The sequence below is a fragment of the Kribbella sp. NPDC056345 genome (assembly GCF_042262745.1).
Classification (GTDB): Bacteria; Actinomycetota; Actinomycetes; order Propionibacteriales; family Kribbellaceae; genus Kribbella.
On record NZ_JBHJQQ010000004.1, the window covers coordinates 558,437 to 785,127 of the forward strand.

Here is a 226,691-nt window from a genome sequence, read left to right on the forward strand (position 1 = left end):
CCCGTATCGGCCTGCCGCCGCGCGGGGGGGCCCCCCCCCCGGGGGGGCCTTTCAATTTCTCACCACTTATTCACAGCCCCACCCGGGGGGCCGGGGGCTGCGCCCGGCCCCCGCTTCTGCGTCAGGTGACCTTGCAGAACGACGCGTAGTGGTCGGCGGTGTAGTAGACGTACGCCGGATCGGTCACCGGCGAGCCGCCACCGACCAGGCGGCGTGCACCACGGTCGGAGGAGCCGGGAGTCTTGACCGTGTACTCGCGGTAGTAGCCGGTCGACTGGCTCGGCAGAATGCCTTCCCGGTTCTGGAAGACCGTGCCGTCCTGGCGGTAGGGGAACGGGCCGCCGGAGTGGATCAGGTCGAGGGTGTCCGCGGCCTGCGACGGCAGCGAGCTCAACGCGCAGGTCGGGATCGCGGCGTACGCCGTGGTGGGGGCGACTGTGGTCGCGACGGTGAGGGCGAGGGCGGTGATGAGGGTTCTCATGGCTGGAGGCTGCCCGGCCCCGGGAAAGCCCGCACATCCCAGGTGTGAATAACAGTTGGACTATGACCCCCGCGCCCCCTAGAGTCTGCCGCGGCGAGAAGATGCCCCGAGCGGAAGGAGCGACCGATGATCACCCTGTTTGGTATTCCGGCGCGACCTGCCCGCGATCACAGCTCGCACTGAGCGGAGCGGCGCGCCTCCTGCTGGAGGAACTGTGAGCATTCGCAACACCGTCGAGGCCGACCTCGACACCATCCGTACCCTCATCGAGCAGCAGCCGACGGTCAACACCGTCACGCTCGACCGCTACAACGAGTACATCGTGTCCGGCCACTACCGGCACGAGTGGAGCTGGGTCCTGGAGGAGAACGGCGTCATCCAGGCGCTGGCGATCTGGTGGGGCGGCGCCGACGATGCCTACCCGTACAGCATCGACGGCCTGTACTACGCCGGCGACAGCGACCCGGTTCCGGTGTGGACCGCGCTGATCAAGCACGGTATGGCGAACCGGCCGTCCGACGCCGAGCCGCCGGAGTACCACTTCTTCCTCGACGGTGACTGGGAGTCCGATGCCGCCGTCGTAGCAGCGCTCGAGCCGCGGGTGAAGGCGGGCGCTGCGGCCGGCTGGACTGCTATCACCGATCGGCTGCGCTACGAGTGGCTGGCGGAGTACGGCCTGCCGCCGCGGTCGACGCGGCTGCGGTTCGAGCCGGCCGACGACGAGGCCTTCGTGAAGATGTTCATGCGGGTCAGCGAAGGCAGCCTGGACGCGGCGACCGCACGCGATGTCGCCCGCCTCGGCGCCGAGGAGGCGGCCCGCGAGGAGGTCGGGCTGTACCAGACCATGCTGGTCGGCGACCGCGGCTGGTGGCGGCTCGCGTACGACGCCGAGGACAAGCTGATCGGGTTCGCGATTCCGTCGAAGAACAACGGCGGACCGGTCGTCGGCTACCTCGGCGTCCTGCCCGAACACCGCGGCAACGGGTACATCGACGACCTGCTCGCCGAGATCACCCACCTGCTGGCCGAGACCGGCGCCGAGCAGATCCGCGCCGACACCGATTTCGGCAATGTCCCGATGGCCAAGGCGTTCGAACGCGGCCGCTACCGAAACTTCGCCGTCCGCCGGGTCCTGTCCTTCCCGGAGGCGTGAGCCCGCCCTATGCTCCCTGACATGTCAGGGAGTTTCCGGTGCGAGATATCGCGCTGATCGTGCACGTGGGGGCCGGGGTCCTGGGCGTACTGCTCGGGATCCCGGCCATTGTGGTGACGCTGCGCCGACGCCGGCTGAACTGGGTCGGCGAGGCCTTCCACTGGGTGATCGCGGTGGTCTGCCTCACCGCGCTGGTGATGGTGCCGTACGACTGGAAGCGGCTGTGGTTCTTCTGGCCGGTCGCCCTCGCGACCTACCTGTTCGTCTACCTGGGCCAGCGGGCTGCCGAGGCGCCCGGCGGCCTCTGGTACCGCGGAGTGCTGCGCGGGTACGGCGGTGCCTGGATCGCCGTTTGGACCGCCATCCTGATCACCAGCTTCTTCGACCGGCCGTGGACCTGGGCGATCCCGCTGGTCGTGGGCAGTTCGATCATCGAATGGCTCTGCCTGAAACCATCACCGGCCTGGACCCGTCAGCCGGGTTAACCTCGCGCGTGGACTTCGACCGCTACCTCGCCCTGCCACGTCCCTCCGCACTCGCTCTCGCGCCCGACGGCTCCCGCCTGGTCGCGGCCATCGCGCAGTACGACGATGCGAGCAGCAAACTGATCAGTGCCCTCTGGGAGCTCGACCCCGCCGGTGCCACTGAGCCGCAGCGCTTGACGAGATCGGCCGGTGGTGAGAGCCAGCCGGTCTTCCATCCGGACGGCTCCCTGTACTTCGTCTCCACCCGTGATGATGAGAAATCCGCCCTGTGGCGGCTCCCGGCAGCAGGTGAGGCTGAGCGGGTGTGTGGGGCGGATGACGTCCGCATTGGCGGCAGCACCGTGGTTGTCGCGACCTCAATGCTGCCGGGGTCGAAGGACGCGGCCGACGACGAGGCCCGGCGCAAGGACCGCAAGACCAGCGGCATCCTGCACACCAGCTCACCCGTGCGCGTCTGGGGTAGTGAACTCGGACCGGACGAGACCCGTCTACAGGTGGCGAACGGAATCGACCTCACACCCGCACCTGGCAACGCCTTGATGGAGACCGAGTACGCCGTCGCCCCGGACGGCCGGACGGTGATTGCCAAGTGGTCCGTCAGCAGAGGCGACTTTCCGCTGGTACAGCTGGTCGCTATCGACACCGCGACGGGTGATCGCCGGGTGCTGGCGGAGGACCCGGACGCCGGGTTCTACGTGCCGGCCGTCTCACCGGACAGCCGGTACGCCGTTGCGCTCCGCTGGGACGACCCGCAGCCGGACGCCGCACTGTGGGTCGCGTTGGTGCTGATCGACCTGGAGACCGGAGAGCGCCGCGACCTGGTGAACGACCCGGCAGTGTGGCCGTCCGACTCGGCCACTCCTGTCTTCACCCCTGACAGCAGTGCGCTCTACTTCGTCGTGGACGACCACGGTGACCGGCCGATCGTGCGCATCGACCTGGCGACCGGCGTCCGGACCCGCCTCACCGGTGCAGGCTCCTACACAAGCATTCAGGTCGCCCCGGACGGCAATGCGCTGTTCGCACTTCACCACGACATGGACTCACCGCATGCGCCAGTGCGGATCGACCTGGCCACCGGCGACGTCGTACGGCTGATGTCGTCCGAGGTTGAGCTGCCCGGACGAGTCGAGCGAGTAGAGGCGACCGCTGCGGACGGTGCGACAGTTCCGGGCTGGCTGCTGCTCCCGAACTCGGATGAGCCGGCTCCACTCGTCGTGCGCGTGCACGGCGGTCCGAATGCGACTGCCGGTGGCTGGAACTGGCGCTGGAACCCATGGCGGCTCGTCGCGGCCGGGTACGCCGTACTGCTGCCTGACCCTGCCCTGTCGATCGGCTACGACAAGGAGTACCTCGAACGCGGTTGGCTGGGCTGGGGAGCCACTGTGTACGACGACGTGATCGCCCTGACCGATGTGGTCGAGCAGCGGCCGGAGATCGACGCCACGCGGACAGCGGCGATCGGGGGTTCGTTCGGCGGCTACATGGTGAACTGGATCGCCGGGCACACAAATCGGTTCCGCTGCCTGATCAGCCACGCAGGCATCTGGCACCTGGCCGGTTTCCAAGGCACTGCTGACTACTCCGGCTACTTCGCCCGCCAGTTCGGTACGCCGGAGGGGCGGCCGGAACGCTACGTCGACCGCTCACCGGCCCAGTTCCTCGAGAACATCAGTACGCCGATCCTGGTCACCCACGGCGGTCAGGACCAGCGAGTCCCGACCAGCCAAGGCAACCACCTCTTCGCCGACCTGCAACGCCGTGGCATCGAGTCGGCCTACCTGTCCTTCCCCGACGAAGGCCACATGATCCTGAAACCGGCCAACGCCCGCTTCTGGAACGAGACGATGATCGACTGGCTGGACCGGCACCTGCGTTAGGCCTGGCCGGCTTGTTCTTCGGGGGTGGCCTTGCGGAGGACGAGCCGGGTCCAGGCGCCTACGTAGATGCGGTCGTCGGAGTCGAGCTCCTGGCGCTGGCCCGGGGGGATGGGGATCTCAGGGAGAGGGCCGGACGCTGGGGCTACGTAGGTGCCGTTGGAGGACTGGAGGTCTTCCACCCACCAGCGCTGGCCGTCGGTGGTGAGCTGGGCCTGGCGGCGGCTCACGCCGGTGTCGTCGCCACAGTCGACCTCAGGTGCGATACCGCGGCTGCGGGACGGTCGTCCGACCAGGATGCTCTTCTCCGTCACCGGAATCACCACCGGCAGGCCAGGGGACGGGCACGGGTCGTCACTCTGCTGTACGGCGTACCAGTCGGGGTCAACCCAGCGTTCGACAACCCACTCGGCCACCACCGGCGACGGTGCGTGCGGTGCGGCCGGGGGAGTGGCCGAGAGGTCGAGTGATGATGCTGGGCGAGGCATGGTGCCAGTGGTGAAGTCGTAGCCGCAGCTCTCGCAGAACAGGGCGTCGGCAGCGGCCGAGTCCGAGCAGTTCGGACAGGTCTGCGTGGCTACCGCAGGACCGGGCGCAGCGACCGCGGGTGCGGGCGGTGCGACCGGGGTGGCTGCGGCACCGATGGGGAGGCCGCAGACATCGCAGTAGTCGGTCGAGACGGACGGGTGTCCGCTCGGACAGTTGACTGTGCTCATTTCTTCACCCGAGTGGTCTTCGTGGACGCGGTGTCGAGAGCCATCTCGTCAGCCTTCTCGACGGTCCGCTTCAGCCGGACGGTCCCGGTGTCCTGGTCGTCGATGTCGACCACCTTGCGCAGCCGCGTGGTGGCCTCCTCGTTGCCGGTCTGGGCGGCCAGCTGGACCGCACGGCCGAGCTTGGTGGTCGCCGTGGCCGTGTCACCCGCGGCCTTCGCGGCCAGGCCGTCCTGGATCGCCTCGGCCAGCTCGGTCTGCCCGGTGTAGTGCGCGACCTCGGGGCTGATCCGCGTGGTCAGCGCCTCGTCGGCCGACCACAGCGCCTTCACCAGGCCCTGTGCGACCACCTCGTCGCCGATGGTCAGCTGGACGCGGGCGGCCAGCTGCTCCTGGCCGATGCCCTTCGCCGCCAGCCGGATCGACACGTGGTAGTCGCGGGACTCGTCGCCCCACGAGCCAGTCGGGTACGAACCGGTCAGCGGGTTGATCGACGTCCGGCGAGACGTCAGGTCCTCGACGGTCGGAGCCACCTGGCGGACGAACAGCACCTCGGCACCCTGCGGTGCCCAGACCCGCAGGTCGGCCTGGGCGACACCACGGCTCATCGCGTTCTGGATCAGCTTCGAGAACTCGGCCGCGAGCTGGTTCGGTGCCGGGATGATGTCGACCGTGCCGAGCAGCGCCTGGGCGATCCGGCGTACCTCGTCGACCTGCCAGGCCACGCCGACGCCGCGGGTGTCGCACTGGAACTGGCCGGTGACGGCCTGGATCGCCTGAGTCAGCGCCTCTGGCGTCTCGTGCTGGTTCTCGCCGTCGGTCAGCAGGATCGCGTGCTTCTGGGACAGGGACGGGACGGTGGCGAAGACACGCGCCGCCAGCCGTAGCCAGGTGCCCATGGCGGTGCCACCGTCGGCGTAGAAGCGGGACACCGCGTCCTTGGCTGCCTGCCGGGTGTACGGGTCCATCTTGACCATCACCGGCTCCGCGGACGGCGGGAACGCCAGCTGGGCGCGGTCGTTACCGGAGATCACCGCGAACCAGACCCCGTCGAGGATCTGGTCGAGCGCGGTCTGCGCCGCGAACGCGGCCGCCTGGACGCCTTCACGACCCATCGAGCCGGAGGTGTCGACGATGATGATCTCGCCGGCGTCACCGGTACCGGTCTGGCCGGCCGCACCGGCACCGGTGCAGTTCACGGTGACGATCGCGTGCACGTCGGTACCGCCGTCAGGCAGGAACTCGTTCTGGTAAACAGCGGCGGTGAAGTCTGCCATCTCGGGTCCTCCCCTTAAACACGCGCGAGCGTGACGGTGATGTTGTCCTGGCCGCCCTGAGCATTCGCCCAGTCGACCAGTGCGGATGCCGTGGCGAGCGGGTCGCCGCCGTGGGCCGCAGCGGTCTGACGGGTGAGGTCGGCCAACGGTGCCGCCTCGGAGCAGTAGTTCCACAGTCCGTCCGAGCAGACCATGACCCAGCCCGGCTCGGTGATCCGGACGGTCGTCGTACGGGGCGTGTGGTCCGGTGCGTCCTTGCCCAGCCAGCGGGTGATCGCATGCGCGTGCGGACCGGACTCGGCCTCCGCACGCGAGATGCCGGTAGCGATCAGCTCGGCGGCCCAGGAGTCGTCCACAGTCAGTGCGACGGCCTCGGACGCGTCCGGGAACCAGTACGCCCGGCTGTCGCCGACGTTCCCCGCCACCAGCAGCCCGTCCTCCAGTACGACGGCCACGAACGTGCAGGATGCCGGGTTCGGACTGTCAGGGCTGGTGTTCTCCAGTACGGCGTCACTCGCGGCATCCGCTGCTGCGTTCAACCGGGCCACGATCGCACCGCTGCGCGACGACTCGGTGCCGATGCCCTGTGCATGCCCAGCAGTCAGTACGTCGCGTGCGGCGCGCGCCCCGGCCAGCGAGGCGACGTCGGAGTCGAGTGACGAACTGACGCCGTCACAGACCACCAGCAGTGCACGGCTGCCCGGCTCGGGGTCGGCGGCGATCGCCATCGCGTCCTCGTTGCGGCTGTGCCGGATGCCCCGGTCGCACACACCGGCCACCCACGGCGCCGGCTGCTCGCTGAAGTGGTCCCGCGGCTTGGCCGCCTTGGTCCCACAGGTCTCGCAGTACCCGTCCGCGCCGACCGTGCCACCGCACGACGTACAGGGGCCGGCTGGTGGCAGTGCGTGGATCTCGACGGTCGGCTCGGTGTCGGTGTCCAGCGCGGGCGCGGCTGGGGCCAGCTCACCGGGCTTGAGCTCGGCGCCGCAGGCCTCGCAGAAGCGGTCGGCCGTGGACACGTGGCCACCACAGCTGGGGCAGACCGGGTCGGTCGTACTCGTCATCGCAACGTCCATCCTCGAACCTCGTTGGCCAGGTCGACCAGGGCGATCCGTTCCGGCCGGCTCTGGGCCTGGTCGGCCAGTTGCCGGTAGGTGGCTTCGAGCCCGTCCCGTAGGGCCGGCTCGGTCGCCTCCCGGCCGTCGATCCGCAGACCCTCCTGCGGACCGGACTGCCGTACCTCGTCCAGCGCGGTCCGGAACACACTCGCTGCCAGGTTGGCCCGGTCGACCGGGTCGATGGTCAGCGACTCGATGCTGTCCATCGCCTGGGCGAGCGCATCCAGGCCACGCCCCGATCCTGCCAGTAGACCGGCTCGTTGGCGGCGAGCACGCACATACGCGCCGCTGGTTCGCGGTACCAGGTCCAGTGCACCGAGCGCTCCGTCCAGGTCGCCGCGGTGGGTCCGGATCGATGCCAGCCCGAAGGCCGACGGTGCGATGTAGTTGGCGTCCGTGCGCGCACAGGTCTGGTAGAGGCCCTCGGCAACGTCGAACTCGCTGCTGAGCTCGCAGGCGATCGCCAGCGCCAATTTGGGCGCCAGCTCACCCGGCACCTGGCCGTAGACCGCGTTGAACGCGGACTGGGCTGCCCGCGCGTCGCCCCGGGCCAGCGCGACCAGTCCGGCCATCCAGACCGCCCGCCACTCCCAGGGGTCGGCTGCGAGTAGATCCGCCACCGCAGTGTCGACCATGTCGTACCGCTCGGGCCCAACCTCCAGAGAGGTCTCCGCGATCTCGAGCAGGATCTGCGGCGAAGGCTCGGGCGCGTCCACCAACAGCTCGAGCCGCTTGGCCGCATCCGGCACGCTGACGGTCTTCAGCCAGCCGGCCATCTTGTCGCTGTCGTCCGCGATCAGAGAAGGCAGCCGCTGCCACGGTGCGGCCGCATCACCGAGCCCGAGCGACTTGTCGCCCGGCGTACCGAACAGCAACGACGATGCGGAGTGCTGGGCAGCCTTGGTGCCCTGCTTGTCAGCCACGACCTCACGCAGTACGCCGAGCAGCTGCACGCGGAACTCGTCAGCGGTCTGGAAGCGGTCGGCCGGGTCCTTGGCACACGCCTTGAGCAGGAGCCGGTAGACCGAGTCGTACTTCTGGAACAGCGGCACTTCGCCCACTGGGGGCAGTGACGTGACATAGCGGGACTGGTACCCACGGAACTCCATCGCCAGCACACACAGCGTCCGGCCGAGGGTGTAGATGTCCGAGGCGATCGACGGACCGACCTCAGCCACCTCAGGTGCCTGGAAACCGACCGTTCCGTAGATGGCCGAGTCCATGTCGTCGATCCGCCGGACACCACCGAGGTCGATCAGCTTGACCGCGTCCCCGACCTGGATGATGTTGTCCGGCTTGAAGTCGCAGTAGACCAGGCCGAGGTCGTGCAGGTACGAGAACGCGGGCAGGATCTCCAGCAGGTACGCGACGGCCTGGTCGATCGGCAGAGCGTCGTACTGGTTGTTGTTGGCCGCCATCCGCTGCTTGAGCAGCGTCTTCAGCGAGGTGCCTCCGACGTACTCCATCACGATGTAGCCGGCGCCTTCGTGCGTGACGAAGTTGTAGATCTCGACGATCAGCGGGTGCTCGACCCGGGCCAGGAACTGCTGCTCGGCGATCGCGGCCGCGACGGCGTCCGGATCCTCGGAGTTCAGCAGGCCCTTCAGGACGACCCAGCGGTTCGAGACGTTCTGGTCCTGGGCCATGTAGATCCAGCCGAAGCCGCCGTGCGCCAGGCAGCCTCTGACGAGGTACTGGCCGCCGACCAGGTCACCGTCCTTCAGCTTCGGCGAGAACGAGAACGGGTTGCGGCACTTGGGGCAGAAGCCCTCGGTGCGCCCCGGCTGCCCGTCACGTCCCCGGCCGACCGGATTGCCACAGCTGGGGCAGTTCCGGCGGTCCTCCGGCACCATCGGGTTCGCCAGGATCGCTTTGCTCGCGTCGATCGGCGGAATCGTCGGCACGTGGGTCAGACCGGCACCCAGCCTCGCGCCACGCAACCGGGTGGACGACGTACCCAGTCGGCGCGTCAGCTTCGAGCCTGCGGCCTGTGCACGGGCAGAGCCGAGCGGCGTGGAGGCTAGGCGGTTCGACGCACGGGATACCGTCGACGGCGAGCTGATCGGGTCAGGCTCATCCGGTGCGATCACATCGGGGGCGCCGACGACCGCGGACGGGCTAACCGCGCCGGCGGGTGCAGGCGAGCCGCACACGTCGCAGTACCCGTCCATGATGGTGCCCGTGCAGCCAGGCTGCGCGCAGGCGATGCTGGTCGTCATCTGGTCCCTCCTGTGCTCTCCAGGTAGGCCTGGTACGCCGTGACGAGCGCAGCGAGCCGGACAGTGTCCACCGGCTCCGACTCCATCACCGCACGGCCACGCCGGTACAACTCCGCAAGGTCTTCGTTGTTCGGAGCGATCCGCCCCGCCTTCACCTGATACGCATCCAGGAGCGCCGCCAACTCGTCCCGCCGCGCCACAGCCGCGCCGTACGCAGCCTGCGCCTGACCAAGCGCCCGCCGTACGGCGTCCAGCCGGGTCAGGTACCTCTCCAGCTCAGCCGGGGTGTTCGGTACCGCCCCGAGCGCAGTGACATCCGGTACGGCGAGCCGCGGGGCCGGTGTCACCGCAGCGACCGCCTTGTCCGCGAGCGCCCGCACTGCGGTCCCCTGCGCTTCCAGCTCACCCCGGAGTGACCGCGCGCGTGCCACGTCCGCAGCACGCTCTTTGCGAGTAGCCGCACCGACAATCAGGTCTCGCTCGGTCCGTGCCGCATCGATTTCGAACGGCCCGATCAGACCACCGATGTCCGCACCACGTTTGTTGCGATCGGCAAGGTCTGTCAGTCGGCGGTCGAGATCGTGGTGCTCGGCGAGCGCCGCGTTGCGGACGTTGGCTGGCTCCAGCTTGACCAGATCACCGATCCGCTCAACCTGAGCCCTCAGCTGCCGCAACTTCGCAGCCCGGTCCGCATCACCCGGCTCCAACGCCAGCTTGGCCCGCAAACTGGACGCCAGCGCGTCGGACAATTTGCATGCCTCAGGCAACGAAACCGCCAGCGACCCGCCGGCACCCCCGGTATCCAGCCCACCCCAGATCAACGTAGAGATCCGCTCGGTCTCGGTCTGCCCGACCCGCCCCGAATCCCACGTCACCAGAATCAGTTCGTACCGATCCGAAACCGCCTTCCAAACCGCCATACTGAGCACAACGTCAGCACTCAGGGCATCCGCATCCGGCGCATGCAACGCGGCCTGGTCCAACTCCTCCAGCTCCGCCTTCCGCCGATCCCGCCACGTCCCCAGCTCGCCCAGGAACGACAGCAGTTCCTGCGCAGGAACGCTGCTCCCCATCCGCCCCGGCGGCGCCGGAGCCGCCGCAGTAGGCGTCCGAACCGTCATTTGCGTCCGTACACAGGAGCCGGCGGACTGGCGAGCGGCCCAAGGTCAGGCGCCAGCCATTTGTTGTACGACGCCATCCAGCGCCCGTCAGCCTTCATCTGCTCCAACGTCTGGTTCACGAACTTCACGAAATTGCGATCGCTCGGCGGCATCCCCAGCCCGTACGGCTCGTCACTGAACCGTTCCTTCAGCACCTTCGCATACGGGTCCTGTGCGGCATCTCCGGCCAGCACGGTGTCATCACCGCTGATCCCGTCCGCCTTGCCCGACTGGAACAACACGAGACAACCCGTGTCGGTGTCCGCAGTGACCGTGTTGACCTGCGGGTTCTCCTTCTTGAGGTTGTCCAGGCTGGTCGACCCCGCTGGTGCGCAGATCGTCATGCCGTCCAAGTCCTTCACGCTCGTCGCCTTCTCATCGAGGGCAACCAGCGTTTTCTGACCCGAGCGGTAGTACTCGGCGGAGAAGGCGATCTGCTGCCAGCGCGCGCAGTTGATCGTCATGTTGCGCGCGACGATGTCGACCTCTTCCTTCTGCAGCACCGGAATTCGCTGCGGGCTGGAGATCACCCGCAGTTCGAGATGCCCCTTGTCGGTGCCGAAGATCGCCGCGGCCACCGCCTTCACCATGTCGATATCGAAACCTTCGATCTCACCGGAGATCGGGTTCCGTGCACCGAGGTGCAGGCTGTCCGCAGACACTCCAGCGATCAAGCGGTCGCGTTTCCTGATCTTCTCCAGGATGCGGCTGGTCGGCAAGATGCCTTCCGGTGCGTAGGACATCAACGGGTTCCCGCAGGGCGGCTGGACGGCCGGGGGAGCGGCTGGTTGCACCTTCGGCTGGGGCTTCGGCGGGATCTCGGTGGCGTCGTACGCGCCCGAACCACAGGCGGTGACTGTCATCAGTACTGCGGCCGAGGCGGCGATCAGTTTCTTCATCGGTATTCCCCCAGTCGCTGCGACATTCCCCAGGCGATCAGCAGTGCCACGAGGATGCCGATCGGCAGGCCGAGCCACCCGATCGGGGGCAAGGCGTTCCGGGCGTCCTTCAGCTCGAGACTGACGCTGCTGCTCGAGTTCTCCAGTTCCTTCGCGGTTGCCTGGTCGAAGGCGCTGAAGGCCTCTTTCGAGTTCTTCGATGCGATTGCGGACGGTGCCCCGGTGGCGATCTGCACCGCCTGCTCCCACTTGCCGTCGGTGTCCTGCTTCCGCACCTCGGCGTGGGACTGCTGGTAGATCGCCCACAGGTCGGCGCCTGAGCCGCTACCGGAGATCTTCTGCAGTTGCTCCTCGACGACCTTGGCCGACTCGTCGTACGCCTTGTTGTAGGCGTCTCCGGAGCCACGGGCGATCAGCGTGAGGCTCTCGTTCGAACGGGCGTCGTACGCCGCGATGCGGGCTCTCGAGAGTGCGAGCGTGAAAGCGTAGTCGCCGTCGTGAGTGTCGGTCGCACGGCCGGATGCTGCGAACAGCGCGAACGCGCCGACCAGCGTGGTGAGCACGACGACGATCGCGCCGACGAAGATCGGGATGTTCAGGTAGCGGTGTGTTCGGCGGGCCAGCCAGCGCAGGGTGATGAACAGGACGAACAGAGCGACCACGCCGCTGACGAGGACCCACCAGCTTCCGTCACCGACACCACCGAACTCGGTGTCGACGCGCTTCTCGTTAGCCGCGACCAGGGCCTTCACCAGCGGCAGGGAGTCGTTCTGCAGTGTCGCGTTCGCGTCGCGCAGGTACTGGGAGCCGATAGGCAGTCCCTGGCGGTTGTTGGCTCGCGCCTGCTCGATCAGACCCTGGTACGTGACCAGGGTCGTGTTGAGCTGGCCCAGGGCGTCCCGGTCGGCCGGTTGGGCGCTGGCGGCCTCAGCTACCAGGCGGGCGGCGGACGCCATTGAGTCGACGAAGTGCTGCCGTTGTTCAGCAGGCTCGAGACCGCCGACCAGGAAGGCGTTGGTGGCGTCGGCGTTGGCGCTGACCAGGTTGGTGTGGATCGCCTGGATACGCACCAGCTGGGCCGCGTTCGCCTCCGCGCGCTGCAGCGCGCTGTCGGACTGGTTGAAGCCCTGTGCGGCGCACAGTCCGAAGACGACGCTGATGGCGGCTGCGAGGACGAGGAAGGCGCGCATCCGCCCCGGAGTGCCTTCGAACCACTGCGCGACGGCTCCACGCGGCGCCGGCGTACCGGGGCGTTGGAGTGCTGCGGTCTGCTGTGGCGTCGGGGGCGACCAGGTCGCGGGCGGCGCACTCTGAGTCTGGGTCACGCCTCAACTCCTTGCTCGTTAACGTCCGAAGACTCGCCGACGCCCGTCTCCGGATCTTCGGACGTTAGGTCTTTTGGCGCTGGGTGATCGTCGCTGAGGTCCTCGGCGAGGATCTGACGCAGCTGGTCGGTCGTGGGTGCCGTCACGTCGCGAAGTCGCCACGCGTGCCGGCCGATGGCGGCTTCGAGGGTGTTGCGGGCGAAGCGGCCGTTGCCGAAGGACTGGCCGCGTGGGGTCTCGGCGAGGATCTCCCGGAACCGCTCCAGCGCTTCGGGCATCAGCTCGTAGTCGGCGCCCTCGGACAGGCCGGTGAGGATGTCGGTGAGCTCGTCGTCGCTGTAGTCGTCGAAGGCGATTGTGGTGCGGAACCTGCTGGCCAGTCCGGGGTTGGCGGCGATGAAGGTCGCCATCGGCTCGGGGTATCCGGCGACGATGACGACCAGGTCGTCCCGCCGGTCCTCCATCTCCTTGACGAGCGTGTCCACGGCCTCACGCCCGTACTGGTCCGCTCCCAGGTCACCTGCGGTCAGGCTGTACGCCTCGTCGATGAAGAGCACTCCACCGACCGCCGACGCGACCACCTCAGCGGTCTTGGTCGCGGTCTGCCCCAAGTACCCGGCGACGAGCTCAGAGCGGTCGACCTCGATCAGCTGTCCTTTGGAGAGCAGTCCGAGTGCTTTGTAGATCCCGCTGACCAGCCGGGCCACTGTGGTCTTGCCTGTTCCCGGATTGCCCACGAAGACCAGGTGCCGAGTGATGGTCGGGCTCTTCAGTCCTGCCTCGGTCCGCAGCTTCTCTACGCGCAGTACGGCGACCTGTCGGTGCACCTCGCGCTTGACTCGCTCCAGCCCGGTCAGCTCGTCCAACTCGGCCAGCAGCTCGTCGACTGTCTTGGCGGGCTCTTCAGGCTTCTGTTCAACGGCTTTCTCAACCACGGGAGCAGATGCGACCTGGAGCGGTCGGGCACCAGCTGCCTGCAGCTGAGCGGCCGCAGCGACAGATGCGTTGCCGACAACGCGCATGGTCGGCTCACCCAACGTGCACGAGGCAGATGCGAGCTCAGCCAGCGCCTCGGCGTACGCGATCTTCTCAGGTGATCCAGCGGTGACCAGCTCAGTCAGTACGGCGGTTGGTGCGCCACGCCAGCGTCGTCCGCGGACGGCGGCGTCGAAGAAGTCCTGTGTGGTCGCCCCCGGAAAGGCCTTGGCCCAGTCCATGGGCGCACCGGGCGCCGACTCTGCCAGAGCGGCTGCGAGCGACAGCGCCTCGGTGCGGGCGCGGTTCTCCTCGACACCAGCACGCACGGCGACCTCCAGCAGCGCGGCCAGCGCCTGCTGCAGTGACAATCCCCCCTCGCCGCTCATGCCCCTCCTCGTCCTGGTGGTGGTTGTAGTGGTCCGGTGGTGGGCGGTGGCGTGGAGGTGGTCGGTCCGAGGGCCAAGCCTCCCCCGGTGGAGCCAGTGCCGAACTTCTCCTGCAGGAACCGGCCATGCGCGATCAGCGCCGCCGCGTCGGCTCGGTTCACCGCGTCGAACACCTTGTCCATCGTGGCGCCGAGCAGGTCGAGCTGGTCGATCAGAATCATCAGCGAGGTCTTGCCGCGGTCCACCGGTCTGGTGTCGGCCCACTGGCGCGGCAACCGCAGGTACCCGCCGATGGCCTCGGGCAGGTAGTCGGTAGCCGTCGCCATCACGGAGTACGCCTGTGCACTGCCGGCCAGGTTCCCCAGCCTCGGAATGGTCTCCCGCACAATCCGGACGACCCTGTTCACCCGTGACGCCACCACAGCCGGTACGGCGCCCTGCGCGATCAGCTCCTCGACCCGGACGAGTGCTGCGAGCAGGTCGTCGTTCGTCGGTGCCCGGGGTCCCGGGGCAGGCTCGGGCTCTTGCTGGCGACCGGTGAGTCGCGCAAAGAAGTCCCCCAGAGCCATGCCCGTCCCCTGCTAGTGGATTGGTGTGTCAGCGACCGATGTTGATGTCGAGGCTGCCGTGGACGACCTGCTGGTTCTGTCCGGCGACCCGGTCCAGGTAGCTGCGCGACTTGGTCACCTCGGACTCCAGCGTGCCGATCGTGGCCGCCATGTTGTCGAGGGCCTCGGACTTGAAGGTGTCGATCGCGTCCATGGTCGCGTAGATGTTCGCGAACGCGGCCTGCAGTTGCGGGAGCCCGATGGTGGCCGATGCTGCCTGCTGCTGGATCGCCACCGAGTTGTCGCGCAGCATCTGCGAGGTGCGCTCGATCATGCCGCTGGTGGTGGTGTTCAGCGCGGTGATCTGGTCCAGCACGAGCTTCTGGTTCCCCAGCGCCTGCGCCACGATGACCGCCGTACGGAGTGCGGAGACCGTGGTCGTGGAGGCCCGGTCGACGCCCTTGATCAGCTCGATGTTGTTCTTGATCACGATGTCGATGGCCAGGTAGTTCTGGATCGACACGGCGAGCTGGGTGAGCAGGTCCTGGTGCTTCTGCCGGACGTAGAACAGCACGTCCTCGCGGAACGCCTTCGCCTTGTCCGGGTTGGTCGCCTCCAGCTCCGCGATCGCTGCGGACAGACGTGCGTCCAGCCGCTCGGCGACGTACACGTACTGGTTCAGCCGCGTCATGGCGTCCCAGAGGTTCTGCTTCTCCAGGTTGAGTGCGGCGTTGTCCTTGCCGAGCTCGTCCTGGCCGTTCCGCAGCGAGTGCAGGATCCCCTCGAGGTGCGTCTGCGCGCTCTGGTACTTGCGGAAGTAGTCCTCGATCTTGTCGCCGAACGGGATCATCCCGAGCAGCTTCCGGGTGCCGGTGGCGCCCTTCGGGTCCAGGTCCTCGACCGTACGGCGCAGGTCGAGCAGCGTCTTGCCGACCGTCGACCCCTCCGACAGACCGCCGCTCTGCAGTGCCTTGACCGGCTGCTGCAGCAACCGGTTCGAGCTCTCGGCGGCGTTGCGGATGTCGAGGTCACCCATGCTGCGCACGTCGGTGGCCTTGGCGGCGAACTCCGGGGAGCGCGGCTCGGCCTGCATCAGCGCACTGAGGAAGGTGTCGACCTTCGCGTCCAGCCCGGGCAGTGCGGCCGCGTCGACGGCCGGAGCAAGGCTCGGAGCAGCTGTCGTCGCTACTGCCTGTGATGGCGGCGGAGCGGTCAGTATCAGACCCGGAGCGGTCGCGGTCGGCGGCTGCAGCGGCGACATCGCCTGCTGCGCGGCGGCGGCCCCCGGCTGCCCCGTTCCTGCTGGTACGGCGGTGTTATCGGCTTCGGTCATCGTCGTTCCCCTCCGGTGGCCTGCGCGAGGCGTCCCCCACCCCCGCGTGCTGTCACCTCCGTGACGCGCACACAATCTACGCGGTTCCCGGCCGACTTGGTGGTGTCGTTGCGTAGTCGTTGCCCGCTCAGCTACGTCGGTAGCTGACGAAGCTGAAACCGTCGTGGGGGTCGCGGGCGGTTTCGGTCCAGTCCGAACGGTCGAAGGCCGGGAAGGTGACGTCGCCGGCGGGGGACTGGTCGACCTCGGTCAGTTCGAGGCGATCGGCGTACGGGAGCGCTTGGCGGTAGATCTCGCCACCGCCGGCCACGTAGAGGTCACCGCCTTCTTTGAGCGCCTCTTCGAGGGTGTGGACGACCTGTACGCCGTCTGCTGCCCAGTCCGGCTGGCGGGTGACGACGACCGTCCGGCGGCCGGGGAGCGGCCGGCCGATCGAGTCGTAGGTCTTGCGGCCCATCACCAGGGTGTGTCCGAGGGTCAACTGCTTGAAGTGCTGCAGGTCCTCACGGATCCGCCACGGCAGGTCGTTGTCACGCCCGATGACACCGTTCGCCCCCACAGCGGCGATGAGGATGATGCTCATACCGCGATGGGTGCCTTGATACCCGGGTGCGGGTCGTAGCCGATCAGCTCGACGTCGGCGATCTCGTAGGCGTCGATCGAGTCGCGCTGCGCGAGCTGGAGGGTCGGGAGCGGCCGGGGCTCGCGGGTGAGCTGCAGGCGGGCCTGGTCGAGGTGGTTCAGGTAGAGGTGTGCGTCGCCGAGGGTGTGGACGAAGTCGCCGACCTCCAGCCCGGTCTGCTGGGCGACCATGTGGGTCAGCAGCGCGTACGACGCGATGTTGAACGGCACGCCGAGGAAGATGTCGGCCGACCGCTGGTACAGCTGGCAGGACAGCCGGCCGTCCGCTACGTAGAACTGGAACATCGTGTGACACGGCGGTAGCGCCATGTTGTCGACGTCCGCGACGTTCCACGCGTTGACGATGTGCCGGCGGGAGTCGGGGTTCTTCTTGATGCCCTCGATCAGTCCGGCGATCTGGTCGACCTGCCGGCCGTCCGGGGTCGGCCAGGAGCGCCACTGGTAGCCGTAGACCGGCCCCAGCTCGCCGTCCGCGTCGGCCCACTCGTCCCAGATCGAGATGTTGTTCTCGTGCAGCCACTTGATGTTCGTCGAGCCGCTGAGGAACCAGATCAGCTCCCCGATCACCGACCGCAGGTGCAGCTTCTTGGTGGTGACGGCAGGGAAGCCCTGGCGGAGGTCGTACCGCGACTGGTACCCGAACACACTCAGCGTGCCCGTCCCGGTGCGGTCCCCTTTCTCCGCCCCGTGGTCCAGCACATGCTTCAGGAGATCCAGGTACTGCTGCATGCGGTCAACTTACTCCCTGACAGACTCGCGCTTGTGGAGCACGTACTGACTCTGGTCATTCGCGTCGAGAAGAACGACCGCCCGCAGCAGACCGACGCTCTGGAGGCCGCGGCCCACGCCGTACTGGCGATCCTCGCCGACGAGCGCTCCACTGGCGCAGGTGAGTGGGCCGACGCCATGGCCGCCTGGCAGGACCACCGCATCCGCAAGGTCGTCCGCCGCGCCCGGGGCGCTGAGTGGCGCCGAGCCGAAGCCCTCCCCGGCATCACCGTCAACCACGGCACCGCCGAGGTCCGCGTCTTCCCACCCGTCCCCCTGGACGACGTCCCCAAAGACCTCGCCAAACTCCAGGTCACCGGCACCGACTTCGACCAACCCGAGCCCCCGGCCGTACCGCACCCCAACACCCCAGTCCTCTGGATCAACCCGGCCCTGCGCATGTCCAGCGGCAAAACCATGGCCCAAGTAGGCCACGGCGCCCACCTGGCCTGGCTGGCCCTCCCAGACCCCGCCCGCAAGGCTTGGGCCGCAGCAGCCTTCCCCCTAGCCGTCCGCACTGCCGGCCGAGCGCACTGGACCCAGCTGCTCCAAACCAGCTTCCCCGTAGTCCAAGACGCCGGCTTCACCGAGATAGACCCCGGCTCCCGCACGGTCATCGCGGAACACCCACAACTCAGGACTTGAGCACCTTGTAGTGGAGGTGGACCACCCGGTCGCCTTCGACGATGCGGGGGTTGTCGAGGAGGGTCTGCGGCCCGGTGTAGTCGCCGAAGAACTTGCGGCCGGTGCCCATGAGGACGGGGGCCAGGTTGTAGGCGATCTCGTCTACCAGGCCGGCCGCCAGGGCCTGGCCGGTGAGGTTCCCGCCGGTGATCGAGACGTCGTGGTCGCCGGCGTGGGCCTTGGCCTGGGCGACTGCTTCTTCGATGCCGTTCACGAAGGTGAAGGGGGCATCGGGGAAGGGCCAGTCGGTGGGGGGCTGGTGGGTGACGACGAAGACGTGGTCGCCCACGGCGGGGACGCCGTTCCAGCCGTTGGTGATGTCGAAGAGGCGGCGGCCGATGATGCAGGAGCGGATGTTGGGCCAGGTCTCGTTGATGTAGTCGGCACTGGCCTGGGTGACGTGGAAGGGGCGGTCGGGGTCGGCGCCGTACGTCTCGACCGTGCCGTTGCCGTACCAGTCGAACAGCGGACCGACCCCGTCCTCGAGGTCTGCGACGAAACCGTCGAGTGACACGACGGCGGATGCGATCACGTTTCCCATGACTAAGCCTTCACAATCGAGTAGGTGAGGTGCTGGGCGGCCGGAGTCGACACGGCCTCGGTCAGTTCGAGTGGGAAGCCCGGTGCGGCTTCAGTGGGGAACAGGCGAGTGCCAGACCCCAGTACGACGGGTGCCACGTGCAACCGCAAGACGTCGGCCAGTCCGGCCGCCAGCACCTCGTGGCAGATCTGCCCGCCGCCCATGACGACCACGTCCTTGTCGCCGGCTGCTGCCGACGCCTCGGCGACTGCTGTTGCCGGGCTGTCGACAAAGCGGAACCGATCGCCCAGCCGCGGGTTCTCAGGTGCCGAGTGCGTGACCACGAAGATCGGCGGGTTCACCTCGCCGGTCGGCTTCGCGCCGTACCCCAGCTCGTCGTTCCAGCCCTGCGGGCCGTCGATGATGTCGAAGAGGTTCCGGCCCTGGATCACCGCGCCGGTGGTGTCGAAGGCGGCGTCCAGTACGGCGGTGTCCGCTGCGGTGCCGTGGAAGACCCAGTCGTGCAGGGCCTCGCCACCGTCACCGAGCCCGTTGTCGAGACCGACGTTGGGTCCGGTGACGTAGCCGTCCAGCGACACGGAGATGTCGACGACGACCTGGCTCATCGGTCAGCCCTCCTTGGCGACCAGCTCGGCGAGGCGGTCCATGGAGTCGTTGATGCCGTCGGCCATGCCGTACTCGACCGACATGTCCCGGCCCTCGACGGACGGGAACACGGACTGCTGGTGCAGCCGCACGCCGGTCTCGGTCGGCTCCAGGGTGAGCTTCTCGATGCACACCTGGTCCGGTGCGCCCTCCCATTCGAAGGTCTGGATGATCAGCCTGTCCTGCTCGACGTTGTGGAAGACGCCGCGGAACGCGTACACGCCGTTCGCGTCGCGGTGCACGTAGCGGTACTTCCCGCCCGGGCGGACGTCGTACTCCTGGATGTCGGCCTCCAGATCGCGCGGGCCGAGCCACTCGCCCAGCAGCTCCTTGCTGGTCATCACCTTGAACAGCTGGGCGGGGGTGGCGTCGAACTCCCGGGTGACCTCGACGAACGGCGTACCGGCGGGGGTGTTGATGGTGGTGGCGTTCATTGCTCCTGCTCCTTCATGGCGTTGAGGACCGCGTCCATCCGGCGGAAGCGGCGTTCGGTTTCCAGCCGGTACTCGTCGATCCAGCTGGTCAGTGCTTCGAGCGTGGCCGGCACCAGGTGGCACGGGCGGCGCTGGCCGTCCCGGGTCCGGGTGATCAGCCCGGCGGCCTCGAGCACCTGGATGTGCCGCGACACCGCCTGGGTGGTGATCGGGAACGGCTCGGCCAGCTCGTTGACGGTGGCCGGACCACGCGACAGTCGCGCGATCATCGCCCGCCGTACCGGGTCGCCGAGTGCGGCGAAGGCCCGATCGAGCTGTCCGTCGTCAACCAGCATCTTTATCAACCATTCCCTTGATCAACCGATGTGTTGAATATAGGGAAAGGCTCCGCCCGTCGTCAAGCCCCCGGAGCTCAGATCGTTTCGAAGGCCGCCATCATCGCCATGTCCTCGTGCTCGAGGTTGTGGCAGTGGATCAGGTACTTGCCCTTGTGGGCGGTGAACTTGACCAGTACCTCGACCACCTCGGCCGGCCGCACGTCCACGGTGTCCTTCCAGCCGGCGTCGTACGGGCCGGGCCCGCGGCCGCGGCGGCTGAGGACCTGGAAGGGTGCGAGGTGGACGTGCACCGGGTGGTGCACGTCGGTGACGAACGACCAGATCTCGTACTGGTCGAGTTTCACCTGGGCCTGCATGTTCACCGGGTCGAAGGCCTTGCCGTTGATCGTCCAGCCGTGGTGACCGCCGGCGTTGCCGCGGCGGAAGCGCCACTGGCGTTTGACGAGGCCCTTGGGCGCCTCGATGGCGGCGTACGTCGAGAGCTTGGCTGGGATGCTGCTGTCGTCAGTCGCGCGGCGGGCGACCTTGAAACGCAGCACCGGCGCGTTGTCGTCGAGCCGATTGACCACAGTGACTTCGTCACCAGGCTTGTACGCCGAGAAGTCCACGATCACGTCGAATCGCTCAGCCGGTGCGATGACCAGCGTCTCGTGCTCGACCGGCGCACCGAGTAGTCCGCCATCGCTGCCGATCTGCACGAACTTCGCCGGACCGCGGTCGAACCCCAGCTCGTACCGGCGTGCGTTGGCCGCGTTCAGGATCCGCAGTCGGTAGCGGACCGCGTCCACCTCGTGCACTGGCCACGGTGCGCCGTTTACCAGCGTCACATCGGCCACAACGCCTTCCATATAAGCCGATTCGACTCCTGGGCGTCCCTTGGCGGCGGGGTAGATGAATGAGCCGTCCTCGGCGAAGGCGCGGTCCGCAATCACCAGTGGGATCTCACGGTCGCCATGCGGCAGCGGGAGGCGGTCCTCTTCCTCATCGCGAATCAGATGCAGGCCGAACAGTCCGCGGTAGACCTGCGGTGCGGTGTAGTCCATCCGGTGGTCGTGGTACCAGAGCGTCGCCGCGCGTTGCGTGTTCGGAAAGGTGTACGTGCGGCTACCGGTCTTCACGTCGCCGCCCTGCATGGTGTGGTGACCGGAGTGGTCGTGGTGCCCACCTGCTGGCATCAGCAGGTCCAGTGGCCAGCCATCACTCGCAGCGGGCGTGTGACCGCCATGGAGGTGCACAGCAGTCGGTACGTCGAGTTCGTTCACCTGCTCGACCACGGTGGTCCGGCCGCTCCGCACATCGAAGGTGGGGCCAGGGAACAGGCCGTCGTACCCGAGCACCTCGGTCTTGAGACCGGGCAGGATCTCCAGGCTGGCCTTGCGCTGTACGACGCGGTACCGGCCCGGCGAGGTGGGCTTCTTGACCGGTGGGATGGGTAGCGGGACGGTGAAGGGCTCGGGGAGTTTCGCCTTGCTGCGCAGGAGTTCGCCGGACTGTGAGGGGGAGGAGTCCAGTCCGCAGCCGGTCAGGGTGGCGGCAGCTCCGGTGGCTGCGAGCAAGGTGCGCCGGGACAGTTTCACTGCTTGACCTCCTGGCGGCTACGGCGTGCGGCCGGACGGAACGACCAGATGGTCATCCAGATGACGACGGCGACGATCGCCGTACCGAGCGGGACGTGGACGGCGAAGTTCTGCAGGTAGCCGAAGGTGAGCTGGACGAACTCCGCCACCACGAGTACGGCGGACCACAGCAGCGGCCACGGGCGTCCACCGCCACCGAGCCAGTAGGCGCCCGCGATCACCACCTGCAGGAACCCGGTCATCCAGACGGTCGAACCGATCGGGCCGTGCGCATCCATCGCGTCGACCTCACCGGCCAGGAAGTAGCCAGCCAGGATCGGCTGTGCTGCGACCAGGGCCGCATGCAGCAGCAGGATGATGCGCAGCGCCCACAGTGACGCCTTGGGACGCCGGATTCGTTGCTGTGGCTGGGCTGTGAGCGTCATGCCGCCACCGCCGTCCGGACGGTCCGGCGACAGACCCAGGCGGCGAAGCAGACCGACGTACCGAGCAGAGCGACGCCCAGCGGAATGTGGATCGCGAGGTGCTTGGCGTAGCCCATCCCGATCTGGATGCTCTCGCCGAACAGGATCAGTGCCGAGATCAGTGCGGCGACGCCACGGCCGCCGAGCCGCCAGTAGACGAGTGCCACCAGCAGCTGCGCGACCCCGATGAAGCTCACTGCCAGGCCGACCGGCTCATGGACCTGCAGCCCGGTCGTCGCGCCGTTCAGGTAGATGCCGATCGCGATCGGCTGCACGCACACCGCCACTGCGTGCAGCACGGCGACACCTCGGAGAACCCCCAGCCAGCTCATGTAGACAGACAATAGTAGTCTGGCTACATGTAGAGCAATCAGGTATTACCCGGACGGAGCTCTCCTGGCTGATCAGGGTGGAGGCGGATTTACGTGAGGTGACCGAGCGGCGCGACGGTGATACCGGCACGTTCGCAGACCCAGTGCGGGTCGGGGCCGAGCTCTGGCTCGATGCGGAGCTCGTGATCGTTCAGGTCGTCGCAGGCGGTGCAGCGCGGCCAGCGGATGCGGGAGTCGACCAGCCGGTCCTGCACGTCCTGGGCGACCAGGCCGGCGATGTGTTCAGCGCCGTCCGGCCATTGGTCGAGCCACCATTGCCGCTCGGCGACCGCATCCTCGACCACGGTCACCATGACGGCGTCGTTGAAGCCCCGCGCGGCCAGGTCGTGCAGGATCATGGCTCGCGCGGTCAGTAATACCCCTGGCTCACTCATCGCCCTTCAGAGTGCCAGACGCCACCGACAAACCCCAGTTAGCTACCACAGGTAGGGCTGGGGTCCAGGCGTTCGGCCAGGCGGAGCTCGCGAGCGGCAACCGATCGGAGTGCAGCGCCGAGGCGGGCGCGGACACCGGCGATGCGGCGCGTGGGCTCCTCGTACGGCTCCTGGGGAGCATTCGGAAGCGCTGACTGCGACAGCGCCCGAGAGTTCTCGACGGCGGTGTTTCCAGCGATGAAGTACGTCATGGTTGCTCCTTCCTCAGAGCGTCTTCGGTGCGGGTCCGCTACTGGAGCGGACGACCAGCTCGGTGGGCATCATGATCTGGTGGTCGGTCGTGCCGGGGTCGAGCAGTACTCGGCCCAGCATCCGGCCCTTGTCCTTGATGGGCTGGTGGATGGTGGTCAGCCCGGCCTGTGCGGCGGCAGGGATGTCGTCGAAGCCGGTGATGGTCAGGTCGCGCCCGGGGACCAGTCCGCGCACCCGTGCCGCCTCCATCGCCCCAAGCGCCTGTACGTCGCTCAGTCCGACGATCGCGGTCGGCCGGTCCTGGGAGTCCAGCACCCAGCCGGCGCCGGCCACTCCGGAGTCGAAAGCGTTGTAGCCACCGGACACCAGCCGGATGCGGGCTTCTGGCATCGCCTTCCGCAGCCCCTCGACTCTGAGTGCGGGGTTGCCGCTCGCGACCTCGTCCGGCTCCAGTTCAGTGAAGCGGCCCGGGGCCTGGGCGTTGTCGAGCAGTACGACGATGTCGCGGTGACCGAGGCGGGTCAGGTGCTCACCCAGTCCGGCAGCCGCTGCCACCTCGTCGATGGCTACCCAGCTGTCCGTGTAGTTGCCGGGGTCCGTGGCTGCTGCCGGGAGACCGCGTGCGGCCAGGATGTCCAGTGCCGGATGACCATGGGGCACGCAGAAGATCGCTGCGGCGTCGATGGCGGCCTGCTTGACCGCAGTGCTGTCGTCCTCGGTGTCCGCCCCGCTCAGCGGCATCAGCAGCAGGCTGGTGCGGAACTCCTCGGCCACCTCGGCCAGTCCGGCCAGGAAGCCGACCGCGAACGGATCCGAGAAGGCGTACGACAGCTTGTCGGTGAACAGCACCCCGATCGCCCCGGCCTTGCCGCTGCGCAGGGCCCGCGCGGATGCGTCCGGTCCGGCGTAGCCGAGCTCGTGGGCGGTCGCCAGGATCCGGTCGCGGAGCGCGGCCGAGAGCTGGTCGGGCTTGTTGTAGGCGTTGGACACCGTCGACGGTGAGACGCCCACGGCCTTGGCCACGGTCTTCAGCGTCACTCCGGCCATCTCGGCACCCACCTTTCTGAATCGTTCTTCTAAATCGATCTAGAAAAACGATACAGAAGGTTCTGCGAGAGTGCAACAAACTTTCCTGGGATGATGGGCCGCATGGCTTCGTTGCTGGAGGTGATCGCCCTGCATCCGGCGGATGCGGAGGCGGCCCAAGAGGGTGGTGCGGACCGGCTGGAGCTGTGCGCGTCGATGGAGGCCGACGGGCTGTCGCCGTCGGTCTCGACGGTCAGTGCGATCCGCCGGGCGACCGATCTGCCGTTGCGGGTGATGCTGCGGCTGTCCGACTCGTTCACCACCAACGGCGCCGAGCTGAACCGGATGACCGCGCAGGCGCAGTCCTACCTGTCCGCCGGTGCGGACGGGTTCGTGCTGGGGTTCCTGACCCCGGACAACGTGGTGGACGTCGAGTCGGTGGCCGCACTCGCCAGCACGTTCGCCGGTACGCCGTGGACGTTCCATCGCGCGATCGACGCCGTACTGGAGCAGGCAGCTGCCTGGCGTGCACTGCGCTCGCTGGCCGGTCTGGACTGTGTGCTGACCGCAGGGTCGTCGCTGGGTGTCGGCCACGGGCTCGACGACCTGTGCAAGTTGGCCAAGGCCGATCCGGCTGTGGCGAGCGTGATGATGGCCGGTGGCGCACTGAAGCCTGAGCATGTGCCGTGGCTGTACCAGTCCGGCGTACGGCGCTTCCATGTCGGCTCGTCGGTCCGCCAGGACGGCTCGTGGACCAAGGCCTACGTGAACTCGCGCTTCGTCCGCTCCTGGCGCAACCTGCTCGACGCACAGGACGCCCGCGGATGATCCTGATCGACCCGCCCGCCTGGCCGGCCTGGGACCGGCTCTGGTCGCACCTGGTCAGCGACGAGTCGCACGAGGAGCTGCACGCCTTCGCCAAGGCGGCCGGGATCCCGGCCCGCGGGTTCGATCGCGACCACTACGACGTACCCAGTGATCGGTACGACGACCTGATCGCGGCCGGCGCCGTACCGGTCTCCAGCCGTGAGCTGGTCAGTCGCATCACCGCCGCTGGGTTGCGGCACCGCAAACGGCCCCCGACCAGGTAGAGATCGGGGGCCGTGCGGTTCAGTCGAGCAGTTCGGTGACTGTGCCTGCGGCGACGGTGTGACCGCCTTCGCGGACTGCGAAGCCGAGGCCGACGTTCATGGCGATCGGCTTCACCAGCTCCACGGCCAGGTCGACCGTGTCACCCGGCATGACCTGTGTGGTCGTACCGAGGTCGATACCGCCGGACACGTCCGTGGTCCGGAAGTAGAACTGCGGCCGGTAGTCCGCGGCGAACGGCGTGTGCCGGCCACCCTCGGCGGTGGACAGTGCGTGCAGTGTGGCCCGGAACGCGCGGTGCGGACGCACCGTGCCCGGCACTGCGACCACCATGCCGCGACGAACCTCGTCCCGCTTCACACCACGCAGCAGGATCGCTGCGTTGTCACCGGCCTGTACGACGTCCAGTGTCTTACCGAACGTCTCCAGACCGATCGCCGTGCTGCTGACGGTCTCACCGAGACCGACCACGTCGACCGCTGCACCGACCTGAAGCGTGCCGCGCTCCACCGCACCGGTGACCACTGTGCCCCGGCCGCTGATCGTGAGCACGCCCTCGACCGGCATCAGGAACGGCTCGGTCAGCTCCCGCTCCGGTGTCGGCACGTAGCTGTCGACCGCGTCCAGCAGCTCGCCGATCGCAGCGGTCCACCGCGGGTCGCCCTCCAGCGCCTTCAGGCCGGAGACGCGCACCACCGGTACGTCGTTGCCCGGGAAGCCGTACTCCGTCAGGAGTTCACGGACCTCCAGCTCGACCAGGTCGAGCAGCTCGGGGTCGTCGGCGGTGTCCGCCTTGTTCAGCGCGACCACCAGGTACGGCACACCGACGCGCTGCGCGAGCAGCACGTGCTCCCGCGTCTGCGGCATCGCACCGTCCTGTGCGGACACGACCAGGATCGCGGCGTCCACCTGGGCGGCACCGGTGATCATGTTCTTCACGTAGTCGGCGTGCCCAGGCATGTCGACGTGCGCGTAGTGGCGGGACGCGGTCTCGTACTCGACGTGGCTGATGTTGATGGTGATACCGCGCGCGACCTCCTCCGGCGCCCGGTCGATCCCGTCGAACGCGACGAACCGGTTGGCGGCCGGGTTCTGCTCGGCGAGCACCTTGGTGATGGCGGCGGTCAGCGTGGTCTTGCCGTGGTCGACGTGACCCATCGTCCCGATGTTGAGGTGCGGCTTGGACCGCACGAACTGGCTCTTGGCCATGAGTTTTCCCCTTGCTGGTCAGAAGATTCCGGGAGTCAGAACCCTCCGGCTGGCCTTCCGGCGCTGTCACCGCGTGGAAGGGGGCCGGTCACTGGCCACCCTCTTCCGCGGGTTCTGTGATCAGCAGGAAGAGGGTCGGCTATCGACTGACGCGGCAGCCCACGTGGGAGCGCCCGTCAGGCCGGTGCCTGACAGGTGCAGCTCGAAAACCACGCGGTACATGCGGATCACGGTAGGAAGTAACGCCGCCTACCGCAATGTAATTCCCAGCAGGTCAGTTCAGGGCGAACAGGCGCGTGCCGTCGGAGAAGACCGGCCGGGCACCGGCCACTGTGGTCACCGGCTTGTTGCAGGTGACCTCTTCGGAGCGGGCGACCGATGCGGCCGTCGGTCCGGGCAGGATCGGCCGGGGCTGGATGCCGGCGGTGCCGATCATTACCGGTGAGCAACTGCCGTTCGGCTGCGGCATCAGCGTGATCACTCGCCCGTCCGGCAGCAGTGCGAAGCCGTCGCGCGGGTACTCGGGCTGCTGCAGCTTCGGTGGCACCTGCAGCAGGTGATGCCACTGCGGAGTGCCGTCGGCCGGGTTCGCCGCCGAGACGTCGTACGTCTGCGGCTGTGCTGGGTCCGTTGCGTTCCGGCAGGTGATCAGGACGAGCGATGCGTGGGTCGCGGCGAGCTGTGCGTCGCAGGACGCCGGTCCGAGCCGGGGCCGCGGCGTACCCGGCACAGGTGTGGTCCAGCTGATCCGGCCCTCGCCGACGTCGACCGACCACTGGTAGAGCGTTCCGCCCGCAGCGGCGGTCCAGATCAGGCCGGAGACCTCACGGGTGTCCGGTACGGCGACCAGGTCGCCGACCCAGGTGTCCGGGTCCAGCTCGGAGCTCAGGTCGAACCGCTGCCCCAGGTCGACCTCCCAGAGCTGGTCACCGGTCTTGAGGTCCAGACCGCGGACGACTGCGCCGTTTCCGGCACACGCGTCGACCACGATCGCCTGGTCGTTCATCAACTCGCCCTGCGTCACGTTGCAGCGCAGCTGCGTCCGCCAGTGCGTCGGGTTGCTCACGCCATGCGCGGCGACGTAGTTGCCTTCGGAGATCAACAGCTGGTCCTGGTTGACCGCCAGCGCCCGGCCGTCGGTATGAACCTCGGTCAGCACCTCACCGGTCACTGCGTTCAGTACAGCGTACGTCGGCAGGTCGATTCCGGTCGGTGCGCGGTTTCCGGCGTACGGGAGGTTGGCGGCGACGATGCGGCCGTCACCGGAGACCAGTAGGCCCTTCGAACCGCTGGAGGCGGCGTCGTCGACATCTGCTCGCGCATACCGCCAGCGGATCTGACCGGAGTTCGCGTCGGACATGACCACGCCGTCCGGTCGCAGCTCGGCCACTCCGCCCGCCGTACCGGCGATGGCACCGGCTGCCGGTACTTCGCGGGTCCAGGCGAGCGTGCCGTCGAACTGGACCGGCAGCTGAGTCGGTTCGGCAGTAGTCGTCGTACTGACGGTGTTGGCCGTCTCCAGCCGCGCCTGCACGAACGGCTCACCGGCCGACACCACGATCCATGCCAGCAGGGCTCCACAGACAGCAGTGGCGGCGACACCCAGCCACTGCGGCGGAGACTGCGAGTACGGCGGTGCGCGGCGGAGCCGGCGTGCCAGCGCCAGCAGGCCGCCGGAGAGAATGAGTGTGATCGACGCGAGCATCAGATACGGCCAGCGCTCGGACATCGCGGCACCGGGTTGTGCAGCCGGCCAACGCCACCAGCAGATCCCGACCGAGATCACACCGACCACTGCGAACACCGCTGCCGGAATAGCCAGTAGCCGCTGCTGTGAGCGCCGGAACCAAGCACAGCCCAGTGCTGCGGCCGCTGCGGTTCCGGCGATCGGAGTCCAGACCGGGAAGCCGGTGATGTCAGCAGGGTCGGCCGGCCACTTCGACGCGGCACCGAGGCCGCGGCCGAGCAGGACCGACGCGGCCACGACCGCACCGAGCGCAGCGCCGAAGTACACGATCGGGATCAGCCCGCCGATCGGCCGGGCAGCCTTAGGGCCCCAGGAGTCGAGCTCCCGGTCGAGATTGGCGCGGGCGGCGCGCTCCCAGGCGTCGTGGCCGGCCGCAGTCGCATACAGGTCGGTCTCGGCCAGCCCCTGCAGGAACGACATCCGGCCGCGGGCGAAGTCGCGGTCGTCGATATGCGCGTACTCCTGCCGGATGCCGGCCGCGTATTCGTCGTACCGCTCCGCGGGCATGCTCAGGATGCGCAGGTCGGCGTCGCAGAGCACTGCGCCGTTCGCGTCGTCGGGGGCACAGTCGTGCTTGGCGGTCAGCCGGACCAGCCGGCCGACCTCTTCGACCTTCTCAGGCTCGACGCCGTACGCGGCGAGCTCGAGCTCGGCCAGCTGGGCCGAGACCTCTTCGTTCTCGCCCGGGTCGGCCTGTGGGTCGTAGATCGCGTCGTGGAACCAGGCGGCCAGCCGGACGGTGTCCGCATCGTCGGCGGCGTCGGCGAGCTCGTCCACCGTGCGCAGAACCTCGGTCAGATGCCGCTGGTCGTGATAGTGCCGATGTTGCTCTGCGTAACGAGCCAGCAGATCGTCGCCCAACGGCTGCGCGTGCGGCAGCAGGCGATTCCACTGGTCGCGCAGGTCCATGCCGAGGAGTCTCGCACCACCGAGGAGCCCGGACCGACCGATCTCGGGCTCCCGGAGACGGTCGTGGCCAAAGCGATACCGGCTCGTCACCTCACCGCTTCGAAGGGTGCTGAGAGCACCGAATTGCACTGTTGGCATTGCGTTGTGGATCACACTGAGTTAGCGCAGGGCGATGACAGCGTTGTCCCCGGTCACCAGGACCTGATCACCGACCGCGAAGGCGTCGCGACTGCAGGTGATTCCGAGGGGTAACCGGACCTGCCGGAATCCGGCCCGCTCGATGATGTTGGCCCAGCACGCCTCGGCATCCCGGCTCAGCGAGATCACCCGGCCGTCCGGAGTGACCGTGACCTTGGCTCGCGGGTCCACTCGTGCAGTGACCTGCCAGGCGGTTCGGCCGGTGCCGGTGTCGACCGCCGTGACGACGGTGTGCCGGTTCTCGCTCGTGCTCGGTCCGGGGCAGTCGACGACGATCAGGTAGCGGCCGGCGGGGTTCAGCAGCGTCCGGCAGGACCAGGTCTGTGGCACCGGCCAGCGCCACTTGATCTCGCCGGTCCGGGGCTCGATCGCCGTCAGAGCCTGCGGTACGTCGGAGTCCCCGCCGGGCTCGGCCACCACGACCAGTCCGCCCGCGACGACCGGACGCCGGTAGGTGTCGGTCGCAGCCTTGGTCCACAGCTTCTTCCCGGACTTGAGGTCCAGTCCGACCATTGCGTCGGGCTGGTCGCCGCAGTTGCCCAGGAACGCGACCACGGTGTCCATGGATGCGGCTGCGTCGAGATCGGAGCAGTCGCCCGGCTCGAAGGACCACCTCTCGTGGCCGTTCGGATTGAGACCGTGCAACTTGTCGGAACCGTGGAGCGCGCGCTCACCGGTCAGCAGTGGCTGTGCCTGCTGGATGAGGTGGTCGCGCGTCCGGCCCGGCCAGGCAGCCTTGCGCTGACCGGTGTTGGCGTCGAGCAGCAGATAGCCCACATCGGGGAACTCCGCGAGCACGTACTCGCCATCACCGGTCGCCGCGATGGTCGGCCGCTCGTCGGAGTCGGAACGGCTGTAGCGCCAGCGCAGATCACCGGTGGCGGCATCGAGCATGTCGACCACGCCGTTCGGGCGGGGGATGGCGATGCCGTACTGAGTGCTGATGGCCTCTTCCGCACCCGTGCCGAGCGACGCCTTGCTCACCCAGGCGATCGTGCCGTTCAGAGCGGACGGCGTGGCCAGGCCGGCTGGGCGGGGTGATCGCTCGACTCGTTCATTCGTGCTCAGGACGTAGTTGCGGGCCAGCGGCTGGACGATCAGCAGCAGAGTCAGTGCAACAACCCCCGGTACGGCGAGCCAGGCCAACTGCTGACCGAGGTTCCGGCTGGGGAGGAAGCGTGCGGTCTTGGTGCGTAGCAAGGAGCCTGCGAGTGCAGCACCACCCGACAGCAGCAGGAGTAGCAGTGCGGCGATCAGCAACGGCACTCGGAGACCGACGCCAACCGCTGGGTTGGTCCGCGGGGCCTGTGCCCAGGCGATCAGCAGTCCGGTGACCGCAGTCGCCAGTACGGCGCCCGCGATCAGACAGGCTCGTTGACTCGAACTTCGCGCGCAGCGGAACAGCACTGGTGCGCTGATGAACGCCAGTACCGCCAAGGCGACCGGCGGCCAGCCAGGTGCGCCGGGCGCGGTTGGGATCTGCCAGGAGGCGCCAGTGGCAGCAATAGCGACAACGGTGGATCCGATGGCGCAGAACGTTGCAGTCGCAGTCAGGGCGGCCTGCTGCCAACCACGCCAAGGAGCAGGGAGCTCACTGTCGAGTCCGGCCAGCTCGGTCTCCAGGTTGACCCGAGCGACCGGGCTGAGGCGTTGTCTGGCCAGCTGGGTCCGGTAGAGGTGACCATCGAGCAGCTCGCGGATGTCGTCGTACCGCTGCTCCAGCGCGCTCCGGCGTTCCCCCGCATCCCGGCGTACCTCGGCCACATGCACGGCGTACCGGACCGGGTCGGCGGACAGGATGGCGTTGACCGCATCAAGCAGTACGTCGCCGTTCGCATCGCGCCGGGGTGGTGCGTACGAGTCGGTGGGTGGCGCGGCCAGCTCGCCGGTCAGTCGAACCAGGCGGGCGACTTCAGCGACCCGGATCGGCGCTACGCCGTACTGCGGGAGGAGGCGCTCCGCCAGTCGCGCTGACGCCTCGGCATCCTCGGCTGCAGTGCCACCGGGCTCGTGGACCGCGCGATGGAACCAGGCCGCGAGCCGGACCGACGCAGGGTCGGTCGACAGCTGGATGAACGACTCCAGCGCGGTCAGCACGATGTCGAGGTACTGGTCGCGATAGGCACGCCTGGTGCGCTCGACGTACCGAGTGATCAGCTCGTCGGCGAGTTCGCCAGGACCGGGCACCAGGCCGTCCCAGCGCGCGCGTAGCTCGACCACCGGGCCAGTCTGCCAGTCGCTGCTACTGGTCGGCCGACAGCACTCCGGACAGCAGGCCTGGGTAGAGCGCGTCGAGGTCCTCGCGGCGCAGGCTGCTGATCCGCCGGGTGCCCTCGGTGTGGGTGGTCAGCACACCGGCCTCGCGCAGGGTGCGCAGGTGGTGGGCGCGGGTGGACGGCGTGACCGGCAGCTCGATCTCGCCGCAGGCGATGCCCTCCGGGGTGTCCGCGAGTGCGCGGACGATCTGCAGCCGCACCGGCTCGCCGAGGGCCTGCAGAACCGCCTCGACACGGATCTCCGCCCGGTCCGGCTGGGGGAGTTGCTTCCTGGTCATACCGCCATAGTACGACGTCTGTCGAAGTTCGATGAGTTTCGTAGTACGATCTTCATCGAACTACTGGAACCTCCCCGGGAAGGACCTCATGTCCGCACGGATCTACCTGCTCGGTGCTGGTGCGTTCGCGGTCGGCACGAGCGCGTATGTCGTGTCCGGCGTGCTGCCCGATGTCAGCTCCGAACTCCACGTCTCGCTGACCGCCGCCGGTCAGCTCGCTACCGCGTTCTCCCTCGCGTATGCCATCGGTGCGCCGATCCTGGCCACGCTGACCGGCCGATGGGAGCGCCGCACGCTTCTGATCGCCGCACTCGTTCTGGCCGCGCTGGGCAACCTGATCGCCGCCGTGGCGACCAACTACCCGGTGCTGATGGTCGGGCGGGTGGTGGCTGCGCTCGGCGCCGCTGCCTACACGCCGGCGGCCACTCTGTTCGCTACTGGACTGCTGTCACCTGAGGAACGCGGCAGAGCAGTTGCGGTTGTCTTCGGCGGTCTGACGTTCGCTCTGGTGCTGGGTGTGCCGGCCGGCAGTCTGCTCGGCCCGACCCTTGGTTACAAGGGCGTGTTCGCGCTGATCGCGGCCGTTGGAGTGTTGGTTGCTCTGGTTGAGCGGACCGCGTTGCCGAAGGTTCCTGCGCCACCTGTGGTCGCGCTGCGCGAACGGTTCGCCGGGCTGGCCGACCGTCGCGTTCAGATCGTCCTGGCGATGTCGGTGCTTGGCGTGCTCGGCGCCTTCAGCGTCTACATCTACATCGTGCCGCTGCTGAAAGAGACGGCCGGTCTGACCGGCAATGTCACCGGCATACTCCTGCTCGTCTACGGCGTCGGCGCGGTGGTCGGCAACCTGCTCGGCGGCCGCGCCACCGACCGCTTCGGCAGTATCCGCACCCTCATCGTGCTGCTGATCGGCATCATCCTGGCCGTCAGCACACTGGACCTGACAGCTCGCAGCGTCGTCGGTGCGGCCATCGCACTGTTCGTCTGGGGCATGTTCACCTGGGCCTTCAACCCGCCCATCCAGAACCTGCTGCTGGAGCTGGGCGGTGGACTCCTGATCGCGCTCAACGCGTCAGCGATCTACCTCGGCGCCGGTCTGTCCGCAGTGGTCGGCGGTCTGGTGATCCAGGTGGCCGGACTGCGCTACCTGCCCCCGCTGGCCGCCGTACTGTCCCTGATCGTGCTCGCGCTGACTCTGACCCTCCGACGCGACCCAGCGCTCGAAGACATCGAAGAGCTGGAGCATGTCGAAGAGGACGCAGTGGTCGTGTCGCCCTCCCGCTAGTGCAGGCTAGCGGCCATGCGATTGCTGGCCGCGCTGATGCTGCTGACCACCACGATGACCGGAGCGGCTGACCCCGCTCCGGTTGTTGCCGGGTGGAAGAACTCACCCGTGTACGTCGATCCCACGCAGCGCTCGCTGGTCCCGGACCGGGACGCGGACGAACTGAGGTCGCGGATCGAGGGGCGCGTCCCGGCCATCCGGATCGCCGTGGTGCCGGCGGCAGTGCTCAACAACGGCAGTGGCGACAACGGCGCCGCAGCCAAGGCCTATGTGGACGCACTGGTCGACAAGCAGGCTACGGACGGCATCTACCTGGTCGTCTTCGGCGGTGCGCTGATCTGGGGGAGTGCAGTCGGGGTCGACACCCCGATAGCGAGCATCCTGACCGAGGAGCTGGCCAGACACAGCCGGTCCGATCCGGTCGGCACGCTCAACGGAGTGCTCGACCAACTCGACGTACCGAAGGCGTCTGCTGGTCCGCCCGGCTGGATCTGGTTGGCCGGCGCCATAGTGGTGCTGCTCGCCGGACTGGGCCTGGTCCGCCGGTGGTGGAAGTCGCGGCCGGCCAAGGACTCGGGGCCGGCGCTGTACCGGCCGTCGTACGAGGTGCTGCCGGACGAGGCGGACACTCTGGCCGAGCGGCAGGCATTGGCACGTGAGGACGTCACCCGGTTCGGTGAGGAACTGGATGCGGCGGACGTGCGTCTGGATGGCGTGGATACCACGGCCGATGTGCAAGCAGCACTGGATGCGTACGCCGATGCCGGACGGGTCGTCAACGGTGATCTGGACGATGACGAGCTGCTCGATGTGCGCGCCCGCGTCGAGTACGGACGCTGGCGGCTGGCCTGTGCGCAGGCAGCGGTCGCAGGTACGCCCGCACCGCCGCGCCGGGCACGCTGCTTCTTCGATCCGGCACACGGCGTTTCGGTGACCGACTGGATGTTCACACCGGGCGGCGGCCAGCCGCGGGAGATCCCGGTCTGCAAGGCCTGCCAGGCCCGGCTCGCGAGGAGCGGACGATGAAGCGTCTATTAGCAGTACTAGCTCTGGTTGTACTCCCGGTGCTGCCGGCCCAGGCTGCGACCACACCGGACGCCTACCTGAACGAGGTGGCCGCACACCTCGGTGACACCGGAGTGTGGGTCGATCCCGGCGTGCGTGAGCTGAGCTCGAGTGAGGTCGCGGAACTGAACGCGGCGGCCAAGAACGCGGCAGCGCCGATCCGGATCGCGGTCATCCCCGCAGAGAAGCTCAAAACCGGCAGCAAGTACTCCTCCTCGCTCGCCTGGGAAGGCGAGGAGATCGCCGATCAGCTGTACGACCGGGTCGGCGTCGAAGGCGTCTACGCAGTACTGGTCGATGCCAGCTCGCAGAGCAGAGGCCGCGGCTTCCATGCGGTGCAACGCGCCGACCATGGCCCGACGTACCACGTGGGGGACGCGGTGGACGAAGCTGTCGACTGCTGTGCGCCGAACTACGAGCGCATGCTGGAGCGCTTCATCCAGCGCGCACAGGTAGTCGACAAACCCTGGTACGTCGACGTGGCGCCCTGGGCAGGTGGAATTGCCGGAGTCTTCGGCCTGTGGTGGGGCACGGTGACGCTGGGAGCGCACCGGGCGCGACGGCGTGACGAGAAGGCGCACCTGGCAATCACGCGGCCGATGCTGAACGAAGAGATCATCGAGCTGTCACAGCAGGTGGCTGCGCTACCTGCGACGAACGACCCGCAGCAGGCGAAGCTGTCCAAGGACGTGCTCGACGCGGTCGAGAAGGCGCGGCACCGGTTGGATGCGGCCAAGACTGACCCCGACGTCGAGGCAGTGACGACCCTGCTCGGTTCGGCACGCTACGGGCTTGTGTGCATCGACGCGGTCCGTGCTGGGAAGCCGATCCCGGAGCCGACGCCGCCGTGCTTCTTCGATCCGCGCCACGGGCCCAGTGCGGCCGAGGTGGAGTGGCAGCCCGAAGGAGGTGCCGTGCGCACCGTCAACGTCTGCGCGGCGTGCAAGCAGCGTGACGAAGCCGGTGAGCAGCCGCAGATCCGGATGATCACCCTGCGGCGGGCCCCCATGCCGTACTGGTCGTTCGGTGAGGAGATGGCTGCCTACATCGACGGCTACTGGTCGCAGGGCGCGGGACCGACCTGGTGGTTCCCCGACCAGGAAGCACGGCGAGCCGGCCAGGAGATGCGCTCGCGGTGGGGCTCCCGTCGCGCAGGTGCCCGGTTCGGACGCCTCACCTCCAGCATCGGTTCGGGGGTCGACAGTTGGTCGTCCAGCAGGTCGTCGTACAGCAGCGACAACGACAACGACGACGATGGTGGCGGCTGGTCGAGTGGGTCGCGTCGCCGGTCCTACTCGTCGCGCACCCGGTCCAGCGGTGGCGGCTCGTCGCGGCGGTCGTCGCGTCGCTCAGGTGGGTCCCGCGGCTTCTGAGACAGCCAAGGCGATGGTCAGGTCCAGAACGGTTTGCGGGTCGTCCAGGCGCGGTCCGTAGAGCTGACGGAGCTGGGCCATGCGGTAGCGGACCGTCTGTGGGTGGATGTGCAGGGCCGCGGCGACATCGTCGCGGCGGCCCAGATGCAGCAGCCATTCGCGAAGGGTCTCGGTGAGGCGGTCCGCGGTGGCTGGGCGCAGGTCCTCGAGGGGGGCCAGTACCTGGCGCCGGAGATCGGCCAGAGCCGTCGGATCCGAGGTAACGACCAGCGTGGCCAGATGGCTGTCGGTGTCGACGGCTGCATCGGCGTCCGCGGTGAGTCCGAGTCTGCGGGCGTGCAGCGCGCGCAAGTACGACGTACGGACGGACGTCCATGGTTGGGCGGGACCGACGGTGGCTTGGCGGCCGCGGAGATTGCGCAGCAGAGTGGTTCGGGCGGACCCGTCCGCATCGGGGATCAGCAGCACACCGACCTCAGCCGGGTCCTCCTCGTGCAGGGGACCATCGCCGAGATCGGCCAGGTCGTCGTCCGGGTGCAGGGTTCGCGGATCCAGGGCGCCGAGGACACCGCGCAGATGTGCGCTCGGCAGGATCACGGCGGTCAGTGTCCGGGGCGGATCCCAGTCGGCTTGCTCAGCCCTGCCGATCAGGTGCTCGCGGGTATCACCGTGCAGGAGGCTGCGACTCAGCGCCTGCAGATAGCGCTCCCGGACCCGGCCGGTGGTGGCCAGTTCGTCGGTGTGGCCGGAGACGCTCGCCGCGGAGAGTTCGTCGATGTAGGCGAAGACGAGCTCGGCGAACTTGGCCACGGTGTCGGCGGGCAGGCCGGCCTCGACCGCCGTACGGGAGAGCTCTCGCCAGGACACCCGGGCGCCGACGCGGTAGGCGGCGAGCAGGGCGTCCATGGTCCGGCCGCTGCGTGCCTCGCCGCGACCCAGTGCGTAGGCGCCTTCGAGCATGGGCGCGAGCGGCGTACCGGGGCCGCCGCTGCTGGCCAGCCGGAGGAAGCCGCCGAGGGCAAACTGGACCGCGCCCTCGATCTTGGCTCCCATCGGGCCGGCCAGCGCGTTGGTGTAGCCGGGGACCTCGACAATGATCGCGGTCACCGTCTGGCCCGCGATCTCCGGCAGGCGTGCGCGGAGGAGCTCGATGGCCGCTTCACCGAGGTCCAGTTCGGCGGCTCCGCGGGCCGTCCGGCTAGTGTGCCGTGTCGAGTCAGTGCCGGGCAAACTGTTCCCTCCGAACAAAGTCAGGTTTCAGATTCACCGTCTACGGTCATGAAACTACACCGTGGGTCGAGGATGCTGGAACGCATGACGACCTTTGCCTCTGACCCGCGCGCGCGGACGACGTTCCGCGGCCGGCTGCGGGATCGGGCCTGGCAGGTTGCGGCGGCGGCCACCCACCCGCGTGACCCCGCTGACTACCTCGACATGTTCCGACCGCTCCGGGCCGGCGCCGACCTGCGTGCCCGAGTGGTCGAGGTCCGCCCGGAGAACTGCAACGCAGTGACCGTCGTGCTGCGACCCGGCAACGCCTGGCGCGGCCACCGGCCGGGCCAGTACGTCCGGATCGGCCTCGAGGTCGACGGCGTCCGGCTGTGGCGCTCGTACTCACTGACCTCCGCGCCGGGTGACGGGCTGATCACCATCACCGCGAAGGCTGTGCCGGACGGTGTGGTCAGCGCGCACCTCGCGCAGGACCTGCGGCCGGGCCAGCTCGTGCACCTCGACCAGGCGGTCGGCGACTTCGTACTGCCGGACCCGGCACCGGCCAAGATCCTGTTCGTCACCGGTGGTAGCGGCATCACCCCGGTGATGGGGATGCTGCGGGCCGGCCTCGGCCGGTTCGAGGATGCGGTTCTGGTGCACTCCGAGGCCAACGCCGACGCGGTGCTCTTCGGCGACGAACTGCGCGACTACGCCGCGGCCGGGCACCTGCGGTTGGTAGAGCAGCACACCGACACCCAGGGGAGGCTCGACGTCGCCGCGCTCGCGGACGTCGTACCGGACCTTGCGGAGCGCGAGACCTGGGCCTGTGGACCGGCGGGGCTGCTTGATGCGCTGGAAGAGCAGTGGTCGGGCGTGCTGCACACCGAGCGGTTCCGGACCCCGCTGGTCGAGCCCGGCGAGGGCGGCAGCGTCACCTTCTCCGCGACCGGTACGACGGTCGAGCTCGACGGTGCGACGCCGATCCTCGACGCAGGCGAGCAGAACGGCGTACTGATGCCGTCCGGTTGCCGGATGGGCATCTGCTTCTCCTGCGTGCTCCCGCTGCGCTCCGGCGCGGTGCGCGACCTCCGGACCGGAGAGGTCACCACCGCCGCACCTGGTGACGGCGTACTCGTCCAGACCTGTATCTCGGCCGCGGCCGGCGCCTGCGACATCGACTGTTGAGAAAGAGACTCATATGACTGTTCTGCAGAAGAAGGCCGCCAACCCGATCGGCCACCTGTCTCCCGAGGACATCGAGGAGATCGGCCGCCGCCTGGACGAGATCCGGGCCGAGGTGATCGCCACCCGCGGCGCCCGCGACGCGGCGTACATCCGCAAGGTGATCAGCGTGCAGCGCAAGCTGGAGCTGGGCAGCCGCGCGGTGCTGCTGCTCTCGATCTTCCCGCCGGCCTGGCTGATCGGTACGGCGGGCCTGTCGGTGGCCAAGATCCTGGAGAACATGGAGATCGGCCACAACATCCTGCACGGCCAGTGGGACTGGATGCGGGACCCGAAGATCCACTCGACCACCTACGAGTGGGACCACGCCTCGCCGGCCGAGCAGTGGAAGCACGCGCACAACGACCTGCACCACACGTTCACGAACGTGGTCGGCAAGGACAACGACCTCGGCTACGGCATCATGCGGGTCGACGAGGACCAGCGCTGGTACCCGCTCTACCTGGCGCAGCCGTTCTGGAACTTCGTCAACGCCATGTTCTTCGAGTACGGCATCGCGGCCTACGACCTGGAGCTCGGCCGGAACCTGGCCACCAAGGAACGCCGCCAGGACCCTGCCTTCAAGGCGCGTGCCAAGCAGGTGCTGAAGAAGATCCGCGGCCAGATGACCAAGGACTACGTCGTGCACCCGCTGCTGTCCGGGCCGTCGGTCCTGCACACGCTGGCCGCCAACGCGGTCGCCAACGTGGTGCGCAACGTGTGGTCCCACTCGGTGATCATGTGCGGGCACTTCCCCGAGGGTGTCGAGACGTTCGAGAAGAAGTCGATCGACGGAGAGACCCGCGGTGAGTGGTACCTGCGGCAGATGCTCGGCTCGGCCAACATCAGCGGCGGCCGCGCGATGCACATCATGTCCGGCAACCTGTCGTACCAGATCGAGCACCACCTGTTCCCGGACCTGCCCAGCAACCGGTACCAGGAGATCGCACCCAAGGTGCGGGCGATCTTCGACGAGTACAACCTGCGCTACACCACCGGGCCGCTGCCGATGCAGGTCGCGTCGGCGTGGGCGAAGGTGTTCCGGCTGTCGCTGCCGAACGACTTCGCGGCTAAGTTGCGGCTAGGACGTCCGGTAGGTCCTGGTCGTGCAGGATTGCCAGCGACGTGACCGCTCGGGTCAGGCAGACGTAGAGCCGACGGAGGCCGGTGCGCTCATCGGCCTCACCGGCCACGATGCCGGCCGGCTCCACCAGAACCACGTGGTCGAACTCGAGACCCTTCGCCAGTGACGCCGGTACGACGTCCAGGTGCGACTCGGCGTCGTCCTCATCACCCAGTACGGCGAACGTGAGCCCCTGCTCCTGGAGCGCCTTCCGAGCGGCCGGGACGAGCGCATCGGGGACGATCATGCCGATCGAGCCCAGTCTGCTCGACACCTCGTTCACTGTGGTCACAGCGGCCGCCAGACTGTCGCTGACCCGGGTGATGGTGAGCTCACCGCGCGCACGCCGTACGGCGGTGGGCGGTGTCAGGTGGGGAGCGATGATCGGGAGCAGGCGAGCGGCGTACTCGATCACTTGGCCCGGGACACGGAAGCCGGCAGTCAGCTCCTCGGTGTGGGCACCGGACTTACCCAGGTGCTTCAGGGCCTCGTCCCAGGACGGAGTAGCCCACGGAGTGGTCCCCTGGGCGATGTCACCGAGCACTGTCATCGATCCGGTCGAGCACCTGCGGCCGACAGCACGCAGCTGCATGGCGGACAGGTCCTGTGCCTCGTCCAGCACCACATGGCCGAGTGATGGCGTCCGGTCGACCAGGTCGGCGATCTCGTCGATCAGAGTGGCATCAGCAACCGACCACTTGGCCGCACCGGCAGATCGCGGCGCCTTCGCCCAGATCAGCATCGCCTGCTCTTCCTCAGTCAGGATGCCCTCGGCGTGCTGTGCCAGCAGGTCCGGCTCAGTGAAGAGGCGGAACAACAGCTTGGCCGGGTCAACCGCCGGCCACAGGGCTTCGGCGTACTGCTTGACGGGGCGGCTGCGTGCCACGGCGTCCTGGACGCGGTCGTCCGGAGAGTCACCGGCCGCCTCCATCCGCAGCAGTACGGCGTGCGCCAGTCGCTGCGGCAACATCGCCCGACCAGCGCCGTACCGGACACCGCGCGTTCGGAGCTCAGTCACCAGCTCCTCGGCTTGGTAGGCCGCCACCCGCCATCGGTGTGAACCACGCGGCACGACCAGTGCGTCCTCGGGCGTCCGCACCTGGGACCACACCGCCCGGTGCAACACCTCCGCCATCCGGGCGTCGCCCTTGAGTACGTCGAGTGCCGCCGGACCGGGCCCACCCACCTTGACGTGGGCGACCAGCTCCTCGACGGTGGTCTGCTTGGCCTCGATCTCGCCCAGCGCGGGCAGCACGTCGCCGATGTAGCGCAGGAAGCTCGCGTTCGGGCCGACCACGAGCACTCCGGCCCGGCTGAGCTGGTCCCGGTAGGCATAGAGCAGGTACGCCGCTCGGTGCAGACCGACGGCGGTCTTCCCGGTACCGGGCGCACCCTGCACGCAGATCGTGTCCTCGACGCCGGCGCGGACAATCACGTCCTGCTCGGGCTGGATGGTCGCCACGATGTCGCGCATCGGGCCGGACCGGGGGCGCTCGATTTCAGCGTCCAGAATGTCGCTGTGCTCCTCGACGGGAGCAGCTGAGGTCAGGTCCTCGTCCTCGAAGGCAGTCATCTCGCCGTGCGTGAAGCCGAACCGGCGTCGCGCGCCGACTCCCATCGGCTCGGTCCGGCTGGCCCGGTAGAAGGGCACTGAGATGTCGGCGCGCCAGTCGATCACCATCGGCTCGCCCATGGCGTCGTTCACGTGCCGGCGGCCGATGTGGAAGGTCTCCGGCGCGGGGTCGACGTAGTCGAGCCGGCCGAAGAAGAGCGGGACCTCCGGGTCGTCCTCCAGCTCCTTCATCCGTTGCCAGATCGCAGCCTTCAGGTACTCCTCGCTCACCCGGTCCGCACTATGGATCTCCAGTGCGCCGGTTTTCTCCCGCATCTGGGCCAGTGCGGCCCGGGAGGTCTTCAGATAGTCCTTCTCGGCCTGGAGGGTGTCGTCGGACGTGTCTGCGGGCATGAGTGACCTCCAGCAGGGGGTGGGGAGCCCGGCTACGTTACTTGAGCACCTGCCGGATCGGTACCGAATTACGCGTCCTCGGCAGGTCTGCCTGCAGCCGCCCTCGCCTGAGCAGTAGTGGCAAGCAACCGGCGAGGAGGACCAGAGCGACCAGTCCGTCCAGCCAGTAGTGGTTGGCGGTCATCACGACCACCGCGAACGTGATGATCGGGTGAGCGAGCCAGAGCCAGCGCCAGCGGGACCGGGTGATCAGAATCATCGACAGGGCGATCAGGGCCGCCCAGCCGACGTGCAGACTCGGCATGGCGGCGAACTGGTTCACCACGCTGCCGGCCCGATCCGCGCCGTACACGGACTGGTCGTAGGCAAGACCGGTGTCGACGAAGCCCGGCATCATCCGCGGCGGTGCGAGCGGGAACGCGATGTGACCGATCAGTGCGAGTCCGGTGAGCGCAGCGATGGTCCACCGCACGTTCGAGTACGCCTTGGGTCGCCAGATGCTCAGCCAGAGCAGTACGGCCGCTGTGAGTGGCGCGTGCACGGAGGCGTAGTACAGGTTCGCCGACTGGATCAGGTGTGGGAAGTTGAGTGCCGCCTGCTGGATCGCCGCCTCGTTGGGCAGGTGTAGCCAGTTCTGAAACGACAGCACCTCGCGGGCGTGGTCGAAGGCCGGGCCGGTGTGTTTGGCCGCGACCTGCCGCCCGGCGCTGTAGACCCCGAACAGCGTCGCGAGCAGCACCGCCTCCCGTATGACTCGCCAGACTGTCGTCCGACGCTGTTCCCCAAGTACCCCCACGCCCTCCAGCGCTTGCGTCCCCATACCTTTCGACGGTACCTGCCGTTCCCTCAGGTTTTGCCCAGGCGCAACCCTGACGTTGCCCTGGGCAACCCCCGAGGAACCGTCCGTGACACGACCGTCATGGCGCCGAGATCAGCCCTTGACGGCCCCGGTCAGCACACCCTTGGCGAAGTGCCGCTGCAGGAACGGATAGATCAGCAGGATCGGGACGATCGACACCACCAGGATCGCCATCTGGATCGACGCCTGCGGTGGCAGCAGCTCGGTTCCGAGCTCGGCACTGCCCAGCTGGGTGTCGTTGATGACGTACGTCCGCAAGACCAGTTGCAGTGGCCAGAGCCTGCTGTCGTTCAGGTAGAGCAGTGCGGAGAAGAACGCATTCCAGTACGACACTGCGTAGAACAGGCCGACCACCGACAACACAGCCTTCGACAGCGGCAGGACGACGTACCCGAAGGTCTTGAGCTCGCTGGCACCGTCCATCCGGGCGCTCTCGGTCAGTTCACCCGGCAGGTTCATGAAGAACGCCCGCAGCACGATCACGTTGAACGCACTGATCATCGTCGGCACGATCAGCGACCAGATGCTGTCCAGCAGGCCGGCGCCCTTCACCACGAGGTACGTCGGGATGATGCCGGGCGAGAACAGCATGCTGAACAGCACCACCAGCAGAATCGGCCGCCCGGCCACAAAGCTCGGCCGGGCCAGCGCGTAAGCCAGCAGACACGACACGGTCAGGCTGAGCAGAGTGCCGACCGCAGTGACGAAGACACTGACTCCCAGCGCCTGCGTCACCACACCGCCGGCAAACAACGACCGGTACGCCGTGAAGTCCACCGACTCGGGTAAGAGGACCAGTCCGCCGGACTCGGTGATCTGCTTGTTCGGTGCGATGCTCGTGGAGATCACTGCGACGAACGGGATGATCACGACGGCGCAGAACACCAGCAGCACAACGCCTTTGAGCGCTCGGATCATCATCTGCTGTAAACCCCTTGCTCACCGAAGATGTGGGCGACCTTGTTCGCGGCCAGCACCAGAGCGACACCGACAAGACCCTTCACCAGGCCGACCGCGGCCGCGACGCCCCACGCGCCACCGAGTACGCCGTTGTTGTAGACGTAGGTGTCCAGGACTTCGCTGACGTCCCGGCCGACGGCTTGCTGCTGCAGGATGATCTGCTCGAAGCCGACGGTCAGGGAGTCGCCCAGGCGCAGGATGAACAGCAGGATGATGATTCCGCGCAGTCCGGGCAGAGTGACGTGCCAGAGCTGCCGCGTCGGGCTTGCGCCATCCACACTGGCCGCCTCGTACAGCTGCGAGTCGATCTGGGACAGTGCGGCCAGAAACAGGATCGTGGCCCAGCCGGTGTCTTTCCAGATGATTTGCGAGGTCAGCAGGACGTGGAACAGCTCTGAGTTGCCGATGATGTTCAGCGTGCCCAGGTCGTGTGCGCGCAGGTAGTTGTTCAGCAGGCCGCTCCCACCGAGCATCTGCTGGAACAGCGCCACCACGATCACCCACGACATGAAGTGCGGCAGGTAGAGGATGCTCTGGGCGATTCGCTTGATGCGTTCGGAGAACAGCGAGTTGAGCATCAGGGCCAGCAGAATCGGTGCAGGGAAGACGAACACCGACTGCAGGCCGGTCAGGATCAGTGTGTTCTTCAAGGCGCGCAGGAACGCCGGATCGCCGTTGAAGATCACAGCGAAGTTCGACCAGCCGACCCAGTCGCTGCCGCCGATCCCCAGGAACGGCTGGTAGTCCTTGAACGCGATCACGTTGCCGAGCAACGGCACGTAGTGGAACGCGATGATCAGGGCCGCGCCGGGTAGCGCGAACAGCAGCAGTACCCGGTCGCGGCCGAGCCGGTGCCAGAGACTCATCTACTTCCCTGCCGTGTCGGCCAGTGCCTGCTCGAGCTCGGAGCGGATCTTGTCGCCGCCCGCGGACTTCCAGTCCGCCACTCCACGCGCCCAGTCGGAGACAGGCTTCTTGCCCTGGACGATCTGGCTCTCCAGGTCGGTCATGGTCTTCACGAGCTGCGCCTGCTTCTTCGACTGGGTATCGGAGTACAGGCCGTAGGAGGCGTCGCGCACCAGACGTTTGGCGACCTTCTGCTGGACTGCGTGCTGCTTGCGCGGCACATCGGGCTTACCGGCCCAGTAGAGCGCCAGAGGTGAGTCGCTGATGTACTGCAGGCCGATACCGGTCTCGATGACACCAGCCTTCGACGGCACCGGATCCGTGCCCTGCAACGTGTAGTGGCGGCCGGCGACGCCGTACTTGCGGAACAGGTACTCCTCGGTGCCGAACGGTGCAGCCATCCAGTTGGCGATCTTGAGCAGGGTGTCGGCCGAGTGCTTGCTGTCCTTGCTGAAGGCGGTGACGTTGTTCAGCGCACCACCCATCCACGGCGTGCCACCAGGGATATCGAGCATGTTCACCGCGAAAGAATCGCCTGCGGTGTTGTCGGCGTAGTACTGGTTCCAAGCGACGAAGCTGTCGTAGTCGAACACCGCGGAACCACCGTTGAACCACTGCTTGCGGGCACTGGCCTTGTCGTTGAAGGCATCCGGGTTGATCACTCCCGCGGCCACCATCTTGCGCGCCGCCTCGAGCGCTTCGGCGTTGGCCTCGTGTTCGTAGCTCGAGCTGAACTTGCCACCCTCCTGTTTCCAGACGTTCGGTACGCCGAGCATCTGGCGGAGGGTGGACAGCGGCACCCGGGTCCAGGCCCACTTGTTCTGCTTGGCGGCGGTCAGCTCCTTGGCGAGGGTGAAGAACTCCTCGAAGTCCTTCGGAGCGGGGTCCTTGATGCCCTTGGCGGCGAGCAGATCCTCGCGATAGAGCACCCCTGAGGTCCGGGACATGCCGCGCGGTACCGGGACGCCGTAGATGGCGCCGTTGAAGACGCAGCCCTTCCAGAAGTCCGTTGGGATGCTGGCCAGGAACGGGTACTTCTTGATCGCGTCACCGGACAGGTGCTCGGTCAGGTCCAGGCACTTGGCCTTCACCAGACCTGGGATCTGGGCGGTGTCGACGGGGATGTTGAGGATGTCCGGCAGGTCGCCGCCGGCGATCCGGGTGGCGAACTTGTCCTTGTACTCGTCGTTGGACGCCATGCTGATCTGCAGCTCGGAACCGAGCCGGTCGTTCAGGGCCTGCCAGAACTGGTTCCGGTCCGCGGCGGGCGGGATCGCGCCGGGGATGTTGGTCAGGAACGTGATCGGCTGACCGTCGCCGGGGACCTCGGTGATCGCGCGGATCGGCTGCGCGGGGTACTTCAGGAAAGCGTCCAGGACCACGCCGTCGCCGGGCAGGTCCGGCGTGACCCCGGCGAACTTCGTGTACGTCGGCAGCGCCACCGCGCGGTTGGCGGCCGCCGGGTTCTTCGGGCCGGACGAGCAGCCGGTCATCGCAACAGCGGCGGCAGCCAGTCCACCGCCGAGGAACGTGCGTCTGCTGACGGACATTTCGTGCCTCACCTTCCATCGGAAGGCCACACGATGACATAGTACGTCCTATGTCTTCAAGACTCGGGATCGTCTTCGAACCGGCCGGGAGTGGGTTTCACACCTTCCGGATCCCGGCTGTGGTGGCGCGGGGTGAACTGGTGCTGGCCTTCTGTGAGGGTCGGCGGCACGGGCCTGGGGACTCGGGAGAGATAGAGCTGGTACTGCGGCGGTCGGTGGACAGTGGCCGGACCTGGCTGCCGCTGCAGGTCGTGCTGGCCGTCCCCGGGAAGACCTGCGGGAACCCGGCGCCGGTTTTCGATCCGATCAGCGGGGACGTCGTACTGGTGTCGGTGCAGAACGGCGCTGAGGCAGTGGAGTCGTCACTGGCACGGGGGAGCGACCCCGAGGACGGCAGGCGCGTGTTCGTCCAGCGGTCTGCTGACGCCGGTACGACGTGGAGTGCGGCCGTGGAGATCACCGCGCAGGTGAAACCGGCGGACTGGGGCTGGTACGCGACCGGACCGTGTCACGCGATCGCCTTGCACAGTGGGCGCCTGGTGGTCCCCGCGAACCACTCGGCCCTGCCTGATGGCGTGAACGGCGGTCACTGCATCGTGAGCGACGACGGCGGACACACCTGGTCGGTGGGGTTCGTCGATCGCAATGACGAGCCGGTGATCAACGCCAACGAGACTGCGGTCGCGGAGCTCTCCGATGGCCGGCTGTACTTCAATGCGCGCAACCACCTCGGTACCGGACCGGCCCGGGTCCACGCGTGGTCGTCGGATGGCGGTGCCACGCTGGAAGCGCCGTACAGAGGGATCCCGGAGGTCACCGCGCCAGGGATCCAGGGGAGCGTGCTTGCACTGCCCGACGGGCGGTTGTTGCTCTCGACACCGACCGACCCGGCGGCCCGGCGGGAGCTGACCGTTTTCGTGAGCTCCGACGCCGGTGCGTCCTGGGAGCCCTTGCTGGTCGTGCATCCCGGGATGGCCGGGTACTCCGATCTGGTGCTGCTGGCCGACGGGTCGGTGGGGATCTTCTACGAGGCCGGTGAGACCTCGTCGTTCGCTGCACTGCGTTTTGCCACATTCGCCCTTTGACCGTTGGGAGCTCGTCTTGCTGACTGGTGTCGTACCTCCGCTCGTCACACCACTCACTCCGTCGTACGACGTGGACACCGGATCGCTGGCCCGGTTGATCCAGTACCAGCTGACCGGGGGAGTCAGCGGCGTGTTCGTTCTCGGCACCTGTGGTGAGGGGACGTTTCTGACCGACGAACAGCGGCAGGTCGTGCTTGAGACCGTTGTGGGTGAGGTAGGTGGTCAGGTTCCGGTACTGGCCGGTGTGATCGACACTTCGACCGCACGGGTCAGTGCGCATGTCTCGGCGGCTCTGAAGGCCGGTGTGGACGGGCTGGTCGCTACAGCGCCGTTCTATGCCGCAACACATCCCGCGGAGATCGAGCGACACTTCACGCGGCTGGCCGCCCTGGCGGGCGAGACGCCCTTGTATGCCTATGACATCCCGGTGCGGGTCGGGACGAAGCTGCCGACCGCACTGGTAGTTTCACTCGCCAAGGCTGGGGTCATCGCCGGGGTGAAGGACTCCAGCGGTCAGGAGCCCAGTCTGCGGCGGCTGGTGATGGAACGGCGCGAAGCCGGGTTGAACGAGTTCGCGATCATGACCGGGTCCGAGGTGGCGGTCGACTCTGCACTGGCCTTCGGCGTGGACGGCGTCGTACCGGGCCTCGGGAACGTGGACCCGGCCGGCTACGTGCGGCTGTTCGGTGCGTCCAGTGCGGAGGCGTGGGACGAGCAGGAGCGGCTGATCCGGTTGTTCGACATCGTCGACGTGGCGGACCGGTCGCGGATGGGTGCCAGCTCGGCAGCACTGGGCGCCTTCAAGGCAGCGCTCTACCTGCTCGGTGTCATCGACTGCCCCATCACCGCGTACCCCTCCATCCCCCTCAACGAAGAAGAGATCGCCGCACTTCGCCCCCTGCTGGACCAGGCCGGATTACACTGACGATCTTTACGGGAGGTGGACTGTCAGTGACGAGGCCACGTGGTGCAGCGGGGAATCAGACCTTCATTCGCGACCAGATGAAGTCGTACATCCTCGAGCGCGGCCTGAAGGCAGGCGACCCGCTGCCGAACGAACAGGACCTGATGGCCCAGCTCGGCGTCGGCCGGCACCCGCTGCGCGAGGCGATGAAGGCGCTGCAGGCGGTCGGCATCATCGAGATCCGCCACGGCTACGGCACCTACGTCGGCGAGGTGTCGCTGCAGTCGCTGGAGGACGGACTCGCCTTCCGCATGTCCCAGTCCATGGCCGGAGACCTCCGCGACGTCCAGAACGTCCTGGAGGTCCGCCAGGCACTGGAGGTCGGTCTGGCCGATGACGTGGTGGCGTACTTCAGCCAGCACGGGTACGACGCCCTGGAGCCGATCGTCGGCCGGATGGAAGCCAAGGCTGCCGAGGGGCAGTACTTCCCCGACGAGGACTGGGCCTTCCACCAGGCGCTGTACGAGCCGCTGGGCAACGCGTTGGTGATCGACCTGCTCAGTGTCTTCTGGCGCACCTTCGCGCAGGTCGACGTCCGGCTGCCGGGTGCTCGCTACTCACCCGCCGACGCTGCCGCCTGGCACCGCGATCTGCTCGACAAACTGCAGTCCGGCGACCCTGACGCCTTCGCTCGCTCGATGAAGTCGCACTTCCACGGCATCCACACCCGCCTGACGGTCGAGCCGTAGTCAGGACGCCACCACGGACAAGGACCACTCCACACCGGCGGGCGCCTTCACGCCGATCCGGTGGACCATGTCTTTCAGCGCGCCCGCTTCGAACTGGTTCTGCGTCTCGGTGACCCCCGGCCAGTCGTCGCCGCAGGGGATTTCGAAGGTCGGCTCGGGAGCTATCTCGACCACGACCGACTTCTTGCCGCGGCAGTTCAGATAGACCCAGTGCTCGCTCTGAGAGTCGGCCTTGAACTCACCGATGGTGCTGTTGCCTGACGACGGCGGCGCGGATAGCAGAGTGCGGCACTTCCGCTCCGGCTGGTCACACGGTCCGGACTGCGGGAGGGACACCACAGTCGGCTGACTGTCGGTCGGGTACGTCGGCGTGCCAGTTGGCGTCGTGGTCTCTGCGGAACGGGTGTCGGTGCCGCAGCCGGCCACTGCCAGCAGGACAGCCACGGTGGCGGCGGCCGCCGCCCGGCGATTGATGACGAACATGGCATCCCCTCGTAGTCGGTGGCGGCCGCCGGGCATGGCGCCCGCCACCGACAGGTCAGTACGTCAGGTCAGCGGGACGAGTGGAAGAACTTCCAGCCCCGGCTGGTGGTCGGGACCCACTGGTCGTAGCCCCGTCCCAGCGACGTCGTGCTGCAGTCGCGGTTGACCCGGTAGTGGTAGTAGTCGAACTTCTTGCCCCACGAGCCGTAGTGCGAGTTCAGGTACTTGCCCCGGGCAATGTTCTTGGAGACCGTGTGCCCGACGGTGATCTTGACGCTGCCGCGGACGGTCGCGCTGATCGAGGCCTTGGCCGACGCCACGACGCCGCCCACCGACCCCTCGGCGCCCACGGTGACATCGGCGCCGAGCGAGCTCTCCTTCTCGACCTTGACGGTGACCGTGGCCGGACCGGGCCCGTCCTTGAGACGTACCTTCGCCCTGTGCACCGACGAGACCTTGCTGATCGAGTAGTTGTTCTCCTGCGGGCAGCCCGTCGTGCCCGTGGTCTGCGCGGCCGCGGGGGTTGCCGTCAACAGGCTTCCCAACACCACTGCGGCGGCGGCCGCGGTGGTCGTTCTCACTACCTTGCTACTGGTGTGCATCTTGGCTCCTTGATGGGTGGGTGCTGGGGTCAGCAGGTTCGCCAGTTGTAGGCAGCCGGGACGAAGCCCCGGCCGGGCGGGAGGAACATCCAGTTGCCGCCCTCGGTCGGCCGGCGAACGAGGAAGCTGCGGGCCGTGCCCTGGTACCGGCCGTTGCGGTAGCCGTCGGCGGAACCGTTGTCGCTGATCCGCTGCCCGGCCCGGGCAAAGGTCGCCCGGTCGACCGACCCGTCCGGGTTCACCCCGCGGCTGCGCTGCCAGTTCACGGTGGCGGCGTGCGTCTGGTCGTCGAAGATGCCGTCCACGGCGGAAGCCGGCAGGTACCCGTCCGCGTACAGAATGGTCTGCCACAGACAGGTGACATCGGAGGTGCGGTGCGTCCTGACGTCGACGATGCCCTCGTCGTCCCAGTCACTGGTCAGCAGGCTGTCGCCGTAGACGAAGGGCTTGCCGGTGTAGGTACCGCTGGCGGTTGCGGGCGTGGCGAGGGCGACGCCGAGGCCCAGGGCGAGGGCTATTGCCGTAGCCGGGGCTGCGGCTTTCCGCAGGACCCGTCGGCCGATGCTGTACGAAGACATGCGTGTTCCTTAGGGCGAAGAGGTGTGGGGGCCGAGCAGTGGGGCCGTCTGGTTGCCGACGGCACCTGACTACCAAGACGCTAGTACCGGCCGGTCGCGGAGTGTGACGGTCGTTTGGCCCACAACGAGGTCTACCCTTGGTTCCGTGGGCCGGGCGCGGAACGGAGAGCCGATGGATAGGCCCGGCTCCAGTGAGCGCCTGCTGAATGTGACCATCGAGCGGTACGGCGTCTGGCTCCGATCCAGCGTGGTCGCCCTGTGCAGCGCGCTGGGGCTGGTGTCGGCGGACCGGGCAGACATTCCCTTGGCGACGGCGCTGCTGGTGCCCGCACTTCTTGCCTGCGGTGTGCGCCTCTATGCGCTGCGCCGCCCGCTCCCGTCGGCCGCGCCGGGGATGGTGGCGCTGCTGTGGACGGTGGACGGGTCCGTGGTGGTACTGACTGGCCTGTCGCAGCCGGTGCTCGGCGGCGATGTCGCGGAGCTGATGGTCGAGGCGATCATCGGCATCTGCATCATTACCTTCCAGCCCGAGTGGGCGACGCGTCCGTGGGCCGGTGCTGCGCTGGGCGCGTTGGGAGCCGCCGCCTGCACGCTGGGAGACGTGTTGTCGGGACACGGCCCGGAAGTGATGCCCCTGCTGCGGCTCGCCATACTGGGCGCTCTGTCCAGGGTCGCCTACCTCATCGTCCGGGCGCGGGCCAGAGCTGCTGATCGGTCGGCCGCGCTCAGTGCTGCGGCTCGACGAGAGGCCGAGGTCGCCGCTGCGCGGAGAGCAGCCGAGCGCGAGTACCTGGCGACATTGCACGACACGGCGAGCGCCACGCTGCTGATGGTCTCCCAGGGTGATGGACGGGACTGGTCCTGGCTGCCTGCCCGTGCCCGCCAAGATCTGGAGGCGCTGTCCGCGGTACCTGCCTTCGGCACCGGGAGCGTCGATCTCGCGGCGCTGCTCGCGTGCGTGCCCGACGGTGAGGGGCCGGCCAGGGTGCGGCTGACGACCGCGATCGACGGCCCGCTGGTGATTCCGTCAGGTCCTGCGCTCGCGATCTTCAACGGGGTTCGCGAGGCGGTCGCCAATGTGTCCCGCCATGCCGGGGTGCAGGAAGCCGAGCTGCGGGCCTGGCGTGCGGATGACGGCGTCGTTGCCGAACTGACCGACGCAGGGCGAGGCTTCGATCCCGAGTCCGTGCCCCTGCGGCGCCGGGGCATCAAAGGCTCAATCATCGGGCGGATGCACGCAGTCGGTGGCTCCGCTGCCATCGCTTCTAGTCCTGGCAACGGAACGCGCGTGCAGTGGCGCTGGCATGCCTCGGCACAGCCGCCGGCAGCAGATGTGCCGCAACCATCGCGGTCCCGGGCGCGCACGGCTCTCGTCCTGCTGATCCGCACGCAGTTGCTGCACGGGGCACAACTGGCCGCGCTGCTGATCAGCCTGTTCTCGCAGTTCACCTTCTCGCTGCACCTACTCACGTCGCACCAGGATGTCTATCGCCCGGCCTGGCCGCAGACGGCGGCCTTCTGTTGCCTTGCGGCCATTGCGGCGATCGGCGCGCCGTTCTTGCTACGTGGTCGGCAGATTCCGCCGACGGTGCGTTGGTGCAGCCTCGGTGCGGTGCTGGCCGTTTCGATGGTCAGTGCGTTCACACTGCCGCCGGAGCTGCTGACAGGTCCGGCGGACTGGGCGTTCGGGCTGGTCGGCTGGTATGCGTTGTTCCTGCTGGCAGACCTGCGCATCAGGGTGTTCGCAGCGTTCCTCGGAGCGCATGTCGCAATCACTGCGATCACGGTGCTCCTGGCAGGGACGCCAACCGCCGCAGAGGCGGCCGGCCTGGGCATCCGTGCGATCTCCGACTGTGGGCTCCAGCTCTCGCTCGGCTTCCTCCTGACCCGGCTGCTCCACGGCACCGCACCGGCCGCTGGGATCGCGGCTGAGCAGGAGGAGGAACTGCGGACCCGAGAACGCATCCAGGAGGACATGCAGCGTGATCACAAGGACCGGTACCGCGCGCTGACGGCGACGACCGTGCCGCTGCTCGTCGGCCTCGGACACGGCGTACTGAGTCCGCACGACGAGGAGGTCCGGCTGCGCTGCGGTGTGGAAGCGGCCCGGATGCGTCGCTTGTTCGCCGAAAGCGATGCTGTCTCCGACGCGTTGCTGAACGAGGTGCGGGCCTGTGTCGAGGTGGCCGAGCACCAAGGGGTGACAGTGAGCCTGGCAGTCCGGGGCCGGCCGGCTGAGGTGCCGGTTGCAGTACGGCGGGAGCTGGTGGACCCGGTGGCCGTCACTCTCGGCCGGACCCGCTCGACGGCTCGCGTGACAGTCGTGTGGACACCCGGCGCCGTACGGGTGAGCGTGGTCAGCGAGGATGGCGCCACTCGACAGACCGCTGAAGCGGACGGTCAGGCCACGGACGCACAGGTGACTGTGGCCAGGACGACGCGCGGCGCAAGTGTGTGGGTGGAAGCCAGCTGGAGACAGCTGGCGGTAGCGGGAGTGACCTGACATGAGTGACAGCGGACCTGTCAGTGTGGTCGTGGTCGACGACCATCCGGCGATCCTGGCCGGAATCGAGGCCTGGTACGCCGCATCACCACGACCCATCACGGTGGTCGCGGCCGGTGACTCCGTCCGCGAGGCGTGGACCGAGCCGGGCAGTTCGGCAGATGTCGTCGTACTCGATCTGCAGCTGGGCCAGGGCGGTCCAGCCTTCAGCAGTCTGCGCAGACTGGTCGATGCCGGTCGGCAGGTGGTCGTCTATTCGATGCGGGACGACGACAAGACAGCGCTCAACTGCTTGGACCTGGGAGCGGCGACCTTCCTGACCAAGAGCGAAGGCCAGCAGCATCTGGTCGAGGCGACACTCGCGGCCGCCGATGACCGGCCCTACATGCCGCCTGCCCTGGCCGGCGCTCTGGGAACGAACGCTCGGCCCGACCGCCCGCAGCTGTCGGTGCGCGAGGAGAACGTCCTCATCGAGTGGTTCCAGTCGGAGTCCAAGGAGCTGGTCGCGCAGCGCCTCGGCATCTCCATCCGGACGGTCAACTCGTACCTGGACCGGGTGCGGATCAAGTACGCCAACGTCGGCCGCCCGGCGCGGACCAAGGCCAGCCTGGTCGCCCGCGCCGTCCAGGACGGCCTGGTCGACGTCGACGACCTCTGAGCTCAGGCGAACAGGTTCTCCGCGTCGACGATGGTGTAGGCGTAGCCCTGTTCGGCGAGGAAGCGCTGCCGGTGGGCGGCGAACTCGGCGTCGATGGTGTCGCGGGCGACGATGGAGTAGAAGCGGGCGGTACGGCCGTCGCCCTTGGGGCGGAGGACGCGGCCGAGACGCTGGGCCTCTTCCTGGCGGGAGCCGAAGGTGCCGGAGACCTGGATGGCCACGGAGGCCTCGGGGAGGTCGATGGAGAAGTTCGCGACCTTGCTGACGACCAGGCGGTTGATCTCGCCGGTGCGGAAGGCGTTGAACAGACGCTGCCGCTCCTTGACCGTGGTCTCGCCTTTGATGACCGGGCAGTTCAGCCGCTCGCCGAGCTCGTCCAGCTGGTCGATGTACTGGCCGATCACCAGCAGTGGCTCGCCGTCGTGGTGCTCGGCGATGCGCTTGACCAGACGGGACTTGGCCGGTGTCGACGCAGCCAGGCGGTAGCGGTCCTCGGGCTCGGCGGTCGCGTAAACGAACCGCTCGGTCTGCTCCAGGTCCACCCGGACCTCGATGCAGTCGGCCGGGGCGATCCAGCCCTGCGCCTCGATGTCCTTCCAGGGAGCGTCGTACCGCTTCGGGCCGATCAGTGAGAACACGTCACCCTCACGACCGTCCTCACGGACCAGGGTGGCGGTCAGACCGATCCGCCGGCGGGTCTGCAGGTCGGCGGTCATCCGGAAGATCGGTGCGGGCAGCAGGTGCACCTCGTCGTACACGATCAGGCCCCAGTCGCGCGCGTCGAACAACTCCAGGTGGGTGTAGACGCCCTTCCGGCGGGTGGTCATCACCTGGTACGTCGCGATCGTCACCGGCCGGATCTCCTTGCGGGCACCGGAGTACTCGCCGATCTCGTCCTCGGTCAGGCTGGTGCGCTTGAGCAGCTCGTCCTTCCACTGCCGCGCGGACACCGTGTTGGTGACCAGGATCAGCGTGGTGGCCGAAGCCTGTGCCATCGCGGCAGCTCCGACGATCGTCTTACCGGCGCCACACGGCAGTACGACGACGCCCGAGCCACCGTGCCAGAACGACTCGACCGCCTGCTCCTGGTACGGCCGTAGCTCCCAACCGTCCTTCACCAGCTCGATCTGGTGCGCCTCACCGTCGACGTACCCGGCGAGGTCCTCCGCCGGCCAGCCGAGCTTCAGCAGTGTCTGCTTGAGGTGACCGCGCTCCGACGGGTGCACCAGCACGGTGTCGTCGTCGATCCGGGCGCCCAGCATCGGCTTCACCTTCGCCGAGCGCAGCACCTCCTCCAGCACCGGCCGGTCGGTCGTCACCAGCACCAGTCCGTGCTGCGGGTGCTTCTCCAGCCGCAACCGACCGTACCGATCCAGCGTCTCGGCAATGTCCACCAGCAGCGAGTGCGGCACCGGGTAGCGGCTGAAGCGCAGCAGTACGTCGATCACCTGCTCGGCGTCGTGCCCGGCCGCCCGTGCGTTCCACAGGCCGAGCGGAGTCAGCCGGTAGGTGTGCACATGCTCAGGAGCGCGCTCCAATTCGGAGAACGGCGCAATAGCCTTCCGGCACTCCCCAGAATCCGGATGTGCAGTCTCCAACAGCAGAGTCTTGTCCGACTGCACGATCAACGGCCCGTCCGTCACCCGTTACTCCCCACGCTCGATGCCCGACCCTCCATTGTGCCCCTCCCCGCCAAACCGCTGGTCAGCCTTCGACTGCGCGGGCGCTGGAGATGCGGTGCAGGGCGTACGTGTGAGGCTGGTTGGTGCTGGGGTCATAGGCGGTGAGCCAGCCGTCGGCCACCCGGGTCGGCTCGACGATGCGCTCGGAGGCCGTGCCGTTGTGGTCGACGTACGAGATCCAGGTGCGGGAGTGCGCCTCGGCAGCGTTGGTGAGGACGGCGATAGTTTCGGCGGGAGCCGTGGGCTCGGAAGCGACGTCGTCGGCCGGACGGTCCGCGGCCAGGCGGTCGCCGGCGCGGACCTTCTCGATGACGGCCTTCACCTGGTCCTCGGTGAGGTCTACCGCGCTGTCGGCGAAGTCCCGGCTGGTACGGCGACGTGGCGGATCACCCCGTCGAGTCGTAGCAGTGCTCACGTGCACCACGCCGTCGAAGGTCTCGGCCAGTGGAGCCAGTCCGGCATCACGCAGTCGGCTGAGCACGACGTCCGGCGGTGAGGGCGACACGACCACGGTCGGTGCCAGCCGGCGGAAGCGGACACCGGGCAGGTTCGAACTGATCAGGTGGGTGAGCACGTCCTCGTCATCGCACCGCAGGTACGTCGACGCCGTACCCAATCGCAGTACGCCGTGCCGTCGGGCAACGTCGTCGATCAAGTAGGTCAGCGGCTGAGGGACCGGTGTGCGCGAGTGGTCGGCCAGCCACTTGTGCATTTGGTCGGCAGTCCGCCCGAGGTCGAAGGCACGCCGTACTGAGCCTTCGCTGAAGCGGTAGACCGCAGCGCCGCCCTGCGACTCGACATCCGCCATGGCGGACAGGTCGTCCTGCACGGATCGCACCAGCGGGCCAGGAGCCACTGCGGTCAGGTCCGCCTGCAGGAGGATCTCTGACACCGGCTCTGGCACCAGCGGGCTGATTGCCTTGGCCAGCGCGTCGACTGTCGGCTCCTGCTCAAGCAGCGGTCGCCCGTGCGTTGCCAACGCACCCAGCCCAGTCAGTCCGAGCAGGGCAGCTTCGTTGATCGCCCACTCGACCAGCTCGTCCCGGAACTGCCCACCGCGGCGCGGGCGATGCCAGGCCACCCAGGTCACCACCGAATGCGTGGCGGGTGCGATACCTGCCGGAGTCTCGCCCAGTGCGTTCAGAGTCAGCACCCGGACCTCAGGAGCCAGCAAACGCTCCAGGTCCGGTGCCAGCGCGTTGATGAGCCGCTCGCGCGCGGCAGCTGTCGAACCGCCTGAGTCGCGGCGACCGATCAGACCGATTGCTCGCAGCCCACCGAACCAGGCGGTCACGAGCTGGGCCCAGCGATGGGCAAGATCCAGCTCGAGCCAGTCGTCGTACGCGTTGGTCGGGAGCCAGAGCTCGTTGGTCCCGACCTCGACGGCAGCGACCAGTCCGGCAGCGTACGCGATTTCGAGCACGGCTCCGGTGGCGGATTCCTCCGCACCGATCTTCCCGGCCAGGCTGCGCAATTCCCGGACGCCGATGCCGCCAGTCCGCAGTACCGGCGGTGGCTCGAGTCCAAGCTGCTCCAGGGCCCGGTCGACCTGACGCACCAGGTCCAGCGCCGCCCCGGCCGCTGCCCGGTCGACGATCGAGGCTGTGACCGCCTTGCCGTCCAGCGGCGGCGGTGTGGGCCGGGTCGACGCGAGCACACGCCCGCCGCGCAGGTGCAAACCGATCTGACGTGGCAGGACCACCGTGTTCGGATCACGCGGTACGACGAGACCGCGGGCGAGCAACCGCTCCACCGGGGTCCGTGCGGACGCGATGGTCACCGGACGCTCGGCCTTCTCGACCGATCCGGTCGGGGGACCCCAGGTGAGCTTGTCGAGCACCTCACGCGCTTCCGGTCCGGCATCGGCGATCAGCTTGTCCAGGTCGCCGAAGTGCCGCGTGGTGATCGGGCCCAGACCTGCGGGCGTCGGACCGAGCAGCTCGTGGACGGCCCGGATCGGCCGCAGGTCGTCCTCGGTACCCCACACCAGCGCCAGGTCCAGCAACTCGGCCACCCGAGGCTGAACGATCTCCACCGGCTGGTCGACGCCGGCTGCCAGGTCGGCCAGGTTGACGGGCTCCGGTAGCGCCGACAGCGCCTCCAACAGGTCCACACCGAACTCGTCGAGCCGATTGATCGCCCGCGCTGCCGAGGCGTTCGTGGTGGCCCGAGCTGCCAGCTGACTCGTGTCGGCCGGGAGCGGCATCGCCAGATCGGGCCGGTGCTGGAGCAACGTCCCGAGGGCAGCGTCGTCCCAACTACGCAGCGCCTCGGCGAGGGTGCGTGGGCGGTAGCGCTCGGACGTGGTCATCCCTCCAACGGTACGGCGCATCCGACCCGATCACTAACCGCATGTCACTCCGCGGCCCCGGCGAACCCGATCCGGCGGAAGCCGACGCGCTCGTAGACGGCTGCCACTGCGTCGTTCTCCGCCGAGAGCAGAAGCAGCTCCACACCGTTGGCGAAGGCGTGCTCGGTGAGTGCTGAGGTCACTGCGGCCGCCAGACCGCGCCGCCGCATCGAGGGCAGCGTGGCGACCCCCACGATCTCCGAGGCCGTCCCGACTGGCTGGTGCTGGCCGGTGGCGACCATGCCGTCGTCGGTGAACGCTCCGGCCGACACGGTCACGCCGCGGCTGATCCGACCCGTCACTCCCGCGATGAGCTTGTCGGAGAGCTCGGCTGCCGCAGCGTCCCGCTCAGCTGGGCCGCCGGCGCCTACTGCGGTCCCGGGGTCGCCGAAGGCCAGGTGCTGAACAGCCCGGCTCTCTCGGACCAGAGCGGCATCGGCCGGCAGAATCTCGACCCGTGCGTCCACCGTCACCGGCTTGAAGTCCGCCCGGTCCATTACCAGCAGTGGGTGCTCGATCACCGTCAGCCCGGCCGCAGCCGCGGCAGGACCCAGCGACGGGCAGGCCTCGACGACCCACTCGAAGTTCAGTGGCAGGTCCAGTTCGGCGCACCGGGCTCGCACTGCCTCGACATCTGCCGGCTCGACGGTCACACCGGCGCGGGGACGCGCGTAGTACGGCCAGATCGTCGTACTGCGGAACAGCGTGAACGGACCGACCTCCTCGGGGTCGGAGCCAGAGAGCGGAGCCGCATGCAGGTACTCGTCAACGCTAGTGATCACGGCACGCAGTGAACCACCGCTCCGGGAGCAGCGCCATGCAATAACTCGCCACCGGGCCGCATGTCGAGTCCTGCCGGCCGGCTTCGACCTAGGGGTAGAGACGACGAGCAGGAGGACTTCGATGGAGCATGTGACGTCTGCGGACGGTACGGCGATCGCCTACGAGCGACTGGGCAGCGGGGAACCGGTGATCCTGGTGCCGGGCGCACTGTGCGACCGGAACGCGCTCAAGCCGGTGGCACTCGCGCTGGCCGGTGAGTTCGACCTGATCACCTATGACCGGCGTGGCCGCGGTGACTCCGGCGACAAGACGCCGTACGCGGTGGAGCGTGAGGTGGAGGACATCGCGGCGCTCCTGACCGCGATCGGGGGCCGGGCAGCGATCTACGGGCACTCGTCCGGTGCTGGGCTGGCGGCGGTCGCCGCGAGCAGCGGGCTTCCGTTCACCAAGGTGGTGCTGCACGAGCCGCCGTACGGACCGGACGACGTCGACTCCAGCGAGGACGGTGCGCAGGTTCTCGAGCTGCTGCGGGAGGGGCGCAACCAGGAGGCGGTCGAGCACTTCCTCCTGATGGCCGGCCTGCCGACGGCCGAGGCTGTCGAGTTCGCCGCTGCGCCCGGTGTCGCCGAGCTGGCGCCGACACTCGCGTACGACTTCGCCGTGATGGACTACGGCGCTCCCGGTGGGCGGTTGCCGGTCGAGTTGCTGGCGAAGATCGCCCAGCCGGCTCTGGTGCTGGTCGGCACCGCCTCACCGCCGTTCATGATCGACGCGGGCTACCAGGTCGTGAAGCAACTCCGGGCGGCCGCGCTGATCGAACTCGCCGACCAGAACCACGTCGTACCGCCGGAGTTCCTCGCACCCGTGCTGCGGTCGTTCCTGCAGGGCAGTGTCAGTCGACGATGATCTCGATCGACACCTTGTCCGCGTAGAACGCCACGTGGTCGCGGATGTCGGCGACCGCGTCGTACGGCTGCTCGTACGTCCAGACCGCGTTCACACCGGTCTCGCCCGCGGGCAGGATGCTGTAGTACGACGCGTCGCCCTTGTACGGGCAGTACGTCGAGTGCTCGGTGCGCTCGAGCAGCGTGAAGTCGACGTCGTCCCGGGGGATGTACTGCACCGCCGGGTAGGTCGACTCCTGCAGGGACAGCGCGTCACGGGTGTCCGCGAGCACCTGGTCACCGAGCTTCACCACCACTCGGTCCGGGTTCTTCGCCACTGTGATCGGGTGGTCCGGGCCTGGGATCTTCTTCTGCGCCATAACCCAGGCCAACCACCGGCCGACCGATCGCATTCCCCTACGGCTGTTCAAGCTCCACGACCAGGCAGGGACCACCGTCGAAGGCGCCGCCGTCGATACCGAGCACCAGGCCGTCGGCGTACAGGTGCGGGCCGGTGAGGAACTCGGGGGAGATGTGCAGCATGTCGGCGACGATGCTGTGGCCGTGCACGATCCGCCGGCCGCCGAGGGCCTGGAGCATGATCCGGGCCACCTCCGGACCGCTCTCACCGCGGAACGCGTAGCGCGACGTCATCCGGCGCCAGATCTCCCACCAGACCACGATGTCGTCGTTGTGCAGGTCGGTGCGGGCGCGGGTGTTGATCTGGTCGAGAGTGTCACCCCACTCGACGTACTCCGCCGTGTCGGAGTGCATCAGCAGGTGGTCGGCGTCCAGGGCGAGCAGCGGCTGCTCGAGCAGCCAGGCGGCGTCGTCGTCGGTGAACAGCTCCTGGTCGCGGTCCTGGCCGCCGTTCAGTGCCCAGGAGCGCTCGAAGCTGCGGCTGGTGATGCCCTCGTGCGGAACGAAGGTGCCGCCGAACTTGCGCATCCCCAGGGCGAGGATCTCGTGGTTGCCGAGCAGCACGTTGACCGCACCGGCCGGTGCCTGCTCGACCAGACCACGGACGTAGCGCAGCGCGCCGATCCCGTCCGGGCCGCGGTCGAAGAAGTCACCGAGCACCCACAGCCGCGCGTCCATGCCGGACCAGTTGCCCTCGGCATCTGCCAGCCCCGCCGCCAGCAAAGACCCCTTCAGCTTCTCCGGATGCCCATGGATGTCGCTGACGGCGAAAACCCGTGTCATGTCACCCCCGTTGCTACCAAGCATGCGGTGAGAGTAGTCGCTCCCCGGTTGACCAGGTGACCCATGACTCGCCGTCTCACGCCCAGGAGAAGTGGACTTCGAGCGATACCTCGACGGAGTGGTCGCCGGGGGTGATGTTGATGGCGGCGGCGTCGAAGGCCTTGGCGGCGCCGGCCAGGGCCACCTCGCGGATGGGGGCGTGGCTGTAGGACTCGCTGATCGCAGTGACCGAGCCGAGCGAGTACTTGGCCAGCGCGGCGAGCGCGGTGCCCTTCTCCTCGGCCTGGCGGAAGGCCAGCTCCCGAGCGCGAGCCAGCAGGGCGGACTTGTCCTGTACGTCGAACTGCAGCGACTGCAGGCCCAGAGCGTTGCCGGCTGCGTCCACAGCTGCGTTGAGCAGAGTCCCGAAGCCAGTGAGGTCCCGAGTGGTGACGGTCAGCTGGTGCGAGCCCCGGTACGCCGCTGCGGTCCCCGGCTCGCGGTACTCCTGATAGACGTTCACCATCGTCGTGGCGATATCGGACGCATCCACGCCCTGCTCGCGCAAAGCTGCAATCACCGCATCCGAGCGCTCGGCCACCTGCGCGACCGCTGCGGCCACGTCCGGCGCGACGTGCTCGACACTCAAGGACACCCGAAGTACGTCGGGCGCCGTGCTGACCTGACCTGATCCGACAACCGTTACCCCAGTTTCCATGGCAGTTAGTCTGACACTTCCCGCAAGGCACCGCAGTCTGCTCAGCTGGTGTCATGCGTAGCCGAATCGTCACTGTCACCGTGCTCGCCGGTCTCCTGCTCACCGGCCTCAGCACTGCCGAAGCCACCGGACGGGACGCCGACGTCACCCGGGCGTTCGCCGCCACCAATCGCAGTACCGCGTGGACCCAGGTCGCACGCATCCCGCTGCGCTTCCCGACATACCACCCGCAGGGCTTCGCGCTGGTCGGCGATCTGATCTTCTTGTCGAGTGTCGAGGTCCTGGAGCCGCCGGTGAAGTACCCGGTGCCGGTCGACGGCTACGACCGCTCACCGGGTAAAGGCATCGGGCACCTGTTCGTCCTGGACCGGCAGGGCAACCTGAAGAAGGACATCCGCCTTGGCGAAGGTACGGCGTACCACCCGGGCGGTATCGACTTCGACGGCCGTGATGTGTGGATCCCGGTCGCGGAGTACCGGCCCAACTCGCGGGCGATCGTGTACACAGTCGACCCGAAGACCTACCGCGTCACCGAGCGGTTCCGCGCCAACGACCACGTCGGTGGGGTAGTCCGCGACCGCACCACCGGACTGGTTCACGGCGTCAGCTGGGGCTCGCGCACTCTCTACAAGTGGACTCCCACCGGCCACCGCCTCGATCGCGTCGCCAACGAGAGCCATCTGCTCGACTATCAGGACTGCGACTACGTGTCCCGCGGTAAGCAGCTCTGCGGCGGTGTCACTAGTCTCCCCGGTCCCAAGGGCTCCTACGACCTGGGCGGCCTCGCACTCCTGGACCTCCGCACCAACCGCATCCTGCACGAGATCCCCTTCCCCTACTTCTCTCCCACCGGCCGCAACGCCACCCGCAACCCAGTAGCCCTGGAAACCACTCAGGACAAGCTCCGCCTCTACACGGCCCCCGATGACGGCGAAGACCCCACTGGCACCGAGATCCAGATCTACGAGTCACCCATCAGCTAGCTCTGGGGATGATGCGGGCCGGGATGTTGTGGAGGTGGCACAGGGCGAGCAGGGCAGTGCCGTCGATCAGTTGGAGGGGTTTGCCGGTGGCGAACTGGTAGCTGGTGGGGCCGAAGCCGCTGGTGGTGATGAGGATGCCTTTGGTGGCGCCTGCGTCGAGGACGGTGCCGAAGAGGTCGCGGACGGCGGAGGGCGGGACAGTGCGGGTCCAGAGCTTGGCCTGGACGACGAACTTGCCGCCCGTGATGGGGCGCGGGTCGTAGGCGACGCAGTCGATGCCGCCGTCGGTGCCCAGCCGGAACAGGCGCGTCTCCAAGCCCATGCGGGTGAGGAGGTTCTGGACCAGGTGCTCGAAGGACTCGGGGCTGAGGTCCAGCAGGTTCGGTCGGCTGTCGATCTCGCTGAGGACGTCGATCGGCTCGACCGTGCGCGGGTCGGCCAGGTCGAAGTCCAGCACCGGCTCGACCGGCTGCAGCTCCTCTGGGTGCCGTGAGACCTCAGCGGCGAAGTAGTGGCGTACACAAGCGACTGGGTCGAGCTGGTCGAGCACCAGCGCCTGGAACTGCTCACGTGTTGCCCGCAACGTGATCAGGCACGGCCGCACGGTCTGCCCGGTCGGTAGGTCCACCGACTCGACCATCCCGTTGAAGACCACGGTGTCGACGACGCCGTACCGATCACTGCCGAAGACGAGGTGCAGTGCGCGCAGTGCGAGCTGAGCGACCAGCTGCTGGTAGAGCAGCCGCACCTCCTTCTCCGGCCGCGGTACGGCGACCACCGCGTCCGCCGCGCGGTCGTACCGGTACGACGCCTCCTTCGGTACGACGCTCATGTCCGGCAGGTCCCATTCGATCGCCAGCAACGTGGACTCGGGCACGTAGCCGACCCGGCGTCGGCGTGGGAAGTCCAGGGGCTCGGTCACTCGCTCCAGTGCCTTGGTGAAGTACCGGGTCACCGCAGCACGGTCATGACTCTCCACTGCGCGCTGGTACGCATCGACGCGAGCGTGCTGCTCAGCGGTGGCGTCGTCCAGCCGGCGCTGCTGCTCGACCTGTTCTCGCTGAGCACGAGTCACGCGGTCGCGGCGGCTCTCCTCGGCGGCGCGGTGCCGCTCGATCGCCTCCGCGAACCGGTCCTCGGCCGCGGCCAGCCGCCGCGCATACCGGCGCTCGGCTCCCCACCAGCGGAACCGTCCGGGCTCCTGGGGCAGGAACGCGTCCCAGACGGGTCCGGGACGCGCTGTCAGATCTGCTGCCGGTACGGCGGGCGGGGCGCGCCGGGGTGCGCGTTTGAGCGTCTGCAGATCGGTGCCGTGCACATCGATCGCCAGTGTGCTCGCCAGGACGTTGCCCAGGTCCCGGACGCGTTCGCTCACCGCAGCGGTCCGTTGTGCCGCTTCGGCGGTACGTCCGGGCGGACGGTCGCTGCGGTGCTGACCTTCGGCGGATCGGCCCATCGCCTCACACCTCTCCCGTCCACTGTAACGGTCCAATGACTCAGCGCGACCGATGTGACGGAGAGTTGGCAAGGACATTGCTTGCCGTCCACCCCCTGTTTCCTGCCGCACGTGCAGCTGCAGAAGCCGTTGCCTGCATGAGAGATCTGTAATGTTCGCCTCATGCGGTTCTTCGGCCCGGATCGCAGGGTGGGAGAGTGCGATCTCCTCGAGTGGTCTACGGACTGGTCGCCGTCGTGCTGGCGGTGGCCGGATTCGTGCTGCCGCGATGGCTGGCCGAGCAGTCCGGCCCGGAGCTGGGGGAGACCGTCGTCGTCACCCCCAGTACGGCGGGTCCTACCAAGCAACCGCCGGCTGCCCGGCCGAGCGGTCCGGGGGCAGGGCCGGTGTCACCCGCCCCGGTGCGGACGGCAGGCGACGATGTCGACGACGGTCCGGACGACCCCGATGACGACGGCCCGGACGACGATGGCTGACCAGGGGCGCGGTTGAGGCGCCCAGTGCCCAGTGCACGGGTCCGGATCATCTCCTGGATGCTGGGCGTGCTCGCACTGGCCATGGTCATGGTGGTCTTCGTGACCTGGCAGGTGTTGTCCAGTCGCTCCGACGACGCAGCGGACCGGGAGCTGAGCCATGAGGCGGCCAAGTTCCGCGGGTTCGCCGCCACGCCAGACGCAGCCGCTCTCCGAACACCGGAGGAGCTGCTGGAGCGCTGGCTCCAGCTGAATCTGCCTGACGACTCCGAGGCCTTCTTCACCATCGTGGACGGCCGCCCGTACCGGCGCGGTCAGGGCACTCCGCCGGCCCGCCTCGACACCGACAACGCGTTCATCCAGCGCATCGCCGGTGCCACCGAACCGACGTACGGCTGGGCCACAAGCTCGGCTGGCAAGGTCCGGTACGGCGTCCTGCCGGTCCGGGTCGGCGACCAGCCGGTCCGGGCGCAGCTGGTGGTGATCGAGTTCCGCGACCTGATCGCCCAGCCGTCGGAGGACGCGGCCCGGGCGTTGGCCGTGGTCGGTGCGATCACCCTGGCCCTGGCAGCTGTCGCCTGCTGGCTGATCACCGGGCGAGTGCTCGCTCCGATCCGCCAGCTACGCAGTACGGCCGAGCAGATCAGTGAATCCGACCTGCGGCGCCGGATCCAGGTCGTCGGTACCGATGACGTCGCTCAGCTCGCACGTACCTTCAACACGATGCTGGACCGGCTGGAGGCGGCGTTCCTCACGCAGCGGGAGTTCGCCGACAACGCGGGCCACGAGCTGCGGACGCCGATCACCGTGATCCGGGGACACCTGGAGCTGATGAGTGACGACCCGGACGACCAGGAGCAGACGAAGGCGCTGGTACTCGACGAGCTGTCCAGGATGAACCGGATGGTCGACGACCTGCTGGTGCTGGCCAAGAGCGACCGGCCGGACTTCCTGGCACCGGGTGAGGTCAACCTGACCGAGCTGGTCGTGGAGGTCGTGGCCAAGGCCCGTCCGCTGGCGGAGCGGCAATGGCGAGTGGACGGGACGGCCGATGCGGTGGTGATCGCTGACGGGCAGCGGCTCACCCAGGCGCTGATGCAGCTGGTGGCGAACGCCGTCCGGCATACGCAGGCGGGGGACCGGATTGCTGTCGGCTCCCGGGTGCGGGACGGACAGGTGCTGCTGTGGGTCTCCGACTCGGGGACTGGCGTACCAGCCGCCGACACCGAGCGGATCTTCAGCCGGTTCGTCCGTGGCGACGACCAGGTCCGAGCCGAAGGTGCCGGTCTGGGGCTGTCGATCGTCCGGTCCATTGCGCAGGCACATGGTGGCGAGGTCCGAGTGGCCGAGCAGAGTGCTCCGGGGGCTCGCTTCGAACTGACTCTGCCGGAGGTGCGTGGATGAGCCGGATTCTGATCGCAGAAGACGAGGAACGGATCGCCTCCTTCGTCGAACGAGGCCTGCGGGGCAACGGGTTCGTCACCACAGTTGTAGGCGACGGCGAAACGGCGTACACAGAGGCTGTCAGTGGTGCGTACGACCTGCTCGTGCTGGACATCGGACTGCCGCGAGTGGACGGCTTCACAGTGCTCAGAAGGTTGCGGGAGGCCAGAGTCACCATGCCGGTAGTGATCCTGACCGCCCGGGACAGCGTGCGGGACACTGTGGCCGGACTGCAGGGTGGTGCGGACGACTACCTGGCCAAGCCGTTCGCATTCGAGGAGCTGCTGGCCCGGATCAGGTTGCGTCTGCGCACCGACAGCCCTGGTACGCCGGACGCCACAGTCCTGCGCGTTGGTGACCTCGAACTCGACCTCCGCACCCGACGGGCAGTTGTGGGGGACCGCAGTGTCGACCTGACCGCCCGGGAGTTCCTGCTTGCGGAGATGTTCTGCCGGCATCCGGATCAGGTGCTGTCCCGCGAGCAGCTGCTCTCACAGGTCTGGGGCTTCGACTTCGACCCGGGCTCGAACGTGGTCGACGTCTACATCCGCTACCTGCGCCGCAAGCTCGGGCAGGAACGGATCGAGACTGTCCGCGGGATGGGCTACCGGCTGTTGCCTTAGAACCCTCTCATCGGCGGCTCAGACCGGTCTCACGGTTCCGGACCAGGGTGGAGACATCACCGAGTCCCCAAGGAGGAACCATGACTGGTCTGGCCATCGCGTTACCGGCTGACCTACTGGCCGTCGCTCTACTTGCCTACGGCATCTACTTCCGGCGCTACCACCGCCGCGACCTGCTGCTGGCCTACGTCGCCCTGAACATCGGCGTACTGGCCGTGACCGCGATGCTGGCCGACAGCGGAGCTGGTGCGGGTCTGGGACTCGGACTGTTCGGCATCCTGTCGATCATCCGGCTGCGCTCCGACTCGATCACCCAGGAGGAGGTCGCCTACTACTTCGTGGCGCTCGCGATGGGCCTGGTCAACGGACTGCACCCGGGACCGGTGTGGCTGGCCCCCGTGCTGAGTCTGCTGCTCGTCGCTGTCATGTACACCGTCGACCACCCGCGACTGATCAGCCGCTCGCATCGGCAGAAGGTCGTGCTCGACCGCGCCTACCCGCAGGTGAGCGAGATCCGGCCGGTGCTGGAGCAGTTGCTCGGAGCAGAGGTGAAGTACTTCGTCGTACTGGACCTCGACCTGGTCACCGATACGACTGTGGTCGACGTCCGGTACCGGAGTCGGACCAAGGTGTCCCGCGCCGCGCGTCCGGCGCCCGTCCATCAGTTCGCCGCATGAGCACGACCAGGACGGCCGCAGCAATGGCAGGTGCGCTGGAGCCGTTTCCGGTGATCACTCTGCCGGAGGTACTGGCGGAGGCCGCACTGCAGGTCAGAGTCGACCGGAAGTACCTCGTGCCGCTGGAGACCTTCGTTGAGCTGACAGCGCGGCTGCGTGCGACGTTCGCCGCGCTGTGGATCGACGGCAGGTGCAGCTTCCGCTACGAGTCGGTCTACTTCGACACCGCCGACCACGAGCTCTACCGACAGCACCTGCAGGGCCGGCGTCGCCGCTACAAGCTCAGGACGCGCGCCTACCTGGACAGTGGCGAGTGCAGTCTGGAGATCAAGCTCAAGGGCGCCCGGTCCGAGACGATCAAGTCCCGCGTGGACTATCCACTCCCGGACCGCGCCCGGTTGACGCCGCCGGCCTGGGACTTCGTGACAGAGCGGCTCCAGACCGAGTACGGCGTACCGCCGGAGCCACGGCTCGGTCCGGCTCTCGCCACGACCTATCGGCGCAGCACGCTGGTGGATCCGGTCGGCCACGCCCGTCTGACCTGTGACACCGACCTGCGGTTCTCAGCGCCAGGTCACAGCGTGCAGGTGCGGCCGGACGTCGTACTGGTCGAGAGTAAGACGGCAGGCCGGGCAGGCACGGCGGACGACGTACTGCGTGAGCTGGGAGTTCGGCCGATCAGCGTAAGCAAGTACTGCGTGGCCGTCGCGCTCCTGAACCCCCGGTTGCGAGCCAACCCCTGGCACCGAACGCTGCAGCTCTTCCGCTGACGGTCCTAGACTCGGCGCAACGACCACTCAGGAGGCGCGAATGTCCGCTAGCTATGCCTCGGGAACCTCTGACGTACCCCTGCTGGGCGAGACGATCGGCGCCAACCTGAGACGGACAGTCGAGCAGTACGGCGACCGGGACGCGCTGGTGGAGGTGCAGAGCGGCCGGCGCTGGACGTACGCCGAACTGGGTGCCGAGGTGGATCGGGTCGCGAAGGGCCTGCTGGCGCGGGGGATCGCCAAGGGCGACCGGGTCGGCATCTGGGCGCCGAACTGCGCGGAGTGGACCATCACGCAGTACGCGACCGCCACGGTCGGCGCCATCCTGGTGAACATCAATCCGGCGTACCGGACGCACGAGCTGGCCTATGCGCTCAACCAGTCCGGTGTGCGACTGCTGATCTCGGCCACTGAGTTCAAAACCAGCAACTACCGAGCCATGGTCGACGAGGTGCGCCCGGACTGCGCAGCGCTCGAAGAGACCGTCTACATCGGCACCGGTGACTGGGACAGCCTCCGCGACGCGGCGGACCGAGTGAGCGACCAGGAGCTGCAGCAGCGCACCGAGGAGCTGGCCTTCGACGACCCGATCAACATCCAGTACACCAGCGGCACCACGGGCTTCCCGAAGGGCGCAACCCTCAGCCACCACAACATCCTCAACAACGGCTTCTTCGTCACCGAGACGATCGCCTTCACCGCAGAGGACCGCCTCTGCATCCCAGTGCCCTTCTACCACTGCTTCGGCATGGTGATGGCGAACCTGGGCTGCACAACGCACGGTGCGTGCATGGTGATCCCCGGTCCGGCGTTCGACCCCGCCGCCACGCTGCAGGCAGTGCAGGACGAGCGGTGTACGGCGCTGTACGGCGTACCGACGATGTTCATCGCCGAACTGGGCCTGCCGAACTTCGCCGACTACGACCTGTCCACGCTGCGCACTGGGGTGATGGCGGGGTCGCCGTGCCCGGTTGAGGTGATGAAGCGGTGTGTGGCCGACATGCACATGGCTGAAGTGGCTATCTGCTATGGCATGACCGAGACGTCGCCGGTGTCCACGCAGACCCGGCGTGACGACGACCTGGACCGCCGTACGTCGACCGTCGGGCGGGTGATGCCGCATGTCGAGGTGAAGCTCGTGGATCCGGCCACTGGTCGCGTGGTCGAGCGCGGTGAGCCGGGGGAGCTGTGCACTCGCGGCTACTCCGTCATGCTCGGCTACTGGGACGAGCCGGAGAAGACGGCGGAAGCGATCGACCAGGCGCGCTGGATGCACACCGGCGACCTCGCGGTGATGCGTGACGACGGCTACGTGAACATCGTCGGCCGGATCAAGGACATGGTCATCCGCGGTGGCGAGAACGTGTACCCGCGTGAGATCGAGGAGTTCCTCTACACGCACCCGGCGATCGCCGACGTCCAGGTGATCGGCGTACCGGACGAGAAGTACGGCGAGGAGCTCTGCGCGTGGATCAAACTCAAGCCCGGCGCCGACCCGCTCGACGCCGACGCCGTCCGGGAGTTCGCCACCGGCAAGCTGGCCCGCTTCAAGATCCCGAAGTACGTGCTGCTGGTCGACGACTTCCCGATGACCGTGACGGGGAAGATCCGGAAGGTCGAGATGCGCGAGAAGTCCGTCGGCCTGCTGGGACTGTCGTGAGCAAGGCGCCGATACCGAAGGCTGCACCGAGCACGCTGACACCGGTCCAGCCGGCGCGGACATAGAGCCAGGTGGATGCGATCGCACCCAGTCCGCTGCCGATCGAGTAGAAGATCATGTAGCCGCCGATCAAGCGGCTGCCTGCGTCGGGGCGGAGCGGGTAGATCCGGCTCTGGTTGGTGACGTGGATCGCACCGGTGGCCAGGTCGAGGACGACGGCGCCGATCGCCAGCGCCAGCAGGGATTTCGGCGTCCAGACGATGACTGCCCAGCTGGCCACCAGCAGCAGGGCAGCGATCAGCGTAACTCGTTGCCCAAAGCCCCGATCGGCCAGCCGTCCGGCCGGGCCGGACACGATCGCGCCCGCGGCTCCGATCAGTCCGAACGCGCCGATCGCCGTGTGTGACAGGCCCTCGTCGGTCAGCGGCAGGGCGACAGCGCTCCACAGGGTGCTGAACGAGGCGAAGATGAAGAAGGCCCGCAGCCCGGTGATCCGGAACAGCGGTTCTTCGCGCCACAGGTCGATGATCGAGCGGAGCAAAGCGCCGTACGACAGATCGGTGCGCGGTTGCGGCGGGGACTTGACCAGGGTTGCGGCGATCAGCAGGCAGAGGGCGCAGGCCACCAGGTAGATCGCCCGCCAGCCTGCCACGTCGGTGAGCGCCCCGGATGCGGTGCGGGCCAGCAGGATGCCGAGGACGACGCCGGTGGTGATCGCGCCGACGGTCCGGCCGCGTTCGGCCGGGGCACTCAGTGATGCGCCGAACGCGACCACCGACTGGGTGACCACCGCGAGCCCACCGACCGCAGCAAGCCCGATCAGCAGCATGACGGCGTTCTGCGCGAAGCCCACGATCAGCAGCGCGCCGGCGAGCAGGACGAACTGGGTCCGGATCAGCCGGCGCCGGGGCAGCCGATCACCCAACGGGACCAGGAAGAACAGGCCCAGCACGTAGCCGATCTGGGTGACCGTCACGAACACCCCGACCGTGCTCGTGGACAGGCCGAGGTCCTGTCCCATCGTGACCAGCAGCGGCTGCGCGAAGTAGACGGTCGACACCGCGATCGCGGCCGACACCGCCAGATAGAGTCGTGGTTTCATGTTGCAACCGTAAAGCTGGTGGTAGCATTTTGCAACCAGGAGGTGTGGTGATGGTCAAGCGGACGCGGTTCGACGAGGAGAGCTGCCCGGTGGCGCGCTCGGTGGATGCGGTCGGCGACTGGTGGTCGCTGCTGATCGTGCGCGACGCCTTCGACGGCAGTCGCCGGTTCGGCGAGTTCCAGAAGAGCCTGGGGATCGCGAAGAACATTCTCAGTGCACGCCTGAAAGGCCTTGTGGAGCAGGGAATTCTGGACAGCGACTATGCGCTGACCCCGAAGGGTGAGGCGCTCTTCCCGGTGATCGTCGCGCTCCGCCAGTGGGGTGAGGCGTTCTCGTTCGAGCCGGGGGAGCCGCGCTCCGAGCTGCTCGATCGCCGCGACGGCAAACCGCTGCGGCCGCTCGAGGTGCACGCTGCCGACGGCCGCCTGGTCACGGCCGCCGACACCGAGGTGCGAAAGCCCTAGCGGACCGCAGCGAGCGCGGCTGAGTCCTCGTCGCCGAAGACGTCCTCCAGTCGCTCCGGGGAGTAGTCCAGGTCGATACCGGCCACGTCTGCGCCCACTGCGGACTCGATGGCGCCCAAACGCCGGGTGGCCCGGTCGCCGGCGTACGTCATCAGTGCGGTCGGGTTGATCTCCGGCGGGAGCTCGGGGGAGTTGTCGAGGGCCCACTGGATCTGGACGAGCGCATGGGGCAGGAGCTCCTCCATGGTGTCGGTGACGACCTTCCAGTTCGACTCGTCGGCAGCGACGTGCCGGCGGCAGGTGAACGTGCCCCAGGCCATGTGGCGACGTTCGTCGTCACCGATCCGGCGGATCAGCTCCTGCATGCCCGGCAGTACGCCGCGCGCCGTACACAGCAGGTTCCATGCGTGGTACCCGGTCAGAGCGAGCGTCCCCTCGACCACGTGGTTGTAGGTGACGGAGGCGCGGACCTGGTTGGCCGGTGACGGGTCGTCGGCCAGTGACTTGAGTGCGACCGGCAGGGCCTCGTAGAAGATCGCGCGGTAGCCCGGATTGGTCTCGACGTACCGGTGTAGGTCCTCAGTGACGCCGATGGCGTCCAGCCAGAGCCGGAAGACCGCAGTGTGCTTGGCCTCCTCGAAACAGAACTGCGTCAGGTACATCTCGTCGCCGAACCGGCCCTCTGCTGCCATGGCTTGCAGGAACGGCTGCAGGTCCTCGGTGACCGCCTCCTCACCGGCGATGAACTGTGAGCAGAGCATCAGCGCGTTGTCCTGGTCGTTCGGACTCATCTCCTGCCAGTCCTTGGCGTCCTGGGTGAAGTCGATGTCACGTGGGTTCCAGAACTTGCGGTTGCCCTTGTCGAACAGCCGCAGCGGCAGTGCGTCCCAGTTGAAGCCACCTGACTTCAGAGAGTTGAAACCCTGCCTGTGCAACGGATTCGTCATCACTGCCTCCTGGACTGGACTAGGAAGGGACTGAGGACGCGAGCCAGCTGCGCCGCCACAGCGGCCGGTGGGGGCCCCGGCGTGACGATGTGGCTGAGGACAACGCGTAGGGCGATGTCGACGCAGCTGGTCGCGTCCTGTGGTGGCACCTCGGGCCAGTGCTCACGGACGTGGGCATCCAGCGCCTGGTGACTCACCTCCAGCAGCTGCTGCCCCCGTGTGGTCAGCAGCTGACTGGCCTGGTCCGATCCCGGCTGTCCCAGCATCGCCTTCACCAGCGGGTTCTCCCCGGCCAGTGTGAGCGCCCGCTCGACCGCGGCCTGCAAACCGGCGATCGGGTCGGGCGCGGCAGCGAGTGCTGCGTTCACTTCCAGCAGGAACCGTTCCGTCTCGCGGGTGGTGACCGCCTGCAGCAGTCCCCACTTGTCGCTGAACTCGTTGTAGACGGTCTGCCGGGACACTCCGGTACGGCGGGCCACCTCGGCCATCCGGAGCCCGTCGTACCCACCCGCAACGATCGCGTCGTACGCAGCATCCAGCAGCTCGTCGTGGAGCCGCCGTTTGGTCCGGTCCGCGAACGAGTCCATGACCCTGAGGGTTTACAAAAACCTCCAGAGTGTCAAGAGGTCAGACGTATAGCTGTTAGTTGTCAAGTGATGAGAAGTGCGTCGCGTCGCCCGTGCGCGGCGTACTGCGGACACCGTCGACACTCACCGGTACGTCGCCCGCCAGGGTGATGCGGTGCAGTCGGCGCGGCTGGTCGTCGTAGTCGGCGACCCCGTAGTGCTGGGTCGCGCGGTTGTCCCAGATCGCGAGGTCGCCCGGCTGCCACTGCCAGCGGACGGTGTTGTCGAGATTCGTGATCCGGTTCTGCAGCAGCTGGAACAACGCTGACGTCTCGGTGCTGCTCAGCCCGACGAAGCGGCGTACAAAGTGCCCCAGGAGCAGCGAACGCTCACCTGTCTCGGGGTGTACGCGTACGACGGGGTGCTCGGTCTCGAACAGCTTCGACTCGAACTGCTTGTGGTGCTCCTCGAACTTCACGTCGACCCCGCCGATCCGGCCCTCGTCCGCGTGCCCGGCGTAGTCGTACACGTTGCTGTGCACCGCCCACAGGCGTTCGACCAGGGCCTTCAAAGACTCAGGCAGACCCGCGTACGCCGTGACTGTGTTCGCCCAGGTGGTGTTGCCTCCGTACGCCGGGAGGGTGACCGCGCGGAGCAGACTGACCGCAGGGATCCGGTCGACGAACGTGACGTCGGTGTGCCAGCTGTTCGCCTTACTGAAGTCGGAGTCGATCGGCAGCACGTTCGCTGCGCCGTCGAGACTCTTCGAGGTCGGGTGCGCGAGAGTCGGCGTACCGAGAAGCTGCGCGAACGCGAGCTGGCCGGCGTCGTCCAGGTGGTGCTGGTCGCGGAAGAAGATCACCTTGTGGTCGAGCAGCGCCTGCCGGATCGCCGTCACGGTCTCCGGGGCGAGGTCGCCACCGAGCTGGACGTTGCCGATCACGGCGCCGATCGCGCCACCGGCCTTGGCCACGGTGATCTCGGGGGCTTCGAGCTGAGCGGTCATGATGTCCTCCAGGGGGTGAATGTCCATAATCCAACTGATTTAGTTGACTTAGGAGCTGTTTCGGGATGCGAGACCGCCCGGCCGGAGGCAGGACGTAGGGTTGGGGACGTGTCAACCGCCGAGATCCAGCCCGCCACCGCGACCTTCGACGTACCGGAGCTCGTGGTCGGGTTCGACCTGGACATGACGCTGATCGACTCGCGCCCGGGGATTCAGCTGGTCTGGGACCTGCTCGCCGCGGAGACCGGCGTCCCCATCGACTCCGAGCTCGTGGTGAGCCGGCTCGGGCCGCCCCTGACCTGGGAGATGGCGAACTGGTTCCCCCCGGAGCAGGTCGACGCGATGGTCACGCGGTACCGCGAGCACTACCCCTCGCATGCGATCACCGGCAGCTTGCCGTTGCCGGGCGTGGCCGAGTCGCTGGCCGCCATCCGGGCCCTGCGCGGTCGGACGATGGTGGTCTCGGCGAAGCACACGCCGTCCGTGCGGCTGCACCTGGAGCACCTCGGGCTGGACGTCGACGAGCCGGTGGGTGACCTGCACGGAGCCGAGAAGGGTACGGCGCTACGCGAGCACCAGGCGGGCATTTTCGTCGGGGACCACACCGCCGATATCGACGGAGCGCAGGCGGCCGGAGCGGTTGCGGTGGCCGTGGCGACCGGGCCGTTCACGGCTGACGAACTGCGGGCGTACGGCGCAGACGTCGTACTGAACGATCTGACCGAGTTCCCGGCCTGGCTCGAGGCGTATGTGCTCGAGCAGCGGCTGGAAGCGCTGATGAAGCGGTTGTCGACCTACGACAAGCTGGTCGTCGCGTTCAGCGGTGGCGCCGACTCGGCGTTCCTGCTGGCGGCCGCGGCCCGGGCGATCGGCCCGGCCAACGTGGTCGCCGCGACGGCGATCTCGCCGAGCCTCCCGGATGCGGAGCTGGAGCCGGCGGCGCGGTTCGCCGACGCTCTCGGCGTGCGGCATGTGACGCCGCATACGCACGAGATGGAGCGCGAGGGCTACCAGGCCAACGCCGGGGATCGCTGCTACTTCTGCAAGGCCGAGCTGGTCGAGACCCTGCAGCCGATCGCCGACGAGTTCGGGATCACCGCGATCGCGACCGGGACGAACGCCGACGACGCGATCGCCGGGTTCCGGCCGGGGATCCGGGCCGCGCACGAGCGGGGTGCGATCACCCCGCTGAAGGACGCGCGGCTGACCAAGGCCCAGATCCGGGAGGCCTCGCGCAGCTGGGGGTTGGCGACCTCGGACAAACCGGCCGCGGCTTGTTTGTCCAGCCGGATCGCTTACGGCATCCGCATCACACCGAACTTGCTGGCCCGGGTCGACCGGGCCGAGGCGGCGCTCCGATCGCGGCTGGCGGCGTACGGGGTGCAGAACGTGCGCGTCCGCGATCTGGGTGAGGCGGCGAGTATCGAGATCGACCACGATCTGGTCGCTCGGGTGGATCACCAGGAGCTGGTCAATGCGGTCATGGCCGAAGGGTTCACGGCGGCCCGGGTCGATCCGCGAGGCTTCCGGTCGGGGTCGATGAACGAGCGGCTGAAGGATCCCGACAAGTACCGGTAATTTTCCCCGGGCGCTGCGGCGTCCGTTCACGTACTCTGGGTAGCCGGTCGGGCCGCCCGCCCGATCCGCGATTCCGACGATTGACTCTGAAGAGGTTCCCGTGCCCGTTGGCAAGGTCAAGTGGTATGACTCCGAGAAGGGGTTCGGCTTCCTCAGCAAGGAAGAGGGCGGTGACGTCTACGTCCGCGCCGAGGCGCTGCCGGCCGGCGTGACCAACCTCAAGCCCGGCCAGAAGGTCGAGTTCGGTGTCGTCGAGGGCCGCAAGGGCGAGCAGGCCCTGCAGGTCCGGCTGATCGACCCGCCGCCGTCGGTGGCGAAGGCGATGCGGCCGAAGCCGGAGGAGATGCAGCTCGTCATCGAGGACCTGATCAAGCTCCTCGACAACCTCGGCGAGAACTACCGCCGCGGCCGCCAGCCCGACGGCAAGGCCGCCCGCCAGGTCGCGACCGTCCTGCGCGGCGTCGCCGACAAGCTCGACGTCTAGCTGATCCGGGCCTGGATGCCGTCGAGGACGGTGTCCAGGCCGTCGATGAAGCCGTCCGTGCCGAAGTCGATGTCCAGCTCCTGTGGGTGCTGCAGGCCGGCGGCGGTTGCGGGGAAGCGGTCCTCGGTTGCCAGGAACGTCAGCCGCTGGGCGTAGAGCCGGTCGGCCGCCGCGGACTCCTCGGGTGACTTCGTGAACTGGTGAACGGTGAGCTGGACGGCGCCGCGCACGTAGATGTTCACCAGCAACATCGCCGACAACTTCTCTCCTGCTGTCAGCGAGGTGTCGTGGAACGCCTGCAGCGCCGACTCCATCCAGCTCAGCTGGTTGGGTGACAACGGCGGCTCGGAGACCGGCACCTGCAGGATCCACGGGTGCGCACGGAGCCCGTCGCGGAACGCCTCCGCCCAGGACATCATCCGGCTCCGCCAATCCTCGCCGTACAGGGCCGGGGCCTCGCCGAAGGCGTACTCGAGCATGACCGTGTAGAGGTCGTCCTTCGAGTCGACGTACCGGTACAGCGACATCGTCGTGAAGCCGAGCGCGGACGCCACCTTGCTCATCGACACCGCCGCCAGCCCGCCCTCGTCGGCGAGCGCGACCGCGGCCGCGCCGATGTCGCTCAGCTGGAACGTCGGCTTCGGTCCGGGCCGGGCCGGTCCCTCGAGACCCCACAGCTGCTCGAGCACCCGCGGTAGCTCCATGCTCTGACCTCTCTCATTTTGGGATTGTTTACATCATAGACAGATCCGGCTATGGTCTGTGTACGACACACACAGTGTGCGCCGTAGACAGATCCTCTGGAGGGGTTATGAGTACGACGGAACGCGCGGGACGGAAGGAGTGGATCGCGCTCGGCGTGCTCGCACTGCCGCTGCTGCTGGTCTCGATGGACGTGTCGGTGCTGTACTTCGCCGTTCCGTACATCTCGGCCGATCTCGGGGTGACCGCGACCGAGCAGCTGTGGATCTTCGACATCTACGGGTTCGTGCTGGCCGGACTGCTGATCACGATGGGTTCGCTCGGCGACCGGATCGGCCGGCGCCGGCTGCTGATCTTCGGGGCGATCGCCTTCGGGCTCGCCTCTGTGGCGGCGGCGTACGCGCAGAACCCCGAGCAGCTGATCGCCGCGCGGGCGGTGCTCGGGATCGGCGGCGCGACGTTGATGCCGTCGACGCTGGCGCTGATCCGCAACATGTTCCACGACGCCGGTCAGCGGCAGAAGGCGATCGCCTTCTGGAGCGCGGTGATGATGGGCGGGATCTCGCTCGGCCCGGTGTTCGGCGGGTTCCTGCTGGAGCACTTCTGGTGGGGCTCGGTGTTCCTCGCGAACATCCCGGCGATGGTTCTCCTGCTGGTCCTCGCCCCGGTGCTGCTACCCGAGTTCAAGGCGCCGGCCGGGGGACGGTTCGACCTGATCGGTTCGGTGCTGTCACTGGCCGCCGTACTGCCGATCATCTGGGGAATCAAGGAGCTGGCCGCGCACGGTGCCGCGTCGTTGCCGGTGCTGGCGATCGTGGCCGGGTTGGTCTTCGGAGTGCTGTTCGTGCAACGGCAGCGGACCGCGGCGTACCCGATGATCGAGCTCGCGATGTTCCGCAACCGCACCTTCAGCGGCTCGCTGGCGGCCAACACGGTCGGCATGCTGGCGCTGGTCGGCAACGCGATCTTCATGACGCAGTACCTGCAGCTGGTGCAGGGCCTGTCACCCCTGAAGGCCGCGCTCTGGTCACTCGCCCCCTCACTGGTCGTCGGCGGCGCAGCTCCACTCGCAACCACACTGGCCAAGCGGTTCGACCGTGCCTATGTCACCGGCGGCGCCTTCGTCCTCGCAGCCGGCGGCTTCGCCGTACTGACCCAGGTCCGGGTCGAGTCCTCCCTCGCAGTCATCCTCACCGGCGCCGGCTTGCTAGCCGCCGGCCTCGTGATGGTGATGTCCCTGGTCACCGAGTCCATCGTCGGCTCGGTCTCCCCCGAACGCGCCGGCTCCGCCTCCGCCGTCATGGAAACCTGCAGCGAATTCGGCGGCGCCCTAGGCATCGCCGTCTTAGGCTCCATCGGCACCGCCGCCTACCGAGCCGACCTCCCCGTGGACGCCGCAGCCCCCCTCCGCGAAGGCCTCCCCGCCGCCACCGCAGCCGCCACACACCTACCACCCGCAGCAGCCGAAGCCTTGCTATCGACCGCCCGCCAAGCCTTCACCCACTCCCTCAACACCATCTCAGTAGTAGGAGCCCTCCTCCTCCTAACCACAGCAGTCCTCACCACCCTCACCCTCCGCCGCCCCACCCCAGCCCCCACAACCCCCGCCCTAACCACCGCCGACCACTAACCACCACTCACAGCCAACCCCCGCCACGGCCAACCACCGCCCACAGCACCCCCCCCGCCAACCCCAGCCACCCGTTCGCAGGCTTGCGTACCCAACAGACGGCCGGAGCGGCGACCAGCCACAAACGCACACAGTCGGCCGCTGGTCGCCGTGCTGTTGGAGCCCGCGCCCCACCGTTCGCCGCGAGCATGCGGCCGAGAGCGACCGCGGGGCTACTCGCCGCCGCGGCCGTCTGTTGTGTAGCCAAGCCTGGAACCGTGGCTGGGGTTGGCGGTGGTTGCTGTAGGCGGGTTGACGTTGGTGGTGGATGCCGGGCAGGCGCGCGCGGTGGCTGGTGCACACGAGGGCGGGCGCGCGGTGGTTGACGGCGGTGGGTGGTTGCTGCCTGGGCTACCGGGGTGGGTCGGGGCGGGGGTTGGTTTCGATGGTGGGGTCTTTGGACCAGGGGGCCTGGTCTTCGAGGGTGTCGTCGGCGTCGTCGTCGGGCTGACCGCTCCACCATTGGCCGACCGGCTGTGTGCCGGTGGTTGGTACTTCGATGGTTGGTTCGTTGACGGAGCCGGCGGGGTGGTCGGTGCGGTGGGCGCGTTGTTCGGCGATGCTCGTGGTGAGGATCGTCCGCGTCGTACCGGTGTCAGTCGGGGGCTTGGGAGATCGGGGGGCGGGCTTGCGGGGCGGGCCGCCGACGCCGGGGATGCCGGACGGTTTCATCCGGAGGACGAGGAAGACGGCGAGCAGCAGGACCATGGCGAGGAAGCCGAAGCCGAGGCGGGGGATGAGGGGCAGCACGATGCCGCAGCCACCGCCGATCACCCAGGACAGTTGCAGCACGGTCTCCGAGCGCGCGAACACCGACGTACGGACGGATTCCGGGACGTCGCGCTGGATCATCGCGTCCAGCGACAGCTTGCCGAGCGAACTGCACGAGCCGGCGATCAACCCGAGCGCGATCAGTATCGGGAACCCGTAGAACACCGCCACCAGGATGGCGATGGTGGCGTCGGCGAGCAGCACGACCAGTACGACGGTCTCGGGTTTTCGGGCCTTGAGCAACGAACCGGCCAACGTGCCGAGGCTGTTGCCGAGGCCGGCCGCGGCGACCACCGCACCGGCCGCGACTGTGCCGTTGATCCCGGCGAGCGGCTGGTCGCGGAGCAGGAAGGCCAGGTACATGGTGAGGAAGCCGGAGACGAACCGCAGTCCCAGGTTGCAGCGGATACCGCGCGCGACGGCCGCGGTGATCGCCTTCCGCCGCATTTCGCGTCCCGCCGTACCGGTGACTTCTTCGCCGGCCGGCGAGTCGACCGCCGACGGCAGCCGGATCGCCAGGATCAGGCCGACCAGGTACACCAAGGCGGCCCAGCGCAGCGACCACTGTGGCCCGATCGCCGCGAACGCACCCGCGATGCCGGCGCCGACCGTCGCACCGGCGACACCGGCCAGCGAGATCCGTGAGTTGGCCGTGACGAGGGTGATCTCCTTGGGAAGCAGCCGCGGTACGGCGGATGCCCGCGTCACCCCGTAGGCCTTGGACGCGACCAGACATCCGAGCGCCGCCGGATACAACCAGACCGAACTGCTGTCGGTGATCGACCCGGCGAGACCCCAAACCAGGAACCCGCGCGCACCGAGAGTCGCGCCGATCGCCCACCGCCGGCCGTGCCGGAAGCGGTCCAGGATCGGCCCGATCAGCGGAGCCATCAGCGCGAACGGCGCCATCGTCAGCAGCAGGAACAGTGCGACCCGGTCCCGAGCCTGGTCGCTCGGCACGGTGAAGAACACCGTCCCCGCGAGTGACACCGCGAACGCTGTGTCACCGGCCGCGTTCACCGCGCCCAGCTCGATCAGTCGCTGCAGCCCCGATTCCTTAGCGCCCTGTGCTCCGGTCAGCCCGCTGATCCGCCGCCCGGTCCACCGGCCGACGGTCCCGCCGACACTCGCCGTCTTCTTCGACGCCGCCGCAACCCCGGTCGCCCCGACCTTCGAGGCCCGCCCGAACTTGCGCCCCGCCGTACCCAATCGCTCCCGAGCCGCCCCGACCCGCTCACCGGCCGACTTCTTCCCGGTCCCCGGATTGCCGGTCCCAGGAGCCGTACGGCGTGCGTTCCCGGATCCGCCGGCCTCGCCGGCAGGCGGCGTTCGGCCGTCTCGGGCGGCACCGGGCGGCGGGGCGCCGGAGGGTGTCGGCCGGGGGTCGGCAGGGTCAGGCGTCTGCATGCCTCCATCCTGCCTCCTGCGGGGGACAGACCGCAGTCACGGCGCGTTCGTGTGAGCGGTCCGGGCATGCGAGAATGGGCGATCGTGACTGCCCTCAGAACTCCGGAACCTGTGCGCGCCAAGGCCGACGCGGTCTGTGTCGCAGCAGTCGAACCTGCCCGCGAGGCCGCGATCGACGAGGCCGGCGCGGCGCAGATCGGCGAGCACCTCGGTCATCTGGTCGAGGGTGAGCGCCTCGTCACGCACTATTTCGCCTCTGCGCACCCGGGGTACCGGGGCTGGCGCTGGGCTGTCACGGTGACCCGCGCCTCCCGCGCGAAGACGGTCACCGTCAACGAGGTCGTCATGCTCCCCGGCGACGAGGCGATCGTCGCCCCCGAGTGGGTGCCGTGGTCCGAGCGCGTTCAGCCCGGTGACCTGCGGCCCGGCGACCTGTTCCCGACGCCCCCCGACGACCCCCGCCTGGAGCCCGGCTTCACCGACACCGGCGCCCCGGAGGACGTCCTCGAGGTCGTCGAAGAGCTCGGCCTCGGTCGCGAGCGCGTCCTGTCGGTGTTCGGCCGCGACGACGCCGCCGAGCGCTGGTCCACCGGCGACTTCGGCCCGAGCGCCCCGATCGCCCAGGCCGTCCCCTACAAGTGCAACGGCTGCGGCTACTGGATCCGCCTCGGCGACAGCCTCGGCCGCTCCTTCGGTGTCTGCGCCAACGAGATGGCCCCCGGCGAAGGCCGCGTCGTCGCCTTCGACTACGGCTGCGGAGCCCACTCCGACGCCGTCATCGACCTCGCCGAGCCCCCGGTCGCCGACCACGCCTTCGACACCACCGGCTACGACTCCATGGAGCTGGCCACCGACGACGAGGCCGCCGAAGCCGACGCCGTCCAAACCGAGCTAGAAGCCGCCGCCGAACCCACCTCCGACGACGAGGTCACCGAGTCCTGACCCCGGTACGCCGCCCCCCGGCGTACCGGCGTCAGTACTCCGCCCTGGCCCAGCCAGGCCGCTCGGTCAGGTGCCGCAGATGAGGACTGCCCTGACATTGCCCGTAGGTGCGCCGTCCACGACGCCGGTCACCACCCAATTGGTGTTGCCCTCGAACACGTCATAGGGGCTGCTGGAGACGATCGCCGGCGCGTCTGCACCTCCGCCGAGCCGCGACTGGCCAGGTGCGCAGGCGTCGGTGAAGACAATGCGATCCAGCCCGTTCACGATCGGCTGCCAGCCTGATTCGACGTGCTGGACGTTCTGAACGCCCTCGACACACACCACCTGCACTGTGAAGCCTCGCCGATCCGCGTCGCGATTACGCAGACTGAGGACCCAGCCGGTCAGGCTGTGCGGCCGGTTGCTCCGCAGCGACACGTTGTTGGTGTCGGCCCAGCCGCCACCACCGGTCATGACTCCGCGCGGACAGAGAACAGCCGTGGCATTGATCTGCCCACCGGCTACCGAACTGGTCGCGGTGTGCAGTGAGTAATAGGTCAGCCCAGAGACACAGACCGCTTCGACCCACGCATACACGTCGATCGTTGCGTTGTTGCTGACGGTTATTTCCCAGCCGTTGCCGCCATCGATGGCTTTGCTCGCATGGAGGCCTGTCGGGTAGCCGTGCGTGCTTGCGCCCCCACCGGTGGCCTTGGTGCCTGCCGGACAGTAGACCCAGATCCGCCAGTAGTACCCCGCAGGCACAGGCACACCGTGGCGTGCGACAGTCGACCGGGACCCAGCGTCGACCGCTCGTCGGCCGGCAGGTGCCGGTGGTGCAACTTGGCCGGCCTCCACCGGTCCGCCGATCCGGCCTGCAGAGGCTGTACCGCCTGCGTCGTAGGACGTCGCCCGGTCGATGTCGGCTGCAACCCCTTCCGACGTACCGCTGACCAGGACAATTGCTGTCACCACACCGAGTATCAAAGACCGCATCGATCAACCCCCAAGTCCAGCGCCCCATCTGAGCGCGTCCCCGGGACGCTAGACACTCGGCATCTCACGCATCCTTCACCCGCGTAACACCAGAGCGGTTCGCCCGAGCGGTCGTAGAGTGCGTCGGGTGGAACGCGTGTTGCTGGATGCGGTGGTCGAGACTGACTACGGGCAGTTCGATCTGGGGTGGGGTGGCGACTTCGGGTTCGACGGTGACGCGGACAAGTACTTCGCCGGGCAGGTCAACGGTCTGGTCGGGGCCGCGCATCCGGGTGGTGTCTACCTGCACTTCGGGCGAAGGTCCGGGGGTTCGCCGGTTCGGATCGTGTTGTGTACGGCGGATCCGGGCGCGGCGGAGGAGTCCTGGGAGGACGTCGTCGAGGTGTCGGTCGAGGTCGGGGCCGATGCCGGCTGGTCGTCGTGGTTCGGCGAGGGCGGCGAGCTGGAGGGAATCGCGGCCGGCAGTTACCGGCTGCGGGTCAGTGCGCGGGGGCGGGATGCCGGGCGTGACGGCGAGTTCGCCGACGAGCCGGTGGATGCGTACCTGCTGCAGTTCTGGCCGGCCGAAGGCAGCCCCGACGCGATCTTGCGGGTCGGTAGTCAGGACGCCGAGTACTGGCATCGCGAGTGGGGGAGCCGGCGGTCGCTAGGGTTCGGGCATGGGTGAACTGCGGGAGGCGGCGGACTTTCCGTATCGGTCGGAGTTGCTGGCCAGTCTGAGTGCGTTGATCCTGTTGTGGGAGTCGCCTGGTCTGCAACGGGAGATCCTGACGTCGAGCGGGGAGCCGATCGACCAGCCGGCGCATCAGGCGTTGCGGCATCTGCTGGCGGGGCAGCCGTTGCGGGCGGGCGAGCTGGCGCAGGCGATGGGGACCGGGGCGTCGAACGTCAGCAAGATCGTCAAGCGGCTGGAGGCCGGCGGACTGGTCGCGCGCGAGACGGATCCGGAGGACACCAGGTCGACCCGGATCACGTTGACCGAGGCCGGTTCGGCGGCCGCGCGGCACATCTACGATCTCGGCGACGACATGATCGCGCAGGTACTGTCCCGCTGGTCGTCCCGCGATATCGCCCGGTACACCGAGCTCACGAAACGCTTCACCGAGGACGCGATCGCAGCCGCCGAGGAGATGCGCCGCAACGGACTCACCCGCCGTACGGATTAGAAGTCGGCACCTCGCGACAGCGACTCGTTCGACCGGATGTCGGCCAGGTTCGCCTCCAGGGTGCCGACGGCCGCGTCGAAGCCGCCGCTGCCGAGAACCAGCCGATGCGGTGGTGACTCCAGCTCCATCGCACTCAGTACGGCGGCAACCCCGCGCACCGGATCGCCGGGCTGGTTGCCGTCCTGGTCGATCATCGCCTTCCGTACGGCGTCCAGCTGGGGCAGGTAGGCGTCGACGGTCTCCTGCAGCGGCTCAGCGGCGAACCCCGCATAAGCCCGCGTCCGGAACGCGCCCGGCTCGACCGCCAGCACCTTGATCCCGAACTCGGCCACCTCCTCGCGCAGCACCTCCGTCACGCCCTCGAGCGCGAACTTCGCTGCCGAGTAGTACCCGAACCCGGTGATCCCCCGCAGCCCCGCGACCGACGACATGTTCACGATCCACCCGTTGCCGCGAGCACGCATCCCCGGCAGCACCGCCCGGGTGACCGTGAGGACCGCGAAGAAGTTGAGCTCCATCGACCGCCGAAGGTCATCCGCGGGCATCCCCTCGATCGACCCATACCACCCGCGCCCGGCGTTGTTCACCAGTACGTCGATCCCGCCGAACCGCGCTTCAGCTGTCGCCACCGCCGCCCGGACCTGCTCCTCGTCCGTCACATCGACCTCGAGCACCAGCACGCGCTCCCCGTACGGCGACGCCCACTCGGCCAGCTCGGCCGGGCGGCGCGAGGTGATCGCCACCCGCTCACCCCGAGCCAGGACGGCGTCCGCGAACGTCAGCCCGAACCCACCCGGCGTCCCGCCGGTGATCAACCATGTTTTAGTGTCCATGGCGACACCATAAACTGTCCCCACCGACAGTATCTGACAGGAAGGGTCAGTCGCGGACCGGTTTGCCGGCCTTGATCTTGTTCCAGCGGCGGGTGCAGTACCAGAGGCCGATCCAGCCGAGGCCGAAGCCGGCGGCAGCGGCCCAGATCCACCACTCGAGGCCGTCGCGCTCGAGAGTGGAGCGGAAGAAGAGCAGCACGACGAAAGCGATCGCCCACGCGACGATGCCGACGATGACAGTGGGGATCCCGGACAGGTCGAGAGGTTTGACCTCGGCGTGCACCAGCTCGCCGCGGGCGAGCTGGCTGGTGGGATCGGTGCGCTTCTTGGGCGCGGGCTGCTCCTCCGTCACGGAACCACCATAGACGCCCTGCCCGAAAGGGTTGCTGTTAGTGCTCGCTACCAGCGGGTCCGACCTGGCACCATGCCGTCATGAGCTCGTCCCAGGCCACGACGGCCCGCTCCGGATCGAATCCCTTCGACTCGTTCTTCAAGATCACCGAACGGGGGTCCACGCTCGGCCGGGAGCTGCGCGGCGGCCTCGTCACGTTCTTCACGATGGCCTACATCGTGGTGCTGAACCCACTCATCATCGGCTCGGCGAAGGACGGTGACGGTCAGTTCATCGGTGGTGGACTCGACTCGGGTGCCGCCATCGCGAAGGTCGCGGTCACCACCGCCCTGGTGGCGGGCGTCGTCACGATCCTGATGGGGCTGGTGGCGAACTTCCCGCTGGCCCTGGCCACCGGGCTCGGCCTGAACGCGTTCATCGCGTTCAGCGTCGCGAGCAAGATGACCTGGGCCGACGCGATGGGCCTGGTGGTGCTGGAGGGCCTGATCATCCTGATCCTGGTCCTGACCGGCTTCCGAAAAGCTGTCTTCGAGGCCGTGCCGGTGCAGCTCAAGGTGGCGATCAGTGTCGGCATCGGCCTGTTCATCGCGTTCATCGGCGTCGTCGACGCAGGCTTTGTACGGCGGCCAGGCGCGGCCGGCGGCCCCCCGGTCGAACTGGGTGTCGGTGGCAACCTTCGGGGCTGGCCGGTGCTGGTGTTCGTGGTCGGCCTGATCCTGATCATCGCGTTGTACGCGCGCAAGGTGAAGGGCGCGATCCTGATCGGTATCGTCGCCGCGACGATCCTGGCGATCGTGGTCGAGGCGGTCGCGAAGGTCGGCGGCCGGACCGCGGACAACCCCGGCGGCTGGGGCCTGAGCGTGCCGGCGCTCCCGGACAAGGTGTTCACGACCCCGAACTTCGACCTGGTCGGCGAGTTCAACCTGTTCGGCTCGTTCGAGCGGGTCGGCCTGATCTCCGCGCTGCTGCTGATCTTCACCCTGATGCTGGCCGACTTCTTCGACACGATGGGCACGATGACCGCGATCGGCGCCGAGGCCGGGCTGCTGGACAAGGACGGCAACCCGCCGAACTCGCAGCGCATCCTGGTCGTCGACAGCGTCGCCGCAGCAGCCGGCGGCGCAGCCTCGGTCTCCAGCAACACGTCGTACATCGAGTCCGCCTCGGGTGTCGGCGAAGGTGCCCGGACCGGGCTGGCGAGTGTGGTGACCGGGATCTGCTTCCTGATCTCGATGGTGGTCGCACCGCTGGTCACCCTGGTGCCCTACGAGGCGGCGACGCCGGCCCTGATCCTGGTCGGGTTCCTGATGATGACCCAGGTGAAGGGGATCGACTTCGACGATATCGAGCTCGCGTTCCCGGCCTTCCTGACCATCATTCTGATGCCGTTCACGTACTCGATCACGGCCGGGATCGGCGCCGGTTTCGTCTCGTTCGTGATCCTGAAGGTGGTCCGCGGCAAGGCCCGGCAGGTGCACCCGCTGATGTGGGTCGTGAGTGCCCTGTTCGTGATCTACTTCGCGATCGGCCCGCTGTCGGACTGGCTCACCAACTGAGCCCGGAGCGTCAGATAGTCGGCCCGAGCGATGAACAGATCCCGTAGCTCGGCGCTGACGTTGTCCAGGAACTCCTCGCGGTACGACGAATCGGTGAGCAGCGCGATCGAATAGTAGAGCCCGGTGAAGTTGGCGATGCCGACGGCCACCTTCACCAGGCTCGCGGTCAGCAGCATCTCGTGGCCCATCAGCTGCAGCGGGATCGACCAGGACCCGGGCTCAACCCCCCAGCCCTCGTAGATCTTCGCGTTGAAAGACAGGAGGCCGAAGGCAACGAAGAACAGTCCGACACCGGTGCTCACGACCAGCGCCTGGACCCACTGCCGGATCACCAGGTTGACGCTCAGGTTGAGCCGCTGGATCCGGCGCAACGGCGGATCCGACTTCACGTCGTCCTCGATCGCGTCCAGCTCCTTCGGCAGCCGCACCATCAGGAACAGCGTGCTGAGCACCGTGAACGCGATCACCTGCAGCACGATGAACGCGACCGGCATCCCGGCGAACACCTGCCACATCTCGGTGTTGATGAACAGCACCAGCGAGAACACGAGCAGCAGCGGCAAGGCCCGGATCAGACTGGCCAGCGAGTTCGCCAGCTCGCCGACGATCCGCCGCAGACTCCAGTACGTCGTCGCGATCAGCCCGTAGCCGACCACGACGTACACGGCGCCGACGAGCAACAGGTTGCCGACGGCAATGCCGAAGAACTGTGGCCACCTGTAGTCGGGGTAGAGCGGGAACAATGCCGGCAGCAGCACGAAGACCGCCAGTTCCGGTAGGCCGAAGCGGGTCGGCAACGACCAGAAGGGCCGGCCCCGCAACCCGTTGAGCACCCCGAAGGCGCCGACCAGGATGGTCAGTCCCACAGCGGCCGCCAGGATGTTCTCGTACCAATGCCATTCCAGCTCGGTGGTGCCGAGCATCTCGGCCAGGAACACCAGCGTCAGCAGTGGTGCGGCCCGGTTGTAGATGTCGTGGGTCGGCGAGAAGTCCTCGATGAACAGCGGCAGCCCCGCCCGCCGGAACCGTCGTTCGTAGCGCACCAGCTCGCGCGGCGTTTCCATGGCAGCGAACTCTAGTGCCTCGTCGAGTGCACCCGGGAATACCGCCAGGCGGAACGGCGTTATCCTTAGCAAAGGTAATGAGTTAAGGTAAGGAATATGCCGGAAGTCGTAGCCCAGCAGGTGAAGAGTGACGTGGGGCTCGTGAGTGCCCTGCGGTCGTCGACGTTGCGGTTGTCACGCCAGATCCGGCGCCAGCGCGAGCCCGGTCACGACCTGACCGCGAACCAGCTCGGCGTCCTCGGCGCACTGTCGAAGCACGAGCTGATGACGATCGGCGAGCTGGCCGCCCACGAGCAGGTGAAGCCGCCGTCGATGACGCGGATCGTGTCGAACATGGAGGAGGCCGGGCTCGTGCTCCGGCGTCCGCACCCGACCGACAAGCGCCAGGTCACCGTGGAGCTGACCGGCAAAGCCGACGAGCTGATCCTTGCCAACCGCAAGCGCCGCGACGAGTGGCTGCACGCGAAGCTCAAGCAACTGACCCCTGAGGAGCGCGACATCCTGCGTAAGGCAGCACCTGTTCTCGAGCGGCTGGCGGCCAAGTGAGTCCGACCTTCCGCGCTTTCCACGTCCGCAACTTCCGGCTGTACGCCACCGGTGCCATCGTCTCGAACGTCGGCACCTGGATGCAGCGGGTCGCGCAGGATTGGCTGGTCCTCGAGCTCACCCACTCCGGTACGGCGCTCGGTATCGTGACCGGTCTCCAGTTCGCCCCGGCGTTGCTGATCGGCCCGTACGCCGGTCTGGTCGCCGACCGTTTCCCCAAGCGCAAGCTGCTCCAGATCACCCAGGTCTGGATGGCGGTCGCCGCGCTCACGCTGGGTGTCCTGACCGTCACCGGTCTGGTCGAGCCGTGGCACGTCTTCGTGATCGCCTTCCTCTTCGGGATCGGTACGGCGTTCGACGCCCCGGCCCGCCAGTCGTTCGTGGTGGAGATGGTCGGCCGCGATGACCTGTCCAACGCGGTCGGGCTGAACTCGGCCTCCTTCAACGCCGCCCGCCTGATCGGCCCCGGTCTGGCCGGCCTGCTGATCCACTGGATCGGCACCGGCCCGGTGATCATCATCAACGGGTTGAGCTACGCCGCGGTGATCTTGTCGCTGCGCCTGATGCGCACCTCCGAGCTGCACACGCCCAAGGTCGCGGCCCGTGACAAGGGGATGATCCGCGACGGGATGCGTTACCTGTGGCGCCGGCCGGATCTGATGATGGTCCTGGTCACGGTCGCCTTCGCCGGCATGTTCGGGCTGAACTTCCAGCTCACGTCGGCGTTGATGGCGGTCGAGGCCTTCCACAAGGGCGCGGGGGAGTACGGCATTCTCGGCTCGATCCTCGCGATCGGCTCGCTGGCCGGCGCGCTGCTGGCCGCCCGCCGGGTCCGGATCCGCGCCCGGATGGTGATCGGTGCCGCGATCGCCTTCGGTCTGCTGGAGGTCGTGAGCGCGCTCATGCCGACGTACCTGACCTTCGCCCTGATCCTCCCGCTGGTCGGCCTCGCCTCGCTGACGATGCTGACCACCGCGAACGCGACCATGCAGCTCAGCATCGAGCCGACCATGCGCGGCCGGGTGATGGCGCTCTACATGACGGTCCTGATGGGCGGTACGACGATCGGTTCGCCGCTGATCGGGTTCGTCGGGCAGGAGCTCGGCGCTCGCTGGTCGCTGATCGTCGGCGGCGGCCTGACCGTGCTCGGCGCGATCGGCTCCGTGTTGTACTTCTCGCGCCGCCGCGGCCTGTCGATCCGCCCGCGGCTGCTCCCGCGCCCGCGGCTCGAGATCCTCCCGCAGTCCGAGATCCTCGCCGACAAGGCCGTCGTCGAGACCGGCCCGGCCAAGGATCCGCGGGTGGCTTAGGCCCGCTTTGTCCGATGGACGTTGAAGACTCACCGAATCCGTAGCCACTTCGGCGGAACCTTTCTAAGCTGAGGGCCACCTGGGCAGCCGCCCGCCCAGGGAGGACGGAGCCCGTGGAATGCCGCCTGTGCGCGCCTTCTGGCTGCTGCTGAGCGGTTACACCGCCTCCTCGTACGGCAACTACCTGAACCTGGTCGCGCTCGGGTTGTTCAGCTTCCACTGGTCCCAGAGCACGTGGGTCACGGGTGCGGTGATGGCGATCCGGCTCGGTTCCGGGTTCCTGGCCGGGCTGGTCTCCGGCCGGATCCTGCTCCGGCTGCCGCGCCGGCCGCTGCTGGTCGGACTCGATCTGCTGCAGGCGGCGGCGATGGTGGTGCTGATCCTGGCGCCGAGTCTGGTCACGCTGGTGGCGGTGGCGGTGATCCTCGGGTTCGGCAACACGACCTTCGTGGTCGCGCTGCGCAGCGCAATCCCGGAGCTGGTCGGTGCGGATCAGCGTGCCCGGGCCAACGGGCGGGTGGTGACCGGGAGGTCGCTGGCCAGCGTGTTCGGGTTCGGTACGGCGGCGCTGGTGATCGACCTCGGCGGCTACGACCTGGCCTTCGGGGTGAACGCAGCGTCGTTCCTGGTCTCGGCGATTCTGCAGGCCTTCGTGACCTGGCCCCAGCGAACCTCCGCGCAGAGCTCCGCCGAACCTGCGAGTGCCCGCGAAGAGGATCAGCCGGAGGCGGACGCGGCTCGGACTGACCGCGGCTCGGCTGGGCGGTGGCCTTGGCAGTACTTGCCGGCGCTGGTCGTCGGGATGATCGCCGTCCGGGGTGTCGATGCGCTCGCCTCCGCCGGGCACAATGTCGCGCTCCCGATCTACGCCACCCTCACCGCGCCGGACAACCCCGCCGCCGTGAGTGCACAGTTCTTCACCGCCTGGGCGATCGGCAGCGTGAGCGCCCACCAGCTGGTCAGCAGGTTCCTGAAGCGGCTCGACCACCGCGCGTTCGCCGCCGCGACCTGCGCTATGTCGGTGTTTTTCGTGCTCGCCTTCACTGGGTTGCCCGCGGCCGGCCTGATCGCGGTCGCGTTCCTGGCCGGGCTCGCCGACGGGGTGAGCGAGATCGGCTACCTGTCCACCTTGCAGAGCCGGCCCGAGCATCAGCGGACCCGGGTCTTCGGGTTGTCCGCGAGCGTGGAGAACTCCGCCTTTGCGGGCGGGATGCTGCTCGCCGGCGGCCTGCTCGACGTGCTGCCGGTGTTCCCGGTGGTCGCAGGTCTGCACGGGGTCGCGGTGACCGGCGTACTGATCTTTCTGCTGTTGTCGAGTGGGTTGTTCCCGAGGAGGCATCATGGTGAACTCGTCGATCGCGCACGGCCCCCGGCTCGCGCCGACCGCGGCTGATGCGGCCGATGCGGTTCAGGCGCTGCTCCGGGCCGCCGCCGAGTTCCCAACGGCTGGAGCGCGGACGCCTGCCGGGCTACTGACCTACCCGGAGCTGCTCGACCGGGCGCGCCGGATTCTGACCGGCCTGCGGGAGCGCGGTGCCGCGTCCGGTGACGCGGTCATCCTGCACGGTCTCGCGGCGGAGGACTTCTTCGGAGCGTTCTGGGCCTGTCTCCTCGGCGGGATGCGGCCCGCACCCATCAGCGACCCGGCGGCGATAGGACGCCTTCGTCATACCTGGGAGCTGCTGGAAGAACCGCTGATCCTGACCGATCGCACGAGCGCCGTGGCACTCGACCTGTCCACGCTGGCGGTCGAGGACCTCGCCGGACTGGAGCCGGCTGAAGAGTTGCACCAGCCGAAGCCGTACGACGTCGCCGTACTGATGCTGTCGTCGGGCAGCACCGGCGCACCGAAGGCTGCTGCGCTCACGCACCAGGCGCTGGCCGAGTTCGCGGCGGGATCGCGGCTGCTCCTCGACCTGCAGCCCGGCGAGACCATGCTCAACTGGCTGCCGTTGGATCACAGCGGCGCGCTGCTGCTGTACCACGTGCTCCCGGTGTTCGTCGGCGCGACCGGGATGCATCTCCCGACGGCCGACGTACTCGCGAATCCGCTGCTCTGGCTGGAGAAAGTCGCGCAGTACGAGGTACAGCACACCTGGTCGCCGACCTTCGGATTGCAGCTCGTCGCCGATGCGCTGACTGGTAGCGGGCCTGAGCTGAGCAGTGTCCGGTCGCTCTTGTGCGGAGGCGAGCAGGTCGCCCTGCCGGTCGTCGAGCGGTTCTTCGCGGCCACGGCCGGATCGGGCCTGGAGCGTTCCTGCTTCCGGCCGGTGTGGGGAATGGCCGAGACGACGACGGCGATCACCTTCGGCCGACTGACCGATGAAGGCTGTGTGATCCGGGTACTCAAGTCGTCGCTGGACGGTGCAGTGGAGATTGCGGATCCGGACGTGCCTGAGCCGGACTGCTCGACGTTCGTCGCGGTCGGTGCGCCGGCGCCGGGTTCATCGGTCCGGGTGGTCGGCGCGAACGACGAAGTGCTGCCCGAGCTCCGGATCGGGCGGCTGCAGGTGCGGTCCAACCGCGTCACCTCGGGCTATGCGAACAACCCTGCTGCGACGGCGGCTGCACTGCCGGACGGGGAATGGCTGCGGACAGGGGATCTGGCGTTCGTTGCCGACGGGCAGGTGGTGATCACCGGCCGCGAGGGAGACACGGTGGTGCTCAACGGGAACACGGTGTTCTGCCACGAGATCGAGGGAGTGGCCGCGGCTGCTGCAGGCGTCAATCTGCACTCTGTCGGGGCGTGCGGGGTGCCGAACGCGGCGACCGGGACCGAGGACCTGGTGGTCTTCGTCGAGGCGGGCGACAAGGTGATCCCGGCGGTCAAGGCGGCCGTGTTCCAGCAACTCCGGTTGCCGGCCGAAGTGGTCGTCGTACCGGCGGGGGAGTTCCCGCGGACCGCGAGCGGGAAGGTCCGCCGGAGCGAACTGCGGGAGCGGTACCTGCAAGGCCGGTACGACGCTCGCCGGCCGGCCACGGCTCGTGAGGTGGCGGCCGAGGTCAGCCGGTTGGTTGCGGAGCTGGCGGGACGGCCGGTGGCGCCGGAGGTGCCGTTCTACGAGTTGGGTCTGACGTCGGTCAAGCTGACGCGGCTTCGGGCGATGCTGGCCGAGCGTTTCGGGATCGAAGTACCGGCGACGGTTCCGTTCGAACACCCGACGGCAGCGGCGTTGGCCGGCTGGATCACGGGTGCTGAACCGCTCGCAGTGCAAGGAGCCGCTGCCGATTCCGGGGCTGAGGATCGCCGGGTCGCGATCGTCGGGATGGCGGCGCGGTTCCCCGGGGCGCGGACGATCGGCGAGTTCTGGACGAACCTGTGTGGGGGCGTGGACAGCGTGTCCACTGCGGCCGGCGCGGACGGATGGGTGCGCGCGGGTGGAGTGCTCGATGATGCGGAGTCGTTCGACGCGGCGTATTTCGGGTTGTCGCCGAAGGAGGCCGCGCTCACCGAACCGGCCCATCGACAGTTCCTGGAGGTCGCCTACGAGGCCTTGGAACACGGGGGTTACGCGGACTCGGCCGGGCAACGGATCGGTGTCTACGCCGGATCGGGCATGAACCTCTACGGGCATCAGGATCTGCTGAACTCACCTGCTGGCGACCGGCCCGACGACGTACCGACGGCGATGCAGGCGACGATCGGTACCACGCTGGACTTCCTCGCCAGCCGGGTCGCGTACCGGCTCGGGCTGACCGGGCCTGCGATCGGAGTGCAGACCGCGTGCTCGACGTCGCTGGTCGCCGTACATCTGGCTGTCCAGGCGTTGCTCGCGTCGGACACGGATCTCGCGCTGGCGGGTGCGGCAGCGGTTCGGTTGCCGCAGGACGCGGGGTATCGGTACGTGCCGGGGTCCATCCTGTCGCAGAGTGGTCGCTGCCGGCCGTTCGACGCTGACGCGGACGGGACGGTTGGCGGGAACGGCGTCGCGGCGGTGTTGCTGAAGCGGCTGGACCGTGCGCTCGCCGATGGGGACACGATTCACGGCGTGATCCTCGGCAGCGCGGTGAACAACGACGGGACGAGCAAGGTCGGATTCACCGCGCCGAGCGTGTCCGGCCAGGCCGAGGTGGTACGGCGGGCGCTGGAGCGGGCCGGCGTTGGTGCCGACACGATCTCGTACGTCGAAGCGCACGGAACGGGGACCGCGCTGGGGGATCCGGTGGAGGTCGCGGCGCTGGCCCAGGTCTTCGGTTCGTCCAGCGACCGTCCGGTGAAGTGTGCGCTGGGGTCGGTCAAGGCGAACGTCGGGCATCTGGATTCGTGCGCGGGGATGGCCGGCCTGATCAAGACCGTCCTGATGCTGCGGCACGGTCAACTGGTCCCGACGATCAACCTGAACCGGCCGAATCCGGAGCTGCGGATCGAGAGCAGCCCGTTCGAGCTGGTCACGTCGACTCGCGACTGGCCGGCCGGTGCGGGGCCGCGGCGGGCCGGGGTCACCGCGCTGGGGGTTGGTGGGACCAACGCGCACGTCGTACTGGAGGAACCCCCGCTCGCTGCTCGCCCGATCGACGCTGCCGAGGCGGTGGTTGTGCCGGTGTCGGCGACGTCGGCTGCTGCTCTCGAGCAGCTGGTTGGTTCGCTGCGGGACGAGTTGGTGGCTGCGCCGAGTCTGGCCGCGGCTGATATCGCGACGACGTTGGCGCTCGGGCGGCGACACCATCAGCATCGGGTCGCCGTTGTCGGCACCGATGCGAGCTCGCTGGCCACTGCGCTCAGCCAGGTGACGGTCTCGGAGCCGAGTGCACCAGGCCCGCTGGCCTTCGCGTACTCGGGCCAGGGGGCGTCGTACCCAGGCATGTCTGTTTGGCTCGCGACGCGGTTCGAGGTGGCGCGGACGGTGTTCGACGAGGTGACACAGGTGCTCGGGGAGGACGTTCTCGGTAGCGAGCGGGCCGAACTCGGCCAGGTCAGCCTGTTCGCGAACCAGGTGGCCTGGACAGAGGTCTGGCGGGCGCTCGGCGTCGTACCGGACGTGGTCCTCGGGCACAGCGCCGGCGAGTACGCCGCTCTGTACGCAGCAGGCGGATTGTCGCTTGCCGATGGGGTGCGGCTGCTGGCACGACGCGGTGAGCTGATGTGCACGCGGATGCAGCCCGGCGCGATGCTCGCTGTCGCCGTGGACCACGCGGCGGGGGAGAAGCTCGCCGCCGAGTGCGGCCTGGAAGTTGCCGCGGTCAACGGTCGGGACCGGCTGGTCCTCTCAGGTGCTGAGGAGCTGATGCCCACCGCGACCGAGATCCTGGACCGCAGCGGGGTCGCGTGGCGCCGCATGCCGGTCACCCTGGCGTTCCATTCCACCCTGGTCGACCCAGTACTGGACGACCTCCGAGCAGCCGCCGAACAGCTAACCTTCCAGCCCCTCACCACACCCTTCTTCAGCGGCCTAGACGGCTCACTCCGCACCCACGTCAACAGCCAGTACGTCGTCGACCACGCCCGCCGCCCCGTCCGCTTCGACCTAGCCGCCACCGCCGCAGCCACCCACGGCGCCACCCACTTCCTAGAGCTAGGCCCCGACACAACCCTGACCCCCCTAGGCCGCCGAGCCACCCCCAACTCCACCTGGCTCCCCACCCAACGCCAAAACTCCAAAACCCAGTTCTCCGAAACGGTCGCCACCCTCTACCGCACCGGCACCCCCCTCACCTGGACCGCCCTAACAACCGGCCACCGAATCCCCCTCCCCGGCCACCCCCTAACCAGAACCCCCATCCCCCACCCCACACCCCCCGCCCCGAACCCAACCACCGCGCCGACTCCAGCGGGGAGTGCCGAGCCGGCCCCGGTGGGGAGTGCCGCGCTGCCTTCGGTGGGGAGTGCCGCACCGGCCCTGCAAGGGAGTGCCGCGCTGGGCGTTCCGGTGGGGAGTGCCGCGCCGGCTCCAGAGGGGAGTGCCACGCCGGCCCCGCAGGGGAGTGCCGCGCTGCCCCCGGTGGGGAGTGCCGCGCCGGCTCTGGAGGGGAGTGCTGTGCTCGGGAAGCTTCGGGAGTTGCTTGCACCGGTGCTCGGGGTGCAGCCGGAGGACATTGCTCCGGACGTCTCGTTCCTGAGCCTCGGCGCCGACTCGCTCTCCCTCATGCGCCTGGTCGGCGACCTGACCGACACCTTCGGCGCCACCGTCCCCATGCGCTCCCTGTTCGGCGACGTCGACACCCTCACCAAACTCGCCAACCACCTCACCTCCGCAACGATCACCACCCCACCCCAGCCCGCAGCACCCCCCGCGGGCCTCGGCCACCGCCCACCTCAGCCACCGCCTACCTCAGCCACCGTGCCCAGGCTTACGTACCCAACAGACGGCCGGAGCGGCGACCAGCCACAAGCCCACCCTGTCGGCCGCATGGTCACCAAGCCGATCGAGCCACCGCCAACAGCAACCACCGCCGAGCCACCTCAGCCACCCACAGCCAACGCCCCCACGAACATCCAGCAGATCATCGACCGGCAGCTCGACATTGCCGAGCGCATGATGGATCGCCTCACCACCCTCATGTCCGAGCAGCTGACCGCCCTCAGCAGCACCCCGGCGCCGACGGCAACCCCCGCACCCGTCGTACCGACTCAAGAGGTGCAACGCCAACCAGCTCCAACACAACAAGCAGCCACCACCCACCAGACCAGCTGCGACTTCAGCCTGTACTTCTTCGGCGACTACCCCGACTCCGCAGCACAGGACAAGTACGGCCTCATCCTCAGCGCCACCGAGTTCGCCGACCAACACGACTTCCACTCCGTCTGGCTGCCCGAGCGGCACTTCCACTCCTTCGGCGCCCTCTTCCCGAACCCCTCCGTCCTCGCCGCCGCCCTCGCCACCCGAACCACCCAGATCCGCCTCAACGCCGGCTCAGTCGTCCTCCCCCTCCACCACCCGATCCGCGTAGCCGAGGAATGGTCCGTCGTCGACAACCTCTCCGGCGGCCGCATCGGACTCTGCATCGCCAGCGGTTGGCACGCCCGCGACTTCGTCCTCGCCCCCGATGCCTACGGCAACCATCGCACCGAGATGTACGACCGCCTCGACACCGTCCGCCGACTGTGGACCGGCGAGACGATCACCGCAACCGCCGGCAACGGCGAACCCACCGAGATCCAGCTCCACCCCAAGCCCATTCAGCCCGAGCCGCCGCTGTTCACCGCCGTCGTCGGCAACCCCGAGTCGTACAAACTCGCCGCCCGCAACGGCCTCGGCGTCGTCACCAACCTGATGGCGCAATCGGTCGAGGACCTCGCGGCCAACATCGCCCTCTACCGCTCCACCCGCGCCGAGCACGGCCTCGACCCCGCTGCCGGCCGGGTGGTCGTCCTCCTGCACACCTACCTAGGCGACGACCTGGAGACGGTCCGGGCAGCGGCGTACCAGCCGTTCTGCGACTATCTCCGCTCCTCGCTCTCCCTGTTCGGCCAGGTGACGAACAGCCTCGGATTCCAGATCGATCTGGAGAAGACCGCCCCCGACGACGTCGATTTCCTGCTCGGCCAGGCCTATCAGCGGTACTGCGAATCGCGCGCCCTGATTGGTACGCCGGACACCTCCCGCGCGATCGTCGACCAGCTGATCGCGATCGGCGTGAACGAGGTCGCCTGTTTCGTCGACTTCGGCCTGAACCCGGACCAGGTCATGCACAGCCTGTCCGCAGTCGACGGACTCCGCGCCGAGTACGTCGACCGCGCGCCCGCGACCGAGGAGCCGGTCGACGAAGGCCGCGCGCTGACGCCCCCCGAGCAGCGGATCTGGTTCCTGGAGCAGCTCAACCCAGGAGCGAACACCTACCACGAACCGAAGGCGATCGAGCTCCGCGGCCTGCTGGATCCGGCGGCTCTCCAAGGTGCGCTGCAGCGGGTCGTCGACCGTCATCCCGCCCTCCGAACGGAGTTCCGGGACATCGACGGCGAGCCCCGGGCCTACGTCAGACCGGCCGCCCCCATCGACTGCCCCCTGGTAGATGCTGAAGGCAACGACATCCAATCCCTGCTGTACGACGTCCGCCTCGGCGAACTGGATCTCGGGAGCGCGCCACTGGTTCGGGCCCGGCTGGTCCGCCTCGCCGCGGACCACCACGTACTGCTCCTCGTCGGCCACCACATCGTCTGGGACGCCGCGTCCACCCCGGTCGTCGTCCGCGACCTCGGCAGCTACTACCAGGCCTGGCCCGCCGACCCCGGCCTGCCACCGGCCGCCGACGGACTCCGGGAGCCACAACCGGCGGACCAATCCGCAGCCTTCTGGCTGGCCGAGCTCGACGGTGCGCCAGAGCTCCGTTTCCCCACCGACCGACCGCGGTCGCAAACCTGGACCGGTCAGGGCCGCTCGCTGACCAGGACTCTGGACAGCTCGTTGAGTGCCCGCGTGAGCTCTCTCGCCGCGAGCGAGGGCATCACCATTTTCAGTGTGCTGCTAGCAGGCCTCGGTGTCGTGCTGTCCCGCTTCAGCGGTCAACGCGACTTCGTCATCGGCACCGGCGTGTCCGGCCGGGACCGGGCTGCGACCGACGCCGTCGGCATGTTCGTCGACACCCTCCCGCTCCGGCTCCGCCTGCCCGAAGGCGCCGGCTTCGCCGAGCTGGCTCGCTCCCTCGGCCTCGCCATGATGGATGCGGTCGACCATCGCGACGTACCGTTCGAGCAGATCGTCGCCGAGCTCAACCCGGAGCGCTCCGGCAGCCGCAACCCGCTGTTCGGTGTGATGGTCGAGTTCGAGCGGGGAGCCGATGAGGTCTCCTTCGCCCCCGACATCTCGGTCGCGCTCCTGGACCTGCCGAGCGAGCGGGCCCCGATGGACCTGATGCTGTATCTGACCGCTCCCGCGACAGGCATCGAATGCGTCGTGGAATACGACACGAACCTGTTCGACGAGACCACGATCGGCCGGCTGCTGGACTACCTCGAGCTGACACTCGAGGGCGCGACGGAGCCGGTGTTGTCCCGTCCGGACGAGCAGTTGCTGCCCGAGCTGGAAGGCGAGCCGGGCGCAACGCCGGAGTACTGCTTGCATCAGTTGTTCGAGCATCAGGTTGCCCTCAACCCACAGGCGATCGCACTCTCCGGCGACTTCGGTGAACTGACCTACGCCGAACTCGACCAGCGAGCGAACGACGTCGCCGCCGCGCTGACCGAGTTCGGAGTCAGCCCCGGGGAGCTGGTCGCCTGCTGTCTTCCGCGCGGGACCGAGCAGATCGCCGTACTGCTGGGAGTCCTCAAGTCGGGCGCCGGCTATCTGCCGTTGGACCCGGAGACCCCACCGGATCGGTTGCGGTTCCTGCTCGATGACGCGCGCCCGGTTGCCAGGGTGACGTGTGCGGGTATGCCGGACCTCGGGGACGGGCCGACGCTCCGCCTGGAAGACCTCGCACCTGGTGGACCGGTAGCGGCGAAAGTCGGGCCCGGCGACCTCGCGTACGTGATGTACACGTCCGGATCGACCGGTAGGCCGAAGGGCGTGCTGGTCCCACACCGTGGCCCGGTGAACCACATCCAGGCCTACGTCGCGACCCATCCGGCCACCAGGACCCTGCAGTGGGTCTCACCGACGTTCGACGTCAGCATGCATGAGATCTTCACGACGTTCGCCGCAGGTCAGACGCTGGTCCTGATCCACGACGACAGCCGGTACGACGCGGTGCAGCTGGCCGCGAAGATCCGCCAGTACGACGTCGAGCGGATCGCGATGCCGTTCAGCGCCGTCCACGCGCTACTCGCGACCCGGCCCGAGCTGCCCTCGCTGCGGGAGATCTACTCGGCCGGCGAGGCGACGACACCGGGTGCCGCCGAGCACGAGTTCCTCTCCGCGCATCCGGAATGCGTTCTGTACAACGGATACGGCCCGACCGAGTCCTCGATCATCGTGACCGAGCACCGGGTCGGTCCGGGGGAGACCCAGCCGCCGATCGGGCGGCCGATCCAGGGAGTCCGGGTTCGCGTGCTCGACGCGGATCGCCGGCCGGTACCGATCGGAGCGGTCGGCGAGATCTGTGTCGGAGGGGTGTGCGTCACCGACGGCTATCTGAACCGGCCGGCCGAGACGGCCGCGGCATTCTTCGCACCCGGCTGGTACGCGACTGGGGATCTCGGGCGGTGGCGTGCCGACGGGACGCTGGAGTTCCACGGGCGAGTCGACGACCAGGTCCAGCTGCGTGGCGTACGGATCGAGCCGGGCGAGGTGCGGGCCGCGATCCTCGACCATCCAGACGTGAGTGCGGCTGCTGTCGTGGTGCTCGACGGCGAGCTGGTCGGGTACACGGTCGGTGCTGCCGACCACGGCAAACTGACGGACCACCTCGCCGAGCGGTTGCCGCGGTATCTGGTGCCGCGCCGATGGGTCTCGCTGGAACAGTTGCCCTTGACAACCACTGGCAAGCTCGACCGGAGTGCGCTACCGGCACCGACAACCGGCCGAGCGAAGGTTGCCCCGGCCACCGCAGCGGAGACGGCAGTTCATGCGGTGTGGTGCGAGGTGCTGGAACGTGCCGACGTCGGCGTGACCGATTCCTTCTTCGAGCTGGGTGGGCACTCCCTCCTCGCCGTCCGATTGCTGAATCGGTTGTGCGAGGCAACGGATACGGACCTGACGCTGTCCGAGTTCTTCCGCGCACCCACCATCCGCGCCCTGGCGGCACAGGCCGGCCCAGAGGTCGCGCCGTTGACATTTGCTCAGCGACGCGCACTTCAGCGGCATCGCGGTCGTGCGGACGGCTCGATCTACAACAGCCTCGGCCGGGTCGACATCAGTGGCGCTCTCGATCCGGAGCTCCTGCGGCGCGCGCTGCAGGAGTTGGTGCAACGTCATGGCGCGTTGCGGACCAGGGTCTTCGAGGATCGGCAGGAAGTGCTGGCGAATGTGACGGTCGCACTACCGGTGGAGGATCTGCCGGACGACGAGGAGCGGATCCGGGACTGGTGCCTCGCGACCGCGAAGCCGGCGCTCGAGCCGAGCGAGGCGCCGCTCTGGCGGGTCCGGCTCGGCCGAGTGTCCGCGGATCGATGGGTTCTGGTGCTGGCCGTCCACCACATCGTCTTCGACGGCTGGTCGCAGGGACTGTTCTGGTCGGAGCTCTCCGCCTTGTACCGGGGCGAGGAGCTGACCGGCCCGGCCGCCCAGTACGCCGACTATGCCCGCTGGGAACACGAAACCCTGACCGGAACCAACCGGGCGAAACTCGAAGCGTTCTGGCGGGACGAACTTGCGGGCGCCACGGTCCGCCCGGCGATTCCGCTCGACCATCCGCGCCCCGCCGTACTGTCCGGCCGCGGTGCTACCCACCACGTGGATCTGCCGGATGACCTGACCGAGGCGCTGCGAACGACCGCGGCCACGGCCGGGACCACGCCGTACATCCTGATCGCGACCGCCTTCGCCGAGTGGATGGGAGGGCTCTGCGGCCACGAAGAAGTCGTCCTCCCGGTGTCCAGCGCCCGCCGCCGCCATACCGACCACGAGGGGATCATCGGCTATATCGGCGAAGCGGTCCTCGTTCGAGTCAGGCTCGATGCCGACGATCTGGTCGCGGAGACCGCCAGGTCGGTCTACTCCGCCCTCGACCATGAGGCACTGCCGCTGGCTGAGGTCGTCCGCGTCGCGCTCCCGCACGAGGCCGGCCTGCCCTACCCCGCCGTCCTCTTTACCGTGATCACCAACCCACCCGCCAGTTTGACTCTCCCGTGGGGTGAGTTCGCTGTCCGCGCCCAACCCTCCGCGGATCTGGCCCGGACCGAGTTGTACGTCGTCTTCACCCTCACTGAGACCGCGTTCACCCTGGATATCGAGTACTCCACCGACCTCTTCACCCCGGCCACCATCACTTCGTGGGCCGGTGCGTTGATCCAGCAGCTGACCGACCGATGCTGACGGACTAGGGCTGGACGCGGGTGAGCAGGCGCGCTGCGAAGAACAGTGCGTCGAGCTCGCCCTCCGGAGTGACTCGAACCGCGGCCGGATCATGTTTCGGCTTCGGCCGGTCGAGCGGCGTCTGCGCCGTACCGACCCGGACGAACCCGGCGTGCCGCCCGGCGCGCGCTGCCCACTCGACATCGAGGATGTCCGTCAGCGGCACCGACCGCGGGTTGCCGTCAGCCTTCTTCCGCCTCGTCGCGGACCGCGGGTAGGCGAACATCAGCAGTCCTTGCGCCACCGCGACGGTCGCGTCCTTCCCCTCCAGCGCATCGGCCGCGGGCGGGGTGGCGACCAGCCATCGGGGCGCAGGCGTCTCCGGCACGGCGCGGCGCGCGCGGGCGATCCGGATCTCGGACGCCAGTCGCTTGGCAGCGGCCAGATCGGCGACCTCGAAGTGGTAGATCGACGCGAACGAACCACCGGTCACACTCAGCAGCGGATCGGCATGCTCGCGCAGTTCGAACCGAAGGTCCGCCGACACCTCGACCGCGCGCAACGCCTCGACCGGGATGCTTCGCTCACCCAGCCGGGGCGAGGCGTCGTACTGGACTCGGATCGTGCCGGTGCCGTCCCACTCGAGGACGCCGTGGTTGGTCTGCAGCAGCATGTTCACCAGTTGATCAGGGACCGCAACTTGGCGCCGAAGAACAGCGCGTCGTGCTCGGACAACGGCCAGGTCGTCAGGGTCTCCGGGTCGTCCGCGGGTTTGGGGCGCTCGGCCGGCGTGCGGGTGCTGGTGAGCCGCAGAAAGCCATCGCTCCGGATCCTGCTCGGCACCCATTCGACATCGCGCAGTTCGGCGAGCGGGAGGCGCCACGGGTTGCCGTAGGACTTTTTCGCGGCAGTCGCGCCGAAGCCGTACTTGAGGACCAGCTCGTCACCGTCGAGCTCCACCTTGACGAACTGGAACTTGACCTTGTCAGGTGCCGGCGGCGGTTCGATCAGCCAGCGGTCCGCAGGCCCGGGCGGCAGTTGGTGCAGCGTGATCGACGTCCGGATCTCCTGCGCGTAGTAGTCGGCGAGCAACCACTGGTCGGGGCTGAAGTCCAGCCGGTACGGATCGATCAGCTCGTCGAACTGCCCGCCGGCGACGGCCAGCAGCGGGTCCGCGTGCTCGCGCAGTACCAGCCGGATCGTGGGAGTCTCGGTGCCGCCGGGCATCACGAGCTCGACCCCGGTCAGCGCCTCCACCGGGACGGTGCGCTGCCCGAGCTGCTTCAGGACGGTGTAGGTCACGCCGCTCTTCTGCTGCAGCCACGGACCGGGGTACCGCAGCTGGATCAGGCCCAGCCCGTCCCAGACCATCGTCGCGTTCCGCCCGCGCAGCTCGTCGCCGCTCAACCCCTCCACGAGGCACCATCCTCGCCGTTACCGGGGTCAGTTGGGCGTCAGACACATAATGGGGTGTGACCCATTACGATCTCGTCGTCATCGGTACCGGCTCCGGCAACACGATCGTGAACCACCGGTTCGCGGACTGGAAGGTGGCCTTCGTCGAGCGCGGTGTGTTCGGCGGCACCTGCCTGAACAAGGGCTGCATCCCGACCAAGATGTTCGTGCACACCGCCGACGTCGCCGCCACCCCGGCCGGCAGCGCGCGGTACGGCGTCGACGAGGAGCTGCTCGGGGTCCGCTGGCCCGAGGTGCGGGACCGGATCTTCGGCCGGATCGACCCGATCTCCGGGGCCGGTTCGGAGTACCGGCACCACAACGAGAACGTCACCATGTACGAGGGCACCGGCAGGTTCACCGGGGTCAAGGAGCTGGCGGTCGAGGGCAAGGACGGACAGACCAGCGTCGTCACCGCCGACCGGTTCGTGCTGGCGGTCGGCAGCCGCCCGGTCATCCCGCCGATCCCGGGTCTCGAGGAGACCGGCTTCCACACCTCGGACACGATCATGCGCCTCGAGGAGCTGCCGCGCCGGCTCGCGATCCTCGGCGGCGGCTTCGTCGCGGCGGAGTTCGCGCACGTCTTCGCGTCGTTCGGGGTCGAGGTGACGCTGATCGGCCGCTCCGAGCGGCTGCTGCGCCAGGAGGACGCCGACATCTCCGAGGCCTACACCGAGATCGCGCGCGGCAAGTACGACGTCCGCCTGAACCACGAGACGATCCGCGTCGCCCGCCGCCCCGACGGCTCGATCCTGCTCGGCATGCTCTGCCCCGACGGCTCCGACGAGGTCATCGTCGACGAACTCCTGGTCGCCGTCGGCCGCACCCCGAACGCCGACCTGCTGAACCTCGAGGCCACCGGCGTCGAGGTCGACCACGAGGGCCGCGTAGTAGTCGACGACTACATGCAGACCGCCGTCGACGGCATCTACGCCCTCGGCGACGTCACCTCCCCCCACCAGCTCAAGCACGTCGCCAACCACGAGGCCCGCGTCGTCAAGCACAACCTCCTCGACCCGGACAACCGCATCCAAGCGGACCACCGCTTCATCCCCCACGCAGTCTTCAGCTCCCCCCAGATCGCCTCGGTAGGCCTCACCGAGAAGGAAGCCGAAGACCAGGGCATCGACTACGTGGTCAGCACCCAGAAGTACGCCGACATCGCCTACGGCTGGGCCATGGAAGACACCACCGGCTTCGCCAAACTCCTCGCCGACCCCACCACCGGCCAGCTCCTGGGCGCCCACATCATGGGCCCCCAGGCCCCCACCGTCATCCAGCCCCTCATCCAGGCCATGGCCTTCGGCCTCGGCGCCTACGAAATGGCCCGCAACCAGTACTGGATCCACCCAGCCATGCCCGAACTAGTAGAAAACGCCCTCCTGGCCCTCCCCCTGAAACCCAACAACTAGCCCCCGCTCCGAGCACGCCCGCTCCTTCGTCGCGTGCTCCGCTCGTGCGCCCCACCCACCCCTCGACGCGGCTGCCGCCGCTTCCCTGCGAGAACAGTTCCGCCGACCGTTCATTCGCCACCGCCGCCGCTAAGCCCGCTCCTTCGTCGCGTGCACGCGGCTTGCTGCACCCGAGTTGAGTTTTGGTATGCCGCGGGAGCCCGGTCCGCTGACTGAGGTGGTGGTGTCGCCACCGACAGGTAGTAGTCGGTCGTGGGGCTCCGCCGGGCGATGCGGTGAGCGTGCGAGGCGTCGCACCAGGCACACACCTCCTGTCGTTAGCGTCGCCCGTCGGAACGCGACCGGGGAGAACGGACGTGCAGGCCATCACAATTGTGGTTGGTGGGTGGGGGGCAGGCGTGGAGAGGGCGGCGGCGGGCAATTGATGTGGCCTGGGGGTCCGCGCTTCAGGTCCGGAAGGCTGCGATGACGTGGCCGACGTCGTCCAGGGTGTCGAGGTCGGGGAGGCTGATCATTGCTTCGGTGACGCCGGCTTCGGCTAGTTCGCGGAAGCGGCCGATCTGGTCGTCTACGGTGCCGGCGTTGACTGTTGCGGCGTAGCGGGCCGGGTTCTGGTTGCGGGGGCGCAGTCGCTCGACCAGGGCGTCGACATCCGCGCCGACCAACGTCGTCGACAGGTGGGTGATCTCCACCGGGCGATCCGTCAGCGATCGCACGTACGCCGCCCGCTCGCGCACCGCCGCTACATCCCCGAACACGTTCACCGCATCGGCGTACTTCGATGCCAAGCGCAACGTTCTCCGGCCGCTCCCGCCGACCAGCAACGGCAACCGCTCCTGCAGCGGTCGTGGGTAGCAGGTCGTGTCCGGTACGTCGAGCACCCGGCCGTGGAACGGTTTGTTGCCTGGTCCCCACAACACCGGCAGCAACTGCAGCGCGTCCTCCAGCAGCGTGTACCGATCGGCGACCGGTGGAAACGGCCACCCGTACGCCTTGTGCTCGGCCTCGAACCACGCCAGCCCGACGCCACACACCGCACGCCCACCACTCAGTACGTCGAGAGTCGCGGCAATCTTCCCCAGATGCGCGACATTGCGGTACGTGATCCCGGAAACCAGCGTCCCGAGCCGGACGCGCGTCGTACAGGCGGCCAGGTAGCCGAGTGTCGTCCAGCTCTCCAGGAAGTCGTCCCATGCTCGGCCAACCTGCGGAATCTGCCGGAAGTGATCCATCACGTAGATCGCGTCGAACCCAACCGCCTCGGCCTTCGCCGCCACCTCCCGACCCCACGCGCCCAACCCGGCCCGCCCACCCGGATAACTGCTCAGCTGCAACCCGAACCGCAACCCAGCCGGCGCCGACGACTGCCGCTCCACCGCCGCATCCGCCCCCACAAACGCCTCCGGTACGACGCGCACCACGGCCGGCCGCAGTACGTCGTCGTACCCCTCCTCCGGCAGCTCCTTCTTCGCCACACCCCAAGCCCGAAGCTGCCCGGTGAGCACGTCCGCCGGGATCCGCTTCACCCGCTCGCGATTGCGCCGCCGGCACTCGGCAGCGGGCGTGTCGAAAGCTACCGCCACGCAAGGCATTCCGGCCTCGCGAGCCTGCCGCAACCATTCCACCCGCCGCGCGCGATCCAGCCCGAGGGTGTCGATCACCGTCGTGAGGCCGCGCCCGATCCGCTGCGACACGACGGTCTCCAGCAGGGCGAAGGCGTCCGCGCTCGCCGCGAGGTCGTCCTCGCCGGAGCCGACCAGCGCCCGCAGGCGATCGCTCGACACGACGAGATCCGCGCCGAAGTGCTCTGAAGCCCAGGTCGACTTCCCGGCGGCACCCGGGCCGACCAGGACCACCACGCACGGAGACGGCAGTCTCTGCTCCACAGTTCACCTTAAACTTGCCGGATGCGATTGTTCGTGGCCGTTGTGCCACCCATCGAAGTTGTGGAGGATCTGAGCGAGTTCGTCGCACCGCGGCGGGAACATCCGGATGACGACATCCGATGGTCCGCGGACGAACACTGGCACATCACGCTGGCCTTTCTGGGCGAGGTGCCGGACTGGAAGACCGATGAGTTGGGGGAGCGGCTGGAGGCGGCCGCCAAGCGGCAGAAGCCGTTCCCGCTGAGCCTCAGAGGGGCCGGGGCGTTTCCCGGCGTACCGGATGCGCGAGTGCTGTACACGGGAGTCCGTGACGAGACGGATGCGCTGAAGCACCTGTCGAAGACGACCAGGGCGGCAGCCAATCACTCCGGGGTCACCGTGGACGGGCGGAAGTTCGTGCCGCATCTGACGCTGGCGCGGTTCCCGCGGCCGATGGACGTCACACGCTGGGTGCGGGTCTTCGATACCTACAGTGGCGCCGAGTGGACGGCCGGAAGTCTGCAGTTGATCGAGTCGCGGTTGGGTGAGGGAGTGGGCCGAAGTGCGGCCTACGCCACAGTGGGCGAATGGGAATTCTTAGGTTAACCTCAGGAAGGTTAGCCATCCCTAAGGTATGAGGACCGTCCGCCATGCTCGCGAACTACCTGATCGGCCTGCGTGAAGGCCTCGAGGCGTCGCTGGTCATCAGCATCCTCGCCACCTTCCTGGTCAAGTCAGGACGTCGTGACCGGCTGAAACTGGTCTGGATCGGAGTCGGCGCGGCACTGGCCGTGGCAGCCGCCGCGTGGGGGTTGCTGCAGTTCGTGACCGCGCTGACCGCCAGGTCCTTCACCACCCAGGAGACCGTCGGTGGGGTGATGTCGATCCTCGCGGTCGGCTTCGTCACCTGGATGATCTTCTGGATGCGCAAGGCGTCGCGCAGTATCGCCAAGGAGCTGCGGGACCGGATGGACCAGGCGCTGGCGATCGGCCCGCGCGCCGTCGTGATCCTGGCGTTCCTCGCGGTGTTCCGCGAGGGCATCGAGACCGCCTTCATCGTGTACGCGTCGGCCGCGACCGCGACCACCGCCGTACCGTTCATCGGCGTCCTCCTGGGCCTCGCGACCGCGGTCGTGCTCGGCGTGCTGATCTACCGCGGCGCGGTCCGGATCAACCTGGGCGTCTTCTTCAAGTGGACGGGCGCGGTCCTCATCCTGGTCGCGGCCGGCATCTTCGCCTACGGCTTCCACGATCTGCAGGAGGCCGGCATCCTGCCGGGCCTGCAGAACCTGGCGTTCGACATCTCGCACGTCATCCCGCCGGACAGCTGGTACGGCGTACTCCTCAAGGGCATCTTCAATTTCAACCCGGCGCCGACCGTGATCGAGTCGATCGCCTGGCTGGCCTACCTGGTGCCCGTGCTGGTGCTGTACTTCCGTCCGATCACACCTGTCCAGGAGAAACATGCCCAGGTCCAAGGCTCTTAAGGCCACCACCATCGGCGTCGTACTGGGGCTCGCCGCTCTCACCGCCTGTGCCGAGGACAAGCCGGCCGCGTCCGACGACGGCACCGGCCCGGTCACCGTCAAGGCGACCGACTCGGCGTGCGACCTGAGCCGCCGCGACGTGAAGTCGGGGACCAGCACCTTCTCGGTCTCCAACGGTGGCAGCAAGGTCACCGAGTTCTACGTGTACGCCGACGGTGACCGCGTGATGGGTGAGGTCGAGAACATCGGCCCGGGCCTCAAGCGCGATCTGATCGTCGAGCTGCCGACCGGCAAGTACCAGGCCGTCTGCAAGCCGGGCATGGTCGGCGACGGGATCCGCGGCGAGCTGAACGTGGCCGGTGACGCGCCCGCGCAGGTGGACGAGGACACCCTGCTCAAGCAGGCCACCGAGAGCTACCAGCGGTACGTGAACTCGCAGGCGGTCGCGCTGGAGCAGAAGACGACCGAGTTCGTGGACGCGGTGAAGGCGGGTGACGTCGCCAAGGCGAAGGAGCTGTTCCCGATCTCGCGCACCTACTGGGAGCGGATCGAGCCGGTCGCGGAGTCGTTCGGTGACCTGGACCCGAAGATCGATGCCCGGGTCAACGATGTCGAGCCGGGCACCGAGTGGACCGGGTACCACCGGATCGAGCAGGCGCTGTGGGAGAAGAACACCACGGCCGGGATGGCCAAGTACGCCGACCAGCTGCTCGTCGACGTGAAGACCGTGGTCGCCAAGGCCAAGGTCGTGAAACTGAACCCGCTGCAGCTGGCCAACGGCGCCAAGGAACTGCTCGACGAGGTCTCCACCACCAAGATCACCGGTGAGGAGGACCGCTACTCGCACACCGACCTGTGGGACTTCCAAGCCAACGTCGAGGGATCGCAGGCCGCGATCCAGGCGCTCCGCCCGGCCTTGCAGAAGCGCGACCCCGCGCTCGTCACCGCGCTGGACACCAACTTCAAGGCGGTCTTCGCGGCGGTCGACAAGTACCGCGTCGGCGACGGCTTCAAGCCGTACGTCGTGTCCGATGCGGAGAAGAAGGAGCTGAGCCGGGTCGTCGACGGGCTGGCCGAGCCGGTCTCCAAGGTTGCCGGAGTGATCGCGAAGAAATGACGACTGAAGACGCTCCCCGCAAGGGCATCTCTCGCCGTGGCCTGTTCGGCGCGGCGGGTGCCGCGGTCGCGACCGGAGTCGCCGGGTACGCCGCTCATTCGGTGTTGTCCGGCGAGGAGTCGCAGGCTGCGGACACCACCGGCCCGGTCGAGTTCCACGGACCGCATCAGGCGGGGATCGTCACCGCGGCGCAGGACCGGCTGCACTTCGCCGCGTTCGATGTGACCACGACCAAGCGTGACGACCTGATCGCGTTGCTGAAGGAGTGGACCGCTGCGGCCGCGCTGCTCACGGCCGGCCGCGACATCGGTCAGTACGGCGCTGTGAACGGGCCGGGCGAGGCTCCGCCGGAGGACACCGGTGAGGCGGTCGGTCTGCCGCCGGCCCGGCTCACCTTGACCATCGGGTTCGGGCCTTCGCTGTTCGACAAGCGGTTCGGGCTGGCCTCGAAGCGGCCGGCCGCGCTCGTCGACCTTCCGCACTTCATCGGTGACGACATCGAGCCAGGACGGTCCGGCGGCGACATCGCCGTACAGGCTTGTTCGGACGATCCGCAGGTCGCGGTGCACGCGATCCGCAACCTGGCCCGGATCGGGTTCGGCCGGGTCGCGGTGCGCTACTCCCAGCTGGGCTTCGGGCGGACGTCGTCGACCTCGCGGGCGCAGACCACGCCGCGGAACCTGTTCGGCTTCAAGGACGGCACGAACAACCTGAAGCTCGAGGACGCCGAGAAGCTCGAGCAGCACCTCTGGGTCCAGCCCGAGGACGGCGCCGAGTGGATGGTCGGCGGCTCGTACCTGGTGTCGCGCCGGATCCGGATGAACATCGAGATCTGGGACCGGACCTCGCTCGGTGAGCAGGAGACGATCATCGGCCGCGGCAAGGGGACCGGCGCCCCGCTCGGCAAGGCCGAGGAGTTCGACGCGATCGACTTCGTTGCCAAGGGCCCCGACGGCGAGCTGAAGATTCCGCTGGAGGCGCACGTCCGGCTCGCGCACCCGCAGTTCAACAACGGTGCGGAGTTGCTACGGCGCGGGTACAACTTCGTCGACGGCTCGGATGGTCTGGGCCGGTTGGACGCCGGGCTGTTCTTCCTCGCCTACCAACGCGATCCGCGCAAGCAGTTCATCCCGATCCAGACCCAACTGGCCCGCACCGACGTCCTGAACGAGTACATCCACCACGTCGGGTCCGGCATCTTCGCATGTCCCGGTGGTGTCACACCTGGGTCGTACTGGGGCGAGAAGCTCTTCGCCTGAACCACCGGCTCACTACATTGTGCCGGTGAGCTATCAGCAGACCCCTTACGGACAGCAGCAGTACGGCGGCTACCCGCCGCCGCCTCCGCCGCCGTCCGGGAGCAACAAGACCATCCTGATCGTGTTCACCGTGGTCGTCGTCATGGTGGTCCTGGGCGCGGGTCTCTTCGTGATCACCCGCTTCACCGGCAGCTCCGACGACACCGCCGGTACGACGCCAATCACGTCCCAGCCGACCAGCGACGGTGGCAGCCCCACCGAACCCGCCAACGACGGAAGCCCGAGCGCCTCAGCCACCCCGGCAGCACCGCCGTGCCGCGGATGCCTGCCCGGCATCACGGTCAACGGCCTGGTCAAGACGCTGAAGTCCAAGGGCTATGCCTGCCAGGACAAGAAGATCCTCGGCATCCAGTGCGAGAAGGGCAACCTGGAGGTCGTCGTCCACGCCGACTACACGCAGAAGGCCTACGTCGAGCGGATCCGGGTGTTCGGTTGGGGCAGTGCCATGGTGAAGGACTGTCCACAGTGCATCAAGGGGGCGATCGCCGCCCTCGAACAAGGCCTGCCCGGTGTGCTGCCGCTGTTCGTCAAGGACGCGGCGACCCGCCAGAAGATCATCACCTTCGCCGCTGAGGGCTCCGCGATCCCGGACTCCGGTCCGAGCTCGGCCAGGGACCTGTCGATCGACGAGCTCTACCGTGTCTCCACGTCGGGCTACAGCGGCTCGACCGTCGGCAAGGGCGACCGCTATGCGAGCAACTACACCACCGACGTCAACATCGCCGGCTACTAGCCGATCGGGGCGCGGGCACCGATCAGGTTGAGGGCGATACAGGACAGCACCAGCGTGTTGTCCTGGTTGTAGAGCTCGACGCGGGTCCGGACCAGTCCGCGGTCGGGTTTGGAGCGGGAGCGGTCGGCCTGGAGAACCTCGGTGGTGAGACGCAGGATGTCACCGGGGCGGACCGGGAGGTGCCAGCGCAGTTCGTCGACACCGGGGCCACCGAGGCTCGCGACCTTGGACAGGTACTGGTCGGCGTACAGGCGCATCATCAGTCCTGCCGTGTGCCAGCCGCTGGCGATCAGGCCGTGATACGGCCCGTTCGCCGCGGCGGCCGGGTCCACGTGGAAGTACTGCGGGTCGAACCGCTGGGCGAATTCGACGATCTCGCCCTGGCCGACCAGGACCCGTCCCGGATGCTCGGTCCGGGTCCCCACCACGTAGTCCTCGAGGTACATACCTCTATTTAACTGCTCCTGCGGTAACGCCGGCGACGAAGTGGCGCTGGGCAAGCAGGAAGCCGATGACGACCGGGATGCTGACGATCAGCGCCGCGGCCATGATCTGGTTCCAGTAGATGTTGGTCTGGGTCGAGTACTGACGCAGGCCGACCGACAGGGTTCTGTTCGCTTCTGTCGTCATCACGGAGGCGAACAACACCTCACCCCAGGCAGTCATGAACGAGTAGATCGCCACCGCGATCACGCCGGGACGCGCCGCCGGCAGGACGACTCGCCAGAGCGCGCCCATCGGGCCGCAACCGTCCACCAGCGCCGCCTCGTCCAGCTCGCGCGGGATGCTGTCGAAGTACCCGGCCAGCATCCAGATCGAGAACGGCAGGCTGAACGTCAGGTAGGTGATGATCAGCCCGAGCCGCGTCCCGACCAGCTGCAGCCCGAACTGGTTGTTGATGTTCACGAAGATCAGGAACAACGGCAGCAGGAACAGCACGCCGGGGAACATCTGCGTCGACAGCACCGTGGTGGTGAAGACCGTCCGCCCGCGGAACTTGAACCGCGACACCGCGAACGCGGCCAGGATCGCGAGCGCCACCGAGAACAGTGTCGCGACCACCGAGACGATGGTGGAGTTCACGAAGTACCTTGCCAGCGGCACCGTTTTCCACATGTCGATGAACGGCGCGATGGTCAGGTTCGACGGCCACCAGGTGAACGCGCCCTGGACGTCCTTGAGCGGTTTCAGCGACGACGTCACCATCACGTAGAGCGGGATCGTCACGAACAGGCCGAGCACCACCAGTACGACGGCCCGGTAGGCCTTGAAGCCCTTGGTCTCAAGCACGGCGGGTCTTCCTTCCCGTGACGAACAGGTAGATGCCGGTGACGATCATCAGGAAGATCAGCAGCAGCACGGACATCGCGGCACCGGAACCGAAGTTCCAGGTCAGGAACGACGCGTTGTAGATGTGGAAGGTGATCAGGTCACCGGCCGGCGGCTGCGCCGTACCGAACAGCACGTACGGCGTGTTGAAGTCGCTGAACGTCCACAGGAACAGCACGAGAACCAGCACCAGGTTGACCGGGCGCAACGCCGGGAGGGTGATGTTGCGCCACTGCCGCAGATTGCCGGCCCCATCCACCGCGGCCGCCTCGTACTGGTCGCGCGGAATGCTCTGCAGCCCGGCCATCAGGGTGAGGAACGCGAACGTCCACAGCTTCCAGGTGGCGACCGTGATGAGCGAGAACAAGGCATTGCTCCCGATCAGCCAGAACGGCCGGTCGTCGGCCAGGTGCAGCTGGGTCAGCACGTGGTTCACCGCACCGGTATCGCGTTGCAGCATGAAGTTCCAGGTCAGGATCCCGGCGTACGCCGGAAGCGCGTAGGGGACCAGGAACAACGTGCGGACCAAGCTCCGGCCGCGGAACGCCGGCTGCAGGGCGACCGCGGCCGCCATCCCGAGCACCCAGGAGAGCGCGACCGTGACGAGCGAGAAGACCAGCGTGACGCCGAACGACTTCAGCAGCCCTTCGCCGACCGCGTTGTCGAAGTCGAGTGCGACCTTGTAGTTGTTGATCCCGGCGCTCGGGGCGGCCGACCAGTTCGCGATGAAGAACTTGGTCAGCTTGACGAAACTCATCCAGATCCCGACCAGCATCGGGACGATGTGGATGACGAGTTCCATCAGGACCGCCGGGGCCACCAGTGCGTAGGGCAACCATCGGCTCAGACCAGGACGGAGTTCCGGCTTGGACTTGCGAGCCGGCGGCTTGGTGGCCGCCGGCGTCGCTTCGTGGGTGGCGACCGACATCAGCTGCCTGCGGCCACTTGGTCCTCGGCGGTCTTGAGCGCAGCCTTCACCTCGTCGGCGCTGACCGTCCCGCCGGTGGCGATCTTGGCGAACATGCTGTTCATCGCCTTACCGACGGTGCTCTCGAACTGGTCCTCGGCCGGGACCAGCGGCAGCGGCTTGGACTTGGTGTTGTAGATGTCCTGGAAGATCGCGGCCTCGGCGGCGTCGGTGGTGAACACCGGCTTGGCGTCCTTCAGGACGGGCAGCGACGAGAACGGCTTGCCCAGCGTGGTCTGGGTCTGCGCGTCCGTCATGTACTTGACGAACTTGAGCGCCGCGTCCTTGTGCTTGGTGTTCTTGAACACCGACAGGTTGATCCCGGCCACGTGGCTGGCCACCGGCTCGCCACCGGCAGGCGACGGGAACGGGACGACGCCGTACTCGCCGGCCTTCATGCCGTTGGCAACGATCGAGGAGTCGGCGTTGTTCTGGTTGATCACCATCGCGACCTTCTTGGTCGCGAAGTCGTTGACCGACTTGGTGCCGTTGTCGTACTGCGCGTTGGACGGGTTCGCGACCTTGTCCTTCTGCATCAGGTCGAGGTACCGCAGCACGCCCTGGACGTTGCCGTCACTGGTGAAGGTCGGCTTGCCCTCGGCGTCGAACCACTCGGACTTGTTCTGCGCGCCGTTGATGAACGCGAAGTGCACGTTCTCGGTGTAGCTGCCGGCGGCGAGCGCCATCCCCCACTGGTTCTTCGCGGGGTTGGTCAGCTTCTGGGCGGCGGTGACCATCTCTTCCCAGGTCTTCGGCGGCTGCAGACCGGCCGCCGCGAACATCGCCTTGTTGTAGTACAGGCCGTAGGCCAGACCGTAGAGCGGGACCGACGTCACGTCCTCGCCTGCCTTGCCGCCGGTCGCCAGAGCCGTCGGCACGAACTTGTCCTTACCCCCGATCGCCGTCATCGCGTCGTCGTCGAACGGGAGGAACGCCCCGGTCGCCTGCAGCGACGCCGCCCAGGTGTTGCCGATGTTGACCACGTCCGGCGCCTGGCCGGAGGTGATCGCGGTCTGGATCCGCGTCTGCAGGTCGTTCCAGCCGATCACCTCGAGGTTGACCTTGATCCCGGTGTCCTTGGTGAACTGCTCCAGCACCGGGGTCAGGACCTGCTTGTCGTTGTCCAGGCTGGTGCCCTGGTTGCTGGCCCAGTAGGTCAGCGTCTGGTCCCCACCCGAGCCCCCGTCGGAGCCGGTATCCCCGCCTCCGCAGGCGGCCAGGCCGACTCCCAGAGCGGTCGCCGCTACGGCGGCTACAAGCGAACGCAGTCTCACGTCGGACTCCTCGTCCTCGCGCGGTCATGATGTCGGGCCCACTATGTCCCTAACCGGTTAAGCTCCGAAACCCTAACCGGTTCAGTTGCGCACGGTTTGTTACTGCCTCGTGACGTGCTTGCCACTGAGTGCCATCGCGCACTCGCCCAGAGTAGTCAGATGTGGGCGGGGCCCGAAGAAGTGCGCACCCGCAGCAGACCCGGCGGGGCCTCGTCGTGGAGCTCCTCCTGGCCGGCCGCGAGGCGGAGCAGGAGGTCGGCGGCGGCGCGGCCGCGCTCCATCGTCTGCTGGTCGACGGCGGTGATGCCGGGGCCGGCCAGCTCGCACAACGGCGAGTCGTCCCAAGCGAGGATCGAGACCTCACCGGGTACGTCGAGGCCCAGCTCGGTGGTCACGCGGAGCGCGGCGACGGCCATCAGGTCGTTGCCGAGGATGATCGCGGTCGGGCGGTCCGGGCCGGCGAGCAGGCGCCGGGTGTGCTCGGCGCCGTCCTCGTAGCGGTAGTTGCCCTCGACATGCCGGACGGTGATGCCGCGACGTTCGGCGTACTCGCGCAGGAGCTGGACGCGGAGCTGCTCGTGGATGAAGTGGAACGGGCCGCTGACGTGCGCGATCTCGCGGTGACCGAGCTCGGCCAGGTGGTCGAGCAGCAGCGTCACGGTCTCGTCCGGCCGGCTGATCAGCCGGCCGACACCGTCGTCCGGAGCGTTGGAGCTGACCACGACGCACGGTACGCCGAGCTCCCGCAGCAACGGGACTCTCGGGTCGTTCTGGTGCTCGTCGAACAGTACGAACCCGTCGACCCGGCCCTGCCGCGACCAGCGCCGCAGTACGTCGAGGTCTTCGCCGTTCTCGCCGGTGAGGCGCAGCAGGAGCGACGAGTCGACCTCGTTCAGGTACTGCTCGATGCCGACCAGGGTGCGCATGTAGAACGCCTCGGTCGAGATCAGCGTCGGGTCGCGGGCAATCACGATCCCGATCGTCCGCGTCCGGCTCGCCGACAGCGCGACGGCCGCCGAGTTCGGGTGGAAGCCGAGCTCCTCGGCCAGGTCGAGCACCCGCTGCCGAGTCTCATCGCTGACCCCGGCGCGACCGTTCAGCGCATACGAGACCGAGGCCTTGGAGATCTGCAACTGCCGGGCCAGATCGCTGATCGTGACCCGATGACCACGCCGCCCAGCATCAGCCGAACCGTCGGCGTCGCTGTCAGCGCCGTCGGTCAAGGACCCGGATGTCGTCATGCACTTCCACCCCGCATGGCGGGAGAGTAGCAGCGTGTGATTCGGCCGAGCGCCATTCCTGAGTGTTGGATAGCGTTATCCCATGACCTCTTCGGAGCCGTTGCGACTGGATTTCCTGCCGTGGGAGTACGCCCGGACCGCCACGCCGGCCGAGCGCTCCCGTCAGACCGAGCGCCAGGCGCGGCTGAATGGCGAGGTGGAGCTGGCCGCTGACGTGTACGTCGCCGAGTCGGCTGCCGTGTACTGCGACGAGCTGCAACTGGGGGAGCGCTCGTACATCGCGGCGCACGCCTACGTCACCGGCCGCATCACCCTCGGCTCCGACAGCACCATCAACCCGTTCACCGCCGTCCGCGGTCACGTCACCATCGGCGACGGCGTCCGGATCGGCGCGCACAGCTCGATCCTCGCCTTCAACCACGGCACCACCCCCGGCGAGCCCATCTTCCGCCAGCCCCACTCCAGCCGCGGCATCACCATCGCCGACGACGTCTGGATCGGCTCCGGCGTCACCATCCTCGACGGCGTCACGATCGGCCCCCACACCATCATCGGCGCCGGCGCCATCGTCACCAAGGACGTCCCAGCAAACTCGATCGCCGCCGGCAACCCAGCCCGAGTCCTCCGCTCCCGCCACCCCAACGCCCCCGCCCTTCCCCCCACACCGGGCGCCACCGCCGCCGCGCCCGACGCCACGCCCACGGCCCCCGGCGTCGCGCTCACCGCCCCCGCCGCCGCGCCCACCACCTCCGCCGCCGCGCCCGCCTCAACCACCTTGCCGGGCTCGGCGCCTCGTGCTCCCGTCCCCCTCACCACCTTCCAAGGTGAACTGCCTTCCCGGCTTACGGCTTTTGCGGCTCGGGCTCGGGATCAGGTGGACGACGTACTGGCTCGCTCGTGGGACGGTGAGCGTTTCGTCGACCGACCCGGCCTCGGCCACGCACCAGCAGTCCGCCCATGGTGTGATGCCGTCGAGATCGCCGACCTGCTGGTACGGCGTACCCCGGCCGGCCACACCCGGGACGACCTCGTCCGCCGCCTCCGCGCGCGCCAGGAGCCGAAGACCGGACTGGTCGCCCCAGGAGACCTCTCAGACGCCGGCCTCGCCACCCCATCCGACGCCAAACTCACAGTCCTGCAAGGCGAAGCGCCGTACCATGTCCTGTGCGTCGGCTACGCCCTCCAGGTCCTCGGCAGCAGCTTCGAACACCCCATCGACACAACCTTCACCACCCATGAACTCGACCGCTTGCCCTGGGCAAGAAACGCCTGGTCGGCCGGCGCAGCGATCGACGCTCTCGGTACGGCGATCGCCCGCAACGCCCACGACCACCAGGAATCCACCGGCCTCGACTCCCTGGTCGGCTGGCTCACCATCAACGCCGACCCGAACACCGGCACCTGGGGGACCCCGCACCCCGACGACGGCTGGCTCCAAGTGGTGAACGGTTTCTACCGCCTGACCCGCGGCACCTACGCACAGTTCGGCCTCCCGCTGCCGTACCCCGAGCAGGCCGTCGCCACAGTCCTTGCCCACAGCAACGACCGTCGGATGTTCACCGGCGGCAACGACAATGCCTGCAACGTCCTCGACGTGATCCACCCACTCTGGCTGGCCCGCAAACAGACGTCGTACGGCGAACCAGAAGCCCGCCGCTGGGCCGAGGAGCAGCTCACCCGCATCCTCGACCGCTGGGTCGACGGAGCCGGCTTCGCCTTCGCCCCGAACGGTTCCGACGACCGCGCGATCCCTGGCCTGCAAGGCACCGAGATGTGGCTGTCGGTCGTCTGGCTGCTTGCCGACTACCTAGGTCACGCCGACGCCCTCGGCTACCGCCCCCGCGGCGTCCACCGCCCCGAGCCCCTCATCCCTCCGCGAACCACCCCGTGGCAGTAGGGCTCTGACCGAACCGCCCGACATAGTGGTCGAGGAACACCCGCGACGTCAGCTCCCGCCGGCTGGACACCCCGACCTTCTCGAAGATCGACTTCAGATGATCCTGCACCGTGTACGGCGACAGGTGCAGCCGCCGCGCGATCTCGGCCGTGCTCCCACCGCCGAGCACGGCCTGTACGACGTTCTGCTCCCGCTCGGTCAGCCCGTACGCCGCCACGACCAGCGGGATGATCTCGGCCGGCCCTGCCGGTGCGATCGTCACCGCGATGTCCGTGGTCACCCCCTCCGGCCCACGCACCCGTGCCGCGTGCAGGGTGAGCCACTCACCGGCCTGGGTACGCACCTGCATCTCCGGCACAAACTGCCCGGTCACTCCACGCGCAGCCGCCAGCACACTCACCACGGGGACCGGGAGCGTCGACCACAGGTCACCTCCGAGGTCCTGGAACCGCTGCTCGGCCGCATCGGTCGCCGAGACGACCTGGTCCGCGGCGTTCAGAATCACCACTGCAGTTGACGACGACCGTGGCGCCCGTTGCAGGTCACCGACGATCAGACCGCGCCGCAGCCCGCGCGCCAGTACCGGCTCGATCCGGTGCATGAACGCGGCCTCGCCCGGTGAGAAGCCACTGCGCCCGTTGGTGCGGTACAGCGTGACCACACCCCACATCCGCCCACCGGACCGCAGCGCACTGCGCATCTCGTGCGGGATGTCACCTTTGGTGAGGAACTCCCGGTACCGGCGACTCAGCTGCGGATTGCCCTCGGTCGCCTCGGCAAGAATGCTCACCCCGACCGGCCGCCGAGCCAGATCGATGAAGTGGTTGTAGTCGGCCGCGCCGTACTCGGCAGCGACGAACTCATCGGTCGTCAGCTGATCGAGATCGTGCATCACTGCGCCACAGAGCAGATTGGTTGCCGGGTCCGACGTACCAAGGCACAACGAGTCGAACGGAATGGCCTGCGCCAGCAACTCCGCCGCCTCCCGGCAGAAGTCGTCCCACCGCAACCCCGCGGTCGCCGCAGCCTCCAGCCCCGCATACGCCGCCTCAGCCCGGTACGTCTTCACCCGGCCAACCACCCGTTCGCATCAAGCCCGCTCTCCATCCGGCCCACGTAGTGATCGAAGAACACCCGCGACGCCAGTTCACGCCGACTGGATACGCCAACCTTGGCGAAGATCACCTTCAAGTGATCCTGCACGGTGTACGGCGACAAGTAGAGCCGCCTGCCGATCTCGGCCGTGCTCCCACCGGCCAGCACCTGCTGTACGACGTTCTGCTCCCGCTCGGTCAGTCCGTAGGCCGCCACCACCAGCGGGATGATCTCGGCCGGCCCTGCCGGTGCGATCGTCACCGCGACATCCGCTGTTGGGCCCTCGGGACCACTGACTCGGGCCGCGTGCAGCTTGAGCCATTCGCCGGACCGGCTGCGCATCCGCATCTCGGGCGCCCACCGCCTCGACGGCCTGCGGGCCGCACCCGCCACGCTGGCCACAGTGACCGGAACCTGTGACCACAGGTCACCGCCGAGCTCCTCAAAGCGCTCCGCGGCGCCCTCGGTCGCCGAGACGACCTGGTCGGCGGGGTCGAGGACCACCACCGTGGCTGTTGCGGACCGATGGGCTCGCTGCAGGTCGCCGACGATCAGGCCGCGTCGTATTCCACGCGCCAGCACCGGTTCGATCCGGTGCATGAACTCTGCCTCGCCGGGAGAGAACCCGCTGCGCCCGGTCGTGCGGTACAACGTGAAGACGCCCCACATCTGTCCGCCGGACCGCAATGCGCCGCGCATCTCGTGCGGGATATCGCCTTTGGTGAGGAACTCCCGGTACCGCTTGCTCAGCTGCGGCCGGCCCTCGGTCGCCTCGGCAAGAATGCTGACGCCGACCGACCGCCTGGCCAGGTCCACGAAGTTGTTGTAGTCCGGCTCGCCGTACTCGAGCTGGAGGAACTCCTCGTCGCCGAGCCGATCAAGGCCGTACAACACTCCCGCGGTGGACAGATTGCTGGCCGGATCCGTCGTACTCATGCAGACCGCGTCGAACGGGATCGCTTGCTTGAGCAGCTCGATCGCTGCCGCGCAGAAGTCGTCCCACCGGAGCCCTGCGTCCGCAGCAGCCTCCAGTCCCGCGGACGCCGGCTCAGCGCGGTACGTCTTCATTCGGCCAGCCAGCCGTTGGCGTCGAGCTCGTTCTCCATGCGGCCGGCGTAGTGCTCGAAGAAGATGCGTGACTGCAGCTCCCGCCGGCTGGACACACCGGTCTTGTCGAAGACCGCCTTCAGATGGTCCTGCACCGTGTACGGCGACATGTGCAGTCGCCCCGCAATCTCCGCCGTACTCGCACCACTCAACACCTGCTGTACGACGCCGCGCTCCCGCTCGGTCAGTCCGTACGCCGCCACCACCAGCGGAATGATTGCGGCCGGACCGGCATTCTCAATCGTCACAGCGATGTCGGACGTGACCCCCTCCGGCCCACGCACCGGCGCTGCGTGCACTGACACCCACTGGCCCGACTGCGTGCGCAGCCGCACCCGGGGCACCTGTGCCGGCTGGCCCGGAATCCCACGGGCCGCCGTGATCACCACCTTCACCGGTACCGGTAGCCGCGACCACATCTCGCCGCCCAGATCGGCGACCCGGTCCTCGGCAGCCTCGGTCGCTGAGACGACCTGGTCGGCGGCGTTGACGATGACCACGGCTGCGCCCTGGGAACGCTGCTGCCGACTGACGTCCGTACTGATCAGGCCACGCCGCAGACCGGCGGCCAGCATCGGCTCAAGACGATGCAGGAACTCGGCCTCGGCCGGTGAGAACCCACTCCGGCCGGAATGCCGGTAAATCGTGTAGAACCCCCACATCCGAGCCTCGGACCGCAGCGTGCCACGCATCTCGTGCTCCACGCCGTTCCCCGCCAGCATCAGCCGATGCCGCGTACTGAGCTCCGGCCTACCCTGAGTCGCCTCAGCCAGGATGCTGACCCCAACCTCCCGCCGCGCCAGATCCGAGAACCGGTTGATGTCGTCGACGCCGTACTCGTGCTCCAGGAACGCCAGCTCGTCCACATCCTGCATCCGCGTCTTCACCCGCCCCACCAGCAAGCTGGTAGCCGGATCCGCCGGCCCAAGACAAATCCCGTCGTTCGGCACCGCCCGGTCCAGCAACTCGATAGCCGCCAGACAGAAGTCCTCCCAACTCAACCCCGCCACAGCAGCAGCCTGCAGCCCGGCTCGCGCGGACTCTGCGTGGTAGGTCTTCACAGATTCAGTGTGACCCGAGGGCGGGCCGGATGGCATCCCAGAAAAGTGGGGGCGGAAGTACCCAGGCTGCTGGGATACCGGAGTCTGCCCGATCGGGCCACTGTGGCTGCCATGGTGAATCCGATCTGTCCGGCGGCAGTGACCGCCGGGGCCTACCGCGGGCTGTGACGCGGTGCGAACAACCCAGAAAGTTGGGATACCGCCGGGGGAGCGGCTGCCGGAGGGTTCTGCTCATGATCGAGGAACTCCGAGAGGTACTGACCGGGCGGCTGGTGACGGCGGCCGACCCGGACTGGGGGCAGGTGCGGCCCGCGTGGAACCTGACTGTCGACCAGCAACCGCTGGCCGTGGTGGAGGCTGCCGGGCCGAGTGATGTCGAGCACACTGTGGCGTTCGCCGCGGCGCACGGCCTGAAGGTCGCTGCGCAGGCAGGGGGACACGGCGCAACCCGTGCGCTCGACAACACGATCGTCGTGCGCACCAACGCGCTCGACGACGTGTGGGTGGATTCGCATGCGCGGATCGCCCGGGTGGGGGCCGGAGTTCGGTGGGGGACGCTGCAGACCGCTCTGGACGGGACGGGGCTGACAGGTCTGCCGGGGTCGAACGGGGACATCTCCGTCGTCGGGTACTGCACCGGCGGCGGGTTGTCCTGGTTCGCCCGGCCGTACGGGTCCGGAGCGGGCAGTCTGCGGGCTGCCGAGATCGTCGACGGGGCTGGGGCCCGCCGATGGATCGACGACTCCACCGACCCGGACCTGATGTGGGCACTGCGTGGTGGTGGCGGCAACTTCGCGGTCGTCACCTCGGTCGAGGTGGAACTGCATCCGGCACCGGAGATCGTGGGTGGGCGGTTGATGTTCCCCATCGAACAGGCGCCGGCCGTGCTCGCGGCGTACGGGAAGGCCACGCTGGAGGCGCCGGAGCACGTGACGCTGTGGGCGTATCTGACCCACTACCCGCCGGCCATGCATCTGCCGGAAGCCATTCGGGGCAAGTCGTTCTGCATGATCGACGCAGCGGCGCCGTACGACCCGGAGGGGCTCGAGGCGGCGCTGGCATCGATCCGGGCCGCCGGGACGGTACTGGTCGACACCATCGGGCCGCGGGAGTCCAGCGGGGTCGTCCAGATCACGCAGGAGCCGATCGCTCCGGCTGCGATCCTGCTGACCACCAGCACCTTCGACGAGGTCACACCGGAGTTCGTCGACACCTTGCTCGAGTACGCCGGGCAGCCGTCGCTCATCTTCCAGGTGCAACTGCGTCATCTGCGGGCAAGCGACGAGGTCATCCATCCGGGCGTCGCCTCGGCCGACCCGACCGCGCAGTACATGCTGCTGGCGGCGTCGGTCCTGCCCGTGCCGGAGTTGTTCGGATCGGCCCAGCAGGCGCTGGGGGCGCTGAAGGACGCGGTGTCGCAGTGGCACGCGGGTGACCTGCCGCCGTCGGGCCTGTCGTCGTGGAGCACGCTGCAGGACAGCTTCACCGAACCGGACCTGGCGCGGCTGCGCGAGATCAAGCAGCGGGTCGATCCGGTGGGCACGCTGGTGGGGAACTACCCCCTGCCGTGCTGAGTGGTGGGTGGGGGTCCATTAGCCTGAGCCAGTGGATCCCCGCACACGCCGCTTGGTGGTATCGCTCGTCCTGGTTGCACTTGTCGCCATGGTCGTCGTGGCAGCCCTCGTGAACTAACCTTCTGGCGCATGACCCCCACCACCACGCGGTCGTCGTACCTCATGCGTGCGGGCCTGGTCCGCAACGTCCGTTCGGGCGAGCACCTGACCACCTTCGTGGTGTCCGGCGTGGCGACGGTACTGATCACCCGGCTGTTCCTCAGCCTGAGCGGCTACCCGCAGATCGGCGGCAAGGGACTGCACATCGCGCACGTCCTGCCCGGTGGCCTGCTGATGCTGATCGCGATCTCGTTGCTGCTCGGGTACGTCGGTCCGGTCGTCCGGCCGGCCGCCGCACTGGTCGGCGGGGTCGGGTTCGGGCTGTTCATCGACGAGGTCGGGAAGTTCGTCACCTCGGACAACAACTACTTCTACAAGCCGACGGCTGCCATCGTGTACGTCGCCTTCGTGCTGATCGTGCTGGGCAGCCGGTTCCTGTCGACCCGGCGGCCGATCGACCCGCGCGAGGAGCTGGCCAATGTGATCGACCATACGGTCGAGGGGGTCGCGGGCGGGTTGTCGCGGCAGCGCCGGGCGCAGGCCTCGGAGTTGCTCGGGCTGGTCGGTCCCAAGGTGAAGGGTCGTCGGGAGACCGAGAGGCTGCTCGAGGCGTGTCCGCCGGACGAGGTCGAGCTGGCAGCGCCGGTCGATGCCGCCTGGCGCTGGTTGCAGCGGACGTTCGAGCGGCTGGCGACGCATCCGAAGGCACCGACGGTCGCGGTCGTGGTGCTCGCCGTACAGGCGGTCGGCGCGCCGCTGATCGCGGTCTCGGTGGGCAGTGGCCTTGCGGAGCTGTCGGTGTCCGGGGTGATTGTCGGGAGCTTGCTGTCGGCGACCTTCACCGTGCGCGGCTGGCGGCAGCTGCGGCGGGCCCGCCGGCTGCGTGCGGTCCGGTTGTTCGAGCTGGCGGTGCTGGTGTCGCTGCTGATGACGCAGGTGTTCCAGTTCGCCGGGACGCAGTTCGCGGCGGCGGGCGGGATGCTGCTGGACCTGGTGCTGCTGGGTCTGCTGCGCGCCGAGCGGGACCGTCTCCAGCGCGCGGAGGAGCTGGCGAAGATAACACCGGCTGCGACGACGCCGCTCGGACTGCCACCCGACCCGACGGCACCCCGTTTTCCTGAAGACCCTTCCGATCCGGTCCTCTGATCCTCCGCTCGGGTTTTCCACAGGTTCTGAATTGGTGGTCGGGGCGGGGTGGAATCGCTGCATCTTCTCTGGTGACAAAGCCGACGGCGGCGGTCGCCGACCGCCGCCCACGACACGGAGAAGACCACCATGCTGCGAGTGATGCTCGAGGACGCCGACTACTGCGACGTCCCGGCCGATCTGATGACGTTCGACGACGGGGCCGTCGTGTTCTGGCGTGACAGTGAGGAGGTCGGCCGGCACCGCCAGTCACGGATCCGCTCTCTGGAGCTGCTGGACAGCCGCTCGATGACCCGCAAGATCAAGGCCGCCCGCCGGCACCACCCGAAGGCGTTCCGGCCCTGGACGCCCGAGGACGAGCAGCTGCTGACCGACATGTTCCACAACGGTGCCGGCAAGGACGAGCTGATCGAAGCGCTGGGCCGTCAGGAGGGCGGGATCGCGACCCGGTTGCGGGGTCTCGGGCTGCTGCTGGACGACCAGAAGTTGCTGTGAGTCCGATGGCCGCCACCGCCTGCCGACGAGACCCTTTTGTGATCAGCCGGAGGCGTCGGACACAATGGCGCGATGCAGGCAGAGGTGGATCCGGCCGGACACCAGGGCACGCCGACCGCGGACGCGGTGGGTGAGGTGGGGGCGTGGGAGGCGATCCACGCTGCCCTACTGGACCGGACCGGCCTGGTGCGCGCGGTCGCGTCCGGCCGGCGCCGTGGTCTCGACCAGCCGCCGTACCAGCGACTCGAGCTGCGGTATGTCGACCTCAAGGGCCAGCGCCACCTCCAACTCACCGAGTACGACGAACGCCAGGCCCACACGCGGAACTTCGTCGGTACCGAGGTGCCGGAGGCGGTCGACAAGCTGCTCGCCCTGCCGTACGGGACGTGGCATGTCGAGACGACCACCGAGACGCTGCGCCTGCGCTACACCAAGAAGGGCAAGGAGCTGCTGCACCGGCAGGCGGACAGCCGGGAGCAGACGACCGGCCACGATCGGGTGAAGCGGCGGGTGCTCGACCCGGCTGCGCCGTTCCTGATCGAGCTCGGGATCAGCGATCACCAGGGCCGGGTGAAGCCGTCGCGGCAGGCGAAGTACAAGCAGATCGAAGAGTTCTGCAAGTTGCTGGAGCCGGCTCTCGAGGAGGCGATCTCGGCCGGCCGGATCGCGACCGGCCGGCCGCTCCAAGTGGTCGACCTCGGCTGCGGCAACGCCTACCTCACCCTGGCGGCCCATCACCTGCTCACGGCGGCCGGGCACGACGTCCGGACAACCGGTGTGGACCACAACCCGACCGCGCGGAAGCGGAACACCCGAGTCGTCACGGCGCTGGGCTGGCAGGACGAGTTGCGGTTCGTGGATGCCACCATCCAGGCGGCCGAGCTCGACGTCCGGCCGGATGTCGTGCTGGCGCTGCACGCCTGCGACACGGCCACCGACGACGCGCTCGCGCGGGCGGTCCAGTGGGAGGCGCCGCTGGTGCTCGCAGCTCCGTGCTGCCATCACGACATCCAGAAGCAGCTCAAAAGCGTCACACCACCGGCGCCTTATTCTCTGATGACGCGATATGGCATCGTTCGTGAGCGGTTCGCCGACGTCCTGACAGATTCGCTCCGGGCGGCGGTCCTTCGACAGGTCGGTTACCGGGTGGAGGTAGTGCAGTTCGTGGACAGCCAGCACACGCCCCGCAATCTGCTGCTCCGAGCCGCCCGGACGAACGCTCCCGTGACGGCGGACCTCGAGTCCGACTACGCCGCGCTGATCGCCGAGTGGCAGGTCAGTCCGCGGCTGGCCGAGCTGCTGCTGCCCGAGGCAGACGCTCCACCGGCCGGGGCCCGGCGGCCGGCGTCGGAGGTGGGTGCGTGAAGTTCCTCCGCCCGGCGTTCGCCCTCGCGGCCGCGACCTGCATCACACTGGCCGCCGCCGCACTGCCCGCCGTCGCTGCGGACCCGAAGCCGCCCGCGCCGAAGAAGCTGTTCACGATCGACGACTCCCGCATCAAGGAGTCGTCCGGGCTGGCGAAGAGCCAGAAGTACGAAGACCTGTACTGGACGGTGAACGACTCCAACGACACCGCGCGGGTCTTCGGCGTCGACACCGATGGTGACGTGAAGGTCGTGCTGAAGTTCAAGGCCGACGTACGGGACGTCGAGGCGGTCGCGGTCGACCGTGAGGGCACGATCTACATCGCCGACATCGGCGACAACACCAAGTCCCGGGACACCATCGAGATCTACACGATCCCCGAGCCGGACAGTCTCGAGAACGCCGAGAACGTCCGGTACCACCGCTACGACTTCAAGTACCCCGACGGCGCGCACGATGCCGAGACGCTGCTGGTCCAGCCCGAGACCAACCAGCTCTTCATCGTCACCAAGGCGAGCAAGGGTGCCGCCATCTACTCCACGCCGGGCACCCCGTCGCGAGAAGGCACCAACAGACTCACCAAACTCGCCGCCGCCCCCGCCGGCACGTTCACCGACGGCACCTTCCTCCCCGACGGCCAGCGCGCGGTCCTCCGCACCTACGTCGACGTGGCAACCGTCGCCTGGGGCGACAAGCCCACCCTCGTGGCCCGCGGCCCGGCCCCCCTCACCCAGGGCGAATCCATAGCCGTCGGCGAGGTCGACAACACCGTCCTGGTCGGCAGCGAAGGTTCCAACTCAGCCGTCTACCAGGTCCAGGTCCCCACCAAGAAGGCCGCCGCCAGCCCGCCCCCCGCCTCCGCAGCACCCCCCAAGGGCGCCGGCAACTCCGACGCCGGAGCCGGGGCCGCCGACAAGAACCACAACCTCCGCTGGATCATCATCGGCGCCGCCCTCTTCGCCCTCGTCATCACCGTCCTCACCTTCCCCCCAGGCCGCCGCGAACGCCTGGACCGAATGGCCGAGAACGCCCGCCTCACCGGCCAGTCCCCCACCCCCAACCGCCGCCGCCACAGCGCCTGACCGCGCCGCCGCCTCCCCGGGGACACCCCGCGGTCGTGCGCCGGCATCACCTCGAGCACCCACCATCCACGCGACACCCGCCGAAGCTGCCGAACCGTGCTCAAGGTCGCCCAGCCAACTCACTGTGGGCACCCACCAAGCGCCTCCCGGCCGGCCAAATGACTGCCCCGTGCCCGTCGGCCGAGCCATCAGCCGGGGGTTCGGACAGGAACGCGTGGGCGTGAACAGGTCATTTCCTGTTCAAGCCCGCCAGACGGTCTCCACACCCCCTGTTAGGCGACGGCCTGCTCGGCTCCTCCCCGGGGCCGACGCGGCATCACCCCGGGGCGACTCGGCTCACACCGGGGGCAACTGGGCGCTTACCGGGCGAGGTAGCGGCCGGTGATGGATTCGGGGTGGGTGGGGAGGTTGGTGGGGGTAGTGGCGGCGACTATGCGGCCGCCGGCGGTGCCGCCTTGGGGGCCCAGGTCGATGACGTGGTCGGCGTTGGCGATCAGGTCGAGGTCGTGTTCGATGACGATGACGGTGCCGCCGGCGGTGATGAGGCGGTCCAGGACGGCGAGCAGGACGCGGATGTCGGCGGGGTGCAGGCCGACGCTCGGTTCGTCGAAGATGAAGAGGGTGCCGGACTGGGGCTTTTCGAGATCGGCGACGAGTTTGAGGCGTTGAGCCTCGCCGCCGGACAGAGCGGGTGTGGCTTCGCCGAGGATGAGGTAGCCGAGGCCGATCTCGTCGAGAGTGCGCAGGCGGGACTGGACCTTGCGCAGGCGGGGGAAGACCAAACGGGCCTCCTCGATGGTGAGCGCCAGCGCCTGCGGGATGGTCAAACCGTCGACCGTCACGGCATCGGCGGCAGGGCTGTAGCGGGTGCCACCGCAAAGCGGGCAGGGGATGTCGACGTCGGGCAGGAACTGGACGTCGAGCGAGATCTGCCCGGTGCCTTCGCATTGCGGGCACCGCAGACTGCCCGTGTTGTACGAGAAGTCGGCCGCCGTCAGACCGAGCGCACCCGCCTCCGGAGTGGCGGCGTAGGCGCGGCGGAGGTCGTCAAGGATGCCGCTGTACGTCGCCACTGTCGAGCGCACGTTGCGTCCGATCGGAGCCGCGTCGACGACCACGGTTCGTTCGATACCGCCCGCATCCAGCCCTCGGACATGTGCGGGCGCATTGCCGAGGAGAGCTTCGGCGAGGCTGTCGAGGACGAGCGTGGTCTTGCCGGAGCCCGAGACGCCGGTCACCGCCGTGAGCCGACGGAGCGGGAAGGAAACCTCGAGGGGCTGCAGCGTGAAATGCGCTGCGGTCTCGAGCCGGATCCGCCCGTGTGCAAAGGTCTCTTCCGCAGGCACCCGCGGGCGGACCACCACCGGCTCCGCCCCGCTCAGGAACCCTCCGATCAACGACGCATCGGACGCCTCCAACGCAGAAACGGTGCCGGTAGCAACGATCTCGCCACCGTGTGAACCGGCGCGCGGACCGATCTCGACCAGCCAGTCCGCATGCCGCAGTACGCGGACGTCGTGATCCACGAGCACCACGGAGTTCCCGGTCGCGACGAGCCGCCGTACGACGTCGATCAGCGCGTCGATGTTGCTCGGATGCAGACCGACCGACGGCTCGTCCAGGACGTACAGCAGGCCGGTCGCGCTGCTCCGCAAGGTCCGGGCGAGCTGCACCCGCTGCAGCTCGCCCGTCGAGAGCGTGCGGGAGGCACGGTCCAGCGACAGATATCCAAGTCCCAGCCCCAGCAGGTGTTCAGCGGTCGTGATGAACACGGCCGCGATCTGCCGGGCCATCCGCTCAAGCTCAGCAGGCACCGGAAGCGTCCGGATGAACGTAGTGGTCTCCTCAAGGCTCCACGACGACAAGACATCGAGCGGCACCCCGTTCAGCAGCACCGAGCGAGCGCGAGCACTCAGTCGCGAACCACCACAGGTCGGGCACTCGGCAACCCGCACGAACCGATCCAGCCGAGCCACCGTCTTCTCGCTCTGCGCGTTGTCCAAAGCATCCTGGACGACCCGGTTGGCGTTCCGGTACGTCGCGTTGAGCTCGAAGACGTTGCCTTTCTTGCTCGTGACAACGACCTGCCGCTTCGTCTCGGCCCCGTGATAGACGATCTCCCGCTCAGCGTCCGTCAGCTCCGCAAACGGTACGCCGGTCCGCACACCCAACTGGGCAACCACCTGCGGCAGCAACCCGGCACCGAACGACGCCCAGGCAGCGATCGCACCCTCGTCGATGGTGAGCGACTCGTCCGGCACCAGCGTGCGTTGATCGATCTGCCGAGTCTCACCCGTCCCACCGCACGTCTCGCAAGCCCCGTCGCCGTTGAAGGCGAAGTCCTCAGCCCCTTGTACGGCGAACCGTTCGCCATCCACCGGACAAGTCAGTTGCCCGGTCGCGGCAATCTCGATCGTTGCCGCGACGCGGTGTCCGGACGGACAAAGATGCGCACCCAACCGCGAGTACATCAACCGCAGCGAGTTCAGCAGCTCCGTCGCCGTACCGAACGTGCTGCGCACCCCCGGCACCGCCGGCCGCTGATGCAACGCGATCGCCGCCGGCACGCCGTCCACGGCGTCGACGTCCGCGCGAGCGGCCTGTGACAGCCGTCGACGCGTGTACGTCGACAACGCCTCCAGATAACGCCGCGAGCCCTCGGCGTACAGGACACCGAGGGCCAGCGAGGACTTGCCCGACCCCGAGACACCGGTCAGCGCCACCAGCTTGCGCAACGGTATGTCGACATCGACGTTCTTCAGATTGTGGACCCGTGCTCCCCGGACTGCGACTTCTTCGCCCCAGTGCATGGGCCCATCGTAGGGACTTACTTGAGCTTGTCGACGATGTAGTCGATCGACTGGGTGAGCTTCTCGACGTCGTCCGGGTCGATCGCCGGGAACATGGCGACCCGGAGCTGGTTGCGCCCGAGCTTGCGGTAGGGCTCGGTGTCGACCACGCCGTTGGCGCGCAGGGTCTTGGCGACCGCTGCCGCATCGATGGAGTCATCGAGGTCGATCGTGCCGATGACCAGCGAACGAGCGTCGGCGTCGGTGACGTACGGCGTCGCGTAGTCGGACTTCTCGGCCCAGGTGTAGAGCCGGTTGCTCGAGTCGGTGGTGCGCGCGACGCTCCACTCGAGGCCGCCCTGGGCGTTGATCCAGTCGGTCTGCTCGGCCATCAGGAACAGCGTGGCCAGCGACGGCGTGTTGTAGGTCTGGTTCTTGCTCGAGTTGTCGACCGCGGTGGCCAGATCCAGGAACGCCGGGATCCAGCGGCCGGAGGCGGTGATCTCCTCGACCCGGGCGAGCGCGGCCGGCGACATGACGGCGATCCACAGACCGCCGTCGGCGGCGAAGCACTTCTGCGGAGCGAAGTAGTAGACGTCGGTCTCGGTGATGTCGACCGGCAGGCCGCCGGCGCCCGAGGTGGCGTCGATCGCGACCAGCGCGTCGGCGTCGGCCCCCGCGACCCGCTTGACCGGAGCCATCACGCCGGTCGAGGTCTCGTTGTGCGGCCACGCGTACAGGTCGATCCCGGCCTCGGCCACGGCGGTCGGGCGGGTGCCCGGGTCGGACTTGACCACGGTCGGGTCGCCGAGGTGCGGGGCGAGCTGCGCAGCCTTGGCGAACTTCGAGGAGAACTCACCGAAGCTCAGGTGCTGGCTGCGCTCGCGGATCAGCCCGAACGTCGCGATGTCCCAGAACGCGGTCGAGCCACCGTTGCCGAGCACCACCTGGTAGCCCTCGGGGAGCTGGAAGAGGTCGGACACACCCTGCTGCACGCGGGCCACCAGGTTCTTCACCGGGGCCTGGCGGTGCGAGGTGCCGAGCAGCTTGGCGCCCTCGGCCGCGAGGGCGGCGACGGCTTCCGGACGCACCTTGGACGGTCCGGCGCCGAAGCGGCCGTCAACGGGCTTGAGCTCAGCAGGAAGAACGATGTCGCTGGTCACCAGCGGTTCCCTTCGTCGTCTGGCAAGTTCTGCGCCGACGACGCTGTCAGCATCCACATCATCCCACAGTGCCATGCCCGGTCCGCCCCGGGTCTCAACCTCACTCGTGTTTGCGCTCGATCACCTGGGTGCCGGTCAGAACGGCCACCGGTCCTTCCGGGGTGTCGGTCCACTCACCACAGGCACCGCCGCCCTCGGCGACGTCCAGCGTCAGTTCGGTCCCATCCATCCGCAGAGCCGGGTGGTAGTACGACGCGACCTTCTCGGCCTCGCCCTGGATGTAGTGGCCGATCAGAGCGCGCCGGAAGCGGTCGGTGGTCACGTTCGGTGCACTCCCGTGCACCAGCGCGCCATGGAAGAACAGCACATCCCCCGGCTCCATAACGACCGGTACGGCGGCATCCGGCGTCGGCAGCGGCACGGTCACGTCGGTGAAGCTCACCGTGGTGTCCGCCTTCTCTGTGCACAGGATCGGCCAGCGGTGACTGCCCGGCACGACCTCGAGACACCCGTTCGCCTGGTCGACCCGGTCGAGCGCCATCCAGGCCGCCACACACGTGCCCGGCTCGGCCTTCAGATAGAAGTTGTCCTGGTGCAGCGCCTGCCCGCGGGAGCCCGGCGGCTTGAAGTAGAGCATCGTCTGCACCGCGTACGGCGACCTGTCCAGCAGCGCGGTCATCACCTCGTCGATGCGCGAGTCGATGAGCCACTGCAGCGATACGTCGTCCCAGCGGTGCATCTGAGCCATCCGCGGGTACCGGCGCAGCGGGTCACGACTGGTGGAGTTAACACCGGACTCGTCGCCCGAATACGACCCGCGCTTCCGCAGCACCATGTAGTGCTCCCGCAGCCGCTCGGCCTCGTCGGCGCTGAACAGCCCGCGCACCAGCGTGTATCCGTCGCGCTCGAACTCCTGCTTGTACGAATCACTCACCATGGATCAATTCTCCAGTCCACAATGGAGCTGAGCCACGGAAGATCCATGCAAGGAGTTGGACTTTTGTTGCAACCGCTGCCGCTGACCCGGCTGTCCCCGCCGACCTTCTGGCGCTGCGAGCCCAACTGGTCCTGGGTCTCGCCGAAACAAGTGGACCACCTGCTGTGGTGCGTACTGGACGGCCGCGGCCACATGGAACTGGACGGCGCCCACCAAGACCTCAGCCCTGGCATCTGCGCGGTCTTCCAGCCCGGAGACGCGCCCCGGGCGACCCACGATCCCCGGCGACGCCTCCTCGTGTTCGGCATGCACTTCGAGACCAGCCGGTACGGCGTCGTCCCGGAACCGCGCTGGGGCGAGGTCATGGACCGCGAGCTGCTGAATGTGCTCGCGCGGACGAGCGATTCGGCGTACCGGCGTGGTGACGCGCTCGGACGGCGCCAGGCCGAGCTGTGTCTCGAGCAACTGATCGGCCTGATCTGGGATGCCGTGCACAACCCCACCCGCCCACACACCGATGCGGCGGTCGACGAGGTGGCTCGCCAGCTCCGCCAGGACCCGGGCCGGGACTGGAACGTCGGAGAGATGGCTCACAGAGCCGCACTGTCTCGGGCACAGTTCACGAGACGCTTCGTCCGGCAGTTCGGTATGTCACCGGCGCAGTACCTGATCCAGGCCCGCATCGACCGTGCACACCAGCTGCTGACCGAGAGCGGGATGACGGTCACGCAGACCGCCACCGCTCTCGGCTACACAGACGTTCCGTACTTCAGCCGCCAGTACAAGCAACGCACCGGCCGCAGCCCCAGCCAAGAGCACTAGGCCCAGGCAGGGTCCCAGCCCTCGATGGAGTCGGCCGGACGCGTGCCCGGGCCGGAGTAGATCGCGGACGGGCGGATCAGCCGCCCGGTGCGCTTCTGCTCCAGCACGTGCGCACTCCAGCCGGCAGTCCGTGCACAGGTGAACATCGACGTGAACATGGGCGGCGGGACCTCGGCGAAGTCCAGCACGATGGCTGCCCAGAACTCGACGTTGGTCTCCAGCACCCGGTCCGGCCGCCGCTCGCGCAGCTCGGCCAGCGCGGCCTGCTCCAGCGCCTCGGCCACCTGGTACCGCGGTGCGTCCAGCTCACGGGCCGTACGACGGAGCACGCGGGCGCGCGGGTCCTCGGCCCGGTACACGCGGTGGCCGAAGCCCATCAGCCGCTCGCCGGCATCCAGCAACCCCTTCACGTACGAACGGGCGTCACCGCTGCGCTCGACACCTTCGAGCATCGTCAGTACCCGGGCCGGTGCGCCACCATGAAGCGGGCCGGACATCGCACCCACAGCACCGGACAGGGCAGCCGCGACGTCGGCGCCGGTCGAAGCGATCACCCGGGCGGTGAACGTGGAGGCGTTCATGCCGTGCTCGGCCGCGGACGTCCAGTACGCGTCGACCGCCTTCACATGCTTGGGGTCGGGCTCACCACGCCAGCGGATCATGAACCGCTCGGTGATGGTCGTTGCCTTGTCCACCTCACGCTGCGGCACCATCGGCTGCCCGATACCCCGCGCGGCCTGAGCCACGTAGGACAACGCCATCACCGCGGCGCGCGACAGGTCCTCACGAGCCTGTACGTCGTCGATGTCGTACAGCGGGCGCAGTCCCCAGGCGGGGGAGAGCATGGCGAGCGCCGACTGGACGTCGACCCGCACGTCACCGGTGTGCACCGGCAGCGGGAACGGCTCCGCGGGCGGGAGACCAGGGGTGAACGCTCCGTCGACCAGCAGGCCCCAGACGTTCTCGAACGGCACCCGGCCGACCAGGTCCTCGATGTCCACGCCGCGGTAGCGCAGCGCCGACCCTTCCTTGTCCGGCTCGGCGATCTGCGTGTCGAACGCGATCACGCCCTCCAGCCCGTGCTGCACCTCGGTCTTCGGATCTGACATACCACTCCCTCGTCCTCATGTTTTGGCGCCCAGGCAGCATAGTTCTCCCGAGACTCCTGCGGATAACTTTCGTGGCCTGTATCGCATCGAGTAGAGCGTGGAAACACTGGTCGCCTACGCCTTTCACCGGCCCGACTCCGCGGCCCGTGCCGCCGAGGGCGCAGCCCGGGTGGAGGCCTATTACGCAGACAGTGCAGCGCATTGGGGCCACGACGGCCGCACCAACGGCCTGCATCTGTGGGGTACCGGCGACACGCTGTGGCCGGCCTGGCATCAGACGGGGAACGTTCGGGTGGCCAGCCTGCACACACCGGTCGGCTACGAGCGGGTGGTGGGCGACATCACCCCGGCTGATGCGCCTGGTCCGCTGGCCGAGGCAGTACGTCGTACGCCGGAGGCTTTCATCGACCTGGCACCGCCGTTCACCATGGCAGTGCTGGAGGACGACCGTCTGGACTTGTTCACCGACTCTGCCGGTCTGGGCCAGCTCTTCCAGGTCCGGCTGCCGGACGGCTGGGTGTGGAGCAACCGCCCGGTCGCCGCACTCCTGTTCGCCGGCGTCGCCGCCGCAGCCTCACCGCGGGGCTGGGCGTTCGCTGCGGCCTGCGGCTGGTTCATGGGCGACAGTACGCCGTACGAAGGGGTGCTCGCCGTCCCCGGCGCGACCCACATCGTGGCCGACGGCAACCTCCGCCGCCAGACCACCAGCCGGATCGAACCCAGCACACTCTGGCTGACCGACGCCCTCGAAGAACCGTTGCCGGATCTGTCCGACTCGGTACGTCGCCTCCAGCCGGCCGGGCCGCCGGTCCCGCCGAAAGCCCGGCCGGAGCAGCAGAGCCTGGTCGAGCGCGCCCTGAGCTGGCACCGCTACGCCGAAGGTCTCGGCTCGGCCGATGATCTGTACAACACCCCACCAACCGTCGACCACGACCTGACGGTTGCCTACGGCCACTACTACCCGGCCGACCTGGTTGCCGTGGACACCCTTCCCCTGCACGCGAAACTACAGATCTTCACCCACCACCTGGAAACCGTCCTGGTCCCCGCCGCCGGCCCGTCCGAAGCCGCCCGAGCCGCCGTAGCCATCCAGATCGAGCAGGTCCTCCGCGACGCCGTACGAGGCGGAATCGAAGACGCAACCATGCTCGACTACTTCTACCTGACAGAACCCCTCCGCCGCCGCACCACCCCAGCCAACCACCCCACCGCCCTCCCCCTAACGCCCCACCACATCCGCGCCGCCCTCACAAACCCCACCCCAACCAACCACCCCTCACCCTGGAACTCCCCGCCGGGCCAACTCCAGCCCGGGCAGTCCCAGGCCGGGCAGCCCCAGGCTCGGCAACCCGAGTCCCAGCAACGCCAACCGCGGTCACTCCGCCCCCGCCAACCACGTCCGCGGCGCCTGGGTGACGCACCCGACCGCGACCTCATCGCGACCATGCTGCTCGACGTCGACGGTTTCGACGAACGCGCCCTCAGCACCCTGTGGGCCGCCTCAGTAGCCGGCGCGAGCACAGCCGCAGCCGAGGTGATCCTCCGGCGAGCCCTCTGGCGCGCCACCTTCGACCTCCACCTGACCGAGGTCAACAACCACCTCCCCGAGCTCATCCGCCCCCTGACCGCACCCCCACGCGCCCTCCCACCCCCGCAACCCACCCCCAAACCCCGCCGAACCCGCCTGATCCCCACCTTCGCCCGCAGACACCACCACTAACCACTCACCAGCGGACCGCCACGCCATCACAACTGCGTGTTCACGCCGAACCCACGCCTGGCCGGCGGCGATTCGGCTGATTGTGATGGCCTGGGGGTCCGCGCCGGCCGAAGGAGGCCGCAGTAATGTCGGGTGCGTGGATCTGGGTGAGATGCGGCGGACGTACGGGCTCGGCGAGTTGCTCGAGGATCAGCTCAATGCCGATCCGATCGTGCAGTTCGGGGTGTGGCTTGCGCAGGCGACCGAGGCTGGGATCAGCGAGCCGAATGCGATGGTGCTGGCGACCGCTGATGCCGACGGCCGGCCGTCAGCACGGACCGTGCTGCTGAAAGGGCTCGACGAGCGGGGGTTCGTGTTCTACACCAATCAGCAGTCCCGCAAGGCCGACGACCTGGCTGCGAATCCGCACTGCGCCCTCGTCTTCCCGTGGCACGCGATGGAGCGCCAGGTCAGGATCGAGGGCACGGTCAGCAAGCTGTCCACCGAGGAGGTCGACGCCTACTTCGCCGCCCGTCCCCGCGAGTCCCAGCTGGGTGCCTGGGCCTCGCAGCAGAGCCAGCCGGTGGAATCCCGGGCCGAGCTGGATCTGCAGTACGCGTCGTACGAGCGGCAATGGCCCGAAGGCACCGAGATCGCGACGCCGTACTTCTGGGGTGGCTACCGGATCGAGCCGCACACGTTCGAGTTCTGGCAGGGCCGGGTCGGTCGTCTGCACGACCGCCTGGCCTACCGGCGGACGAGGTCTTCGTGGGAGCTCGTCCGGCTCCAACCCTGAGGGGGTGCGGACGATTCGCGGATGCCGTGCTTGTCCCACCAGCGGACGAGCGGGCCCGGAGCCCACCAGTTCGCCCGGCCGAGCAACCGCATCGTCGCCGGTACCAGCAGCGCCCGCACGATCGTCGCGTCCAAGGCGATCGCGATCACCAGCCCGACCCCGATCATCTTCACGAACACGATCCCCGAGGTCGAGAACGCCGCGACCACGATCACCAGCAGCAACGCAGCGCTGGTGATGATCCCACCCGTGCGCTGCAGCCCGAGCGCGACCGCCTGGGTGTTGTCACCGGTCCGGTCGTACTCCTCGCGGATCCGGCTGAGCAGGAACACCTCGTAGTCCATCGACAACCCGAACAGCACCGCGAACAGCAGCACCGGGTTCGTCGCATCCAGGAAGCCGGCCGGCGTGAAGTCGAGCAACCCGGACAGGTGACCGTCCTGGAAGATCCACACCATCGCGCCGAACGCGGCCGACAGCGACAGCACGTTCATCACCAGCGCCTTCAACGGCAGCACAAAGGAGCCGAAGGCAAGGAACAGCAGCAGGAACGTGATCAGGATGACGAACCCACCCATGTACGGCGCTCGTTCCGCCAGCACGTCCAGCAGATCGATCAGCGAGGCCGTCTCACCACCGACCTGCGCGGTCATCCCAGAAGGCGGCGCCACCGCCCGCACCGAGTGAACGACATCACGCGCAGGCAATTCCTGAGCCGTGTAGTGCGTGTGCACGACCACCTCGGCGACACCGTTCTTGAAGCCACCGATCCGGACGTCCTCGACCTCCGCGATCTGCTTGAGCTGCACCAGATACGGCTGCAGCGCCACAGAAGGATCGGCCGGACCCTGATCGAAGCGAACTGCGACGAACACATCCGATCCACCGGCCCCCGCGAAGTCACGCTGCAGAGTCTCGGTCACCGTCCGCGAGGTGGCGCCGGACGGCAGCGCCCGATGGTCGACGCCGCCCAATTGTGCTTGCAGGAAAGGGATCCCGAGCACGAGCAGCAGCGGGACGAGCACCAGCACATAGCGCAGCGGCCGCCGCATCACGCTGTGCGCGAGCCGGTACCACGCTCCGTGGTGATCGGCCGCCGTCGACCGCCGACGCAGGAACGGCACCTGCAGGTTGTTCACTCGGTGCCCCAGCACGGCCAGCAGCGCGGGCAAGGCGGTGAGCGCAGCGACCATCGCAACCACGACGGCCGCGACCCCGCCGTACGCCATCGAACGCAGGAACATCACCGGGAACAGGGCCAGGCTGGCGATCGCCACGCCGACGGTGACGCCGGAGAAGGCGACCGTCCGGCCGGCCGTGGCCATCGTCGTGGTCAGCGCCGTCTCGACGTCATTGCCCTGGGCAAGTTCCTCACGGAACCGGGTGACGATGAACAGCGCGTAGTCGATCGCGAGCCCGAGCCCGATCATCGTGACGATGTTGATCGAGAAGATCGACACGTCGGTGACCGCGGACAACCCGCGCAGCAGCACGAACGCACCGAGGATCGCCAGCGCACCCACGAACAACGGCAGCGAGGCCGCGACCAGACCGCCGAACACCACGACGAGCAGCACCAGCACGATCGGCATCGAGATCGTCTCGGCCCGCACGATGTCCCGCTCGGTCTGCGTGTTCACCTCGTCGAAGACCGCGACCTCGCCGCCCACCTTGGTGTCCAGCCCGGCCGGTCCGCTCCGAACCTGATCGGCGATCCGGTGGAACGTCTCGAGCCGCTCCTCCGGAGTAGCACCGGCCAACGTCAGTACGGCGTACGTGCTGTGCTGGTCCTTCGACACGAACACGGGTGCCTTCGTGCTCCAGTACGTCGTCGCCCGCAGTACGTCGTTCGTCGGCAGCTCGGCCAAGTCCTGCTCAACCGCGGACCGGAATCCGGGGTCGGCGACGGTCTGGTCCGAGCTGCGGTAGAGCACGATCACGTCGGTGCCGGTGCGGCCGACGTTCTGCTCGATGGCGGCGACGGCGTTGGCGGCCTCGGTGTCCGGGGCGTCGAAGCCGCCGTTCGCCAGCGACCCGAACACGCCGGTGCCCCAGATCACCCCGAGGGCGATGAAGGCTGCGGTCAGGGCGAGCACCAGGCGGCGGCGCCGATAGCTGAAGTGGCCGAGCGTCTCGAACACGAAACTCTCCCGAGGGGCGTAAAGTCAGGCGGAAACTACTGAGTGAACAGCGTTAACTGTTAACAGTGTTCACTCAAGGCTCGACCCGTGTCAAGGAGTGTGTGGATGAACCGGCGTGACGAGGCCCGAGCGGCGACGCTGGCCGAGATCAAGCGGGCCGCGCGCCGGCTGCTCGTCAGTGGCGGCGTCGCGGCGATCGGCCTGCGCGCCGTGGCCCGCGAGGTCAACCTGACCGCGCCCGCGCTGTACCGCTACTTCCCGAGCCACGAAGCCCTCGTCACGGAGCTGATCGCCGACCTGTACGACGAACTCACGACCGCGCTGATGGAGCTCGGCTGCGAGGGGGAGGGCGATCTCGGTGCGCAGCTCTACCTGCTGGCCAACGGTCTGCGGGACTGGGCGCTGGCGCATCCGGCCGAGTTCGCGCTGTTGTTCGGGACGACGATTCCGGATCCGGATGCCGAGGGTCACGACGACACTCCTGGGCATCAGGCCGCGATGCGGTTCGGGGCGCTGTTCAAGGAGCTGGTGGCGCAGATCTGGCACGAGAAGCCGTTCCCGTACCCGCCGGACGAGGTCCTCGGCACCAAACTCGTTGCCCAGCTCACCGACGAGGCCGCGCACTTCCACGGCATGCCGCCGGGTGCGATCTACCTGGGCCTGACCTACTGGACACGGCTCTACGGCCTGATCTGCATGGAGGTCTTCGGCCAGCTGCACTGGGTGCTGCCCGACGCGGCGGCGTACTTCGAGGCCCAGCTCTACGAGATCGGCCTGGCCATGGGCCTGGACTGCCCGGCGCCGGAATAAAAAAACCCGCGGGCGCTTCCAGGCCACTACCGGATGGCAGTGGTCCAGGGTCAGGCGGACTACCTGACTACCCGCGGGTCCGGTGGCGGCGTTGGATTGGCCGACCACTTGCCCAAAAGCTAGTGGTTGGCGGTCAGCCCGCCGCCACCTCACGAGTCCGGTAAGAAATCATTCTTAGGACCACCTCCCTTCGCGTGTACCGAAAATCTACGTCGCCCGCGAGGCCGGTTCAACTGCTTTTCGCTGACGGATGAACGAGAATCTGGCGCATGGTCCTCAGACTCGGTCTGCCCGTCATCCTGCTGCTGATCGGAACCGGCTGGTTCGCGTGGGCGTCGTACCGCCGGGCCGCCCAGGCAGAGCGCGCCCTGGCCGAGATGAACGCCGAACATCGGGCGTTACTGCACGAGGTCAGGGCCCTCGAACGGGCGGTTTCGGCTGCGGAGCAGGGTTTGCGTACGCTCAGCTCGCATCCGTCGGTGCCGCGTGATGTCGCGGTGACCGCCGACCTGACCCTCGCCGATGTCCGGCGACTGGTGGAACGCAAGGAGCTCGAGGACTAAATGGCAAAGCTGGGGACCACCGCGGTCAAGTCGGGTGGCGGGGTCAAGGGGAAGCTGATCGGCGGCGGGATCGTCACGGTCATCGTGATCATCGCGCTGTTCAACATCTTCAACTTCGCCGACACCGACGCGAACAAGATCGGCCTGCACTACGGCGGTGGCGTGGTCGAGGACAAGAAGTTCAAGTCGGTCGTCCCGCCGGGGTCGACGAACAAGCTGATCGGTCCGGGCGACACGGTCTACGCCTACCCGATCGACCAGCGCTCGTACATCATCGGCGGCGCCGGGGCGGACACCGACGCCGGCGACGAGGTGACCGTGGTCAGCAAGGACAACGTGCGGCTCGGCGTCCGGGTCCAGGTCTACTTCACGCTGAACCGGACCGAGGACACGCTCAAGTCCTTCCACGAGCGGATCGGCCTGAAGACCGACGCCTACACCGACCGCGGCTGGAACGACATGCTCCAGTCCTACTTCCGGCCGCAGATCGACCGGGCGCTGTCCGCGGTCGCGACCAACTACGTCTGGGCGGAGCTGTACAACAACGAGGCGAAGAAGGCCGAGTTCCAGACCGCCGCGTCGAAGGAGTTCACCCGGCTGCTGCCGGCTGCTGTCGGCGGTGACTACTTCTGTGGGCCGGCGTACAACGGCAACAACGCCTGTGGCGAGCTGTCCTTCACGGTGCAGAAGCCGACCCCGCTGGACAAGGGCATCATCGACGGACTCGAGGCCAAGCAGCGCGCCGAGCTCGCGAAGGCCACCCAGGAGCAGACCAACCAGCGCGTCAACGTCGAGCTGCAGTCGGTACAGAAGCAGGTCGCGATGCTGGGCGCGCAGGGTTACCTGCTGAAGACCGCCATCGAATCGGGCAAGATCCAGTTCATGGTCATCCCGCAGGGCACACCCGTCAGCGTCCCGACCGGTACGGCGACCCTCCCCGCGGACCGCTGATCCGATCATGAGTGCGCTGCCGTCGCATCTCGAGCTTGTGCAGGGCGTCGTCCTGCCCAAGCCGGTCGGCGCGCATCCGGTGCTCGACTTCGTCAACACCCGGTCCGACTGGATCACCCGTGGTCCGGCCCGGACCGAGTGGCTGACGTCGTACGAGGCCTTTCTGATCTGGAACTCCGCCGTCGGCCTGCTGTCGCCGGCGGCGGTCTTCCGGCTGATCGAACAGGCCGGCGGCCGCCCGACCGAGGCGGCCCGCCGACTGACCGCGACCTTGGACTTCCGGATCGACCTGTACGACGTACTGACCGGGCGGGCGGACGAGACGGACGGACCGTTCGAGGCCGTGGCTCGGGTGATCGAGCGGGCGTCCGGCCGCCGCCAGTTCGTTCGCACCGAAGACGAGGGTGCGACCTGGGAGCTGCCCGAGGACCTGGCTCGGCCGCTCGACCAGCTCGCTCTACTCGCAGCTGAGCTGCTCACCAGCCCAGAGCGGACCCACGTGCGGACGTGTCCTGGCTGCGGCTGGTTGTTCCTCGACTCGCGCGGCCGCCGCCGCTGGTGCTCGATGGCGACCTGCGGCAATCGCGCCAAGGTCCGGGCCCACGCGGCCCGCACCCGCTAGTTGAACAGTGCTGGGTCGACCAGGATCCAGGTCGCCCGCGCACGCGCCAGAACCCGACCGTCGGAGTCGTAGAGCGTGCTGGCGGTCAGCGTCTTGCGACCGTCCAGCTCAAGCAGCTGTCCCATCACCACGCACTCCTCACCAGGCTGCGGCTGCGCGTCGATACACGCGGTGAGCTGCCCCAGCACCGACGGGCGCCCCTCCAGATCGATCGCCCACCCGCTCGGGCAATCCAGAGCGGCCCACAAAAACACCGGGTCACTCGCCAGGTCAGCAGCAGGCGTCCACGTGCACGCCGTCCGGCCGTCGCTCACCGGACCCGGCTTCAGTTGCAATCCGCTCGGGTTCTCGAGCCCACAGACGAAGCAGCCCGGGAACGGATGCTTCGCCAGCCCGCGATACCCCGCCTCCGCCTTTCGTGCTTCCTCGAACGAGACCGGGTCGATCGTCGCGTCCGCCAGATACTCAGCCGGAACCGGTACGACGCCCGCCACCAACTGCTCGCCGTACCGCAACTGGCCGCCCTCGGGGCTCACCACGAGCTCGAGGTCGACCTCCAGCGGCGGCGGAACCCGCAGCGTCACCTGCGGTACCAGCCCATCCGCCAGCACCCCGGCGAGCGCCGTACCGGCCAACCCGGCGACGTACCCACCGTTCCCTGACTTCGCCGGCCCCTGGAACCGTCGTTCAATGCGCATGGACAACGACCTTAGGCCAACAGGTATTTCAAGCGGACTTCGGAGACTCCGTAGTCCGTTGGGTGTGGCAGGTGTGAGGTGCGGGAGTGGTGGGAAGGAAACGGATTTCAGGGATATCTGAGGATTTCCCGGAAAAGAATGTGCTGAGGCCTCTGATTCAAACGACCGTTTGAACTATGCTGACTGCAGGCTACGGCCCGTGAGCAGGTGGGGTGCCTGCGCGAGTGGTGGCTGGGGGGAAGGAGAACTCTGTGGAGACACCGGTCGAATCGACCAGGGAACGTTTGCTCAATGTCGCCGAGCAGCGGTTCGGCGAAGGGGGATACGAAGGGACTTCGCTGCGGGCGATCACGGTCGCCGCGGCGGCGAACATCGCGGCCGTCAACTATCACTTCGGCTCGAAAGAGGCTTTGCTGCGCGCGGCGGTGGCGCGTGCGATGGCGCCGGTCAACACCGAGCGCCGGCGCCGGCTCGACCAGCTGGAGGCCGCCGGGACACCGTCGGCCGAGCAGCTGATCCGCGCCTTCGTCGAGCCCGGTCTGGACCTCGTCCTGCGCCGCGGTGAGCGGGGTGCGGTGGTGGCGCGGTTCATCGGACGGATCGCGTTCGATCCGAGTCAGCGGATTCGCGAGCTGTACGTCGCCGAGTCCGATCCGATCGAGGCGCGGTACCTGGCGGCGCTCCGGACGGCGTTGCCGCACTCGGCGCCCGAGGCGGTCGCGTTCGGGTACGTGAACATGCTCGGACTGCTCGCCCTGCATCAGTCCCAGGCCCTCACACCGGCGCCTGGTGGTGCCGAACTGGAGGACCCTGGGAAGCTCGCCGAGAACCTGATCGCCTTTCTTGTGGCGGCGTTCGATCGCGGGTTACGCGCGTGAGGTCGGGTGACCACGGCCTGTAGTGGTCTGTCCGAAGAATGCTCATGGATGTTCGGACTACTGGGTAACGCTGCATAATGGCGCTCCGTGGACCCCAGTGAAGTCGTGGTTGCCGTCGATCTCGGTGGAACCCGGATGAAGTGCGGCCTGGTCGCCGCCGACGGTGCTGTGCTGCACCGGGAGACCAGGCCGACTCCCCGGGCCGCCGGGGGCCGCGCCGTGCTCGACGCACTGCTGGAGACCGTCGTCGAGCTCGGCCAGAAGGCTACTGCGGACGGTCACCGGGTGCGTGCGATCGGTGTGGTGGTGCCCGGCATCATCGACGCCGAGACCGGCACGGTCGGGGCCGAGAACCTGGCCTGGGCCGGTACGCCGGTCCGCACGGAGTTGGTCGCCGCGGTCGGCAACGACGTACCGATCGTGCTGGCGCACGACGTCCGGGCCGGTGGGTACGCCGAGCTCCGGCAGGGCGCGCTGAAGGGGACCACCAACTCGCTCTTCCTGCCGCTCGGCACCGGGATCGCGGCCGCGATGGTGATCGACGGCCGGCTCGTCAGCGGTGACGGGTACGCCGGTGAACTCGGTCACACCCGCTTCATCCATGGCGACACGGCCGAGCTCTGCGCCTGCGGTCAATGGGGTTGCCTCGAGACCGTCGCTTCGGCTGCCGCGTTGGCCCGCCGGTACGCCGCTCGGTCCGGCCGGATCGTGGACGGCTCCCGCGAGGTGCTGGAGCTGCTCGCCGCCGGCGACGAGATCGCCGCCGAGGTCTGGCACGACGCCCTGGACGTCCTCGTCGATGCGCTCGTCCTCTACACCACCCTGGTCGCGCCGACCCGGATCGCGATCGGCGGCGGGCTGGTCGGCGCCGGCGAGACGCTGCTGCAGCCGCTGCGCGACGGGGTCCACGCACGCCTGACGTTCCAGCGCGAGCCCGAGATCGTGGCCGCCGTGCTGGGGGAGGAAGCCGGCTGCCTCGGCGCCGCGCTCTACGCCTGGGATCGAATCGAGGAGTTGTCATGACGACCTATCGGGTAGGCCGCCTCGTCACGCCGGACGACGTACTGGAGAGTGCCTGGATCCAGGTCGTCGACTCCGACATCCTGGCCTACGGCCGCCGGTCCGAGGGGATGCCGGCCGACGGCAAGCGTCCCGAGGACCTCGGCGACGTGACGGTCGTGCCGGGGTTCGTCGACATCCACACCCACGGTGGCGGCGGTTCGTCGTACTCGACGACCGATCCTGAGGAGGCGCGCAAGGTCGCGGCCTTCCATGCCAAGCACGGTACGACGACCACGATGGCCAGCCTGGTCACCGGACCACTGGACGTGCTCGCCTCGCAGACCGCCTGCCTGGCCGACCTGGTCACCGACGGCATCATCAACGGTGTCCACCTCGAAGGGCCGTTCCTGTCCGAGGCCCGGTGCGGTGCACATGAGCCGACGCTGCTGCGGGACCCGGTCGCGGACGACGTGGCCAAGGTGCTGAGCGACGTCGTACGGATGGTGACGATCGCACCGGAGCTCGAACACGGGCTGGACGCGATCCGCCAGGTCGTCGACGCCGGTGCGGTGGCTGCGCTCGGGCACACGGACGCGACGTACGAGCAGATGATCGCCGGTGCCGACGCAGGTGCCACGGTCGCGACGCACCTGTTCAACGGGATGCGGCCGTTCCATCACCGCGACCCCGGTCCGGTGGGTGCGGCGATCAACGACGAGCGGTTGCTGCTCGAGGTGATCAACGACGGGATGCACCTGGATCCGCAGGTCGTCCGGGTCGCGCTGGCCGCGGCCGGAGTGCACCGGATCGCGCTCATCACCGACGCGATGGAGGCGACCGGGATGGGCAACGGCCACTACAAGATCGGCAACCTCGAGGTCGACGTCAAGGACGGTCTGGCCACGCTCACCAAGCCCCCGCACTCGATCGCCGGCAGCACCCTGACCATGGACGTCGCCTTCCGCAACGCCGTCAAGGCCGGTACGTCGCTCGTCGACGCGGCCCGGATGGCCTCGACGACTCCCGCCCAGACCTTCGGCTGGTACGACGTCGGCGCGATCGAGACCGGCCGTCGCGCGGACCTGGTCCTGCTGGACGACGAGTACACCGTCCAGAAGGTGATGCGGGCCGGCGCATGGCTGGACTAGTCGGCACGGTCACGCTCAACCTGGCGCTCGACGTCACGTACGAGGTCGCTGAGTTGGTGGTTGGTGGCAGCCATCGGGTCGGCGCGGTGCGTGCGCGAGCCGGTGGCAAGGGTGTGAACGTTGCCCGGGTCGCTTCCACGCTCGGTCATCAGGTGCTTGTGCTCGGGTTCGTCGGCGGGGTGACTGGTGAAGCGGTTGCGGCTGAGCTGTTCGATGCGGGGCTGACCGCGTTGCTGACACCGATCGCGGGGGAGACCCGGCGGACGGTTGCCATCGTCAACGGTGTGGACGGTGACGCGACGATCTTCAACGAGGCCGGCCCGGCGATCTCGGCCGATGAGTGGCGCGCGTTCGGTGACCGGATGCCGTGGGGACGCCTTGGTGTGCTGGCGTGTTCGGGCAGTATTCCGCCCGGGCTGCCCGCCGACGCGTACGCCGAGATCGCGGTCCGCGCGCGGCATCACGACGTACCAGCTGTGATCGACGCGGCTGGCTCCGCGCTGACCGAAGCCGCCAAGGTCGGAGCGATCGTCCGTGCCAACGCGGCTGAGCTGCGCGAGGCGGTTGGTGAGTCGAGTGTCGAGGACGGCGCTCGGCAACTGGTGGAGCTCGGCGCGACCGCCGCGGTCATCACCGACGGCCCGCGCGGAATGGTTGCTGCTAGCAACAAGGGTGTCTGGCGCGCGCTTCCGGTCGAGCAGGTCAGCGGGAACCCGACCGGCGCCGGTGATGCCTGTACGGCGGTCGTGGCGGCCGCGGTGGCGGAATCACCCGAGCCCGACTGGTCCGTCGTACTGAAGTCCGCTGTTGCCGCCTCTGCCGCTGCCGTGCTGACACCCGTTGCCGGGGACATCGACCTTGCCGCCTATCGCCGGTGGCTACCGCAAGTTTCTGTGGGTTAGGAGAACTCATGCCGTTGGTTTCCGGAGCCGAGGTCGTGCTGGCCGCCGCCAAGGCCGGTCGTGGAGTTGGTGCGTTCAACGTCATCCAGCTCGAGCACGCCACCGCGCTGATCGCCGGCGCCGAGCAGGCCGGTACGCCGGTCGTGCTGCAGATCAGCGAGAACGCGGTCAAGTACCACGGCGCGCTGAAGCCGATCGGCGTTGCCACGCTGGCCGCAGCGGCCGCCGCGACGGTCCCGGTCGTCGTCCACCTCGACCACGCGATGGACCGCGACCTCGTCACCGAGGCGGTTCAGCTCGGCTTCACCTCGGTCATGTACGACGCCTCGAAACTCGAGTACGCCGACAATGTCGCTGCGACCACCGAGGTGACCAAGTTCTGCCACGACCACGGCGTCTTCGTCGAGGCCGAGATCGGTGAGGTCGGCGGCAAAGACGGCGTCCACGCCCCCGGCGCCCGCACCCGCCCCGACGAGGCAGTCGCCTTCGCCGAAGCCACCGGCGTCGACGCCCTCGCCGTCGCCGTCGGCTCCTCCCACGCCATGACCGAGCGCACTGCCACCCTCGACTTCGCCCTGATCAGCGAGCTGCACGCAGCCGTCGCCGTACCCCTCGTCCTGCACGGCTCCTCCGGTGTAGCCGACCCCGACCTCACCCGCGCCGTCGAAGCCGGCATGACCAAGGTCAACATCGCCACCCACCTCAACAACGTCTTCACCGCCTCGGTCCGCCAAACCTTGACGGACAACCCCACCCTCGTAGACACCCGCAAATACCTGGGCCCCGCCCGAACCGCAGTAGCCACGGAAGTAGCCCGCCTCCTGCGCCTGCTCAAGGCTTAGGGCTAGAGGGTTGCGCTGCCGCGTACCCAGTGGGTGCGGAGGTCGTCGCGGGCGCGGTGGACCTGCTCTCGTACGTCGGGGGCCGGGACCTCGAAGTCTTCGATCAGGCGGGTGAGGGCCAGCTCGAGTGCGGCGACCAGGGCGTCTTCCTCGGTCAGGTCGGACTCGGCGACGGCGCGGAGGCCGGCTGCGAGGGCGGTCAGGCCGGTTCGCTCGTGGTCGGTGAGCTGGAGCGTGAGGTCGGTTCTGGTGGTCACGGCAACTCCTCGTCGGCTTGGTACAGTCATGGTGCCGTGCAACGGCGGTGTTGCACAACAGTCACAGTCGAGGAGCCGGCCGGGATGACCGTGATGGTGGACGAGACGCTGCGTACGGCGACCATCGACGTACTGGCCGAGCATGGCTGGTCCGGGGTCACGCTGGAGCGGGTGGCCGAGAAGGTGGGCCGGTCGCGCGTCACGCTCTGGCGGCAGGGGCTCACGGTCGAGCTGTTGCTGAACTCGCTGCTGGACGCCTTGGCTGAGGACTACCGGGACACGATGTGGCCGGTGCTGGCCGGCTCCGGGACCGGGCGCGAAGGTCTGATCCGGACGCTGGAGGCCTTGTTCGACGTGATCGACCGGCATCTGCCGTTGATGCTCTCGTCGGATCTGGTCTTCCATCAGGAGCAGGCGCGCAGCGGTCCGGTCTCGTTCATCGCCCCGTTCGAGCGGTTCCTCCGCGACGGCGAGGCGGACGGGACGCTGCACCCGCACGGCCGGATCAGTGATGTCGCCGAGGTGCTGATGGTCTCGGCGACCTTCACCTACGTGCACATGCGCGGCCGCCACCACTGGTCCCGGGCCAGGGTCCGCCGGCTGACCCTCGATCTGGTGCTACGCGGTCTGACCCAGCTCTGATGCAACATGACCGTTGCAGAAACTGCAACGATCATGTTTCACTGGTGGAAACCACCGACTGGAGGCTCCGCCATGACTCTTCCGTACGCCGAACCGCTGATCCGCCGCGAACCGCAGCCCCGCGTGATCCCCGAACCGCCGCGCGTGGGCGACCCCGGCGGCGACCCGTGCGGCCTGTGCGACTGGCTGGCGAACTACGAGCAGTCCGAGCACCGGCCGCCGCTGTGGGTCAACGACGACTGGGCGCTGATCCGGTCCACCGACGTCACGATCCCCGGCATCGTCTGGCTGACCACCCGCGCTCACCACGACTCGTTCGCCGATCTGCCGGACCGGCTCGCCATGAGCTACGGTCCGGTGGTCGCGCGGGTCGAGCGCGCGATCCTGGCGCTCGGGGACATCGCCCGGGTGCACATCTACCGTTGGGGCGACGGCTCCGCGCACTTCCACGTGTGGTTCTACCCGAGGCCGCTGGGCATGCTGGAGGCGCGGCGGGAGATGCTTCCGTTGTGGGCCGACCTGATGCCCGCAGCACCCGAGGAGGTTGTGGCCGATGCCGAGCGGAAGATCGCCGCGGCGATGGCGGCGGGCGACTGACGTGCCCACAGCCCAGTCGCAGCCGGGACTCGCGCGCCGCCTAGGTCTGACCGATGCCGTCGCGATCGGCGTCGGCTCGATGGTCGGCGCCGGGGTGTTCGCGGTCTGGCAGCCGGCCGCCCAGGCGGCCGGCTCGGGTCTGCTGATCGGGCTGGTGATCGCCGCAGTCGTTGCCTATTGCAACGCCGTGTCGTCCGCGCAGCTCGCAGCGGTCTATCCGGTTGCCGGTGGCACCTATGTCTACGGCCGAGAGCGGCTGGGGGAGTGGTGGGGATTCGCCGCCGGCTGGTGCTTCGTCATCGGCAAGACCGCGTCGTGTGCCGCGATGGCGCTCACCTTCGCCACGTACGCCGTACCTCTCGACGGCTGGGCACGAAGGCTGGTTGCGTTGCTGGCCGTCGCCGCGCTGGCGGCGGTCAACTATCGCGGCGTGACCAGGACGGCCCGGCTGACCAAGATCCTCGTCACCTGCAGCCTCGCGGTCCTGACGCTCGTCGTGGTACTGCTCGGCACCGGCGGCACCTCCCGCGACCTGCCTGCGATCACGGACACCTCGGTGCACGGCGTCCTGCAGGCGGCGGGCCTGCTGTTCTTCGCCTTCGCCGGCTACGCGCGGATCGCCACGATGGGGGAGGAGGTGCGCGAACCCGAGCGCACCATCCCACGCGCGATCACCATCGCGCTGACGATCGCCATCGTCATCTATCTACTCGTGGCCGTCATGCTCCTGCGCGTCGTCGACCCAGCGACCAGTACGGCGCCACTCGCCGCCGGGGTCGATGCCGCCGGAGCAGCTTGGGCGGTACCCATTGTCCGGGTCGGCGCCGCACTGGCGAGCCTGGGCGCACTCCTGGCCCTCATCACAGGCATCGGCCGGACCACGTTGGCGATGGCCCGCAATCGCGACCTCCCGGGATGGCTGGCTGCCGTCCACCCGCGGTACCAGGTGCCGCATCGGGCGGAGGTCGTGCTCGCCGTGGTCGTCGGCGCCCTCGTCCTCACCACTGACCTTCGCGGCGTGATCGGCTTCTCCTCGTTCGGTGTTCTTCTGTACTACGCCATCGCCAACGCCTCCGCGTTCACCCAGCCGGCCGACCAGCGTCGCTGGCCTCGAGCCGTCAACGTGATCGGCCTGCTGGGTTGCCTCGGGCTCGCGGTCACCTTGCCCTGGCGCTCGGCCGCCGCGGCCGCCGTACTGCTGGGCTTGGCTCTCCTCGTCCGGAAGCTCAGGAAAGATCGCGCCGGATCCGCCAGAAGCTGAAGCCGAGCAGACCGAACGCGAGGAGCAGGAACAGGCCGAACTCGCGCCACTGCAAAGCCCAGAACTTGTCGGCAGTGAAGTACCGGACGTGCTGGCTGTACCCCTCGTCGGCCAACCGCTGGAAGCAGGCTGCGGCCTTGGGTGAGGTCGCCCGCTCACCCGGTCCGTTGGGCTCGCAGTCGATCACCCACTTGGGCAGGGCGGCGACTTTGCCGGACTTGTCGACGGTCTCGTCGGTCAGCTTCCATCCGCCGACGGCATTGATCCCGACTTCGATCTGTTTGATCTCCGCGTCCGGCCCGGGGCCGCTGATCATGAAGCCGCGCAGGTTCTCCGCGGTCGCGACGATGTTCTGGTCGGTCGGTGCCATCAGGTTCGGCCGGATCAGTGTCGGCGCGAGGATCTGCACCAGGATCACCACGGCCAGCGTGACCGCGAGAGCGACGAGAGTACGCCGGATGACGAGGCCGAGCGCGACCCCGAGCGCGAAGGCGAAGACGGCGTACCCGATCGGGACCAGACCACGACCGGAGAACGTCACCGGGAACATGCGCGGCAGGTAGAAGTTCGACTCCTGGCCCGCGTTGATGGCCTTGTCGATCGGGCTCGACCACCAGGTGACGGCCAGGCTGAGTGCGCCGGTGACCACGATCGTGCCCAGCCCGCCGACACCGACCTTCGTGGCCAGCCAGCGCCACCGCGAGATGCTCTGGCCCCAGACCAGCCGATGCGTCCCGGCCTCCAGTTCGCGCGCGATCAACGGTGCGCCCCAGAAAGCGCCGATGATCGGCGGTACGGCGTACAGGAGGGCAAGGCCGACTTGGTAGAGCACCGGACTGAACCGGGCGAACGCGAGGTTCTTGATGAAGTTGTCCGCGAACTGCTGGTAGTCGTCGGCCAGACTGGGCCCGGTCGCCGCGTACACGACGGCGGCCGCGAGCGCCACCGAGGCAATCACGAGGAACTGGACGCGGAACTGCCGCCAGGTCAGCCAGATCATCGCTGCACCTCCAGAACGGGACGCTCGGACTGAACCTCGCGGCCCATGTAGGCCAGCACCAGATCCTCGAGCGTGAGCTGGGTGACCGACCATGACGGATCGAGGATCGGCCGGTCGGTGCGGATCAGGAACGTCGACTGCCGGTCCGTGTGGCTCTCGTTCACCACGTATTGGTCGCCGGGCAATTCCTTCGCCGTACGGCGGGGCCCGGTGAGCCGGTGGTGTGTCGCCAGGAGGGTGTCGATCTCGCCACTGACCTGCACCCGCGAATCAACCAGCACGACCAGGTAGTCACAGGACCGCTCGACATCGGAGACGAGGTGCGAAGACAGCACGACACTGAGCTCCTGCTCGGCCACCGCCTCCATCAGATCCTGCAGAAACTCCCGCCGGGCCAAGGGATCGAGCGCGGCCACCGGCTCGTCGAGGATCAGCAGCTCCGGCCGCTTGGCCAGGCCGAGCGTCAACGCGAGCTGTGCCCGCTGGCCACCGGAAAGCTTCCCGGCCCGCTGTTTCGGATCCAGCCTGAGCCGCTGGATCCGTTGCTGGGCAAGGGAATCGTCCCACTCCGGGTTGAGGTGCGCGCCGAGCCGCAGGTGGTCGGCAACGCTCAGCCGGGCGTAGGTCGGGGTGTCCTGAGCGACGTACCCCACCTTGGCCTGCTGCGTTCCGGCCGGCTGCCCGAGCACCTCGACCGATCCGGTCGTCGGTGACAACATCCCCACCGACAAGTTGAGCAACGTGCTCTTGCCGGCACCGTTCGGCCCGACGAGCCCGACGACATGTCCGGACGGGACCTCGAGGTCACAATCAGTCAGTGCCCACCGGCGGCCGTACTTCTTCCCCAGTCCGTGGGCCTGCAGAGCGGCGTTCACGCTACCCCCTCCTGAGAGGCGGACCGAAAGGTGGTGAGGAACAACGCCTCGATGCTCTCGTCGTCCAGGCCGGCCTTGCGGGCCTTGGTGAGCCAGCGCCGCAGGTCCTGCCGGAGGGGACCGTGCGCGGCGAGCGTGTTGTCGGTGAGGGTGCGCGTCACGAAGGTGCCTCGGCCAGGCTTGGCCTGGACGAGGCCCTCGTGCTCAAGCTCGCGGTATGCCTTGAGCACCGTGTTCGGGTTGATCGCCAGTGCTGCGACCACATCCTTCACGGTCGGCAGCTGGTCCCCCTCCCGCAGCAGGCCGAGCCGGAGCGCATTGCGCACCTGCTGGACGATCTGCTGGTACGGCGACACCCCCGACCGCCCGTCCAGATGGAACTCGATCATCTCCAACCCCATTCATCTAGTTACCTAGTACTATAGGGGTACGGATGAAGTGCCGGTCAAGCCCTGATGGCCTCGTACCTCCGGAGCGCCTCGCGCCGGGCCTCGGCGTGGTCGACGATCGGGGCGGGGTAGCCGTCGGCGCCGCCGTGTTTCCAGGGTTCGTGGGCGGCCTTGCCGGTGAGGTGGCGCAGTTCGGGGATCCAGCGGCGGACGTACTCACCGTCCGGATCGAACTTCAGTCCCTGGCCGACCGGGTTGAAGATCCGGAAGTACGGCGACGCGTCCGCGCCGCAGCCGGCCACCCACTGCCAGTTGAGTGAGTTCGACGCGAGATCGCCGTCCCGCAACGACTGCATGAACCAGCGCGCGCCGTACTTCCAATGCACGTGAAGGTCCTTGACCAGGAACGACGCCACCACCATCCGGACCCGGTTGTGCATGAACCCTTCGATCGCGAGCTGCCGCATCCCCGCGTCGACGAACGGAAACCCGGTCCGCCCCTGCTGCCAGGCCGCGAGCTGGTCGCCAGGTTCGTCGTACGCCATCTTGTCGAACTCACCACGCAACGGCTTCCACGCCGCGTGCGGGTTGCGGGCAAGCAGATCGGCGCAGAACTCACGCCAGGCGAGCTCCCGGCGATACGACTCCGCTCCCGCGCTGCGCTTGCGGGCGAGGTCCGCGAGCATCGTCCGCGGGTGGATCTCGCCGTACTTCAACGGGATCGACATCCGCGAGGTGCTGTCGAGATCCGGCCGGTCGCGGACGTCGTCGTACTGCGCCACGTCGTCGAGATACTCCAGCCAGTGCTGCCGAGCCGCCTCCTCACCAGCCCCTTCCGCGTCACCGTCCGGCAGGTCCTCACTCTCGGCCTGCACCCACTGCACATCCCTCGGAGCCTCAACCGGCTGCCGCCACCCATGCTCGAGCCAGGCCCGGAAGTACGGCGTGAACACCTGATACGGCCGATCCTGCTGATTGAAGATGCGGCCGGGCGCGATCGCGTACGGCGACCCGGTGGCGACCAATGGACAGTTCAATGAGGCTTCAACTTCTTTGTCGCGTTCCTGCCCGTACGGCCCGTGGTCCGCGCTGATGTGAACACTCACCGCACCAACCTCGTCCGCCAGTGCCGGGATCACCGTGACCGGATCACCTGACCGCACCACGAGCCGACCGCCCATCGCCGTCGACAACGCCCGCAGCGAGGCAGCCAGGTGTTCACGCCGAGGATCGCCAGAACGCTTCCAGAGCAACGGATCGACCACGAACACTCCGAGTATGCGGCCGGCACCAGCACTCACGGCGTCCAGCAGCGCCGGGTTGTCACTCAATCGCAGGTCACGCCGGAACCACATCATTGCTGTCACATTCGGCATCCTGAGCCAGTACCCGTGGCAATTGCGGAAGACTTGCTCACATAGGCGACAATGGTTGTCGTGAGCGAGCTGATCGATACCACGGAGATGTACCTGCGGACCGTCTACGAACTCGAGGAAGAAGGCATCCTGCCGCTGCGCGCGCGGATCGCCGAACGGTTGCACCAGTCCGGGCCGACAGTGAGTCAGACGGTGGCGCGGATGGAGCGCGACGGTCTTGTCACGGTCGAGGGGGACCGGCACCTCGAGCTCACCGTCGTCGGTCGGAAGCAGGCTGTCCGGGTGATGCGGAAGCACCGGCTGGCCGAGCGGCTGCTGGTCGACGTGATCGGGCTCGAGTGGGAGGACGTGCACGCCGAGGCCTGCCGCTGGGAGCACGTGATGAGTGACGCGGTCGAGTTGCGGCTGCTGAAGATCCTCGACAACCCGACCGAGTCGCCGTACGGGAACCCGATTCCGGGCCTGGAGGAGCTGCTCACCGACGGCCAGGCCAGCGGGATCGAGGACTTCCGGATCGGTGTCGAGCCGCTGGACAAGGTGCTCGACCAGGCCACCGGGCAGAGCGTGCGGGTGCTGGTCCGGCGGATCGCCGAGCCGGTGCAGACCGACGACAGCGCGATGGCGGTGCTCCGCAAGGCCGGCGCCCTGCCGGGCCGCGAGGTCGACTCCGCCCTCGATGCCGAGGGCGTGCTGGTCGGCAGCCGCGAAGCCGGTGGTGTGATCAGCGACGAGACCGCCGGCCACATCTTCGTCAGCGTGGTCTGAGGCCTCGGCTGAAGTCAAGGGAACGTTAACGCTGAGCACTCGATGCGGTACGACGAGTGCTCAGCGGGTACCGTCTCGCTGAAATGTCCGAAAACGTCATCGACTGGCCGGAGTACCTGCGGGAGTTCCACACCGCGGCCCCGGGCAGCACCGAAGCCCTCCTGTCCCGCGCCACCGCCGGCGACCACACGCCGTACCGATGGCTCGTCCGAGCTGTGTCCGGCGAGGCCCGGCGCGTCCTCGACCTCGCCTGCGGCAACGGGCCGGTGGCCCGCGAGCTGTACGGGCGCTGGGTGGTCGGGGTCGACAACAACGCGGCCCAGCTCGCCGGCGCTCCCGGTCCGAAGGTCCAGGCCGACGCCCTGCACCTGCCGTTCGCGAACGAGGTCTTCGACGTCGTCACGTGTTCGATGGGGCTGATGGTGCTGCAGCCGCTCCCCGACGTACTGGCCGAGGCCGCGCGCGTGCTGCGCCGCGGGGGAGTGCTGGCCGCGATCGTCCCGGCCGTGCGTCCGTTGCGGCGCGGCGACATCCGGACGCTGAGCGGGCTGACCACGCGACTGCGCTCGACCCCGCAGTTCCCGGCCGGTGGTGAGATCACCGAGCTGAAGGACAAGCTCCGGCACGCCGGATTCGACGTGATGGAGAGCCAGCGCGAGCGGTACGTGTACACGGTCCGCGGTGCCGACGACGCCCGCCGGCTCGTGAACGCGCTCTACCTGCCCGGTACGCCGGACGTCCGCCGGGACACCGCGAGTGAGTGGCTCGCGGACCGCGCCGAGTCGAAGGACGGCCTCGAGGTCGCGATCCCGATCCGCCGGATCACCGCCATGCGTGGCAAGGTCGCGCTCACGGGTTGATCTGACCGCCGACCTCGCCCGGCGGGGAAGTAGCGTGTGCCTGTGGGTGCTGCGCTGAGCTGGTCCGTGCGGACCGTGGACCGGGCGCTCGACGGTGAGACGGTCTACCGCGAGCTGCTGGCGGCCGAGCCGGTCGCGTTCTGGCTCGACGGCAGCCTGACCGATCGGGCCGCCCGCCGGATCTCAGTCCTCGGGACCGGCTCCGACGTCCTGATCCGGGACGCCGCCGACGGTGACGTCTTCGCCGAGCTGGCGTCCCTTCTCGCCTCGCACACTGGCGAGCCGCCGGAGATCCTCGACGGCTACTTCAACGGCGGGTACGTCGGCTACTTCGGCTACGAACTGAAGTCGCTCACCGGTGGCACGGCGGCCCATGTCGCCTCGACTCCGGATGCGTTGTGGATCTGGGCGGACCGCTTCGTCGTGATCGACCACGATCGGGACCTGACCCTCCTGGTTGCTGTCGGCCCGGCTCCGAGCGACGAGTGGCTGGATCGCGCCGTCCGGGCAGCCGCCGACTGGTCGATGACCGGGGTGGTCCGCCCGGCGATCGCCGACCTCGATCTGGAAGCACATCTGGAGCTGGACCGACCGTCGTACCTGGCCGCGATCGAGCGCTGCATGACCGCGCTCGAGGCCGGCGAAACGTACGAGGTCTGTCTGACGAACCGGGTCCGGCTCCCCGCCGTACCGGACCCGTTCGGCTTCTTCTGCTGGCAGCGCGCCACGAACCCGGCGCCGTACGCCGCCTTCCTCCGGTACGGCGACCTGGCCGTCGCGAGCTCGTCGCCGGAACGCTTCCTGACCGTGGATGCGGACGGGTGGGCCGAGTGCCGCCCGATCAAGGGGACCGCGCCGCGCGACCTGGATCCGTTCCAGGACCAGGTGGCGGCGAAGGCGCTGGCCGAGGACGAGAAGACGCGCGCCGAGAACCTGATGATCGTCGACCTGATCCGCAACGACCTCGGCCGGGTCAGCCGGCCCGGTTCGGTGCAGGTGCCGCAGTTGATGCAGGTCGAGAGCTACCGCACGGTGCACCAACTGGTCACCACGGTTCGCGGTCAGCTTCGATCCGGCGTGAGCGCGGTCGACGCCGTACGGGCTTGTTTCCCGCCCGGGTCGATGACCGGGGCGCCGAAGATCCGCACGATGGAGCTGCTGGACGAGCTCGAGCCGAGCGCCCGCGGTGTCTATTCGGGTGCCCTCGGGTACCTGACGGTGGACGGCCGGGCGGACCTCAGCGTCGTGATCCGGACGGCGGTCCTCACACCGGACGAGACGGTGATCGGCGCCGGGGGAGCGATCGTGCTCGACTCCGAGCCGGTCGCCGAGTACGACGAAATGGTGCTCAAGGCAACGGCTACGGTCGGCGCCAGGTAAGGGGTGGAGATGGGATTGCAGGTAGCGGACTCGTTCCTGGTGACCGACGGTGCAGTGCGAGGGCTCGACCTGCACCGCAACCGCTTCGTCGGCTCGTGCGCGGCGGTTGGCATCGACGCCGCCCCCTTCTGGGACCAGCAAGTACGACGCCTCCCGGGCTTCGGCCGCTGGTTCCCCCGCTTCGAACTGCACGACACCGGCGAACTCACCGTCCAGCGCCGCCCCGCCCCCACCACCGGCGGCCGGGTCCGGGTAGCCGTCCACGAAGGCCCCGACCCCCGAACCGCCCCCCGCGTCAAAGGCCCCGACCTCGAACTCCTGGGCAAACTCAAAGCCGCCGCCCCGCACCGAGCCGACGAGATCATCCTCCTCGACACCGACGGCACCGTCCTGGAAGCGGCGTACTCCGCCGTCGCCTGGTGGGAAGACAAAACCCTCTGCTTCCCACCCCCCGACCGCCCCCTCCTCCCCTCGGTCACCACCACCCTCCTCCGCCAACTGGCCACCACCCAAGGCGTCGAGGTAGCCAACCGCCCCCGGACCCCCACCGACCTCCAGTCCACCGAAACCTGGCTCATCAACGCCCTCCACGGCATCCGCCCCATCCAGGCCTGGAACGACGGCCCGATCGATCCTCTCCCCGAGTCGGCCGCCGACGACTGGCAGTCCCGCCTCATCGCCCTGGCCCGTCCCGTCTGAGCGCGGACCGCAGGCCCATCACAACTGCACCTCGGCACCCACCCGCACGCTCAGCCGCGGGCAGCCCGCGCGACTGTGATGGCCTGGGCGTCCGCGCTTGATAAATGTGATATCACTTTGCTACCTTCGAGATAGACGAGAGGAGCGGGTGATGGTTGAGGTCGAGGGTGTTGTGGAGATGCCGAAGCCGAAGGTGGCCGAGCGGGTGGCTGCTGAGGTGAACGGGTGGCCGATGGCGGGTGCTGCGTTCGTGCTGGTGGTCGGCGGCGGGGTGCTGTTCAGTGTCGGCGTGGCCAACGGGGCCGGTGCGGCTGTCGTGCTCGGGGTGGCCGCGTTCGTGGTCGGCGCGATTCTGGCTGCTGGGCTGACGCCGGTGCAGCCGGGCCGGGCGCGGGTGTTGCAAATCCTCGGGCGGTACGCCGGGACGCTCCGCACCGACGGACTGCGGTGGGTGAATCCGATCGCCACCAGGCGCGAGGTCTCGACCCGGATCCGGAATCACGAGACAGCCGTTGCCAAGGTCAACGATGCGGACGGGAACCCGATCGAGATCGCGGCGGTCGTGGTCTGGCAGGTGGAGGACACCGCGCAGGCGATGTTCGAGGTGGACGATTTCGTCGAGTTCGTGGCGATCCAGACCGAGACCGCGGTCCGCCACATCGCGAACAGCTACCCGTACGACGTGCACACCGACGAGGGTGGAATGTCGTTGCGGGACAGCACCGACGAGATCACCGAGACCCTGTCGACGGAGATCGGGGCGCGAGTCCAGGCGGCCGGTGTGCATGTCATCGAATCGCGGATCACACACCTTGCCTACGCGCCGGAGATCGCCCAGGCGATGTTGCGCCGGCAGCAGGCCGGTGCGGTGGTCGCGGCGCGGCAGCGGATCGTGGAGGGTGCGGTCGGCATGGTGGAGCTGGCGCTGGATCGGCTGTCGGAGCACAACGTGGTCGAGCTCGACGAGGAGCGCAAGGCGGCCATGGTCAGCAACCTGCTGGTCGTGCTGTGTGGTGACCGCGACGCGCAGCCTGTGGTCAACACCGGTTCGCTCTACCAGTAAGCGGCCGTCATGGCTGCCGAACGTAAGAAGATCCTGCTCCGGCTGGATCCCGCGGTGCACGACGCGCTGGCTCGTTGGGCGGCCGACGACCTGCGCAGCGCCAATGCCCAGATCGAGTATCTGCTCCGCCGGGCGCTGGCCGACGCCGGCCGGCTCCCGTCCGGCGTCGGCAAGATCCGGCGACCCGGCCGCCCAGCCAAGGAGGATGGCGATGATGAGTAGGACGTTACCCAAGCGGCCGGCCCGAGTCGGACCAGCCGCCCCGCCGGAGACGTTGCCGGCTCGAATCTTCTTACTGGCTTACGATCCCGCGAAAGGCCGCCTGACCAACCGGTCGACGCTGGGCAAGACCTTGAGGGCCGCGGCGCTGATCGATCTCCAGCTCCGCGGGAACCTTGCCGACGACAACGGTCGCGCCCAGCTGACCAGGACCGCAGCACCCAAGGACGAGGTCCTGGCCGGTGTCCTCACCGAGATCCGTACGTCGAATCCGCGCAAATGGCGGACCTGGATCGACCGCCGGCAAAGCGCGATCGTTCGCGACATCCGTGACGAACTCGACCGCGCCCAGCTGATCAAGGTCGAATCGCACCGGATCCTCGGCCTGATTCCGGCTCAGCGCATCACCCTGCGCCAACCGCTGGTACGGCGCCAGTTGCTCCAGCGGACGACCGACGTACTGCGACCGGCGCGACTCGTCACCCGGATCGACCTGCGCGATGCGGCGCTCGCCGTACTGGCGTCGACTTCGGACCTGCGCACGGTGATCCCCAAGGAACTGCGCAACCGGCACAAGGATCGCCTGGCCCAGCTGGCGATCCGGATCGGCCCGGTCGCGCCGGCGCTGAAGAAGTCGATCCAGGCCAGCCACAACGCCGCCAGCGGCGGCGGCGGTTGACCCGAGCGCCACCCGTAGTGCTATGGTTCGTTACTCAAGTAATGAACCTATGAACCGAAGAACCCCCGGGAGGGAGGCCGTGGTGTTCGACGAACGCAGCCCGATCTACCTGCAGATCGCCGAGCAGATCAAGAACGACATCGTCACCGGCGCCCTCGCCGAGGACGAGCAGGTGATGTCCACGAACCAGTACGCCGCCTTCTACCGGATCAACCCCGCCACCGCGGCCAAGGGGTTCGCGCAGCTGGTCGACGAGGGTGTGCTCTACAAGAAGCGCGGGATCGGGATGTTCGTCAGCCCGAACGCCCGTGACCTGTTGCGTACCGGTCGCCAGGACGGGTTCTTCGCCGACGTGGTGGATCCGATGATCCGTGAGGCCAAGGCCATCGGCGTACCGCTGCGCGACGTCATTCAGCACATCCGCAAGTACGGAGACTCGTGATGACAGAGCACGCCCTCTCGGTGCACACCGAGAATCTGTCGGTCCGGTTCGCCGGCACACCGGCGCTCGACCGGCTGGACCTGCGACTCGCGCCGGGCAAGATCCACGGACTGCTCGGCCGCAACGGCTCCGGCAAAAGCACGCTGGCCGCGGTCCTGGCCGGGTTCCGGCAACCCGATGAGGGCGAGGTCCGGATCGAAGGCGCCGGAATCGGTACGCCGCTTCCGCCGTACGAGAATGCGGTCGTCACCAGCCGGATCTGCCTGATTCGCGAATCCGGTGACGTGGCCGACAGCCTGCAGGTGCGGCACGCGCTCGCGCTGGCCGCGAGCCTGCGCCCGTACTGGAACGCGGACCTGGCTGGTGAGCTGCTGGATCGGTTCGAAGTGCCGACCAACAAGCGAATGCAGAAGCTCTCCCGCGGTAAGAAGTCCGCGCTGGGCGTCGTCCTCGGCCTGGCCAGCCGGGCCCCGCTGACGATCTTCGACGAGACCTACCTCGGTATGGACGTGCCGTCCCGCGCTGCGTTCTACGACGCACTGATCACGGACTACGCCGAAGTCCCGCGGACGATCGTGTTGTCGACACACCTGGTCAGTGAGGTGAGCACGCTGCTGGAGGATGTGGTCATCCTCGACAACGGCCGGCTCGTCACACAGTCGCCGGTGGATGCGCTCCGCGGTCGAGGCGCATCGATCGTCGGTCCGGCCAAGGTCGTCGACGACTTCACCGCGGAGTTCACCGTCCTCGCCGAGGAGAGACTCGGCGGTACCAAGTCCGCCACGGTCCTCGGCGATCTCCACCCGGCGCTGGTCGCGCAAGCCGCGTCGGCCGGTCTGGAGATCGGGCCGGTCGGCCTGCAGGACCTCTTCGTCCACCTCACCGCCCCGGCATCGAAGGGAGCCCGCTCATGAGCTCTGCCCTTGCTGACCAGACCGCGGAGCTGCCGCCCGGCGTCACCAACGGCCTCCGGCTCCGCCGGGTGCTGACCGCTATGCAGGTTGGCTCGCGCCCGATGGTGCTCGTCTACTGGGGCGTGATGCTGATCGCGTTCATGGTCGGCGGTCTGATCCTTCAGTACCTCACCGACGGCACTGGCAACAGCGTCTGGGACTACGGCACCCAGTCGCCGAAATACTTCTCGATGGCGGTCGGTATCAGCCTCGTCCCGGCGTACGTCAACGCGCTGGTCGCGCAAGGTGTCACCCGGCGGATGTTCTCGGTTGCCGCCGGCATCTTCCTGACGGTTGCAGCGCTGCTGACCGCGGTGATCTGGGTCGTCGGCTACCAGATCGAGCGCGTCGTCTACGACTGGCAGGGCTGGTCGCAAGCGATGGAGAACCGGCACCTCTTCAGCAGTACGTCGGAGGTCGGGCTGATCTTCGCCGAGTTCGCACTGCTGGTCGTCTCGCACGAGGCGACGGGGTGGTTGCTCGGGGTGACCTTCTACCGGCTCGGTTTCTGGCGCGGTCTGGCCATGATCCCGCTGTCGCTGGTCCCCGCGGCGGCGACCGAGTTCCTGCTCGTCGCCCAATGGTTGGGCGGACCTTTGTCGGCGCTCGGCTATCACCGCCCGCCACTCGCGGTCGCCGTACCGGTGGTCGCGATCGTCACCGCGCTCGGTCTGTACGCCGGTTATCGGATCCTGCAACCGATGCCACTGAAACCCGCGAAGGGCTGAGTTATGCACATGCCCTGTGCATAAGTTGGGTGCGTTCTGTGGACGGTTGCGTGCTCGCTGTGGACGACACGCGGATAGTCGCGAGATCACCGGAACTGTTGTCTGGAAAGGGTTGTGCGACCCGGGCCCGCGGCGGTAGAAATGTCGACACGCTGTCTCTCTCGAGGAGCGGCGGGTCGAACGGAAACCGAGGACCCAAGCGGTGGGGATCCCCACCGAGGTAGACCGGTGACGGGGTCTGCCGGTCCCACGGATCTGGCTCGGGAGGCTGGAGACGTCACCTTCCTTCAGCTGTTGGGCCCCTCCGACTCATACTCGGAGGGGCCCCACTTTTTTGGGGACCCCTCCGGTCTCGATAAGTCAGGCAAACGTGATCCGCACCGCCGCCGAGCTACTGGCTGTCACGTGCACCTCGGTACCGCGCGTGGTCGTGACCACCTGGTACGGCGTCGCGCGGCCGTTGAGCGTTACATTGTTGAGCTTCGCGCCGACCGGGAGTACCGCCCCGACCGTGAACTCCGCCTTGAGGTTGTGCACCGTCAGATCGGTCCGCAACTCCTTACCTGCAAGGCGTGCCGCGACATCGACCGAGCCGCGACCCAGCCGGATGTTGCTCCCGGCCACCTTCGCTTGTCCTTCCGGAAGCTGCGGTACGACGGTCACCCGCCCGTGCCCGAGGTCCGGGTCGACGCCGAGCTGCTGGTGGACGACCGGCCACAGAACGCCGTACGCGCCCCAGGCCTGCAGATTCATCGAGCGGTCGTAGAACGGGCGGCCGATGTTCGCCGCGGCGTCCGGTGAGGGAGCGATCTCCGGCATCGCGCCCGGAGTCTCCCAGACCTTCGGATCGAGCTGGATCCGGGCGTTGCCGGTGGTGTAGACCTGCTGCTGGTTCTTGCCGAGACGACCGTAGTTGCCTTCCGCAACGGCCATGATCGAGGTGTTGAGCGAGAAGATGGCGCGCTCGCTCTTCACCTTGGAGACGACCGGATCACAGGACGGCCCAGGGTTGCCGGCAGGATCGGAGGTCGGGCCGGTGCCGGTGTGGAAGAGGCCGAATTCACCTGTGTAGCAAGGCTTTTCGCGTTGCGTAAGAGCAGTTGCGGCGTGTTCAGGTGATGCGAGAGGCGAGGTCGGTTGGCCTGGACGGACCAGCTCGGCCTCCATCGGGGTGACCCCGGTCCAGTGTCGCTGGAAGATCGGGGTGTTGTCGTTGGCCGGGTCAGCGGGGTCGTCGACAGAATCGGCGTACCCGAGGGCCTGCGGCACCCACCACTGCGCCTCGAAGCGGGACTCGAGATCGGTCGCCCGGGCCGTTGCCCACTGCTGAATCTTCCGGTCGTGCCGGGACGCGGCCAGGTCGGCGAGATCGCGCAGACCGCGCGCGAGGTAGACCGTGCTGTCGAGCTTCTCCGCGCCCATGCCGGAACGTTCGACGTTCGCGAGACCTTCGGGCCAGCCGTCGCTGTCTTTGTCGAGTTCGCGGTACACGTACTGCAAGTTCCGGACGCTGAAGTCGTAGAAGTCGTCGCGGAACCGGTCGTCGCCGGTCCAGCGCCAGAGCAGCGCCACGATGCTCGGGAACTTCACCGTCTCGTCGGTATTGCCAGCGCTCTGGTTGGAGCCGAAGTAGACATCGCCGGTCGGGACGATTTCGTGCGCCACCTTGCCGCTTCGCGCGTTCAGCAGGTCGCTGATGTCCCGGAGCGCCTTGAGATGGGCCTTGACCGTGTCGAATTGGCCGGCCGCGACGGCGGCGTACGACGTGTACTCGCCGTCGGTCGCGAAGAGCCACGGATAGTCGGGGAAGCCGGCGCCGAACCAGCGTGCGGTGTCGATCGTGCCAACCGGCGCCGGGTAGTCCCTGCCCTCGTTGACGTCGCGGATCTGCAGGTTGCGAGCCTCCTGGACGGAGTCGGCCAGGTTCTGCTTGCTCCACTCGACACTCTGCTGCAGTAGCCGGTCACCAGGTAGGTCCACTGCAGTCAGCTGGTCGATCTTTTGGCGTGCGGCCGCCTTGGCCTGCAGGAGTTTGCCGGGGTTGCCGAGGGCGCGGTGGTACTCGCGCTGAGCCGCGGCCGGCCCGTCATCCGATCCCGCGACCGCGAACCAGATGGTCCGCTCGCGCCCGGGTTTCAGTGCGACGTCGTACGTGAGTCGCCCGCCGGTGCCCTTGCCCACCAACGAGTCGTCGCACCGGGCCGGCGTCGTACCGTCGGCTGGGCAGATGACGGCCGGGTCCTGTGGGCCGCGGTGGTTCGGGCCGAGTGCGTGGTTCGCCGGACGCAGGGACGATCCGACGTACGCCGCGTAGTCGCGATCACGGAACTGGAGCGAACCGTTGCCATAGGCACCGGTGTCCGGCAGGTTCGCGTCGGCCGCGCTCGGTGTCGTCCAGCCCCAGGGGTACGACGACATGAGTTCGGAGTGGGCGTCGACATCGAGGCTGACTGTTCTCGCCGTCGCCGAGGTCAACGTCAGTCCGACGAGCGTTGCGCGGAGACCGTCCGGCACGAAGTCGGTACGTCGTACCTGCACGGCACCGGAGTAGTCGATCCGGCTGTATCCGTGGCCGCTCGTGTACTTCGCGGCCGTCACGTCCTTGCCCAGCCACTTCCCGTCCAGCCCGAACCACAGACCGTCCAGGAGTTTGATCGGCTGAGTCCAGAAGCCACCCATCTCGCCGCGGATGTGCCACCCGGCGGCCGGATAAAGGCCGGACTCGTCGCCCATCGCGTAAGCCCGATCCCCAACCACCAAAGAGCGCCGATCGGCCAGCCGCGTGGTCTCAGACAGCTCGGCGGGTCGGGTGGTGGGGGAGGAAGGTGGAGTGGGGGAGGCGGGGCGCCCGGCGGTTGCTGATGCCGATCCGGCGAGGAGTGCTGCTGTGGTGAGCAGCCCGATTCCCGTCAGGCGCAGGCTGCCAGTCCGGGGACGGGCGGGTGCGGGTGGGGCGGTGCTGTGAACGAAGGGTCGGGGAGTCATGGCGGGTCCTCCTTCTCCCGGCGATCTCAAGCGCCGGGTCAGCCAGGGGCTGAGCTGCCTCTGACGATCAGTTCGGGGAGCAGCAGGCGTTCGACCGGGCCTGCCGGTGGGTCGGTGAGGACGGTGATCAGTTCGGCGGCGATGTCGTCCATCGGCTGGCGCAGGCTGGTGAGGCCGGGGGAGACGACATCGGCCAAGGGGGAGTCGTCGAAGCCGGTGACGCCGATGTCGACGCCCGGGGTGTGGCCGCGGCGGGTGAGTTCGCGGAGTGTGCCGAGCGCGAGAATGTCGCTCAGGGCAACGATTCCGTCGGGTGGTTGCGGGCTGTCGAGCAGCTGGGCGGCGGCCCGCGCCCCCGCGTCGAGGGTGTCTTCGGGACAGTGCACGGTCAGGCCGGCCGTCGGTAGGTCGAGAGCCTCGCACGCGGTCCGCCAGCCGTCCAGCCGGTCCTCGGCCAAGCCGGAGGTCTTCGGCCACCCGATGAAGGCGATCCGACGCCGCCCGGTCTCGTGCAGATGCCGCACGGCCATGGCGGAGCCGGCCGCACCGTCGACGTCGACCCACGGCCCCGGCTGCGTGGTCTCCTTCCAGACCCGCCCGAACGAGATGAACGGGATCTGCTTCTCCTTCAACCACCCGTGCCGCGGATCCCGCGTCTCGGTCTGCGACAGCACGAACCCGTCAACCAGCCGCCGGGCATGCAGGTCGTCGTACACCGGCATGCCGTCGACACCAGGCGGCGCGGTGAACAACAGGATGTGCCGCCCGGTGCTCTCGGCGGCCGCACACAGGGCGTGCAGGAACTGGTCCATCACCAGATGAGTCCGGTTCGGCCAGCTCGGAACGCAGTACCCGATCAGCTCCACCGCGCTCGTCCGCAGACTGCGGGCGTTACGATTGGGGCGGTAGTTGAGCAGCTCGATCGACCGATTGACCCGCGCAAGCGTGTCCGGCCGCAGCCGATGGGGTGCGTTCAATGCGTTCGACACGGTCTGCACCGAGACCTCCGCGTGCGCAGCAACCTGCTTCAGCGTGGCCACAGCACCCTCCCGCGGGCGTTTGAACGTTAAAACCACCCGCAGTCTCTCTCTAACTGCAGGTGGTGTCAACGCCTTGGCCCGAAAGGTTGCGTCAGGCCGTGTGACCGCCGTCGATGGTGAGTTCGGTGCCGGTGATGTAGGCGCCGTGCGGGCCGGCCAGGTAGGTGATGGCGGCGGCGACCTCGGCGGGAGAGCCGAAGCGGTCGAGAGCCAGGTGGGCGATCTGCGGGTCGGCGTACGGGCCGTCGGCCGGGTTCATGTCGGTGTCGATCGGTCCGGGCTGGACGACGTTCGACGTGATGTTCCGGACGCCGAACTCGCGGGCCAGCGCCTTGCTCAACCCGACCAGCGCGGCCTTGGTCATCGCGTAGAGCGTCATGCCCGGTCCGGTGACCCGGGCGGCCGCGCAGCTGCCGAGGTGGATCAGCCGCCCACCGTCAGCCAGCAACGGCGCTGCCGCCTGGCACGCGGCGTACACCGCACGGACGTTGACGGCCAAGGCGCGATCGATCTCGGCAGCCGAGAACCCCTCGATCGGGCCGATCGCGCCAATCCCGGCGTTGTTGACCAGGATGTCCAGACCGCCGAGCGACCCATGGGCCTCGCGAACGGCGTTGGCGACCACCGTGGCGTCGGTCGCATCGGCCTCGATCGCGAAACCCCGGCGGCCGAGTCGCTCGATCTCCTTCACGATCGTCGCTGCTGCGTCCGCGGAGCTGTGGTAGGTGAAGGCGACGTCGGCGCCGGCCTCGGCGAGGGCGAGTACGGTGGCGGCACCGATACCGCGGCTGCCGCCGGTGACGAGTGCGTTCTTGTTGCTCAGTGCGTTCATGTCTCCAGTTCACGTGATCGGGAGACGGCGTTCTCGCGGGAATACGACACCAGGAACCGACGTCGCATTCTCGCTACACCTCGATGTCGCAAAACCGCTAGCTACTGTCGGCCGGGGCAGGGATGCTGGGTCTTGTGTATGAGTGCAGAGAGCGATGCGTCCGGGCGGTGCAGTCGAAGGATGCACGGTTCGACGGGTGGTTCTTCACCGCGGTGCTGACGACCCGGATCTACTGCCGGCCGAGTTGCCCGGTGGTGCCGCCGAAGGTCAAGAACATGGAGTTCTACCCGAGCGCTGCCGCCGCGCAGCAGGCCGGGTTCCGCGCCTGCAAGCGGTGCCGCCCGGATGCGAGTCCAGGTTCCCCGGAGTGGAACGACCGGGCCGACCTGGTCGCCCGCGCGATGCGGTTGATCGCGGACGGCGTTGTCGACCGCGACGGCGTACCGGGGTTGGCGACGCAGCTCGGCTACAGCGTGCGGCAGGTGCAGCGACAGTTGCTGGCCGAGCTCGGCGCCGGGCCACTCGCGTTGGCTCGTGCCCAACGAGCACAGACTGCACGACTGCTGATCGAGACCAGCGATCTGCAGATGGCCGACGTCGCTTTCGCTGCGGGCTTCTCGAGTGTGCGGACCTTCAACGAGACCGTGCAAGAGGTCTTCGCGCTGTCTCCGACCGAGCTCCGAGGACGACGCGGTACGACGGCGGTCGCGCCCGGCACGATCTCGCTGCGACTCCCGTTCCGCGCACCGCTGACTCCGGACAACCTCTTCGGCCATCTGATCGCAACCGGCGTACCGGGCGTGGAGGAGTGGCGCGACGGTCACTACCGCCGCACGCTGCGACTCCCGCACGGTCACGGTGTCGTCGCGCTCAAGCCGATGCCCGACCACATCGCCTGCCAGCTGTCGCTCACCGATCAGCGTGATCTCTCGATCGCGATCAGCCGGTGCCGCCGGATGCTCGACCTCGATGCGGATCCGATTGCTGTCGACGAGTTGCTCGCCACGGATCCCGTGCTGGCGCCGCTGATCGCGAAGGCGCCCGGCCGACGGGTTCCGCATACGGTCGATGGCGAGGAGTTCGCCGTACGGGCTGTGCTTGGGCAGCAGGTGTCGACGGCGGCTGCGCGGACGCATGCGCATCGGTTGGTTCTGCAGCACGGCGAATCGATCGACGACGCAGCGGGTGGGCTGACGCATCTCTTCCCGACCATGCAGGCGTTGGCTGGGCTGGATCCGGAGACTCTGGCCTTCCCGAAGTCGCGGCGTACGACGCTCACCACGCTGATCGCGACCCTCGCGGCCGGTGAGATCGACCTCGGCGCCGGCGCCGACTGGGACCGGTCTCGTGAGCAGCTCGCCGCGCTGCCGGGGATCGGGCCGTGGACGGTCGAGTCGATCGCGATGCGGGCGCTGGGTGATCCGGATGCGTTCGTGGCCAGCGATCTCGGCATCCGGTACGCCGCGCGCGACCTAGGGTTGCCCGAGGCCCCTAAACCGTTGACCGCGCATGCCCGTGCGTGGCGGCCGTGGCGTGCGTACGCCGTTCAGTACCTGTGGGCGACCGGCGACCACGCCATCAACAAGATCCCGGAATGACTGGAGTGAGCATGCCCGACCTGACCACCGACCGGCTCCTGCTGCGACAGTGGCGCGATGCCGATCGTGAGCCGTTCGCTGCGCTGAACGCGGACCCGGTGGTGATGGAGCACTTCCCTCGACCGGTGACGCGCGAGGAGAGCGATGCCCTGATCGACCGGGCGTCGGCGTCGATCTCCGGCCAGGGCTGGGGGCTGTGGGCGGTGGAGGTGCGGGAGACCGGTGAGTTCATCGGGTTCACCGGCCTGGCGGTGCCGCGTTTCGAGGCCGCGTTCCTGCCCGGTGTGGAAATCGGCTGGCGACTGGCGAAAGGTGCCTGGGGCAACGGCTATGCCACGGAGGCGGCCCTGGCAGCCCTCGACTTCGGCTTCGGTCCGGTCGGCCTGAGTGAGATCCTCTCGTTCACCGCGACCACCAATGTCCCGTCCCAGCGCGTGATGCAGAAAATCGGCATGATCCACGACGAAGCCGGCGACTTCGACCACCCCAACATCCCGGCCGGCCACCGCCTGCAACGCCACGTCCTCTACCGGATCAGCCGATGACGTACGCCGTGATGGACAGCCCGGTCGGCCCCCTCACCATGGTCGCGACCGACACCGGTGAGCTGGCCGGCCTCTACATGGAGCAGCACCGCCATCAACCCCCGATCGAAACCTTCGGCTCCCGCGACGACTCCGTGCTGCCGGCAGTGGCCGAGCAACTCACCGAGTACTTCGACCACGGCCGCACGACCTTCGACGTACCGCTGCGTCTGGCCGGAACGCCTTTCCAGCAACGGGTCTGGACCGCGCTCCAGCACATCCCGTACGGCGAGATCACCACGTACGGCGACCTCGCCCGCGAACTCGGCCTGGTCCCGGGTGCCTCCCGCGCCGTAGGCCTGGCGAACGGCAAGAACCCCGTCAGCATCATCGTCCCCTGCCACCGAGTAGTAGGCGCCACCGGCAAGCTCACCGGCTATGGCGGCGGCCTCCACCGCAAACAAGCCCTCCTCGACCACGAACGAGCCGACGCCCTCTTCTAACGTCCGAACGACCGGAGAGCCCGTCTCCGCTTCTTCGGACGTTACGCCTACCTCCCCGCTAACGTCCGAACGATCGGAGAGCCCGTCTCCGCTTCTTCGGACGTTAGCTTCGCTGGCGACGGGTGGGTTAGCTGGTGCTGTTGGCGGGGTTGTCCAGGCGTTCCAGGGCGGGGGGACCGACCGTTGGGGGATTGCGTTTGATGAAGCGGCGGGCGATCGGCTCGGTGTAGCGGGCGGCCAGAGGGCCGAGGATGACCAGGATCAGCACGTACGCCGTGGCCAGCGGGCCGAGCCGTGGTTCGACGCCGACCGCGAGTCCGGCGATGACGATCGAGAACTCGCCGCGGGCGACGAGCGTTCCACCGGCTCGCCAGCGGCCTGCGGTTCCGACGCCGGCGCGGCGGGCGGCGTACCAGCCCGTCGCGATCTTGGTGAGTGCGGTCAGTACTGCGAGTCCGAGGGCGATGGCGAAGACCGGTGGGATGTCGGCCGGGTCGGTGCTCAGGCCGAAGAAGACGAAGAAGACTGCGGCGAAGAGGTCCCGCAGTGGGCTCAGCAGATTCCGTGCACCGTGCGCGACCTCACCCGACAGTGCGATGCCGACCAGGAACGCGCCGACGGCCGCCGACACCTGCAACTGCTGCGCGATACCCGCGACCAGCAGAGTCAGGCCTAGTACGACGAGCAGCAGCATCTCGGGGTTGTCGGATGAGACTGCCCGGCTGATCACGCGCCCGTAGCGCAGTGCGAGGAACAGAACGATGCTGACCGTGCCGAGCGAGATCAGCAGCGTGATGCTGCCACCGGCCAGGCCGACTCCGGCCAGGAGTGCCGTCAGGATCGGCAGGTAGACGGCCATCGACAGGTCCTCGAGGACCAGAATCCCCAGCACCACAGGCGTTTCGCGGTTACCCAGCCGGCCGAGATCGCCGACCACCTTTGCGATCACGCCGGAGGACGAGATCCAGGTGACACCGCCCAGTGCGACCGCGGCGACCGGACCCCAGCCCAGGAGCAGCGCGACGGCAGCGCCGGGCAAGGCGTTCAGCACGAAGTCGACGATGCCCGACAGATACTGCGTCTTGAGCGTGCTGACCAGATCCGACGCGGTGTACTCGAGACCGAGCAGCAGCAGAAGCAGGATGACGCCGATCTCGGCGCCGGTGGCAACGAACTCCTCACTGGCTGCCAACGGCAACAATCCACCGTGCCCGAAGGCCAGTCCCGCCAGCAGATAAAGGGGAATCGGTGAGAACCCGAACCGGCTCGCGATCCGCCCAAGGATGCCCAGGGCAAGGATGACTGCACCGAGCTCGATCAGCAGCATGGTGATGTCTTCGTGCATCTGGTTCACCCTCCCGCAATCAGATCGGCCACCGCGTCCACACCTTCACGGGTCCCGACGACGACCAGGGTGTCGCCGGTCGCGAACCGGAAGTCCGGCGCCGGCGACGGGGTCGCGCCGGTACGACGCAGCACCGCGACGATCGACGCCCCGGTCCGGCTGCGGGCCTGGGTGTCGCCGAGCGTGCGGCCGCCGTACGGCGACTTGGCGGTGATCGGGATGTGTTCGGTGACGAGGTCGATCTCGATCTCGTTCCGGACCGGGTCGAGCTGTTCGGGAATCAGCAGGTTCGCCAGGGCGGCCGCTTCGCCGGGATCGAGCGGGACCGTGTTCGTGCAGGCGTCGTCGTCCTCGGGATCGTGGAAGCCCAGGTAGCGCCGGCCGTCGTTGCGGACCACCACGGAGACGTGTTTGCCACCGAGGGTGATCAGGTCGTACCGGGTGCCGATCCCGGGCAACGTCGTCTTGGTCGGGTGGGCCTGCTGGTCCATGGTCTTCCCTCTCCTCGGCGCGCAGCGAGATTTAGCTGGCGTCTGCAACCATTGTCTCAAGTCCTGACCAACTTGTCCGCGCTCCGGCTGTGACATGCGCTGCAACCAGGTGCACTGCACCTCGTTGCATAGGTACGCTCACCGCATGGCACTGGAACACGCGATCCTCGTGTCGCTCACCGAGCGGACCGGCTCCGGGTACGAGTTGGCCCGGCGGTTCGACCGGTCGATCGGCTATTTCTGGCCGGCCACCCACCAGCAGATCTACCGGGTGCTGCGCCGGATGGACGAGGCCGGCTGGGTCACCCACACCGAGGTCGCCCAGGAGGGCCGCCCGGACAAGAAGGTCTACCGGATCTCCGACGGCGGCCGGGCCGAGCTCGCCCGCTGGATCGCCGAGCCGGGAGAGGTCGCGATCCTCCGGGACGCCCTCGGGGTGAAGCTCCGGGCAGCCTCGATCGGCGGGGTCGACGCCGTACTGCGTGAGGTCGCTCGGCACCGGGCCGAGCATGCGACCCGGCTCGAGGTGTACCGCGGGATCCAGGCCAAGGACTTCCCCAAGCCGGCCATGCTCAACGGCCGCGAACTGCACCAGTACCTCGTACTACGCGGTGGTATCCGGGCCGAAGAGTCGTTCGTGGCCTGGTGTGACGAAGTGACCGAAGCCCTTCAGGAGGAATCATGACCGCATATCCGCACCTGCTGGAGCCGCTCGACCTCGGTCATGTGGTGCTGCCGAACCGCGTCATCATGGGCTCGATGCACACCGGTCTCGAGGATCGGCTGAGCGATCTGCCCAAGCTTGCGGCGTACTTCGCCGAGCGGGCGCGCGGTGGTGTCGGCCTGATGGTGACCGGCGGCTACGCGCCGAATCGCACCGGCTGGCTGACGCCGTTCGGATCCACGCTCAGTACGCGCCGGCAGGCGCGCAAGCACCGGGTCCTGACTGACGCCGTACACGATGCCGGCGGCAAGATCGCGCTGCAGATCCTGCATGCCGGGCGGTATTCGTACCACCCGTTCAGCGTCTCCGCGTCTGCCCTGAAGGCGCCGATCAACCCGTTCAAACCGCGCGCGTTGTCCGACCGTGGCGTGCGCAAGCAGATCACGGCGTACGTCGACTGTGCCGGGCTGGCGCAGGAGGCCGGGTACGACGGGGTCGAGATCATGGGGTCGGAGGGGTACTTCATCAACCAGTTCCTCGCCGAGCGCACGAACAAGCGCACCGACCGGTGGGGAGGCAGTGCGGAGAACCGCCGCCGGCTCGCGGTCGAGATCGTCCGCCGGGCCCGCGAACGGGTCGGACCGAACTTCCTGATCATCTACCGGCTCTCGATGGCCGACCTGGTCGAGGGCGGGCAGACCTGGGACGAGGTCATTGCCTTGGGCAAGGAGATCGAGGCGGCCGGGGCGTCGATCATCAACACTGGGATCGGCTGGCACGAGGCTCGGGTGCCAACCATCGTCACCTCCGTACCGCGGGCCGCATTCACCAGCGTCACTGCCGCCTTCAAGCCGCATGTGAGCATCCCAGTCGTCACCTCGAACCGGATCAACCTGCCGCAGGTCGCCGAGGAGGTGCTGGCCCGCGGCGACGCCGACCTGATCAGCATGGCCCGCCCGTTCCTGGCCGACCCGGATTGGGTGCGCAAGGCAACGACCGACCGGGCCGACGAGATCAACGTCTGCATCGCCTGTAACCAGGCCTGTCTGGATCACGTGTTCGCCAAGAAGAAGGCGAGCTGCATGGTCAACCCCCGCGCGGCCCGCGAGACCGAGCTCCAGCTGCTGCCGACCCGCAAGGTCAAGCACATCGCGGTCGTCGGCGCCGGACCGGCCGGGCTGGCCGCGGCAGTCACCGCGGCCGAGCGCGGTCATGACGTCGAGCTGTTCGAGGCCGATCAGGAGATCGGTGGCCAGTTCGGGATCGCGCGCCGGATCCCCGGCAAGGAGGAGTTCGCCGAGACGATCCGGTACTACCGGCGCCGCCTCGAGCTCACCGGCGTCAAGGTCCATCTGGGTCACCGGGCGAGCGCCGCGGACCTGGCCGGATTCGACGAGATCGTGCTCGCGACGGGCGTCGTACCGCGGGTGCCTTCGATCCCCGGGATCGACCACCCCAAGGTGCTCTCGTACGTCGAGGTCGTCCGCGAAGGGAAGCCGGTCGGTGACTCGGTCGCGGTGATCGGGGCCGGCGGGATCGGCGTGGATGTCAGCGAGTTCCTGACCACCGTCGACTCACCCACTCTGGATCTCGATGCGTGGAAGGCCGAGTGGGGAGTCGCCGATCCCACGGTCACTCGCGGAGCGCTCGGCGTACCGCATCCGGAAGCGTCACCGCGGCAGGTCTACCTCCTGCAGCGCAAACCCGGCCGCATCGGCGCCGGCCTCGGCAAAACCACCGGCTGGGTGCACCGCGCCGCCCTCAAGAACAAGCAGGTCGAGCAACTCCGCGGCGTCAACTACGAACGCATCGACGACGAAGGCCTGCACCTGACCTTCGGCCCCCAGCGCGAGAAGCCCCGCGTCCTCGCCGTGGACACCATTGTCGTCTGCGCCGGCCAGGAATCCGTCCGCGACCTCGCAGACACCCTCACCGCCTCCGGCCGCCCCGTCCACATCATCGGCGGCGCCGACCTGGCCGCCGAACTGGACGCCAAACGAGCCATCGACCAGGCCACCCGCCTCGCCCTGACCCTGTGATCCACCGCACGAACGACAGCACGTATACGACTACGTAGACCCCGGCGCACGCCTGACGCCCCCGCCGTCGGCGGCGTTTCGGGGGACACCTCCTGTCGTTCGAGCGATCGCCTCGGCCCGCTAGTGCACCTAGTGCGGCACCACCGGGGTGCTCTAGTGCGCGGTGGTCGCTCGGCAGGTGGCTAGTGCAGTGTGTACGGCGTACGCGCACTGGCTGACGAGGGGTGGTTGTGATGACGAAGAGTGTGTTGATCAGTGGTGGTGGGATCGCGGGACCGGCGCTGGCGTTCTGGTTGCGGCGGGCGGGGTTTGTGCCGACGGTCGTGGAGGTTGCCGGCGGTCCGCGGCCGGGTGGGCAGACGGTGGACCTGCGGGGGATCTCCCGCACAGTGGTTGAGCGGATGGGGCTGATGCCCGCGGTTCAGCAGCGGCAGTTGCACGAGCGGGGGTTCGAGTACGTCCGGGCCGATGGGCGGCGGAGCGCGGCGATGCCGGCCGAGCTGTTCGACGGGGCCGGGCCGGTCGCGGAGATCGAGATCCTCCGCGGTGACCTCGCGGAGGTGCTGGCCGAGGCAACGCAAGACGTCGAGTACCTGTATGGCGACTCGGTCGCCCAGCTCGACCAGGATGCGAGCGGGGTCGACGTGACGTTCACCAGCGGAACGCGGCGACGGTTCGACCTGGTCATCGGGGCGGACGGGGTGCACTCGCGGGTTCGTCGGCTCGCCTTCGGGCCGCATGAGCGGTTCGTGCAGCACCTCGGCGGCTACTCGTCGTACTTCACGGTCGAAGCCCCGGAAGACCTCAACCACTGGATGAAGGTCTACACCGCACCCCGTGGGCTCTGGGTCGGCCTGCGGCCCGATCACGATCCGCGGTTCGCCAAGGCCCTGCTGAGCTTCCGATCGCCGGTCATCGACTACGACTACCGCGATATCGCCGCGCAGAAGGAGCTACTCAACCAGCGTTTCAAGGGGCTCGGCTGGCACACGGAACACCTGCTGGCGCAGCTGCCCACCGCGGAGGACTTCTATTTCGACAGCACTAGCCGTGTCGTCGTACCGGAGTGGTCGCAAGGCCGCGTGGCGCTGGTCGGCGACGCCGGCTACTGCGGCTCACCGCTCGCAGGACACGGTACGGCGCTCGCCCTGGTCGGCGCCTACGTCCTCGCCGGTGAACTGGCGACGAACGGTCATCACGAGCACGCGTTCCCGGCGTACCAGCGCAGGATGCAGGCGTACGTCGATCAGCGGATGGAACTGCCACCCGGCGGAATCAAGATGGCGATGCCGATGACCGCGTTCGGCATCCGCTACCGCGACACGATGATCCGGCTGATGACGTCGAGCCCGCTCGCCAGAACCATCGGGAAGGGGAAGCCGGATGCGATCGACCTGCCGGCCTACTCAGATGGCCCACTCCGGATTGCGGCCGAGCAGACCGAGTAGCTGGTCGAACGTGGACGCCGTACCGGAGACCTTGACGCTCCGCTCGAAGGCGGCGCCGGGGCCGCGGGCCGAGTCGGTGTCGGGGATCCGGCGGGCCAGGTCGAGCGCGGCCTCGACCAGGTCGCGCGGCGGGTCGTACGGGAGGCCGATAGCGCGGGCGAGGTCCCACGCGTGCACCACGCAGTCGAGGTGGTGGAAGGTCAGCGCGATCCGGCGCGGGAACGAGCCGTACTCGCGGACCTCCATCAGCCGGTCCAGCGCCCCGCCGTCGGCGAACGCGTCGGCCACGGCGACGTTGGAACGCCGGTACGCACCGGCCGGGTTGTCGCCGAGGCGGCCGCCGGTCCACGTCTGCACGGGCGCGGAGCCGTTGATGGCCGCGGCCGCGAAGCCCTCGTTCTCGCTGACGATGTGCCGGAGCAGTCCGCGCACGGTCCAGTCGGGGCAGGGCGTCGGCAGGCTGAGGTGCTCAGGCCGCACCTGCATGACAACTTCCCCCAGTACTGCGCCGGCGCGCCGATCCAGATCCCGGACGTCCATCCGCGTTCCTCCCATATCCCCTCAGCGAGCATAGGCCGCAGTACCGGTTTTGGCAGGTAATTGAGCAGACCACAAGGGACAACCCGCACCCTCAGGCACACTGGTGATCCGACCGAACCTTTGGAGGCCCCGATGAGCGAGTCGCCCGACGAGCGGTTCCGCACGTTGCCCGCGTCCGTCAAGCTCGAGGACACGATCGCTTCGCACCCCGCGGGCGCGCCGGCAGACCCGGACGAAGGTCGCAATCTCGATCAGGAGCTGGTCATACGCGCCGGCGGCTGAGCCGGGTCAGGCAGGGGCACGGTTGATGGACGAGCCGCCGTACCTGGTGATCGCGGCCGAGCTTCGGCGGCGGATCGAGGCCGGGGAACTGCGCGCGGGGGAGCGGGTGCCGTCGACCCGGAGCCTCGTGCGTGACTTCGGCGTCGCGATGGCCACCGCAACCAAGGCGCTCCGCGCGCTGCAGGACGAGCGCCTCGTGCACGCCAGCCCCGGCATCGGAACCATCGTCGGCCCACCGCCACGCCAACCCCGGACCCGCCCATCACCCGCCCCACGCAACGAGCGCGAGGCCAACCCTGGCGCCCCCTCCAGTCTTGGCGCTGGGGCTGGGCTCGTTCTGGAGCGTGGGCGGGTGGTGCGGATGGGGATCGAGATCGCGGATGCGGAGGGATTGGCTGCGGTGTCGATGCGGCGGATCGCGGCCGAGCTCGGTGTGTCCACGATGGCGCTCTATCGGCATGTCGGCGGCAAGGAGACGCTCGTCCTGCAGATGATCGATACGGCCTTCGGAGAGTTCCCGCTACCTGACCTGTACGGCGATTGGCGCGCCCGGGTGACCGTGGTCGCGCAGACGCAGTGGGCGGCGTACCGGGCGCACCTGTGGCTGGCCGGTGCGGTCAGTGTCGGCCGACCGCAGATCCTTCCGAACGTGCTGCCGCACACCGACGCGCTGCTGGCCGCGTTCAAGTCGTTGGACAAGACGACTGCCATGTACGCCGTCATCAGCGTGTTCGGGTATGTCCGCGGCCTGGCGCAGGCGATGGAGACGGAAGCGCAGGCCGAGCAGGACACCGGGCTCACCGGCGACGACTGGGCCGAGCGGCAGTCCGAGCAGATGGCAGCCGTCATCGCGGCCGGGAATCTGACCGCGTTCCGCGACCTGTTGTCGGACGACTGGGATTTCGACTACGACCTGGACCAGTTGTTCGCGTTCGGCCTCGAACTCATGCTGGACGGACTGGCCGTCAGGCTGTAGCAGCCTTGGCTGCCGCCTTCGCTTCCTTCTTGAAGGCCCGGACCTCGCCGAGTGACTTGGCGTCGACCACATCGGCGATCGAACGGCGTGATCCGCGGTCGCCGTACGAGCCGGCCGCCTCCCGCCAGCCCTTCGGCTCGACGCCGCGCTGCTTGCCCAGCATCGCGAGGAAGATCTTCGCCTTCTGCTCACCGAAACCGGGCAACGCCTTCAGCCGCTTCAGCACCTCGGCGCCGTCCGGCTTCGGACGGCCGGAGGTCCACAGGTTTGCGGTGTCGCCGTCGTAGTTCTCGATGATGTGCTGTGCCAGCGCATGCACGCGGCGGCCCATCGAACCGCCGTACCGGTGGATGGCCGGCGGGGTCACGCACAGCTCCACGAACTCCTCGATGTCGGAGGCGGCGATCTTGTGCAGATCGAACCCGTCCATCCGGTCCGCGATCTTCCGCGGGCCGGCGAACGCGTGCTCCATCGGGTACTGCTGGTCCAGCAGCATCCCGACCAGCAGGGCGAACGGGTCGTCGTTGAGCAGCTTGTCCGCGGCCGGATCCCCGGTCAGGTGCAGTTCGCGCAGCATGGAGTCATCCTGACACGGACTTGAACTTGGCGGCATAGACGCCCGCCTGCTTCGGGGTCAGCTCCCCGGTGACCCGGAGCAGAGTGCTGCCGACAACCGTGTGGTACTCGGTGCCGAGCACCCCGCCGCCCTCGAGGATGCCTTGGATGTACGCCGATCGCTTCTTCGCCACCGCCGGAGTCTCGAACACCTCGACCCGGGCGCCGCAGGCCGTATCCGGCCGCGCGGGATCGGAGCACGCGACGCGCTTGTCGATGACGGTCGCGGCCGAGGTGTAGCTGCCCGGCCGCCCGAGCAGCTTGTTCGGGTCGGTTTCCGCGGTCCACACATGGACCTTCCCCAGGTCCAGCGCTTTCGCGATGGTCGCCGCGTCCTTCGGCGTCGCTTCCGGCGTACTGGGCGGGGCCGACGGCGTTGGTGCAGTGGTCGGCACCGTCGCGGTGGAGCCCGTCGTCGGCGCACTCGACGGCGTACCGCTCGGAGTGCCTGACTCGCCACCGCATGCGGTGAGGGCGACCCCGGCCAGCACGATCACTGCCCACGTACGCGACATCTGTTCCCCCTGACGGTTTGAAGCACCGTACCGCGATAGGGGTCTAGTCCGGAGCTATCGGGCGACGGGGATTCGGGTACGCCACAAGAGATAGACGAAGTATGGCGCCCCGATGAGGGCGGTGAGCAGCCCGGCCGGGATCTGGGCCGGAGCGAGGAGCGTGCGGCCGAGGCTGTCGGAGACGCTCACCAAGACAGCGCCGAGCAGGGCGGAGACCGGGAGGATCCGGCTGTGGTTGCCGCCGACCAGCGCGCGTGCCGCGTGCGGGGCGACCAGTCCGACGAAGCCGACGACGCCGATCGCCGAGACCGCGGCGGCGGTCATCAGGGCCGCACACAACAGCATCAGCAGCCGGGTCCGCTCCAGCCGGACACCGAGGATGCGAGGTACGTCGTCGTTCAGCGCGAGGAGGTCGAGTTCGCGGCGGTGGTGCGCGATCAGCGGGGTGAGCACGAGCAGCCCGATCGCGACCGGGATCACCTGCGGCAGTGTCCGGCCGTAGGTGCTGCCGGAGAGCCAGGTCATCGCGAGGCTGATGTTCCACGGGTCGGTGGCGACGATCATCAGCGTGATGACCGCGGTTGCGGCCGACGAGACGCCGACGCCGATCAGCACCAGCCGGTCGGAGCTCAGCCCGCCACGCCACGAGACCAGATAGACCAGCGCGAACGTCGCCAGTGCGGCGATCGACGCGACACCGGAGAGCAGCCAGATGCTTGCCGACGGCAAGATGATCAAGGTGGCCACGGCGCCGACCCCGGCACCACCCGTGATGCCGAGAATGCCCGGCTCAGCGAGTGGGTTGCGGCAGACAGCCTGTACGGCGGTGCCTGCAATCGCGAGCGCGGCACCGGAGAGCAGCGCGGCGAGCACGCGCGGGAAACGCTGATCGAGGACGTAGGTGATCGCTCGGCCGGACCGGCCGTTGACCCAGTTGGCGATGTCCCCGGTCCGCAGGAACGCATCCCCGGCGAGCATCGCGAAGACTGCGGCGGCCACGACCAGCACGAGCAGCGCAACGGTCACCAGCAGGAAGCGCCGCCGGGTGCGAACGCCCGAGCTGGCGCCGCCGGGTGTCCGGCTTGCGCCGGAGTCGCGGTACCGGCGCGCGAGCCAGACCAGCACGATCGCGCCGACCATCATCGTCATGATGCCGGTCGGGATCTCGACCCCGGCCTGCCCGCCGAACGCAGCCCGCAGGCTGACATCCGACAACAGCACAACCAGTACGCCGGCCAGTCCGGACAGCGGAAGGAGGACGCGGTGCCGGAGCAGACCGGGGACGGCCGGTGCGATCAGTCGCACGAGGACCGGTGCGACCAGTCCGACGAAACCGACCGGTCCGGTCACTGTCACGGCAGCCGCGGACAGCAGCACGGTAATCAAGGTGGTGAGGATGCGGACCCGCCGTACATGCACTCCCAGTACGGCGGCGGTGTCGTCACCGAGCGCAAGGATGTCCAGCTTGGTGGCCAGCAGCAACGAACCGATGATGCCGACAGCAACAATCGGGGCCATCTGGTTGAAGGCGTGCAGGTCGGTCTGGACCAGCGTGCCCGCGCTCCAGGTGAAGATCCCGACGGTCTCCTCGCGGTAGAGCAGCATCAGCAACGTGGTGATGCCGCCCAGTGCCATCGCGACCGCGGACCCGGCCAGGATGAGGCGGGTCGGCCCGGAGGCCCCGCCCGCGGACAACGCCAGGACGAGAACGGCAGCCGCCAGCCCGCCGGCGAACGCGACACCACCGGCCGGAAGAACCGGCAGGTTGATACCGAGTGCCGCCACCACTACAACCGTCAGATACGCCCCTGCATTGACCCCCAACGTGTCGGGCGAGGCGAGTGGGTTGCGGGCCAGCGACTGCAGACCGGCGCCGGCGACCCCGAGGGCGACACCCACCAGGACGCCGGCGAGCAGCCGGGGCAGCCGGGACGCGACGAGAACGTTCGCCGCGTTGTCGGTGCCCTGGCCGAACACCAGTTTGATCAGGTCCCCGGCGCCCACTGCCGAGGTGCCCTGGGTGAGGTGGATCCCGGCCAGGACCACGATCGCGGCCAGCGCGATCAGGAACACCCCGGCGACGCGAATTCGCCGTACCGGCTGCTTCAGCGCCGCCGCGGCCTCGGTCGCCGGGGCGGTGGAGACCTGGGTCAAGACGTGACAGCCTTGACCGCTGCGTCGATGAACTGCTCGGTCGACTTCGGGCCGCCGAACATCCAGATGCCGTCCGGCAGCCGGTGCAGGTTGTTGCTCTTCACGAACGGCAGGTTCTTCCAGATCGCGTTCCCGGCCAGGTCCTTGCCGAACACGTCACCGCCGTCGGCGTCGTTGGCGATGTAGAGGAACTCGCCGTCCTTCAGCTTGGTCAGGCCCTCGAGGTCGGTCGAGGCCAGGCCGTAGTCCTTGTCGCCGCCCTCGGTCCAGGCGTTCTTCAGGCCGAGCTCGTTGCCGACGGCACCGAGCAGCGAACCCGGGGTGTACATCCGGATCGAGATCGTGCTGCCCTGCTTGTACCCGTCGGCCATCGTGAACGGCGTACCGGCCTTGCCCGCGTCGGTGATCTTCTGCTTGCCGTCGGCAAGGGCTTTGTCGAAGTCGGCGTTGATCTGCTTGGCCTGCTCGGTCTTGCCGACGGCACTCGCGGTCAGTTCCAGGTTGGTCTTCATCTGCGGGATCACGTTCTTCGCGTCGGCCGCGTCGACGACCAGGACCGGAACGGCCTTCTCCATCCCGGCGATCGCGCTCGCGGACTCGTCGCTGGTGGTGATCACCAGATCCGGGTTCAGGGCAACGATCGCATCCACGCTGGACTCGCCGCGGGTCCCGACGTCCTTCACCGACGAGTCGAGCTTGGCGGCGGTGACCCAGGCGTTGTAGCCCTTCACGTCGGCGACGCCGACCGGCATCACGCCGACGGAGATCAGGTTCTCGACGACGCCCCACTCGAGGCCGACCACCTTGGTGGCGGGTGCCTTCAGATCGATCTTCTTACCGCGCGAGTCGGTGATCGAGACCGGGCCGGCCGCGGACGTGGTCGGGTCGTCACCGGTGGAGGCGGCGGGCTCGCTGGTCCCGCACGCGGTCAGGGCGAGCAGCGCCGCGGCGACGAAGAGGGTGGTTCGCTTCATGAATGAGTACTTTCAGTTGGTCGGGATGCGGCTGAGGTGCTTGCCGATCGGGCGGGTGCTGACCAGGCCGGTGGCCGGGTCGGTCCCCACCTCGATCGCGATGCCGTAGGTCTCGGACAGCGCGCCGGCGTCCAGTACCTCGGCCGGGGTTCCGGTCGCACGTACTCGCCCCTGATCGAGCAGTGCGATCCGGTCCGCGACCGCTGCGGCCTGGTTGAGGTCGTGCAGGACGACGCCCACCGCGACCCCGTGGTCGTCGGCCAGGTCACGCATCAGGTCGAGGATCTCGATCTGGTAGCGCAGATCGAGAAAAGTGGTCGGCTCGTCGAGCAGCAGGACACCGGTGTCCTGGGCCAGACAGGTCGCGAGCCACACACGTTGCAGTTCGCCGCCGGAGAGTTCGTCGACCGCGCGATCGGCCATCCGGGTGACCCCGGTGACCTCCATCGCGTGCTCGATCGCCCGGTGCCCGTCCGGATCGTCACCGCGCCAGCGGCCTCGGTGCGGGTGGCGCCCGTACCCGACGACGTCGCGGACGCTGACCCCGTTCGGGGTCGGCCGCGACTGCGAGAGCAACGTCACCTTGCGAGCGAACTCCTTGGCCGACAAGGCGAGCGCGTTCCCGCCGTCGGGGAACGTGATGCTGCCGGACTCCGGCTGGTGCAGCCGGGCCAGCGCCCGGAGCAGGGTCGACTTGCCGCTGCCGTTGGGTCCGACCAGCGCGGTCACACTGGCCGCCTCGATCCGCAGCGACGCACCGTCGACCACGCGAACGCCGTGATACCCCAGGCGCAGGTCATCGCCTGCGAGCCCTCTGACGTCCTCACCGGCTTCGCGCATGGCCGAAGCATAGCCTTACCTAACCTGGCAGCAATATCGCTTGTTCGGTGCCTCACAGGCGATGCCGGGCCCGCTACGCTGAGTGCTGACGAGCTCTAGTGGAGGTGGCGATGGAGCCGGTGTTCGCACCTGGTGTGCCGGAAGCGGTACGGCGGTTGTACGGGCATCGGCCGGAGTTGTTCGTGGCTGCGGACGCGCCGCGGCCGAAGCGGCAGACGTGGTGGTCGGTGGCGCCGGCGAACACGGCGGGGCAACTGCTGGTGTGGGTCGCGGTCTGGGTGGGCGGGTGGCTGCTGGCCGTGATCATCATGGCGGGCACGTTGCCGGCCCAGGTCGCGGTGTGGATCTCCGTCGCGCTGGCGGCGATCGCCGTACTCGCGACCGGCGGGGTGCTGGTCAAGTCGATGATCGAGGACCGGGGACACAAGGCGGTCCGGGTGCAGCACGGGTCCTACCTGCTGCCGGAGGACTTCGACGACGCGGCGGCGCGGATGCTGGGCCGGGCGCAGCGCGCGGTGAGAACGGTGCTTGAGGCAACGGTTACCCGCCGCGGCCTACTCGACGACATGCAGAACGAACTGGTCCTGCCCGAGCAACTGTGGGACATCGCGCAGGTGCTTCGCGAGCACACGGTCCTCCGCGCGCGGCAGCGCGATGTCGCCCGCGGGATGGCGACCGCCGAGCTCGACACCGTCCTCGGTCCACAGCGCCGCGCACTCGCCCTGTCGGTCGCAGCCATCGAACGCAAGGTCGACCTGATCGAGCAGTACGCCCACCGCGTTCGCACCGCCGACGCCGCCCTGCGCGCCGAGGCTGCCCTCGGCGACGGCGACCGCTACATCGAGCTCCTCGCCCGCACCGAACCGGTCGGCGACACCACCCTCGTCCAAGGCTTCGCCGACGAGGCCAGCGCTCTCCAGGACACCTTCACCCGTTCCATCAACGCAGCCCGCGACGCCGGCCGCACCCTCGCCCTCCCCGAGAGCTGAGCTGTCGCCAAGGACACGTACTAGTCGGCGCTCGCCACTTCGCCACGCCTGGATCCGCGCCGGCCAGCTCCGATTGGCGGACTACTACGTGTCGTTACCGACGCTGCAGGAGCTCGGCCTCAGCTTCGGCCGACAGGCCGATGTCCAGGGCGGGCTCACCGCGGTCGCGGTCCCAGGCGAGGAGGTCGGTGAGGGTCTGCTTCAGCGGGGTGACCGGCATGCCGGCCGCGCGGGCCTTCGACGGGTCACGGCGGCGGGCGGGCCATACCTCCTCAGGCTCGAGCAGCGGGAAACGGTCCGGTACGGCGGCTCTCGGGATCTGCACGAGTTCGACCGAGCTACCGGCGATCTCGGCCGCCGTGGTGATCAGTTCACCGAGAGTGCTCTCCGGGCCGATCGCGTTGAACGCACCTGGCCGGTCGTCGGTGATCAGCTGCACCACGAGTCGCCCGAGGTCCCGGCTGTCGATGAACTGCAGTGGCTGCTCAGGTGAGGTCGGCACGGCAACCCGCCCGCCCCGCGCACCCCGCCGTACCCAGTAGACAGCCGTGTCACTCGAGTCGCCCGGGCCGGTCACGCGCCCCGGACGCACGAGGGTCGCGCGGTCGCCGTACCGCTCCAGGACGTCGTCCTCGCAGGCGACCTTGCACCGCCCGTACGTCTCATTCGTGAGCACGTCGGCAGCGCGTAGGGGAGCTTGCCGGGGCGCGTCCTCGGTCGCACCGGCCGGCAGATTCCGCACATAGACCGCGTGACTCGACACGAACACGTACCGCCCGACGCGATCACCGAGCACATCCATCGCCTCGTCGACCTGCTTGCTCTGGTACCCGCTGAGATCGACGACGGCGTCCCACTCACCGGACCGCAGGGCCGCGTAGTCGCCGGTCTCTCGATCACCGACCAGCTGCACCACCTCACCCGGCAGCGCCGTCCCACTCAACCCCCGGCTGAACGACGTCACCTCCGCCCCGTGCGCCAGCGCATCCTCCACAACCGCGCGCCCGACAAACCCGTTCCCGCCCAACGTCAGAATCCGCATCCGGTGACGTTAGTCCGCCGCCACGGCTCCTGCGACCGAATTGTCCCCGTAAGGACAGGACGTATACCCGCGGCAGGCCCCGCCGCCGCGCTCAAGCAGGTCGCTGGAGCGGTCCAGAGGGCGTATACGTCCTGTCGTTCGGGTGGTGGTGCCCCCTAGGCTCGACCCCATGATGGAGCGGACTGTGGTTGTTGCCGGGGGCACCGGTGGGTTGGGGCGCGCGGTCGTGGCGGGCTTTCTCGCGAGTGGGTGGCGGGTGGTGGTGCCGGGGCGGTCGGAGGAGTCGCTGGAGCGGCTCGGGGCGGATCCGGCGCTGACGCCGATCGTGGCTGATCCGTTCGATCCGGCCGGGGTGGCCGATGTGGTTGCGCTGGCCACTTCGGAGCTCGGGGCGCCGGTGCGGGCGCTGGTGAACCTGGTGGGTGGGTTCGCGTCGGGAGCGCGGGTGCACGAGACGCCGATCGAGCAGTTCGAGGACCAGTTCCGGCTCAACCTGCGACCGACGTACCTGATCACCCAGGCGGTCCTCCCGCACCTGATCGCGGGCGGTGGTGGAGCAATCGTTTGTACGTCGAGCCGGGCGGCGCAGCGGCCGTTCTCCGGGGCGGCGGGGTACATCTCGGCCAAGGCCGCAATCCTCGCCTTCGCCGACGCGCTGCACGTGGAGTACGCCAAGGACGGCATCCGGGTGAACACGGTCGTGCCCGGAACCATCGACACCGCGGCCAACCGCAGCGCCATGCCGAACGCCGACACCAGCGGCTGGACGGCCCCCGAGAAGATCGCCGGTGTCATCCGGGCGCTGGTCGAAACCGAGGGATTTGCCGGCGGTCATCACCCCGTATGACAACCGAATCACCCTGTAACACGTCTGGAGATGTAGAGGTGTGGTCCAACGATGCACACTGACTGGGGACGGCGACAGGGGAGTCGATGGGGAGACACTCGCACCAGGCGGTCACACGGACACGCTCAGTGCCGAAGGTGCTGGGCCTGACCCTGCTGGGTGCGTTGCTGCCCGGAATCGGGCTGATCCTCGGCGGCCGCCGGAAGATCGGTGCGTTCGTCCTCACCATCACCCTCGGGCTGGTCGGCCTCGGCGCGTACGTCGGTCTGACCCGGCGCGACGAAGTTCTGACCGCCGCGGTCGATCCGAGCTGGCTGCTGACCACCTCGGTCACGATCGCGGCGATCGCGCTGCTCTGGATCATCGTGATCGTCGCCTCGCACCGATCGTTGCGTCCGGCAACGGGCCGGGCCGGTGGCCGGGCGATCGGCGCGACCTTCGTCGGGGTCCTCTGCTTCGCGATCGCAGCCCCGACGGCCTTCGCCGTGCAGACCGTCCTGGCGCAGCGGACGCTGGTGCAGGATGTGTTCGTCGCGCAGGGCGAGAGCAAGAGCGCCACCCGGCCCAAGACGGTGAACGTCAAGGACCCGTGGGAGGACAAGCCGCGGCTCAACCTGCTGCTGCTCGGTGGTGACGACGCCCCGAGCCGGGAGGGCGTCCGCACCGACACGGTGATCGTGGCGAGTATCGACACCAAGACCGGTAACACGTCGCTGATCTCGATGCCGCGGCAGCTCACCTTCATGCCGTTCCCGAAGGACTCGCCGTTGTACAAGAAGTATCCGAACGGGTTCGGCAAGGAAGGGCTCAGCCTGGAAGGCCGGCTGGAGTGGATGCTGACCGCGATGTACCAGAACATCCCGGACGCGCACCCCGGCATCCTCGGTCCCTCCGACAACGAGGGCGCCGACGTACTGAAGCAGTCGGTCGGTGAGGCGACCGGGCTGAAGATCGACTACTACCTGCAGGTGAATCTGACCGGCTTCCCTGAGCTCGTGAACGCGCTCGGCGGGATCACCGTCAACGTCAATGAGCGGGTGGCGATGGGTGGGGTCAGCAGTGCGCACATCCCGCCGAAGGAGTGGATCGAGCCCGGCCCGAATCAGCACCTGGACGGGCGGCACGCGCTCTGGTTCGCCCGCGGCCGGTACAACGCCGACGACGATCAGCGGCAGATCCGCCAGCGCTGCACGATCAAGGCGATGGTCGACGCGGCCGACCCGGCGACGCTTGTCACGAAGTACCAGGCGATCGCGAAGGCCGGTCAGCACCTGCTCCGGACCGATATCCCGCAGGAGCTCCTGCCGGCGCTGGTTCAGCTCGCGCTCAAGGTCAAGTCGGGCACGGTCGCGAACATCAACCTTGATGTCTCGAAGCTGAAGATGAAGTACCTGCACCCTGACTACGAGGGGATGCGCGAGGCGATCGAGAAGGCGCTAGAGCAGCCGGCCCCGCCCGCGACGCCGCCGGGTAAGACCTCGCCGAAGACTCCGAAGACCCCTAAGACACCTTCGGATACCAAGACCACGCCGCCGCCGACGCAGAACCTCGTCGACGCCTGCGCCTACCAGCCGGACGGCGACCAGCCGAGCTGAGTCAGCCGACCGGGATGTCCCGGCCGAAGAGCGCTTTGGCCACCGAGGCGAGGTGCGGCGTGAGGTCGGCCTCGGTGGCCTTGGTGAGGCTGGGGGTGCCGACGGCGGTGCGGAGGATGCCGATGCCGAGCAGCCAGGCGCCGAAGAGCTCGGTCCGCAGATCCTTGTCCTCGTTGCCCTCGGCAAGCTCTGAGAGGACACCGAGGTAGCCGTCGCAGACCTGCTGGCGGACGCGGTCGCGCATGTCCTCGTGACTGGCCGAGCGCAGCATCGCGATCAGCGGATGCTCCCCGGCGTACTCCGCCCAGTCCTCGAAGACCAGCTGGCGCAGGAGTTTGGCCGGCAGCTCCTCGACCGGGCCGTCCGGGAGTACGACGGCCTCCTGTGAGGTGGCCATGGCCTCGCCGAACAGGCCTGACTTGGAACCGAAGTACCGGAACACGAGGGCCGCGTCCACCCCGACATCTCCGGCGACGTCGCGGACCGAGGTCCCGTCGTACCCATCGCGGGCGAAGCGCAGCCGCGCGCACTCCAGCAACCGGGCCCGGGTCGCCTCCCGGTCCCGCTTCCGCCCAGGCTGCTCGGTCATCCGGCCTCCAAGTCATCGAGTGTTGACATCGTACCCGTCGGCTGCCTAGCCTCTAAGTCACCGATCGATGACTTGAGGAGTGGGCTGATGCGCGACGTGGTGGTAGCCGGCGGTACGACGGGGATGGGGCGCGAGATCGCGCTGCACTACCTGCGGCAAGGGGCGCGGGTGACGGTGATCGGCAGTACGCCGGAGCGCGGGCGGACGTTTCTGGACGACACCGCCGGGTCGCCGGGGGAGGCGGCGTTCGTGGCCGCGGACCTGCTGTCGATCGCGGAGAACCGGCGGGTGATCACGGAGATCGAGAGCCGGCACGAATCGCTCGATGCGTTGGTGCTGACCGCGATGCTCCCGTTCATGAAGCGGCGGGAGACGGTGGACGGGCTGGAGGCGACGTTCGTTCTCTACTACCTGAGCCGCTTCCTGCTGAGCTACGGCCTGACCGACCTGCTGGAACGCGGCCAGACGCCGATCATCACGAACATCGGCGCAACGGGGATCACCAAGGGCGCAGTGCAATGGGACGACCTGCAGAGCACCCGGAAGTACAGCGTCGTGCGGACCGTCATGGCAAACGGCCGGGCGAACGACCTGCTGCCGATTCACTATCTGCAGAACCACCCGGACGGACGGACCAAGTACTTCGGCGTCCAACCGCCGTACACGCGCTCGGGGACCAACCACCTCCCGCAGCCGTTCCGGACCGTCAGCCGGGTGCTCGGGGCGATGTTCGCCAAGCCGCCGGCCGAGAGCGTGCGGGACACGCTCGCGGTGATGGACGCACAGCCCGCCGACCGGCTGATCCTGCGAGCGGTCGGTACGCCGGTCGATCCGGGGCTCCCGACCTTCGACCCGGCGAACGCGCGCCGGTTGTACGAGTTGACCGCGCCACTGATCGCCGAATCTCTGCGCGGATGAGTGTCGATCTGGCGTTCGGTCGCTCGACGTGAGAGTAAGAGACCGACCGAAAGGACAGCCATGCGCTACATGATCATCAACAAGGCCGACGCGGACAGCGAAGCCGGCAAGTTCCCGGCGCCCTCCGTGATGGAGGGTGTCGGCCAGGTCGTCGAAGACCTCTCGAAGGCCGGCGTCCTCCTGTTCGCCGAAGGAGTTCACCGCAGCTCCCTAGGAGCCCGAGTCCAGGTCGCCGACGGCCGCCGTACCGTCACCGACGGCCCCTTCGCCGAAACCAAGGAACTCATCGGCGGCGTGATGGTCGTCGAGGTCCGCTCCCGCGACGAAGCCATCGAATGGGCCGCCCGCCTGGCCGAAGCCCTCGGCAACGAGGTAGAAGTCCGCCGAGTAGTAGAAGAAGCCGACTTCGCCCCCACCTCCGACCTCTACACCCCCTAATCCACCCACCACCCAACCCGCCATCTGCACCCCAGGCGCCCACCACCTTCACCCCAACCACACGCCGACCACCTTCAACCGCCCCGCGTACCCGCCACCTCAACCACCCGCGCGAGCCACCCCCGTCCACGCCCGCCAGGCACCTCCTCAGCCACAGGCCCGGGGCTTGGATCCACAACAGACGGCCGCCGCGGCGGGTCGCACCTGCCACGCTCCCGGCCGCATCTGCAGGGCGGAGGCAGGCGACCATGCGGCCGAGAGTGTGGGTGCCTGGTGCTCGCCGCTCCGGCCGTCTGTTGTGAACGCAGAGCCTGCCGACTGTGGTTGAGGTGGTGGGTGGTTGGTGTGGGGGTCGTGGGTGCCGACTGTGGTTGAGGTGGTGGGTGCCGGCGTAAGGGTGGGTGGCTGCCGACTGTGGGTGGGTGGCTGGGGCGGTTGAGGTGGTGGGTGGTGCCTGGCGGGTGTGGGTGGCTGGGGTGCTGTGGTGGTTGCTGTTTGGGGTGGGGTGGGGTTTTATCGCGGGGTGACGGATGTGCACGGGGCGATTGATGCGGTGTGGCGGATCGAGTCGGCGCGGATTGTGGCGGGCGTGGCTCGGATTGTGCGGGATGTGGGGCTGGCTGAGGAGCTGGCGGGGGATGCGTTGGTGGCGGCGCTCGAGCAGTGGCCGGAGTCCGGCGTACCGAACAACCCGGGTGCCTGGTTGATGGCGATTGCCAAGCGGCGGGCGATCGACCTGATCCGGCGCAAGGAGACGTACCAGCGGAAGCTTGCCGAGATGGGGCATGAGCTGGAGATCGACGGGGAGAGCGTCGAGGACGACGTGGAGGCGATTCTCGAGGATCACATCGAGGACGACCTGCTGCGGCTGGTGTTCACGGCGTGCCATCCGGTGTTGACGATGGATGCTCGGGTGACGTTGACGCTGAAGTTGCTGGGTGGGTTGAAGACTGATGAGATCGCGCGCGCGTTCCTGGCGCCGGAGTCGACGATCGCGCAGCGGATCGTGCGGGCGAAGCGCAATCTCGCCAAGGCTGGGGTGGAGTTCGAGGTGCCGGCTGGGCCGGAGTTGCTCGATCGGTTGGGCAGCGTGCTCGAGGTTGTCTACCTGATCTACAACGAGGGCTACTCCGCGACCGCTGGCGACGACTGGATGCGGCCGGCGCTGTGTAATGAGGCGATGCGGCTCGGCCGGTTGCTGGTCGAGCTGATGCCGGAGGAACCCGAGGTCCTCGGACTGCTCGCCCTGATGGAGCTGCAGTCGTCGCGTGCGAACGCCCGGGTCGGCCCGGACGGTGAGCCTGTGCTCCTTCTGGAGCAGGATCGCCGTCGCTGGGACCGTCTCCTGATCAACCGCGGTCTGGCCGGTCTCGACCGTGCCTGGGCTCTCGATAAACCGCCCGGCGCGTACCTCCTGCAGGCCGCGATCGCCGCCTGCCACGCCCGCGCCACCGACCCCGACGACACGGACTGGGCCCGCATCGCCGGCCTGTACGCCGTACTCGCGCAGCTCGTCCCGTCGCCGGTCGTCGAACTCAACCGCGCGGTCGCGATCTCGATGGCGTTCGGTCCCGAACAGGGGCTGGCGGCGGTCGACGTACTCGCCGATGAGCCGTCCCTGAAGGACTACCACCTGCTGCCGAGTGTGCGCGGTGACCTGCTCTTCAAACTCGGCCGCCTCGACGAGGCCCGCAAGGAGTTCGAGAAGGCCGCCGGCCTCACCCGCAACGAACGCGAACGCACCCTTCTGCTCGAGCGCGCGGCCTCCTGCTGACAGACCACAGCCCGGGAGCCCCTTGCAGCGGAGGCTCCCGGGCTGGGGAGGGGTCTTACCAGATCTGGTTCACGCGGCTGCGCTCGGCGGAGTTCGGCCACGCGTTGGTGCAGGACGGGCCGGGCCCGCCACCGGACATCAACTCCGAGCACGGGCCAGAGTAGTGGTCCGGAAGGCCAAGAACGTGCCCGGTCTCGTGCGAGGTGATCCGGGTCGAGTCGTACTGCTGGGCCTGGCGGTAGTCGATGAAGATGAACCCGTGACCGCGCCCGTCGGTCGAGGCGTACGAACCGCGGGAGCTGTTGCCCTCGCGGTAGTAGAAGTCGCCGCCGCTGCTGACCTCGGCGAGGCGGACATCGGTGACGGACGAGTTCCAGATCTGCGTGCTCCGGTTGATCTGGGTCCGGAACGTCGGCGCGTTCACCCGGTAGGTGACGGTGACCGCGGCCAGCTTCTGGCCGGCCTTCGCCGCCTTGGCGTGCTTGGCGAGGGCGGACTTCATGACCGCGTCGTAGAACGCCTTGTTGGCGGCCACGTCTTCGGGCGATCCGGTGTACGACGACACGGTGGTCGGCGCGGCCTCCGGGACCGGTGCGGCGCTGGCGGACGTCACCGGCACGGCAAGTGCAGTGGCGAGTACGGCGAGGGATGTCAGGGCATGACGGTAGGACATGGGCGGGCCTCACTCCGTTGGGGCGGCGGATACGAATAGCGACCGGGGGACTACCTGTCGCTACATCTCCGGAGAATGCCAAACCTGTTCGCTGTCTGCATCCCCTCGCCGCCAACACAGGGGATAACCCGCACAATTCACCGCCGCCCCGCGAAAAACCCGCGATCCCGCATCGCCAAGGCAAGGGGATAACACCAACGGATAACCCGCGCGCTTACCCCTTCTGAGCCCTTGTGAAGGGGGGAGAAGGGGCAACGCCGGGGGATATCCGTCGGGCTACTTGGAGCGGGTGGCCAGCCAGGCGGCTGCGCCGGCACCGAGCAGTACGGCGCCTCCGACGGCGGCCGTGGTCTTGGGGTGCTGCTTCGTGAGCGCGGGGACCTGGGTCGCGGTGTCCTTGACGCGGAGACCGGCGTACCCGGCGTTGGTGCGGATCCGCTCACCGGCGATGCCGGCGTTCGCCTTCACTCGGCTGCCTGCCTCCGCGGCCGACTCCTTCAGGCGGCGTGGCACGTTCAGTTGGTGGGTGAGTTCCTGGACGGTGTCGGCCAGGTGCTGACGGGTCTGCTCGAGCTCGAGGCGCAAGGCCTCGGTCTCGGAGATGTCGTCGCGGTGCTTCATGAGGTGAGAGTCCCTTCCGGGTGATGGCCTCTGAGGGCTTCGATGTCCTCGTGGACACCCTCGACGGCACGTTGCGGAATGGGCGGAGTAGCTTGGCTGACATGACGCTTGCCCAGCAGCGCCGCGACCGCGGCGACGGCGAACAGCACGACGGCGACGATCAGTGCCGCCAGCCAGGCAGGTAGTACGACGGCGAGCCCGCAGATGGCCGCTGCGATCAGCGCGCCGAGCCCGTAGAGAGCGATCGTTCCGGCCCCACCGAACAGGCCGATACCGACACCGGCCTCCTTGCCCTTGTCCTTCAGCTCGGCCTTGGCCAGCTGCAACTCGTCCCGAACCAGCCGGCTCACATCGCTGGTCAGGTCACTCACCAGCGCGCCGACGTGCTCCTTCTGTACGACGTCTGAACGCGTGCTCATCCTCGGCCTCCCGTGATCGGCTCTCACGCCCAGTACCCAACTGGTTAGGTTGTGAACATGGACCAGACCGCCCTGAACGAGCTCATCCGCCGGTTCTTCGACGCCTTCGTCTCCGGCCCCGACTGCGACGAGCGGCTGGACGCCCTGCCGGAGCTCTTCATTCCGCAGGCCGTCATCGTGCGGACCTGCGGCAGCGAGCCACTGGCTTACACGGTCGACGAGTTCATCGCGCCCCGCCGTGCGCTCCTCACCGGCGGCACGCTCACCGGCTTCCGCGAGTGGGCGCTGGACGGCCGCCTCGACATCTTCGGCGATATCGCGCACTGGTACGGCGCCTATGCCAAGGAAGGCAGTCAGGACGGCGTCGCCTTCACCGGCCGCGGGATGAAGACGATGCAGTTCGTCCGGACCACCGCCGGTTGGCGGATCAGCGCTGCCGCCTGGGACGACGAGCGTCCAGGTGTCGCTATGTCGTGAGCATGATCGTCAACAGTTGATCACTGATGACGACTGTTGAGTTGAGGGTCACCACGGCACGGTTCCCCGCTACCGCCAGGGTGGCGGGCAGCGTCGTACCGGCGTGGGTGACGGTGACCGCGGTGGCTGGGCGGGCGGTTTCGAAGGCGAGGGTCTTCAGGCGCAGGCTGCCGTGCCGGACGTCCACGGTCGCCGTCTGCGAGGTCGCCGTACGGGTCTGGTGATAGCGGCCCCAGCCCTCAGCGGCCGTGAACGCGCAGGCGAACTCCTCAGGAGTGAGTCGCGGCGCGAACCCCAGATGACCGCGCGGCCCGTGGTACTCGTAGCCGCAGGCGGCCAGGTAGGTCCCGAAGCTCATCATCGCCCGCGCGTAGTGGTCGCTGGCCTCGATCTCGTTGTAGGGATTGCGTTTCTCGCCCCGATGCCGGTCGTAGATCGCCCGTGACACCGCCAGCCCTTCGGCCGTCATCCCTTCTGCGAACAGCTGCGCCGCGAACTGCCACTCCTGCCCGGTCCACACCTCGTTGAAGTACGGATGCCCACCCGCCTCGGTGGATCCGCCGTTCGGCCAGGCGACCATGATCGTGCCCGGTTCGTTGGCCGTCGTGTACACGCGGCCGGCGGGGAGGCCTGGCGGCCGGTACGCCGCTGGGTTCGGCTGGAAGTTGTTGCGGTACAGGCTCGTCAATGCCGTGCGCGCCTTGTCCGCCGCGAACACCCGCGGCAGTCCGAGCTGAGCGGCGTACGTCTGCCCGTACATCTGGTCCACGAACACACCCCGGTTCGTGTTCGCCGCCGCGGGCGCCCCGTCGACCTTCTGCACGTAGTAGCCGTAGGTCCCGTTCCACAACGATCCGTTCAGGTACGACGATCCGCGGTCGGCGATCGTGGTGTACCGGGTGGCCGCCGCGGTGTCACCCATCTCGGTCGCCATCGCGGACGCGGCCCGCAGCGCGGCGACGTACAGGCCGCTCAGCCATGGGATCTCGCCGAACCACTCGGTGTCCAAGGTGTTCCACTGCCCACCGCGGAAGATGCCGTCCTGGTCGGATCCGTCCCGCGCCGAGATCACGTACTCGACCGAGGTCTTCACCTTCGCCCAGACCCGGGTCAGGAACGCGGCGTCCGGAGCCATCTGGTGTTCGCGATAGATCCGCAGGATCGTGCCGCAGTGGCCGTCCGCGAACGACGAGGCCGCGTCACTCGACTCACCGCGGTTCGCGATCTCGCCGGTGGGTTTGTAGGCGATACCGAGGTCGACGCGCTCGCGGGTGTCGCGTTCGAGGTCGGGGAACAGTCGGCCGATCGCCTGGGCGTAGCTCCAGACGTGCTGGCAGGTTCCGTGGCAGCAGTAGACGCCTTCCCACGCGTAGAAACGGCCGTCGCTCCAGCGGTGACAGGTGCCGGTCGCGATCGTCGAGGTGTTGGCGAAGGTGCGCTCGAGAAACCAGTGCGGCAAGGTGGAATCGTCGTACCAGGTCCGTACCCACTCGCGCGTGCCTGCCTCCAGCCGCTCGAGATTCGCCCCAACATGCTCGGTCACCTGGCGGGCGGAGTTGAAGCGGGTGGCGTAGTGCCGGCGGAAGGTCGAACCGTTGGTGAGATGCCCGAAGTGCCGTCGTTCGGGTGTCGGATAGAACCAGCTCTGGACGAAGCGCAGCGTCCGCGATTCACCGGGCGCGAGGCGAACGCTGACCGCGACCGTGCCGACTTGCGTGTCCGAGCCATCCACCTCGGCCGGTCCGTCCGCCGCGTCGAACAGTTCGCTCGGCGTCGACCAAGCTGCGATCGATCGCCGTACGACGGCGCCCGGTTCGACTGTGGCCAACGCGAAACTGCCCGCATCGGTGCGGTCGGCAACGGGTTGCTGGCGGATCGGCCGGTCGCTGAAGATGATCCGGTCGACGTTGACATGGCCCCAGCCGCCGGTGGACTTGTCGATGATCTGGATCTGCGCGGACTTCCCGGCCCAACGACCGACCGACCAGCAGATCGCGTCCAGCGGTTCCATGTCCGCGCCGGTGGCGGTTGCGACCACGGCGCCGTCGACCAGCAGGTTGACCGCGGTTGTGGCCGGATTGCTACCACCGCCTGTCCACACAGTGATGTAGCGCCGGTCGATGGTGAACACCCGGCTGGTCAGGGTCCCTTGCGAGCCGTCGTGTGAGCCGTCGCGGAAGTTGTACGACGTCACGAATCGGCTGCCCGAAACGTTGAGCTCGGTGCGGTTGCCGAACGGTCGCCGGAAGTCCGCCGGGGTCTCGGCCACCGTCACCGGCCCCGCGCCGAACGCCGTACCGGTGACTGTCCAGCCTGAGTAGTTGGTGCGTTCCCAGTCCTCGAAGAGGATGTCGGCCCGGTCGGTGAAGGTGATGCTGCCGACGTTGATGTGCGCCCAGCTGCCGGTGACGTTGTCGACGACCTGGATCCGCGCGGTCTTGCCCTCGTAGTTGCCGACATCAAGCAATTGCCCGACGAGCGGTTCGCTGTTGGTGCCGGTCGCCGTGGCCACGACGTTGCCATCGACAACCACATTCACAGTCCCGCGATTACCGCCGCCGATCGCGACGGCGACGTACCGGCGGGAGATCTCGAACGGCGGGCTGGTCAACGTGCCCGTGCGGCCGTCCGGATCGCCGCTCAGACGGAAGTTGTACGACGTGACGAACCGCGATCCATGGACATTCAGATCGCCGTACCGCTGCATCAGGGCTGGAGTCTGCTCCGGCTTCACGGGTCCGCTTCCGAACGCATCCCCGGTGGTCGTCCAGGCGCCGTACGTGTCGCTGCCCCAGGTCTCGAAGACGATGTCGGCGCGGTCGCTGAAGACGATCCGGTCCACGTTCAGATGCGCCCAGGCACCGGATGCGTTGTCGACGAGGCGGACCTGTGCGGTCCGGCCCTGGTACGCCGAGATGTCGAGCACGCGAGTCTGCATCGGCTCGGTGTCCGCGCCGCTCGCGGTGGCCACGACGTTGCCGTCGACAACAACCTGCAGGGCGGTGGCGGAGCTGGCTCCGCCGCCGATGGATGCCGTTACGTAACGACGATTCACTACGAACGGCGGGCTGGTCAACGTGCCCAGGTGGGCGTCTGCGCCGCCGATGTCATTCGGGTTGGCGCGGTAGTTGTGCGAGGTGACGAACCGCGTCCCGTGCGCATTCAGATCCCCGAAGCGCTTCATGTACTCCGGTACGGCGGCCGCCGCGACCGGTCCGGAGCCGAAGGCCGTGCCGGTCGCCGTCCAGCCGTCGTACGTATCGCGTTCCCAGTCCTCGAAGAGGATGTCGGCTCGCGACGATGCCACCGGATCGACCGCCGACCACTCGATCCCGGACCCGAACGCGGTCGCGCGTTGCGTCGTCGGCTGGCTCCGGCGGCTGTCGAGGCAGACCGGATTCTCGGAGTACCCGAGCAGCGTCGCATCAACAGCCGCTGCCGACGTATTGCGCAGCGTGAACGCGAAGACCGTGGCCGGCAGCGTCGAGTCGAGCGTTTCCAACGGAGTGAACGGCGAGAACGCGTCGAGCGTGACCTCGACCGGGCTCGCGGTGCTCTTGTAGGACACGCGGCCGATCGGATACTGCCCGGTGAACCGCACATCGCTGAAACCCTTGGCATCGACGTACCGTGCAGTCGTGCCGGTGCGCAGCGCGAAGCCTTGCCGGAAGCGGGTGGCGCCTGGAGCATCGGCGGACAACGGCGCGACGTAATGCGTACCGGCGAAGTCGGCACCGCCGAGCGGATAACTCAAGGCGTTGGCAACATCCCACCCCCACATCCGCCCGTCACCTGACAGGTAGACCTGGCCCGCACAGCCACCACCGACTGGCATCCCGATCCTGGCGAGCGCCGTACCGGAGTAGACCGTCGGCTCGCCGCGATCCGCGAGGGCCGCGGCCTCGGCTGCACTGAGGGGTGCCCGGGGTGCGGCAACCGCACGGAGAGCATCCGGCGCGGCAAGCACGCCGAGACCGGCCGCGCTGATGGAGAGAAAAGTCCGCCGGGCAACGCCGGCCCGCGGGCAGGAGCCCCCGCAGGCGGGATTGTCGCAGGCGGACAGCGCGGAGGCAGGCGGATCGGGCTGGTCGTTCATCGTGGTCTCCCGGGGCGGTGGGGAACTCGTGCCAGCACCCTAGCCCGCGGGCCGCCCATCAGGAATCGATTTCCCCGTGGTGAAAAGGCCGAGGGCCCGGCGGACGAATCCACCGGGCCCTCGGGTACTACCCCGTTGTACTACTTCGAGCAGGTGTAGACGCTCGCGTTGTCCAGCCACCAGTTGGCCGGGATCAGGTCGGCGAAGTCCTTGCCGTGTTCGGTCCAGCGGAACTTCAGCTGCTTGCCCTGGAACTCGGTCACGTCCAGCCGGCTGGTCTCCCAGCCGCCCGAGTTGCCGTGCCAGGCGGCCGGCTCGTCGTCGAAGTTCGGGTCGACGGTCGGGCCGTTCGTCCAGCCCTTCAGCGCGGAGCTGTCCTGCCAGGTCGCGCCACCGTTGTCGGAGTACTCCAGGGTGGCGGTACCGGTGCGGACACCGAAGATGATGAAGACGTTGTAGAAGTTGTAGGCGTGCTGGAAGCGCAGGTACGTCTTCTGGGCCTTGACCTTGACGCTGTTCGCGGTCTGGATGCCGATCGCCTGATCGGGAGCGGTCACCATGCCGAACATGGAGTCGTCACCGTCCTTGCTGTACGACGTGTCGACCTGGGCACCGTCGACGCCCTCGGCCTTGCCGAGCACCCAGCCCTGGTCGCGGACGACCTTGCCGTCCGGGTACTCCTTGAAGCTGGTCTTGAGCAGGTTCTTGACCTTGGCGCCGGCGGTGTCGCAGACCGGGGCCTGGGCCGGGAGACCGACGGCCGGCTCCTTGTCCAGCTCGGTGGCCTTGATGGCCAGCTCGACCTGGGCGCAGTCCTTCTTCGTCATACCGGACTTCTTCTTCTTGGCCAGCTTGTCGCAGGTCGCGCGCAGGCCCTCGGCCAGGTCGCCGTAGTCGGCGCCCGTGGTGAGCACCTTCTGGGTCTCGTGCCACAGCACCTCGGAGCGGGCCAGGCCGATGCCGATCATCTTCTGGCCGTTGAAGCCGCCACCGTCGGCGATCAGGTACGCCGTCTTGTTGCCGACACCGGAGTTCAGGTGCACGCCGCCGTTGTCCTGGAAGAAGTCGTCGACGAACCAGTTCGCGCTGGTCATCTTGTCCGGGTCGTTGAACTTGGTCGGGTCGGACATGCTGCGGATCGAGCCGAGGCTCGAGCCCTCACCGATCTGCCAGCGGTTCTCGGGGGTGTCGTCCGCGGAGCCGTTGGTCAGGTCGACGAACTCGCCCATGATGTCGGACAGCGCCTCGTTGATGGCGCCGGACTCCCACAGGTAGGCCAGGCCGGAGGTGTGCTGGGTGACGCCGTGGGTCAGCTCGTGACCGGTGATGTCGTCGGTGCTGACTCCTTCACCGAAGGCCATCTGCTCGCCGTTCCAGAACGCGTTGGCGTAGGGGCAGCCGCCGTCGACGCAGATCCGGACCGTGCCGCGCAGGGCCTTGCCCTTGCCGTCGCCGTAGTCGACGCCGATCAGTTCGGTCAGGTCGGTACCCAGCGACTGGTAGGTGTCGGAGGTGTCACCGAAGAACTCGAAGACCTGGTTGACGTCCTGGACGTCGGAAGCCGGGCCGCCCTCCACGCGGCTCGGCTGGAACACCGTGCCACAGCGGACGTCCTCGCCACCGGTCTGGATGATCGCGCGGTTCGCGTCACACACGACGCGGTTGATCTTCTCGCTCAGGTCCCAGGCGAGCAGCGCCTGGCCGGAGGCGTGCACCATGGCCTGCCAGCGGACATCGCCGGCGCCGGTGACCTCGTACATGTAGACCGGGATGGCGACCGAGCCGGGCTGACGCGTCATCAGGCCCATGTCGAACCAGCGCGGGCCGGTCAGTTCGGCCTTCAGCTTCGAGACGTCGAGCTTGCCCTGCTTCGCGACCGCGGCCAGGGCCGACTCCAGCGCCTTGGCCTTGGCGGCGTCGGCCTTGTCGGCCGCCGGGAAGGCGCCGTACGTCGCCAGCGCGACCTCGCCGTTGGCGGACTCCAGCGCGCCGGCCTTGTCCAGGTTGGTGACGATCTCGCCGCCGAACACCTGCACACCGTCGATGGTCTGCTGGAAACGGGTCTGCGAGCCGTACTCCGACATCGAGGTACCGGTCGCGACCAGGTCGGCCGGTCGGGCACCGAAGTACGGCGCGACCGCGTCGACCTGAGCCTTCGCGACAGCTGCCGAGTCGGGCCGGCTGGTAGCAGCCTTGGCCGCCTTGGAAGCCACCGACTTCGGTGCCTTCAGCGGCGTGGTCGGGCGGACGGAGTGTGCGCGGCCGAGGGCATCGCGCTTGGTGACGATCCCGGCGCCGCCACCCGCAGGGGTGTCGAGCTGGCGGACCGACGGGCTCTTCGGAGCCGGGTCCGCGGTCGGAGCGCCGATGGCGGCGTTGGGTGCAGCCAAAGTCAAAGCGACTGCGCCGGCCGCGAGGCCGACGAGCCAGGTACGGGCTTTCACAGAATTCCTCCCAGTTCCGTCTGGCGCCGGGAACGCGACGAGCCCCCAAGCTCGTTCCCGGCCGGAACGTCCGGCCCCGTAGTGACAAGCGGGGCGGACGCTTGTTGACCGCACCCTGTCATCCGTCGACTCCGGATCGCGACCGGCTGTGATCCATGTCACATTGGTCTCCGAAGTACACGGGTTTTCCTCCTCTGCCCGGGTAATTTCCGGATTCTGCGCCGATCTGGCGGACGGTGTCGATTCGGTGGTGAGGTGTTCGACGCACTGCCAAAGCCACTAGTAAAGGAGCAGTGCCATGCACACCACGGTTTCCAAGGACGGTACGACGATCGCCTACGACCGGCGCGGCTCCGGCCCGGCGCTGGTCCTGGTCGACGGTGCCCTGTGCAGCCGCGCCCAGGGCCCGATGCCCGAGCTCGCGGAACTGCTCGCGGAAAGCTTCACCGTCTACAACTACGACCGGCGTGGCCGCGGTGACTCCGGTGACGCCGGAGAGTACGCGGTCGAGCGGGAGATCGAGGACCTGGCCGCGATCATCGAGGTCGCCGGCGGATCGGCGTACGTCTACGGCACCTCGTCCGGCGCGGCGCTCGCGCTGCGGGCCGCGAACGCCGGGCTGCCGATCGAGAAGCTGGTCGCGTTCGAGCCGCCGTTCGTGGTGGATGACAGCCGCAAGCAGATCCCGCGGAGCTGGGTCGCCGACCTCGAGGCGCTCGAGCCCGGCGCCGCCATCAAGTACTTCTTCACGAAGGGGATCGGGCTGCCCGGCTTCGTGGTGACGATGATGAAGCTGATGCCGGCCTGGAAGCCGATGAAGGCGATCGCGCACACCCTCCCGTACGACGCCCGGCTGCTCGGGCAGAACTGCTTCGGCGACCCGCTCGACGACGCGCAGTGGGCGGCGATCGACGTACCGGTGCTGGTGGTGAACGGTGGCAAGAGCCCGGCCTGGATGAAGACGTCGACGCGCGCGCTCGCGGCCGCCGTACCGGGTGCTGAGCACACCGAGGTGCCGGGGCAGAACCACGTGATCAAGGCATCGGCGATCGCGCCGGTGATCGCCGCGCACAGCACGAAGCCCCGGTGAACCGGTCGCGGTTCACCAGGGCTTCGGGGTGTGTCAGGCGCCGGTGATGAGTGCGCCGGCGCCGGCGCGGGCGGCGTCGAAACGCGCCTGGGCGTCGGCCCAGTTGACGACGTTCCACCAGGCCTTGACGTAGTCCGGCTTCACGTTCTTGTACTGCAGGTAGAAGGCGTGCTCCCACATGTCCAGCATCGCGATCGGGATCTGGCCGGCCGGCAGGTTGCCCTGCTGGTCGTACAGCTGGTGCACCAGCAGCTTGCCGCCCAGCGCGTCCCAGCCGAGGATCGCCCAGCCGGAACCCTGGATCGTGGTGGCGGCAGCGGTGAAGTGCGCCTGGAAACCGTCGAACGAACCGAAGGACTCGTCGATCGCGGCACCCAGCTCGCCGTCCGGCTTGTCGCCGCCGTCCGGTGACAGGTTCTTCCAGAAGATCGAGTGGTTGACGTGCCCGCCGAGGTTGAAGGCGAGCGTCTTCTCGAGGCCCACGATCGCGCCGAAGTCGCCCTTGTCGCGGGCCTCGGCCAGCTTGTCGAGGGTGTCGTTCAGACCCTTCACGTAGGTCGCGTGGTGCTTGGAGTGGTGCAGCTCCATGATCTCACCGGCGATGCTCGGTGCGAGTGCGCCGTAGTCGTAGGAAAGATCGGGAAGCGAATACGTGGTCAACTCTGCTCCTTCGTCGGGGCCCGTGGGGCCGGTATCGCCGCTGTCCTGGTGTCACCACCAGCTTGAAACTTCAACCACGGTTGAGGTCAAGACGCCACGCGGAAGATCCCGGCGGCACCTCCGACCGGTGCCCGATGCGACCGCCACCAACCCTCGGGCGCACCCATCGGACACCCCCAGCTTCACATACGCCCCCACGTACCCCGCCCCGGGTCTCAGTTCAGGTCGCTAACGACAGGTAGTAGGTATCTACGTAGACCGCCCGGCACGCTCAGCGAAGGAGCGGACCGGGCGTAGTGGACATATACGTACTGTCCTTGGCTACATCACCTGCAGGACGAGTTTGCCGCGGGTGCGACCGGACTCCTGCCGCCGGTGAGCTTCGGCGGCCTCGGTGAGCGGGAAGGCCTGCTCGACCTCGACCCGGACGGCGCCGGACTCGATCAGGCGGGCGATCTCGGTGAGCGCGTGGCCGTCCGGCTCGACGAGGTAGCCGGCCACTAGGACACCGGCCTGTTTCGCGGTTTCGAGCAGTTCGGGGGAGGTCCCGGACGGTACGGCGACCAGCAGGCCGCCGGGCTTGAGCACCTTGACCGACTGGCCCAGTGTGATTTCGCTGCCGATCAGATCCACCACGACGTCGATATCGCCGGTTGCCTCCTCGACCGAGGTCGAGTGGTAGTCGATGACCTCGTCTGCCCCGAGTTCGCGCAACCACGTGTGCTTGCCGGCGCTCGCCGTACCGATGACGTGGGCGCCCAGCGCCTTGGCGAACTGGACGGCCAGATGGCCGACTCCGCCCGCGGCCGCGTGGATCAGCACCCGCCGGCCCGGCTGTACGTCGGCCAGTGCGGTCAGGATCTGGTACGCCGTCAGTCCGGCCAGCGGGAGTGCGGCCGCCTCGACGTGATTGAGGGTGGCCGGTTTGCGGGCGAAGTGCCGGGACGGAGCGGTCACGTATTCGGCGTACGCCGATGCGGCTCGAGGGAACCACGGCATCCCGTAGACCTCGTCGCCGACCTGCAGGGTGTGGACTCCATGCCCGACCGCCTCGACGACACCCGACACATCCCATCCGAGGATGAAGGGCGGCTCACCCAGCAACCCGGCGACACCGCTACCGGTTCGGGTCTTGGCGTCCACCGGGTTCACTCCGGCGGCGTGCACGCGGACCAGGACCTCGGTCGGCAGTGGCTCGGGCCGGTCGACCTCGACCAGCTGCAGAACCTCCGGACCACCGAACTCTTTCTGACTGATAGCTCTCATGATCAGGAAGGTATCTGTGGGGCCCTAGTTTCCCGCAAGGGTCGCTGCTATCTTTTGGGAAGTATGAGCACCTTGTGCGCGACCGGGAAGCACGACAAGCACGACGTCTATGCGGCGCAGTGCCCGTGCCGTGATGTCCTCGACCTGCTCGCGAACAAGTGGGCCGCCCTCGCGATCGGTGCGCTGGAGGACGGCCCGCTGCGGTTCGGTGTGCTGCAACGGCAACTGCAGGGCATCAGCCCGAAGGTGCTGACGGCGACCCTGCGCCGCCTGGAGGAGAACGGCTTCCTGCACCGCGAGATCTACCCCGCGGTCCCGCTGCATGTGGAGTATTCGCTGACCGAGCTCGGCCACAGCGTCTCCGTGCCGCTGTCCGCGCTACGCACCTGGGTGGAGGCCAACCTCGACCAGCTGACGGCGTAGCGCCGGTTCGAATTCCTTCGGATCGTCGGCGAACCCGATGTGACCGCCGGGGAAGTACGTGGGGGTGATGCCGAGCAGTCCGGCCAGGGCGGTCGACGTCCGGTCGCACAGCTGACCGGCCGAGTCTTCGCCGATACCGACGACCACCTGTACGGCGCTCAGGCGGGCAATGTCCGGTTGCCAGGTGATCGACTCGCGCATCTCGTGTTCGAACCAGAACCGCTCATCCGCCACCACCTGCGGATCCCGCTCGCCACCGAACATCGCCTGCGCCACCCCGGGCGGCAGCGCGATATTCGCCAGCGCGAAGAACTGCTCCCAGGCGCCGACGACATCGCCGTTCAGGTAGTCGGCCATCATCGCCTCCGATTTCGCGAGTAACTCCGCGCCGTCCGGGACCAGTCGATCCAGCGGCGGCTCGTGCGCGATCACCGCCTGCACGGTCTCCGGATGGTCCTGCGCAAGCGCCAGCACGCTCACCGCTCCACCGCTCGAACCGAACGCCACGGCCGGCCCGCGGTCGACGTACCGGATCAGTCGCGCCAGGTCGTCGGCGCGCTGCTCGGGGGTCGACGTACCGCTCAGTTTGCTGCGGTTCACGCCTCGTGGATCCGTGGTCAGCACGGTGTAGCTGTCCGCGAGCAGGTCGGCGAGCGGTGCGAACGAGTCCGCATTCATCGGTGCGCCGACGAGTGCGACCAACGGTCCGCTGCCGCGCAGTTCGTAGTACAACTCGGCCTCAGGTACCACCAGTGTGTTGTTCATACCCCCTCCACGAACGGCGGGTCGTCCGATGGACACACCACCGCCAGAGCACTCTCCGCGGCCGAATAGACTTCGCCCAGGAATCCCCGAAGACGGCTTGAGGTTTGCTGTGCTCACCATGCAGGACGCGCTGATCGCGCTGACGAAGTACTGGACCGACCGGGGCTGCATGATCGTGCAGCCGTTCAACACCGAGGTCGGTGCCGGGACGCTGAACCCGGCGACGATCCTGCGGGTGCTCGGTCCCGAGCCGTGGCGGGTCGCCTATGTCGAGCCGAGTGTCCGGCCCGACGACGCCCGGTACGGCGAGAACCCGAACCGGCTGCAGACGCACACCCAGTTCCAGGTCGTGCTCAAGCCGGACCCGGGGAACCCGCAGGAGCTGTTCCTGGACAGCCTGACTGCGCTCGGGGTCGACATCCACGCCCACGACGTCCGGTTCGTCGAGGACAACTGGGCGAACCCGGCGACCGGCTCCTGGGGGCTCGGCTGGGAGGTCTGGCTGGACGGGCTGGAGATCACCCAGTTCACCTACTTCCAGCAGGCCGGCGGGATGACGCTGGACCCGGTGTCGGTGGAGATCACCTACGGCATCGAGCGGATCATGATGGCGCTGCAGGGGGTCTCGCACTTCAAGGACATCGCCTACGCCCCCGGCATCTCGTACGGCGAGGCTTTCGGCCAGGCCGAGTACGAGATGAGCCGGTATTACCTGGACGACGCCGACGTGGAGTCGCAGAAGCGCCTCTTCGAGGAGTACGCGAACGAGGCCCGCCGCCTGCTCGACCTGCGGCTGCCGGTGCCCGCGCACATCCAGGTGCTGCGCTGCTCGCACACCTTCAACGTCCTCGACGCCCGTGGTGCGGTCAGTACGACGGAGCGCGCGAAGGCCTTCTCGCGGATGCGCACGCTGGCCCGTGAGGTCGCTCAGCTCTGGGCAGAGCGCCGTACCGAGCTGGAGCACCCGCTGGGTACCGCCGAGCTCCCGCCGGCCGCCGAGGTGCCGACGACCTTCCCGGTGGCGACCGGGACCCGGCAGCTGACCTTCGAGATCGGCACCGAAGAGATGCCGCCGTCGGAGGTCACCAAGACCGCCGAGGCCGTGAAGGCCGCGCTGGCCGAGAAGCTGGGCGCGACCCGGCTCGGCCACGGCGCGATCACGGTCTACGCGACCCCGCGCCGCGTGGTCGCCTTCGTCGCCGAGGTGCAGGCCGGTGAGCCGGATGCCGAGCGCGTCAACCGCGGCCCGAAGAAGGTCGCCGCGTACGACGCCGACGGCAACGTGACCAAGGCCGCCGCCGGGTTCGCCCGCGGTCAGGGGGTCGAGGTCAGCGAGCTGCACACGCTGGACGTCGACGGCGTCGAGTACGTCGCTGTCACCAAGCCGGACCCGGGTCGCGGGGCGGCCGAGGTGCTGAGCGGTGTCCTGAGCGAGATCGTCGCCGGGCTGCGCTCGGACAAGAACATGCGGTGGAACGACGCCAAGCTTTCCTTCACCCGGCCGGTCCGCTGGCTGGTGGCGCTGCTCGGTGACGAGATCGTGCCGGTCTCGGTGTCGTCGCTGGCCGCCGGCCGGACGACGCGCGTGCACCGGACGGCCGCTCCGCCGAAGGTCGAGATCGCGTCCGCCGAGGGCTACCTGGACCTGCTCCGGATCCACGGCATCGAGGCCGACCCGGCGCGTCGTCGTCAGGTGATCATCGAGACCTCCGAGCGGCTGGCCGCCGAGGTCACCGGCAGTATCGACTTCGAGGCCGAGTCCGCGCTGCTCGACCAGATCGTCAACCTGGTCGAGGAGCCGACGCCGATCCTCGGCAACTTCTCGCCCGACTACCTCGACCTGCCGCCGGAGATCCTCACCACGGTGATGCGCAAGCACCAGCGGTACCTGCCGGTGCGTGGCGCCGACGGCAAGCTGCTGCCGCACTTCGTCGCCGTGGCGAACGGCTCGGTGAACGAGGCGACGGTCCGGAACGGCAACGAGGGTGTGCTGCGGGCGCGGTACGAGGACGCCGCGTTCTTCTGGCGCGCCGACCTCGAGACTCCGCTGGCCGACATGAAGGCCGAGCTGGACAAGCTCGCCTTCGAGGAGAAGCTCGGCTCGATGGCCGACCGCGCCGGCCGAATCGGCCGGATCGCGCTCGCCCTGGCCGCCGTAGCCGGCGTCTCGGACGACGATCTGGTGACGCTGACGAGGGCTGCCGAGCTGGCGAAGTTCGACCTGGGTTCGCAGATGGTGGTCGAGCTGACGTCACTCGCCGGGACGATGGCGCGTGAGTACGCCCGGCGTGCCGGTGAGACCGAGGCGGTCGCGCAGGCGCTGTACGACATGGAGCTGCCGCGTTCGGCCGGTGACCCGGTTCCGTCGACGACTCCGGGTGCGCTGCTGGCGCTCGCGGACCGCTTCGACCTGCTGGCCGGCCTGTTCGGCATCGGCGCCAAGCCGACCGGCAGCTCCGACCCGTTCGCGCTGCGACGCGCCGCCGGTGGTGTGGTCGCGATCCTGCGCGAGCACCCGTCGCTCCGGGCGATCACCCTTCCTGCGGGTCTGCAGGCAGCGGCCGCGGAGATCGGTGCGCAGGGCATCGACGTACCGGCGGAGTCGCTGGACGAGGTGGCCGAGTTCACCGTCCGGCGCTACGAGCAGCAGCTGATCGACCGCGGTGACGACCACCTGCAGGTGGCCGCAGTGTTGCCGTTGGCAACGGCCCCGGCGGTCGCCGACGAAACCCTGGCAAGCCTGCAGAAGCTGGTCGGCAGCGCCGACTTCGCGCAGCTGGTCGCCGTCCTGCAGCGGGTCCGCCGCATCGTGCCCGAGGGGACAGCCGCGGAGTACGACGCAGCCAAGCTCACCGAACCAGCCGAGCTAGCCCTGCACGAGGCCGTCCAAAAGGTCGGCCAGGCCCCCACCACCCTCGGCGACTTCGTCCCGGCGGCCCTGGTGCTGGTCGAACCAGTCACCACGTTCTTCGAGGACATCCTGGTCATGGCCGAAGACCCCGAGGTCAAAGCCGCCCGCCTAGGCCTCCTGGCCACCATCGGCACCCTCGCCGCCCCAGTCCTCGACTGGCAAGCCCTGGGTACGTCGCTCACCCCGACGGAGTAGCCGGCCAACCCCACCCGCGCCCCTCAACCGGGCGCGGGTGGTACCCGTTCGTTCCGGTCTACCCCGCCGCGCCGAGGAGCGGGATGAGGCGTTCGGCGATGAGGTGATAACCCTCCGGGCCTGGGTGGAGGCCGTCTGTGTAGAGGTCTCGGGGTTCGTTGCCGGTGAGGATGGTGCGGCCGTCGATCACCTGTACGGCGGGGTCGACGCGGGCGCCTAGTTCCACGCAGGTGCGGATGTCTTCGAGGGTGAGGCCGACGCCGTTCCGTTCGGTGTCGCGGTCGGGGACGGGGAGTGGGGTGATGACGACGATCGGGGTGGTCGGGTGGCCGGAGCGGACGGTTGCGATGAACGACTCGACCTGGCCCGGGAGGGTTCGGCCGCTGAAGGTGCAGCCGCCCTGGATGTTCACCCCGAGACACAGCGAGATCAGCCGGGCCGGGGTGTCCCGGATCGTCCGGGCGACCACCGGGTCCAGGTGACACTCGCCGGAGAACCCGAGGCACTTCAGGTCCCAGCCGTGATGCCGCGCCACCAGCGCCGGCCAGGTCTCGGAGGGACCAGCAGCCCCACTGCACTGCGTGATCGAACTCCCGTAGGTGATCCACCGCGGCCCACTCAACGCCACCGCCTCAGCCACACCGTCGAACTCCAGCCCGCGAACACCGATCTGCCCCGCCTGCGGCAACCAGATCTCAACCCTGAGACCCTCCGCGCTCGGCAGCTCCACGATCAGCTGGTTCGCACCTTCCTCGAGCTCACAGCGTTGGTGCAAGGAGCCGTTCACGAGGATGTCGAGTGGGGCAATTCGCCCGTAGATACCCTGTGCTGCGCGAACTTCGAGCCGGACCGCGGCTGCCGTCGTACGCCAGGCGCCGCGCACTCCGGCCGGTGTTGCCGCGCGTTCCCACAGTCGGTGGCCTGGCTTGGAGTCGTCGCCCAGCCAGTCGGTCAGGGCGAGGTTCTGGCCGCGGGGGTCCAGGCGCCAGTACGTCGACCAGCCGTCGGCGTCGATCTCCTCGTACTGGTACCCGCTCCACAATGACTCCGTCACGCGCCCACCCTCCGGATAACCTGCAGTCGAGACGCACAGCTTATGAGGAGGCACAATGCCGGTGACCGCTGCCGAGATCGCCGATCGCTCCCGGGGGATCGCGCCGTCTCTGCACGAGTACCTGCCGCCGACCCCGCTCCTCCCGTTCCACGGGTTCGGTGCGGACCTCGGGGTCGAGGTGCTGGCCAAGTGCGAACACCTTCAGCGCACCGGATCGTTCAAGGCGCGTGGGGCGCTGGCGAAGATCCTCACCCTGACCGATGCCGAGCGGCAGGCGGGCGTGGTCACCGCTTCCTCCGGCAACCACGGTCTCGGCGTCGCCAACGCACTCGCCCTGCTCGGTGGGCGCGCGATCGTCTACCTGCCTGAGAACGCGGCCACGAGCAAGGTCGCGGCACTCCGCCGGCTCGGCGCCGAGCTCCGGGCCGAGGGCAACGACACCGGTGCCCAGGAGCTGAAGGCACGGGCTTATGCGGACGAACACGGGCTCACCTACGTCTCGCCGTACAACGACGCCGACGTGATCGCCGGCCAGGGAACCATCGGGGTCGAGCTCGTCAAACAACTGAAGGGCGAGCCGCTCGACGCAGTCGTGGTCGCGGTCGGTGGCGGTGGTCTGATCAGTGGGGTCGCGGCCGTGCTCAAGCAGCAACTGCCCGGCATCAAGGTGTACGGCGCCTCCCCGGCCGCTGATGCGGCAATGGCGGAGTCGGTTGCGGCCGGCCGGATTGTCACCGTGGACGCGAAGCCGACGCTCTCCGACGGTACGGCGGGCAGTGTCGAGCCCGGCTCGATCACCTTCGACCTGTGCCGGGAGCTCGTCGACGAGTGGATCATCGTCGACGAATCCGCGATCCGCGACGCGTTGCGGGCGGTCATCGACACCGAGCACCACCTGATCGAGGGGTCGGCCGCGATGGCGTTCGCGGCTGCCCGGACGATCCCCGCGGGCCGGGTGGCCGTGGTGTCGTGTGGGGCCAATATCTCGTCGAAGACCCTGGCCGAGGTGCTGGCTTGAGGGAGCTGGTCATCCTCGGCACCGGAAGTCAGGTGCCCTCCCGCGAACGCACCCAGAACGGGTACTTCCTGCGCTGGGACGAGGACGGGTTCCTGTTCGATCCGGGGGAGGGGACCCAACGGCAGATGCTGTACGCCGGGGTCGCGGCCGGCGCGATCACGCGGCTCTGCATCACCCACTTCCACGGCGACCACTGTCTCGGCGTACCGGGAATCGTGCAGCGACTGTCACTGGACGACGTACCGCATGCTGTCCGCGCGCACTATCCCGCGTCCGGTCAGGAGTACTTCGACCGCCTGCGGTACGCCGCTTCGTTCTACGAGCGGGCCGAGTTGCTGGAGGAACCGGTGGAGGAGGACGGTCTGCTGGCCGTCGGTCCGTTCGGTCAGTTGTGGGCGCGGCGACTGGAGCATTCGCTCGAATCGTTCGGCTACCAGTTGATCGAGCCCGACGGCCGCCGGATGCTGCCCGACCAGCTCAAGGCGTTCGGCGTCATCGGTCCGGATGTCTCCCGCCTGCAACGAGCCGGCGTACTCGAGGTCGACGGCCGCACGGTCCACCTCGACCAGGTCAGCGAACCTCGCCCCGGCCAGCGCTTCGCGTTCATCATGGACACCCGCCTCTGCGAGAACGTGCTGGCGTTGGCGGATCAGGCCGACCTCCTGGTGATCGAGTCCACCTACCTCTCCGCCGAAGCCGACCTGGCCCGTCGCTTCGGTCACCTCACCGCCCGCCAGGCGGCCCGGGTCGCTCAGGAATGCGGCGTCCGCAAACTCGTCCTCACCCACTTCTCCCAGCGCTACCTGGAACCTGAGCGCTTCTACGAAGAAGCGGCTGCTGAGTTCTCCGGGGAAATCGTGGTCGCCTCGGATCTTTCGCGAACCCCCGTCCCAGCCCGCCGCTGACGGGCTGGGACCGGGCGGTCAGCAGCCGCCGCTGATCTCGCAGATCTCGGCGCGGTTGGTGGTCACCTTGAGGGTGTCGTACCAGATCCAGGAGTCGGTGGTCGGGGCGAACTCGGTCGTCGCGCCGCCGGCGAACGAGGAGAACATCGCCGCGTCGACCAGATCCGCATTACGCACGAAACGCAGGCCGGTGATCTTGGCCGCCGAGACTCCGTTGAACCAGACCTCGATCTCGCCGTCCGCGTTCGCATTCCCGTTGGTGACGGTATTGACCCGGACCTTCTGCGCGACATGCATCCAGGCGCCGCGCGGGTATTTGATCACCTCGCCGCCGGCCTTGGTCAGATTCCGGTAATCGCCGTACGTTCCGGTCTGGTCCATGTGGTAATAGTAAATTGCGGCCTGGCCGCTGCTGCGCCAGATCAAGCGCGAAGTGAAGCCGTTGTAGCCGGTGCAGGTGGTGCCGCCCGAGCAGCCCGCGCCGCCGCGCAGTCCGACGCCGATCTTGCCGGCGTACTGGGTGGTGCCCCAGCTGAAGGTGGGGCTGAAGCGGATCCACTGGGACACGTAGTACTCGCGGCCTTTGGTGACCGTGAACGGCGCCTGCGCACCGGAATCGGCCGGGCCGATCTTTCCCTTCGGATAGAAGACGCGCAGTGATTTCGTGCCGGAGTGGGCGGTGCTGCTGTCGATCACGGCGCGGCCGCTGTTGAACCCCTCCGACCAGGGTGCGCTCCAGCCGTCGGCGGCCCACTCGCTCGAGGTGTAGGCGGCGCCCGCGGCCGGTCGCTCGAAGCCGTTCCATTTCACGGCGCTGGTCTGCGCGGCCGAGGTCGCGACCTGACCGGCGGTGAGCAGAATGCCGGTGCTCAGTGCGGCGAACAATCTCTTCTTCATGATGATCCTCTATTCATTCTCATTGTCCGGAATGAATTCACGGGATAAATCCACCGGGATTTCGAGAATGATGGCCACGAGGACAACGTGCCGTCAATGGGTAATACCATTCATGTGCAGGTCGTTCCTGCGTCATTCCCGCTCAGGCGTTGTCGGCGAGGAAGTCGTCGATGAGTGCGTTGACCTCGGCGGGGGATTCGAGCGCGGCCAGATGGGCGGACTGTTCCAGTACGACGAAGCGCGCGCCGGGGATCGAGTCGGCCATCAGCTCGGTCTCCGCGACCGGGAAGGTCACGTCCTCGGCGCCGGCCACGACCAGGACCGGCGTGCGAATCCGGCCGAAGAGGGTGCGTTGGTCGGGGCGGCGGGGGACGACGCTGGTGACGGCGTGCATGCCGGACCGCACGTGTACCTGCTGGGCCAGTTGCTTGACTGTGGCAACGACTTCGGGCTTCTCGCGTTTCGCCGTCGGTCCGAGGAACGCGTCGACCACGGGACCGACCAGTGGGCCGCGGATCCCGCCGAGCAAGCGGGCAGTCGCGGTGAGGGCGCCGTACTCGAGTTTCTGGCGCGCGTTCGACGGCGACGCGGTCGCATTCATCAACACAGCAACGCCGATCCGGTCCGGATGGAGCGCGGCGAACGTGCCGCCGATCATCCCGCCCCAACTGTTGCCGATGACATGGACCTTCTCGACGGCCAGCTCGTCGATGATCGCCACGATGACGTCCGCGCACTGCTCAAAACTGAACGGTCCGGCAAGATCCGAGCTCCCGCCGTGCCCCGGCGGATCCACCAGCAGCACCTGATAACGGTCGGCGAAGTGCGCAGCCTGCGCGGCCCACAACGTCCCGTCCATCAGCAGACTCGGCCAGAACAGCATCGCTTCCCCGGATCCCCCGACCCGCACGCGGATCCGCCCCAGCACCGTCTCGACGTACCGATCCTCGACCCCGGTCAGCGACATGACCGCACGTTACCGCTCAGCTACTCGGTACGGCGAGGGTCAGCCGCTGCGCGAGGTCGCGGACGTGCGTGATGAGCTCGGGTGGGGACTGGATCTCGAACGGATGGCCGAGGAGGCCGACGTACAGGGCCAGTTCGTCCAGGGAGTTGGAGCCGGCTTCGACTGCGGTGGTGGTGGCGTCGAGCGCGGTGACGCCGGCGACGTTCGGGCCAAGCTTGTCGGCGACGACCTCGACGGGGGCGTGGACGCGGAAGACAGCCTGGTACCGGTAGCCGGCGGACGCGGTCTTCGGCTCGGGGACTTCGCGCGGGGTGAAGCGCGGGCCGGTCGGGATCACGGGTTGCAGGCGGTCGAGGCGGAAGGTGCGCCAGTCGGTGCGGTCGAGGTCCCAGGCGATCAGGTACCAGCGGCGGCCGGTGTTCACCAGGCGATGCGGTTCCGTCGTACGGCGGGCTGCCGTGCCGTCGTGGTTGCGGTAATCGAACCGCATGCGCTGGTGATCGCGGCACGCCTCGGCGACTGCGAGCAGTACGTCGGGCTGGACGGCGGCCGCTCCGGAGGGGGTGACTGCGACGCCTTGGAGCAGCTTGACCCGATGCCGCAGCCGCGAAGGCAGGACCTGCTCGAGCTTGGTCAGCGCGCGGACCGACGACTCCTCGATCCCGGCGACCGTGCCGCCGGCAGCTTGGCGCAGGCCGACCGCCACGGCAACGGCTTCTTCGTCATCCAGGAGCAGCGGCGGCAGCGAAGCACCGGCCCCCAGCCGATAACCGGCCACCCCCGGTACGGCGTCGACCGGGTAGCCGAGATTGCGCAGCTTCTCCACGTCGCGCCGAACGGTTCGGGGGCCGACGCCGAGCTCGGCGGCCAGGGCGGTACCGCTCCAGTCCCTGGGGGACTGGAGCAGGGAGAGCAGTTTGAGGAGTCGTGCGGAGGTTTCCAGCATGCCGCGAATTCTCCCGATTGCTTAGGACAGAAGCTGACCTAACTGACTGGAAGACTACAAGACATGACGACGATCAAGCCCTTCCGCATCGACATCCCGCAGAGCGTTCTGGACGAGCTGGCCGCGAAGCTGGCAGCTGCCCGGCTCCCGACCCCGCTACCCGGTGACGACTGGACGACCGGCGTACCGGTTGCCTACCTGGCCGAGCTGGTCGAGTACTGGCGGACCAAGTACGACTGGCGGGCCGCGGAGGCCGAGCTGAACGCGTTCCCGCAGTACACGACTGAGATCGAAGGTCAGCAGATCCACTTCCTGCACGTGACCTCGGCCGAGCCGAACGCGCTGCCGCTCCTGCTGACGCACGGCTGGCCGGGCTCGGTGGTCGAGTTCCTGGACGTGATCGGGCCGCTGACCGACCCGGTCGCGCACGGTGGTGATGCGGCGGATGCGTTCCATGTGGTCATTCCGGCGCTGCCCGGGTTCGGGTTCTCCGGTCCGGTCTCCGAGGGTGGTTGGACCGCCGACCGGATCGGCCGGGTCTGGGCCGAGCTGATGAACCGGCTGGGGTACGACAAGTACGGCGTACAGGGTGGTGACATCGGCGGTGCGGTGTCACCCGAGGTGGCGCGGGCGGCTCGCGAGCACGTGGTCGGCGTTCACACGAACGGCGGGCCCGGCCCGATGCCGCCGTACCCGCTGGCCGAGGAGGAGCTGCGCGGCCTGAGTGAGCTGGAGCAGGATCGGGTCGCGCGGATCGGGAAGTTCATGCAGGAGGAGTTCGGCTACATCGCGATCCAGGCGACCAGGCCGCAGACGATCGGTTACGGCCTGGTCGACTCACCGGTCGGGCAGCTGGCCTGGATCATGGACAAGTTCCACGCCTGGACCGACCCGCGCAACACCATCAGCACGGACCGCCTCCTGACCAACGTGATGCTCTACTGGCTGACCGGTACGGCGAACTCGGCGGCGTACGTCGGTTACGCGCAGGCGCAGGCGTGGGGAGCCGGGAAGGAGAACTCCGGCGTCCCCACTGCCGTTCTGGCGCTGGCCCACGACGTGCCGGTGCGCAAGTACGTCGAGCAGGAGAACACGGTCACCCGCTGGAACGACGTCGACCACGGCGGTCACTTCGCGGCCCTGGAAGAGCCCGAGTTGCTGGTGGCCGACGTCCGCGGGTTCTTCAGCGACCTCCGTCAGTAGTCGGTCGAGGTGGAAAGGTGCGCCCAGGCAGCGGTCTCGTCGGCCCGCTCCTGGGCGCCTTGCTGGGCGCGGGTGAGTGCGTCGGTGCCGAGGAGGAGGCGGACCGGCGGCTGGTCGGCGGCGACCACCTGGAGGATTGCCTGGGCAGCCTTGGCCGGGTCGCCGGCCTGTTTGCCGTCGGTCTCCAGGCGGTAGCGGTTCATCGCGCCGACGGTCTCGTCGTAGTCGGGATGGGTCGGGGCGATCGTCATCGACGAGCCGCCCCAGTCGGTCCGGAAAGCGCCCGGCTCGACGATCGTCACCTTCACGCCGAACGGCTTCACCTCGTTGTTCAGCACCTCGGAGAATCCTTCGACGGCGAACTTCGCGGTCTGGTACGCGCCCATCCCCGGCGTCCCGCCGACCCGTCCGCCGATCGACGAGAACTGCAGGAAGTGCCCGCTCTTCTGCTCCCGGAACACGGGTAGCGCGGCCTTCGTCACGTTCACCACGCCGAACAGGTTCGTCTCCACCTGGGCGCGGAAGTCGTCGTCCGGCGTCTCCTCGATCGGGGCGCTGTTCGCGTACCCCGCGTTGTTCGCGACCACGTCGAGCCCGCCGAACTCGTCCACAGCAGTCCGTACGGCGGCCCGCGCGGCAGCCGGGTCTGTCACGTCCAGTGCCACTGCCCGCACCTGGTCGCCGTACTTCGTGACCAGGTCGGCGAGCTGCTCGGGGGTCCGTGCCGTCGCGACGACCCGGTCGCCGGCCGCCAGCACCGCCTCGGCCAGCGCACGCCCGAGCCCACGGGAACTACCGGTGATCAACCACACCTTGCTCATTGTCGGTCCTAACTAACCAAACGGTTGGATACATCTCTACTGTACAACTAACCGGTTGGTTGTAAAGTGGCGTCATGCAGCAACGGAACGCCGACCGGACCCGGAGCAAGATCCTGGCCGCCGCTACCGAGGAGTTCGCCGAGCGCGGGATCGCCGGGGCACGGGTGCAACGGATCGCCGAAGTGGCCGGATGCAACAAGGCGATGCTCTATGCGTATTTCGGGAGCAAGGACGGGCTGTTCGATGCGGTGTTCAGCGCATCCGTCGAGGAGTATCTGGAGGTCGTCGGTTTCGACACCGACGATCTTCCGGCGTACGCGGGGCGCTTGTTCGACTACTTCGAGGACAACCCGGGGCGGCTCCGGCTGACCAGCTGGTACCGGCTGGAGCGGCCGGCCGGTGAGCCGCTCGAAGCGATAGTCGCCGTGAACCAGGCCCGGCTCGACGAGCTCGATCGGGCGCAGCGCCGCCGTACCGTCACGAAGCAGTTCTCCTCGGTCAGCCTGCTGCCGTTGATCCAGGCGATCGCGACGAGCTGGTCGTCGATGACACCTGAGTACGGCACTGCCACGCCCAGCCGGGCGTCGCGGCGGAAGGCAGTGGTCGCGGCGGTGGAGAAGATTCTCAGCTGATTCATTGGTTGGCCCGAGTCTGTTCTCAGATCCGCGAGCTCTACTCGTACCAGAAGGAACTGGGCTGAGGAGGGCAACGGCAATGAGCGACGGTGCAGGACAGCAGGACGACCAGCAGGCGCAGGGGCCACGGCCCGAGTTGAATGCTCCGCGGGCTGAGGGTGAGAGTCCGCGGGCGGCGATCCCGCTTCCGCCCGGGCCGCAGCACCAGCAGCCTGTTCAGCAGCAGGGCTGGCAGAATCCGGGCTGGCAGTTGCCGGGGGCACCTGTTCAGAGTCCGCCGTACCCGCAGCCGGTGCAGCATCCGCAGCAGGCACAGGTGCCGGCGCCGTACGGCGGCTGGCACGGCGGCGGCGGTTATCCGCCGGTGCCCGGCCAGGTCATCGCTTCCGGTCCGGCCAAGCCGCCGCGGAAGAAGCGCCGGCTGCTCGCCGCCGGTGCGCTGAGCATCGCCGCCCTGCTGGTTGCCGGATCAGTTGCCTGGGGCATCGATCAGCAGGTCGGCGGGACCCACGGTTCGCAGCTGTCGCAGACGCAGTTCGACCCGGCCGCGGTCGCGTCGAAGGTGTCGCCCGGTCTGGTGAACATCAACACCGTGCTGGGTCTGGAGAACGCCAAGGCCGCCGGTACCGGGATCGTGCTGACCTCGGACGGCGTGATCCTGACCAACCACCACGTCATCGAGGGCGCGACGTCGATCACGGTCACCAACGTGGGCAACGGGAAGACGTACGTGGCGACTGTGGTCGGGTACGACGAGGACCACGACATCGCCGTACTGAAGCTGAAGGACGCCTCGGGCCTGGAGACCGCGAAGCTCGGGAACTCCGACAACGTGAAGGTCGGCGACCAGGTGGTCGGCATCGGGAACGCGGGTGGGAAGGGCGGTACGCCGACGTACGCGGCCGGCAAGATCACCGCGCTGAACCAGGCGATCACCGCGACCGACCAGAACGGCCAGGACCCGGAGAACCTGAAGAACCTCCTCCAGACCGACGCGAACATCCAAGCCGGCCAGTCCGGCGGCCCGCTCGCGAACGCCAACGGTGAGGTGATCGGCGTCGACACCGCCGGCAACAACGGCGGCAACGGTGGCCAGGGCAACCCCGGCCAGACCTCCGCAACCACCAACACCAAGCCCAACCCCCAACTAGCCGCCGACGGCGACCCGTACGCCCCCGGCTTCGGCGACGGACAGGGCTTCCCGCAGAACCCGTACGGCGACCCCGGCAACAGCCAAGGCGACGGCGGCCAGTGGAACGGCGGCCAAGGCTATGGCGGCCAAGGGAACGGCGGCCAAGGCTACGGCGGTCAGGGCAACGGTGGTCAGGGGCAGGGTGGTCAGGGACAGGGCGGTAACGCTACCGGCGCCCAGGGCTACGCGATCCCGATCAACCAGGCGATGGACATCGCCAAGAAGATCCGGTCCGGCCAGGAGTCCGCGGACATCCACATCGGCGCCGACCCGCTGCTCGGTGTCTCGATCATCCCGAACGCCGGTGTCCAGGGCGCCGCGATCCAGGACGTGATCCCGCAAGGCAAGGCCGACGAGGCCGGTATCACCGCCGGCGACGTCATCACCTCCTTCGACGGCAAGCCCGTCACCTCCCCCGAGACCCTGTCCGAGCTCCTCGACCAGCACCACCCCGGCGACAAGGTCGAGGTCACCTGGACCGACCAGCAAGGCCAGACCCACAAAGCCACCATCGAACTGATCACCGGCCCAGTCCGCTGACCAACCCCCAAATCCGGGTCGCCGGCGCACCCCCTCGCTCGCGACCCGCACCGGGCCCGGCGCGTCTCTCCCTCCCCCGAGACGCCCGGGCCCGCTTTCGTGTGCGTCCCGGTCCGGTGGGTGGAATGGAGGGGCGGGGTGGTGAACGGGTGTTTACTGTGGGGGTGTGAGGGCTCGGGCGGTGCTGGGGGTTTTGGGGTCTTGTGGGGTGCTGGTTTCGGTCAGCCAGACGATTGTGGTGCCGTTGTTGCCGGCGTTGGGTGGGATTACGGGGCGGTCGGCGGCTGATGTGAGTTGGGTGTTGACGGTGACGCTGCTGGCGGGGGCGGTGTTCACGCCGTTGCTCGGGCGGGCCGGGGACATGTACGGCAAGCGGCGGGTGTTGCTGGTCGCGTTGAGCTCGATGGTGGCCGGGTCGTTGTTCTGTGCGTTGAGTTCGGAGCTGGCGGTGCTGATCGTCGGGCGGGCGTTTCAGGGGGCCGCGATCGCGGTGGTGCCGCTCGGGATCAGCATCTTGCGGGATGAGCTTCCGCCGCGGCGGGTGATTCCGGCGATCGCGGTGATGAGTTCGACGCTCGGTGTCGGGGCCGCGTTCGGGATCCCGGCCGCGACGCTGGTGGTCGAGTACTGGAACTGGCACACGATGTTCTGGATCTGCGTCGGCCTCGGCGTGCTCGACATCGTCTTGGTGCTGCTGGTCGTTCCCGAGTCCGTGGTGCGGACCAGCGGCCGCTTCGACGTACTCGGTGCGCTCGGACTCGCGACGTTCCTCGTCTGCCTACTACTCGCGGTCTCGAAGGCCAGTGCGTGGGGCACCGGCCCGACGATCGCGCTCGCCCTCGGCGCCATCGCCGTCGTACCGGTGTGGGGTTGGTACGAACTCAGAACCCTCAGTCCACTGGTCGATCTACGAGTCTCGGCCCGGCCGGCCGTTCTGTTCACCAACCTCTGCGCGCTCCTGATCGGCTTCGCCTTCTACGCCAACTCGTTGTCGACCGCGCAGCTTGTGCAGGAGCCGACCTGGACCGGATACGGGCTCGGGGCATCGATCGTCGTGAGCGGCCTGTGCCTGTTGCCGGGCGGGGTCGCGATGGTGCTCCTGTCGCCGCTCTCCGCACGCATCTCGAACTCAAGAGGTCCGCGGTTCTCGCTGGCGATCGCGTCGGTGCTGATGGCTGCCGGGTACGTCGTCCGCTTCTTCACCAGCCATTCGATCGCCGGAATCGTGGTCGGGGCGACTGTGGTCGCGGCCGGTACGGCGATCGCGTATTCGGCACTCCCGGCTCTGATCATGCATGCTGTGCCCGTGACCGAGACGGCGGCGGCCAACGGCCTCAACACCCTGATGCGCACGGTCGGGACCGCGATCTGCAGTGCGATCGTGGCGACCGTGCTGACCACTGTGACCGTGTCGAACGGCGACCGCGTCGCCCCGTCCCTGTCGGCGTACCTGATCGTGTTCGTGATTGCCGGTCTTGCTGCGGCGGTCGCGGCCGCGCTGGTCGCGTTGATCCCGGGCCGCGAGCCGGTGCGTGCGTCGTGATCGACCCAGGCCGTACGGCGATCCTCCGGGCCGCCCGGCGTGCGTTCGCCCTGCAGCCGTACGCCGCGGTGACGTTGCGCGGGATCGCCAGTGAGGCGAACGTGAGCGCGGCCCTGATCGTGAAGCACTTCGGTAGCAAGGAAGCGCTTTTCGAGCGGGTCGCGGATTTCAGCGAGGCCGCGGAGTTGTTGCTGGCCGCGCCGGATGCCGAGCTCGGTGCGCATGCCGTCCGGACACTGGTCACTTATCGCCGTGATCACGGTCTGGATCTGCTGATCCGGGTGATCTTCGCAGCCGGTGGCGGTGACGAGCGTGCGCTGATTCGTGAGCACTTCCACGACCAGGTGACGCGCGCCTTCGCGAACCGCCTGACCGGCCCGGACGCCGACCTCCGGGCGGAGCTGATCACCGCCCAGCTGCTCGGCCTCAGTGCCGCGATGGCGATCGAGAAGACCGGCCCGGCCGCCACCGCGGACGCCGACGAGATCGTGAACCTGTATGCACCGGGGATCCAGTCACTGATCCGGTAGTAGTTCGAAATGTGAACTACCGTCTCGTACGTTGGACATCGAGGCCGCCATCCGCGAGCAGCGCCGCTAGCATGGTGCGACCGGCTCGAGAGGCGCTGCAACGGACGATTGGTCCGCCACGCTCGGGCGGGGCCTCAACTGTGGAGGCACTGTTGCAAGGGCGCCTCCGGAGCGAATCTGGAGGTGGCGCGACGGATGAGTAGTGAGACCCGGCTGAGGAAGCTCCTGTCCGAGCGGGTGGCGGTTCTCGACGGTGCCTGGGGCACGATGCTGCAGGGCGCCGAGCTGACCACGGCGGACTATCAGGGTGACCGCTTCCGCGATCACACGCATGACGTCACCGGGGATCCAGACCTGCTGATTCTGACCCGCCCGGACCTCATTCTCGATGTCCATCGGCAGTACCTCGCGGCCGGTGCCGACATCACCACCACGAACACCTTCACCGCGACGAGCATCGCGCAGGCCGACTACGGCTTGGAGGCGTACGTCCACGAGATGAACGTGCGCGGCGCGCAGCTCGCCCGGCAGGCGGCCGACGAGTTCGGTGACCGGTTCGTCGCAGGGTCGATCGGCCCGCTGAACGTGACGCTGTCGTTGTCCCCCAAGGTGGACGACCCGTCGTACCGGGCGGTCACCTTCGAGCAGGTCAAAGCGACGTACGCCGAGCAGATCGCAGCGCTGGCCGAGGGCGGCGTCGACCTGCTGCTGATCGAGACGATCTTCGACACCCTGAACTGCAAGGCGGCGATCGCAGCTGCCCGCGAGGTCGCGCCGCAGTTGCCGCTGTGGATCTCAGTGACGATCGTCGACCTGTCCGGCCGCACGCTGTCCGGGCAGACCGTCGAGGCGTTCGGGAGCTCGGTCGAGCACGCCGAGCCGCTCGTGGTCGGCGTCAACTGCGCGCTCGGCGCGGCAGAGGCACGTCCGCATGTCGCCGATCTGGCCCGCTTCTCCGACACGTTCGTCGCGGCGCACCCGAACGCGGGTCTGCCGAATGCCTTCGGTGGGTACGACGAGACTCCGGACCAGACGGCCGCGTTGCTGCACGAGTTCGCCGAGTCCGGCCTGGTGAACATCGTCGGCGGATGTTGCGGGACGACCCCGGCGCACATCGCCCAGATCGCGACCGCGGTCAAGGGCCTGCCGCCGCGGCCCGTCGTACCGACCGATCACACGACTCGCTTCTCCGGCCTCGAGCCGTTCAAGATCAGTGCCGACACCGGCTTCGTGATGATCGGTGAGCGGACCAACGTGACCGGGTCGGCCCGGTTCCGCCGGCTGATCGAGAGCGACAACCACCAGGCCGCGGTCGACGTGGCGCTGGAGCAGGTCCGCGGTGGCGCGAACCTGCTGGACGTCAACATGGACGCCGACCTGCTGGACTCCGAGCAGGCGATGACCACGTTCCTGAACCTGATCGCGACCGAGCCCGAGGTGGCCCGGATCCCGATCATGATCGACAGTTCGAAGTGGTCCGTGCTCGAGGCCGGCCTGAAATGCGTGCAGGGCAAGGGCGTGGTCAACTCGATCAGCCTGAAGGAGGGCGAGGAGGAGTTCCTCGACCGAGCCCGCCGGATCATGTCGTACGGCGCGGGTGCCGTCGTGATGGCCTTCGACGAGCAGGGCCAGGCGGACACTGTCGAGCGCAAGGTGGCGATCTGCGGCCGTGCGTACGACCTGCTGACCGGGATCGGGTTCCCGGCCGAGGACATCATCTTCGACCCGAACGTGCTGGCCGTCGCGACCGGTATGTCCGAGCACAACGGCTATGCACTGAACTTCATCGAGGCGCTGCCGCTGATCAAGGAACGTTGTCCGGGCGTGCACATCAGCGGCGGGATCTCGAACCTGTCGTTCTCGTTCCGGGGCAACGACATCGTCCGCGAGGCGATGCACTCCTCGTTCCTGTACCACGCGGGCAAGGTCGGCCTGGACATGGGAATCGTGAACGCCGGCCAGCTGGCGGTCTACGAGGACATCCCGAAGGACCTGCTGGAGCTCGTCGAGGACGTCATCTTCAACCGTCGCGAGGATGCGACCGACCGCCTGGTCGCCTTCGCCGAGAACGTGAAGGGCAAGGGCACCCAGCGCGAGGTCGACCTGAGCTGGCGCGAGGGCACGGTCGAGTCGCGGCTGTCGCACGCGCTCGTGCACGGGATCGTCGACTTCATCGAGGCCGATACCGAGGAGTGCCGGCAGAAGTTGCCGCGGCCGCTCGAGGTGATCGAGGGCCCGCTGATGGACGGCATGAAGGTGGTCGGCGATCTGTTCGGCGCCGGCAAGATGTTCCTGCCACAGGTGGTGAAGAGCGCGCGGGTGATGAAGCGTTCTGTCGCCTACCTCGAGCCGTACATGGAGGCGGAGAAGGAGCTGGCCCGGCAGGAGGGTCGCGCCGAGGCCGTCCGTGGTCAGGGCAAGGTGGTGCTGGCGACGGTCAAGGGCGATGTCCATGACATCGGCAAGAACATCGTGGGTGTGGTGCTGGGTTGCAACAACTACGAGGTCATCGACCTCGGTGTGATGGTGCCCGCGGCAAAGATTCTCGACACGGCTGTTGCCGAGGGCGCCGATGCGGTTGGGCTGTCCGGTCTGATCACTCCGTCGCTGGACGAGATGGTTGCGGTGGCCAGTGAGATGCAGCGCCGCGGACTCAAGCTGCCGCTGCTGATCGGTGGCGCGACCACGTCGAAACAACACACTGCGGTTCGCATCGCTCCGGCGTACGAGAAGACCACCGTGCATGTCCTGGACGCGTCTCGCGTGGTTGGCGTGGTGTCGGATCTGCTCGACGACGACCGGGCCGAAGCGCTTGCCATCAGCAACGCTGCGGACCAGGAGCGGCTGCGTGAGCAGCACGCCAACAAGCAACGCGCGCCACTGCTGACCCTTGAGCAGGCTCGCGCGAACTTCGAACCGGTCGAGCACGGTACGCCGCCGGTCCCGTCGTTCACGGGATTGCGCCGGGTGTCCCCGGATATCGAGACGCTGCGGGCGATGGTCGACTGGCAGTTCCTCTTCCTGGCTTGGGAATTGAAGGGAAAGTACCCGGCGATCCTGGATCAGCCGGTGGCGCGCGAGCTCTTCGACGACGCGAACACGTTGCTCGACGAGATCGTTGCAGGAGGTTCCTTCAAGGCCGAAGGTGCCTACGGGTTCTGGCCGGCGCACAGCGAGGGTGACGACATCCTGCTGGACGGTCTCGACGTCTCGTTCCCGATGCTGCGGCAGCAGACGGAGAAGCCGGCCGGCCGGCACAACCGGTGTCTGGCCGACTATGTCGCGCCTGCTGGTGACTACCTCGGTGGGTTCGGGGTGGCGATCCACGGCGCCGAGCAGCTGGCGGCGAAGTACGAGGAGAAGAACGACGACTACCGCGCGATCATGGTGAAGGCCCTGGCCGACCGGCTTGCCGAGGCGTTCGCCGAGTGGATCCACCTGGAGGCGCGGAAGGCCTGGTTCGAGCCGGATGCGGAGCCGCTGCTGGAGGATCTGCACGCGGAGCGGTTCCGCGGGATCCGGCCGGCGCTCGGCTACCCGGCGAGCCCGGACCACAGCGAGAAGCAGGAGCTGTTCGACCTGCTCGAGGCCGACAAGCTCGGGCTGGCGCTGACCGAGTCCTTCGCGATGACACCGGCGGCCGCGGTCTCCGGTCTCATCTTCCAGAACCCGGCCGCCCGCTACTTCAGCGTCGGCCGCCTGGGCAAAGACCAGATCGAGGACTACGCCCGCCGCCGCGGCGAGACCGTGGAGGAAATCGAGCGCTGGCTCCGCCCGAACCTCGCGTACGACCCGGCATGACCGTGACCGTGCGCCCAGCCGTTGCTGCTGACTCCGACGCCATCGCGTCCATCTGGCACAGCGGTTGGGCCGACGGCCACCTCGGCCACGTCCCCGAGGAGCTGGTCGCCATCCGCACCAAGGAGTCCTTCTGGACCCGCGCCGCGGACCGCATCGGCGACACCACCGTCGCAGTCGTGAGAGACGACGTCGCCGGGTTCGTGATGGTCGTCGACGACGAGGTGGAGCAGGTCTACGTCTCCCGGGACCACCGCGGTTCGGGCGTGGCCGGCATCCTGCTCGCCGAGGCCGAGCGCCAGGTGGCGGCCAACGGACGGGACGAGGCCTGGCTGGCGGTCGCGACGGGTAATGCGCGGGCACGCAGGTTCTACGAGCGCTGCGGGTGGACGGACGGTGGTCCCTTCGACTACCCAGCGTCAGTCGAGCGCGGCACTCTCCCGATCCCGTGCCATCGCTACGTCAAAGCCGTGACATCTGTCAGCTGAGTCGCGGCCCAGACGGGTTTAGGTTGCTGAAGCAAGCCAAACTCGTTCTGGGAGAGGTCATCATGGGTATCCGCATCTCGCGGCGGATGGTTGCCGTCGGTACGGCGGCGGTCGCGTTGACGTCGGTGGTCGGTGGGGTCGCGTACTCGGCCGGGGTGACGGCGCAACAGCCGGCCATTCAGACGTCGACGCCGCACAGTGAGCGCAACGTGACGAACATCGACGTGTTGCGGCAGCAGCTGCGGAACTACTACGGGGATCCGCTGGGCACCGGGAACTTCGGTGCCGACAGCAACTATGCCCGCGAGGCCTCGTCAGTGGCCAAGGCGGGGCAGCGCTGGATCTCGGCGCAGCATCACACGTCCAGGACCAAGGCGATTCTGCTGGACGTCGACGACACCTCGCTGGCCACGTGGAACTACGAGATCGCCAGCAACTGGGCGTACAACCCGGAGACCAACGCGGATTACGTGCTGGGGCAGAAGTTTCCCGCCGTACCGGGGATGGTCGAGCTGGTGAAGACGGCAGAACGGGAGGGGGATGCGGTCTTCTTCCTGACCGGACGCGGCGCTGCGCAGGAGCAGGCGACGTTGGGCAACCTGACGGCGGACGGGGTCGGGATCGATGCCGGCTATCCGAAGCCGACCAGCTTGCCGAACGGTGAGGACGGTCTGTTCACGAAGCCCGCGGTGGCGGACTACCCGGCGTACCTGAAGAAGGCGTGTGCGGCGGACCCGAACGGTGCCTGTACGACGATTCATTACAAGTCGGCCACCCGGGCGCACATCGAGTCGCTGGGCTACGACATCGTCGCGAACTTCGGCGACCAGTACTCCGACCTCAAGGGTGGTTACGCCGACCGCACGTTCAAGCTGCCGAACCCGAACTACTACTTGCCCTGAGCACTGATCCGGCCGACCAGCTCGCGACGGCTCCGGACGCCGACCTTGGCGAAGATCGACTTCAGGTGACTCTGCACGGTGTGCGGGGACAGGTGCAGGCGCCCGGCGATCTCGCGGGTGTCGTTGCCCTGCAGGACCAGTTCGGTCAGCTCGCGCTCGCGCGGGGTCAGCCCATAGGCGGCCGAGATGAGCGGTGCGATCGACGGTACGGCGGCCGCCTGCAGGACCACTGCCACGCGCTGGTCCCAGGCGGTCGCCGCCGTCGCCGGGGCCGCGTGGACCTGGATCCACTGACCGGATTCGCCCAGCATCCGCGCGGTCGCCTCCTGGCCGGTGAGGCGCACGCGCTCGACGATCGAGACCACCTCGTACGGCAGCAGGTCAGCCGTCACCGATCCCTCGAACCCGAACTCCTCGAGCCAGCGGGCGGTCGACGGTGTGTGCGACTCGACGCGGCGGTCGCCATCGAACACCAGTACGCCGGGCCACAGATCTGCACCCGGTCCGGCTGCCCGGGCGTGCACACCTGCTGCCCGGAAGGACAATCCCAGCAACGGCGCGATCACGTTGGCGAAGTCGCGTTCCTCCGGGGTGAAGTCGCCCTGCCGGAAGAACGAGACGCAGCCCCAGGGCACACCGTCCACGACGAACGCCGTCCGCAGTTCGCCGGTCATCCCGACCGGTTCCAGCAGGGCGACGTACCGGCTGCTCTTGCGTAGTTCGCCACCGGTCGCCTCGCTCAGGATCCCGGCGTGCCGGGGTGCCTTGAACAAGGAACTGAACGAGTTGTAATCGTCATGCAGGTAAGCGATCTCGGCGATCCCCGCGGTCGGCGCCGGCATCCTCTCGGCCGAGTACCGGGTCTCGATCAGGGTGCTCGGATCCATCGCATGCCAGCAGCTGCTGTCCCGCGGCAGCGCGCGGCGCAGGACCTGCTGGGCCTCGTCGAAGAGGTCGGCCAGTGGCAGCTTCGCCGCCGCCAGCGAGACCACCCGGTCGTAGGCGCGGAAGTGGGCAGCGTGGTTCACCTCTCGATGGTCACACAGGCCCAGGCGGTCGCGATATCCCCTAAATGTGGCATGGCCGCCCGGCGCGGCGGGTGGTTAGCGTAACGGCGTTCGTACTTCGTCTTCCTTGGGGGAATCAATGCCTGAAGCAACCACCGTCTTCCGTGCCGTCGACACGCAGGACTTCGACGCGTTCGCCGCGATGCTCGCCGAGAAGTCCACGTTCGTGTTCGGCAACCAGGAGCCGTTCGTCGGGGTGGAGGCGATTCTGGCCGGTAACGCGGCGTTCTTCACGATGGTCCGGCGGACCGAGCATCACATCAATCGGATCTGGACGGTCGGGGCGACCACACTCGCCGAGACCGACGTGACCTACACGCGGCTTGACGGCCAGGAGGTCACACTCCCGGCGCTCAGCATCTGGGACGTCGACGAGGCCGGCCTGATCACCAGCTACCAGGTCTTCGCCGACCTCACTCCCGTGTTCACGCCCTAGGGAGAACCCCGGTCAGCAGCGTGGTCAGCTGCTCGCGCAGGGTCGGTTCGAACTCCATCCGCAGGGGCGCCAGGGAGGGGTCGGCGTCGAACGCGGCCAGCAAGGCCGGGGTGGGATGGGCATGGGTCCAGACCGCCCCGGCCAGCATGCTCGCCGGTGGGATGAACCGCATCGCGCCCTCACGCCCGATCTCGGGCAGCGCGATGGTGACCAGCTCGATCATTCGCTCGTAGCCCCGCGCCGCGGAGCGCTTGAAGGCCAGCGCCGTCTCGGCCGAGATGTTGCGCTCCAGCACCGATGCCTGACTGCTGAGCAGGTCGCAGAGCACCGGCCGTGCGCCGAAGGTCTGCACGATCACCTCGACCAGCGCCGCGGCGCGCTCGGCGAGCGGCGTGGACGACGGCATCGCGGCGAGCCCGGCCGCCAGGTCGTCCACCCAGGCCGACAGCTCGATCGCGGACAGCTCGAGCAGCACGCCCTCGCGGGAGTCGAAGTACTTGAGCACGTTCGACTTGGCCAGGCCGACGCGGCGGCTCAGCTCGTTCAGGCTGACTTCGCTGACCGGCATCTCGGTCAGCATCTCAGCGGCCGTGGTCAGGATCGCCTGCCGCCGGACCGCCCGCTGTTCCTCGCTGCGGGCGCGCTGGAAGGTCGTCACGCTCACATCCTACAGACCAACGGTCTGTTGTTATCGGACCAGCGGTCTGATAACGTCACTCATAACAGACCACCAGTCTCTTATGGAGGATCCGATGTACGTCGTCCCGGACCAGACCGGCAAGCTCGCCGTCGTCACCGGTGCCAACAGCGGTACCGGCAAGGAAGCCACCAAGCGCCTGGCCGCGGCCGGTGCCCGGGTCGTGATGGCGGTCCGGACCGTCGCCAAGGGCGAGGCCGCCCGGGCCGAGATCCTCGCCGAGGTTCCCCATGCCCAGCTGGAGGTGCGGCGCGTCGACCTGGCCGACCTGGCCTCGGTCCGGGAGTTCGCCGACGGCCTGACCGCCGACGAGCCACACCTCGACCTGCTGGTCAACAACGCCGGCGTCATGCACCCGCCGAAGCGGTTCGGTACTGCCGATGGCTTCGAGTTGCAGTTCGGTTCGAACTTCCTCGGCCCGTTCGCGCTGACGATCCGCCTGCTGCCGCTGGTGCTGACCGCGCCCGCGCCGCGCGTCGTCACGATGAGCAGCGGTACGGCGTACTACGGCCGGATCCGCTGGGACGACCCGAACTGGGAGCAGGGCTACAGCGCCTTCCGGGCGTACGCACAGTCGAAGCTCGCCGACCTGATGATGAGCAACCACCTGGCCAAGCTCGCAGCAGACCGCAACTGGAACCTGCTGAGCGTCGCCGCGCACCCCGGCTTCACCCGTACCAACCTGCAGACCGCCGGTGCCACCCTCGGGAAGAGCAGTTCGCGGGAACCCCTGATCAACCGCATCCTCACCCCGCTCATCCCCTCGCAAGCAGCTCCCGAAGGCACCGAACCCCTGCTGTTCGCCGCCGCCAGCCCCGAGGCGCAGCAAGGCGCGTACTACGGCCCCGGCGGCAGGTTCCACCTCGTCGGCCCGACCGAGCTGGCCAAGGCCCCGAAGCGCTCCCGCAACGAAGCCGACAACGCCCGCCTCTGGTCGCTCGCCGAATCCCTCACCGGCGTCCACCTGCCGGCTCGGGTCAGCTGACTACTTCTGCGGTCCTGCCTTGTACGCCTTGAGTGCGGCGACGGCGCGCTCGCGGTAGGCCGTGATCACCTCGGCAAGCGGATGCTCCTTCGAGGGATTGGCGATCAGCTTGTCGAGGGTGTCGTAGATCTCCTTCAGGCGCTCATCGGCGACCGCCGCGTCCGGTGAGTTGATCACGGCCTTCATCTTGCCGGTGACCGCGCGGTCGGCGGCCACCGACAGCGCGTGCGCGAACTCGAACTTGACCGTCTTGAGCTCACCGAAGGCGTCGTGCTCGTGGCCGGGCTGGTCCTTGGCGAGCAGTCCGTGCGCCTTCCGGTCGCCGAACTCGACCTGCTTCTTCTCGATGTCCTCGTCGAGCTTCTCAGCAGCGGTCCGCAAGGCCAGTACGCCGGCGCGGCTGCCGAGCGCGCTGCCCAGACCGCCCACCAGGGCGCCCTTGGCCGCACCGGTGAAAGGCTCCCACAGGCCGGCCTGGCCCACACCGCGATCGAATCCGCGCTTGCCGCCGTCGTACATCGCCCCGGGCAGTCGCTTGATGACGGCGCCGGCCTGGTCGATCGCACCCTTGAAGTCGTCGAGGAAGCTGTCGTGCTTCACCGGGGACTCGTCGCCGAGCTGGACCTGGTCCGGCTGCGGGGCGGCCTTGCTGCGGCCGGCGAGCTTGTCCACCAAAGGCATTTCGGCGTCGATCTCGTCGGCGGCACCACGGATCTTGTGCGACAGCGCGTGCATGCTGTCGTCCGCGCCGAAGGTCGCGGTGGTCAGCCCGCCGAGCTTGTACTCGACCTCGTCGATCGCGATCTCGACGAAGTTCGAGTGCGACCAGAAGTCCTCCAGGGCATGGGATGCGCGGCCGATGAGATCCAGTGCCTCCGGATCGAGCAGTGCGCCGGATCCGGCGCCGGGCCCGGCAGAACGTCGTACCTCGGCTGCGGTTTCGTCGGCCACTGCGCCTGATGGCAGCCCGCCGACCATGGCCTTCGGCGCGTCCTTGTCGAGGACGGCACGCATCGCCTTCGAGTGATCCGCGGCCGCGGCGGTCTGTCCTCGGGCCAGCTCAGGGTGCGTGAGGCGGGCAGCGTTGAACAGAGTTTCCTTGATGTACTCGCGGGAGATGTACATGTGTGGCGGCAACCCACCGGTGTCCAGGGTGCCCAGATCGGCGATCTTGTCGTTGGCCGCGGTCGCGGCCGGGTTGTCCATGTGCTCGTAGAACTTGTAACCGCCGTACGCCGATCCTGCGAACAGGCCGGCGGGATCGGCGACGCCCGCGTCGACGATCGCCTGGCAGGCGTTGTGGAACGCGGTGATCTCGGTGTCGGTGAGGCGGCCGTCCTTGGCCGCGAGCTTGACCGCCTTCCACTCGAGGATCGCGTTGCCGAGAGCCGGGTGGGCCTGGGAGAGGTCGCGCTCCCAGTTGGCTGCGTAGATCAGGCCGATCTCGTCCGGAGTGAAGTCCGAGCCGGCCAGGCCGTCGACGACCGAGGTGCGGTGGTAGCGGGGGTCGAAGTGCTGGACGGCGAGTTGCTTCGGGGCGGGAAGGGTGGCCAGTGAGCCTGAAGCGGTTGTGCGGGAGTGGGCGATGGATTCGGCTCCGGCTTCCAGGGAGTCGTGGCCGCCGGGGGTGCCGGTGCTTTGCTGGACTACGTGGCCTAGTTCGTGGGCGAGCACGTGGTCGCCGTGGGGTGTGCCGGGGGAGATTCCTGGGGCCAGGTGGACTTCGTGGCCTTCGGTGAGGCCGTGTACGCCGGCGGAGGCGGCGCGGGTGCTGTCGCGGTGGATGGTGGTGGGGGAGAGGTCGAACCCGGTGACGCCTTCGACCTGGCTGCGGACGGTCGACTCAGGGGCGCTCAGCATCGCGCCGGCGACGGCGGCGTTGCCGGCCAGGCGGCCGAGGTCCTGGATGCGGGACTGTTCCGGAGTCAGCGATTCGGTTTCGTGGGTGTGGCCCACGGGGTTGCTGTCGAGCTCCTCGTCCTTCTCCGACGCCTTCCGCATCGCACCCCCTCCGCCCGGACTACCGACGGTAGCCGGGCGCCGACGTACCTCGTAAGAGACAAACGGGCATCGCAGACTGCACCCTGGGGAGATGAGCGAGTGGTCGAGTGGCGAGATCTACGAGTCGTATGTGGGCCGCTGGAGCCGGGTGGTCGCCGAGGAGTTCGTTCGCTGGCTCGACCAGCCGGAGGGCTTGCGCTGGCTGGATGTCGGCTGCGGCACGGGCGCGCTGACGAGCACGATCCTGCGGACGGCGAAGCCGGCATCCGTGCTCGGTGTCGACCCGTCGGCCGGTTTCGTCGGGTACGCGCGGCAGACCGTCCCGGGCGCGAGCTTCGAGGTCCGCTCGGCCGCTGACCTACCGGACGGCCCGTACGACGTTGTGGTGGCGGGCCTCGTCCTGAACTTCATCCCCGAGCGCGTCCAAGCGCTCCGGCGGATGCGCGAACTCGGCACGACCGTC

At 68.3% G+C, this 226,691-nt stretch carries 208 protein-coding genes (1 of these 208 cut by a window edge); 104 read left to right on the forward strand and 104 right to left on the reverse strand.

Features of this window, described 5'->3' with window-relative positions:
• Positions 1-121 precede the first annotated feature (121 nt).
• On the reverse strand, positions 122-481 hold the full coding sequence (locus ACFCV3_RS17590) for a ribonuclease domain-containing protein (protein ID WP_376031033.1): 360 nt from the start codon (positions 479-481) through the stop codon (positions 122-124).
• Positions 482-695: 214 nt separating this feature from the next.
• Here ACFCV3_RS17590 and ACFCV3_RS17595 point away from each other — a divergent pair, with 214 nt between their 5' ends.
• The 3 genes from ACFCV3_RS17595 to ACFCV3_RS17605 are packed head-to-tail and all read left to right on the forward strand — an operon-like array spanning position 696 to position 3,999.
• Entirely contained in the window at positions 696-1,634 is a 939-nt protein-coding gene (locus tag ACFCV3_RS17595; RefSeq protein ID WP_376031034.1) for a GNAT family N-acetyltransferase, read from the forward strand.
• A gap of 38 nt (positions 1,635-1,672) precedes the next feature.
• On the forward strand, positions 1,673-2,119 hold the full coding sequence (locus ACFCV3_RS17600) for a hypothetical protein (RefSeq protein ID WP_376031035.1): 447 nt from the start codon (positions 1,673-1,675) through the stop codon (positions 2,117-2,119).
• On the forward strand, positions 2,071-3,999 hold the full coding sequence (locus tag ACFCV3_RS17605) for a prolyl oligopeptidase family serine peptidase (protein WP_376031036.1): 1,929 nt from the start codon (positions 2,071-2,073) through the stop codon (positions 3,997-3,999). Before ACFCV3_RS17600 ends, ACFCV3_RS17605 begins: the two co-directional genes overlap by 49 nt.
• Here ACFCV3_RS17605 and ACFCV3_RS17610 read toward each other — a convergent pair.
• From ACFCV3_RS17610 to ACFCV3_RS17665, 12 genes are all read right to left on the reverse strand, one after another.
• The gene (locus ACFCV3_RS17610) at positions 3,996-4,712 is read right to left on the reverse strand and encodes an FHA domain-containing protein (protein ID WP_376031037.1); all 717 of its coding nucleotides are present in this window, start codon (positions 4,710-4,712) and stop codon (positions 3,996-3,998) included. The two genes, ACFCV3_RS17605 and ACFCV3_RS17610, sit on opposite strands and share 4 nt — an antisense overlap.
• Positions 4,709-5,986, reverse strand: coding sequence for a VWA domain-containing protein (locus tag ACFCV3_RS17615; protein ID WP_376031038.1), 1,278 nt, complete (start codon positions 5,984-5,986; stop codon positions 4,709-4,711). The genes ACFCV3_RS17610 and ACFCV3_RS17615 overlap by 4 nt, the downstream gene beginning before the upstream one ends.
• A gap of 14 nt (positions 5,987-6,000) precedes the next feature.
• Positions 6,001-7,062, reverse strand: coding sequence for a PP2C family protein-serine/threonine phosphatase (locus ACFCV3_RS17620; protein WP_376031039.1), 1,062 nt, complete (start codon positions 7,060-7,062; stop codon positions 6,001-6,003).
• Positions 7,047-9,323 carry a tetratricopeptide repeat protein gene (locus ACFCV3_RS17625; RefSeq protein ID WP_376031040.1) on the reverse strand — a complete coding sequence of 759 codons (2,277 nt, stop codon included), beginning with the start codon at positions 9,321-9,323 and terminating at the stop codon, positions 7,047-7,049. The genes ACFCV3_RS17620 and ACFCV3_RS17625 overlap by 16 nt, the downstream gene beginning before the upstream one ends.
• A complete protein-coding gene (locus ACFCV3_RS17630) occupies positions 9,320-10,444 on the reverse strand; it encodes a hypothetical protein (RefSeq protein ID WP_376031041.1) in 1,125 nt (374 codons plus the stop codon). Before ACFCV3_RS17630 ends, ACFCV3_RS17625 begins: the two co-directional genes overlap by 4 nt.
• On the reverse strand, positions 10,441-11,382 hold the full coding sequence (locus ACFCV3_RS17635; RefSeq protein WP_376031042.1) for a glutamate ABC transporter substrate-binding protein: 942 nt from the start codon (positions 11,380-11,382) through the stop codon (positions 10,441-10,443). The genes ACFCV3_RS17630 and ACFCV3_RS17635 overlap by 4 nt, the downstream gene beginning before the upstream one ends.
• Positions 11,379-12,707, reverse strand: coding sequence for a hypothetical protein (locus ACFCV3_RS17640; RefSeq protein ID WP_376031043.1), 1,329 nt, complete (start codon positions 12,705-12,707; stop codon positions 11,379-11,381). Before ACFCV3_RS17640 ends, ACFCV3_RS17635 begins: the two co-directional genes overlap by 4 nt.
• Positions 12,704-14,071: an AAA family ATPase gene (locus tag ACFCV3_RS17645; protein WP_376031044.1), complete on the reverse strand. Its 1,368-nt coding sequence runs from the start codon at positions 14,069-14,071 to the stop codon at positions 12,704-12,706. Before ACFCV3_RS17645 ends, ACFCV3_RS17640 begins: the two co-directional genes overlap by 4 nt.
• The gene (locus ACFCV3_RS17650) at positions 14,068-14,640 is read right to left on the reverse strand and encodes a hypothetical protein (RefSeq protein ID WP_376031045.1); all 573 of its coding nucleotides are present in this window, start codon (positions 14,638-14,640) and stop codon (positions 14,068-14,070) included. Before ACFCV3_RS17650 ends, ACFCV3_RS17645 begins: the two co-directional genes overlap by 4 nt.
• Positions 14,641-14,668: 28 nt before the next feature.
• The gene (locus ACFCV3_RS17655) at positions 14,669-15,952 is read right to left on the reverse strand and encodes a toxic anion resistance protein (RefSeq protein ID WP_376031046.1); all 1,284 of its coding nucleotides are present in this window, start codon (positions 15,950-15,952) and stop codon (positions 14,669-14,671) included.
• A gap of 127 nt (positions 15,953-16,079) precedes the next feature.
• Positions 16,080-16,535: a dihydrofolate reductase gene (locus tag ACFCV3_RS17660; protein ID WP_376031047.1), complete on the reverse strand. Its 456-nt coding sequence runs from the start codon at positions 16,533-16,535 to the stop codon at positions 16,080-16,082.
• A complete protein-coding gene (locus tag ACFCV3_RS17665) occupies positions 16,532-17,323 on the reverse strand; it encodes a thymidylate synthase (protein WP_376031048.1) in 792 nt (263 codons plus the stop codon). Before ACFCV3_RS17665 ends, ACFCV3_RS17660 begins: the two co-directional genes overlap by 4 nt.
• 33 nt (positions 17,324-17,356) lie before the next feature.
• Here ACFCV3_RS17665 and ACFCV3_RS17670 point away from each other — a divergent pair, with 33 nt between their 5' ends.
• The gene (locus ACFCV3_RS17670) at positions 17,357-18,007 is read left to right on the forward strand and encodes a peptidyl-tRNA hydrolase (RefSeq protein WP_376031049.1); all 651 of its coding nucleotides are present in this window, start codon (positions 17,357-17,359) and stop codon (positions 18,005-18,007) included.
• On the opposite strand, the gene ACFCV3_RS17675 is transcribed toward ACFCV3_RS17670, so the two are convergent.
• The 10 genes from ACFCV3_RS17675 to ACFCV3_RS17720 form a co-directional block, all read right to left on the reverse strand.
• The gene (locus ACFCV3_RS17675) at positions 17,997-18,587 is read right to left on the reverse strand and encodes a dihydrofolate reductase family protein (RefSeq protein ID WP_376031050.1); all 591 of its coding nucleotides are present in this window, start codon (positions 18,585-18,587) and stop codon (positions 17,997-17,999) included. The genes ACFCV3_RS17670 and ACFCV3_RS17675 overlap by 11 nt on opposite strands.
• Positions 18,588-18,589: 2 nt before the next feature.
• The gene (locus tag ACFCV3_RS17680) at positions 18,590-19,192 is read right to left on the reverse strand and encodes a dihydrofolate reductase family protein (RefSeq protein ID WP_376031051.1); all 603 of its coding nucleotides are present in this window, start codon (positions 19,190-19,192) and stop codon (positions 18,590-18,592) included.
• A 3-nt stretch (positions 19,193-19,195) separates the two neighbouring features.
• Positions 19,196-19,666 carry an SRPBCC domain-containing protein gene (locus ACFCV3_RS17685; RefSeq protein WP_376031052.1) on the reverse strand — a complete coding sequence of 157 codons (471 nt, stop codon included), beginning with the start codon at positions 19,664-19,666 and terminating at the stop codon, positions 19,196-19,198.
• On the reverse strand, positions 19,663-20,001 hold the full coding sequence (locus ACFCV3_RS17690) for an ArsR/SmtB family transcription factor (protein ID WP_376031053.1): 339 nt from the start codon (positions 19,999-20,001) through the stop codon (positions 19,663-19,665). The genes ACFCV3_RS17685 and ACFCV3_RS17690 overlap by 4 nt, the downstream gene beginning before the upstream one ends.
• Positions 20,002-20,078: 77 nt before the next feature.
• The gene (locus ACFCV3_RS17695; protein WP_376031054.1) at positions 20,079-21,581 is read right to left on the reverse strand and encodes a multicopper oxidase family protein; all 1,503 of its coding nucleotides are present in this window, start codon (positions 21,579-21,581) and stop codon (positions 20,079-20,081) included.
• Complete coding sequence (locus ACFCV3_RS17700) at positions 21,578-22,006, reverse strand: hypothetical protein (protein ID WP_376031055.1); 429 nt, start codon at positions 22,004-22,006, stop codon at positions 21,578-21,580. The genes ACFCV3_RS17695 and ACFCV3_RS17700 overlap by 4 nt, the downstream gene beginning before the upstream one ends.
• Complete coding sequence (locus ACFCV3_RS17705) at positions 22,003-22,377, reverse strand: hypothetical protein (protein ID WP_376031056.1); 375 nt, start codon at positions 22,375-22,377, stop codon at positions 22,003-22,005. Before ACFCV3_RS17705 ends, ACFCV3_RS17700 begins: the two co-directional genes overlap by 4 nt.
• 89 nt (positions 22,378-22,466) lie before the next feature.
• On the reverse strand, positions 22,467-22,811 hold the full coding sequence (locus ACFCV3_RS17710; RefSeq protein WP_376031057.1) for a hypothetical protein: 345 nt from the start codon (positions 22,809-22,811) through the stop codon (positions 22,467-22,469).
• 38 nt (positions 22,812-22,849) lie between these two features.
• On the reverse strand, positions 22,850-23,062 hold the full coding sequence (locus ACFCV3_RS17715) for a hypothetical protein (RefSeq protein WP_376031058.1): 213 nt from the start codon (positions 23,060-23,062) through the stop codon (positions 22,850-22,852).
• 13 nt (positions 23,063-23,075) lie between these two features.
• The gene (locus ACFCV3_RS17720; RefSeq protein WP_376031059.1) at positions 23,076-24,122 is read right to left on the reverse strand and encodes a LacI family DNA-binding transcriptional regulator; all 1,047 of its coding nucleotides are present in this window, start codon (positions 24,120-24,122) and stop codon (positions 23,076-23,078) included.
• A gap of 90 nt (positions 24,123-24,212) precedes the next feature.
• Between ACFCV3_RS17720 and ACFCV3_RS17725 the strand changes: the two genes are divergently transcribed.
• Together ACFCV3_RS17725 and ACFCV3_RS17730 are read left to right on the forward strand one after the other, a co-directional pair.
• Positions 24,213-24,917 (forward strand): copper homeostasis protein CutC, encoded by a 705-nt coding sequence (locus tag ACFCV3_RS17725; RefSeq protein ID WP_376031060.1) that lies wholly within the window; start codon positions 24,213-24,215, stop codon positions 24,915-24,917.
• Positions 24,914-25,180 (forward strand): DUF4031 domain-containing protein, encoded by a 267-nt coding sequence (locus tag ACFCV3_RS17730; RefSeq protein ID WP_376031061.1) that lies wholly within the window; start codon positions 24,914-24,916, stop codon positions 25,178-25,180. Before ACFCV3_RS17725 ends, ACFCV3_RS17730 begins: the two co-directional genes overlap by 4 nt.
• A gap of 19 nt (positions 25,181-25,199) precedes the next feature.
• Here the strand turns inward: ACFCV3_RS17730 and tuf are convergent, their stop codons facing one another.
• The 4 genes from tuf to ACFCV3_RS17750 form a co-directional block, all read right to left on the reverse strand.
• Entirely contained in the window at positions 25,200-26,387 is a 1,188-nt protein-coding gene (gene tuf, locus ACFCV3_RS17735) for an elongation factor Tu (RefSeq protein ID WP_376031062.1), read from the reverse strand.
• A gap of 274 nt (positions 26,388-26,661) precedes the next feature.
• Positions 26,662-29,043, reverse strand: a complete 2,382-nt coding sequence (locus tag ACFCV3_RS17740; RefSeq protein ID WP_376031063.1) for a PQQ-binding-like beta-propeller repeat protein — start codon at positions 29,041-29,043, stop codon at positions 26,662-26,664.
• Positions 29,044-29,202: 159 nt separating this feature from the next.
• Positions 29,203-31,461: a PQQ-binding-like beta-propeller repeat protein gene (locus ACFCV3_RS17745; RefSeq protein ID WP_376031064.1), complete on the reverse strand. Its 2,259-nt coding sequence runs from the start codon at positions 31,459-31,461 to the stop codon at positions 29,203-29,205.
• Positions 31,462-31,483: 22 nt separating this feature from the next.
• Positions 31,484-31,795, reverse strand: coding sequence for an ArsR/SmtB family transcription factor (locus ACFCV3_RS17750; RefSeq protein ID WP_376031065.1), 312 nt, complete (start codon positions 31,793-31,795; stop codon positions 31,484-31,486).
• Positions 31,796-31,883: 88 nt separating this feature from the next.
• Here ACFCV3_RS17750 and ACFCV3_RS17755 point away from each other — a divergent pair, with 88 nt between their 5' ends.
• From ACFCV3_RS17755 to ACFCV3_RS17765, 3 genes are read left to right on the forward strand one after another with little or no spacing between them, the layout of a single operon-like run.
• On the forward strand, positions 31,884-33,077 hold the full coding sequence (locus ACFCV3_RS17755) for an MFS transporter (RefSeq protein WP_376031066.1): 1,194 nt from the start codon (positions 31,884-31,886) through the stop codon (positions 33,075-33,077).
• A gap of 15 nt (positions 33,078-33,092) precedes the next feature.
• Positions 33,093-34,103 (forward strand): hypothetical protein, encoded by a 1,011-nt coding sequence (locus tag ACFCV3_RS17760; RefSeq protein ID WP_376031067.1) that lies wholly within the window; start codon positions 33,093-33,095, stop codon positions 34,101-34,103.
• Positions 34,100-35,515: a hypothetical protein gene (locus tag ACFCV3_RS17765; protein ID WP_376031068.1), complete on the forward strand. Its 1,416-nt coding sequence runs from the start codon at positions 34,100-34,102 to the stop codon at positions 35,513-35,515. The genes ACFCV3_RS17760 and ACFCV3_RS17765 overlap by 4 nt, the downstream gene beginning before the upstream one ends.
• Here the strand turns inward: ACFCV3_RS17765 and ACFCV3_RS17770 are convergent.
• Positions 35,492-36,745: a PucR family transcriptional regulator gene (locus ACFCV3_RS17770; RefSeq protein WP_376031069.1), complete on the reverse strand. Its 1,254-nt coding sequence runs from the start codon at positions 36,743-36,745 to the stop codon at positions 35,492-35,494. The two genes, ACFCV3_RS17765 and ACFCV3_RS17770, sit on opposite strands and share 24 nt — an antisense overlap.
• Positions 36,746-36,829: 84 nt before the next feature.
• Between ACFCV3_RS17770 and ACFCV3_RS17775 the strand changes: the two genes are divergently transcribed.
• Together ACFCV3_RS17775 and ACFCV3_RS17780 are read left to right on the forward strand one after the other, a co-directional pair.
• Positions 36,830-37,912: a ferredoxin reductase gene (locus ACFCV3_RS17775; RefSeq protein WP_376031070.1), complete on the forward strand. Its 1,083-nt coding sequence runs from the start codon at positions 36,830-36,832 to the stop codon at positions 37,910-37,912.
• Positions 37,913-37,925: 13 nt separating this feature from the next.
• Entirely contained in the window at positions 37,926-39,077 is a 1,152-nt protein-coding gene (locus ACFCV3_RS17780) for a fatty acid desaturase family protein (protein ID WP_376031071.1), read from the forward strand.
• Here ACFCV3_RS17780 and ACFCV3_RS17785 read toward each other — a convergent pair.
• From ACFCV3_RS17785 to ACFCV3_RS17805, 5 genes are all read right to left on the reverse strand, one after another.
• On the reverse strand, positions 39,019-41,037 hold the full coding sequence (locus tag ACFCV3_RS17785; RefSeq protein WP_376031072.1) for a HelD family protein: 2,019 nt from the start codon (positions 41,035-41,037) through the stop codon (positions 39,019-39,021). The genes ACFCV3_RS17780 and ACFCV3_RS17785 overlap by 59 nt on opposite strands.
• Positions 41,038-41,074: 37 nt before the next feature.
• The gene (locus ACFCV3_RS17790) at positions 41,075-41,857 is read right to left on the reverse strand and encodes a phosphatase PAP2 family protein (protein WP_376031073.1); all 783 of its coding nucleotides are present in this window, start codon (positions 41,855-41,857) and stop codon (positions 41,075-41,077) included.
• Positions 41,858-41,968: 111 nt separating this feature from the next.
• Entirely contained in the window at positions 41,969-42,817 is an 849-nt protein-coding gene (locus tag ACFCV3_RS17795) for a carbohydrate ABC transporter permease (RefSeq protein WP_376031074.1), read from the reverse strand.
• Positions 42,814-43,722: an ABC transporter permease gene (locus tag ACFCV3_RS17800; protein ID WP_376031075.1), complete on the reverse strand. Its 909-nt coding sequence runs from the start codon at positions 43,720-43,722 to the stop codon at positions 42,814-42,816. The genes ACFCV3_RS17795 and ACFCV3_RS17800 overlap by 4 nt, the downstream gene beginning before the upstream one ends.
• Complete coding sequence (locus ACFCV3_RS17805) at positions 43,723-45,312, reverse strand: extracellular solute-binding protein (protein ID WP_376031076.1); 1,590 nt, start codon at positions 45,310-45,312, stop codon at positions 43,723-43,725.
• A 50-nt stretch (positions 45,313-45,362) separates the two neighbouring features.
• Between ACFCV3_RS17805 and ACFCV3_RS17810 the strand changes: the two genes are divergently transcribed.
• From ACFCV3_RS17810 to ACFCV3_RS17820, 3 genes are read left to right on the forward strand one after another with little or no spacing between them, the layout of a single operon-like run.
• Positions 45,363-46,397, forward strand: a complete 1,035-nt coding sequence (locus ACFCV3_RS17810; protein WP_376031077.1) for an exo-alpha-sialidase — start codon at positions 45,363-45,365, stop codon at positions 46,395-46,397.
• Between the two features lie 16 nt (positions 46,398-46,413).
• Positions 46,414-47,322, forward strand: a complete 909-nt coding sequence (locus ACFCV3_RS17815; protein WP_376031078.1) for a dihydrodipicolinate synthase family protein — start codon at positions 46,414-46,416, stop codon at positions 47,320-47,322.
• 26 nt (positions 47,323-47,348) lie between these two features.
• Positions 47,349-48,050: a FadR/GntR family transcriptional regulator gene (locus ACFCV3_RS17820; protein WP_376031079.1), complete on the forward strand. Its 702-nt coding sequence runs from the start codon at positions 47,349-47,351 to the stop codon at positions 48,048-48,050.
• Here the strand turns inward: ACFCV3_RS17820 and ACFCV3_RS17825 are convergent, their stop codons facing one another.
• From ACFCV3_RS17825 to ACFCV3_RS17835, 3 genes are all read right to left on the reverse strand, one after another.
• Entirely contained in the window at positions 48,051-48,533 is a 483-nt protein-coding gene (locus ACFCV3_RS17825; RefSeq protein WP_376031080.1) for a hypothetical protein, read from the reverse strand.
• Positions 48,534-48,601: 68 nt separating this feature from the next.
• A complete protein-coding gene (locus ACFCV3_RS17830) occupies positions 48,602-49,135 on the reverse strand; it encodes a hypothetical protein (protein WP_376031081.1) in 534 nt (177 codons plus the stop codon).
• Between the two features lie 29 nt (positions 49,136-49,164).
• The gene (locus ACFCV3_RS17835; protein ID WP_376031082.1) at positions 49,165-49,713 is read right to left on the reverse strand and encodes a peptidoglycan-binding protein; all 549 of its coding nucleotides are present in this window, start codon (positions 49,711-49,713) and stop codon (positions 49,165-49,167) included.
• A gap of 172 nt (positions 49,714-49,885) precedes the next feature.
• On the opposite strand from ACFCV3_RS17835, the gene ACFCV3_RS17840 reads away from it, so the two are divergent.
• Both ACFCV3_RS17840 and ACFCV3_RS17845 read left to right on the forward strand, forming a co-directional pair.
• On the forward strand, positions 49,886-52,216 hold the full coding sequence (locus tag ACFCV3_RS17840) for a sensor histidine kinase (RefSeq protein WP_376031083.1): 2,331 nt from the start codon (positions 49,886-49,888) through the stop codon (positions 52,214-52,216).
• A 1-nt stretch (position 52,217) separates the two neighbouring features.
• A complete protein-coding gene (locus ACFCV3_RS17845) occupies positions 52,218-52,874 on the forward strand; it encodes a response regulator (protein ID WP_376031084.1) in 657 nt (218 codons plus the stop codon).
• A 2-nt stretch (positions 52,875-52,876) separates the two neighbouring features.
• On the opposite strand, the gene ACFCV3_RS17850 is transcribed toward ACFCV3_RS17845, so the two are convergent.
• The 3 genes from ACFCV3_RS17850 to ACFCV3_RS17860 form a co-directional block, all read right to left on the reverse strand.
• Positions 52,877-54,517, reverse strand: a complete 1,641-nt coding sequence (locus tag ACFCV3_RS17850; RefSeq protein ID WP_376031085.1) for a DNA repair helicase XPB — start codon at positions 54,515-54,517, stop codon at positions 52,877-52,879.
• A 61-nt stretch (positions 54,518-54,578) separates the two neighbouring features.
• A complete protein-coding gene (locus tag ACFCV3_RS17855; protein ID WP_376031086.1) occupies positions 54,579-56,867 on the reverse strand; it encodes a helicase-associated domain-containing protein in 2,289 nt (762 codons plus the stop codon).
• Between the two features lie 44 nt (positions 56,868-56,911).
• Positions 56,912-57,688 carry a GNAT family N-acetyltransferase gene (locus tag ACFCV3_RS17860; RefSeq protein WP_376031087.1) on the reverse strand — a complete coding sequence of 259 codons (777 nt, stop codon included), beginning with the start codon at positions 57,686-57,688 and terminating at the stop codon, positions 56,912-56,914.
• Between the two features lie 121 nt (positions 57,689-57,809).
• Between ACFCV3_RS17860 and ACFCV3_RS17865 the strand changes: the two genes are divergently transcribed.
• Positions 57,810-58,595, forward strand: a complete 786-nt coding sequence (locus tag ACFCV3_RS17865; RefSeq protein WP_376031088.1) for an alpha/beta fold hydrolase — start codon at positions 57,810-57,812, stop codon at positions 58,593-58,595.
• On the opposite strand, the gene ACFCV3_RS17870 is transcribed toward ACFCV3_RS17865, so the two are convergent.
• The 3 genes from ACFCV3_RS17870 to ACFCV3_RS17880 form a co-directional block, all read right to left on the reverse strand.
• Positions 58,582-58,953, reverse strand: a complete 372-nt coding sequence (locus ACFCV3_RS17870) for a DUF427 domain-containing protein (RefSeq protein WP_376031089.1) — start codon at positions 58,951-58,953, stop codon at positions 58,582-58,584. The genes ACFCV3_RS17865 and ACFCV3_RS17870 overlap by 14 nt on opposite strands.
• A 37-nt stretch (positions 58,954-58,990) precedes the next feature.
• Complete coding sequence (locus ACFCV3_RS17875) at positions 58,991-59,776, reverse strand: metallophosphoesterase (RefSeq protein WP_376031090.1); 786 nt, start codon at positions 59,774-59,776, stop codon at positions 58,991-58,993.
• Between the two features lie 76 nt (positions 59,777-59,852).
• Complete coding sequence (locus tag ACFCV3_RS17880) at positions 59,853-60,473, reverse strand: SIMPL domain-containing protein (RefSeq protein ID WP_376031091.1); 621 nt, start codon at positions 60,471-60,473, stop codon at positions 59,853-59,855.
• Between the two features lie 53 nt (positions 60,474-60,526).
• Between ACFCV3_RS17880 and ACFCV3_RS17885 the strand changes: the two genes are divergently transcribed.
• Positions 60,527-61,456 (forward strand): DUF6454 family protein, encoded by a 930-nt coding sequence (locus ACFCV3_RS17885; RefSeq protein WP_376031092.1) that lies wholly within the window; start codon positions 60,527-60,529, stop codon positions 61,454-61,456.
• Here the strand turns inward: ACFCV3_RS17885 and ACFCV3_RS17890 are convergent.
• Complete coding sequence (locus ACFCV3_RS17890; protein WP_376031093.1) at positions 61,449-62,831, reverse strand: restriction endonuclease; 1,383 nt, start codon at positions 62,829-62,831, stop codon at positions 61,449-61,451. The genes ACFCV3_RS17885 and ACFCV3_RS17890 overlap by 8 nt on opposite strands.
• Positions 62,832-63,109: 278 nt before the next feature.
• Between ACFCV3_RS17890 and ACFCV3_RS17895 the strand changes: the two genes are divergently transcribed.
• The 6 genes from ACFCV3_RS17895 to ACFCV3_RS17920 all read left to right on the forward strand — a co-directional run bounded on the left by ACFCV3_RS17895 (position 63,110) and on the right by ACFCV3_RS17920 (position 68,558).
• The gene (locus ACFCV3_RS17895; protein WP_376031094.1) at positions 63,110-63,388 is read left to right on the forward strand and encodes a hypothetical protein; all 279 of its coding nucleotides are present in this window, start codon (positions 63,110-63,112) and stop codon (positions 63,386-63,388) included.
• Between the two features lie 24 nt (positions 63,389-63,412).
• Positions 63,413-64,789, forward strand: a complete 1,377-nt coding sequence (locus ACFCV3_RS17900; RefSeq protein ID WP_376031095.1) for a sensor histidine kinase — start codon at positions 63,413-63,415, stop codon at positions 64,787-64,789.
• Positions 64,786-65,451: a response regulator transcription factor gene (locus ACFCV3_RS17905; RefSeq protein WP_376031096.1), complete on the forward strand. Its 666-nt coding sequence runs from the start codon at positions 64,786-64,788 to the stop codon at positions 65,449-65,451. Before ACFCV3_RS17900 ends, ACFCV3_RS17905 begins: the two co-directional genes overlap by 4 nt.
• 80 nt (positions 65,452-65,531) lie before the next feature.
• On the forward strand, positions 65,532-66,128 hold the full coding sequence (locus ACFCV3_RS17910) for a DUF4956 domain-containing protein (RefSeq protein ID WP_376031097.1): 597 nt from the start codon (positions 65,532-65,534) through the stop codon (positions 66,126-66,128).
• Positions 66,125-66,898: a polyphosphate polymerase domain-containing protein gene (locus tag ACFCV3_RS17915; RefSeq protein WP_376031098.1), complete on the forward strand. Its 774-nt coding sequence runs from the start codon at positions 66,125-66,127 to the stop codon at positions 66,896-66,898. Before ACFCV3_RS17910 ends, ACFCV3_RS17915 begins: the two co-directional genes overlap by 4 nt.
• A 40-nt stretch (positions 66,899-66,938) precedes the next feature.
• Positions 66,939-68,558, forward strand: coding sequence for an AMP-binding protein (locus ACFCV3_RS17920; protein WP_376031099.1), 1,620 nt, complete (start codon positions 66,939-66,941; stop codon positions 68,556-68,558).
• Here ACFCV3_RS17920 and ACFCV3_RS17925 read toward each other — a convergent pair.
• Positions 68,446-69,660, reverse strand: coding sequence for an MFS transporter (locus ACFCV3_RS17925; RefSeq protein WP_376031100.1), 1,215 nt, complete (start codon positions 69,658-69,660; stop codon positions 68,446-68,448). The two genes, ACFCV3_RS17920 and ACFCV3_RS17925, sit on opposite strands and share 113 nt — an antisense overlap.
• A 50-nt stretch (positions 69,661-69,710) precedes the next feature.
• Between ACFCV3_RS17925 and ACFCV3_RS17930 the strand changes: the two genes are divergently transcribed.
• A complete protein-coding gene (locus tag ACFCV3_RS17930) occupies positions 69,711-70,124 on the forward strand; it encodes a winged helix-turn-helix transcriptional regulator (protein WP_376031101.1) in 414 nt (137 codons plus the stop codon).
• Here the strand turns inward: ACFCV3_RS17930 and ACFCV3_RS17935 are convergent.
• The 3 genes from ACFCV3_RS17935 to ACFCV3_RS17945 are packed head-to-tail and all read right to left on the reverse strand — an operon-like array spanning position 70,121 to position 72,670.
• Positions 70,121-71,071 (reverse strand): R2-like ligand-binding oxidase, encoded by a 951-nt coding sequence (locus ACFCV3_RS17935; protein WP_132404257.1) that lies wholly within the window; start codon positions 71,069-71,071, stop codon positions 70,121-70,123. The two genes, ACFCV3_RS17930 and ACFCV3_RS17935, sit on opposite strands and share 4 nt — an antisense overlap.
• Positions 71,071-71,658, reverse strand: coding sequence for a TetR/AcrR family transcriptional regulator (locus tag ACFCV3_RS17940; RefSeq protein ID WP_376031102.1), 588 nt, complete (start codon positions 71,656-71,658; stop codon positions 71,071-71,073). The genes ACFCV3_RS17935 and ACFCV3_RS17940 overlap by 1 nt, the downstream gene beginning before the upstream one ends.
• 55 nt (positions 71,659-71,713) lie before the next feature.
• A complete protein-coding gene (locus ACFCV3_RS17945; protein ID WP_376031103.1) occupies positions 71,714-72,670 on the reverse strand; it encodes a TauD/TfdA dioxygenase family protein in 957 nt (318 codons plus the stop codon).
• Positions 72,671-72,751: 81 nt separating this feature from the next.
• Between ACFCV3_RS17945 and larE the strand changes: the two genes are divergently transcribed.
• A complete protein-coding gene (gene larE / locus ACFCV3_RS17950; protein ID WP_376031104.1) occupies positions 72,752-74,221 on the forward strand; it encodes an ATP-dependent sacrificial sulfur transferase LarE in 1,470 nt (489 codons plus the stop codon).
• Positions 74,222-74,321: 100 nt separating this feature from the next.
• The gene (locus ACFCV3_RS17955; RefSeq protein WP_344144973.1) at positions 74,322-74,705 is read left to right on the forward strand and encodes a cold-shock protein; all 384 of its coding nucleotides are present in this window, start codon (positions 74,322-74,324) and stop codon (positions 74,703-74,705) included.
• On the opposite strand, the gene ACFCV3_RS17960 is transcribed toward ACFCV3_RS17955, so the two are convergent.
• A complete protein-coding gene (locus ACFCV3_RS17960; RefSeq protein WP_376031105.1) occupies positions 74,702-75,409 on the reverse strand; it encodes a TetR/AcrR family transcriptional regulator in 708 nt (235 codons plus the stop codon). The genes ACFCV3_RS17955 and ACFCV3_RS17960 overlap by 4 nt on opposite strands.
• 107 nt (positions 75,410-75,516) lie before the next feature.
• Here ACFCV3_RS17960 and ACFCV3_RS17965 point away from each other — a divergent pair, with 107 nt between their 5' ends.
• Entirely contained in the window at positions 75,517-77,037 is a 1,521-nt protein-coding gene (locus ACFCV3_RS17965) for an MFS transporter (RefSeq protein WP_376031106.1), read from the forward strand.
• Between the two features lie 390 nt (positions 77,038-77,427).
• Here the strand turns inward: ACFCV3_RS17965 and ACFCV3_RS17970 are convergent, their stop codons facing one another.
• Entirely contained in the window at positions 77,428-79,254 is a 1,827-nt protein-coding gene (locus ACFCV3_RS17970) for an MFS transporter (RefSeq protein WP_376031107.1), read from the reverse strand.
• A gap of 84 nt (positions 79,255-79,338) precedes the next feature.
• On the opposite strand from ACFCV3_RS17970, the gene ACFCV3_RS17975 reads away from it, so the two are divergent.
• The gene (locus tag ACFCV3_RS17975; protein ID WP_376031108.1) at positions 79,339-80,196 is read left to right on the forward strand and encodes a DUF3027 domain-containing protein; all 858 of its coding nucleotides are present in this window, start codon (positions 79,339-79,341) and stop codon (positions 80,194-80,196) included.
• Between the two features lie 66 nt (positions 80,197-80,262).
• Here the strand turns inward: ACFCV3_RS17975 and ACFCV3_RS17980 are convergent, their stop codons facing one another.
• On the reverse strand, positions 80,263-81,150 hold the full coding sequence (locus ACFCV3_RS17980) for a hypothetical protein (RefSeq protein WP_376031109.1): 888 nt from the start codon (positions 81,148-81,150) through the stop codon (positions 80,263-80,265).
• 151 nt (positions 81,151-81,301) lie between these two features.
• Between ACFCV3_RS17980 and ACFCV3_RS17985 the strand changes: the two genes are divergently transcribed.
• A complete protein-coding gene (locus tag ACFCV3_RS17985; RefSeq protein WP_376031110.1) occupies positions 81,302-81,841 on the forward strand; it encodes a hypothetical protein in 540 nt (179 codons plus the stop codon).
• The gene (locus ACFCV3_RS17990) at positions 81,834-82,340 is read left to right on the forward strand and encodes a MarR family winged helix-turn-helix transcriptional regulator (protein ID WP_376031111.1); all 507 of its coding nucleotides are present in this window, start codon (positions 81,834-81,836) and stop codon (positions 82,338-82,340) included. The genes ACFCV3_RS17985 and ACFCV3_RS17990 overlap by 8 nt, the downstream gene beginning before the upstream one ends.
• Here ACFCV3_RS17990 and ACFCV3_RS17995 read toward each other — a convergent pair.
• Both ACFCV3_RS17995 and ACFCV3_RS18000 read right to left on the reverse strand, forming a co-directional pair.
• Complete coding sequence (locus ACFCV3_RS17995) at positions 82,337-83,173, reverse strand: SDR family NAD(P)-dependent oxidoreductase (protein ID WP_376031112.1); 837 nt, start codon at positions 83,171-83,173, stop codon at positions 82,337-82,339. The genes ACFCV3_RS17990 and ACFCV3_RS17995 overlap by 4 nt on opposite strands.
• Before the next feature lie 46 nt (positions 83,174-83,219).
• A complete protein-coding gene (locus ACFCV3_RS18000; RefSeq protein ID WP_376031113.1) occupies positions 83,220-83,525 on the reverse strand; it encodes a DUF2530 domain-containing protein in 306 nt (101 codons plus the stop codon).
• Between the two features lie 80 nt (positions 83,526-83,605).
• Between ACFCV3_RS18000 and ACFCV3_RS18005 the strand changes: the two genes are divergently transcribed.
• On the forward strand, positions 83,606-85,081 hold the full coding sequence (locus ACFCV3_RS18005) for an NCS2 family permease (RefSeq protein ID WP_376031114.1): 1,476 nt from the start codon (positions 83,606-83,608) through the stop codon (positions 85,079-85,081).
• Here ACFCV3_RS18005 and ACFCV3_RS18010 read toward each other — a convergent pair.
• Positions 85,039-86,145, reverse strand: a complete 1,107-nt coding sequence (locus ACFCV3_RS18010) for a hypothetical protein (protein ID WP_376031115.1) — start codon at positions 86,143-86,145, stop codon at positions 85,039-85,041. The two genes, ACFCV3_RS18005 and ACFCV3_RS18010, sit on opposite strands and share 43 nt — an antisense overlap.
• Before the next feature lie 96 nt (positions 86,146-86,241).
• Between ACFCV3_RS18010 and ACFCV3_RS18015 the strand changes: the two genes are divergently transcribed.
• From ACFCV3_RS18015 to ACFCV3_RS18030, 4 genes are all read left to right on the forward strand, one after another.
• Positions 86,242-86,691 carry a MarR family winged helix-turn-helix transcriptional regulator gene (locus tag ACFCV3_RS18015; protein ID WP_376031116.1) on the forward strand — a complete coding sequence of 150 codons (450 nt, stop codon included), beginning with the start codon at positions 86,242-86,244 and terminating at the stop codon, positions 86,689-86,691.
• Complete coding sequence (locus tag ACFCV3_RS18020) at positions 86,688-88,001, forward strand: MFS transporter (protein ID WP_376031117.1); 1,314 nt, start codon at positions 86,688-86,690, stop codon at positions 87,999-88,001. The genes ACFCV3_RS18015 and ACFCV3_RS18020 overlap by 4 nt, the downstream gene beginning before the upstream one ends.
• Before the next feature lie 118 nt (positions 88,002-88,119).
• Positions 88,120-89,394: an MFS transporter gene (locus ACFCV3_RS18025; protein WP_376031118.1), complete on the forward strand. Its 1,275-nt coding sequence runs from the start codon at positions 88,120-88,122 to the stop codon at positions 89,392-89,394.
• Complete coding sequence (locus tag ACFCV3_RS18030; RefSeq protein ID WP_376031119.1) at positions 89,342-99,850, forward strand: MupA/Atu3671 family FMN-dependent luciferase-like monooxygenase; 10,509 nt, start codon at positions 89,342-89,344, stop codon at positions 99,848-99,850. The genes ACFCV3_RS18025 and ACFCV3_RS18030 overlap by 53 nt, the downstream gene beginning before the upstream one ends.
• Before the next feature lie 4 nt (positions 99,851-99,854).
• On the opposite strand, the gene ACFCV3_RS18035 is transcribed toward ACFCV3_RS18030, so the two are convergent.
• Both ACFCV3_RS18035 and ACFCV3_RS18040 read right to left on the reverse strand, forming a co-directional pair.
• Complete coding sequence (locus ACFCV3_RS18035; RefSeq protein WP_376031120.1) at positions 99,855-100,502, reverse strand: DUF4429 domain-containing protein; 648 nt, start codon at positions 100,500-100,502, stop codon at positions 99,855-99,857.
• Between the two features lie 2 nt (positions 100,503-100,504).
• Entirely contained in the window at positions 100,505-101,245 is a 741-nt protein-coding gene (locus ACFCV3_RS18040) for a DUF4429 domain-containing protein (protein WP_376031121.1), read from the reverse strand.
• Between the two features lie 56 nt (positions 101,246-101,301).
• On the opposite strand from ACFCV3_RS18040, the gene ACFCV3_RS18045 reads away from it, so the two are divergent.
• On the forward strand, positions 101,302-102,696 hold the full coding sequence (locus tag ACFCV3_RS18045; protein ID WP_376031122.1) for a mycothione reductase: 1,395 nt from the start codon (positions 101,302-101,304) through the stop codon (positions 102,694-102,696).
• 446 nt (positions 102,697-103,142) lie between these two features.
• On the opposite strand, the gene ACFCV3_RS18050 is transcribed toward ACFCV3_RS18045, so the two are convergent.
• Positions 103,143-104,582, reverse strand: a complete 1,440-nt coding sequence (locus ACFCV3_RS18050) for an LLM class flavin-dependent oxidoreductase (RefSeq protein WP_376031123.1) — start codon at positions 104,580-104,582, stop codon at positions 103,143-103,145.
• Between the two features lie 21 nt (positions 104,583-104,603).
• Here ACFCV3_RS18050 and thpR point away from each other — a divergent pair, with 21 nt between their 5' ends.
• Genes thpR through ACFCV3_RS18075 form a run of 5 tightly spaced genes read left to right on the forward strand, consistent with a single transcriptional unit; the run spans position 104,604 to position 109,217 of the window.
• Positions 104,604-105,167 (forward strand): RNA 2',3'-cyclic phosphodiesterase, encoded by a 564-nt coding sequence (thpR, locus tag ACFCV3_RS18055; protein WP_132405511.1) that lies wholly within the window; start codon positions 104,604-104,606, stop codon positions 105,165-105,167.
• Positions 105,168-105,211: 44 nt separating this feature from the next.
• Positions 105,212-106,048: an iron uptake transporter permease EfeU gene (gene efeU / locus ACFCV3_RS18060; protein WP_376031124.1), complete on the forward strand. Its 837-nt coding sequence runs from the start codon at positions 105,212-105,214 to the stop codon at positions 106,046-106,048.
• Positions 106,026-107,165: an iron uptake system protein EfeO gene (gene efeO, locus ACFCV3_RS18065; RefSeq protein WP_376031125.1), complete on the forward strand. Its 1,140-nt coding sequence runs from the start codon at positions 106,026-106,028 to the stop codon at positions 107,163-107,165. Before efeU ends, efeO begins: the two co-directional genes overlap by 23 nt.
• Positions 107,162-108,424, forward strand: coding sequence for an iron uptake transporter deferrochelatase/peroxidase subunit (efeB, locus tag ACFCV3_RS18070; protein ID WP_376031126.1), 1,263 nt, complete (start codon positions 107,162-107,164; stop codon positions 108,422-108,424). Before efeO ends, efeB begins: the two co-directional genes overlap by 4 nt.
• Before the next feature lie 25 nt (positions 108,425-108,449).
• On the forward strand, positions 108,450-109,217 hold the full coding sequence (locus tag ACFCV3_RS18075) for a hypothetical protein (RefSeq protein ID WP_376031127.1): 768 nt from the start codon (positions 108,450-108,452) through the stop codon (positions 109,215-109,217).
• On the opposite strand, the gene ACFCV3_RS18080 is transcribed toward ACFCV3_RS18075, so the two are convergent.
• The 5 genes from ACFCV3_RS18080 to ACFCV3_RS18100 all read right to left on the reverse strand — a co-directional run bounded on the left by ACFCV3_RS18080 (position 109,214) and on the right by ACFCV3_RS18100 (position 114,028).
• Positions 109,214-109,663, reverse strand: coding sequence for a MaoC family dehydratase (locus ACFCV3_RS18080; RefSeq protein WP_376031128.1), 450 nt, complete (start codon positions 109,661-109,663; stop codon positions 109,214-109,216). The genes ACFCV3_RS18075 and ACFCV3_RS18080 overlap by 4 nt on opposite strands.
• A gap of 4 nt (positions 109,664-109,667) precedes the next feature.
• Complete coding sequence (locus tag ACFCV3_RS18085; RefSeq protein WP_376031129.1) at positions 109,668-110,507, reverse strand: carbohydrate ABC transporter permease; 840 nt, start codon at positions 110,505-110,507, stop codon at positions 109,668-109,670.
• A complete protein-coding gene (locus ACFCV3_RS18090) occupies positions 110,500-111,474 on the reverse strand; it encodes a carbohydrate ABC transporter permease (RefSeq protein WP_376031130.1) in 975 nt (324 codons plus the stop codon). Before ACFCV3_RS18090 ends, ACFCV3_RS18085 begins: the two co-directional genes overlap by 8 nt.
• A complete protein-coding gene (locus ACFCV3_RS18095) occupies positions 111,474-112,787 on the reverse strand; it encodes an ABC transporter substrate-binding protein (RefSeq protein ID WP_376031131.1) in 1,314 nt (437 codons plus the stop codon). The genes ACFCV3_RS18090 and ACFCV3_RS18095 overlap by 1 nt, the downstream gene beginning before the upstream one ends.
• A gap of 155 nt (positions 112,788-112,942) precedes the next feature.
• Entirely contained in the window at positions 112,943-114,028 is a 1,086-nt protein-coding gene (locus ACFCV3_RS18100; RefSeq protein ID WP_376031132.1) for a LacI family DNA-binding transcriptional regulator, read from the reverse strand.
• Positions 114,029-114,110: 82 nt separating this feature from the next.
• Between ACFCV3_RS18100 and ACFCV3_RS18105 the strand changes: the two genes are divergently transcribed.
• Complete coding sequence (locus ACFCV3_RS18105) at positions 114,111-115,925, forward strand: acyltransferase (RefSeq protein ID WP_376031133.1); 1,815 nt, start codon at positions 114,111-114,113, stop codon at positions 115,923-115,925.
• On the opposite strand, the gene ACFCV3_RS18110 is transcribed toward ACFCV3_RS18105, so the two are convergent.
• Genes ACFCV3_RS18110 through ACFCV3_RS18120 form a run of 3 tightly spaced genes read right to left on the reverse strand, consistent with a single transcriptional unit; the run spans position 115,894 to position 119,188 of the window.
• Complete coding sequence (locus tag ACFCV3_RS18110) at positions 115,894-116,994, reverse strand: helix-turn-helix transcriptional regulator (protein WP_376031134.1); 1,101 nt, start codon at positions 116,992-116,994, stop codon at positions 115,894-115,896. The two genes, ACFCV3_RS18105 and ACFCV3_RS18110, sit on opposite strands and share 32 nt — an antisense overlap.
• Positions 116,991-118,088, reverse strand: a complete 1,098-nt coding sequence (locus ACFCV3_RS18115; protein WP_376031135.1) for a helix-turn-helix transcriptional regulator — start codon at positions 118,086-118,088, stop codon at positions 116,991-116,993. Before ACFCV3_RS18115 ends, ACFCV3_RS18110 begins: the two co-directional genes overlap by 4 nt.
• Positions 118,085-119,188 carry a LuxR C-terminal-related transcriptional regulator gene (locus tag ACFCV3_RS18120; protein ID WP_376031136.1) on the reverse strand — a complete coding sequence of 368 codons (1,104 nt, stop codon included), beginning with the start codon at positions 119,186-119,188 and terminating at the stop codon, positions 118,085-118,087. Before ACFCV3_RS18120 ends, ACFCV3_RS18115 begins: the two co-directional genes overlap by 4 nt.
• 233 nt (positions 119,189-119,421) lie before the next feature.
• Between ACFCV3_RS18120 and ACFCV3_RS18125 the strand changes: the two genes are divergently transcribed.
• From ACFCV3_RS18125 to ACFCV3_RS18145, 5 genes are all read left to right on the forward strand, one after another.
• Positions 119,422-120,762 carry an FAD-binding oxidoreductase gene (locus ACFCV3_RS18125; RefSeq protein ID WP_376031137.1) on the forward strand — a complete coding sequence of 447 codons (1,341 nt, stop codon included), beginning with the start codon at positions 119,422-119,424 and terminating at the stop codon, positions 120,760-120,762.
• A gap of 129 nt (positions 120,763-120,891) precedes the next feature.
• On the forward strand, positions 120,892-122,007 hold the full coding sequence (locus ACFCV3_RS18130; RefSeq protein WP_376031138.1) for a hypothetical protein: 1,116 nt from the start codon (positions 120,892-120,894) through the stop codon (positions 122,005-122,007).
• A 129-nt stretch (positions 122,008-122,136) separates the two neighbouring features.
• On the forward strand, positions 122,137-122,502 hold the full coding sequence (locus ACFCV3_RS18135) for a hypothetical protein (RefSeq protein WP_376031139.1): 366 nt from the start codon (positions 122,137-122,139) through the stop codon (positions 122,500-122,502).
• A gap of 72 nt (positions 122,503-122,574) precedes the next feature.
• Positions 122,575-123,867, forward strand: a complete 1,293-nt coding sequence (locus ACFCV3_RS18140; RefSeq protein WP_376031140.1) for an SAM-dependent methyltransferase — start codon at positions 122,575-122,577, stop codon at positions 123,865-123,867.
• Positions 123,864-124,949 (forward strand): hypothetical protein, encoded by a 1,086-nt coding sequence (locus tag ACFCV3_RS18145; RefSeq protein WP_376031141.1) that lies wholly within the window; start codon positions 123,864-123,866, stop codon positions 124,947-124,949. The genes ACFCV3_RS18140 and ACFCV3_RS18145 overlap by 4 nt, the downstream gene beginning before the upstream one ends.
• 359 nt (positions 124,950-125,308) lie before the next feature.
• Here the strand turns inward: ACFCV3_RS18145 and ACFCV3_RS18150 are convergent, their stop codons facing one another.
• The 3 genes from ACFCV3_RS18150 to ACFCV3_RS18160 form a co-directional block, all read right to left on the reverse strand.
• Positions 125,309-127,759 (reverse strand): excinuclease ABC subunit UvrA, encoded by a 2,451-nt coding sequence (locus tag ACFCV3_RS18150; RefSeq protein WP_376031142.1) that lies wholly within the window; start codon positions 127,757-127,759, stop codon positions 125,309-125,311.
• A 17-nt stretch (positions 127,760-127,776) separates the two neighbouring features.
• Positions 127,777-128,901: a phosphoserine transaminase gene (serC, locus tag ACFCV3_RS18155; RefSeq protein ID WP_376031143.1), complete on the reverse strand. Its 1,125-nt coding sequence runs from the start codon at positions 128,899-128,901 to the stop codon at positions 127,777-127,779.
• A 100-nt stretch (positions 128,902-129,001) separates the two neighbouring features.
• Complete coding sequence (locus tag ACFCV3_RS18160) at positions 129,002-129,838, reverse strand: phytanoyl-CoA dioxygenase family protein (RefSeq protein ID WP_376031144.1); 837 nt, start codon at positions 129,836-129,838, stop codon at positions 129,002-129,004.
• A 63-nt stretch (positions 129,839-129,901) separates the two neighbouring features.
• Here ACFCV3_RS18160 and ACFCV3_RS18165 point away from each other — a divergent pair, with 63 nt between their 5' ends.
• Positions 129,902-130,660: a helix-turn-helix domain-containing protein gene (locus ACFCV3_RS18165; RefSeq protein WP_376031145.1), complete on the forward strand. Its 759-nt coding sequence runs from the start codon at positions 129,902-129,904 to the stop codon at positions 130,658-130,660.
• Here the strand turns inward: ACFCV3_RS18165 and ACFCV3_RS18170 are convergent.
• The gene (locus ACFCV3_RS18170; protein ID WP_376031146.1) at positions 130,657-131,769 is read right to left on the reverse strand and encodes a citrate synthase 2; all 1,113 of its coding nucleotides are present in this window, start codon (positions 131,767-131,769) and stop codon (positions 130,657-130,659) included. The genes ACFCV3_RS18165 and ACFCV3_RS18170 overlap by 4 nt on opposite strands.
• A 97-nt stretch (positions 131,770-131,866) precedes the next feature.
• Between ACFCV3_RS18170 and ACFCV3_RS18175 the strand changes: the two genes are divergently transcribed.
• Both ACFCV3_RS18175 and pdxH read left to right on the forward strand, forming a co-directional pair.
• Complete coding sequence (locus ACFCV3_RS18175) at positions 131,867-133,489, forward strand: hypothetical protein (protein WP_376031147.1); 1,623 nt, start codon at positions 131,867-131,869, stop codon at positions 133,487-133,489.
• A gap of 136 nt (positions 133,490-133,625) precedes the next feature.
• Positions 133,626-134,264, forward strand: a complete 639-nt coding sequence (gene pdxH, locus ACFCV3_RS18180) for a pyridoxamine 5'-phosphate oxidase (RefSeq protein WP_376031148.1) — start codon at positions 133,626-133,628, stop codon at positions 134,262-134,264.
• Here the strand turns inward: pdxH and ACFCV3_RS18185 are convergent.
• A complete protein-coding gene (locus tag ACFCV3_RS18185; RefSeq protein WP_376031149.1) occupies positions 134,216-136,405 on the reverse strand; it encodes an MMPL family transporter in 2,190 nt (729 codons plus the stop codon). The two genes, pdxH and ACFCV3_RS18185, sit on opposite strands and share 49 nt — an antisense overlap.
• A gap of 105 nt (positions 136,406-136,510) precedes the next feature.
• Between ACFCV3_RS18185 and ACFCV3_RS18190 the strand changes: the two genes are divergently transcribed.
• The 4 genes from ACFCV3_RS18190 to ACFCV3_RS18205 all read left to right on the forward strand — a co-directional run bounded on the left by ACFCV3_RS18190 (position 136,511) and on the right by ACFCV3_RS18205 (position 139,351).
• Positions 136,511-137,215, forward strand: a complete 705-nt coding sequence (locus ACFCV3_RS18190) for a TetR/AcrR family transcriptional regulator (RefSeq protein WP_376031150.1) — start codon at positions 136,511-136,513, stop codon at positions 137,213-137,215.
• Between the two features lie 269 nt (positions 137,216-137,484).
• Complete coding sequence (locus ACFCV3_RS18195; RefSeq protein WP_238176435.1) at positions 137,485-137,778, forward strand: hypothetical protein; 294 nt, start codon at positions 137,485-137,487, stop codon at positions 137,776-137,778.
• Positions 137,779-138,729: an SPFH domain-containing protein gene (locus tag ACFCV3_RS18200; protein ID WP_376031151.1), complete on the forward strand. Its 951-nt coding sequence runs from the start codon at positions 137,779-137,781 to the stop codon at positions 138,727-138,729. It abuts the gene before it with no gap.
• 7 nt (positions 138,730-138,736) lie between these two features.
• On the forward strand, positions 138,737-139,351 hold the full coding sequence (locus ACFCV3_RS18205; RefSeq protein WP_376031152.1) for a CGNR zinc finger domain-containing protein: 615 nt from the start codon (positions 138,737-138,739) through the stop codon (positions 139,349-139,351).
• On the opposite strand, the gene ACFCV3_RS18210 is transcribed toward ACFCV3_RS18205, so the two are convergent.
• On the reverse strand, positions 139,348-140,049 hold the full coding sequence (locus ACFCV3_RS18210) for a hypothetical protein (RefSeq protein ID WP_376031153.1): 702 nt from the start codon (positions 140,047-140,049) through the stop codon (positions 139,348-139,350). The genes ACFCV3_RS18205 and ACFCV3_RS18210 overlap by 4 nt on opposite strands.
• Positions 140,050-140,300: 251 nt before the next feature.
• On the opposite strand from ACFCV3_RS18210, the gene ACFCV3_RS18215 reads away from it, so the two are divergent.
• The 5 genes from ACFCV3_RS18215 (at position 140,301) to ACFCV3_RS18235 (ending at position 144,821) form a co-directional block, all read left to right on the forward strand.
• Positions 140,301-140,927 (forward strand): TetR family transcriptional regulator, encoded by a 627-nt coding sequence (locus ACFCV3_RS18215; protein ID WP_132411128.1) that lies wholly within the window; start codon positions 140,301-140,303, stop codon positions 140,925-140,927.
• An 87-nt stretch (positions 140,928-141,014) separates the two neighbouring features.
• Positions 141,015-141,950, forward strand: coding sequence for an ROK family protein (locus ACFCV3_RS18220; RefSeq protein WP_376031154.1), 936 nt, complete (start codon positions 141,015-141,017; stop codon positions 141,948-141,950).
• Complete coding sequence (nagA, locus tag ACFCV3_RS18225) at positions 141,947-143,077, forward strand: N-acetylglucosamine-6-phosphate deacetylase (RefSeq protein ID WP_376031155.1); 1,131 nt, start codon at positions 141,947-141,949, stop codon at positions 143,075-143,077. Before ACFCV3_RS18220 ends, nagA begins: the two co-directional genes overlap by 4 nt.
• Positions 143,065-143,979: a 1-phosphofructokinase family hexose kinase gene (locus ACFCV3_RS18230; protein ID WP_376031156.1), complete on the forward strand. Its 915-nt coding sequence runs from the start codon at positions 143,065-143,067 to the stop codon at positions 143,977-143,979. The genes nagA and ACFCV3_RS18230 overlap by 13 nt, the downstream gene beginning before the upstream one ends.
• Positions 143,980-143,987: 8 nt before the next feature.
• Positions 143,988-144,821, forward strand: coding sequence for a ketose-bisphosphate aldolase (locus ACFCV3_RS18235; RefSeq protein ID WP_376031157.1), 834 nt, complete (start codon positions 143,988-143,990; stop codon positions 144,819-144,821).
• Positions 144,822-144,823: 2 nt separating this feature from the next.
• Here ACFCV3_RS18235 and ACFCV3_RS18240 read toward each other — a convergent pair whose 3' ends face one another.
• Positions 144,824-145,078 (reverse strand): hypothetical protein, encoded by a 255-nt coding sequence (locus ACFCV3_RS18240; RefSeq protein ID WP_376031158.1) that lies wholly within the window; start codon positions 145,076-145,078, stop codon positions 144,824-144,826.
• An 84-nt stretch (positions 145,079-145,162) separates the two neighbouring features.
• On the opposite strand from ACFCV3_RS18240, the gene ACFCV3_RS18245 reads away from it, so the two are divergent.
• The 3 genes from ACFCV3_RS18245 to ACFCV3_RS18255 all read left to right on the forward strand — a co-directional run bounded on the left by ACFCV3_RS18245 (position 145,163) and on the right by ACFCV3_RS18255 (position 147,578).
• Complete coding sequence (locus ACFCV3_RS18245) at positions 145,163-145,720, forward strand: TetR/AcrR family transcriptional regulator (protein WP_376031159.1); 558 nt, start codon at positions 145,163-145,165, stop codon at positions 145,718-145,720.
• 72 nt (positions 145,721-145,792) lie between these two features.
• Positions 145,793-146,317 carry a hypothetical protein gene (locus tag ACFCV3_RS18250; RefSeq protein ID WP_376031160.1) on the forward strand — a complete coding sequence of 175 codons (525 nt, stop codon included), beginning with the start codon at positions 145,793-145,795 and terminating at the stop codon, positions 146,315-146,317.
• 1 nt (position 146,318) lies between these two features.
• On the forward strand, positions 146,319-147,578 hold the full coding sequence (locus ACFCV3_RS18255; RefSeq protein ID WP_376031161.1) for an APC family permease: 1,260 nt from the start codon (positions 146,319-146,321) through the stop codon (positions 147,576-147,578).
• Here ACFCV3_RS18255 and ACFCV3_RS18260 read toward each other — a convergent pair.
• The 4 genes from ACFCV3_RS18260 to ACFCV3_RS18275 are packed head-to-tail and all read right to left on the reverse strand — an operon-like array spanning position 147,544 to position 151,218.
• A complete protein-coding gene (locus tag ACFCV3_RS18260; protein WP_376031162.1) occupies positions 147,544-148,578 on the reverse strand; it encodes an ABC transporter permease subunit in 1,035 nt (344 codons plus the stop codon). The two genes, ACFCV3_RS18255 and ACFCV3_RS18260, sit on opposite strands and share 35 nt — an antisense overlap.
• On the reverse strand, positions 148,575-149,453 hold the full coding sequence (locus tag ACFCV3_RS18265; protein ID WP_376031163.1) for an ABC transporter ATP-binding protein: 879 nt from the start codon (positions 149,451-149,453) through the stop codon (positions 148,575-148,577). The genes ACFCV3_RS18260 and ACFCV3_RS18265 overlap by 4 nt, the downstream gene beginning before the upstream one ends.
• Positions 149,450-149,842 (reverse strand): GntR family transcriptional regulator, encoded by a 393-nt coding sequence (locus tag ACFCV3_RS18270; protein WP_165952665.1) that lies wholly within the window; start codon positions 149,840-149,842, stop codon positions 149,450-149,452. Before ACFCV3_RS18270 ends, ACFCV3_RS18265 begins: the two co-directional genes overlap by 4 nt.
• A gap of 56 nt (positions 149,843-149,898) precedes the next feature.
• Positions 149,899-151,218: a cryptochrome/photolyase family protein gene (locus tag ACFCV3_RS18275; protein ID WP_376031164.1), complete on the reverse strand. Its 1,320-nt coding sequence runs from the start codon at positions 151,216-151,218 to the stop codon at positions 149,899-149,901.
• A gap of 60 nt (positions 151,219-151,278) precedes the next feature.
• Between ACFCV3_RS18275 and ACFCV3_RS18280 the strand changes: the two genes are divergently transcribed.
• The 10 genes from ACFCV3_RS18280 to ACFCV3_RS18325 all read left to right on the forward strand — a co-directional run bounded on the left by ACFCV3_RS18280 (position 151,279) and on the right by ACFCV3_RS18325 (position 159,006).
• A complete protein-coding gene (locus ACFCV3_RS18280) occupies positions 151,279-151,983 on the forward strand; it encodes a metal-dependent transcriptional regulator (protein WP_376031165.1) in 705 nt (234 codons plus the stop codon).
• Positions 151,984-152,066: 83 nt separating this feature from the next.
• The gene (locus ACFCV3_RS18285) at positions 152,067-152,843 is read left to right on the forward strand and encodes a class I SAM-dependent methyltransferase (RefSeq protein WP_376031166.1); all 777 of its coding nucleotides are present in this window, start codon (positions 152,067-152,069) and stop codon (positions 152,841-152,843) included.
• Between the two features lie 42 nt (positions 152,844-152,885).
• Entirely contained in the window at positions 152,886-154,223 is a 1,338-nt protein-coding gene (gene pabB / locus ACFCV3_RS18290) for an aminodeoxychorismate synthase component I (protein WP_376031167.1), read from the forward strand.
• A gap of 9 nt (positions 154,224-154,232) precedes the next feature.
• Positions 154,233-154,922 carry an aminotransferase class IV gene (locus ACFCV3_RS18295; protein ID WP_376031168.1) on the forward strand — a complete coding sequence of 230 codons (690 nt, stop codon included), beginning with the start codon at positions 154,233-154,235 and terminating at the stop codon, positions 154,920-154,922.
• A 151-nt stretch (positions 154,923-155,073) separates the two neighbouring features.
• Entirely contained in the window at positions 155,074-155,985 is a 912-nt protein-coding gene (locus ACFCV3_RS18300; RefSeq protein ID WP_376031169.1) for an SPFH domain-containing protein, read from the forward strand.
• Positions 155,986-155,994: 9 nt separating this feature from the next.
• Complete coding sequence (locus ACFCV3_RS18305) at positions 155,995-156,207, forward strand: hypothetical protein (protein WP_376031170.1); 213 nt, start codon at positions 155,995-155,997, stop codon at positions 156,205-156,207.
• Complete coding sequence (locus tag ACFCV3_RS18310) at positions 156,200-156,883, forward strand: GPP34 family phosphoprotein (protein WP_376031171.1); 684 nt, start codon at positions 156,200-156,202, stop codon at positions 156,881-156,883. Before ACFCV3_RS18305 ends, ACFCV3_RS18310 begins: the two co-directional genes overlap by 8 nt.
• An 82-nt stretch (positions 156,884-156,965) precedes the next feature.
• Positions 156,966-157,325: a GntR family transcriptional regulator gene (locus ACFCV3_RS18315; protein ID WP_132415351.1), complete on the forward strand. Its 360-nt coding sequence runs from the start codon at positions 156,966-156,968 to the stop codon at positions 157,323-157,325.
• A complete protein-coding gene (locus ACFCV3_RS18320) occupies positions 157,325-158,239 on the forward strand; it encodes an ATP-binding cassette domain-containing protein (protein WP_376031172.1) in 915 nt (304 codons plus the stop codon). The genes ACFCV3_RS18315 and ACFCV3_RS18320 overlap by 1 nt, the downstream gene beginning before the upstream one ends.
• Entirely contained in the window at positions 158,236-159,006 is a 771-nt protein-coding gene (locus tag ACFCV3_RS18325) for a hypothetical protein (protein WP_376031173.1), read from the forward strand. The genes ACFCV3_RS18320 and ACFCV3_RS18325 overlap by 4 nt, the downstream gene beginning before the upstream one ends.
• 360 nt (positions 159,007-159,366) lie before the next feature.
• Here ACFCV3_RS18325 and ACFCV3_RS18330 read toward each other — a convergent pair whose 3' ends face one another.
• The 3 genes from ACFCV3_RS18330 to ACFCV3_RS18340 form a co-directional block, all read right to left on the reverse strand.
• Entirely contained in the window at positions 159,367-161,991 is a 2,625-nt protein-coding gene (locus ACFCV3_RS18330) for a glycogen debranching protein (RefSeq protein WP_376031174.1), read from the reverse strand.
• Between the two features lie 38 nt (positions 161,992-162,029).
• Entirely contained in the window at positions 162,030-163,031 is a 1,002-nt protein-coding gene (locus tag ACFCV3_RS18335) for a LacI family DNA-binding transcriptional regulator (RefSeq protein WP_376031175.1), read from the reverse strand.
• A 91-nt stretch (positions 163,032-163,122) separates the two neighbouring features.
• On the reverse strand, positions 163,123-163,863 hold the full coding sequence (locus tag ACFCV3_RS18340; protein WP_376031176.1) for an SDR family NAD(P)-dependent oxidoreductase: 741 nt from the start codon (positions 163,861-163,863) through the stop codon (positions 163,123-163,125).
• Between the two features lie 167 nt (positions 163,864-164,030).
• Between ACFCV3_RS18340 and ACFCV3_RS18345 the strand changes: the two genes are divergently transcribed.
• Genes ACFCV3_RS18345 through ACFCV3_RS18355 form a run of 3 tightly spaced genes read left to right on the forward strand, consistent with a single transcriptional unit; the run spans position 164,031 to position 166,488 of the window.
• The gene (locus ACFCV3_RS18345; protein ID WP_376031177.1) at positions 164,031-165,461 is read left to right on the forward strand and encodes an AlkA N-terminal domain-containing protein; all 1,431 of its coding nucleotides are present in this window, start codon (positions 164,031-164,033) and stop codon (positions 165,459-165,461) included.
• Complete coding sequence (locus ACFCV3_RS18350; RefSeq protein WP_376031179.1) at positions 165,458-166,006, forward strand: GNAT family N-acetyltransferase; 549 nt, start codon at positions 165,458-165,460, stop codon at positions 166,004-166,006. Before ACFCV3_RS18345 ends, ACFCV3_RS18350 begins: the two co-directional genes overlap by 4 nt.
• Entirely contained in the window at positions 166,003-166,488 is a 486-nt protein-coding gene (locus ACFCV3_RS18355) for a methylated-DNA--[protein]-cysteine S-methyltransferase (RefSeq protein WP_376031180.1), read from the forward strand. Before ACFCV3_RS18350 ends, ACFCV3_RS18355 begins: the two co-directional genes overlap by 4 nt.
• 127 nt (positions 166,489-166,615) lie before the next feature.
• Here ACFCV3_RS18355 and ACFCV3_RS18360 read toward each other — a convergent pair whose 3' ends face one another.
• A complete protein-coding gene (locus ACFCV3_RS18360; RefSeq protein ID WP_376031182.1) occupies positions 166,616-167,833 on the reverse strand; it encodes a cation:proton antiporter in 1,218 nt (405 codons plus the stop codon).
• A gap of 5 nt (positions 167,834-167,838) precedes the next feature.
• A complete protein-coding gene (locus ACFCV3_RS18365; protein WP_376031184.1) occupies positions 167,839-168,324 on the reverse strand; it encodes a cation:proton antiporter regulatory subunit in 486 nt (161 codons plus the stop codon).
• A gap of 145 nt (positions 168,325-168,469) precedes the next feature.
• On the opposite strand from ACFCV3_RS18365, the gene ACFCV3_RS18370 reads away from it, so the two are divergent.
• The 3 genes from ACFCV3_RS18370 to ACFCV3_RS18380 all read left to right on the forward strand — a co-directional run bounded on the left by ACFCV3_RS18370 (position 168,470) and on the right by ACFCV3_RS18380 (position 172,475).
• A complete protein-coding gene (locus ACFCV3_RS18370) occupies positions 168,470-169,009 on the forward strand; it encodes a PadR family transcriptional regulator (protein ID WP_376031186.1) in 540 nt (179 codons plus the stop codon).
• Complete coding sequence (locus tag ACFCV3_RS18375) at positions 169,006-171,027, forward strand: FAD-dependent oxidoreductase (RefSeq protein ID WP_376031188.1); 2,022 nt, start codon at positions 169,006-169,008, stop codon at positions 171,025-171,027. Before ACFCV3_RS18370 ends, ACFCV3_RS18375 begins: the two co-directional genes overlap by 4 nt.
• Before the next feature lie 233 nt (positions 171,028-171,260).
• On the forward strand, positions 171,261-172,475 hold the full coding sequence (locus tag ACFCV3_RS18380) for an FAD-dependent monooxygenase (RefSeq protein WP_376031190.1): 1,215 nt from the start codon (positions 171,261-171,263) through the stop codon (positions 172,473-172,475).
• On the opposite strand, the gene ACFCV3_RS18385 is transcribed toward ACFCV3_RS18380, so the two are convergent.
• On the reverse strand, positions 172,434-173,015 hold the full coding sequence (locus ACFCV3_RS18385; RefSeq protein ID WP_376031192.1) for a TIGR03086 family metal-binding protein: 582 nt from the start codon (positions 173,013-173,015) through the stop codon (positions 172,434-172,436). The two genes, ACFCV3_RS18380 and ACFCV3_RS18385, sit on opposite strands and share 42 nt — an antisense overlap.
• A gap of 132 nt (positions 173,016-173,147) precedes the next feature.
• Here ACFCV3_RS18385 and ACFCV3_RS18390 point away from each other — a divergent pair, with 132 nt between their 5' ends.
• Complete coding sequence (locus tag ACFCV3_RS18390) at positions 173,148-173,297, forward strand: hypothetical protein (protein ID WP_376031194.1); 150 nt, start codon at positions 173,148-173,150, stop codon at positions 173,295-173,297.
• Positions 173,298-173,322: 25 nt separating this feature from the next.
• Positions 173,323-174,273, forward strand: coding sequence for a GntR family transcriptional regulator (locus ACFCV3_RS18395; protein ID WP_376031196.1), 951 nt, complete (start codon positions 173,323-173,325; stop codon positions 174,271-174,273).
• Here ACFCV3_RS18395 and ACFCV3_RS18400 read toward each other — a convergent pair.
• From ACFCV3_RS18400 to ACFCV3_RS18420, 5 genes are read right to left on the reverse strand one after another with little or no spacing between them, the layout of a single operon-like run.
• On the reverse strand, positions 174,263-174,850 hold the full coding sequence (locus tag ACFCV3_RS18400) for an HhH-GPD-type base excision DNA repair protein (RefSeq protein ID WP_376031197.1): 588 nt from the start codon (positions 174,848-174,850) through the stop codon (positions 174,263-174,265). The genes ACFCV3_RS18395 and ACFCV3_RS18400 overlap by 11 nt on opposite strands.
• 4 nt (positions 174,851-174,854) lie before the next feature.
• On the reverse strand, positions 174,855-175,403 hold the full coding sequence (locus tag ACFCV3_RS18405) for a hypothetical protein (protein WP_376031199.1): 549 nt from the start codon (positions 175,401-175,403) through the stop codon (positions 174,855-174,857).
• A gap of 54 nt (positions 175,404-175,457) precedes the next feature.
• Complete coding sequence (locus ACFCV3_RS18410; RefSeq protein WP_376031201.1) at positions 175,458-177,557, reverse strand: iron ABC transporter permease; 2,100 nt, start codon at positions 177,555-177,557, stop codon at positions 175,458-175,460.
• Entirely contained in the window at positions 177,554-178,531 is a 978-nt protein-coding gene (locus tag ACFCV3_RS18415) for an ABC transporter substrate-binding protein (RefSeq protein ID WP_376031202.1), read from the reverse strand. Before ACFCV3_RS18415 ends, ACFCV3_RS18410 begins: the two co-directional genes overlap by 4 nt.
• A 12-nt stretch (positions 178,532-178,543) precedes the next feature.
• Positions 178,544-179,371 (reverse strand): ABC transporter ATP-binding protein, encoded by an 828-nt coding sequence (locus ACFCV3_RS18420; RefSeq protein WP_376031204.1) that lies wholly within the window; start codon positions 179,369-179,371, stop codon positions 178,544-178,546.
• Between the two features lie 110 nt (positions 179,372-179,481).
• Here ACFCV3_RS18420 and ACFCV3_RS18425 point away from each other — a divergent pair, with 110 nt between their 5' ends.
• Complete coding sequence (locus ACFCV3_RS18425) at positions 179,482-180,360, forward strand: hypothetical protein (protein WP_376031206.1); 879 nt, start codon at positions 179,482-179,484, stop codon at positions 180,358-180,360.
• Between the two features lie 94 nt (positions 180,361-180,454).
• Here ACFCV3_RS18425 and ACFCV3_RS18430 read toward each other — a convergent pair whose 3' ends face one another.
• A complete protein-coding gene (locus ACFCV3_RS18430; protein WP_376031208.1) occupies positions 180,455-181,402 on the reverse strand; it encodes an NAD-dependent epimerase/dehydratase family protein in 948 nt (315 codons plus the stop codon).
• 169 nt (positions 181,403-181,571) lie between these two features.
• Here ACFCV3_RS18430 and ACFCV3_RS18435 point away from each other — a divergent pair, with 169 nt between their 5' ends.
• Entirely contained in the window at positions 181,572-182,249 is a 678-nt protein-coding gene (locus tag ACFCV3_RS18435; protein WP_376031210.1) for an SDR family NAD(P)-dependent oxidoreductase, read from the forward strand.
• Positions 182,250-182,377: 128 nt separating this feature from the next.
• On the forward strand, positions 182,378-183,844 hold the full coding sequence (locus ACFCV3_RS18440; protein WP_376031212.1) for an LCP family protein: 1,467 nt from the start codon (positions 182,378-182,380) through the stop codon (positions 183,842-183,844).
• A gap of 1 nt (position 183,845) precedes the next feature.
• Here the strand turns inward: ACFCV3_RS18440 and ACFCV3_RS18445 are convergent, their stop codons facing one another.
• Positions 183,846-184,433 carry a TetR/AcrR family transcriptional regulator gene (locus ACFCV3_RS18445; protein WP_376031214.1) on the reverse strand — a complete coding sequence of 196 codons (588 nt, stop codon included), beginning with the start codon at positions 184,431-184,433 and terminating at the stop codon, positions 183,846-183,848.
• An 87-nt stretch (positions 184,434-184,520) separates the two neighbouring features.
• Between ACFCV3_RS18445 and ACFCV3_RS18450 the strand changes: the two genes are divergently transcribed.
• The 3 genes from ACFCV3_RS18450 (at position 184,521) to ACFCV3_RS18460 (ending at position 187,563) form a co-directional block, all read left to right on the forward strand.
• A complete protein-coding gene (locus ACFCV3_RS18450) occupies positions 184,521-185,351 on the forward strand; it encodes an SDR family NAD(P)-dependent oxidoreductase (RefSeq protein ID WP_376031216.1) in 831 nt (276 codons plus the stop codon).
• A gap of 60 nt (positions 185,352-185,411) precedes the next feature.
• Positions 185,412-185,789, forward strand: coding sequence for a YciI family protein (locus ACFCV3_RS18455; RefSeq protein ID WP_376031218.1), 378 nt, complete (start codon positions 185,412-185,414; stop codon positions 185,787-185,789).
• A gap of 523 nt (positions 185,790-186,312) precedes the next feature.
• Positions 186,313-187,563, forward strand: coding sequence for an RNA polymerase sigma factor (locus ACFCV3_RS18460; RefSeq protein WP_376031220.1), 1,251 nt, complete (start codon positions 186,313-186,315; stop codon positions 187,561-187,563).
• 55 nt (positions 187,564-187,618) lie between these two features.
• Here ACFCV3_RS18460 and snpA read toward each other — a convergent pair whose 3' ends face one another.
• The 3 genes from snpA to ACFCV3_RS18475 all read right to left on the reverse strand — a co-directional run bounded on the left by snpA (position 187,619) and on the right by ACFCV3_RS18475 (position 189,276).
• Positions 187,619-188,236, reverse strand: coding sequence for a snapalysin (gene snpA / locus ACFCV3_RS18465; RefSeq protein WP_376031222.1), 618 nt, complete (start codon positions 188,234-188,236; stop codon positions 187,619-187,621).
• Between the two features lie 276 nt (positions 188,237-188,512).
• Positions 188,513-188,857, reverse strand: coding sequence for a DUF3618 domain-containing protein (locus ACFCV3_RS18470; protein WP_376031224.1), 345 nt, complete (start codon positions 188,855-188,857; stop codon positions 188,513-188,515).
• A complete protein-coding gene (locus ACFCV3_RS18475) occupies positions 188,854-189,276 on the reverse strand; it encodes a phage holin family protein (RefSeq protein WP_376031226.1) in 423 nt (140 codons plus the stop codon). Before ACFCV3_RS18475 ends, ACFCV3_RS18470 begins: the two co-directional genes overlap by 4 nt.
• Before the next feature lie 57 nt (positions 189,277-189,333).
• On the opposite strand from ACFCV3_RS18475, the gene ACFCV3_RS18480 reads away from it, so the two are divergent.
• Positions 189,334-189,753, forward strand: coding sequence for a DUF4440 domain-containing protein (locus ACFCV3_RS18480; RefSeq protein WP_376031228.1), 420 nt, complete (start codon positions 189,334-189,336; stop codon positions 189,751-189,753).
• Here the strand turns inward: ACFCV3_RS18480 and ACFCV3_RS18485 are convergent.
• The gene (locus tag ACFCV3_RS18485; protein ID WP_376031230.1) at positions 189,743-193,849 is read right to left on the reverse strand and encodes a GH116 family glycosyl hydrolase; all 4,107 of its coding nucleotides are present in this window, start codon (positions 193,847-193,849) and stop codon (positions 189,743-189,745) included. The genes ACFCV3_RS18480 and ACFCV3_RS18485 overlap by 11 nt on opposite strands.
• A gap of 140 nt (positions 193,850-193,989) precedes the next feature.
• The gene (locus tag ACFCV3_RS18490) at positions 193,990-196,293 is read right to left on the reverse strand and encodes a M4 family metallopeptidase (protein ID WP_376031232.1); all 2,304 of its coding nucleotides are present in this window, start codon (positions 196,291-196,293) and stop codon (positions 193,990-193,992) included.
• 298 nt (positions 196,294-196,591) lie between these two features.
• Between ACFCV3_RS18490 and ACFCV3_RS18495 the strand changes: the two genes are divergently transcribed.
• On the forward strand, positions 196,592-197,383 hold the full coding sequence (locus tag ACFCV3_RS18495; RefSeq protein WP_376031234.1) for an alpha/beta fold hydrolase: 792 nt from the start codon (positions 196,592-196,594) through the stop codon (positions 197,381-197,383).
• Between the two features lie 33 nt (positions 197,384-197,416).
• Here ACFCV3_RS18495 and ACFCV3_RS18500 read toward each other — a convergent pair whose 3' ends face one another.
• Positions 197,417-198,043 (reverse strand): superoxide dismutase, encoded by a 627-nt coding sequence (locus ACFCV3_RS18500; protein ID WP_376031236.1) that lies wholly within the window; start codon positions 198,041-198,043, stop codon positions 197,417-197,419.
• A 321-nt stretch (positions 198,044-198,364) separates the two neighbouring features.
• Complete coding sequence (locus ACFCV3_RS18505; RefSeq protein WP_376031238.1) at positions 198,365-199,309, reverse strand: NADP-dependent oxidoreductase; 945 nt, start codon at positions 199,307-199,309, stop codon at positions 198,365-198,367.
• 63 nt (positions 199,310-199,372) lie between these two features.
• Between ACFCV3_RS18505 and ACFCV3_RS18510 the strand changes: the two genes are divergently transcribed.
• Complete coding sequence (locus ACFCV3_RS18510; protein WP_376031240.1) at positions 199,373-199,732, forward strand: winged helix-turn-helix transcriptional regulator; 360 nt, start codon at positions 199,373-199,375, stop codon at positions 199,730-199,732.
• Here ACFCV3_RS18510 and ACFCV3_RS18515 read toward each other — a convergent pair.
• Positions 199,688-200,497 carry an alpha/beta fold hydrolase gene (locus tag ACFCV3_RS18515; RefSeq protein ID WP_376031242.1) on the reverse strand — a complete coding sequence of 270 codons (810 nt, stop codon included), beginning with the start codon at positions 200,495-200,497 and terminating at the stop codon, positions 199,688-199,690. The genes ACFCV3_RS18510 and ACFCV3_RS18515 overlap by 45 nt on opposite strands.
• Positions 200,498-200,615: 118 nt before the next feature.
• On the opposite strand from ACFCV3_RS18515, the gene ACFCV3_RS18520 reads away from it, so the two are divergent.
• Positions 200,616-203,603 (forward strand): glycine--tRNA ligase, encoded by a 2,988-nt coding sequence (locus ACFCV3_RS18520; RefSeq protein WP_376031362.1) that lies wholly within the window; start codon positions 200,616-200,618, stop codon positions 203,601-203,603.
• 58 nt (positions 203,604-203,661) lie between these two features.
• On the opposite strand, the gene ACFCV3_RS18525 is transcribed toward ACFCV3_RS18520, so the two are convergent.
• Positions 203,662-204,657 (reverse strand): GDSL-type esterase/lipase family protein, encoded by a 996-nt coding sequence (locus ACFCV3_RS18525; protein WP_376031244.1) that lies wholly within the window; start codon positions 204,655-204,657, stop codon positions 203,662-203,664.
• 55 nt (positions 204,658-204,712) lie between these two features.
• Here ACFCV3_RS18525 and ACFCV3_RS18530 point away from each other — a divergent pair, with 55 nt between their 5' ends.
• Complete coding sequence (locus tag ACFCV3_RS18530; RefSeq protein WP_376031246.1) at positions 204,713-205,675, forward strand: pyridoxal-phosphate dependent enzyme; 963 nt, start codon at positions 204,713-204,715, stop codon at positions 205,673-205,675.
• Positions 205,672-206,580 carry a ribonuclease Z gene (locus tag ACFCV3_RS18535; RefSeq protein ID WP_376031248.1) on the forward strand — a complete coding sequence of 303 codons (909 nt, stop codon included), beginning with the start codon at positions 205,672-205,674 and terminating at the stop codon, positions 206,578-206,580. Before ACFCV3_RS18530 ends, ACFCV3_RS18535 begins: the two co-directional genes overlap by 4 nt.
• An 18-nt stretch (positions 206,581-206,598) precedes the next feature.
• Here the strand turns inward: ACFCV3_RS18535 and ACFCV3_RS18540 are convergent, their stop codons facing one another.
• The 3 genes from ACFCV3_RS18540 to ACFCV3_RS18550 form a co-directional block, all read right to left on the reverse strand.
• The gene (locus tag ACFCV3_RS18540) at positions 206,599-207,477 is read right to left on the reverse strand and encodes a polysaccharide lyase (RefSeq protein WP_376031250.1); all 879 of its coding nucleotides are present in this window, start codon (positions 207,475-207,477) and stop codon (positions 206,599-206,601) included.
• A gap of 142 nt (positions 207,478-207,619) precedes the next feature.
• Positions 207,620-208,444 carry an alpha/beta fold hydrolase gene (locus tag ACFCV3_RS18545; protein WP_376031252.1) on the reverse strand — a complete coding sequence of 275 codons (825 nt, stop codon included), beginning with the start codon at positions 208,442-208,444 and terminating at the stop codon, positions 207,620-207,622.
• A 16-nt stretch (positions 208,445-208,460) separates the two neighbouring features.
• Entirely contained in the window at positions 208,461-209,390 is a 930-nt protein-coding gene (locus tag ACFCV3_RS18550) for a helix-turn-helix transcriptional regulator (protein ID WP_376031254.1), read from the reverse strand.
• 63 nt (positions 209,391-209,453) lie between these two features.
• Between ACFCV3_RS18550 and ACFCV3_RS18555 the strand changes: the two genes are divergently transcribed.
• Positions 209,454-210,593, forward strand: coding sequence for an epoxide hydrolase family protein (locus ACFCV3_RS18555; RefSeq protein ID WP_376031256.1), 1,140 nt, complete (start codon positions 209,454-209,456; stop codon positions 210,591-210,593).
• Here ACFCV3_RS18555 and ACFCV3_RS18560 read toward each other — a convergent pair.
• On the reverse strand, positions 210,587-211,414 hold the full coding sequence (locus ACFCV3_RS18560) for an oxidoreductase (protein WP_376031258.1): 828 nt from the start codon (positions 211,412-211,414) through the stop codon (positions 210,587-210,589). The genes ACFCV3_RS18555 and ACFCV3_RS18560 overlap by 7 nt on opposite strands.
• 74 nt (positions 211,415-211,488) lie before the next feature.
• Between ACFCV3_RS18560 and ACFCV3_RS18565 the strand changes: the two genes are divergently transcribed.
• From ACFCV3_RS18565 to ACFCV3_RS18595, 7 genes are all read left to right on the forward strand, one after another.
• Positions 211,489-212,046 carry a TetR family transcriptional regulator gene (locus ACFCV3_RS18565; RefSeq protein WP_376031260.1) on the forward strand — a complete coding sequence of 186 codons (558 nt, stop codon included), beginning with the start codon at positions 211,489-211,491 and terminating at the stop codon, positions 212,044-212,046.
• Between the two features lie 82 nt (positions 212,047-212,128).
• Positions 212,129-213,781 carry a S1C family serine protease gene (locus tag ACFCV3_RS18570; protein ID WP_376031262.1) on the forward strand — a complete coding sequence of 551 codons (1,653 nt, stop codon included), beginning with the start codon at positions 212,129-212,131 and terminating at the stop codon, positions 213,779-213,781.
• Positions 213,782-213,989: 208 nt separating this feature from the next.
• Positions 213,990-215,324 (forward strand): MFS transporter, encoded by a 1,335-nt coding sequence (locus tag ACFCV3_RS18575; RefSeq protein WP_376031364.1) that lies wholly within the window; start codon positions 213,990-213,992, stop codon positions 215,322-215,324.
• The gene (locus ACFCV3_RS18580) at positions 215,321-215,854 is read left to right on the forward strand and encodes a TetR family transcriptional regulator (RefSeq protein ID WP_376031264.1); all 534 of its coding nucleotides are present in this window, start codon (positions 215,321-215,323) and stop codon (positions 215,852-215,854) included. The genes ACFCV3_RS18575 and ACFCV3_RS18580 overlap by 4 nt, the downstream gene beginning before the upstream one ends.
• A 195-nt stretch (positions 215,855-216,049) precedes the next feature.
• Entirely contained in the window at positions 216,050-219,655 is a 3,606-nt protein-coding gene (metH, locus tag ACFCV3_RS18585; RefSeq protein ID WP_376031266.1) for a methionine synthase, read from the forward strand.
• Positions 219,652-220,140 (forward strand): GNAT family N-acetyltransferase, encoded by a 489-nt coding sequence (locus ACFCV3_RS18590; RefSeq protein ID WP_376031268.1) that lies wholly within the window; start codon positions 219,652-219,654, stop codon positions 220,138-220,140. Before metH ends, ACFCV3_RS18590 begins: the two co-directional genes overlap by 4 nt.
• 62 nt (positions 220,141-220,202) lie before the next feature.
• Positions 220,203-221,042, forward strand: a complete 840-nt coding sequence (locus ACFCV3_RS18595; RefSeq protein ID WP_376031270.1) for an HAD family acid phosphatase — start codon at positions 220,203-220,205, stop codon at positions 221,040-221,042.
• Here the strand turns inward: ACFCV3_RS18595 and ACFCV3_RS18600 are convergent.
• Positions 221,030-222,070: a LuxR C-terminal-related transcriptional regulator gene (locus ACFCV3_RS18600; protein ID WP_376031271.1), complete on the reverse strand. Its 1,041-nt coding sequence runs from the start codon at positions 222,068-222,070 to the stop codon at positions 221,030-221,032. The two genes, ACFCV3_RS18595 and ACFCV3_RS18600, sit on opposite strands and share 13 nt — an antisense overlap.
• Positions 222,071-222,188: 118 nt before the next feature.
• On the opposite strand from ACFCV3_RS18600, the gene ACFCV3_RS18605 reads away from it, so the two are divergent.
• Positions 222,189-222,545 carry a nuclear transport factor 2 family protein gene (locus ACFCV3_RS18605; RefSeq protein WP_376031273.1) on the forward strand — a complete coding sequence of 119 codons (357 nt, stop codon included), beginning with the start codon at positions 222,189-222,191 and terminating at the stop codon, positions 222,543-222,545.
• Here the strand turns inward: ACFCV3_RS18605 and ACFCV3_RS18610 are convergent.
• Complete coding sequence (locus ACFCV3_RS18610) at positions 222,535-223,203, reverse strand: TetR family transcriptional regulator (protein ID WP_376031274.1); 669 nt, start codon at positions 223,201-223,203, stop codon at positions 222,535-222,537. The two genes, ACFCV3_RS18605 and ACFCV3_RS18610, sit on opposite strands and share 11 nt — an antisense overlap.
• A gap of 94 nt (positions 223,204-223,297) precedes the next feature.
• Here ACFCV3_RS18610 and ACFCV3_RS18615 point away from each other — a divergent pair, with 94 nt between their 5' ends.
• Complete coding sequence (locus tag ACFCV3_RS18615) at positions 223,298-224,227, forward strand: SDR family oxidoreductase (protein ID WP_376031276.1); 930 nt, start codon at positions 223,298-223,300, stop codon at positions 224,225-224,227.
• Here the strand turns inward: ACFCV3_RS18615 and ACFCV3_RS18620 are convergent, their stop codons facing one another.
• Positions 224,228-226,228 carry a DUF4157 domain-containing protein gene (locus tag ACFCV3_RS18620; protein WP_376031278.1) on the reverse strand — a complete coding sequence of 667 codons (2,001 nt, stop codon included), beginning with the start codon at positions 226,226-226,228 and terminating at the stop codon, positions 224,228-224,230.
• A 91-nt stretch (positions 226,229-226,319) separates the two neighbouring features.
• Here ACFCV3_RS18620 and ACFCV3_RS18625 point away from each other — a divergent pair, with 91 nt between their 5' ends.
• Positions 226,320-226,691, forward strand: the 5' portion of a protein-coding gene (locus tag ACFCV3_RS18625) for a methyltransferase (protein ID WP_376031280.1). The gene runs 390 nt beyond the window's last position; 372 of the gene's 762 nt are visible here — the first part of the coding sequence; the start codon lies at positions 226,320-226,322; the stop codon falls past the right edge of the window.

Bases quoted from the DNA above. Each gene is read 5' to 3' on its own strand.
- ACFCV3_RS17590 (WP_376031033.1), bottom strand. From the start codon at position 481: ATGAGAACCCTCATCACCGCCCTCGCCCTCACCGTCGCGACCACAGTC.
- ACFCV3_RS17605 (WP_376031036.1), top strand. From the start codon at position 2,071: ATGGCTCTGCCTGAAACCATCACCGGCCTGGACCCGTCAGCCGGGTTA.
- ACFCV3_RS17610 (WP_376031037.1), bottom strand. From the start codon at position 4,712: ATGAGCACAGTCAACTGTCCGAGCGGACACCCGTCCGTCTCGACCGAC.
- ACFCV3_RS17615 (WP_376031038.1), bottom strand. From the start codon at position 5,986: ATGGCAGACTTCACCGCCGCTGTTTACCAGAACGAGTTCCTGCCTGAC.
- ACFCV3_RS17620 (WP_376031039.1), bottom strand. From the start codon at position 7,062: ATGGACGTTGCGATGACGAGTACGACCGACCCGGTCTGCCCCAGCTGT.
- ACFCV3_RS17625 (WP_376031040.1), bottom strand. From the start codon at position 9,323: ATGACGACCAGCATCGCCTGCGCGCAGCCTGGCTGCACGGGCACCATC.
- ACFCV3_RS17630 (WP_376031041.1), bottom strand. From the start codon at position 10,444: ATGACGGTTCGGACGCCTACTGCGGCGGCTCCGGCGCCGCCGGGGCGG.
- ACFCV3_RS17635 (WP_376031042.1), bottom strand. From the start codon at position 11,382: ATGAAGAAACTGATCGCCGCCTCGGCCGCAGTACTGATGACAGTCACC.
- ACFCV3_RS17645 (WP_376031044.1), bottom strand. From the start codon at position 14,071: ATGAGCGGCGAGGGGGGATTGTCACTGCAGCAGGCGCTGGCCGCGCTG.
- ACFCV3_RS17650 (WP_376031045.1), bottom strand. From the start codon at position 14,640: ATGGCTCTGGGGGACTTCTTTGCGCGACTCACCGGTCGCCAGCAAGAG.
- ACFCV3_RS17655 (WP_376031046.1), bottom strand. From the start codon at position 15,952: ATGACCGAAGCCGATAACACCGCCGTACCAGCAGGAACGGGGCAGCCG.
- ACFCV3_RS17660 (WP_376031047.1), bottom strand. From the start codon at position 16,535: ATGAGCATCATCCTCATCGCCGCTGTGGGGGCGAACGGTGTCATCGGG.
- ACFCV3_RS17665 (WP_376031048.1), bottom strand. From the start codon at position 17,323: ATGCAGCAGTACCTGGATCTCCTGAAGCATGTGCTGGACCACGGGGCG.
- ACFCV3_RS17675 (WP_376031050.1), bottom strand. From the start codon at position 18,587: ATGGGAAACGTGATCGCATCCGCCGTCGTGTCACTCGACGGTTTCGTC.
- ACFCV3_RS17680 (WP_376031051.1), bottom strand. From the start codon at position 19,192: ATGAGCCAGGTCGTCGTCGACATCTCCGTGTCGCTGGACGGCTACGTC.
- ACFCV3_RS17685 (WP_376031052.1), bottom strand. From the start codon at position 19,666: ATGAACGCCACCACCATCAACACCCCCGCCGGTACGCCGTTCGTCGAG.
- ACFCV3_RS17690 (WP_376031053.1), bottom strand. From the start codon at position 20,001: ATGCTGGTTGACGACGGACAGCTCGATCGGGCCTTCGCCGCACTCGGC.
- ACFCV3_RS17700 (WP_376031055.1), bottom strand. From the start codon at position 22,006: ATGACGCTCACAGCCCAGCCACAGCAACGAATCCGGCGTCCCAAGGCG.
- ACFCV3_RS17705 (WP_376031056.1), bottom strand. From the start codon at position 22,377: ATGAGCTGGCTGGGGGTTCTCCGAGGTGTCGCCGTGCTGCACGCAGTG.
- ACFCV3_RS17710 (WP_376031057.1), bottom strand. From the start codon at position 22,811: ATGAGTGAGCCAGGGGTATTACTGACCGCGCGAGCCATGATCCTGCAC.
- ACFCV3_RS17715 (WP_376031058.1), bottom strand. From the start codon at position 23,062: ATGACGTACTTCATCGCTGGAAACACCGCCGTCGAGAACTCTCGGGCG.
- ACFCV3_RS17725 (WP_376031060.1), top strand. From the start codon at position 24,213: ATGGCTTCGTTGCTGGAGGTGATCGCCCTGCATCCGGCGGATGCGGAG.
- ACFCV3_RS17730 (WP_376031061.1), top strand. From the start codon at position 24,914: ATGATCCTGATCGACCCGCCCGCCTGGCCGGCCTGGGACCGGCTCTGG.
- tuf (WP_376031062.1), bottom strand. From the start codon at position 26,387: ATGGCCAAGAGCCAGTTCGTGCGGTCCAAGCCGCACCTCAACATCGGG.
- ACFCV3_RS17740 (WP_376031063.1), bottom strand. From the start codon at position 29,043: ATGGACCTGCGCGACCAGTGGAATCGCCTGCTGCCGCACGCGCAGCCG.
- ACFCV3_RS17750 (WP_376031065.1), bottom strand. From the start codon at position 31,795: ATGACCAGGAAGCAACTCCCCCAGCCGGACCGGGCGGAGATCCGTGTC.
- ACFCV3_RS17755 (WP_376031066.1), top strand. From the start codon at position 31,884: ATGTCCGCACGGATCTACCTGCTCGGTGCTGGTGCGTTCGCGGTCGGC.
- ACFCV3_RS17760 (WP_376031067.1), top strand. From the start codon at position 33,093: ATGCGATTGCTGGCCGCGCTGATGCTGCTGACCACCACGATGACCGGA.
- ACFCV3_RS17765 (WP_376031068.1), top strand. From the start codon at position 34,100: ATGAAGCGTCTATTAGCAGTACTAGCTCTGGTTGTACTCCCGGTGCTG.
- ACFCV3_RS17775 (WP_376031070.1), top strand. From the start codon at position 36,830: ATGACGACCTTTGCCTCTGACCCGCGCGCGCGGACGACGTTCCGCGGC.
- ACFCV3_RS17780 (WP_376031071.1), top strand. From the start codon at position 37,926: ATGACTGTTCTGCAGAAGAAGGCCGCCAACCCGATCGGCCACCTGTCT.
- ACFCV3_RS17785 (WP_376031072.1), bottom strand. From the start codon at position 41,037: ATGCCCGCAGACACGTCCGACGACACCCTCCAGGCCGAGAAGGACTAT.
- ACFCV3_RS17790 (WP_376031073.1), bottom strand. From the start codon at position 41,857: ATGGGGACGCAAGCGCTGGAGGGCGTGGGGGTACTTGGGGAACAGCGT.
- ACFCV3_RS17795 (WP_376031074.1), bottom strand. From the start codon at position 42,817: ATGATGATCCGAGCGCTCAAAGGCGTTGTGCTGCTGGTGTTCTGCGCC.
- ACFCV3_RS17800 (WP_376031075.1), bottom strand. From the start codon at position 43,722: ATGAGTCTCTGGCACCGGCTCGGCCGCGACCGGGTACTGCTGCTGTTC.
- ACFCV3_RS17805 (WP_376031076.1), bottom strand. From the start codon at position 45,312: ATGTCCGTCAGCAGACGCACGTTCCTCGGCGGTGGACTGGCTGCCGCC.
- ACFCV3_RS17810 (WP_376031077.1), top strand. From the start codon at position 45,363: ATGTCTTCAAGACTCGGGATCGTCTTCGAACCGGCCGGGAGTGGGTTT.
- ACFCV3_RS17825 (WP_376031080.1), bottom strand. From the start codon at position 48,533: ATGTTCGTCATCAATCGCCGGGCGGCGGCCGCCGCCACCGTGGCTGTC.
- ACFCV3_RS17830 (WP_376031081.1), bottom strand. From the start codon at position 49,135: ATGCACACCAGTAGCAAGGTAGTGAGAACGACCACCGCGGCCGCCGCC.
- ACFCV3_RS17835 (WP_376031082.1), bottom strand. From the start codon at position 49,713: ATGTCTTCGTACAGCATCGGCCGACGGGTCCTGCGGAAAGCCGCAGCC.
- ACFCV3_RS17840 (WP_376031083.1), top strand. From the start codon at position 49,886: ATGGATAGGCCCGGCTCCAGTGAGCGCCTGCTGAATGTGACCATCGAG.
- ACFCV3_RS17845 (WP_376031084.1), top strand. From the start codon at position 52,218: ATGAGTGACAGCGGACCTGTCAGTGTGGTCGTGGTCGACGACCATCCG.
- ACFCV3_RS17855 (WP_376031086.1), bottom strand. From the start codon at position 56,867: ATGACCACGTCCGAGCGCTACCGCCCACGCACCCTCGCCGAGGCGCTG.
- ACFCV3_RS17865 (WP_376031088.1), top strand. From the start codon at position 57,810: ATGGAGCATGTGACGTCTGCGGACGGTACGGCGATCGCCTACGAGCGA.
- ACFCV3_RS17870 (WP_376031089.1), bottom strand. From the start codon at position 58,953: ATGGCGCAGAAGAAGATCCCAGGCCCGGACCACCCGATCACAGTGGCG.
- ACFCV3_RS17875 (WP_376031090.1), bottom strand. From the start codon at position 59,776: ATGACACGGGTTTTCGCCGTCAGCGACATCCATGGGCATCCGGAGAAG.
- ACFCV3_RS17880 (WP_376031091.1), bottom strand. From the start codon at position 60,473: ATGGAAACTGGGGTAACGGTTGTCGGATCAGGTCAGGTCAGCACGGCG.
- ACFCV3_RS17885 (WP_376031092.1), top strand. From the start codon at position 60,527: ATGCGTAGCCGAATCGTCACTGTCACCGTGCTCGCCGGTCTCCTGCTC.
- ACFCV3_RS17905 (WP_376031096.1), top strand. From the start codon at position 64,786: ATGAGCCGGATTCTGATCGCAGAAGACGAGGAACGGATCGCCTCCTTC.
- ACFCV3_RS17910 (WP_376031097.1), top strand. From the start codon at position 65,532: ATGACTGGTCTGGCCATCGCGTTACCGGCTGACCTACTGGCCGTCGCT.
- ACFCV3_RS17915 (WP_376031098.1), top strand. From the start codon at position 66,125: ATGAGCACGACCAGGACGGCCGCAGCAATGGCAGGTGCGCTGGAGCCG.
- ACFCV3_RS17920 (WP_376031099.1), top strand. From the start codon at position 66,939: ATGTCCGCTAGCTATGCCTCGGGAACCTCTGACGTACCCCTGCTGGGC.
- ACFCV3_RS17925 (WP_376031100.1), bottom strand. From the start codon at position 69,660: ATGAAACCACGACTCTATCTGGCGGTGTCGGCCGCGATCGCGGTGTCG.
- ACFCV3_RS17930 (WP_376031101.1), top strand. From the start codon at position 69,711: ATGGTCAAGCGGACGCGGTTCGACGAGGAGAGCTGCCCGGTGGCGCGC.
- ACFCV3_RS17935 (WP_132404257.1), bottom strand. From the start codon at position 71,071: ATGACGAATCCGTTGCACAGGCAGGGTTTCAACTCTCTGAAGTCAGGT.
- ACFCV3_RS17940 (WP_376031102.1), bottom strand. From the start codon at position 71,658: ATGGACTCGTTCGCGGACCGGACCAAACGGCGGCTCCACGACGAGCTG.
- ACFCV3_RS17945 (WP_376031103.1), bottom strand. From the start codon at position 72,670: ATGGACATTCACCCCCTGGAGGACATCATGACCGCTCAGCTCGAAGCC.
- ACFCV3_RS17960 (WP_376031105.1), bottom strand. From the start codon at position 75,409: ATGGAGCTACCGCGGGTGCTCGAGCAGCTGTGGGGTCTCGAGGGACCG.
- ACFCV3_RS17965 (WP_376031106.1), top strand. From the start codon at position 75,517: ATGAGTACGACGGAACGCGCGGGACGGAAGGAGTGGATCGCGCTCGGC.
- ACFCV3_RS17970 (WP_376031107.1), bottom strand. From the start codon at position 79,254: ATGCAGACGCCTGACCCTGCCGACCCCCGGCCGACACCCTCCGGCGCC.
- ACFCV3_RS17990 (WP_376031111.1), top strand. From the start codon at position 81,834: ATGGGTGAACTGCGGGAGGCGGCGGACTTTCCGTATCGGTCGGAGTTG.
- ACFCV3_RS17995 (WP_376031112.1), bottom strand. From the start codon at position 83,173: ATGGACACTAAAACATGGTTGATCACCGGCGGGACGCCGGGTGGGTTC.
- ACFCV3_RS18005 (WP_376031114.1), top strand. From the start codon at position 83,606: ATGAGCTCGTCCCAGGCCACGACGGCCCGCTCCGGATCGAATCCCTTC.
- ACFCV3_RS18010 (WP_376031115.1), bottom strand. From the start codon at position 86,145: ATGGAAACGCCGCGCGAGCTGGTGCGCTACGAACGACGGTTCCGGCGG.
- ACFCV3_RS18015 (WP_376031116.1), top strand. From the start codon at position 86,242: ATGCCGGAAGTCGTAGCCCAGCAGGTGAAGAGTGACGTGGGGCTCGTG.
- ACFCV3_RS18025 (WP_376031118.1), top strand. From the start codon at position 88,120: ATGCCGCCTGTGCGCGCCTTCTGGCTGCTGCTGAGCGGTTACACCGCC.
- ACFCV3_RS18030 (WP_376031119.1), top strand. From the start codon at position 89,342: ATGGTGAACTCGTCGATCGCGCACGGCCCCCGGCTCGCGCCGACCGCG.
- ACFCV3_RS18035 (WP_376031120.1), bottom strand. From the start codon at position 100,502: ATGCTGCTGCAGACCAACCACGGCGTCCTCGAGTGGGACGGCACCGGC.
- thpR (WP_132405511.1), top strand. From the start codon at position 104,604: ATGCGATTGTTCGTGGCCGTTGTGCCACCCATCGAAGTTGTGGAGGAT.
- efeU (WP_376031124.1), top strand. From the start codon at position 105,212: ATGCTCGCGAACTACCTGATCGGCCTGCGTGAAGGCCTCGAGGCGTCG.
- efeO (WP_376031125.1), top strand. From the start codon at position 106,026: ATGCCCAGGTCCAAGGCTCTTAAGGCCACCACCATCGGCGTCGTACTG.
- efeB (WP_376031126.1), top strand. From the start codon at position 107,162: ATGACGACTGAAGACGCTCCCCGCAAGGGCATCTCTCGCCGTGGCCTG.
- ACFCV3_RS18080 (WP_376031128.1), bottom strand. From the start codon at position 109,663: ATGTACCTCGAGGACTACGTGGTGGGGACCCGGACCGAGCATCCGGGA.
- ACFCV3_RS18090 (WP_376031130.1), bottom strand. From the start codon at position 111,474: ATGTCGGTCGCCACCCACGAAGCGACGCCGGCGGCCACCAAGCCGCCG.
- ACFCV3_RS18100 (WP_376031132.1), bottom strand. From the start codon at position 114,028: ATGACGACATCCGGGTCCTTGACCGACGGCGCTGACAGCGACGCCGAC.
- ACFCV3_RS18105 (WP_376031133.1), top strand. From the start codon at position 114,111: ATGACCTCTTCGGAGCCGTTGCGACTGGATTTCCTGCCGTGGGAGTAC.
- ACFCV3_RS18115 (WP_376031135.1), bottom strand. From the start codon at position 118,088: ATGAAGACGTACCGCGCTGAGCCGGCGTCCGCGGGACTGGAGGCTGCT.
- ACFCV3_RS18125 (WP_376031137.1), top strand. From the start codon at position 119,422: ATGATCGAGGAACTCCGAGAGGTACTGACCGGGCGGCTGGTGACGGCG.
- ACFCV3_RS18130 (WP_376031138.1), top strand. From the start codon at position 120,892: ATGACCCCCACCACCACGCGGTCGTCGTACCTCATGCGTGCGGGCCTG.
- ACFCV3_RS18135 (WP_376031139.1), top strand. From the start codon at position 122,137: ATGCTGCGAGTGATGCTCGAGGACGCCGACTACTGCGACGTCCCGGCC.
- ACFCV3_RS18140 (WP_376031140.1), top strand. From the start codon at position 122,575: ATGCAGGCAGAGGTGGATCCGGCCGGACACCAGGGCACGCCGACCGCG.
- ACFCV3_RS18150 (WP_376031142.1), bottom strand. From the start codon at position 127,759: ATGCACTGGGGCGAAGAAGTCGCAGTCCGGGGAGCACGGGTCCACAAT.
- ACFCV3_RS18160 (WP_376031144.1), bottom strand. From the start codon at position 129,838: ATGGTGAGTGATTCGTACAAGCAGGAGTTCGAGCGCGACGGATACACG.
- ACFCV3_RS18170 (WP_376031146.1), bottom strand. From the start codon at position 131,769: ATGTCAGATCCGAAGACCGAGGTGCAGCACGGGCTGGAGGGCGTGATC.
- ACFCV3_RS18190 (WP_376031150.1), top strand. From the start codon at position 136,511: ATGAACCGGCGTGACGAGGCCCGAGCGGCGACGCTGGCCGAGATCAAG.
- ACFCV3_RS18195 (WP_238176435.1), top strand. From the start codon at position 137,485: ATGGTCCTCAGACTCGGTCTGCCCGTCATCCTGCTGCTGATCGGAACC.
- ACFCV3_RS18200 (WP_376031151.1), top strand. From the start codon at position 137,779: ATGGCAAAGCTGGGGACCACCGCGGTCAAGTCGGGTGGCGGGGTCAAG.
- ACFCV3_RS18205 (WP_376031152.1), top strand. From the start codon at position 138,737: ATGAGTGCGCTGCCGTCGCATCTCGAGCTTGTGCAGGGCGTCGTCCTG.
- ACFCV3_RS18210 (WP_376031153.1), bottom strand. From the start codon at position 140,049: ATGCGCATTGAACGACGGTTCCAGGGGCCGGCGAAGTCAGGGAACGGT.
- nagA (WP_376031155.1), top strand. From the start codon at position 141,947: ATGACGACCTATCGGGTAGGCCGCCTCGTCACGCCGGACGACGTACTG.
- ACFCV3_RS18230 (WP_376031156.1), top strand. From the start codon at position 143,065: ATGGCTGGACTAGTCGGCACGGTCACGCTCAACCTGGCGCTCGACGTC.
- ACFCV3_RS18235 (WP_376031157.1), top strand. From the start codon at position 143,988: ATGCCGTTGGTTTCCGGAGCCGAGGTCGTGCTGGCCGCCGCCAAGGCC.
- ACFCV3_RS18245 (WP_376031159.1), top strand. From the start codon at position 145,163: ATGACCGTGATGGTGGACGAGACGCTGCGTACGGCGACCATCGACGTA.
- ACFCV3_RS18250 (WP_376031160.1), top strand. From the start codon at position 145,793: ATGACTCTTCCGTACGCCGAACCGCTGATCCGCCGCGAACCGCAGCCC.
- ACFCV3_RS18260 (WP_376031162.1), bottom strand. From the start codon at position 148,578: ATGATCTGGCTGACCTGGCGGCAGTTCCGCGTCCAGTTCCTCGTGATT.
- ACFCV3_RS18270 (WP_165952665.1), bottom strand. From the start codon at position 149,842: ATGATCGAGTTCCATCTGGACGGGCGGTCGGGGGTGTCGCCGTACCAG.
- ACFCV3_RS18275 (WP_376031164.1), bottom strand. From the start codon at position 151,218: ATGCCGAATGTGACAGCAATGATGTGGTTCCGGCGTGACCTGCGATTG.
- ACFCV3_RS18285 (WP_376031166.1), top strand. From the start codon at position 152,067: ATGTCCGAAAACGTCATCGACTGGCCGGAGTACCTGCGGGAGTTCCAC.
- ACFCV3_RS18295 (WP_376031168.1), top strand. From the start codon at position 154,233: ATGGGATTGCAGGTAGCGGACTCGTTCCTGGTGACCGACGGTGCAGTG.
- ACFCV3_RS18300 (WP_376031169.1), top strand. From the start codon at position 155,074: ATGGTTGAGGTCGAGGGTGTTGTGGAGATGCCGAAGCCGAAGGTGGCC.
- ACFCV3_RS18305 (WP_376031170.1), top strand. From the start codon at position 155,995: ATGGCTGCCGAACGTAAGAAGATCCTGCTCCGGCTGGATCCCGCGGTG.
- ACFCV3_RS18310 (WP_376031171.1), top strand. From the start codon at position 156,200: ATGAGTAGGACGTTACCCAAGCGGCCGGCCCGAGTCGGACCAGCCGCC.
- ACFCV3_RS18320 (WP_376031172.1), top strand. From the start codon at position 157,325: ATGACAGAGCACGCCCTCTCGGTGCACACCGAGAATCTGTCGGTCCGG.
- ACFCV3_RS18325 (WP_376031173.1), top strand. From the start codon at position 158,236: ATGAGCTCTGCCCTTGCTGACCAGACCGCGGAGCTGCCGCCCGGCGTC.
- ACFCV3_RS18330 (WP_376031174.1), bottom strand. From the start codon at position 161,991: ATGACTCCCCGACCCTTCGTTCACAGCACCGCCCCACCCGCACCCGCC.
- ACFCV3_RS18340 (WP_376031176.1), bottom strand. From the start codon at position 163,863: ATGAACGCACTGAGCAACAAGAACGCACTCGTCACCGGCGGCAGCCGC.
- ACFCV3_RS18350 (WP_376031179.1), top strand. From the start codon at position 165,458: ATGACTGGAGTGAGCATGCCCGACCTGACCACCGACCGGCTCCTGCTG.
- ACFCV3_RS18355 (WP_376031180.1), top strand. From the start codon at position 166,003: ATGACGTACGCCGTGATGGACAGCCCGGTCGGCCCCCTCACCATGGTC.
- ACFCV3_RS18360 (WP_376031182.1), bottom strand. From the start codon at position 167,833: ATGCACGAAGACATCACCATGCTGCTGATCGAGCTCGGTGCAGTCATC.
- ACFCV3_RS18365 (WP_376031184.1), bottom strand. From the start codon at position 168,324: ATGGACCAGCAGGCCCACCCGACCAAGACGACGTTGCCCGGGATCGGC.
- ACFCV3_RS18370 (WP_376031186.1), top strand. From the start codon at position 168,470: ATGGCACTGGAACACGCGATCCTCGTGTCGCTCACCGAGCGGACCGGC.
- ACFCV3_RS18375 (WP_376031188.1), top strand. From the start codon at position 169,006: ATGACCGCATATCCGCACCTGCTGGAGCCGCTCGACCTCGGTCATGTG.
- ACFCV3_RS18380 (WP_376031190.1), top strand. From the start codon at position 171,261: ATGACGAAGAGTGTGTTGATCAGTGGTGGTGGGATCGCGGGACCGGCG.
- ACFCV3_RS18385 (WP_376031192.1), bottom strand. From the start codon at position 173,015: ATGGACGTCCGGGATCTGGATCGGCGCGCCGGCGCAGTACTGGGGGAA.
- ACFCV3_RS18390 (WP_376031194.1), top strand. From the start codon at position 173,148: ATGAGCGAGTCGCCCGACGAGCGGTTCCGCACGTTGCCCGCGTCCGTC.
- ACFCV3_RS18395 (WP_376031196.1), top strand. From the start codon at position 173,323: ATGGACGAGCCGCCGTACCTGGTGATCGCGGCCGAGCTTCGGCGGCGG.
- ACFCV3_RS18400 (WP_376031197.1), bottom strand. From the start codon at position 174,850: ATGCTGCGCGAACTGCACCTGACCGGGGATCCGGCCGCGGACAAGCTG.
- ACFCV3_RS18405 (WP_376031199.1), bottom strand. From the start codon at position 175,403: ATGTCGCGTACGTGGGCAGTGATCGTGCTGGCCGGGGTCGCCCTCACC.
- ACFCV3_RS18415 (WP_376031202.1), bottom strand. From the start codon at position 178,531: ATGAAGCGAACCACCCTCTTCGTCGCCGCGGCGCTGCTCGCCCTGACC.
- ACFCV3_RS18420 (WP_376031204.1), bottom strand. From the start codon at position 179,371: ATGCGCGAAGCCGGTGAGGACGTCAGAGGGCTCGCAGGCGATGACCTG.
- ACFCV3_RS18425 (WP_376031206.1), top strand. From the start codon at position 179,482: ATGGAGCCGGTGTTCGCACCTGGTGTGCCGGAAGCGGTACGGCGGTTG.
- ACFCV3_RS18430 (WP_376031208.1), bottom strand. From the start codon at position 181,402: ATGCGGATTCTGACGTTGGGCGGGAACGGGTTTGTCGGGCGCGCGGTT.
- ACFCV3_RS18435 (WP_376031210.1), top strand. From the start codon at position 181,572: ATGATGGAGCGGACTGTGGTTGTTGCCGGGGGCACCGGTGGGTTGGGG.
- ACFCV3_RS18445 (WP_376031214.1), bottom strand. From the start codon at position 184,433: ATGACCGAGCAGCCTGGGCGGAAGCGGGACCGGGAGGCGACCCGGGCC.
- ACFCV3_RS18450 (WP_376031216.1), top strand. From the start codon at position 184,521: ATGCGCGACGTGGTGGTAGCCGGCGGTACGACGGGGATGGGGCGCGAG.
- ACFCV3_RS18455 (WP_376031218.1), top strand. From the start codon at position 185,412: ATGCGCTACATGATCATCAACAAGGCCGACGCGGACAGCGAAGCCGGC.
- snpA (WP_376031222.1), bottom strand. From the start codon at position 188,236: ATGTCCTACCGTCATGCCCTGACATCCCTCGCCGTACTCGCCACTGCA.
- ACFCV3_RS18470 (WP_376031224.1), bottom strand. From the start codon at position 188,857: ATGAAGCACCGCGACGACATCTCCGAGACCGAGGCCTTGCGCCTCGAG.
- ACFCV3_RS18475 (WP_376031226.1), bottom strand. From the start codon at position 189,276: ATGAGCACGCGTTCAGACGTCGTACAGAAGGAGCACGTCGGCGCGCTG.
- ACFCV3_RS18480 (WP_376031228.1), top strand. From the start codon at position 189,334: ATGGACCAGACCGCCCTGAACGAGCTCATCCGCCGGTTCTTCGACGCC.
- ACFCV3_RS18485 (WP_376031230.1), bottom strand. From the start codon at position 193,849: ATGAACGACCAGCCCGATCCGCCTGCCTCCGCGCTGTCCGCCTGCGAC.
- ACFCV3_RS18495 (WP_376031234.1), top strand. From the start codon at position 196,592: ATGCACACCACGGTTTCCAAGGACGGTACGACGATCGCCTACGACCGG.
- ACFCV3_RS18505 (WP_376031238.1), bottom strand. From the start codon at position 199,309: ATGAGAGCTATCAGTCAGAAAGAGTTCGGTGGTCCGGAGGTTCTGCAG.
- ACFCV3_RS18510 (WP_376031240.1), top strand. From the start codon at position 199,373: ATGAGCACCTTGTGCGCGACCGGGAAGCACGACAAGCACGACGTCTAT.
- ACFCV3_RS18515 (WP_376031242.1), bottom strand. From the start codon at position 200,497: ATGAACAACACACTGGTGGTACCTGAGGCCGAGTTGTACTACGAACTG.
- ACFCV3_RS18520 (WP_376031362.1), top strand. From the start codon at position 200,616: ATGCAGGACGCGCTGATCGCGCTGACGAAGTACTGGACCGACCGGGGC.
- ACFCV3_RS18530 (WP_376031246.1), top strand. From the start codon at position 204,713: ATGCCGGTGACCGCTGCCGAGATCGCCGATCGCTCCCGGGGGATCGCG.
- ACFCV3_RS18540 (WP_376031250.1), bottom strand. From the start codon at position 207,477: ATGAAGAAGAGATTGTTCGCCGCACTGAGCACCGGCATTCTGCTCACC.
- ACFCV3_RS18545 (WP_376031252.1), bottom strand. From the start codon at position 208,444: ATGTCGCTGACCGGGGTCGAGGATCGGTACGTCGAGACGGTGCTGGGG.
- ACFCV3_RS18550 (WP_376031254.1), bottom strand. From the start codon at position 209,390: ATGCTGGAAACCTCCGCACGACTCCTCAAACTGCTCTCCCTGCTCCAG.
- ACFCV3_RS18555 (WP_376031256.1), top strand. From the start codon at position 209,454: ATGACGACGATCAAGCCCTTCCGCATCGACATCCCGCAGAGCGTTCTG.
- ACFCV3_RS18560 (WP_376031258.1), bottom strand. From the start codon at position 211,414: ATGAGCAAGGTGTGGTTGATCACCGGTAGTTCCCGTGGGCTCGGGCGT.
- ACFCV3_RS18565 (WP_376031260.1), top strand. From the start codon at position 211,489: ATGCAGCAACGGAACGCCGACCGGACCCGGAGCAAGATCCTGGCCGCC.
- ACFCV3_RS18570 (WP_376031262.1), top strand. From the start codon at position 212,129: ATGAGCGACGGTGCAGGACAGCAGGACGACCAGCAGGCGCAGGGGCCA.
- metH (WP_376031266.1), top strand. From the start codon at position 216,050: ATGAGTAGTGAGACCCGGCTGAGGAAGCTCCTGTCCGAGCGGGTGGCG.
- ACFCV3_RS18590 (WP_376031268.1), top strand. From the start codon at position 219,652: ATGACCGTGACCGTGCGCCCAGCCGTTGCTGCTGACTCCGACGCCATC.
- ACFCV3_RS18595 (WP_376031270.1), top strand. From the start codon at position 220,203: ATGGGTATCCGCATCTCGCGGCGGATGGTTGCCGTCGGTACGGCGGCG.
- ACFCV3_RS18605 (WP_376031273.1), top strand. From the start codon at position 222,189: ATGCCTGAAGCAACCACCGTCTTCCGTGCCGTCGACACGCAGGACTTC.
- ACFCV3_RS18615 (WP_376031276.1), top strand. From the start codon at position 223,298: ATGTACGTCGTCCCGGACCAGACCGGCAAGCTCGCCGTCGTCACCGGT.
- ACFCV3_RS18620 (WP_376031278.1), bottom strand. From the start codon at position 226,228: ATGCGGAAGGCGTCGGAGAAGGACGAGGAGCTCGACAGCAACCCCGTG.